Source organism: Sphingomonas citricola, assembly GCF_019429535.1.
In the GTDB taxonomy this organism is placed as follows: Bacteria; Pseudomonadota; Alphaproteobacteria; order Sphingomonadales; family Sphingomonadaceae; genus Sphingomonas; species Sphingomonas citricola.
The window spans coordinates 108103-335436 of the sequence record NZ_JAHXZM010000003.1 but is presented as its reverse complement, the minus strand read 5'-3'; the positions used below and the strand labels follow the sequence as shown (position 1 = coordinate 335436).

Below are 227334 nucleotides of genomic sequence, written 5' to 3'. Positions count from 1 at the left end.
ATCTCGTCCGCGGCGAGGCGACGGCGCTCAGCCCCGGCATGTGCTTCTCCGACGAGCCCGGCCTCTACCTGCCCGGCAAGTTCGGCGTCCGGCTGGAGGATTGCTTCCACGTGACCGAGGCGGGGCCGAAATGGTTCAGCGAGCCGCCCGTGTCGATCGACCGGCCGGTGTGACGCGCACGTCGCTCGGTCGCCTGCGAAGGTGATCAGACGACGCGATCGATCGCTGTCGGTACGACCGCTACCCGGACACGCCGCATAACCTTGACGGGAACGTAGGCGGCGCCCGCGCGGGGGAGTTCCGCACGAGCGCCGCGACGACGGCGACCGCGAGGCCGCCGAAAGCCGGATGAGATCAGGCGGTCGCGAGCCGCTCCTCGAGCGCCTGCTGCTGCCGCATCAACGCGGGCGGGATCGGCGCGTCGAACTCTTCAAGGAACGTGCGATTGCGCGCGGCTTCCTCGTTCCACGTGGCGGTATCGACCAACAGCAGCGTCTCGACCGCGTTGAGCGACAGACCCAAGCCTGCGACATCGAGCGCGTCGGGGGTCGGCAGATAGCCGATCGGCGTCTCGACCGCGTCGGCCTCACCCTCGATCCGGTCGACGATCCACTTCAGCACGCGCGAATTCTCGCCGAAGCCCGGCCAGACGAACTTGCCGTTCTCGTCCTTGCGGAACCAGTTGACCATGAAGATGCGTGGCAGGACCGCAGCGTCCGACTGCGCCTTCGCGCCGATCTTCACCCAATGGTTGAAATAGTCACCCATGTTGTAGCCGCAGAACGGCAGCATCGCGAAGGGATCGCGGCGCAGCGCGCCAACTTTGCCCTCGGCCGCCGCGGTACCCTCCGACGCGATGTTCGCCGCCATGTAGACGCCGTGTTCCCAGTCGAACGCCTCGACTGCCAGCGGCACCGCGCTCGCGCGGCGGCCACCGAAGAGGAACGCGCTGATCGGCACGCCGTCGGGCGACTGCCATTCGTCGGCGATCGACGGGCATTGCGCCGCGGGTGCGGTGAAGCGCGCGTTGGGATGCGCGGCGGGCTTGCCGCTGGCGGGATCGTACGGCTCGCCGGTCCAGTCGGTCAGCCCCTCGGGCGGCGTCTTCGACAGACCCTCCCACCACACGTCGCCATCGGCGGTCAGCGCGGTGTTGGTGAAGATGCACGTTCCCGACAGCGTGTCGATCGCGTTCTTATTCGTGGCAGGCCCCGTGCCCGGCGCGACGCCGAAGAAGCCCGCTTCCGGGTTGATCGCGTAGAGCCGCCCGTCCTTTCCGAACCGCATCCAGGCGATGTCGTCGCCGACCGTCTCGGCCTTCCAGCCCGGCACCGTCGGCTCGAGCATCGCGAGGTTGGTCTTGCCGCACGCGCTCGGGAAGGCGGCGGCGACGTAATGCGCGCGGCCCGCCGGGTTGGTCAGCTTCAGGATCAGCATGTGCTCGGCGAGCCATCCCTCGTCGCGCGCCATCACGCTCGCGATCCTGAGCGCGAAGCATTTCTTGCCGAGCAATGCGTTCCCGCCATAGCCCGACCCGTACGACCAGATCTCGCGCGTTTCGGGGAAATGGACGATCCACTTCTCCTCGTTGCACGGCCATGCCACGTCGGCTTGCCCTTCGGCCAGCGGCATCCCGACCGTGTGAACGCAGCGGACGAAGAAACCGTCCTCGCCCAGCATGTCGAGCGCGGGCGTGCCCATCCGGGTCATAATGCGCATGGAAAGAACGACGTAGGCGCTGTCGGTTAGCTCGACGCCGATCGCGCTCTTGTCCGACCCGATCGGGCCCATGCAATAGGGCACGACGTACATCGTCCGCCCGCGCATCGACCCCGCGAACAGCCCGTCAAGCTTGTCGCGCATCTCGGCCGGCTCGACCCAGTTGTTGGTGGGGCCGGCATCGGCCTCCGCATCCGAACAGATGAACGTGCGGCTCTCGACGCGCGCCACGTCGCGCGGGTCGGAACGCGCGTAGAAACTGTCGGGGCGCAGTTCGGGGTTCAGCCGCACCAGCGTGCCCGCCTGCACCAATTGCTCGGACAGCGCGTCCCACTCGGCCTGCGATCCGTCGCACCAGTGGATCGCGTCAGGCTGCGTGTGCGCCGCGACCTGCTCGACCCATTCGATCAGCGCGCGGTGGCTGGTCGGTGGCGTGCCGTTGGCGCTCGTCGTCGCGACGCCGGGTTGCATCAGCATGGATCGTGTCCCTCTCCGCCCATTCACGGGCAATATTGTGCAACGTTAAAGGTGGGGCGGGCCCTTGTTCAAATCTGAATAGCGGAATGCTATAAGCCTGGGTTAAAGGACAACGATGACAGCCGCGCATGACCTCAACCTGCGCCACCTGCGCCTCCTGCTCGGCATCGCGCAGGCGGGCAGCCTCAGCCTCGCGGCGCGCGCATCGGGCGTGTCGCAACCCGCGCTTAGTCAGGCGCTGGCCAAGCTGGAGGCGGCGTTCGGCGTCGCGCTGTTCGATCGCACCGCGTCGGGCGTGTCGCCGACCGCGGCGGGACGGCGCATCGTCCGCCGCGTCGACCATGCGTTGCAGCGCATCTCGCGCGCATTCCGCCGGTCCAGCAACACCCCGCAAAAGGGCGACCCTCACAATTATCTCACCACCGCGCACGTCCGTGGCCTGATCAACCTCGCCGAAGCCGGCAGCTTCATGCGCGCGGCCGAGAGCGCGGGCGTATCGGTCCCCGCGCTCCACCGCGCGGTGCGCGATCTGGAGCAGTTGAGCGGCACCGCGCTGGTTGAGCGCCGCGGCCGCGGCGTCGGATTGACCCGCGCGGGCGCGACGCTGGCGCAGGGGTTCAACCTCGCGCACGCCGAACTCACCACCGCGCTGGAGGAATCGAGCGGGAAGGGCGGCCGCCTCGCGATCGGCGCGATGGCCTTGTCGCGCTCGCTGCTGCTACCCGCCACGCTCGCCGACCTACTACGCGATCACCCCGCCGCGCGCGTCGACGTGGTCGAGGGGTCGTATCTCGAACTCGTCGAACTGCTGCGGTCGGGCCGGATCGACATGCTGATCGGCGCGCTGCGCGATCATCCCGGGCGCGAATTGTTGCAGGAGCCGCTGTTCACCGATCGCCTGACGATCATCGGCCGCGCCGAGCACCCGCTGGCGCGCGGTAATGACGGGGGGGAGGCGGGGTTCGAGGATCTCGCCGCCTACCCTTGGATCGTCGCGCGTCGCGCCTCCGGGCTGCTCGACCGCTGGCAGCAGATGTTCGACCACGCCGACAAGCCGCGTCCCGACGCGCCGATCCAGTGCGGTTCGGTTGCGCTGATCCGCGGTGTGCTGGTACGCAGCGATTTCCTGACTTTGCTCTCCCCCGATCAGGTGAGCGCCGAGATCGAATCGGGTTCGCTCGTCACGATCCAGTCGTGCGTGCCCGACACGATGCGGACGATCGGCGCGATCACGCGGCGCGACTGGTATCCGACCGCGCTCCAGGAGCAGTTCATGGCGGTGCTGCGCCACCACGCGACCGTGGGGCGTACTCAGCCGGGCGACTGACCCAGCCCCTCTGCGGCACGGACGAGCGGCGTCCCGCGCAGCGCCGCGGCGTCGCGATGTGGCGCATAGACGAGGCCCAGCGTGCGCGTCAGGTCGAACCCGTCGAGCCGCGGACACGCGATGCCGTCGCCCGCGAAACTCTCCGGCACCAGCGTCACGCCCAGCCCTTCGCGCACGTAACGCAGCGCGCGTTCGTCGCTCGCGGTGCGTGCGGAAAAGAACGGCCGCACCCCGCGCGCGGTGAAATGGCGGCTGGTGTCCGCCAGCGCCTCGCAGTGGCGACGCACGATCATCGCCTCGCTCGCCAGTTCCTCCGCCGCGACGCTCACGCGGCCCGCGAGCGCGTGAAACGACGGTAGCGCCATCGCATAGCCTTCCTCCGCCACCACGACGTGCGCCCCGACCCCGGCGCGCACGATCGTCAGCGCCACGTCGATCCGCCCGCTCGCCAGCCGATCGCTTAAGTCGCGCTCGCGCCCCTCGTACAATTCGAGCCGCTCGCCGCCCGCCAGTCGGTGCGCGCGCAACAGTCGCTCGATCCAGCCCGGCGCAATCGAGCCTAGTACGCCCAGCCGGATCGTCTCCGCCGCCGCGCTGTCGCTGACCGCGCGCTCCGCGGCGAGGAACCCCGCCTCGATCCGCCGCGCCTGCTCGGCGAGCAACGTGCCCGCGCGCGTCAACTCGACGCGGCGGTTGCTGCGCCGGAACAGTGGCTGGCCGAGCGTCTTTTCCAGCTTCGCGACGCCGACCGACAGCGTCGGCTGCGACACGTTGCACGCGTCCGCCGCGCGCGAGAAATTGCCGTGGTCGATCACCGCCAGGAAATAGCGAAGATGGTAACGGTCGATCATAGACACCGTCTATGATGTAAGCCCCGAAACTTCAATTTTGCGCGGGCATCACGCGGCTGGTACACCGCGTGCAAAGGAGAGGCCTGTGGCAGAAATGGACTTCGCGCTCGGCGACAATGCCGAGATGATCCGCGACACCACCCGCCGGTTCGCGACCGACAAGATCGCGCCGCTGGCAGCGAAGATCGACGCCGACGACTGGTTTCCAAGGAACGAGCTGTGGCCCGCGATGGGCGAACTCGGCCTCCACGGCATCACGGTCGCCGAGGAGGACGGCGGGCTCGGGCTCGGCTATCTCGAACACGTCGTCGCGCAGGAGGAGGTCGCGCGCGCGTCCGCCTCGATCGGTCTGAGCTACGGCGCGCACTCCAACCTGTGCGTCAACCAGATCCGCCGCTGGGCGAGCGCCGAGCAGAAGGCGAAATACCTCCCCAAGCTGATCAGCGGCGAACACGTCGGCAGCCTCGCGATGTCGGAGGCGAATGCGGGTTCCGACGTCGTCTCGATGAAGCTGCGCGCCGAGAAGGTGCAGGGCGGTTACGTCCTGAACGGCACGAAATTCTGGATCACCAACGCGCCCTACGCCGACACGCTCGTCGTCTATGCCAAGACGGGCGAGGGGTCGCGTGGCATCACCACCTTCCTGATCGAGAAGGATATGTCCGGCTTCGCGATCGGGCAGAAGATCGACAAGATGGGGATGCGCGGCTCGCCGACCGCCGAACTCGTCTTCACCGACTGCGAGGTGCCCGACGAGAACGTGATGGGGCCGGTGAACGGCGGCGTCGGCGTGCTGATGAGCGGGCTCGATTACGAGCGCACGGTGCTCGCGGGCATCCAGTTGGGCGTGATGCAGGCGTGCCTCGACGTCGTGCTGCCCTACGTGCGCGAGCGGCAGCAGTTCGGTCAGCCGATCGGCGCGTTCCAGTTGATGCAGGCGAAGATCGCCGACATGTACGTCGCGCTCAATTCCGCGCGCGCCTACGTCTACGCGGTCGCGCAGGCGTGCGACGCGGGCAAGACGACGCGCTTCGACGCGGCGGGCGCGATCCTCCTCGCCAGCGAGAGCGCGTTCAAGGTCGCGGGCGAGGCGGTACAGGCGCTGGGCGGTGCGGGCTACACCAAGGATTGGCCGGTCGAACGCTTCCTGCGCGATGCCAAGCTGCTCGACATCGGTGCCGGCACCAACGAGATCCGCCGCATGCTGATCGGCCGCGAGCTGATCGGTCACAACCCGCCGGTCGCGCAATGAGCGCGGCACGGCTCGACACCAAGCTGGCGCACGCCGACGCGACTTTCCAGGCGAACGCCGCGCACAATCAGGCGCTCGCCGAGGAATTGCGCGACCGCGTCGCCCAGGCGGCGCTCGGCGGCGACAGCCGCGCGCGCGATCGCCACACCGCGCGCGGCAAGCTGCTGCCGCGCGACCGGGTCGAGCGGCTGCTCGACCCCGGCACTGCCTTCCTCGAGATCGGACAGCTCGCCGCGAACGGCCTCTACGATGATCAGGTGCCGGGCGCCGGGCTGATCTGCGGTATCGGCACCGTGTCGGGCCGGCAGGTCATGATCGTGTGCAACGACGCCACCGTGAAGGGCGGCACCTATTACCCGCTGACCGTAAAAAAGCATCTGCGCGCGCAGGAGATCGCGCAGGAGAACCGGCTGCCCTGCATCTACCTCGTCGATTCGGGCGGCGCCAACCTGCCGCATCAGGCCGAAGTGTTCCCCGATCGCGAGCATTTCGGCCGCATATTCTTCAATCAGGCGAACATGTCGGCGCTGCAGATTCCGCAGATCGCCTGCGTGATGGGCAGCTGCACCGCGGGCGGCGCCTACGTGCCCGCGATGAGCGACGAGACCGTGATCGTGCGCAACCAGGGCACGATCTTCCTCGCCGGGCCGCCGCTCGTGAAGGCCGCGACGGGCGAGGTCATCTCGGCCGAGGAACTGGGTGGCGCGGAGACGCACGGCCGCCGTTCGGGCGTGGTCGATCACGTCGCCGAGAACGACGATCACGCGCTGACGATCGTGCGCGACATCGTGTCGACGCTGCCCCCGCCGCCCGCACCAACGATCAACATCGCGACCCCACGCGAGCCCGCATTCCCGGCCGACGATCTCTACGGCATCGTCCCGCAGGACGTGCGCGCGCCGTACGACGTGCACGAGGTGATCGCGCGGCTGGTCGACGCGTCGGAGTTCCACGAATTCAAGGCGCTGTACGGCACCAGCCTCGTCTGCGGCTTCGCGCATATCCACGGGATGCCGGTCGCGATCCTCGCCAACAACGGCGTGCTGTTCAGCGAATCGGCACAGAAGGGCGCGCATTTCATCGAGCTCGCCTGCCAGCGCCGCGTGCCGCTCTTGTTCCTCCAGAATATCTCGGGGTTCATGGTCGGCGGCCGCTACGAGGCGGAAGGGATCGCGAAACACGGTGCGAAGCTCGTCACCGCAGTCGCGACCGCCAGCGTGCCCAAGATCACGATCCTGATCGGCGGCAGCTTCGGCGCGGGCAATTACGGCATGTGCGGCCGCGCTTACTCGCCCCGCTTCCTGTTCAGTTGGCCCAACAGCCGCATCAGCGTGATGGGCGGCGAACAGGCGGCAAGCGTGCTCGCGACCGTCCACCGCGACGCCGATAGCTGGACGCCCGACCAGGCCGAGGCCTTCAAGGCGCCGGTGCGACAGAAGTACGAGGACGAGGGCAATCCCTATTACGCCACCGCGCGGTTGTGGGACGACGGCGTGATCGAGCCGGCGCAGACGCGCGACGTGCTCGGCCTCGCGCTCACCGCCTGCCTCAACGCCCCCGTCGAGCAGGCACCCCGCTTCGGCGTGTTCCGGATGTGACCCAGATGATCCAATCGCTCCTCATCGCCAATCGCGGCGAGATCGCCTGCCGCATCATCCGCACCGCGCGCGCGCTCGGCATCCGTACCGTCGCGGTCTATTCCGACGCCGACGCCGATGCGCTGCATGTTCGCATGGCCGACGAGGCGGTCCACATCGGCCCGTCGCCGGCGCGCGAGAGCTATCTCATCGGTGACCGCATCATCGCCGCCGCGCGCCAGAGCGGCGCGGAGGCGATTCACCCCGGCTACGGCTTCCTGTCCGAAAACGCCGATTTCGCCCAGGCCGTGCTCGATGCCGGGCTCGTCTGGGTCGGCCCCAACCCCGACAGCATCCGCGCGATGGGGCTGAAGGACGCCGCCAAGGAACGGATGATCGCGGCCGGCGTGCCCGTCACGCCGGGCTATCTCGGTGCCGACCAGTCGCCCGAGCGGCTCCGCACCGAAGCGGATGCGATCGGCTATCCCGTGCTGATCAAGGCGGTCGCGGGCGGCGGCGGCAAGGGGATGCGGCAGGTCGGCGACGCCGCCGCCTTCGCCGACGCGCTGCAATCGTGCCAGCGCGAGGCGGCATCGTCGTTCGGCGACGACCGCGTGCTGATCGAGAAATACATTCAGAGCCCGCGCCACATCGAGGTGCAGGTGTTTGGCGACCGCCACGGCCACGTCGTCCACCTGTTCGAGCGCGACTGCTCGCTCCAGCGCCGCCACCAGAAGGTGATCGAGGAAGCGCCCGCACCCGGTATGGACGAGGCGACCCGCGACGCGGTCTGCGCCGCCGCAGTCAAGGCCGCGCAGGCGGTCGATTACGTCGGCGCGGGCACGATCGAGTTCATCGCGGACGCGAGCGAAGGCCTGCGCGCCGACCGTATCTGGTTCATGGAAATGAACACCCGCCTCCAGGTCGAGCATCCGGTGACCGAGGCGATTACGGGGCAGGATTTGGTCGCGTGGCAGCTCCGCGTGGCGTCGGGCGAGCCGCTGCCATGCGCGCAGGACGAACTCACCATCACCGGTCACGCAATCGAGGCACGGCTCTACGCCGAGGATCCGGCCAAGGGCTTCCTCCCCTCGATCGGCACGCTGGAAGCGTTCGATCTGGGCGATCCGGCCGAGAATGGCGTCCGCGTCGACACCGGGGTCGAGCAGGGAAGCGTCATCTCGCCCTTCTACGATCCGATGATCGCCAAGTTGATCGCGCATGGGCAGACGCGCGAGGACGCACGCGAGCAACTCGCCGATGCGCTCGACGAAGCGGTGGTGTGGCCGGTCCGCTCGAACGCGGGCTTCCTGGTCGAGGCGCTCGACCATCCCGATTTCGCAGCCGGCCGCGTCGACACGGGATTGATCGCGCGCGAGGGCGACGCGCTGATGCCGCCCGCCTATCCGAGCGAGGAGGCGCTGACCGCGGCGGCGGCGGAACTCGCCGGGCCCGCGCCGTTCGCGGGCTTCCGCCTCAATGCGCCCCCGCGCCGCGCCGCGCGCTTCCTGCTCGACGGCGAGGGCGTGGACATCGACTTCACCGACGCGGATGAGGCGGAGGAAGCGGTTTCCACCAGCGTCTTGATCAGCGAGGGCGGGCAGACCTGGGCGCTCGCTCCTTTCCGCGCAAGCGGCGCGGCGGCGGGCGGGGCGGGCGACGGCGCGATCCTGTCGCCGATGCCCGGTCGCGTCATCGCGGTCGAGGTCGCGGCGGGCGCGAGCGTCACCAAGGGGCAGAAGCTGCTGACGCTCGAAGCGATGAAGATGGAGCACAGTCTCGTCGCGCCGTTCGACGGCACCGTCGCCGAACTCAACGCCGCGGCGGGCGGGCAGGTGACCGAGGGCGTCTTGCTGGCGCGGATCGAGGCGGCCAACGCCTGATCGCCCGCACCCAGCTTATCCCGGCTTGGTCAGGCGCGCGCGCCTGTCCAAGCCGATCGGGTGTGGGGTGTCACCCATCCAACGGCTCCACCACCAGCACGCCCGCGTCGACCGCCACCACCCGCGCCCGCGCACCCGCTGGCAGCTCCGGTCCCCGCGCCGGCCACGCACCGTCGCCGAGAATCACGCGCCCCGATCCATGCTCGATCGTGCGCTCGACCGTCACCACCGCGCCGATCAGCCGGGCGGCCGGATCGTTCAGCCGCGCCGCGTCGCCCTCGACCGGATAGTCGCGGTACCAGCGCCGCCCGACCAGCACCGTGACCGCGCTCCACGCCGCGAATGCACCGATCTGCGCGGCGAGCGGCAGGTCGGGCAGTGCGAGCAGCGCCACCCCGACGATCGCCGCCGCGACCGCGACGAAAACGAGGAACACCCCCGGCACGACCAGCTCGGCGATCCCGAGCAGCAGCGCTGCGATCAACCACGCGCCCGCGCCGTTCAGGTCGCCCCAGTTCATCCCTGTTCAGCCGTATCCCCGCCAGCCGTGCCCCCGCCAGCCACGCCACCGCCGATCCGCGGCACGCTCGCGGTTGCGTCGCGCGCCGGTTTGTCCTTCTTCGCCCCCGTCGGGTTCTGCGGCGACAGCGCATCACGCGCGAGTTCGCCGATTCCGCCCAATGTCCCGATCAGCTGCGTCGCCTCGACCGGGAACAGGATCGTCTTGGCATTCGGGCTGGTCGCGAACTTGCCCACCGCCTCGACGTACTTCTGCGCGATGAAATAATTGAGCGACTGCGTACCGCCGCTCTCGATCGCCTCCGACACGACCTGCGTCGCGCGCGCCTCGGCCTCCGCCGCGCGCTCGCGCGCCTCCGCGTCACGGTAGGCCGATTCGCGCCGGCCCTCTGCCTCCAGGATCCGCGCCTGCTTCTGCCCTTCGGCGCGCAGGATTTCGGAGGCGCGGCTGCCCTCGGCCTCGAGGATGTTCGCGCGCTTCTCGCGCTCCGCCTTCATCTGGCGTCCCATCGCGGAGACGATGTCGGCGGGCGGGCGGATGTCCTTGATCTCGACGCGCGTGATCTTGACCCCCCACGGCACGGTCGCATGGTCGACGACCGACAACAGCCGCGCGTTGATCTCGTCGCGCTTCGACAGCGTCTCGTCCAGATCCATCGCGCCCATCACGGTGCGTAGGTTGGTGGTGGTGAGCTGCAACAGCGCGACGTACAGGTCCGACACCTCGTACGCCGCCTTAGGCGCGTCGAGCACCTGGAAGAACACCACGCCATCGGTCGAGACGATCGCATTGTCCTTGGTGATGATCTCCTGCCCCGGAATGTCGATCACCTGCTCCATCATGTTCACCTTGCGGCCGACACGGTAGAAGAAGGCGGGGTAGAAGTTGAACCCGGGCGAGGCGGTGGTGGTGTAGCGCCCGAAATGCTCGATCGTGTACTGATATCCCTGGCGCACGATCTTGATGCTGCTCATCAGGTAGAACAGCACCAGCACGAGCAGCAGCGCGGCAATCGTCGTCAGCATCCCCATCTCCCCCACCCATGTCCCCACGGGGTGTATCACCCGATCATAGCGCCTCGCCGGGCGCGCACCTAGCGAAACCCGCGGGGAGCTAGCGAAACCCGGCGAACGCGGTTACATGGCCCGCCACTCCTCCCCCTCGACAGGATTCGGCGTTCCCATGGATATTCGCCTCGGGCTTACCTTCGACGACGTGCTGCTCGTGCCGGGCGCATCCGAGGTGCTGCCGACCGACGCCGACACCCGCACCCGCGTGACGCGCGACATTGCGCTCAACATCCCCGTGCTTTCCTCGGCGATGGACACCGTGACCGAGGCCGACATGGCGATCGTCATGGCGCAGCTGGGCGGGATGGGCGTGCTCCACCGCAACCTCACGATCGAGGAGCAGGTCGCCGCGGTTCGCGCGGTCAAACGGTTCGAGAGCGGGATGGTCGTCAACCCGATCACCATCACGCCCCAGGCGACGCTCGCGGACGCGCAGGCGCTGATGGCCGCCAACCGCATCAGCGGCATCCCGGTGGTCGAGGCGGACGGCAAGCTCGTCGGCATCCTGACCAACCGCGACGTCCGCTTCGCCGAGAACCCGAAGCAGCCCGTCGCCGAACTGATGACGCGCGACAATCTCGCCACCGTCTCGGCTGGAGTGGGGCAGGAGGAGGCACGCCGCCTCCTCCATCAGCGTCGGATCGAGAAGCTGCTGGTCGTCGACGACGCCTATCGCTGCGTCGGTCTCATCACCGTCAAGGACATCGAGAAAGCGGTCACCTACCCGGATGCGACCAAGGACGCCGCCGGCCGCCTGCGCGTCGCTGCCGCGACCACCGTCGGCGACAAGGGCTTCGCGCGGACCGAGGCGTTGGTCGACGCCGAATGCGACCTCGTCGTCATCGACACCGCGCACGGACACAACCGCGACGTCGCCCGCGCGGTCGAGCGCGTGAAGAAACTCTCGAACTCGGTTCAGGTCATCGCCGGCAACGTCGCCACCGCCGAGGCGACGCGCGCGCTGATCGAGGCGGGCGCGGACGGGATCAAGGTCGGGATCGGTCCGGGCTCGATCTGCACGACGCGCGTCGTCGCGGGCGTCGGCGTACCGCAGCTGACCGCGGTGATGGACTGCGCGGAAGCCGGCGAGAAGCTCGGCGTCCCCGTCATCGCCGATGGCGGCCTGCGCACCTCGGGCGATCTCGCCAAGGCGCTGGCGGCGGGGGCGGCGACCTGCATGGTCGGATCGTTGCTTGCCGGGACCGAGGAAGCGCCGGGCGAAACCTTCCTTTATCAGGGGCGTGCGTACAAATCCTATCGCGGGATGGGAAGCGTCGGCGCGATGGGCCGCGGCTCGGCCGACCGCTATTTCCAGGGCGAGGTCCGCGACCAGCTCAAACTCGTACCCGAGGGGATCGAGGGGCAGGTACCGTACAAGGGTCCGGCGCGCGACGTGATCCACCAGCTCGTCGGCGGGATCAAGGCGGCGATGGGCTATACCGGCTCGGCAACGATCCGCGACCTGCGACAGCGCGCGAACTTCGTCCGCATCACCGGCGCGGGGCTGAAGGAAAGTCACGTGCACGACGTGACGATCACGCGTGAGGCGCCCAATTACCCGACGCGGTGACAACGCCGGGGCTGTCCTACACGCGAATGCGCTGTCACGGGTTTGGAACCCGTGTCGTCTCGCGTGCGCCCGCGGGCGCGCGCATGCGTAGGGCTGTGACCTTTGTGACCTTCCGGACGGATGTGAACCGATGACCCCAGCCGCACGGACCCAGGCCGCGATCGAGCTGCTCGACGCGATCGTCGCCGCGGCAGTCGACAATGGCGCCGCCGCCGACACGCTGATCGCGCGCTATTTCGCGCAGCGCCGCTATGCCGGGTCGAAGGACCGCCGCGCGGTGCGCGAACTCGTCTATGCCGCGATCCGCCTGCTGGGCGAACGCCCCGACAACGGGCGCGCCGCGATGGTCGCGCTCGCGAAGACCGACCCCGCGATCGCCGCAACCTTCGACGGCTCGACCCATGCGCCGGCCCCGATCGCGGCGGACGAGGCGACCGCAGTTCCCGGCATCGCGCCGGCGTGGCTGCTCGAACGACTGTCGGCGTCCGACCTCGATGCCGGGGAACAGGCCGCGTTGAACGGCCGCGCGCCGCTAGACGTTCGCGTCAACACGTTGCTCACCTCGCCAGAGGCGATCGCCGCCGAACTGCCCGACGCTCAGCCGATCACCGGCCTCGCCGACGCGTTACGGCTGCCCGCTGGTACCGATCTCACGCCCTTCGCCGGCCGGCTCGAGGTGCAGGACGCGGGTAGCCAGGCGGTGACGCGCGCCGCGGCGGCCGAGCCCGGTCAGACCATCGTCGATCTGTGCGCGGGGGCAGGGGGCAAGAGCCTCGCGCTCGCGGCCGCGATGCGCAACGATGGGCGCATCATCGCCTCCGACGTCGACCGCGCGCGGCTTCGTCGGTTGGAGCCGCGTGCTGCGGCGGCGGGTGCGACGATCATCGAGCAGCTGCTGCTCGACGCGGGCCGGGAGACCGACGCGCTCGCGCCGCTCCGCGCGGTGGCCGACACCGTGCTCATCGACGCGCCGTGCTCGGGCACCGGCACCTGGCGGCGTAATCCGGAAGCGCGCTGGCGGCTGACCCCGGCCCGGATCGACCGCTTCGCAGCGATGCAGCGTCACGTGCTCATGCTGGGTGCGCCGATAGTGAAACCCGGCGGCGCGCTCGTCTACATCGTCTGCTCGCTCCTCGACGCGGAGGGGCGCGATCAGGTCGATGCCTTCCTCGCCGTGCATCCCGGCTGGCAGGCCGAGCCGCTGACCTTGCCGCTCGGTCGTGCGCACGGGCAGGGGTTGCGCCTGACCCCCGGGCATGACGGCAGCGACGGCTTTTTTGTCGCGCGGCTGCGGGCACCATGCTAATTCGTTGAAACAGTGCCGAAGCTGGAGCCGATCATGCGTTTTACTTCCGTCGCCGTCGCGCTCGGGCTGGCAGCGGCCTCGATCTCCACGTCGCTTTACGGCCAGCGTCCCGACGATCAGGTCGATCCGCGCAGCCTCGCATTGATGAAGCAGGCCGAGGCGGCACGCTCCGGCGGCAATCTCGATGGCGCGACCGATCTGCTCGAATCCGCGCTCGCGGTCGATCCGCGCAACCGTCAGGCGTTCGTCGCCCTCGCGCAGGTGTCGCAGGCGCGCGGCCTCCCCGGCAAGGCGATCCGCCTCTACCGCGAGGCGCTGACGCTTGAACCCAACGACGTCGACGCGCTGAGCGGGCAGGGTGAGGCGATGGTCGCCAAGGGCGCGGTCGAGCGCGCGAAACAGAACCTCGCGCGCGTCCGTACGCTGTGCAAGGGGCAGTGCCCGCAGGCGACGACGCTCGCCGCGCGCATCGCCAAGGGTCCGCCGGTCGCGACCGCGCAGATGTCCGCACCGGTCGGCGTCAACACGACCACCGCGAAGGACTGATCGGCCTAGCTCAGCCGACGCGCGATCGCGACGAACTCAGGCACCGATACCGTTTCCGCGCGCCGCGTCGGGTCGATCCCCTCCGCCTCCAGCGCGTCGAGCGCATCGGGCACGCCGCGCAGGCTCTGCCGCAGCATCTTGCGCCGCTGCCCGAACGCGGCGGCGGTGACCCGCTCCAGCATTTCGAGCCGGACGCCGTCGGGCTCGGCAGTCGGGGTGATGTGGACGACCGCCGACATCACCTTGGGCGGCGGGGTGAAGGCGGAGCGATGGACCGGCATCGCCAGCTTCGCGACCGACCGCCACTGCGAGAGCACCGCCAGCCGTCCGTAGGCATCGCTCGCCACGGTCGCGACGATGCGATCGGCGACCTCGCGCTGGAACATCAGCGTCAGCGATTGCCACCACGGCTGCCATTCGGCGGACAGCCATCCGACCAGCAGCGGCGTGCCGACATTGTACGGCAGGTTCGAGACGATGTGCGGCGCGCCCTCGAACAGCGACCGCCCATCAATCTCGGTCGCGTCGCCCTCGATCACGCGCAGCTTGCCTGGATAGGCGTCCGCGAGTTCGGCGAGTGCGGGAATGCAGCGACGATCGCGCTCGATCGCGGTCACCTGCGCTCCGGTCGCCAGCAGTGCCCGCGTCAGGCCGCCCGGACCGGGGCCGATCTCCAGCACCTCGCGATCGTTCAAATCCCCGGGGATCCGCGCGATCCGCCCCAGCAACTGCGCGTCGAACAGGAAATTCTGCCCCAGCGCCTTCGACGCGTTCAGCCCGAACCGCGCGATCACGTCGCGCAGCGGCGGTAGCGGGGTGACGGGCGCGGTCACCGGCACGCCGCTGCGTACCGTTGCCGGTTCGTCGCCGCCATGTCCGCCATCGCGATCGCCGCGATCATCGCGCCGGGATGCGCCTTGTCCTGCCCCGCGATGCCGAATGCGGTACCGTGGTCGGGCGAAGTCCGCACGATCGGCAGCCCAAGCGTCATGTTGACGCCCTCGTCGAAATGGAGCGTCTTGATCGGCACGAGCGCCTGATCATGGTAGCAGCAGATCGCCGCGTCGTATCGCGCCCGAGCGCGCGGGTGGAACATCGTGTCGGCGGCGAGCGGCCCCTCCACCTCGATCCCCTCGGCACGCAACTGCGCGATAGCGGGCTCGATCACGTCGATCTCCTCGCGCCCCAGCGCGCCGCTCTCGCCGGCGTGCGGGTTCAGGCCGGCGAAGGCGAGCCGGGGCAGCGCGATGCCGAAATTCTTCGTCAGCCCGCGCGCGGTCACCCGCGCCTTGGCGACAATCAGCTCGATCGTCAGCAGCCCCGGCACGTCGGCTAGCGGCACGTGCGTGGTGATCGGCACGACGCGCAGCGAGGGCCCGGCGAGCATCATCACCGCATTGTCGCGCGCCACGCCGCAGCGTTCCGCGACGAACTCTGTCTGTCCCGGATGCGCGAAACCCACCTGATACATCTGCGCCTTGCCGACCGGCGCGGTCACAAGTCCCCGCGCCGCGCCCGATTGTGCGAGGCCGGTCGCCGCCTCCAGCGCGCGGAATGCCGCCCGTGCGCCGTCGGTGCTCGGCAGCCCCGGCACGACCTCGCCGGCATCCTGGACGTGAAGGATCGGCAGCGCCGTATCGAACGCGCGCGACGCGTCGCGCGGGTCGTCGATCCGCGTCATTGGTCCCTGCCACACCGCGGCGAAGGCGCGCGCGTCGCCGACCACGAAGAAGGGGGGCAGCGCCTGCGCGCTTCGTGCTTCCCACGCCTTGGCAATCGTCTCGGGCCCGACGCCCGCGGGATCGCCCATCGCGACGACGAGCGGCGTCACGGCGGCGTCAGCGATAATCGATCACCGCGTCGCGCCGCAGGTCGCGAAGCGCCTGCTGCGCGCGCAGGTTGACGCGCTGCTGCTCGAGTTGGTTCTGGATCTGCTCGGCACCCGGCAACTGGCCGGAAACCGGATCGTCGCGTCCGCACAGCACCAGCGTCCGCACGCCTTCGCTCGGCGAACCGAACGGGGGCGACGCCTGGCCGACCTGCAGCTTCAGCATGATGTCCTGCAACGGTCCTGGCAGGTCGCGGATGCGCACCGTGTCGTTCTGCACCACCTCGGCGTTCAGCGCCTGCCCGACCTTCTCGACCGAACCGCAGCCCTGCAGCTTGCGGATCTCGGTGGCGAACTGCGCGGTGCGCGCGGTCGCCTGCGCCTGCGTCGTGTTCGACGGGAACTTGATCGTCATCTGCTTCAGGCTGAGCCGGGCGTCGCGCGGATCGGCGGTCAGCACCTGCCGCTTGTCGACCAGATAGACGATCGAGAAACCGCCCGGTATCGGGATCGGCCCGGCAACCTGGCCGACCTGCATCTGCTGGCTCGCCGCCGACAGCGCCTCGGGCAATTGCGCGGCGCGCACCCAGCCGAGATCGCCGCCGACCGCACGCGTCGTCGCGGCAGAATAGTTGCGTGCGAAATAGCTGAACGGCGCCTGCGCCTTCTGGATTTCGCCGATAATCTGCCTTGCCTGCGCCTCGACCTGCGCCTGCTGGTCGACGTTCGCGGGCAGGTAGATTTCGGCGAGGTGATATTCCTCGGTACCCTTCGCCGCTTGGAGACGGTCGATGATCGCCTTCACCTCTTCGTCGCCGACGTTGACGAACGGCTCGACGCGCTTGCGCAGATAGCGGTTCCAGGCGAGTTCGCCCTCGATCTGGCGCCGCATCGATCGGTCGGACGAACCCTGTTCGCGCAACCAGCTGGCGAAGTCGGCGGGCGACTTGTTAAACTGCTTGGCGACGCGGCCGATCGCCTGGTCGATCTCTTCTTTCGAGACGGTGATGTCGGCGGTCTTCGCCTGCTGGATCTGCAGCGTCTCGTCGATCAACTGGCGCAGCACCTGCAGGCGCAGCCGTTCGCGGTCCTCGTTGGTGAGCTTGGCGTTGTTCGCCGCCGCGATCAACGCGACGCGCTGGTCGACGTCGGTGCCGGTGATCACCGTTTCGTTGACGATCGCGGTCGCCTTGCGGATGTTCGGGTCAAGCTTGCCGAAGATCTGCAGATTGGCGGGAATGTTGAGCCCGGTGTTGTCGGGCAGCGTCTGGTCGTCGACGGTCTGCGCCACCGCACCCCCCGCGATCGCCAGTCCCAGGAGCGATGCCATCGCCCGGCGCGTCAGCAGCGCACCCCTCGTCTTCGTCATCACAAGCGTCTCGAATTCCCATGATGGCCGCGCGCGGCCTTGCCGTCGCCGTGCCACGGCGTTGCTGAACGCGGGCTTAGCGCCCGAGCCCCTTGAACGCCAGCGTCAACAGGTAGCTGTTGCCCGCGCGAATATCGCCGGTGGTGCGATAATCGCGCCGCCACGTCACCCCGAGCTCGAGGCAATCGTCCTCGTACGCGACGCCTAGACGGTGGCGGATCGGGTCGAACCCGCTGCTCGACGACAGCACGTCCTCCGCGCGGTCGGTCAGATCGATCACCGCGGAGCCGAACACCGACCAGAAACGCGCGAACGCAGCGCGCCCGGCAAGCCGGATCTCCTCGCGGTCCTGCAACCCGACGACGGGGTCGATGTTGCGGTTGAGGCGCAGGTAGCCGACGGTCGCGTAGGTCGTGTAGGAGCCCACCGTCGCATCGACCTCGTTGCGCCGGATCGCGAAATTGTCCTTGTCGAGGCGGTAGCGGTGCGTGAAGGTGATGAAATCGCGGAGCCTGACGTTGGTACGTCCGACGATATCGGAGAAACTGTCCGACAATCCGGTTCCGCTCGGCAGAATGGTGGGGCGCGAATCGAGCCGGTAGCTCTGGCCGATCGTCGCGTTGATCGACAGGCCGGTGCGATCGAACGCCCACTCGCCGCCGTACGTGATCCGCGAGGAATCCTCCCAGCGATCGTAGCCGGGGAAGCGGTTGAGCGCGAACAGGTTCGAATCCTCGAGGTCGACCGCGCGCGAGTCCTCGTTCGGGACGCGCAGATTGGCGACGTGCGGCGAGGCGACGATCTGTACCCGCGGGGTCCAGCGCTGCGTGCCACCAAACAGCTCGCCGATGAACGGCCATTTGACGTCGATCGCCGCCGCGCCGATCGCGCGGGTTTGAAAACCGTCGAGCCCGCGGTAGCTCGCGACCGCGGTTGCGGCGGCATCGCTGGTGTTATAGGCGTCGCCGCGCGCGAACGCGGTCAGCGTGACTTCCTGGCCCCAGTTCGTCAGACGGCGGAGATTCCATTCGGCGCTCGCGAACGCGCGCTGCGTATCCTGTCCCGCCTTGCGTCCGATCGCGAGCGTATTGGCCTGGAGCGACAGCACGCCGCCCGCCACGTCCTGTACGCGCCGGCGATAATCGATCTCGGGCAGCGCGACCGGCTGCAACGACTGACGGTCGCCGACGCGCAACGTCTGCGTCGCCCAACCGCTGACCGCGAAATAGCTATTGGCCTCGATATGCTCGAGCGCGAAGGTGCTGCGCAGCCGGTCGTCGTCCGAAATGTCGTAGCGCCGCGTGAAGGTGCGATCGGTCGACATACGCAGCGACCCCGACAGGCTCCACTCGGGCGAGAACTGGAACTTCATCGTCCCGTCGAGATAGCCACGGAACGCGCGCTCGGTCGCGGTGGTGAAGCCGGTCGACAGATCCTCGCTGCGCCGCCCGGAAGTCGCATATCCCGCGATCGAGAAGGCGCCGAGCGTGTTCACCTCGCTGTAGCGCGCTTCCAGCAGCGGCACGACGTTGGTGAAGATGTGCGGTGCGATCACCAGCGAACGGTTCTGCCCCATCGCGACGTTGAACGGCAGCGTCAGCTCGACGCCGTTCAGCCGGTCGATGCCGAAGCCGGGGGTCAGCAGGCCCGTGCTGTTCGAATCGGCCGTACTGGTCGAGAAGCGCGGCAGCCGTGGGCTCGCGAGCCCGAACAGGTTGAAACGCGCGCCCTCGAAATAGACGCGGTCGTTGTCGGGGCGGTAGGTGACGCGAACCGCCGTAATCTTCCACGTCGGCTCTTTGGGGCAATTGCTCGCGTCGGTGACCGGGCAGGGCGAATAGGCGGCGCGATTGAGGAAATAGGTACCGTTCTCGTCGCGCCGGCCATCGACCGCGGCCAGTCGCCCGCCGCGTTCCAGCACGACGAGCAGATTGTCGATCACGCCGTCCTTCAGCGTGTCGGTCAGCTCGATCGAATCGCCATAGGCGACGTCGCCCTGCGGGTTGGTGACCCCGACGTTGCCGTTCGCTACGACGCGCCCGGTCTTGCGGTTCCACACCACGCGCTCTGCGCGAAGTTTCTCGCCACTGCGCGTCATGCGCACGTCGCCCAGCGCGGTGACGATGTCGGCGTTGTAATCGTATTCGAGCGAGGACGAGCTGAACTGCACCTGATCGTCACCGGCCGCCGGCGGGGGCGTCTGCGCCAGGTCGGCAGGGATGCTCAGCGCCGGATCGGGCGTCGGCGCGCGGTCGGCAAGCGACTGCGCGGCGGCAGGCACGGCGATGCCCGCCGCGCACAGGGCAGCGATCGGCACCACGCACCCGGCGAGAAAATCAGAACGCTTCACGTTGCTCCCGTTTACCTGTCGCTCGCGAGCGGCCGGAAGAGCACGGCGCTGCAGATGCGTCCTATCGCATCGCCCGCGCGTTGCTGCAACGCTTTGCCAGCACGGATGCGCGCGCCTATCAGGCACGTCAGGAATTAAGGGATTAGGGTCACCATGAAGATCACGTTTGCCGCCACGCGCCCGACCGATGCCGCGGTGCTCGCGCTCGCGGTTCGGAAAGGCGCGGCGCCCGCCGGGCTCGCCGCCGAACACCAGTCGCTCGTCGCCGGCGCGATTTCGGGGCAGCGGTTCGAGGGTGAGCCGGGCAGCAGTGCCGAGGTGTTCCTCCCCGGCGCGAACGACGCGCAACGCGTCGTGCTGCTGGGCGTCGGCAGCGGCGACGACGCCGCCTACGAACGCGCGGGCGGTGCGCTCACGGCCAAGCTGCTGACCGCGGGCGCGGCGACGGTGGTCGCCGATCTGTCGGGCGCGGACGCGGCAAGCGCGGCGCGCTTCGCCGCCGGCGCCGCACAGCGCAGCTGGCGGTTCGACGAATATCGCACCCGCCTGCCGGCCAAGCAGAAGCCGACGCTGGAGGAGCTGATCGTCGTCAGCGACGCCGCCGACGTCGACACTGCATGGCCCGCGCGCGACGCGGTCACCCGCGGCCTCGGCCTCGCCCGCACGCTCGCGACGCTGCCGCCCAACATCCTTTATCCCGAGAGCTTCGTCGAGCGCGTGACCGCCGCGGTCGACGGGCTGGGGCTCGAGGTGACCGTCCTCGACGAGGCGCAGATGCGCGATCTCGGCATGGGTGCGCTGCTCGGCGTCAGCCAGGGCTCGCGGCGCGAAGCGCGCATCCTCGCGCTCAAGTGGAACGGCGCCGGCGGCGACGCCCCGCTGACCGCGCTCGTCGGCAAGGGCGTGACCTTCGACACCGGCGGGATCTCGATCAAGCCCGCCGCGGGCATGGAGGACATGAAGTGGGACATGGGCGGTGCCGGCGCTGTCGCCGGCGCGATGCTCAGCCTCGCCGCCCGCAAGGCCAAGGCCAACATCATCGGCGTGATGGGCTTGGTCGAGAACATGCCCGACGGTAATGCGCAGCGCCCCGGCGACGTCGTCACCACGATGTCGGGGCAGACGGTCGAGGTCATCAACACCGACGCCGAAGGCCGCCTCGTCCTGTGCGACGCGATCACTTGGGTCCAGCGCGAGCACAAGCCCGCGCAGATCATCGATCTCGCAACGCTGACCGGCGCGATGATCGTCAGCCTGGGCAACGAGATGGGCGGGCTGTTCTCGAACGACGACACGTTCGCTGAGCAGATCCTGGCAGCCGGCCGCGCGAGCGGCGACCTGTTGTGGCGCTTCCCGCTGGCGGACGGCTACGACAAGCTGATCGACTCGGCGATCGCCGACATGAAGAACGTCGGCCCGCGCGGCGGAGGCTCGATAACCGCGGCACAGTTCATCAAGCGCTTCGTCGACGAGGGCGTGAAATGGGCGCATCTCGACATCGCCGGGATGGTCTGGTCGGAGAAGGACGGCGCGACCTGGGGCAAGGGCGCGACCGGCTACGGCGTGCGCGTGCTCGACCGCTTCGTCGCCGACAATCTCGAAGGCTGAGGCGAGGCGCACATCCGGTGAAGGTCGACTTCTATCACCTGACCACCAGCCCGCTCGAGCGCGTGCTGCCCCGCATCGCGGAGCGCATCCTCGCCGAGGGCGGGCGTTTGCTGGTGGTGGAGGCCGACCCCGCCCGCCGCGCCGCGCTCGATAAGACCCTGTGGTCCTACACCCCCGACAGCTTTCTGCCGCACGGCCTCGCGGGTGGTGATGGTGATGCTGACCAGCCCGTCCTGATCGCGCCCGAGGTCGACGCCGCCAATCACGCGCGCAACGTCGCGCTGGCGGACGGCGAGTGGCGCGATCGGGCGCTCGAGTTCGACCGCGCGTTCCACTTCTTCGACGACGACCGCATCGGCGACGCGCGTGCCGCATGGAAGGTGCTGGCGGCGCGCGACGGCATCGAGCGGCGCTACTGGAAACAGGCCGAGAGCGGCCGCTGGGCACAGGCGGCCTGATCGTTCGCGTCCCGCCGCGTCCCTGACGCGGACCCCAGCGCGCGCCACGCGCCCGACGTCGGTTCTTGCGCGTGTCCGACGCGCCGACTAGGGGACGCGCACTTTCCATCACCTCTGTCAGGAGCCCGTGACCGTCATGGCCGCGAACCGTACTTTCTCGATCATCAAGCCCGACGCGACGCGTCGCAACCTGACCGGCGCGGTCACCAAGATGCTGGAGGATGCCGGCCTGCGCGTCGTTGCATCGAAGCGCATCCACATGACCCGCGATCAGGCCGAGGGCTTTTACGCGGTGCATAAGGAGCGTCCGTTCTTCAACGATCTGGTCGAGTTCATGATCTCGGGCCCGGTCGTCGTTCAGGTGCTCGAGGGCGAGAACGCGATGCAGCGCAACCGTGACATCATGGGCGCGACCAACCCCGCAAACGCCGAGCCCGGCACGATTCGCAAGGAACTGGCGGAGTCGATCGAAGCGAACACCGTGCACGGTTCGGACTCGGACGAGAATGCCGAGATCGAGATCGCGTACTTCTTCAAACCGGAAGAGATCGTCGGCTGATGAACTGGCGCCTGCGACGCGCGAGCGCGGATGATGCCGCGATCCTCTCGCTCGTCGCGGGCGCGACCTTTCTGGAAGCGTTCGCGGGCGTTCTCGACGGTGCCGACATCGTCGCCCATGTCGGACGCAACAGCAGTGCGGACGCGTTCGCGCGCTACATCGGCGCTGGCGCGATCGCGACGCTCGCGGAAGCCGATCAGGGCGCCGCACCGCTCGGCTATACGTTGCTGACCACGCCCGATCTGCCGGTCGAGCCGCGCGCGGGCGATATCGAACTCAAACGCATCTACGCGCTCGCGCCGACGCACGGGCAGGGGCTCGGTCCCGCGCTCATGCAGTGTGCAGTCGATGACGCGCGCGCTGGCGGTCACCGCCGCCTGTTACTCGGCGTCTACGGCGGCAACGTTCGCGCGCACCGCTTCTACACCAAACAGGGTCTGTCGGTGATCGGCGAGCGTCGTTTCCTCGTCGGCGCGACGTGGCACGACGACCTGGTATTCGCGCGCGACCTCTGACGATCGTGCCCTAGCGCCCGCCCGCCTCGAGCAGGCCGGCCGGCGCGCTCAACTCCCAGCTGCGCGCAATCCGATCCTCGACCAAGGCCCAATCGACCTCGCCGCCGAGATCGATGCTGACCCAGCCCGACGTGCCGAGATAGGCCGGCTTGCGGTAGGTATCGGGCGCGGCCTCCAATAGCATCGCTTGCTCGTCGGTGTCGGCGGTGCGGACGCAGACGACGGTCAGCCCATCGCCGTGATGATCGACGCGCAATTGCGCGAACTGCTTGCCCGCGACGAAGAAGGTCGCCTGCCCGTGGCTCTCGCGCTCCTCGCTCTCCGGCAGCAGCAGCGCGATCTCGCGGACGCGATCGATCGCTTCGGTTGCTCGCATCTCGCTCATCGACGAACGAACTCCTTCAGGACGGCAGGGTAGAGTTGATGTTCCGCCGCGAGCACGCGCTCGGCGAGCGTCTCGGGCGTGTCGCCGGGTAGGATCGCGACCTCGCGCTGCCCCAACACCTCGCCGCCGTCCAGCTCCTCGGTCACGACATGGACCGAGCAGCCGCCCGCCGCATCTCCCGCGTCGATCGCGCGCGCGTGCGTGTCGAGCCCCTTGTACTTGGGCAGCAGCGAGGGATGGATGTTGATGATCCGCCCACGCCACTTGGCGACGAACTCGTCGGACAACAGCCGCATATAGCCCGCCAGCGCGATCCACTCCGCCCCCGCCTCGCGCAGCGCGCCGTCCAGCGCGGCCTCGAACACGGGCTTGCCGATCCCCTTCGGCGATAGCGCGAAGGTCGGCAATCCGTGCTGGATCGCCCAGGCGAGCCCCGGCGCGCTCGGCCGGTCGGATGCGACGACGACGATCTCATAATCGTCGCCGGCGTGTTCCGCGAGTGCCTGCATGTTCGAGCCGCGCCCCGAAATCAGCACGGCGACCTTGGCGGGTGCGTTCATGCGTGATGCGTCGCGCGCCAGTCGCCGCGCGCGCTCCACGTCTCGGTGCTGCCGGTCACGGTGCATCCGCGTTCGCCCGCCTCGATGCGGCCGATGCGGAACACGGTCTCGCCCGCGGCTTCCAGCGCTTGCGCGACACGGTCGGCCTCGTCGGCGCTGACGACGACCGCCATGCCGATCCCGCAGTTGAACGTGCGCGCCATCTCCGCGGGCTCGATCGCGCCCTGCGCCTGGAGGAACGCCATCAGCCGCGGCTGCTCCCACGCGTCCGCATCGACCAGCGCGTGCGTGCCTTGCGGAAGAACGCGCGGGATGTTCTCCAGCAGCCCGCCCCCGGTGATGTGCGCCAGCCCCTTGATCCGCCCCTCGCGCAGCAGCGGCAACAGGCTCGCGACGTAGATCCGCGTCGGCGCCATCAGCACGTCGATCAGCAGCCGGTCCTGATCGAACATCGCCGGGCGGTCGAGCTTCCACCCGCGGTCGGCGGCGAGCCGGCGGACGAGCGAATAGCCGTTCGAATGCACGCCCGACGAGGTGAGCCCGAGTATCACGTCTCCCGCCGCGATCGCGCGGCCGTCGAGCAGCCGGTCACGCTCGACCGCACCGACGCAGAACCCCGCCAGGTCATAGTCGCCCTCGGCGTACATCCCCGGCATCTCGGCGGTCTCGCCGCCGATCAGCGCACAACCCGCCTGGCGGCACCCCTTGGCGATCGACGCGATGACGCGCTCGGCGATCCCCTGATCGAGTTTCCCGCTGGCATAGTAATCGAGGAAGAAAAGCGGCTCCGCGCCCTGGACGATCAGGTCGTTGACGCACATCGCAACCAGATCGACGCCGACGCCTTCGTGCCGGTCGTGCTCGATCGCGAGCTTCAGCTTGGTGCCGACGCCGTCGTTGGCAGCGACCAGCAGCGGGTCGGTGAAGCCCGCCGCCTTCAGATCGAACAATCCGCCGAACCCGCCGAGGTCGGCGTCGGCACCCTTGCGCCGTGTCGAGCGGGCGAGCGGTGCGATCGCGCGAACGAGCGCGTTGCCCGCTGAGATCGAGACGCCTGCGTCGGCATAGGTATATCCGCCGGTCGGGGTTGCAGTGCTGTTGGCGCTGGGTTCGTCGGTCATGCGGCAAGCGCCTAGCCACAACGCGCTTGGATTTCCACGCCCGCTTCGCCAAAAGGCGCCGATGCGTAGCCGTCCGTTCCTCGCCATCGCCGCGGCCACCGGTGCCGTCGTGCTCGGCGCAGGCGCGCTGGCGCAGATCGAGGGCGGCGACCGCGGCGTCGCGGCGGTCGACAGCTCGAACGATTACGAGATTGGCAGCGTCAGCGTCGACGTCTCGGGCCCAAATGCGCAGGCGGCGCGACTGGCGGGCTGGCGCGAGGCGCAGCGCAAGGCGTGGGTGCAATTGTCGCGCCGGCTGGGTGGCGGCGGGGGGCTGGTCCCCGATGGCACGCTCGATTCGCTCGTCACGGCGATCGTGGTCGGCAACGAGCAGATCGGTCCGAACCGATATATCGCGCAACTGGGCGTGCTGTTCGACCGTGCGCGCACCGCGGGCTTGCTGGGGATCAGCAGCTATATGACGCGCTCGCCCCCGCTCGTCGTTGTGCCGGTGGTCTGGTCGGGCGGCGTCGGCGGTGTGTTCGAGCAGCGCACCGCGTGGCAGGAGGCATGGGCGCGTTTCCGCACCAGCACCAGCGAGATCGACTATATCCGCCCGCCCGGCAACGGTGCCGACCCGCTGCTGCTCAACGTCGGCCAAACCGAGCGTCCGGCGCGCGGCTGGTGGCGCAAGGTGCTCGACCTCTACGGCGGCAGCGACGTGCTCGTGCCCGTCGTCCGGCTGCGGCGGCAATGGCCGGGCGGGCCGGTGATCGGCGAGTTCGAGGCGCGCCACGGCCCCGACAATCGCGTCCTGTCGCGTTTCGCGCTCCGCGCGGAGAATGCCTCGGCGCTCCCCGCTTTGCTTGACGCGGGCGTGAAGCGGATGGACGACATCTACCAGTCGGCCGCGCGCGGCGGCTATCTGCGTGCCGATCCCGGCCTGAACCAGCCAGCAGCCGTCGCAGCGACCGAAACGCCCGATGCGACCGATACCCCGCTCGATCAGGACGCGGCCGCAGCGCAGGCCGTGACGACCGTCATCGTCCAGGTCGAAACCCCCGACGCCGGCGCGGTGACCAATACCGAGAGCGCGTTGCGCGGCGTCCCCGGCGTGCGCAGCGCGACCACCAGCAGCCTCGCACTCGGCGGCGTATCGCTGATGACGGTCGCGTTCGCGGGCGACCCGGCGAACCTTCACACGGGTCTAGAGGCGCGCGGATGGCAGGTGTTCGGCGGCGGCACGACGCTGCGCATCCGCCGCGCACCGCAGCTCCTTCCGCCCGATCTTCAACCCGACAATGCGCTCGCAGGGTGACGTGACGACGGGCGAGCCGACCGCGATCCAGTTTCCGCTGCCGCTCGCGTGGCCCGATGATGCGCGCGACGTCGAGTTTCTCGTCACCGATTCGAACCGCCGCGCGGTGCAGGTGCTCCAGCAATGGCACGACTGGCCCGTCCGGACCGCGCTCCTCGTAGGCCCCGCGGGATCGGGACGCAGCCTGTTGGCGCAGGTGTTCGCCGCGCAATCGGGCGGGCGCGTCATCGACGATGCCGACGAGGGCGACGAGCGCGCCTTGTTCCACGCCTGGAACGACGCGCAGGCGACACGCACGCCGCTGCTTCTCGTCGCGGCCGCCGCGGCCCCCGCCTGGTCGGTCGCCTTGCCCGACCTGCGCACTCGGCTGGCGGCGAGCCCGGTGGCGGAGATCGGTGCGCCCGATGAGGCTTTGGTGCGCGCGCTGCTCGAACGCGGCTTCGCGCGCCGCCGTCTCGATGCGCGCGACGACCTGATCGACTGGCTGGTGCCGCGACTGCCCCGGCGTCATCAGGCTGTAGCGCAGATGCTCGATGGGCTGGAACAAGCCGCGCTGTCCGGGCGTCGGCGTGTCACCATCCCGCTCGCGCGAGACCTCCTGGCTTCGCTGTTCGGTACGACAGAGGATCCGACCAACGCATGACCCGGCCCGCCCACGTCCAGCGCGAGCGCGACGACGATCCGTTCGAGAAAGTCGCAGCCGAGCGTTTCTTCAATCGTGAATTGTCGTGGCTGGCCTTCAATCGTCGCGTGCTGGACGAGGCGTGCAACAACGCGCACCCGCTGCTCGAACGGCTGCGCTTCCTCGCCATCTCGGGTGACAATCTCGACGAATTCTTCATGGTCCGCGTCGCGGGGCTGAAGGGCCAGCAATTGCAGGACGTCGAACTGCGCTCCGCCGACGGACTGACGCCGGGGCAGCAACTCGCCGCGATCACGGTCGAGGCCGACGCGCTGATGGTCAGCCAGCAGTCGGTCTGGCGCGACATCCGCTACGCGCTCGCCGAAGCCGGCATCCGCGTCATCGGCAGTCACGCGATCGACACCGCGCTGGGGCTGGAGGAGCAGGCCTGGCTCGAGACGCATTTCAAGGAACAGCTTTTCCCGGTCATCACCCCGCAGGCGCTCGATCCCGCGCACCCGTTCCCGTTCCTGCCCAACAAGGGCATGGCGGTGATGTTCGACCTCGTCCGGCGTTCGGACAAGGAACCGATCCGCGAACTCGTGATGCTCCCCAACGCTATGCCGCGCTTCGTCCGCCTGCCGGGTGAGGGCGCGCGCTATGTCGCGGTCGAGTCGCTGCTCAAGCGGTTCAGCAACCTGATGTTCCCGGGCTATGATGTGCTCGGCGCCGCCGAATTCCGCGTCCTGCGGGACAGCGACATCGAGATCGAGGAAGAAGCCGAGGATCTCGTCCGGTATTTCGCCAACGCGATCAAGCGTCGCCGGCGCGGGCGCGTGATCCGGCTCGAGCTCGAAACCGGCATGAGCGAGGCGCTCGCATCGGTGCTGCGCGAGGAACTGGGCGGTTCCGATACGCTCGTGACCGAGAGCGGCGCGTTCCTGGGTGTCGGGGATCTCGCATTGCTCGCCGACGAGGATCGCCCCGATCTGAAATTCACGCCGTTCACCCCGCGCTTTCCGGAGCGTATCCGCGAGTTCGGCGGCGATTGTTTCGCCGCGATCCGCGCGAAGGACATCATCGTCCATCACCCGTACGAATCGTTCGACGTCGTGCTCGCGTTCCTGAAACAGGCGGCGAACGACCCCGACGTGGTCGCGATCAAGCAGACGCTCTACCGCGCGGGCAAGCAGTCGGCGGTCATCAACGCACTCATCGCGGCGGCGGAAGCGGGCAAGTCGGTCACCGCAGTGGTCGAATTGAAGGCGCGCTTCGACGAGGAACAGAATCTGCAATGGGCGAGCGCGCTCGAACGCGCCGGCGTGCAGGTCGTCTACGGCTTCATCGACTGGAAAACCCACGCGAAGGTCGCGATGGTGGTCCGGCGCGAGGGGGCGCAGTTTCGCACCTACTGCCATTTCGGTACCGGCAATTATCACCCGGTCACCGCGCGCATCTACACCGACCTCAGCTTTTTCACCGCCGACCCACGGCTGGGGCGCGATGCCGCGCGGATGTTCAACTACATCACCGGCTACGTTGAGCCCGAGGGGATGGAGGCGGTGGTCCTCAGCCCGCGCTCGCTGCGCGACCGGCTCATCGCGGACATCGATCGTGAGATCGAACACGCCCGCGCCGGGCGCACGGGGTCGATCTGGGCCAAGATGAACAGTTTGGTTGACCCCGCGATCATCGAGAAGCTGTACGAGGCGAGCGGCGCGGGGGTCGAAATCGACCTGATCATCCGCGGCATCTGTTGCCTGCGCCCGGGGGTTGCCGGCATGTCGGACAATATCCGCGTCTTCTCGATCGTCGGCCGCTTTCTCGAGCACAGCCGGATCGCCGCGTTCGGCAACGGCGCGGCGCTGCCCAACGACGGCGCGCGCGTGTACATCTCCTCGGCCGACTGGATGCCGCGCAACTTCGATCGCCGCGTCGAATATCTCCTGCCGATCGAGAACGAAACCGTGCACGACCAGGTGCTCGACCAGGTGATGGTCGCCAATCTGATCGACAACGAACAGAGCTGGGAATTGAACGCCGATGGCAACTACGCCCGTATCGTGACCGGCGACCGCCCGTTCAACCTGCACCGCTATTTCATGACCAATCCGTCGCTCTCGGGCCGCGGCGCCGCGCTCGAGGAAGGGGGCGAGGTGCCGACGCTCAAGCTGCGGCGGCGTTCGTGACCGCGCACCCTGCGCGTTTCGAGGTCGAGCAGCCCCGTACCGCGATCATCGACATCGGCTCCAACTCGATCCGCCTCGTCGTCTATCAGGGGCCGGCACGGCTGCCGACCACGCTGTTCAACGAGAAGGTACTGGCGGGGCTTGGTCGCAGTCTCGCGGCGACGGGGTCGATCGACGCCGATGCGATGGCGGCGGCGCGTGCCGCGCTGCATCGCTTCGCCGCGCTCGTCTCCGCGATGGAGGTGTCGCGTGTCCGCACCGTCGCGACCGCGGCGGTCCGCGACGCGTCGAACGGTGCCGCACTGATCGACATGGCGGCGGCGGCGGGGTTGTCGGTCGAAATCCTGTCGGGTGAGGAAGAGGCGGCGGCGGCGGGCTACGGCGTGCTCTCGGGCATACCGGGCGCGAACGGCATCGTCGGCGATCTGGGCGGCGGCAGCCTCGAACTCGTCCGGATCCGCAAGGGCGAATTGGGCGAGCGCGTGTCGTTCCCGCTCGGCGTCCTGCGCCTCGCGCCGCTGCGCGAACGTGGGCGGCTCGATCGCGTGGTCGAGACGATGTTGCGCGACGCGGGCTGGATCGGTGCGGGCAAGAACTTGCCGTTCTACCTCGTCGGCGGATCATGGCGCGGTCTCGCGCGCCTCGCGATGCACCGGGCGCGCTATCCGCTGCCGATCATCCATCAATATGCGATGTCACCCGACACGATCACCAGCCTGCGCCGGACCTTGTCGCAACTGGGTAAGCCGCAATTGAAGGACGTCCCCGGCCTGTCGAGCGGGCGCATCCCCACCTTGCCCGATGCCGCCGCCTTGCTGTCGGTACTCCTCAAACACCTGAAAAGCAGCACGACGATCGTCTCGGCCTTCGGGCTTCGCGAAGGCCTGCTCTTTCAGGAACTCGACGCGCGCACCCGTGCCGAGGATCCGCTGATTGCCGCTGCGCGCGACGAGGCGAGGCTCGCGGGGCGCTTTCCCGAACACGGCGACCTGCTCGACCGCTGGATCGCGCCACTGTTCGGCGACGACAAACCTGCCGAGGCACGATTGCGCAACGCTGCCTGCCAATTGGCCGACGTCGGCTGGCGCGCCAATCCCGAATTTCGCGCCGAACGCGGACACGAGATCGCGCTGCATGGCAATTGGGTCGGCGTCGACGGTCGCGGTCGCGCGATGATGGCACAGGCGCTGTGGACCGCGTTCGGCGGGGCGGTCGCGGTGCCCGACGTCCTCACGCAACTCGCTCCCGAGCCGGCATTGCGCCGCGCGGCGACCTGGGGACAGGCTATCCGGCTCGGACAGCGGTTGAGCGCGGGCGTCGCCGAACCGCTGCGCCGCTCGCATCTGACGCTCGATGCGACGACGCTCCGGCTCGACCTCGATGCGGCGGACCACGCACTCTACGGCGAGACGGTTGCCAAACGCCATTCCTCGCTCGCCACCGCGCTCGGGCGAACGGCATCGAGCAACGCGGCGCGCTGAGCCGCGGCGGCGGATCATGCGGCGCACGACGAAGCGCTAGGCAGCGCGCTTTCTCCCCATTAAGTCGCTGCGCATGACCTCGACCAACGACCTCCGCCGCAGCTTCCTCGATTATTTCGGTGCCAACGGCCACCAGGTCGTGTCCTCGGCGCCGTTGGTGCCGCAGAATGACCCGACGCTCATGTTCGTCAACGCGGGCATGGTGCCGTTCAAGAACGTTTTCACCGGCCTCGAATCCCGGCCCTATTCCACCGCAACGAGCGCGCAGAAATGCGTGCGCGCGGGCGGCAAGCACAACGATCTCGACAACGTCGGCTACACCGCGCGCCACCACACCTTCTTCGAGATGCTGGGCAATTTCTCGTTCGGCGATTACTTCAAGGAACAGGCGATCACCCACGCCTGGACCTTGTTGACCAAGGAATGGGGCCTGCCCGCGGACAAGCTGACCGCGACCGTCTATCATACCGACGATCAGGCTTTCGATCTGTGGAAGAAGATCGCGGGGCTTCCCGATCACCGCATCATCCGCATCGCGACCAAGGACAATTTCTGGGCGATGGGGTCGGACGGGCCGTGCGGTCCATGTTCGGAGATTTTCTACGATCACGGCGATCATATCGCGGGCGGGCCTCCGGGCAGCCCGGACGAGGACGGTGACCGCTTCGTCGAGATCTGGAATCTCGTCTTCATGCAATTCGTGCAGGAAGCCGACCAGATCACCGGCGACCTGCCGCGCCCCTCGATCGACACCGGCATGGGGCTCGAACGCGTCGCCGCAGTGATGCAGGGCGTCCACGACAATTACGACACCGACACATTCAAAGCCCTTATCGCTGCGTCAGGTGCCCTAACCCATACGGCGACGGGCGGCGACAATCAGGCGAGCCACCGCGTCATCGCCGACCACCTGCGCTGCTCGGGCTTCCTCGTCGCCGATGGCGTCCTGCCCGCGAACGAGGGCCGCGGCTACGTGCTGCGCCGGATCATGCGTCGCGCGATGCGCCACGCACATCTGCTGGGCGCGAAGGAGCCGTTGATGCACCGGCTCGTCCCCGCACTGGTCGCCGAAATGGGAGCGGCCTACCCGGAGCTCGTGCGCGCGCAGCCACTGATCGAGGCCACCTTGCGGCAGGAGGAAACGCGCTTCCGCCAGACGCTCGACAAAGGGCTGCGACTGCTCGATGATGCAACCGCCGGCATGGGTGAGGGAGACACGCTCGCGGGCGAAACCGCGTTCAAGCTCTACGACACGTTCGGCTTTCCCTACGATCTGACCGAGGACGCGCTGCGCGCGCAAGGGTTACAGGTCGACCGGGCCGGTTTCGACAGTGCGATGGCCGAACAGAAGCGCGCCGCGCGCGCCGCGTGGAAGGGGTCGGGCGCGAAGGCGTCGGACGAGTTGTGGTTCGATCTGGTCGAGGAGGTCGGCGCGACCGAATTCACCGGCTACACCAGCGACAGCGGCGAGGGCGTCGTCTTGGCGCTAGTCAAGGACGGGCAGCGGGTCGAGCACACCGCCGCGGGCAATCAAGTCGACGTGATCGTCAACCAGACGCCGTTCTACGGTGAGAGCGGCGGTCAGGTCGGCGATGCCGGCACGCTGTCGAGCGACAACGGTTTCGCTGCCACCGTTGCGGATACGTCGAAGCAACTTGGTAAGCTGTTCGTCCACCACGCGCGTGTCGAAGCGGGTGAGATCAAGGTCGGCGACACGGTACGGCTCGCGATCGACGTCACACGCCGCAACGCCATTCGCGCCAATCACTCCGCTACCCACCTGCTGCACGAGGCGCTGCGCGATCGGCTCGGCACCCATGTCGCGCAGAAGGGCAGTCTCGTCGCCCCCGATCGCCTGCGCTTCGACGTATCGCACTCAACCGCGATGGCGCCCGCCGAACTCGCTGACGTCGAGGCGGCGGTCAACGCGCAGATCCGTGGCAACGGCAGTGTCGAGACGCGGCTGATGACCCCGGACGAGGCAATCGCGATGGGCGCGATGGCGCTGTTCGGCGAGAAATACGGCGACGAGGTCCGCGTCGTCTCGATGGGCACGAACGACGACGGCAAGACCTATTCGATCGAATTGTGCGGCGGGACGCATGCAAAGGCGCTGGGGGACATCGGCCTGTTCAAGGTCGTCGGCGAAAGCGCGGTGTCGTCGGGCGTGCGGCGCGTCGAGGCGCTGACCGGCGAGGCGGCGCGGCAGTATCTGAGTGCGCGCGACGAGAAGCTGCGCGAGGCCGCCGCCACGCTGCGCGCGACGCCCGACGAGGTTCCTGCGCGCGTCGCCGCGTTGCTCGATGATCGCCGGCGGCTCGAGCGCGAACTTGCCGAGGCGAAGAAGGCGCTGGCGCTGGGCGGCGGCGCCAAGGATACGGCCGGACCTGAAATGGTCGGGGACGTCGCGTTCGTCGCGCAGGTGCTCGACGGTTTCGAGGCCAAGGGTCTACGCGGCGCCGTGGACGACGCGCGGCAGCAACTCGGATCGGGGGTCGTTGCGATCGTCGCGGTCAATGACGGCAAGGCCACAATCGCGGTCGGGATCACGCCCGACCTCATCACCCGCTTCAGCGCGGTCGATCTGGTGAAGCGTGGCGTTCAGGCGCTGGGCGGTCAGGGTGGCGGCGGCCGTCCCGACATGGCGCAGGGCGGTGGCCCGGACGCCGCGCAGGCGAGCGACGCGATCGAGGCGGTGCGCGCGGGCCTGCTCGGCTGACAGGCAAAACCCGCCCGCGCGTCAGCGCGGGCGGGTCGGATCACCGGCTTACTTGCGCGGCTTGGTCTTTTTCGTCGTGGTCGTGGTCTTGGTCGTCGTGGTGGTCGCCGCGTCGGTGCCGGTCGCAGGGGTGGAGGCGGCGGTGTCGGTCGCAGTGCTCGCGTCCGCCGCCGGTGCCGCCGCGCCCATCGCGGCGGACAGCTGCGCCGCGGTCATCCCGATCGTGACGCCCTGGGGGCCCGGACCGAACCCGGTGATCGGCAGCTTCGCATCACCCTGCGCGGTGGTCAGCGTCACGTTGGTCGCGTCGACCGACTTGATCGTGCCGAGCTTTGCGCCACCCGTACCGTAGACGCTGGCGCCGGCCACCAACTGCGACCGAAAGGCGGCACCGGCCTGCTGCTGCTGCGCACCCGCGGCGGCGTCGAGCTGCGCCTTGGTCATCGCCAGCACCGGCCCCTGCGCGCCCTTGCCCAGCGAGGTGAGCGGAACGGCTGCCTTGTTGGTGCCGGTGTCGATGACAGCGTTGGTACCATTCGTGCTGGCGATCGTACCGACGACCCCGCCGCTGGTGTCGTACACCGTCGCGCCGGTGGTCACGGTGGCGGACGCCGACGCCTGCGCACCGGCTGCCGGTGCCGTCGCAGGTGCGGTCTGTGCCGATGCGATCGCGGGGACACATGCGGCCGCCGCGACGGCGGCGAGAATTTCGAAGCGCTTCATATCTGCTCTTTCGCGGTTGATGTTGATTGGGAAACGTGACCGTAACGATCGGGTTCCGAACCCAAAATGAACGCGCGAGCGTCTGACAGCACTTCTCTGGCTTTGGAAGCAATAGGACACTGGCCTCAATCAACAGCCGCCGCCTAGCACCTTTGTTCCCCTCTCGTTCCAACCATGCTACGGTGACCCATGGCCAAAGCTCAACGTCGCTACGTCTGTCAGTCCTGCGGTTCGGTGTCGCACCGCTGGCAGGGCCAGTGCGCGGATTGCAACGAGTGGAACACGCTGGTCGAGGAGGCCAGCGCCGTGGTGACGCCGTTCCAGGCCAAGCACAATCTGCAGTCCGGCGGGCGCGCCCTGACGCTCGTCAAGCTCGACGCGGAGATCGCGCTGCCCGAGCGGATGACCTTCGGCATCCCCGAATTCGATCGTGCGCTGGGTGGGGGGCTGGTCGCTGGTTCGGCGACGCTCATCGGTGGCGACCCCGGCGTCGGCAAGTCGACCCTGCTGCTCCAGGCCGCCGCACGACTGGCGCGTAGTGGACGCAGCGTCGCCTACGTGTCGGGCGAGGAGGCGGCCGATCAGGTCCGCTTGCGCGCGCAGCGGCTGGGACTGGGCGACGCGCCGGTACAGCTCGCCGCCGCCACCTCGACGCGCGACATCCTGACGACGCTGGGGCAGGGGACGCCGCCCGCCCTGCTGGTGATCGATTCGATCCAGACCATGCACTCCGATCTGATCGAGGGTGCGCCGGGCACCGTCAGCCAGGTGCGTGCGACCGCGCAGGAACTGATCCGCTTCGCCAAAGAACGCGGCACTGCGGTGGTGCTCGTCGGCCACGTGACCAAGGACGGATCGATCGCGGGGCCGCGCGTGCTCGAGCATATGGTCGATACGGTGCTCAGCTTCGAGGGTGAGCGCAGCCATCAATATCGCATCCTGCGCGCGATCAAGAATCGCTTCGGCGGCACCGACGAGATCGGCGTGTTCGCGATGGCGGGCGAGGGACTTGTCGAGGTCGCCAACCCGTCGAGCCTTTTCCTGACGCAGCGCGACGAGAGCGTGACGGGATCGATCGTGTTTCCTGCGCTGGAGGGGACGCGCCCGGTGCTGGTCGAGATACAGGCGCTGGTGGTGCGCTTGGCGAGCGGAGCGACACCCAGGCGTGCGGTAGTAGGCTGGGATTCGGGCCGGCTCGCGATGATCCTGGCGGTATTGGAGGCGCGCTGCGGCCTCAGCTTCTCGACTTGCGAAGTCTATCTGAACGTCGCCGGCGGGTACCGCGTCCAGGACCCGGCGGCCGATCTTGCAGTGGCGGCGGCGTTGATTTCGGCGCTCAGCGAGCGGCCGGTCGCCTCCGACGGCGTCGCGTTCGGCGAGATCGCGCTATCGGGCGAGATCCGGCCGGTCGCTCACGCGCCGCTTCGGCTGAAGGAAGCAGGCAAACTCGGCTTCACGCGCGCGATGGTCCCGTCCGGCGTCGCAGAGGCCGCGTCGGTCCAGCTTTCCAGCTTCCGCAACCTCGGCCGCTTCGTCGATCACATGCTCGGCCGGGGCTAGTCGCCCGCGGCGGCAATCCGTATCTAGGGCGCAATGAACCTGCACGCCCTCGACATCGTCGTCCTGTTGCTCGTCGCCGCGACCGCGCTGCTCGGTGCCAAGCGCGGCTTTGTGGCGGAGGTGCTGGCGCTGTTCGCCTGGGTCGCGATGATCTTTGCGCTCAAGATTTTCCACCTGCCGCTGTCGCGCGCGCTCGCGCCCACGATCGGCACGGCGTCCGGCGCGACCGTGCTCGCCTTCGCGATCCTGACCGGGGGTACGTATCTGCTCAGCCGTATCGTCGTAAACGCGGTCAGCGCACGGACGCGCACGTCGATACTCGGGCCGATCGATCGCGCGCTTGGCTTCGGGTTCGGCGCGTTGAAAGGCCTGATCTTCGCCAGCCTCGCCTTTCTGCTGATCGTGCTGGTGCTCGACCTTCTCGGCGGGGGGCCGGCGCGGCGACCGGCGTGGATCAATCAGGCGCGCACCTACCCGCTGTTGAGCGCGACCAGCGCGTCGATCGCCGACGTGGTCGACCGCCGCCGTCGCGGCAAACCGCTGTTCGCGCCGCGCTGGCAGCGTGTCCCGCAAGATAACGGAACTGATACGCCGTGAGCCTCGACCTTTACACGCCCGAGATTTCCGCGCTCGCGCTCGGCAATCCCTTTCCCGCCCGCCTGCCCGACGGCGCTGCGTCGGTGGAGAAACGGTCGCCGATCTGCGGCAGCCGCGTCACCGTCGACGTTGAATTGGATGACGAAGGTCGCGTCGCCCGGTTGGGTACCGTCGTTCGCGCCTGTCTGCTCGGGCAGGCGTCCTCCACGCTCCTCGCCCGGCACGCGATCGGACGGACCCCGGCCGAGCTCGCGACCGCGCGCGACGAGCTGACCGCTTGGCTGGCGGGAAGCGGTACCGTCCCTGCGTGGCCGGGGATCGACATCTTCACCCCCGGCCTCAAACTCACCGCGCGTCATCCCTCGATCCGGCTCGCCTTCGAAGCCGCCGCGGAGGCCGCCGATCTGGCGGCCGCGCGGGCGGCGCGTTGATGGAGCACGCCGCCGACGGTTCGCTGCTGCGCGACGGGTTCATCCTTCTCGGCTTCGCGCTCGCCTTCGTTCTGCTGTTCCGTCGCTTGGGGCTCGGCGCGACGCTCGGTTACCTTGTCGCGGGCGCGGTGGTCGGTCCGCACGTGCTCGGCCTCGTCGGCGACGCGGAGGCGAAGCTCGGATTCGCCGAACTCGGCATCACGATGCTGCTGTTCATCGTCGGGCTCGAACTCAGCCCGGCGAAATTGTGGCGGTTGAAAGAAGACATCTTCGCGCTCGGCACGCTCCAGGTGCTTGCCTGCGGGGCGGCGATCACTGCGATCTTAGCGCTGGTCGCGCAATTCTCCGTGCCCGCCGCTCTCGCGCTCGGCATGCCGCTCGCCTTGTCGTCGACCGCGCAGGTGCTACCGATGCTGCAATCGGCCGGGCGCTTGCGCACGCCGTTCGGCGAACGCGCCTTCTCGATCCTGCTGTTCCAGGACCTGTCGATCATCCCGATGATCACGATCATCGCCGCGATGAGCCGCAACTCGGCGCAGGTCGGCGGACCGTCGGGGTGGCTGCTCGCGCTCTACACCGTGCTCGCGGTCGCGGGGTTGATCGCGGCCGGGCGTTTCGTGCTCGCGCCGCTGTTCCGCTGGATCGGCAATCTAGGCGAGCGCGAAATGTTCGTCTTCGCCGCGCTGTTCACGGTCATTGCGTCGGCCGCGCTGATGGAGCTGCTCGGCTTGTCGACCGCGCTCGGCGCGTTCGTCGCGGGCGTCATGCTCGCCGACAGCCCCTATCGACACGAGCTGGAGGCCGATGTCGAACCGTTCCGCTCGATCCTGCTCGGGCTGTTCTTCCTCGCGGTTGGCATGATGTTAGACCTGTCGGCGATTGCCGAGCGACCGCTCTTCGTCGCCGGCATGGCGGCGGCGCTGATCGTCACCAAGGCCTCGGTCATCTTCATCATCGGGCGCGCGTTTCGCATGCCGTGGCGGCCCGCACTCGGGCTCGGCCTGCTTCTCAGCCAGGGCGGCGAGTTCGGCTTTGTCCTGCTCGGGCAGGCACAGTCCGGCCTGCTGATCGCGCCGGAGGCGGCGAGCCTGTTCGGCGCGGTGATCACGCTGTCGATGGCGACGACGCCGTTCCTGATGATGGCGACGCGCGCGTTCCGCGAGGCCCCGATCGATTCGCACGGCGAGCGCGACGGGCCAAAGGCCGACGGCGCCAATGCGTTGATCGTCGGTTACGGCCGCTTCGGGCAGACGGTTGCACAGATGCTGATGGCGAGCGGAGTACCTGTCACGCTGATCGACAGCGACATCGAGATGATCGACGTCGCCGCGGAGTTCGGTGCGAAGGTCTATTTCGGCGACGGCACCCGGCTCGATCTGTTGCGGCAGGCGGGCGCGTCCGAGGCCGAGCTGATCCTCTTCTGCATCGACGGTGATCAGATCGATGCCGGCTGGCTCGAAAGCGTGCACGAGGCATTCCCCAACGCGGCGGTGTACGTCCGCGCGTTCGACCGGCGTGCGCTGATCAAGCTCAAGAACGGCCCGGCGCGCTACGTCGTGCGCGAAGTGCTCGAGTCGGCGGTGAAGATGGCGCGCCTCGCGATGCAGGGCCTCCACATCTCGACCGAGCAGATCGACCGCGCCGAGGACATGTACCGCTCGCGCGACCGTGAGCGGTTGCGGTTGCAGATCGAGGCAGGCGACATCCGCGCCGCGCGCGAGCGGATCATCACGCAGACCGAGCGGGATACGACCGCGATCAATCCAGGCACCGGAGCGGCGACATGAACCTGCTGATGCTTCTCGCCGCGCTGTCCGGCGCGCTCGCGGTCGGTGCGGGTGCCTTCGGCGCGCATGGCGCAAGCGGTGAGGCGGCCGAGTGGCTTAAGACCGGCGGGCAATACCAGCTTATTCACGCGGTCGCCGCGCTGGTCGCAATGCGGCTCGACGCGCGCGGACCCGGCTGGCTCTTCGTCGCGGGCAGCGCGATCTTCGCGGGCACGCTCTACCTGATGGCAGTGGGTGCGCCGCGCTGGTTCGGCGCGATCACGCCGATCGGGGGCACCTTGCTGATCGCCGGCTGGCTCTGGCTAGCCTGGATCGCGGCGCGCGGCGGCTGAGGTCAGCGCACCGGTGAGGCGGGCTGGACGTCCTGCGTCTCGCTGCGTTGCGGATTGCGAATCGACGGGCGGAGCCGCGCCAGGCTGCACAGCCCCGCAACCAGCGCCAATCCTGCGGCGACCAGCGGCGGCGTGCTGCTCGCGCCGACGCCGAACGCCAGCAGCGCCGCGACGAGCGTCGCCCCGGTCGTCTGCCCAACCAGCCGCACCGTGCTGACCAGTCCGCCTGCCGCCGCCGCACGCTCGCGCGGGGCCGATCCGATGATCAGGCGCGCGTTGGGCGGCAAGAACGTGCCGAACCCCGATCCGCACAGCGCCATGCGCCACGCAATGTCGAAATAGCTCGGATCGGCGGGCATGTAGGCGAGGAGTGCGAGCGCGGTGATCGAGATCGCCATGCCGATCCCGCCGAGCAGCCCCGCGGGCACGCGGTCGGACAACCAGCCGGCGAGCGGCGCGACGATCATGTTGGTCAGCGGCCACGGCGCGATCGCCGCGCCGACTTCCGCCGCCGAAAAGCCATAAGCGTGAGTCAGCCGGAACGGTGTCGACAGCAGCAATGTCATCGACGCGGTGAAGGCGGTGAATGCACCGATCGCCGACAGCGCGATCACGGGGCGGCCGAGCAGGTCGATCGGCAGGATCGGGCTCTCCGCCCCGCGCTCACGCCGGACGAAATAGACGCCGACGACGATACCCAGCAGCACGATCGCGCCCGACACCACCGGACTGTCGCCGTGGACCGCACTTTCCAGCCCGCCGATCACCAGACCAAACATCGCCGCGCACATCACCGCACCGGCAAGATCAAAATGGCGGTCGCGCGGTGGCGGGTTGGGCAACGCGCGCCCGAGCACGAGCGAGCCGAGTGCGAACGGGATCGCGCTCGCGAACACCCACGGCCATGGCGCCACCGCGAGCACGAGGCCACCGATCGTCGGCGCCGCCGCAGCCGAACTCGACACGATCACCGAATTGATGCCGAGCCCGCGGCCCAGTTGCTTCGCCGGATAGGTCTGGCGGATCAGCGCGCTCGCCACCGCCAGCGCGCCCGCCGCGCCGATCGCCTGCGCCGCGCGCACGACCAGCAGGAACGGCAGGCTTTTCGCGAAAAAGCACAGCAAGGTCGCGATGGTGAAGATCAGCTGCCCGAGCTGGTACATGCGCTTCAGCCCGATCCGCTCGCCCAGCCCCGCGAACGGCAGCATCAGCATGACGAGCAACAGCTGGTAGACGGTGACGATCGAGACGACCGAGCTAGAGGAAACCCCCAGGTCACGCGCGATCGTCGGCAAGGCGACGTTCGCGACGCCGCCGTCGATGATGACCAGCGCGGTCCCGAAGCACAGCGCCGCGATCGCGGCGAAGCGCCGGGGTGTCGGCAGGCCGTCGGGCTGATCGGGGGCAGGGGGGTGGCGCTCCATTGCCTTGCCAATGCCGCAGCGCCACAACGGTGCCAAGCTGTACGGAGCACCGAATGATCCTGCTTTCCCTCGCGATGGTTGCGGCCGCCCAGGCGACCACCCACAACAAGCCGATGACGAAACCTGCCGCGGCCACGCCCGCCTCGACCCCCGCCGTCCAGAATGACGATCCCTACATCTGGCTGGAAGACAAGGACGGGGCGAAGCCGCTCGCCTGGGTAGCGGCGGAAAATGCGCGCACGCTGCCGCGGCTGCAGAACGATCCGCGTTACAAGCAATTCTACGCCGAGGCGCTGGCGATCGCGTCGGCGAAGGACCGGATCGCGATGCCGATGCAACTGCACGGCCGCATCTACAATTTCTGGCGCGACGCCGATCATCCGCAGGGTGTGCTGCGCTGGACGACCAGGCAAGGCTATGCCGCGAGCGAGCCGGCCTGGACGATCGCGCTTGACCTCGACGCGCTCAGCCGCGCCGAGAACAAGAAATGGGTGTGGAAAGGGCTGACCTGCCTCGAACCGGACGAGCGCCGCTGCCTGGTGGCGCTGTCGGAGGGCGGCGAGGACGCGGTGACCTATCGCGAGTTCGATCTGGAAACCGGTGCGTTCGTCCCGAACGGCTTCAATCTGCCGACCTCGAAGCAGGGCGCCGACTGGATCGACGCCGACACGCTGATCGTCTCGCGCGATTGGGGTCCGGGTACGATGACCGGCTCGGGCTACCCCTTCGTTGTCAAACGCGTGAAGCGTGGCCAGCCGCTCTCGCAGGCCGAGGAAATCTACCGCGGCAAGCCCGAAGACCAGCTCGGCACCTACGGCATGGTGATGGAGGACGGGTCGGGCAACCGCGTCGTCATGGTGCAGCGGCGTCCGACCTTCTTTGGCGGCGAAACGTTGGTCGAGCATGACGGCAAGCTGGTGAAGCTTGACGTACCCGCCCGCACGTTCGCAAGCGGCATGGTCGACGGGCAAGTCATCTTCGAGACGAGCGATCCCTGGGGCTCGATCCCCGCAGGCGCCATCGCCTCGGCCCCGCTCGGTGAGGTGGTGAAGGGCCGTTTCACGCCGCAGCTCGTCTTCGCACCCACCGCGCGCCAGTCGGTCGACCGCGTCACCACGACGCGCGGTCACGTGATCGCCAGTGTGTACGACAACGTCCGCGGCCGCGCGATCATCTTCACCCACGGCGCGCGCGGGTGGACTCAGCGCCAGCTCGCCTTGCCCGACAATGCGTCGGTCGGCGTCGCGAGCGCGACCGATCATACCGATGACGCCTATCTGACTGTGACCAGTTTCCTTTCGCCAACGACCTTGTGGTCGGTGTCGACGAACGGCACCACTGCGCCTCAGCAGGTAAAGGCGTTGCCCGCGCGCTTTGACGCGTCCGGGCTGGTGTCCGAACAATTCGAGGCGGTGTCGACCGACGGGACGAAAATCCCGTATTTCGTCGTCCACGCCCGGAATGCGCCGCTCGACGGCAGCACGCCGACGCTGATGACCGCTTACGGCGGATTCCAGGCATCGATGACGCCCAGCTACGCCGCGCTGACCGGCAAGTTGTGGCTCGAGCGCGGTGGCGCCTACGTGCTTGCTAACATCCGAGGCGGCGGTGAATTCGGCCCGGCGTGGCACGACGCGGGACGCAAGACCAAGCGTCAGATCATCTACGACGACTTCGCCGCGGTCGCGCGTGATCTGTTCGCGCGGCGGCTGACCAGCCCCGCCAAGCTCGGCATCTACGGTGGCTCGAACGGCGGGCTGCTGATGGGGGTCGAGTTCAATCAGCACCCCGATATGTGGAAGGCGGTGACGATCCAGGTGCCGCTGCTCGACATGATCCGGTACGAGCAGATCGCGGCGGGCGCGTCATGGGTCGACGAATATGGCTCGGTCAGCGTGCCCGAGGAACGCGCGTTCCTCGAGAGGATCTCCCCCTATCAGAACCTCAAGCACGGGGTGACCTATCCCGAGCCGTACATCTGGACGACGACCAAGGACGACCGCGTCGGCCCCCAGCACGCGCGCAAGTTCGCCGCGCGAATGAAGGAATACGGGCTGCCGTACCTGTTTTACGAGGATACCGCCGGCGGCCACTCGGGTGACGCCGACATCGAGCAGGGGGCGCGCCTCAACGCGCTGCAGATGACCTATTTCGCGCAGAAGCTGATGGAGCCAGCGGCGACGAAATGATCTGGGGGGTGCGACGAGCGGTGGAAACCGGCCGCGTCGTCCCACGTTCTTGCTGCACCGCAGCGAATGCGGTTATGATAGGTGAATGACGTTGACCATCAGTGAGGATCGCCCCGCCGCGGCCGTCCCCGACACGATGCCGCTCGTGTTCGAAGCCATCGTGAAGCAGCAGGCGATCGCGGCAAGCTACAACCGCGGTTCGGTGACGCTCGCGCCGCACATCGTGTACACCAAGCACGGCGAGATCTACCTCGACGCGCTGACGCTCGAACGCGACGGTCAACCGCCACGCGAGGCGAAGATCGGCGCGTTCAAGCTGACCGGCCTGACCGGTCTGCGCGTAACCCCGCGGCGCTTCGCCGCGAGCGAGTTGTTCGATGCCAAGGATGCCAAATACGACGGAGTGACCCTGCTCGCGATTGAGCAGTGAGCGAGACGACGGCACGGCGCGCCGGGCGATTGCTCCTCATCGCCTTCTACGCTTTGGCCGGCGTCGGCCATCTCTATTTCACGCAGGCAATGGTGCGGATCGTCCCCGCCTGGGTACCCCAGCCGCGCGCGGTCGTTCTGGCGACCGGGATTTGCGAGCTCGTCGGCGCCGCCGCGCTCGTCAGCCGGCGATGGCGGCGGGCTGCTGGCTGGGCACTCGCCATCTATGCGCTGTGCGTCTGGCCCGCGAATGTCCAGCACGCGGTCCAGAATCTGTCGCACGGCACCGGGCTGCCGCTCTGGTATCACGCGCCGCGGCTCGCGCTTCAGCCACTGATCATCTGGTGGGCGCTATGGGCGAGCGGTGCTCTGCCCCTCAAGCAAGCGCGCTGATCAGCTCGTCCTTCGACATCGTCGAGCGTCCCGGAATGTCGCGCTTCTTCGCCTCGGCGTAGAGGTCCGCCTTGCTGCGGTGGTCGCGCGCCGGCCGCGTCTTGTTCGCGACGTCCTTCGGCTGAGCGGAGAATTGCTTGCCCTTCTCGGTGTCGGCGCGCTTCTTCGCCGTTGTACGGCTGTATTCGTCGTCGCTCAGCTTCTCGCGCGCTTTCTTGGGCAGGTAGCGCTCGCCGGTCTTGCCGCTATCCTTGCCCGACTTGGTGCCCCATTCCTCCTCGGTCCATTCGTGAAGCGAGTTGTGTTCATCCTGCTCGCCGACGTAGCCGCCGCCGCGCTTCTTATATTCCTGTACTGCCATCTGCGCCTTGCGCGCGGACCATTGCCCCTTCTTGCCGCCCTTCGCGCCCGCGGTAATCTCGTCCTTCACCGTCTCCCACAATTCGGGATCGGACTTCTCGGCAGTTTCGGACATTGCGGTACCTCCGTCGCGCACAACGTGGACGGGGCGCGACGGGATGCGTGCACTCGAAATAAAGCCCGAAGCGGCATCATGCCGACAGAAGCGGCTCAGGTGATCGAGACGAAGCTATCCATCACCCGCTTGCGCCCCGCCTGCTCGAAATCGATCTCCAGCTTGTTGCCCTCGATCTCGGCGATCGCGCCGTAGCCGAACTTCTGGTGAAACACGCGCTGGCCTAGCGAGAGGTCGCTGCGGCCCTTGTTGCCGATGCTGACCGCACTCGCCCGGCTCTCGACCACGCGCGCCGGTTCGCGGGTAAAGGTGCGGCTCGTCCAATCGCCGCCAGGCTTCGCGCCGAGCGTCCCTGCGGCGCGTTGCCAGCCGGGGCCGCGCCCGGTGCCACGCGACACGTCGGCGAACGGATCGGCGCGCTCGGTCCAGTTCGCGCGCCACAGGCTCTCGCCGCCCGACATCGTCGTCTCGATGTCGATATGATCCTTGGGCAATTCGCCCACGAAACGCGACGGGATCGAACTCGTCCACTGGCCGTAGATGCGGCGATTGGCGGCGTGGAAGATCACCGCTCGGCGTCGCGCGCGTGTGATCGCGACATAGGCGAGCCGGCGCTCCTCCTCGAGGCTGCGCGTCCCGCCTTCGTCAAGCGCGCGCTGCGACGGGAACAACCCTTCCTCCCAGCCGACGAGGAAGACGGTGTCATATTCCAGCCCTTTGGCGGCGTGGATCGTCATGATCGTGATCTTGGGGTCCTCGCGCGTCGCCTCATTGTCCATGACGAGGCTGACGTGTTCGAGAAACGCGCCGAGGTTCTCATATTCCTCCATCGCGCGGACAAGCTCGGACAGGTTCTCCAGCCGCCCCGCGGCCTCGGTCGTCTTCTCGGCCTGTAGCATCGCGGTATAGCCGCTCTCGTCGAGCAATTGCCGGGCGAGTTCGGGGTGCGGCAGATCGCGCGCCATGTCGCGCCAGCGTGCGACGTCGCCGACGAAGCGTCCCAGCGACTTGCGCGCCTGCGGGGTCAGCTCGTCGCTGTCGAGAATGCGTGCGGCGGCGAGGCTTAGCGGCAACCCCTCGGCGCGCGCCAGCTGATGGAGCTTTGCCACCGCCTTGTCGCCCAGCCCACGCTTGGGCACGTTGACGATCCGCTCGAACGCGAGGTCGTCGGCGGGCTGGTTGACGATGCGCAGGTAGGCGAGCGCGTCGCGGATCTCGGCGCGCTCGTAGAATCGGAAACCGCCGACGATGCGGTAAGGCAGGCCGACCGAGATGAAGCGGTCTTCGAACTCGCGCGTCTGGTGCTGCGCGCGCACGAGGATGGCGACGTCGTCGAGGGACTTGCCGGCACGCTGGTACGACTCGACCTCGTCGGAGACGCGGCGCGCCTCCTCGGGGCCATCCCACACGCCGATGACGCGCACCTTCTCGCCCGCGTCGAGTTCGGTCCAGAGCTGCTTGCCGAGTCGCCCGCCGTTGTTGGCGATCACGCCCGATGCGGCGCCGAGGATATGCGGCGTGGAGCGGTAATTCTGTTCGAGCCGGATCACCTTGGCGCCCGGAAAGTCTTTCTCGAACTTCAGGATATTCTCGACCTGCGCGCCACGCCACGAGTAGATCGACTGGTCGTCGTCACCGACGCAGCAGATGTTGCGGCGCTCTTGCGCGAGGAGGCGCAGCCAGAGGTACTGAACCGAGTTGGTGTCCTGATATTCGTCCACCATGATGTAGCGGAAGCGCTGCTGATATTGCTCCAGCACCTCGCGATTGCTCTTCAAAATGGTCAGGACGTGGAGCAGCAGGTCGCCGAAGTCGCAGGCGTTCACCGCCTTCAACCGTGTTTGATACTGCTCGTACAATTCGCCGCCGCGCCCGTTGGCGTATCGCTCGCTCTCACCCGCGTCGATCTCGCGCGGCGTCAGCCCCTTATTCTTCCATTCGTCGATCAATCCCGCGAGGCTGCGCGCGGGAAAGCGTTTCTCGTCGATGTCGGCGGCGACGATCAACTGCTTGAGCAGGCGAAGCTGATCGTCGGTATCGAGGATGGTGAAATTGGATTTTAGCCCGACCAGCTCGGCATGACGGCGCAGCATCTTCGCGCCGATCGCGTGGAACGTCCCGAGCCACGGCATCCCCTCGACCGCGTCGCCGACAAGCCGCCCGACGCGCTCGCGCATCTCGCGCGCGGCCTTGTTAGTGAAGGTGACCGACAGGATCTCCGACGGCCACGCGCGGCGGGTGTAGAGCAGATGCGCTAGCCGCGCGGTGAGCGCCGCGGTCTTGCCGGTGCCCGCGCCCGCCAGGACCAGCACGGAGCCATCGGTCGTCAGCACCGCGTCGCGCTGCGGCGCGTTGAGGCCGGAGAGATAGGGGGGCTCGGTCGTCTGGATATCGTTCACCGGGTCCACGTAGGCAGGCGAGACGCGCGGCGCAATCCGTGAGAACGAACGTGGAACGCGTCGATAGGCGAGGGATGCCGGTCGGGGTTCGTGCACCAACGCCGACGCATCCTGCGGCCATGTGATCCGTTCGCGACGCGTCCCTCTCGCCCCCCGCGGTGTCATCAAACCGTCATGGCGAAGGAACAGGAGCAATGTCCTATGGCAAGCACCGTCGTCGCCGCACCCGAGTCCACGCCGCCTTCGCGCGCAGTGGATCTCGACCGACCGGCTCACCCGATCGCGCGTCTGGTCTTCGCGGCGCTGGTCGTCGCCGGCTTCGCCTACGCGGGCGTTAGCGTGTTCCTCGACACCCAGCAGGTCGGCGAGCAACTGGCGACCAGTGTGTTCCTGTTCCTCGGGCTCGCCTTGCTGATCGCGCTGGGTTTCGAGTTCGTTAACGGCTTCCACGATACCGCGAACGCGGTCGCGACGGTGATCTACACCAATTCCATGCCCGCGAACCTCGCGGTCATGTGGTCGGGGTTCTTCAATTTCCTCGGCGTCATGCTGTCGTCGGGGGCGGTCGCCTACTCGATCGTCACACTGCTGCCGGTCGACCTCATCCTGAACGTCGGCTCGGGCGCGGGGTTCGCGATGATCTTCGCGCTGCTGCTGGCTGCGGTCATCTGGAACCTCGCGACCTGGTACGTCGGTCTGCCCAATTCCTCCAGCCACACGCTGATCGGATCGGTCCTGGGCGTCGGGCTCGCCAATCAATTGCTGCACCGCGGACCCGGCGGGACGTCGGGCGTCGACTGGAGCCAGGCGACCAAGGTGCTGTCGGGCCTGTTGATGGCGCCGGTGATCGGTTTCGTCGCGGCCGCGCTGATGCTGCTGGTCCTGCGCGCCGTGGCGCGCAACCCGGTCATGATGAACTCCCCCGAGGGTGACGCCCCGCCGCCGCGCGGCATTCGCGCACTGCTCGTGTTCACCTGCACCGCGGTCTCGTTCAGCCACGGGTCGAACGACGGGCAGAAGGGCATGGGGCTGATCATGCTGATCCTGATCGGCTGCGCGCCGACCGCCTACGCGCTCAACCGCACGCTGCCGGCGAGCGAGACGCCCGCCTTTTTCGCCAGTGCGAGCAGCGCGTCGCGCGTCCTGGCGGGCCACGGCGCCACCGTCATTCCCTTGGAGCGCGCGCGCCCGATCCTGGTCGATGCGCTGTCGCGTCGCACGGTCGACACCCCCGCCGCCTATGGCGCCGCGATCGCGGTGTCGCGCGACGTCGCCGACCGCGTCGCCGGCTACGGCTCGCTCAATCGCGTCCCCGCCGAGGCGACGCCCAATCTGCGCAACGACATGTACCTCGTCCTCGACGCGACGCGGATGATCGCGAAGGACGCGGACAAGCGCGGCTTCACGGAAGGCGATGCCGGAAAACTCAAGGACTATCAGTCGCGGCTGGAGGCGGGCACGCGCTACATCCCGTTATGGGTCAGGGTAGCGGTCGCGCTGGCGCTCGGTCTCGGCACCATGATCGGCTGGAAACGGATCGTCGTCACCGTTGGCGAAAAGATCGGCAAGCAGCACATGACCTACGGCATGGGCGCCTCGGCCGAGCTGGTGGCGGCAGGCACCATTCTGGCGGCGGATCGCTTCGGTCTGCCGGTGTCGACCACGCATATCCTGTCCTCGGGCGTCGCCGGCGCGTCGGTGGCGAGCGGGATGGGGCTGCAGCGCCGCACGCTGATCCAGCTCGCGGCCGCCTGGATCATGACGCTGCCCGTCGCGATGCTGCTGTCGGGGATGCTCTATTGGCTGCTGCTGCAGCTCGTCGAGAGCGGCGCCTTCTAAGACAATCCCACTAGGACGCCATCGCCCCTAAAATCCGGGGCGGCTCGTATTGAACCGCCCCGTAGTTCAGGGAAGGGATCGGACGAGGGGGGATGCCCGATCCGCGCGGCGCCCAACAGGGGAGAAAAGCGCCGCATCACCAGACGTAGCGCTGATGTGTTGCGCCGATGTTGCAGGCAAGCGCGATTTGGTGACCGACGCGACATGTTGCGCGTTGACGTGGGCGCGCGCGCTGCCCGATGACGCGGCATGACGCAGCCCGCCTCCCACAAACGCATCCTGCTCGCCAGCCTCGTCGGGACGTCGGTCGAGTTCTACGACTTTTACATCTACGCGACGGCGGCCTCGCTAGTGTTCGGGCCGTTGTTCTTTCCAGTCGGCAATCCCTCGGTCCAGCTGCTCGCCTCCTACGCGAGCCTCGCGGTCGCGTTCTTCGCGCGCCCGGTCGGCGCCTGGGCGTTCGGCCACTACGGCGACCGGATCGGGCGCAAATCGACCCTGGTGGCAAGCCTGATGCTGATGGGCGGCTCGACACTGCTGATCGCGTTTCTTCCGACCTACGCCAGCGTCGGCGTGTTCGCGCCGATCCTCTTGTGCCTGCTTCGGTTCGGGCAGGGCTTCGGCCTGGGAGGCGAATGGGGCGGGGCGGCGTTGCTCGCGGTCGAGAATGCCCCGCCGGGCAGGCGCGGTCGCTACGGCATGGTGCCCCAATTGGGTGCGCCCGTCGGCTTCATCGCTGCCAATGGGCTGTTCCTCATCCTCGGTCTGATCATGACCCCGGCGCAATTCCTCGCTTGGGGGTGGCGCGTCCCGTTCCTCCTGTCGGTCGTCCTCGTCGGCCTGGGACTGTGGGTTCGTTTGAAGATCAGCGAAACGCCCGCCTTCGCCGCGATGATGGAGGAAGGGCCGCCGCCATCGGTTCCGATGGGGGAATTGCTGCGTCTCCATTGGCGACGCGCGCTCGGCGGCACGCTCGGCGCGGTCGCGTGTTTCGCGGTCTATTACATCGCCACCGCCTTCGCGCTCGGCTACGCGACCAAGATCCTCGGCGTAAACACGCAGGTGTTCCTCGGTCTGCAACTCGCCGCGATCCTGTTCATGGCGGCGGGCATCGCCTTATCGGGCATCTGGGCGGATCGGACGACGCCGGGGCATGTCCTTGCCTGGGGCTGCGTCGGCGCGGTGATCGCGGGGTTCGTGCTGGTGCCCGGGCTCGGCTCGGGATCGGTGCCCGCGATGTTCGCGAGCCTCGCCTTCGCGCTGTTCGTGATGGGCTTCGTCTACGGCCCACTCGGCGCGTGGCTGCCCGGCCTGTTTCCGGCGCGCGTGCGCTACTCCGGGGTGAGTTTGTCGTTCAACATGGCCGGCATCATCGGCGGTGGGCTGACACCCGTCGTGGCGCAGTCGTTGGTCGCGCGCGGCGGGCTGCTGCTGGTGGGCGGATATCTCGCCGCGCTGTCGCTCCTCAGCCTCGCGGCGCTGTTGGTGATGGGGGAGACGCGCAGCCGGCCCGGGGCTTCGCCTAGCCTCTAGATCAGCCCCGGCGCAGGATCGTCAATCGCGCGCGGCCATATTGCCGCTCCGCGTCGACCACGAAGCCCGTGAGCACGACGGGCTCGCCCCGTCCCGTCTCGATCGTCAGCCACGTCGCCGGGCCGATCCAGCCGAGCCGCGCGAGCTTGTCCGCCGCGACCGCGCCCGCGCCCGACGCGTAAGGCGGATCCATCATCACGACATCGAGCGGCGCGGGCGCGGGGCCGAGCGCGAGCACCGATCCCGCCCGTATCGTCGCGCGCGGTCCGACACCGAAGGTGGCCACATTCGCCCGCAACGCGTCGAGCGCGGCACGATCCTGCTCGACGAACAGACAAGTTGCCGCGCCGCGCGACAGTGCCTCCAGCCCCAGCGCACCCGATCCGGCAAACAGATCGGCGACGTTCAGTCCGTCGAAGTTGCCGACCCTGCTCGCGAGCATCGAGAACAACGCTTCGCGGGTTCGGTCCGCGGTCGGGCGCGTGGTGTCGCCCTTCGGCGCGACGAGCGTGCGACCGCGCCATTCTCCTGCGATGATCCTCACTTGCGCGGCTTTCCGGAGCGCGGGCCGGCCTTTGGCTTGGGCTTTGCCCAGCCGGGTTTGCGTTGCAGCTTGACCGGGCGGGTGGCGCCGGGCTCCGCTTCAGGCGCTGGCTTGTCTGATCGGCCCTGACGACCAGCCTGGGGCGATTGGCTCTGCTGGCGCACCTCGGCGCGGCTCACGCGGGCAATCACGCCGCGCGTTCCCGCCTCCCGCTCATCGCGGCGATGGCCAGCGGTGGACTGACGCGGTACGTCGCCGTTCGTTCGTGTGACGACGCGCGGGGCCGTCCTACCGCGCCGTTGATCCTGTCCGTTGTCGAGGCCGCGCGCGCCCGCAGCATCGTCGTCGCGGGGACGGAACGGTCGGCGATCCGCCTGCTGGCTGCGCTGGGGCGACGCGACGGCAGCACGGCGCAGGCGTCGATCGGGTTCAGTGGCGCTCCCCCGCCGATCCGTCGCCGCGGGATCATACGCATTGCCGCCGGCTTCCTTGTCGCGTGATCGCGCCGGCGTCGTCGCCCGGCGTGGCGCCGATCGGCCGAGCGCCGGCGCGGAGATCGTCGTCTCGTTCGCCGGCTTGCCACGGCTGCCCGCCTTCAGCGACTGCCGGAACGCGACGAGGTCGGCCACGCGGACCTCGCCGATCCCCCCGACCGGCAGGTCGCCTAGGACGAAAGGCCCGTAACGCGTGCGGATCAGGCGGCTGACCTGTAAACCGAGATATTCGAGCACGCGCCGAACCTCGCGGTTCTTGCCCTCGGTCAGGATCATCTCCACCCACACGTTCGCCCCGGTGCGGCGTTCCAGATTGGCGTCGATGCTGCCGTAGCGCACGCCCTCGACCTCGACGCCGTCGATCAGCGCCTCGAGCTGCGCCTGCGTCACGTCACCATAGGCGCGCGCGCGATAGGCCCGTTCCACGCCAGTGGAGGGCAGTTCGAGCTGGCGCTTGAACTCGCCGTCGGTGGTGAGCAGCAGCAGGCCCTCGGTGTTCAAATCCAGCCGCCCGACGGGGACCAGCCGGGGCAGGTCAGCGGGCAATCGGTCATAGATCGTCGGTCGACCGGCCGGATCGCGCGCCGCGGTCAGGTAACCCGCGGGCTTATGGAACAGGAACAGCCGCGTCGGCTCCGGCGCGGCGACCGGCGTGCCATCGACGGTGACGCCGTCCAGGGTCGCGAGCAGCGTCGCGGGCGTGTCGATCACCGTGCCGTTCAAGGCGACCCGGCCGTCGCCGATCATGCGCTCGACATCGCGCCGCGAGGCGACGCCCGCGCGCGCGAGCAATTTGGCGATCCGGTGTTGCGCTGGTTCTTCGGCCATGCGCGCGGGCTTAACGCTGCTCGGTCGAGCGCTGTCAAATATTTGCGACCGAATTCATCCTTTTGCGTTGTGCGACCGTAACGATGGAAGCCAACGCATGTTGTTCGGACGGAAACAGCGCCTGATCTCGCGCCTGCTGGTCGTGGAGGACGAGCCGCTGATCGCGTTCGACACCGAACGGATGCTGCGCGACAACGGGTACGAGGTGCTGGCGACCGTTGACCGCGTGGCGGACGCGCGCGCGCTGCTGGCACGCGATACGGTCGCGGTCGATCTGATCTTGGCCGACGTTCGGCTGGCGGACGGCAGCGGGGTCGACGTCGCGCGCGCCGCGGCCGAGCGTGACGTGCCGGTGATGTTCGTGACCGGCACCTGTCCGCCTGAGGCGCGCACGCTGGCGGTCGCCTTCCTCGCCAAGCCGTATCTCGAACGCGATCTGCTGCACGCGATCCAGGCGGTCGACGCGGTAAAGGCGGGGCGTCAGGCGAAACGACTGCCGCAGGGCTTCGAATTGTTCGTACCCGCCGCCTGAACGCTACAGGTGCCGCTCCACCTGATCGTGGAATTGCCGGATCCCCGCCTCGAGCGTTCCCAGCGTAACACGATCGAGCGCACCCGACGCCAGACCCTGCTGCGCCAGTGCCGCGGCGCGGAAATCCTCGCTGGCGAAGACGCCGCCGTCCAGCAAATTCCAGCTCTTTTCCCAGTGATGGCGGGCCTTGTCGGTCGCGGGCGGCTCGGGGATCAGCATGAAGTCCTCGACTAGAACGCGATCGTGCGCCTGCGGCATCAGCACCATCAGATTGACGTAGTCGGGGCTGACGATCAGCACGGTGCCCGGAAACATCTGATACGTATAGGTGATCGCCGATCGCAGCGTAGGCCAGTCGCCCGCACGCACCGCCGCCTCGTCGATCTCGCGCGCAACGGCCGACCGCTGGTGCGGCCCGATCGTGTCGGCAGAGGCGACCCCGTCCTTGAAAAACCGTCCGATCGTCTGCGCATGCAGCCGCGCGACATGGTAACTTTCAAGGAAAGCATCCATGACGAGCTTCCAATTTCCCGCCACGTCATGCGTCCTGCGGCGAAACAGATGCATATCGCGGAGCCCGAAGGCGTCGAAATCCTGCCCGAGCGCATCGGCCTCGACGAAAGAGGCAGCCTCGTCAAAAGCGAACCAGATCAGTCCGCCCGCCTCCCGCGTCGGCAAACGCTTGAGCGCTAATGCTTCCTTATCGATGCCCGGGAACGCGTCTGGGCGAGGCAGCCCGACCAGCTGGCCGTCCAGGGAATAGCTCCACGCGTGATAGGGGCAGACGAGACGCGGTGAACAAACCGGCTCGGTGCCTTCGACCAGACGCGTGCCGCGATGTCGGCAGACGTTCAAGAAGACGTGCGCCTCGCCGTGCCGGTCGCGGGTAACGAGAAGGGGCTTGCCAAAGCCATCGTGCGGAACCGCAGTGCCCGCCTCCGCGACCAGTGCCGATGGACCGATCACCAGCGGTGCCCTCGCAAAGATGCGCGCCTGTTCGGCGACGTGGCGCGCGGGGTCGGTGTAAGCCAGCGCATCGACGTGCGTGATCCCGACCTCGCGCTTTCGTCCGCCCTCGGCGAGCAATTGCGCCAGCGCGAGCTGGCCCGACGTCGGGCGAAGCGGCCCGGTGGCTGCGTTCATGGCTTACCTCTCCGTCTTTTCCCGCTAGTGTTCGCCAGAAATCGCGCGGGAGCAAGCGAATGGCGGCGACGCCGGGGATGACGGACACTGATCGGCGGACATGGTGGGACGGTGTGAGGCCGTACGTGGAACGCGCGCCGCTTGCCGCGCTCGCACTCGGCATCTCGTCCGGATTCCCTTACTCGATGATTGCCGCCACGCTGACCACGCGGCTGTCGCAGGCAGGGATCGACAAGAAGACGGTGACGGCTTTCAGCCTCGCCTTCCTCGTCTACAATCTGAAGTTCCTGTGGGCGTGGCTGGTCGACGGCGTTCGGTTGCCCGTGCTCGGGCGGCTTGGACAACGAGTGTCGTGGCTGTTGTTTGCCGGCGTCCTTGTCATTGCGGCGGTGGCGCACCTGGCGTTGGTCGATCCACGCGCGTCGATCTCCGCGACCGCCACGGCGGCGATCCTTGTAGGCATCGCAGGGGCGACGTTCGACATCGTGATCGACGCCTATCGCATCGAGATTTTGGAGCCGCGGCAACTGGGGGTGGGCTCGGGGATGAGCCAATATGGCTGGCGGATCGGCTCCGCCGGCGCGGGGGCGCTCGCGCTGGTGGTGGCGGCGCGGCACGGCTGGTCCGCTGCTTACCTCGCCTGTGCGACGCTCGCGTTGCCCGCGATGTTGGCCGGCTTGCTGTTGGGGGAGCCAGCGCGGCGCCGTGAGCCGATCGAACGCAGGGGCCTGGCGACGGCCGTCCGCGCAGTGTGGCAACCTTTCGCGGAGTTCTTTTCGCGTTCGGGCGCGTGGCTGGTGCTCGTGTTCATCCTGATCCACAAGGTCGGTGACACACTCGCCAATCTGACGTTCCGTCTGCTGTTCGACGATTTGCGGTTCAGCAACGACGAAATCGCATTCTTTGACGTCGGGATCGGCTTCTGGGCCTATCTGATTGGCATCTTCATCGGCGGCATTCTGTATGCCCGCATGGGATTGAAGCGCTCGGTATTTCTGAGCCTCGTGCTCATGGCAGTCAGCAATCTGTCGTTCGCGCTGCTTGCGGCCGCGGGGCATAGTAACATCGGCATGGCAGGCGCGATCGGTTTCGAGAATATCGCCAGCGGGATCGGCGGCGTCACGCTGGTTGCCTATTTTTCCGCCCTGACCGACCTTCGTTTCACCGCCGCCCAATATGCCTTGATATCGGCTGCCACGAGTGTGCTGGGTCGGGTGCTGACGGGAACCACGGCGGGAGCGTTGGTGGAACAGCTTGGCTACGTTAACTTCTACGTGCTCACCACCATCCTAGCGCTGCCCGGTGTCGTGCTGTTCTGGTGGATGAGCCGCGCCGGGCTGATCGATCGCTCGGTCGGCAGCGCCGGGATTGAAGGCTCGGGCGACGCGCGTGACGGGGCATCAGTGTGACGGCCGCGCAAATAAAGGCGTCGCAATTGGAATTAGCTCGACGCGGCCGTGCGATTTTAAACGATCCTTCTGGCTGCGAGCTGACCTGCCAGACGTAGTCAACATCTCGATTTAGGCCGGCAGCTCGTTGTTGCGAGCAAGGACCTCACCCGCCAGATATAGTGAGCCGGCTATCAGGATCATTGGGCTTGATCCGCCCTCAGGCTGCGGGGCTGCCATAGTGAGCGCTTCAGCCACATTGTCAGCAGTTGTACTGACCGGAATACCCAACTCCTGCGCCACCTGAGCGAGGCTATCGGGCGCGTGGCTCGCATGATCGGGCACCGGCACGCCGATGACGCGATCGATGTGCGATGCCATGGGTCGAAGGAAGCCGGCCGGATCTTTGTTGGCGAGCATACCCAGGATCATCGTGATCCCGGTCGCCGTGGCTCGACGAGGCAGGGATCGGGCGAGAGCCTCCCCCGCGGAGGGATTGTGACCACCGTCGAGCCAAATAGCGGTACCCGGCGGCACCAAATCGGTGAGTGGTCCTGGGGACAGACGTTGCAAGCGCGCCGGCCAGCGTGCGGTCGCGGCAGCATCCGCAATCGCTTCGTCTGAAACGATGAGCGCGCGTTGATGCCGAAGCATCGCGGTGGCGAGCGCGAAGTTCGCCGGCTGATGTGCGCCACGCAGTGAGGGGAGCGGCAGCGTCGACTCACCGATCTCGTCGCGATAGCGGAGCGCGTCTTCCTCCGCCTCCCAGTTCCACCCAAACCCTTGCGCGAGTAGCGGCGCGCCCGCGTCCTCTGCTGCTCGCCTGATGACCGCGGTGATCTCGGGGGGGTATGCCATGGTCACGAGCGGCACGCCCGACTTCGCGATGCCTGCCTTTTCAGCCGCGATCTTGGGCAACGTGTCACCCAGGAACGCTTCGTGATCCATCCCCAGTGCCGCGATGCCGCATACTGCCGCCGTCGGTATCACGTTGGTCGCATCGAGCCGTCCGCCCAGTCCGACCTCGATCACGCACGCGTCCGCGGGCGTCGTTGCGAACGCGAGAAAGGCCGCGGCAGTCGTCACTTCGAAAAAGCTAGCACCAATGTCGTCGGCGACGTCCAGCACCTGCCGCAGCAGGTTCGCCAACGTCGCGTCGTCGATCAGCGTCCCGGAGAGCCGGATACGCTCGTTGAAGCGAACGAGGTGTGGGCTGGTGTAGGAATGGACGCGGTAGCCGGCGGCCTCGATGGCGGCGCGGAGAAAGGCGCAGGTCGAGCCCTTGCCGTTGGTTCCGGCAACGTGGAAGACCGGCGGCAAGCGGCGGTGCGGGTTGCCGAGCCGCGTAAGTAATCGCGTGATGCGCTCGAGCCCCAGCACGTCCGCGCCGGGTGAGAGTGCCCATAAACGCTCAAGCTGCGCCTGCACGGCGGGATCGGTCGAGCGGGCATGGTCGGGCATGACGCGAAATCCGAATGACGGCGTCGGAAGGTATGTAGGCGCCGCACGGAACTTATCTCACGCGACGCCCGAGGCGCATCACGCCGCCGCGCTACGTTCCGCGCATAGATAGCCGATGACGCTGGCAAGCCGGTCGCGCAAATCCTTCCGATGCACGACCATGTCGATCATGCCGTGCTCGAGATAATATTCGCTGGTCTGGAAATCGTCGGGCAGCTTCTCGCGGATCGTGTTTTCGATCACGCGCCGGCCGGTGAAGGCGAGCGTCGCCTTGGGCTCGGCGATGTGGATGTCGCCGAGCATTGCATAGGCCGCCATGACGCCGCCCGACGTCGGATCGGTCAGCACGACGATGTATGGCAGCCCGGCATCGTGGAGCATCTGGATCGCAACCGTGCTGCGCGGCATCTGCATCAAGCTGAGGATGCCCTCCTGCATCCGCGCGCCACCCGAGGCGGTGAAGACGACGTAGGGCGCCCGGTCCGCGATCGCGGCCTCTACACCTTGGATGAATGCCTCGCCGACGGCTTGACCCATCGAGCCACCCATGAAGGCGAAGTCCTGCACGCCGATCACGACCTTGCGACCGTGGATCAGTCCACGCGCATTGACGAAGGCGTCCTGTTCGCCGGTATCGGCGCGCGCCGCCTTCAGTCGGTCGACGTACCGCTTCGAATCACGAAACTTGAGCGGATCCTCGGGTGCCTTGGGCGGGGCGATCGGCTGCGCGGTGCCATCGTCGAACAGATAGGCAAAGCGCTCGGACGGCCCGATGCGATCGTGATGGTCACACGTCGGACAGACATGAAGGTTCTCCTCCAGCTCCTTGGTGAAGACCATCGTCCCGCAGCCTTTGCACTTGTGCCACAGGTTTTCGGGAGTCTGCTGCTTGCCCGCGGGAACGATCGAGGACAAGGCATTGCGAACGTTGCTTAACCAGCTCATTGTGCTGTTTCCTTGCGGGCCGAGGCAAGCGCGTCGGACAAGCCGCGAACATAGGTGGTGACATGCGTCGGCGCATCCGCGCCGTGAGCAGCGACAATCTCGACGATAGCGGAACCTACGACCACGCCATCCGCAACCGCACCGATCGCGCCTGCCTGATCGGGGGTGCGCACACCGAAGCCGACCGCGATCGGTACGTCGGTTGCCTGTTTGAGGCGCGAGACCGCTTCCTCGATCGAGGCCTGCTGCGCCTGCTGCAAGCCGGTGATCCCCGCGACCGACACGTAGTAGAGAAACCCCGACGCGCCATTCACCACCTCTGGCAAACGCGCCAGGTCGGTGGTCGGCGTGGCTAGACGAATGAGGTCAAGTCCCGCGTCACGCAGTGCGGGGCCCAGTGCATCGTCCTCCTCGGGCGGCACGTCGACGCAGATGACACCGTCGACACCCGCCGCGTGTGCGGCCGTGGCGAACCACTCAGCCCCGCGCCGCAGCATCGGGTTCGCATAACCCATCAGCACCAGCGGCACGTCGGAGTGACGTTCACGGAAGTCTTTGGCGATCGAAAGAATGTCTGCGGTGGTGGTGCCGCCGTCGAGGCTCCGAATGTTCGCAGCTTGAATAGCCGGACCGTCGGCCATCGGGTCGGTAAACGGCATCCCTAATTCGATGACGTCGGCGCCGCCCGCGACCAGCGCATCAAGAATAGCGGGCGTGGTCGTCACGTCGGGGTCACCCGCGGTTACGAAGGTTACAAGCGCCGGACGGTCGGCGCGGAAGGCGCTGGACAGGCGCGTCATCAGATCGCCACCCCGAGCGCTTCGGCAACGGTGAAGATATCCTTGTCGCCGCGCCCGCACAGATTGGCCAGAACTACCTGATCCCGCCGCATCTCCTTCGACCTTGCGGCAACGGCTGCGATCGCGTGCGATGGTTCGAGCGCGGGGATGATACCCTCGACGCGACACAGCAGCTGGAATGCATCCAATGCTTCGTGATCGGTGACGCTGGTATAGGCGACGCGTCCAATGTCCTTTAGCCAGGCGTGCTCGGGGCCGATGCCGGGATAATCGAGACCAGCGGAAATCGAATGCGCCTCCGCGATCTGGCCGTCGTCGTCCTGCAACAGGTAGGTCTTGTTGCCATGAAGGACGCCGGGAAAGCCGCCGGCGAGGCTGGCGGCATGCTTGGCATCGAGCCCTTCGCCCGCCGCTTCGACCCCGAGCATCTGCACGTTGGCATCATCGAGGAAGGGGTGGAACAGTCCGATCGCATTCGATCCCCCCCCGATTGCAGCTACCAGAAGGTCTGGCAGCCGGCCCGTCCGCGCCAGCATCTGCGTACGTGCCTCGCGTCCGATCACGCTCTGGAAATCGCGGACGAGCTCCGGATAGGGGTGCGGGCCGGCTGCAGTGCCGATGATGTAGAAAGTGTCGTGAACGTTCGCGACCCAGTCGCGCAGCGACTCGTTCATCGCATCCTTGAGCGTGCGCGCACCGCTCTCCACCGCACGAACCTCGGCACCGAGCAATTTCATCCGGAAGACGTTGGGCGCCTGCCGTTCAACGTCCTTGGCGCCCATATATATGACGCAGGGGAGGCCGAAGCGTGCGCAAACCGTCGCGGTCGCGACACCATGCTGTCCCGCACCGGTTTCCGCGATGATCCGCGTCTTTCCCATGCGAAGCGCCAGCAGGATTTGCCCGACGCAATTGTTGATCTTGTGCGCGCCGGTGTGATTCAATTCGTCGCGCTTGAACCAGATTTCCGGACCCATCCCCTCGGGCGCGCTGTCGCGCAACGCCTCCGTCAGGCGCTCCGCGTAGTAGAGCGGGCTGGGTCGGCCGACATAATGTTCAAGCAAGTCGTCGAACTGCGCCTGAAACGCCGGATCCTGCTTTGCGGCGCGATACGCGGTTTCAAGCTCCAGAATCAGCGGCATGAGCGTCTCGGCGACATAGCGGCCGCCATATTCGCCAAAATGGCCGCGTGAATCGGGTTGCTGGCGGAAGCTGTTGGGCACCGCCTGTTGATCGAGAATGGGGGTCATAGCTGCCGCACCGATTGAAGGAAGGCGGCGATCTTGTCCACGCTCTTGACGCCAGGCACGTCCTCGACGCCAGACGACGTGTCGACTAACTTGGTCTGCGTGCGGTCAACCGCCTCTGCGACGTTCGCCGCGTCGAGGCCTCCCGACAATCCCCAGGGTAGCGGCGACGAGTAACCGGAGAGCAGCGACCAGTCGAAGCGGACGCCCATCCCGCCGGGCAGTGTCGCGCCCGCAGGCGTCTTCGCATCGAACAGCAATCCATCGGCCGCGCCGACGACGCGGCCAGCGGCATCGAGATCGGCTCTCGTCTTGACGGCGACCGCGGCCCAAGTCTCTACGCCCGTCATTCGGCGGAGGTGCGCGATGCGTTCGGGCGATGTCTGGTGAAGCTGAATTACCGACAGGCGGGCATCGCGGACGGCGCGGGTGATCGTTTCGTCATCCGGGTCAACGAAGACGCCGACGCGCGAAACATGGTCAGGCACTCGAATGGCAAGCGCAGCGGCCTGCTCGAACGACAGATTGCGTGGTGATGGCGGAAAGAATACGAAGCCGACGTGGCTCGCCCCGCGACCGATCGCTGCATCAAGTGTCGCGGCGGTGGTCAGACCGCAGATCTTGGCGGAGATTGGCATGGTGGGCGTCTAGCAGCCTCATCGCGACAAGGCCAATTTGTGCGCGCTGCTCAGGGCATGGCCAGGCTGGCTAGTTCGTCGACCGTCAGGCCGTAGGTGGCACAAATGTGGTTGCGTAACGCGCGCTTGGCGATCGCCATCTCGGCATAGGCGCGCTCCTCGTCGGCTTCGGCCGCGCGATTGACGGTGAAGCGGTCGGGTACCATCGCGTCCCAGGTGAGGCCATGCTGTCGTGCTGCGTCTCGTACGTCGTCAACCAGGGCCCGCCCGTCTTCCATTTGCTTGATCCGCTCAGAGCGTCGCGGCGATCGCGCGCGCGGCTTCGTTCGGGTCGCTCGCCTGGGTAATGGGACGGCCAATAACGAGGATCGAGGCACCGTCGTCGAGCGCGTGACGCGGGGTGACGACGCGTTTCTGATCCCCGAGCGCGCCATCGGCCGGCCGCACTCCGGGGACGACGAAGAAGCCCTTCGGCCACGCGCGATGCGCTGCCTTCACTTCCGCGCCGGAGCAGACGATCCCGTCGAGACCCGCCTCCTGCGCAAGATCGGCGAGCCGCAGGACATGGTCGTGTGCGCTGCCCGCCACCCCAATTGAGCCCAGGTCAGCGTCGTCGAGGCTGGTGAGCATGGTAACGGCGACGACGCGCGTCGATGGATGCGCCGCGGCTTTCGCATCCTCAAGCATCGCACGACCGCCGCTCGCGTGGACCGTGAGAACCGCGGGCTTGAGCGCGGCAAGCGATTGCACTGCTTTCGCGACCGTGTTGGGAATGTCGTGCAGCTTCAAGTCGAGAAACACCGGCAGCCCGATCTCCTCCATCGCGCGAATACCCGCGGGCCCGTGCGCGCAGAAGAATTCTAAACCGAGCTTTATCCCGCCGACGTGGTGTCGCACCCGTTCGGCGATTGACCGGGCACGGTCGAGATCAGGCGTGTCGAGCGCGACGAAGATGCGGCTGGACATCAGATCGCCTCTGGCGCGGTAGGTGCGGATGGAGGAGCAGCCTGGGCGGGGCCGGATGTGGACACGGGCAGCGCCGCTTCGCTGATGGCGCGTGTGCTTGCCAGCGCACGCTCGGCTGCGGACAGGCGCTGACGCAACCGCCAGCGTACGACATGCTGGTAGATCAGCGTCGGAATGAAACCGAGCAAGAAGGCCAGCAGCAGCAAAAGCGGCAGATTGATCTCCATGACCAACCCGCCGAAAAGCTGGACCGAAACCGTTGTCCAATTACCGAAGGTGAACACCGCAGCGATGAATGCGAGCAGGCACCAGAACAGAATTTTGAGAAACTGCATCGCGCGCGACGCTATCGTCGCCGTTATCTTTTTACCAGCCTTCAGCCAATCTCCCGTCGCAGCGACGCGAACAGCGCCGGTATCATCGTCAATCTGGGCTGCTCTTCGATCATGATGGCTCTGAATGCCGCGCGTTTTATGGCGGCGACGCGGCCAGGACGGAGTCGGGCGGTTGGGGGGAGCGTCGAGACGGCGATGTCGATCATCCGTTCGGCGCCGTGCAGGCGGCCCCACAAATAATCGTTCTCGCGGTAGGCGCGGCTGAAGAAGGCGCCGAAACTGCTGAATTGTATGCCTTTCAACGTCGCTTCGGCGCCGCCGCCGCGAATCGTCCGCGCGTCGTCGGGCGAGATGCGGTCGACGCGGATCGGGTCATATTCATCGGTGCCTTCGCCCTGAAGGAGCGGTAGCGTCGCGACGTCGATGTACGGGAAGCCGAGGTAGTTGAGCAGCATCGTGCGGCGCTGCTCGCGCGGCAGCTTTGCGAGTGCCACCGCGATTCGCTCGTCGGTGAGCGCATCGGCCTGCGTGAGATCGAGCGAGGCACCGAGCGCGTCGAGCAGAGACTCCGCATCGCGGCGAGTCGCGCGGACGAGCGGGCGGAGCCCACGGTACCGCTCGGGCCGGCGCCGGTCGAGATAGATGCCGAGCGAATCGTACACCGCCTCGCGCAGGGGTTCGAGCGTGGCGGCGCCCGCCTCCACCTCCGCCTCGCTGATCCGGCGCGCGAGGAGGCGCAGGCGGCGGACGCGAAAATCGAGGTCGAACGTGCGCAAGAAGGTGATCGCCGCGTCGTTGCCCGCACCCGCGAACGCGGCATCGGCGATTACGCCGCGGCGAGCCAGTGCCTCGTCAATGCGCGCGCGGGTGTTGCTTGACCGCTGAGAGCCCGGCGCGCCGCCGACCGCGTGAAGCAGCGTTGCGACGAATTCGGTCACATTCGCGACCTTCAGATGGCCGTAGCCCGCGTAGGAAAAACCCGCGCGCTCCGCCGCAGACACTTGCGCCCGGCGGCGCCACGCGACGAGTCGCGCCGCTGTCGGGCGGTCGAGGAAGAAGGTGCGGCCGAACAGCTGCTCGATTTCGCGCTCTACCTCGGGTCGAATCGCGTCGACGATCGCGCGCATCCGCTTTATCCGGCGTGAACGCTCCGCCAGCGCCTCGAGGTTGTCGCGGATCGGCTGCTGACGCGGCAGCTCGCTGACCGCGCCTAGAATGGTCTGAAAGAAGCCGGGGACGCCGTCGACGGAGCCCGATAGCCGAAACTTCATGCCCGGCGATGGATCGATGTAAACGAAGCGCCGATCGATCTCGCGCCGCGCGGGACGGTCGCGCAAGGCGTCGATCGCGGGGCGGAAAGGTGCATTGGCGAGAACCGATCCGTCGATCAACGCGGTCTTGCCGATCGTGTTGGCGGCGAACTGGCGCGGCAGCACGCGACGCAAGAACACCCGGCGTCCGGGCCAGCTGGCGCCGCGCGTCGCGAGCGCGTTGTCGACCTCAGCAACCGTCAGGGGCGGAAAGGCACCGGGAAAGCTGGAGGTGGCACGCGCGGCGAAGGCGAGTTCGGCAGGGTCGGCCAGCGTGTCGCACGCTTGCCCCTTGTCGCCGAAGGGAAACACGAGACGATGCTCGGTCTCGATCACCTCCGGGGGGGAATGGAGCCGCAGTCGCTCGGGGTGGCCGGTGAAGTCGGTCACGGTGACGAAGAGGTCGAGTGGTTGTCCGGGCGGCAGCAGGCGCGGCCCGCGCGGCGCGGCTGCCATCGCGGCGAACGCATCGAGCAGCATGTTGGTGAAGCCCGCGCCCGAGAAGGGCGGCTCGAACCAGCGCGAGCGGATAAAGTGCGACAGCTTCGTTCGGACCTCCTCACGCGTGTGTTCGTCCGACCCGTCGAGCTGATCGGCGCCTCGCCCCGCGGCCATCCACGCGATCGGAAGCGCCCACACCTTGGAGAAGCGCGAGGCCGGCGCGGCATCGGATTCGATCAGCCGTTCGACGTCTGCACCGTCGAGCCAGAGGTCGGTCAGCGGGTCGAGCGACTGACCCGCCGATATCGCCTGGGCGAGAAAGATGCCGTTGATCCCGCCCGCACTCGCGCCCGCGACGATGTCGGGGAGGACGCGCAGACTGACGCCGGCGGCGTCGCGCATCTCCGCGAGCAGATCGGCGTAGACGCGTGCCGATCCGGTCAACTCCGTCGTCGCGTCCTGATGCGCGCGGCTCGCACGCGCCAGATGCCACACCTCCTTGGTGATGCCGTGCATGTAAACCGCGAGGCTAATCCCGCCGTAGCAGACGAGCGCTAGCCGAAGCTCCTTGTCGCGCGCGATCGGGGCATCCGCGTCGGTGCCTACGCCGGCCACGTCATCCGTCGCTGGGGTTATACGGTCCGTGTTCATGCCGCGATCAGCTCGGCCCAGATCGGCAGGTGATCCGAGGCGCGGCGTGCGGTGGCGCTCGCGTGGACGCCGGCATTGACGATGCTTAGCGCGGGCGAGGCCATGATCCGGTCGAGCCGGGCGACGGGACGGCGGGCGTGGAAGCTAGGGCCGGTGTCCGCGAAGGCGAAGGTCTTGGCGAAATCGCGCAGGCAGCCCGACATCCGGCTCCACTCGTTCAGATCACCCATCATTACGGTCGGGTGCTGGTGCGCACTCGCGGCGACGTGGTTCATGATCGCGTGCGCCTGTCGACGGCGCCACAGCCCTGACAGGTCGAGATGCATGCCGATCACCCGCAGCGTGGCGTCGTCGAGCGTCACCTCGGCCATCACCGCGCCGCGCGGTTCGAGCGCGGGCAGATGGAGGGTCTCGCACCGTTCGATCACGGCACTGCGACGCACGAGCAGCGCGTTGCCGTGCCAGCCGAGGCTGAGCGCGCGGACCCCGAAGCCAACCGCTTTCCAGCCGCCATGCTCCTCGAGCAGGTGCGGCGTAATCACCGCCGCGCGGGTGCCGAAGCGGCGATCGGCCTCTTGCAGCGCGACAATGTCCGCGTCGATCTCAGTCAGGACATCGAGGATGCGTTGGGGATCGCGGCGGCGATCGGTACCGATCCCCTTGCGGATGTTGTAGCTCGCGACCTTGATCGTCATCACAGGTCCGTAACGAGCCTTGGGGGTGAGGGTTGCACGCGGCCCGCGTCGGTCACATCGCCAGTGCAACCGGGCCGAGCGGCGTGTCATTCGCCCCCAGCGTGGGCGTTTGTTGACCAGACGACGGCAGTCCGGCGGATGCGGTTGGCGGCACGGGTGCGGGGTGGCCGATCAGGCGCGAGAGATCGCGCAACGCTTGCACGAGGCCGAGCCCACGCGGCCCCGCGATGTAGCGCGGCTCCCACGCGGGGGCGAACTTCTCCTTATATGTTCGCAGACCGCGGAAGCCGTAGAGACGCTCGCCATGCTGAAAGATCAGCGCGGCGGCGCGTGCCCAGGCGGGGGCCAGTCGTCGACCGGCGATGCCCGACAGCGGTGCGATCCCTAGCGAGAACCGCTCGAAGCTCTGGGCGGCGGCCCATTGCATGACGTGGACGAACAGGAAATCCATCGTCCCCGACGGCGCGTCGTCGCTCTGCCGCATCAGATCGACCGACGCCTCCGCGTGCGTCTCGGTCAGCCACAAATTGGCGAAGGCAACGATGCGATCGTCGAGGAGCGCCACCGCGACGTCGAAATGCGAGAGATAAGCTGGATCGAAGCGACCGAGGCTGAACCCCTTCTCGGCATGGCCCTTGGCGATCGCCCATTCGTCCGACACGCGGGCGAGCTCGGCCATGATCGACGGCACGCGGGCGGCGGGAACGATTCGAAAGGTGAGGCCGCGGCGCGCGGCGGCGCGCTCGGCCTTGCGGACCGAGCGCATCCGCGGCGTCTCGAAGGTTAAGGATGGGAGTTCGACGATCGCCTCCTCGCCATATTTGATGACGTGGAGGCCCATGCCGATCGCGAGATCGAGCACGGGTGCGGTGATCTGGTACAGGAGCAAGCGTCCCTGCGCCGCGTCGGCCATGTCGCGGATGCGCCACAACAGGTCGGGCCATGCGGCAGGATCGCCGACCGGGTCGCCCATGACGATCCAGCTTGCGCCGCGGCGGCGGTACATCAGCATCGCACTGCCGTCGTCGGACAGCAGGAAATTCTTGTCGCCCGTCAGCGCGAGGAGCGCGTCGGTCCTGTTGGCGCGCGCGAGGATCGCGCCGACCTGCGCCGGGTCGCACGCGATGTCGGGTTTCGCGGGCGCGGGGCCGAGCCAGCGCCAGATCGCGACGCCCGACAGCAGGACCGCTACGCCTAGAGTCGCACGCAGGAAGCGGGGAGCATCGGCGCGTAGCGCGAAGCGCCACCACAGATCGTCTTGATACGGCACCTGGCGATAGGCGAAGAAACCCGCCCAGGTGACCGCGGCGACGACCATCGCGACGGCGCCGAGCCATGCGCGCGACAGCGGCATCTGCGTCAGCGCGGTACGGCGATAGAAAGCCGCTCGGGTCCAGTGCAGCAGCCCCGCGAGGATCAGGCACGCGCTGGCTTCCTCGTAATCGATGCCTTTAAACAGCGAGAAGAGGGCGCCCGCGACGAGGAGCGCGCGCGTGGCGACGAACGCGCCGTCGAGGCGCCGGTACAATCCCGGCGCGAGCAGCAGCAGCCCCGTGCCGACGAGGCTCGCAGCGATGTGGCTCGCCTCGATGAAGGGGAGGGGGGCAACGTGCGACAGGATTCCCATGCGCCCCTTCAACGCGGGCAGCGATCCCGACAGCAGCAGCATTGCGCCGCCGATGAACGTCGCGGCCGACAGGACGAGCGGCGCGATCCCCGTCGCGGCGACCCGCCCCTCGCGCAGCAGCCGTGACGAGAACGCGCGCGGCTGCGACAGTTCGCGCACGGCGAGCATCGCGACCGAGACGGCGAGCGGGAGCAGGTAATAGATCAACCGGTAAGCGACGAGCGCGGCAAAGGCGGCGACGCGGTCACCCGGCAAGACCGCCAGGACGACCGCTTCGAACACGCCGATGCCGCCAGGCACGTGCGTCACGACCGCGGCGACGATCCCGAGTGCGTAGGCGAGCACGAAGCTCGGCAGCAGGTGGAGCGACGCGCCGGGCATCAGCACGAACAAAGCGGCAGCGGCGGCGGTGACATCAAGCAATGCGACGCCGATCTGCGCTACCGCTTGCGCGGCGCTGGGAAGCGGCAGCGTGAACCGCCAGACCCGCAAGGGCCCACGCGCGTGGGCGCACAAGACGACCAGCAGCACCGCCGTCATCAGGATCACCGCCCCCGCGGCGTGCGATACGCCCGGCGAGAGGGTAAACGCGCCAAGCGTGATCGCGTCGGACCGCGCGAGCAGCGCGATGCCCGCGACCGTGACGATTCCGCTCCAGAACGTCGCGCTGGCGACGCCGATTACGCGCGCGATATCGGGTCCGTCGAGACCCGCGGCGGTGTAGATGCGGTAGCGCGCCGACCCGCCGGTCACGAGCGACAAGCCGAGGTTGTGACTGAGCGTATAGCTGGTGAACGAGGCGAGCGCGGCGGTGCGCCACGGCAGCGGCCGGCCGATCACGCGCAGCGCGAGCAGGTCGTACAAGGTGAGCGCCAGGTAGCTGAGTGCGGTGAAGGTCATCGCCGCGACGATCTGCGGCAGGGTCATCGCGTGGAGCGCGGCTCGGACCTGCTTGTAGCTGAGATGCGCGGTTAGTTGCTCCATCGCCGCGAAGCCGAGCCCGACGAGCAGGAGCACGACCGCGACCGACAGCACCACGCGGTAGCGTGTCGCGATCAGGGCAAGCTTATCCACGTGGTACGTCCGCGATCCGCTGCCACAGCTGCGATTTGCAGAGCAAACCGTGGAGAATGCACCCGCGGACGCGCATGGTGCCGTCGTCGACCTGCTCAATCAGCGAGTAGAAATGCCGCCCCATGTCGGGGACGAACACGGTGCCCGCCCAGCTGCGCGCCCCGGTCGGGCGGTAATTCTCGAGCAGCGACGTGCCGATCAGATTGGGAACGTTGCCGTCGCGTGCGTCCTGTTGCGCCTCGCGGCTTGCCCAGACGACGCGCCCGCACAAACGGTTCGCGCAGGGTACGGTGCGCACGGCGACGCTGTGGTACGGGTTGATCCAGGTGCCGTAGATCGACGCATTCGGCGCCGGTTGCGCCGCGATCGCCGATGCGCCCATCGCCACGCCCGTCACCGCAACCACTGCCGTGATTATCCGCCGGACCATCATCGTTACCTCACCCTCCCAGCTCTTGCCGCGGAGATAGGGGGACGTGCGTTGCCGCAGCGTCGACGCCGGCTGAACAATCGGTAATGCGGGAGGCGGCGGGGGCGGGAAACGTGGTGCCGGTTGCAGGAATCGAACCCGCGACCTTCGGTTTACAAAACCGCTGCTCTACCAGCTGAGCTAAACCGGCGTGCCCGTGTGCGCCGCCATGCGTCAGGCGGGCGCGCTCGTCCAGCCCCTTTGCGCGCCGGTCAGGGTGCGCCGAACGTCCAGCCCTCGATCCGCGCGACTTCCGTGGTGAGGGTTTCGGGGTGCCAGAGCGCTTGACGCCTAGCAGCAATCCGCAGCCAGGCAGCGCTCAGAAGCGCGTCGCTGGCGTGGTCGTCGATCGCGCCGCTGCCCGCGACCGGCGCGCTGTCGAACGTGGCGAGCGCCTGATTGAGGGACGCGATCTCGCGCAGCTTGCTGCGTCCCGCGCGCGCGCCTGCCTCGCGCGCGGCGAGGCTGGTGTAGATCTCGACCAGCAGGCTGCCGTGACCCGGATCGGCGTCGACCGGCCAGACGGGGAGCCGCCCGCCCAACTGGTGGAGCATGCGCATCCCGGTCAGGCTCGACTTGCCGACCTGCGCCGCGCCGACGAGGTTCAGGTTGCTGACCGGATGGAGGCCAAGCGCCGCCTGCGCGTATTCGGCGATGCGCCAGCGTCCCCGGCCCGGCGGGAAGAGATCGCCCGTCCGCCCGCCGTGCCGCCGCAAGTGCCGCGCGGCATCGGGATGGTCGACGAAGCTCGACGCCGACAAATGTGGATCATCGGCGCAGACATGGTCGACCAGCGCCCACAATGCGCGCGCGTCGGGGGGCGTGTCGCGCCATTCGGGGAAATAGGCGCCGCAATCGAAGAACGGCAGCGCGATGCCGAGGTCGAGCCCGACGAGCGTTTCCGGCGGCAATCCGTCGAGCAGCCAGCCGAGGACATCGGCGCGTGACCAGACGTGATCAGGGCGGACGAGTGTGGGAGCGGCGTGCCCCGCGGCACAGAGCGCGACGCGGATGCCCTTCTGCCGCTCGCCGACGGCACCCGACCAGTCGATCCCGGCGAAATGACGGAAGCGGGTTCCAGCATTCACGGGCGCGCGGTCTCTCAGCGTTGCGCAGCCAGCACGTCGGCGGTGAAGCGTGCGATGTCGAAGCTGCTGCCCGCGGGGTCCTCGCCGCGGCGTACCACGACCAGTCGGGCCGATGGCACGACCATCACATATTGCCCGCGATTCCCTTGCGCGGCGTAGCTGCCGGCGGGGAGGCCCTGTTTCGGCCCGAACAGCCACATCGTCGCGCCATAGCCCTCGGCACGGTCGGGCTGCGGGCCGCTCGGCGTCGTCATGTAGCGCATCCAGCCGACAGGCAGGATGCGCGCGCCCTGCCACACGCCGTCTTGAAGCCAGAGCTGACCCAGGCGGGCCAGATCGCGCGCGGTCGACCAGACGTCGGAGGAGAGGATGTAATTGCCCTGCCAGTCGCGCTGCGCGACGGTGTGGGTCATGCCAAGCGTCGCGAACAGACGCGGCGGCAGCCGGTCCATCGCGGCGTCGCCGAGGCCGGCACGCAGGCTGCGCACGGCGAGCAGGATGTCGTTGTTCGCGTAACGGAACCGCGTTCCTGGCTTCGCCTCGAGCGGCCACGACGGAGCTTGCTCGGTCACGCTCGTGCCGCCGAAATAGATCGCGTCGGTGCGGTTGCCGGCGGTGTCGCTGTGGAGGCCCGAGGCCATGCGCAGCAGATTGTCGAGCGTGATTGCGCGGCGCGGATCGGCGGAGGTCCATTCGGGAATGTTCGCGGGCCGCATGGGGTCGGTGCCCGTCATGCCGACGAGGGTGCCGGAGATACTCTTCGCGACCGACCAGGTGCGATTGGCGACGAAGGGGCCGAACCCGTCACGGTACCGCTCCGCGACGACCTGCCCATCGCGCACGACGACGACGCCGACGGTCCGGCCGCTGCGGTCGTCATCGGTAAAGGCACGTGCGACGGCAGCGGCGAGCGCTGGTGAGGGGGCGGGCGCGATCCCGGCGTCGCCAAGCGGCCAGGCGCGCGGATCGGCCCCGGTCGGGGCGGGGGGTGGCGCATAGGTCGTCACGATCGCCGGGGATGCGGACCCAATGGGGGCGAGTGTGCAGCCCGCCCCCTTGCGCCAAGTCGCGCGCCGCGGCGGCAGGTCGGCGGCGAAGCGTACGCTGACGCTCGCGCTTCGCCGGTCGATGATCGCGGGCAGCGTCGGCACCAGCGCATCATATTCGGGGTAGATGCCGCGCAGTTCCAACCCCTCGATCGCCGCCGCGCTACGCCCGGCGTTGAAGACGCCGGTGCAGAGCGTCGCGGCCTTGTAGCCCGCCGCGACCGCGCGGGCGTAAGGCTGGTTGGCTGCCGGTGTGGGGGCCGCGATCAGGGCAGCACTCTGCGCGAGCGCGGTCCCGTTCGCGAACGATGCGGCGAGGAGAGCGGGCAGAAGCGTTCTAGTCGCGAGGCTGATTGGCATGGCGTCGTTCATCCCACCACGCCAGCCGCTCGGCAATCCGCTTCTCGAATCCGCGCTCGGTCGGCGAGTAAAATTGCTGCGGGCCAAGCTCGTCCGGCCAGTAGTTCGCGCCGGAGAAGGCGTCGGCGGCGTCGTGATCGTAGGCGTAGCCTTTGCCGTAACCGATGTCGCGCATCAGCTTGGTAGGCGCGTTCAGGATGTTGGCGGGCGGCATCAGCGAGCCCGTCTCGCGCGCGCTGCGCCACGCCGCTTTCTGCGCGGCGTAGACTGCGTTCGATTTGGGCGCGGTGGCGAGATAGACACATGCCTGCGCGATCGCGAGTTCGCCTTCGGGACTACCGAGAAAGTCGTAGGCTTCCTTGGCGAGGAGGCATTGCTGCAATGCCTGTGGATCGGCAAGACCGACATCCTCGACCGCGGCGCGGGTCAGTCGGCGCAGTAGATAGAGCGGCTCTTCGCCCGCGGTGAGCATCCGCGCGAGATAATAGAGCGCGGCGTTCGGGTCGGAGCCGCGGATCGATTTGTGGAGCGCGCTGATTAGGTTGTAATGCCCCTCCCGGTCCTTGTCGTAGACCGCGACGCGGCGCTGGAGAAAGCTTGACAGGCCGGCAGGGTCGAGCGGGGCATCGAGCGCGACCGAGAACAGCGTCTCGACCTGGTTGAGCAGGAAGCGCCCATCACCGTCGGCGCTCGCGATCAGTGCGTCGCGCGCGGGCGGATCGAGCGGAAGCGCGCGGCCGACCTCGGCCTCCGCGCGCGCGATCAATTGTTCGAGTGCCGCGGAGCCGAGGCGGTGGAGGATCAGCACCTGCGCGCGACTGAGCAGTGCGGCATTCAATTCGAACGAAGGGTTCTCGGTCGTTGCGCCGACCAGCGTCACCGTGCCGTCCTCAACATAGGGCAGGAAACCGTCCTGCTGCGCGCGGTTGAAACGGTGGATCTCGTCCACGAACAGTAGCGTGCGCTTGCCGAGACGCGCGTGATCGCGGGCCTCGGCGAAGACCTTTTTCAGGTCGGCGACCCCTGAGAAGACCGCCGAGATCGGTGTGAAGCGCAGGCCGACCGCGGCGGCGAGCAGTCGCGCGATCGTCGTCTTGCCCGTGCCCGGTGGCCCCCACAGGATCATCGACGACAGGCGACCCGCCGCGACCATGCGACCGATCGCCCCGTCCGGGCCGGTCAGATGCTCCTGTCCGACGACCTCGCTCAGCGTGCGCGGGCGCAGGCGATCGGCGAGCGGCGCGTCGGGCGGCGGAGAGGGCGCATTGGTGTCGGGTTCGAGTCCGGCGAAGAGATCGGCCATGCATCCTTCTAGCCGCCGATCGCAGATGCGTCATGCCCGCCGGCAACGGCTAAGAGATATATCTTGAAAGCTCTTGTAATTATGAGTTGAAGATATATCTTGAGGCCTGAAGGAGATTAACGTGAGACATCATTCACATCATCACGCGCACTGGGAAGCGCATCTCGCCGACCGTATGGTGGGATTTGGGATGCAGGGGCCGCACGGCGGACGCGGCGGCCCGTTCGGCGGCGACTGGTTCGGCGGGGGCGAGCATCGGCGTGGCGGGCGACGCCAGCGGGTGTTCGACGGCAGCGAGTTGCGGCTGGTATTGCTGCACCTGATCGCGGAACGCGCGCGCCACGGCTATGACCTGATTCGTGAGATTGAGGCGCTGACGGCGGGTGCGTATGCGCCGAGCCCCGGCGTGGTCTATCCGACGCTGACGCTGCTCGACGACATGAACCTGATCGCCGAGCAACAGTCCGACGGCGCGAAGAAACGCTTCGCCGTCACCGACGACGGGCGAACCCATCTCGCCGAGCGCGCCGAAGAGGTCGCGGCATTGATGGCGCGACTTCGCGGGCTGGGTGAGCACCGCGAGCGCGTCGACGCCGCGCCTATCCTTCGCGCGATGGGCAATCTGAAGGTAGCGCTCGGTCACAGCCTCGGCGCGGGCGACGCGTCGCAGGAGCGGTTGCACGAGATCGCGGCGATGATCGACGAGCTGGCGCAGAAAGTGGAAAGGCTTGATTGATGACGGACACTCTATCGGTCGCGCGTGTGCCGACCCATTCGGCGAGCCGCTATCTCCAGCAGCTCGCCAAACACTGGAGCCACAAGATGGTGGTCACCTTTTCCGAGGAGGAGGGCGTCATCACCTTTCGCAATGAAAGCCGGCTCGAGATGCGCGCGGGCGACGAGACGCTCGACCTGCTGCTGCGCGTGCCCGCGCACGAGGACGCGGCGCGCATGCGCGAAGTAGTTTCGAGCCATCTCGACCGCTTCGCGTTTCGCGAAGCGCCGCTGACCTTCGATTGGCAGGAGCGGGAAGGTTAGGACGAGGCGCGCGCGCGCATGACGTCGAGGTACGCATCGAGTACCTGGCCGTTGGCGGCTTCCCACTGGAAGCCCGCGGCGCGCGCGTGGCTCGCCGCGCCCGCGCGTCGGCGCAAGGCAGGGTCGTTGATCAATTGCGCGATCGCGTCGGCGTAACCTTCGACCTGCTGCGGCGTGACGAGGAAGCCCGTGACGCCGTCCTCGACCAGATCGACCGCGCCGGTTGCGCGCGCGGCGACAACGGGGACGCCAGCGGCCATCGCCTCCGACGTCACCTGACCCCAGGTTTCGGTGACGCTGGGGTTGAAGAGCACATCCATAGACGCAACCGCGCGGCCGAGGTCGTCGCCGCTCTGGAAGCCAGCGAACGCGGCCTCGGGCGCGCGGCCCGCGAACCAGTCGCGCGCGGGGCCCTCGCCGACGACGATGACGCGGTGGCGGACGCCGCGTTCGCGCAACGCCGCGATCACGTCGGCGAAGACGCCTAGCCCTTTTTCGAGTACGAGCCGCCCGAGAAAGCCGATCGCGACCTCATCGTCGGCGATGCCGAGCGATCGGCGCCATTCGAGGCTGCGCCGGTCGGGCGAGAAGCGCTGGTGATTGACCCCGCGTGGCCAGAGCGACACCGGCGTTTCGACGCCGAGCGAGCGGATGATCTCGCCCATCGACGGGGTCGGCACGAGGACGCGATCGGCGCGATTGTAGAACCGCTTCAGGATCCAGCGGATCGCGGGCTGGATGAAGCCGAGGCGATAATAATCGAAATAGGTCTCGAACCGGGTGTGAACCGACGCGACGACGGGCACGTCATGCGCGCGTGCCCAAGTGACCGCGGCGTGGCCGAGGAATTCGGGCGCCGACACGTGGACGATGTTGGGCGCGAACGCCTCGAGATCGCGCCGGGGTGCCGCGGGCAGCGAGCGCGCGAGCTTGTACTCGCCGCGACCCGGAAAGGGGATCGCGGGCACGTCGACCAGGTCGCCGCGCGGCGCGAACGCGGGCTCAGGTGAGGTCGGCGAATAGACGCGCACCTTGACCCCTTGCGCCAGCAGATAGCCCACCAGCAGGTTCTGCGCCTGGTTCGCGCCGTCGCGGACGTAATTGTAGTTGCCGCTGAACAATGCGACGCGCAGGTCGGATGGCCTCATTCGGTACGCACCTAGGGATGGTTTCGGGCATAAACGTGACATGGGTCGGGTAGGATGCGTGGTCGATCCGTTCGCGTGATCAGCCCGCATTCATGGCATCGATCTCGGCACGGCTGCGGATACGGCGGATGCGCGGTTCGCGTGACATCTGCGCCTCGGCGCGAATGTCGTTGCGCAGCTCGTCGCGCTTCTCGTGAATTGAAGCGATAACCGGACCCATCGGCGCGCCCAGTTCGACCAGCACCGCCTCCGACAATTGCAGCGAACTCTCCAGCGTCTCGGGCACCGCCTCGGTGACGCCGGCGCGGTACAGCTCGGCGGCGTGACCCGGATCACGCGCGCGCGCGATGATGGGCAGGTCGGCGAACTGCGCGCGCACCTGCCGCGTCAGGCGCACGGTCAGCACCGGATCGTCCATCGTCAGGATCAACGCGCGCGCGCGGGCGAGGTCCAGCCGGTCGACCAGTTCGCGGCGGACGATGTCGCCGAAGACGACGCTGTGCCCGTCGGCGCGCGCGCGGGTGACGGCGTCGATATCGGCCTCGATTGCCAGATACGGTCGGTCATGACGCGACAGCATGTCGGCAACGAGTTCGCCGACGCGTCCGAACCCGATGATGATCGTGCGGCCGTCGTCGGGGGCGGGGATGTCCTCGACTGGCGCGCGCCGTTCGATCCGTCGCGAAATCGCACGGCCCAGAAGTGCGAGCAACGGCGTGATCGTCAGCCCGATCGCGGTCACCGTCTGCCAGAAGGTCGCGGTGGAGGGCAAAATAAGCCGCGCCTGGGCCGCCGTTGCGAGCACGATCAGCGTCGTCTCGGACGGGCTGCCCATAAGCAGGCCCGTCTCCGCCGCGACGCCGCGGCGCGCGTTGGCGATGCGGAGCAGCAGCGCGGTCACGACAGCCTTGGTCAGCACGACGCCGAGGACCGCGAGCAGCAGCGACGGCCAATTGGCGAGGATCAGCCGCAGGTCGACGCTCATGCCGACCGTGATCAGGAACACGCCGAGAGCAAGCCCCTGGAACGGCTTGGTGATGACCTCGACCTCGCTGTGATATTCGGTTTCCGCAATCAGCAGGCCGGCGAGCAGCGCGCCGACGATCGGCGACAGCCCCGCGGCGGTGGTCGCGACGCTGGCGACGATGACGACCAACAGCGAGGCGGCGAGGAACAGTTCGGGGCTCTTGGTCCGCGCGGCCTGCGCGAACAACCGCGGCAGGACGAAACGACCGCCGCCGTAGATCGCGACCACGGTCAGCCCGCCGCGTAGCGCCACGCCGCCAATTTCGCCCCAGCCGCCGTCACCCGCGCTCGGCGCCATTGCGCCCAAAGCAAAGATGATCGGTACGAGCGCCAGATCTTCGAACAACAGCATCGCGAACGCGCCGCGTCCAACGGGGCTGGTCGTGCCGACGAGCGGCAGGACGAGCGCGGTGGACGACAGCGACAAAGCGAGCCCGAGCCCCGCCGCGCCCGCCCACGGCTGTCCGAGCAGATGGAGCGCGGTCGCGATCAGCGCCGCCGATCCGAGCAATTGCGCCGCACCGGTACCGAATACGAGCTGCCGCATCGACCACAGACGCCGGAACGACAGCTCCAGCCCGATCGAGAACAGCAGCAGTACGATCCCGAACTCGGCGAACGGCTCGATCGCGTCGGGGTCCGAGATGGTGACGTAGTATAGCCATGGGAACGCCTTCGTCAGCGAGCCGAGGCCCGCCGGTCCGACCAACGCGCCGACGAGGATGAAGCCAATCACCGGACTGATGCGGAACCGCGCGAACGCCGGAATGACGAGCCCCGCCGCGCCCAACACGACGAGCGCGTCCGAGAAGCCTTCGTTTTCCAGTCCAATCGCCATCTAGGCACCTTGGCGGATGTGGGCGGGGATGTCAGGCGACAAACGCAATCACTTCGTTAGCGTCGCCCACATTCAGGGGACTTGTGCGCGCATGCCAATACAAACGCCTCGTCGCGCGTGGTCGCTATGGCTGATCGGCCTGGCCTTCGCATTGGTCGTGATACCGCTCATCAATTATCACGGGACTCTGTACTATGCCGAAGGCGGTACTAGCCCGGATGGTCCGGCGATGCTCCTTGCCGCGAGCATCGTCACGTTACCGGTCTGGGGTGGCGCTTGGCTGCTGTTCGTTGCCTGTTACCTCATCAGCTATCGCGGTGGCACGCCTTTGACGGATATGCGAGCAGGAACCGTGATCGGCGCTATACTAACGATCGTCGCGCTAGCAGCGTCGATCTTCTTCATCTGGTCGGCGTTCGCGCTTGTGAACTTCCGGGATCCGACCCGACTACCTATTGTAATCCATCTGATCGCATGCGCGATCTACGTTCAATATCTCCGCGCCGCAGCAATCGCGCGATCACGACGATGATGGAGAGGCGGACTGTCATCCAGCCCGCCTCGACCGGATCAGGCCCAGGTCGCCATCTTGTTCTCGAGGTTCTGGCGCACGGCCTCGAAGAACTGCTCGGTAGTCATCCACTTCTGGTCGGGGCCGATCAGGATCGCGAGATCCTTCGTCATGTCGCCGTTCTCAACCGTCTCGATGCAGACCTGCTCCAACGTCTCGGCGAAGCGGGTGACATCGGGGGTGCCGTCAAACTGGCCGCGATACTTGAGGCCGCCGGTCCAAGCGAAGATCGACGCGATCGGGTTGGTCGAGGTCGCCTTGCCCTGCTGGTGCTGGCGGTAGTGGCGCGTGACGGTCCCGTGCGCGGCCTCGGCCTCGATCGTCTTGCCGTCGGGGGTCATCAGCACCGAGGTCATCAGGCCGAGCGAGCCGAACCCCTGCGCGACCTGATCCGACTGGACGTCGCCGTCGTAGTTCTTGCACGCCCACACGAACTCGCCATTCCACTTGAGCGCCGAGGCAACCATGTCGTCGATCAGGCGGTGCTCGTAGACGATGCCGCGGGCGGCGAACTGGTCCTTGAATTCTGCCTCGAAGATCTCGGCGAACAGGTCCTTGAAGCGGCCGTCATAGGCCTTCAGGATCGTGTTCTTGGTCGAGAGATACAGCGGCCAGCCGCGACCCAGCGAATAGTTCATGCTGGCGCGCGCGAAGTCGCGGATCGACTGGTCGAGGTTGTACATCCCCATCGCGACGCCGCCTTCCGGGAAGTCGAACACTTCGCGCTCGATCACCTGGCCGTCCGTGCCTTCCCACTTCATCGTCAGCTTGCCCGCACCGGGTACGACGAAGTCGGTCGCCTTGTACTGGTCGCCGAACGCGTGACGGCCAACGACGATCGGGTGGGTCCAGCCCGGGATCAGGCGGGGGACGTTCTTGATCACGATCGGCTCGCGGAAGATCACGCCGCCCAGGATGTTGCGGATCGTGCCGTTGGGCGATCGCCACATCTTCTTGAGGCCGAATTCCTCGACGCGCGCCTCGTCGGGGGTGATCGTCGCGCACTTTACCGCGACGCCGTACTTCTGCGTCGCCTTCGCGCTGTCGATCGTCACCTGATCGTCGGTTGCGTCGCGGTGCTCGATGCCGAGGTCGTAATAATCGAGCTCGATGTCGAGATACGGCTTGATCAGGCGCTCGCGGATCCACTCCCAGATAATCCGCGTCATCTCGTCGCCGTCGATCTCCACGACGGGCGTCTTCACCTTGATCTTGGCCATATTCTCTCTTCCTGTGGGAGGGGTTGCGCCAGCGCATAGAAAGGGCGGGGGCAGGGATCAAGCGCGTGCCGCCCGCAGCCGCACGGTGACACGAAAAGCACGCGCCACGACACGGCGCGTTGTCAGCGCGGTTCACCGACGATAGACCCACCCGCATGTCATCATTGCAGAAGCCCCCGGTGGGCACGTCCACGGTCAAGTGGCGCTTTCCCGCCGTCCACCCCGAGGGGCAGAAATTCACCGCCATCGCGTTCGGCATCACCCTGCTCGCGACGATCGTCACCAAGGTGCTGTTCTGGCCGCTGCTGGGCGTGACGCTGTGGGTAGCGGCGTTCTTTCGCGACCCCGTGCGCACAACCCCGATCGGCGACGACCTCGTCGTGTCGCCCGCCGATGGGCTTATCACGATGATCGAGCGCGTGCCGGTGCCGCGCGAGTTGGTCGGCGAACTGGGCGCCGAGCCGATGGTCCGCGTGTCGGTGTTCATGTCGGTGTTCGACGTCCACATCAACCGGACGCCGATCGCGGGGATCGTGCGGCAGGTGGTCTATATCTCGGGCAAGTTCCTGAACGCCGATCTCGACAAGGCGTCGGAGGAGAACGAGCGGCAGCATTTCGTCGTCGAGGGACACGACGGCCGCCGGATCGGCTTCACGCAGATCGCGGGCCTGGTCGCGCGGCGGATCGTCGGGTTCGTCAAGGTCGGCGACATCGTCGCGGTAGGCCAGCGCGTCGGCCTGATCCGCTTCGGTAGCCGCGTCGACGTGTTCCTGCCCGAGGGATGCGTCCCGCAGGTCGCGCTCGGCCAGCGCGCGATCGCTGGCGAGACGGTGCTCGGCCGGTTCGGTGGCGCCAGCGTGACCGGGGTCGCGCAGTAACGATGCGCGCTGCTCGTCCGCTTCGTCGCCCGCGCGGGCTCCCGCTGCGCGCGGTCGCGCCGAATGCGGTGACCGCACTGGCGCTCTGCTCTGGTCTGTCGGGCATCCGCTTCGCGATCCAGCAGAACTGGGCGATGGCGGTGGCGATGGTGCTGCTCGCCGGCGTGCTCGACGGGCTGGACGGACGCGTCGCGCGGATGCTGCGCGGCGAGAGCCGGTTCGGCGCCGAACTCGATTCGCTCAGCGACGCGATCTCATTCGGCGTGTCGCCCGCGCTGATTCTGTATCTTTGGTCGCTATCGACCTTGCCGCGCTTCGGCTGGACCGCTGCGCTCATGCTCGCCGTGTTCTGCGCGCTGCGACTCGCCCGGTTCAACGCGGCGATCGATGCCGACGATCAACCGCACAAATCGGCGGGGTTCCTGACCGGCGCGCCCGCGCCGGCGGGCGCGGGCCTGTCGCTGTTGCCGATGTTCCTGTGGTTCGCGACCGATCAGGCGGTATTTCGCTCACCATACCTGGTGGCGCCGTGGACGGCGTTCATCGCGATCCTGATGGTGTCGAGCGTCGCGACGTTCTCGTGGTCATCGCTGCGGTTGCGGCGCAAAGTCCGGTTCGAGGCGATCGCGATTGTCGTGGTAATCGGGGCAGCCGCCGTGTCGGCACCGTGGGAAACCGTATCGCTGCTGTGTGTCGGCTACCTGCTCGCACTGCCATTCAGCATCGCGAGCTACGCGCGCGTCAAGCGGCTTCGCGCTGCTGCCACGTTGGGCGAGCCGATGCCGATGACCAGCGCCTGACCGCGATCCGGTTCTCGGCGCGCACAAGCGTGGCGAGCGGTTCGAAACGATGCTGCGGGCGTCCGGCGAGTGCGTCCATAATCTTGCCGGCATTCGGAATGACCGTCGAGACAAGCGCATAGAGGGCACTCGCCGTTGCGCCGCCGAAGACCAAAACATCAAGTACGATCAGCATGTTCGCCTCCCTTAATCCGTACGCGAACTCAACGTCGGCCAACCTTCATCACGTAGATTAAGTTCCCCACCATGCGTCCGTTTCGGGCGAATTGGCGTTAAACACGTGACACCTAAATCGAGTTCGCGTTCTGTTCCCGTATTTGTTCCTCCTCCGTTCCGCCGTCAAGCCAAATAGACGATTGAATTTTGGCGCAGAGACGGATAAGGAGCGCCTCCTCAATCCCACATGGGAAGCATCAACAACCGGTGCGCCGGGCTTCGAGCCTGCACGCGTCACACGCTTCCCAGCGGCTCAACCGGAAGGAATATGATTATGGCGGCACCTGTCGTCAGCATGCAGCAGCTTATCGAAACCGGCGCGCACTTCGGTCACCAGACCCACCGCTGGAACCCCAAGATGAAGCCGTACATCTTCGGCGATCGCAACGGCGTCCACATCATCGACTTGTCGCAGACCGTGCCGCTGTTCGCGCGCGCGCTCGAGTTCGTGTCGTCGACCGTCGCGGCCGGTGGCAAGGTTTTGTTCGTCGGCACCAAGCGTCAGGCGCAGGAGCCCGTCGCCGAGGCGGCGCGCCGCGCGGGCCAGCACTTCGTCAACCACCGCTGGCTGGGCGGCATGCTCACCAACTGGAAGACGATCAGCAACTCGATCAAGCGTTTGAAGGCGCTCGAGGAGCAGCTGTCGGGCAACACCGCGGGTCTGACCAAGAAGGAAGTGCTTCAGCTGACGCGCGAGCGCGACAAGCTCGAGATGTCGCTGGGCGGCATCCGCGACATGGGCGGCATTCCGGACGTGATGTTCGTGATCGACGCCAACAAGGAAGAGCTCGCGATCAAGGAAGCCAACACGCTGGGCATCCCGGTCGTCGGCATTCTCGATTCGAACGTCTCGCCCGACGGCATCGCGTTCCCGGTGCCCGCGAACGATGACGCGGCGCGTGCGATCCGTCTCTACTGCGAGGCGGTGGCGATCGCGGCGACCCGCGGCAACCAGCAGCAGCAGGCGCGCAGCGGTGCCGACATGGGCGCGATGATCGAGCCGCCGTCGGAGGAAGCGATCCAGGGCGCCGACGCCCCGATCGACACTGACGTCAACGCCGAGGGCAACACGATGGCGGCTGCCGCCCAGGCATAAGCCGTACGCGGATCGGCCCGGTACGCACCGCGCGACCGGGCCGGTGACGTGCAACTGTCACGGAGGCTGCCTATGTGGCGGCCTTCGCTTGTTTCATCGCTCATGTCCGCCGCGCCACGCGCGGACGCCGGAGCGACCAACCACATTCGAGGGACCAGAACGATGGCCGACATCACCGCTTCGATGGTGAAGGACCTGCGCGAGAAGAGCGGCGCGGGCATGATGGACTGCAAGAAGGCGCTGAACGAGACCGCAGGCGACACGGACGCCGCACTCGACTGGCTGCGTACCAAGGGCCTCGCGGCTGCGCAGAAGAAGTCGAGCCGCACTGCGGCGGAGGGTCTGGTCGGCGTCGCCGTGTCGGGCACCAAGGGTGCGGCGGTCGAGGTCAATTCCGAAACTGACTTCGTCGCGAAGAATGACCAGTTCCAGAACTTCGTGCGCGAAGTGACGCAGATCGCGCTCAGCACCGGCGACGACGTCGAGGCGATCAAGGCCGCGTCGATGCCGTCGGGGACGACCGTCGCCGAGGCGCTGACCAACAACGTCGCGACGATCGGCGAGCACCAGTCGATCCGCCGTGCGCGCAAGCTCGAAGTGTCGCAGGGCGCAGTCGTCGCTTATGTCCATAACCAGCAGTCGCCGGGTCTGGGCAAGATCGGCGTGCTCGTCGCGCTCGAGAGCGCGGCGAACGACGAGGCGCTCCAGGCGCTCGGCAAGAGCCTGGCGATGCACATCGCGGCCGCCTTCCCGAAGGCGCTGAACGAGGGTGACCTCGACGAGGCCGAGATCGAGCGCGAGCGCGCGATCGCGACGGAGAAGGCCGGCGAGAGCGGCAAGCCCGCCGACATCATCGCCAAGATGGTCGAAGGTTCGATCGCCAAGTACCGCAAGGAGCACGCGCTGGTCAGCCAGCTGTTCGTGATGGACGGGAAGACCAAGATCAGCGACGTCGTCGCCAAGGCGGGCAAGGATGCCGGCGCCGAGATCAAGCTGGTCGATTACGTCCGCTTCCAGCTCGGCGAAGGCATCGAGAAGGAGCAGTCGGACTTCGCCGCCGAGGTCGCGGCGGCATCGGGTGTTCCGCAGAACGCCTGACCCGTCACCCGGCGCGGTGAACGCGTTGTAAGAACCCGCCGCCCCGGTACCCGCCGGGGCGGCGGTTTGCGTATGGGGCGGGTTGCTCCGCCCTGACCGGACCTCTAAGGTCCGCCAGCCTTTCCCCAAACCATTCGGAATCGATGACCAAACCGCGCTACAACCGTATCCTGCTGAAATTGTCGGGCGAAGTATTGATGGGGGAGGGCGGTCTCGCGATCGATCCCACCGTCACCGCGCGCGTTGCCGAAGAGATCGCCGAGGTGAAGGCGCAGGGGTTCGAGCTGTGCGTCGTCGTGGGTGGCGGCAACATCTTCCGCGGAATCTCGGGCGCGGCGCGCGGCATGGAACGCGCAACCGGCGATTATATGGGGATGCTCGCGACCGTTATGAACGCGCTAGCGGTGCAGAACGCGCTGGAGCAGATCGGCGTCGACACGCGCGTCCAGTCGGCGATCCCGATGCAGTCGGTGTGCGAGCCGTTCGTGCGTCGCCGCGCGATGCGTCACCTGGAAAAGGGGCGCGTCGTGATCTTCGCCGCGGGCGTCGGCTCGCCGTTCTTCACCACCGACAGTGGGGCCGCGCTGCGCGCTGCCGAGATGAATTGCGATGCCCTGTTCAAGGGCACCAGCGTCGACGGTGTCTACGACGCCGACCCCAAGCAGGTGCCGACCGCCAAGCGTTACGAGACGATCGGGTACGACGAGGTGTTGTCGAAGAACCTGCGCGTCATGGACGCGAGTGCGGTGGCGCTGTGTCGCGATTCCAGCATCCCGATCGTCGTGTTCAACATCCGCGAGCACGGCAATTTCGCCGCCGTGCTGCACGGTGAGGGTGTGTCGACGATCGTTCAGTCCAACACGGAGAAGTAAGCCATGCCCGCGTATGACAAGGCCGATATTGAGCGCCGTATGAACGGCGCGGTCGAATCGCTGAAGGGCGATCTCGCCGGCCTGCGCACCGGTCGCGCTTCGACCTCGCTCCTCGATCCGGTCACGGTCGAGGTGTACGGCGCAAAGATGCCGCTCAATCAGGTCGCGACCGTCTCGGTGCCCGAGCCGCGGATGATCTCGGTCCAGGTGTGGGACAAGACCAACGTCGGCCCGGTCGAAAAGGCGATCCGGTCGGCCGGACTTGGGCTCAACCCGATCAACGACGGCCAGAACCTGCGCCTGCCGATCCCCGACCTGACCGAGGAGCGCCGCAAGGAGCTCGCGAAGCTCGCCGGGCAATATTCGGAGAAGGCCAAGATCGCGGTGCGCAACGTGCGGCGCGACGGGATGGACGCGCTCAAGACCGACGAGAAGAAGGGCGTCTTCTCCGAGGACGAGCGCAAGCGGCTGGAGGGCGAGGTGCAGAAGCTGACCGACGCGACCACCGCCGACATCGACAGCGTCTCGGCCGCGAAGGAAAAGGAAATTCTCGGCAAGTGAGCCAACGTCGGCATAGGGGGGGATGCTGATGGCGACGGCCGTCCAAACGCAGACCGCGGGGGGTGGCGCGGTGCCGCGCCACGTCGCCATCATCATGGACGGCAACGGTCGCTGGGCAAAAAAGCGCCTGCTGCCACGCGCGGCCGGGCACAAGGCGGGGGTCGAGGCGGTACGCGCGGTCACCCGCGCGGCGCGCGCGATGGGGATCGAGGCGCTGACGCTGTACGCCTTCTCGTCGGAGAACTGGCGGCGGCCGGCGGAGGAAGTGAGCGACCTGATGGGGCTGCTCAAATTCTTCATCCGCAACGACCTCGCCGAACTGGTGCGCGAGAACGTGCGGCTGCGCGTGCTCGGCGACTATACGCGCTTCTCGGGTGACGTCGTCGACCTGATCGACGACGCGCTGGCGCGCACCGCGGGCAACACCGGACCGATCCTGGCGATCGCGCTCAATTACGGCGCGCAGGCCGAACTGGTGCGCGCGGCGCAGGCGCTGGCGGTGCGGGCGCGTGACGGAGAACTCGATCCCGCAGCGATCGACATGGGATCGATCGAACGCGAGCTCGAGACGCGCGAGCTGCCCCCGCTCGACCTGATGATCCGCACGTCGGGCGAGCATCGCCTGTCGAATTTCCTGCTGTGGCAGGCGGCCTATGCCGAACTGCTGTTCGTCGACACCTTGTGGCCCGATTTCGGTGCGCGCGATCTCGCCGCCGCAGTCGAGGCGTTCGGCCAGCGGCAACGCCGCTTCGGTGGTCTGTGACCGCACCCAAGACCGCGCCGCGTCGATCCGAACTCGCGCTCAGGACGATGGCCGCCGCCGTGATGGCGGCGGTGGCGCTGATCGCGCTGGCGATCGGCGGGTTCGCCTATTGGCTGCTGATGGTCGTGATCGCGCTGTTCATGATGGCGGAATGGTCCGACCTGACCGCGACCCCCGCGCGTGAGAAGCGGCTGTCGCAATATGCGCTGTCGGTGCCGCTCGCGATCCTCGCGCCGATCGCGGCGGGGGCGAGCTTCCTCGCGCTCGGGCTGATCGCCGCCGCGTTCTTCTTCGTCGCGATCGTCACGCGGCGCACGTGGCTGGCGAGCGGCACGATCTATTGCGCGCTGCCGGTCCTCTCGCTCGTGCTGATCCGCGAGCAGGATCACGGGCTGCTCTTGTCGATCTGGGCGCTGGTGCTCGTCTGGATGACCGATATCGGCGCATTCTTCGCCGGCCGCGCGATCGGCGGGCCGAAGCTGGCGCCGCGGGTGAGCCCTAACAAGACCTGGGCCGGCCTGATCGGCGGGATCGTCGCCGCGACCGCGTTTGCGTTCGTGCTCCACGTCGGTTACGATCTTCCGCTCCGGCTGCTGCTCGCGACCCCGGTGCTGGGGGCGGTGGCGCAGGGGGGCGACCTGTTCGAGAGCTGGTTGAAGCGCCGCGCCGGCGTCAAGGATTCGGGCAACGTCCTGCCGGGGCATGGCGGCCTGCTCGACCGGCTGGACGGGCTGGTGCCGGTCGCGCCGCTCGCCGCATTGCTCGTCGTCGCGCCGATGATCGTCTGATGCGTACGGTCACGATTCTGGGGGCGACCGGTTCGGTCGGCACCTCGACGCTCGACCTGATCGAGCGGGAACCCGAGCGTTTCCGAGTCCGCGCGCTGACCGCCAATTGCGACGTCGGGCGCCTCGCCGCCGCCGCGATCCGCACGCGCGCCGAACTGGCAGTCGTCGCCGACGAGCGTTGCCTGGGCGACCTGCGCGACGCGCTCGCGGGGACCAACACGCAGGTCGCGAGCGGCGCGCAGGCGATCTGCGACGCGGCGGCCTTGGGCGCCGACTGGACGATGGGCGCGATCGTCGGTTGCGCCGGCCTCGGGCCGACGATGGCCGCGATCGAGGCGGGGGGCACAGTGGTGCTCGCCAATAAGGAACCGCTGGTGTCCGCGGGCGACCTGATCATGCAGGCCGCGGCGAGGCACGGCGCGACGCTGCTGCCCGCGGACAGCGAGCACAACGCGATCTATCAGTGTTTCGATTTCGCGCGCGCCGAGCGTGTGCGACGGATCATCCTGACCGCGAGCGGCGGGCCGTTCCGCGACGCGTCGCTCGATGAGATGGCGGCGGTCACGCGCGAGCAGGCGGTTACGCATCCTAATTGGTCGATGGGCGCCAAGATCTCGGTCGACAGCGCGACCATGATGAACAAGGGGCTCGAGCTAATCGAGGCCGCGCGGCTGTTCCCGGTACCGCACGAGCGGATCGAGATTGTCGTGCACCGCCAGTCGGTGATCCACTCGATGGTCGATTACGTCGACGGCTCGATGCTCGCGCAACTGGGGCCCAGCGACATGCGCGTGCCGATCGCGCACTGCCTCGCCTGGCCCGACCGGATGGCGACGCCGATGGCGCCGCTCGACCTGGTGAAGCTCGGCCGGCTCGATTTCGAAGCGCCCGATCCCGTTCGGTTTCGTTCGCTGGCGCTCGCGCGCGCGGCGCTGGAGGAGGGCGGTGCGCGGCCCGCGATCCTGAACGCGGCGAACGAGGTCGCGGTCGCGGCATTCCTCGCCGATCGCATCGGGTTTCTTGAAATCGCCGCAATCGTGGAAGATACCTTGAGCTGCTATGCTCCCGAGGCGCCAGAGACGCTCGACGCGGTGATCGCGATCGACGCGGAGGCGCGACGTATCGCGGGCGAGCGCGTAGAGGATTGCGTGGCTTGATCCAGACCCCCGGACTGCTGCTGACCATCCTGGCGTTCGCGCTGGTGATCGGCCCGCTCGTCTTCATCCACGAGATGGGGCATTATCTCGCGGGCCGCTGGTTCGGGGTGAAGGTCGAGGCGTTCTCGATCGGGTTCGGGCGTGAGATCGCGGGGTGGACCGACAAGCGCGGCACGCGTTGGAAAGTCGCCGCGCTGCCGCTCGGCGGCTATGTGAAGTTCGCGGGTGACATGACCGCGTCGGGCCGCAGCGATCCCGACTGGCTGCTGCTGCCCGCCGAGGAGCGCGCGCAGACGTTTCACGCAAAGCCCGTCTGGCAGCGCGCGATCATCGTGGCGGCGGGGCCCGTCATCAATTTCGTGCTCGCGATCCTGATCCTGGCGGGCTTCGCGCTCGCCTACGGCGACGCGCAGACGCCGGCGGTGGTGGGCGAGGCGATGCCGGGCACCGCCGCGGCGCAGGCGGGGCTGCGCGCGGGCGATCGGATCGAGGCGCTTGGCGGCCGTCACGTCGACACGTTCGAGGACATGGTGCGGTTCGTGAAGATCCGTGCGGGCGAGCGCGTGCGGATCGACTATGTTCGCGCCGATCAGCCGACGAGCGTCGAGACGGTGATCGGCACGCTGGAGCAACGCGACCGGTTCGGCAACGAATACAAGGTCGGGTTGCTCGGCATCGCGCCGACCAGCCCGGTCGTGCGACCGGTCGGCCTGTTCGAGGCACCGGTCGTCGCGGTGCGCCGCACCGGCGACATCCTGCAGATGATGGTGGAGACGGTCGGGCAGATCGTGTCCGGGCGTCGATCGGTCAAGGAATTGGGCGGGCCGCTCGCGATCGCCAAAGTATCTGGCGAGCAGATCACGCTTGGCTGGGACGCGTTCGTGTTCCTGCTCGCGCTCGTGTCCATCAATCTGGGGTTCATCAACCTGCTGCCAGTGCCGATGCTGGATGGGGGGCACCTGTTGTTCTATCTGATCGAGGCGATCAGGCGGAAACCGGTAGGCCCGGAAGCGCAGGAGTGGGCCTATCGCGGCGGATTGGCGGCGGTGCTGGCGTTGATGATGCTGGTGACGTTCAACGATCTCGGCAACTTCGGACTATGGCGGCACCTGGCCGGCTTGATCGGCTGAACCAAGTGTTGCAGGGCGGGCGCGGCCCGGGAGCGCAACGGGTTTTCTCGAAGGTAACATGGTGACGGTTCTGAACGTTTCGACTTCGCGGGCGCGCGCCCTGCCGGCGCTGCTGGGCTGCACCATCCTCGCCGGGCTGCCGCTCGCCGCCGCCGCGCAGACCGCGCCGGCTGCGCAGCGCGCGCCGACGACCACGGCCGCGACGGCACCCGCCGCAACCGCGCCCGCCGCCCCCGCGACCGGAGGCGTCATCAAGACGCTGCGAGTCGACGGCACGCAGCGCATCGAGCCCGAGACCGCGCTCAGCTACACCAAGCTGCGGCAGGGACAGCCGTACAACAACGAGCTGCTCGATCAGGCGATCAAGGATCTGTACGCGAGCGACCTGTTCGCCGACGTCTCGATCTCGGGTGCGGCGACGGGCGACATCGTAATCCGCGTGCGCGAAAATCCGATCATCAATCGCGTCATCCTTGAGGGCAACAAGCGCCTGAAGGAAGACAAGATCACTAAGGAGATCAAGCTCAAGCCGCGGCAGATCTTCACGCGTTCCGCGGTGCGCGCCGACGTCGCGCGCATCGTCGAGCTGTATCGCCGCCAGGGCCGGTTCGCGGCGTCGGTCGATCCCAAGATGGTCAACCTCGACCAGAACCGCGTCGACGTGGTGTTCGAGATCAGCGAGGGGCCGAAGTCCAAGGTCCGCCAGATTAACATCCTGGGCAACGAGAAGTTCGACGACGGCGAACTGCGCGCGCAGATGGCGACCAAGGAATCGCGCTTCTTCCGCCTGCTGTCGTCCAACACGTCGTACGACCAGGACCGGCTCGCCTACGACCAGCAGAAGCTGCGCCAGTTCTACCTGACGCAGGGTTACGCCGATTTCCGCGTCACCTCGGCGGTCGCCGAGCTGACGCCGGACAAGAAGGACTTCATCATCACCTACGTGGTGGAGGAAGGCCCGCGCTACAAATTCGGCGATATCACCGTCGACAGCGACATTCGTGATTTCGACGGCAAGCAGCTCGCCAAGACGCTCGCGATCAAGAAGGGCGATTGGTACAACGCCAAGGCGGTCGAGGACACGATCGACAGCCTCAGCCAGACGACAGGTCTGTTCGGCTACGCGTTCACCGACGTCGCGCCGGAATATAACCGCGACCGTGATTCGCTCACGATGTCGATCAATTTCCACATCGCGCAGGCGCAGCGGACCTACGTCGAGCGGGTCGAGATCACCGGCAACACCCAGACGCAGGATAAGGTGATCCGACGCGAGGTCCGCCTGGCCGAGGGGGACGCGTTCAACAGTTTCCAGGTCAAGCGCAGCCAGGACCGCATCAACTCGCTCGGCTATTTCCAGGACAAGTTCGAGATCAAGCAGGAGCAGGGCTCCTCACCCGACCGGGTCGTGCTGAATGCGAACGTTGAGGAGAAGTCGACCGGTGAGCTCCAGCTGTCGGCGGGCTATTCGAGCCTCGAACGCTTCATCATCCAGGCGAACATCACGCAGCGCAACTTCCGCGGTCGCGGACAGGAGCTGCGCGCCGGCGTCAATTATTCGAGCTATTCGAAGTCGATCGAGCTCGGCTTCACCGAGCCGTATCTGTTCGATCGCAACATCGCGGTCGGCGTCGACGTCTTCCGTCGCGATTATAACTCGTTCAATTACATCGGGAACGACCGCAACACGACCTACGGCCAGGTGTCGACCGGGTTTCAGGTCCGCGCCGGCGTGCCGCTGACCGAATATTGGCAGCTCGCGGGCCGCTACGGCCTGTCGTACGACGAGGTGACGCTCGACCGGAACACCTTCTTCACCAACGGCCAGTGCGACGTTTTGAAGGCGGGCAGCTATCTCTGCTCCGCGCTCGGCAATCGCTTCACCTCGTCGATCGGCTATTCGCTGATCTACGACAGCCTCAACAGCCGCCTGCGTCCGACCGCGGGGCAGCGCCTGTCGTTCAGCCAGGATTTCGCGGGACTCGGCGGTGATGTGAAATACATCCGCTCGCGCGTCGAAGCGGCGAAGTTCAAGGGCCTGGGCAAGGGCTTCGTCGCATCGGTGACCGGCGAGGGCGGCTATATCCATTCGCTCGAGGGCGCGCGCGCCGACGGCAACGACCGTATCCGCATCAACGACCGCTTCTACCTCGGCATGCCGCAGTTCCGCGGGTTCGACATCCGCGGCGTCGGCCCGCGCGTGCTGCGGACCCCGTACACGGTCGATGCGAGCGGCAACCAGATCCTGCAGACCGATCGCAGCCAGATCACCGACGACGCGCTGGGTGGCCGCGCCTATTATCTCGCCAAGGTCGAGCTCGAGCTGCCGCTGGGTTCGGGCGCGCGCGAGCTGGGGCTGCGCCCGTCGATCTACGCGCAGGTCGGCAGCCTGTTCGGTCTGAAGCGTCCGCCGCTGACCGCGGTGTTCCCCACGACTGTCATCGACGGAAAGACCGTCGTGCTGCCGCTGCCGCTGACCAACACCGCGGGCAGCCCGCTCTACACCTACACGCTAGCCGACGGCACGATCGCGACGACGATCTGCTCCGCTGGCGTGCCGGGCACGGGCAACACCTGCAACGGCGTGGTGCCGAACAGCCCGCTGATCCGCGCCAATCCGTTCCAGGAGCAATATCTGGGCGATTCGCCCAAGCCGCGCGTGACCGTCGGTGTCGGCGTGAACTGGAATTCGCCGTTCGGGCCGCTGCGCATCGATCTGGCCAAGGCACTCGTCACCCAGCCGGGCGACGACCCCAAACTTGTTACCTTCAACGTAGGGACGCAGTTCTGATGAAGACCTTCAAGACCATCCTGCTCGCCGCCGCGCTCGCGACGCCGGGCGTCATCGCAGCGGGTGCCGCGAGTGCGCAGGTGAACGGCGTCGCCGTTGCCGACCCCGAGGCGGCGATCGCCAACTCGCGCGCGTTCACGACCGCGGTGTCGCAGATCCAGACGACGTACAAGGCGCAGCTCGATCAGGCGACGACGCGTCGCAACGCAATCCAGGCCGAGCTGCAGCCGCTCGTCACCGCCGCGCAGACCGCGTCGCGTGCGCCCGGCGCGACCGAAGCATCGCTGCGTCCGCAGCTCGCCGCGATCCAGGCGAAGGAGCAGGCCGGCAACGCCGAGCTGCAGCGCCTGACCGCGCCCGCGCAGCGCGCCCGCGCCTACGCCGCCGAGCAGGTGCAGCGTCAGCTGACCACCGCGGTGCAGAATGTCGTCAAGGCGAAGAACGTCAGCCTGCTGATCTCGCCGCAGGCGGCACTCTTCACGCAGCCCGCCGCGGACATCACGCCCGCGATCACCGCCGAGCTTGACCGTCTGGTGCCGAGCGTGAGCACCGCGGTCCCCGCCAACTGGCAGCCGGGTCAGGCCGCCGGCGCCGCCGCGCCCGCCGCGACCGCGCCGGCGACGAGCAACCGGAAGGCGCCGACCGGCCGGTGAGCGAGCAGTCGACCAGTGACGCGGCGACGGGCGGGTCGATCGGCCCGCTCGACATCGCGCGCGTGATGGCAGCACTGCCGCATCGCTACCCGATGCTGCTGGTCGACCGCGTCGAGGAGTTGATCCCCGACCGGTCGATCGCCGCGATCAAGGCGGTGACGATTAACGAGGGCTTCTTTCAGGGGCACTTCCCGGGGCGCCCGATCATGCCGGGCGTCCTGATCGTCGAGGCGATGGCGCAGGCGGCGGGCGTGCTCGCGGTCGAGAGCCTTGGCCTCGCCGGTTCGGGCAAGCTCGTCTATTTCATGGCGATCGACGAGGCGAAGTTCCGCGCGCCGGTGGAGCCCGGCGTGCTGCTGCGGCTCGAGGTCGAGTTCGTCCAGAAGCGCAGCAGCGTCTGCAAGTTCGCGGGCCGCGCGCTGATCGACGGCAAGGTCGCCGCTCAGGCGAACTTCACCGCGATGATTGCCGATCCGCCCAAGGCGGCGTGATCGCGAGTTTTTGACTTTCGCGCGCGCGGGCGTTACTCGCGCGCGCTTCCAGGCTGGTCGGAACCAGCCGAAGATCGGAGAACAGAGATGAAGACCGGAACGCACCCCGACTACCACATGATCAGGGTGCAGATGACCGACGGCACCGTGTACGAAACCCGCTCCACCTGGGGCAAGGAAGGCGACACGATGACGCTCGAGATCGATCCGCTCGCGCACCCGGCGTGGACCGGTGGTCGTGGCCAGATGCTCGACCAGGGCGGTCAGGTCGCGCGCTTCAACAAGCGTTTCGGCGGCGGGCTTACGCTGCGCAAGTAAGTGCTTCGGCCGCCTCGGTAATCACCTGTTAGGGATGTCGGTCTAGCATCCCGTGCATGGCGACCTTCGCGGCCGAATTCGAACCTGCCCAATTGCAAGGCCGGCGCCGCGCACCGCGCGCGCCGGTCTCGTTCGATGTGGGCCTGGGCGGGCAGGGCGGCTTCGGGCGCACCTTGTGCAAGGTCGTCGACCTGTCGCTGCATGGGTGCCGGTTGCAGACGTACAGCGCGATGACGCGTGGCCAGACGATCTGGCTCAATCTGCCACAGATCGGGCCAGTTGCGGCCGACGTCATGTGGGCGGATGATTTCACCGCCGGCTGCCAGTTTCATACGCCGTTGGACGAGGGCGCGTACGATACGCTTGTCGAGCGCTTCGCCTGACCGCTTTCGGGTGGCGGAGAGAGTGGGATTCGAACCCACGGTGAGCGTGAACCCACGGCGGTTTTCAAGACCGCTGCCTTAAACCACTCGGCCATCTCTCCGCGCTGCGCGCCGCTTAGGCCGGTTGCGGTGCCGCGTGCAAGCCCGGCGACGATTGATGGTTTGCCTCTCCGCCCCGCTATGCGAGAACGCGCGCATGCGAATTGTACGAATGATCTCCGCCGGGTGGCGGTCCGGTGTCCTGGCCGCGGCGTTGCTGCTGGTGAACGGCCAGGCGGCATCGGCGCAGGACGAGACCGGCTTTCGCTCCTACCTTTCCGCGCTGCGCGCCAACGCGATCGCCGCGGGCGTCCGGCCCGCAACGGTCGACACGGTCCTGCCGACACTCAGCTACAATGCGCGCGTGGTCGAGTTGGACCGGCAGCAGCCCGAGCAGAACAACAGCAGCGCCGTGCCGATGTTCGCACCCTATCGCGCGCAGCACGTCGACAACGCACGGATCAGCCGCGGGCGCACGACGTACCAGCAGCAGCGGGTGCGGCTGTCGCGGGTGGAAGCGCAGACCGGCGTGCCCGAGGAGATCATGGTTGCGATCTGGGGGCATGAAACCAATTACGGGTCGTATACCGGCAATTTCGATCTGCTGCGCAGTCTCGCCTCGCTCGCCTACGAGGGGCGTCGCCGCAGCCTGTTCGAGGGCGAATTCATCGCCGCGTTGAAAATGATCGATCGCGGCGTGCCGCGTTCGCGGTTGGTAGGCAGCTGGGCGGGCGCGACGGGCAATCCGCAGTTCCTGCCGTCGGCGTATCTGCGGCTCGCGCGCGACGCAGACGGCGACGGCTTCGCCGACATCTGGGGCAGCCCCGCGGACACGCTCGCCTCGATCGGCAATTACTTCACCCAGGCCGGCTGGCGCGCAGGCGAGCCGTGGGGGGTGGCGGTCGACGTGCCGACGGGGTTCGATCGCGCACGGGCGACCAACCGGCTCGTGTCGCCGCGTTGCCCGCGCGTGTTCGCGCGGCATAGCGGGTGGCGGACGATGGCGGAGTGGCGCGCGCTCGGCATCACGCCGCAGCGCGGGGTCTGGCCGCGCGACACCATTCAGGCGGTGCTGATCGAGCCCGACGGACCGGGCCGCACCGCGTATCTGCTCACCGGCAATTACCGTGTCATCCTCGACTATAATTGCTCCAATTTCTACGCGCTGTCGGTCGGGTTGCTCGCCGATGAAATCGCGCGCTAGCCTGCTGCTCGTGCCGCTGCTGCTGGCGGCGCAGCAGCCCGATGCGTCGATGGCGGGACCGCGCGGCACCGCGGGCAACGGCGATGCCGGCGCGTACGATCATGTCGGACGCGCCAAGATCGGCGCCGGCACCACCTTCACCGCCAGTCATGCGCAGCTTCCGCTCGGCTCGGTCGCCGAGGTCACCGCGCTCGACAACGGGCAGATCACGCTCGTGCAGGTGACCGACTGGCCGACAAGTCCAAGCGACGCCGAGATCATTCTCTCTGTCGTGGCAGCGCGCGCGCTCGGCCTGTCGGGGACGAACGACGCAGTGCGGGTGCGGAGCATCCAGCCGAGCGCGGCCGACCTCGCCGCACTTCGCGCGGGCAATGCCGCATCGCCGCGACTGCCCGCCCCGGACGCGTTGTTGCGTGCGCTTCGGCGTCAGCAGCCCGGACGCGCGGCGCTGCGGGTCGAGAGCAAGGCTATGGCCGCGAAGCCTGCCAGCGCGATCACGCGCAAGGCGTCCGCACCTGTTCCGGTCGCGAAGGCTCCCCCCGCACCACCTGCCAAGCCTAGGGCGATCGCGCCGACTGTCCGAACGCCGGCACGCCCGGGCGGTCCGCTCGTGCAGGTCGCCGCGCTACGTGACGAGGCGCGTGCGCGGGACGTCGCGCGCTCGCTCGGCGGCCACGTCGAGCAGGCGGCGGGGTGGTGGCGCGTCCGGCTCGGTCCGTTCGCCGATCGCGCCGCCGCGCAGCGCGCACGTGACGCGGCGGTTTCGCGTGGTTATGGTGGCGCCTCGATCATCCAAGCTCCCTGAACGACCGCCCGAGTGCGGCCCATGTCGAAAGTGCGTCCATGTCAAAGTTCCTGACCGCGCTCGCGGTCCCCGCCGTTCTCGTCGCCGCGGCCTATCCGGTCGCCGCGCAGGCGCCGTCGGCGCCGCAGTTTGACACGCCCGCACCGGTCGCCTTCATGGAAGATATGTCGTCGGGTGCGGTGCTGTTTGCGAAGGACGCGGACCGCCGCATGCCGCCCGCGTCGATGGCGAAGATGATGACGGTGTACACCGCGTTCGAGATGCTGCGCAAAGGCGACATCCGGCTCGACCAGGAACTCGAGGTCCGGCCCGAGACGTGGCAGAAGTGGCATGGCCCGGCCGCTGGCTCGACGATGTTCCTGTCGGCGGGTGAGCGCGTATCGGTCGCCAACCTACTTTACGGCATCGTCACGCTGAGCGGCAATGACGCCTGCGTCGTGTTGGCCGAGGGGCTGTCGGGTACCGAGCCCGCGTTCGTCGATCGCATGAACGAGAATGCGAAGAAGCTCGGGCTGACCAACAGCCACTTCGGCACCTCGAACGGCTGGCCCGACAACGGCGTCACCTACGTCACCGCGCGCGATCTCGCGAAGCTCGCCGCCGCGACCATTTCGGAGCATCCGAAGCTCTACAAGCAATTCTATTCGCGCCGGGATTTCACCTGGGGCAAGACGATGGCGGGCAGCCAGATCACGCAGGCGAACCGCGATCCGTTGCTGGGGCGCGTGGCGGGTGCCGACGGATTGAAGACGGGCCACACCGAGGAGGCGGGCTACGGCTTCACCGGTTCGGCCGAGCAGAACGGCCGCCGCCTGGTGATGGTGCTCGCCGGGCTTACCAGCTTCAATCAGCGCGCGTCCGAATCGGTGCGCTTCATGGAATGGGGTTTCCGCGCCTGGCAGTCGAAGCCGGTGGTGAAGAGCGGTCGCGTCGTCGGACAGGCGGACGTGCAGATGGGCGACACGACCTCGGTCGATCTCGTCGCGCCGCGCGCGGTCGCGGTGTCGGTGCCGGCGGGGACCAGTCCGGCGGTGACGGGCAAGATCGTCTATCAGGGGCCGCTCAAGGCACCGATCAAGGCGGGCACGCACGTCGCCGATCTGGTCGTCAACGCGCCGGGCCTGCCGCAGCAGGTGACGCCGCTCAACGCCGCGAATGACGTCGGCGAGGCCGGCTTCTTCCGCCGGGCGTGGCACGGCCTGACCGGCATGTTCGGATAATGCGCGGACGCTTCCTGAGCCTGGAAGGGGGCGAGGGGGCGGGCAAGTCGACCCAAGTCCGCGCGCTCGCCGCCGCGTTGCAGGCGCGCGGGCTGACGGCCCGGATCACGCGCGAGCCCGGCGGCAGCGAGGGCGCGGAGGCGATCCGTGTGCTGCTGATGCAGGGCGACGCCGGACGCTGGAGCGCGCGGAGCGAGGCGTTACTCTTCGCCGCCGCGCGCGCCGACCATGTCGAAAAGGTGATCGGCCCCGCGATCGAGCGGGGGGAATGGGTCATCTGCGATCGCTATCTCGATTCGTCACGCGCTTATCAGGGTGCGGCGGGCGGGATCGCCGACGCGGACGTGCGCGCGCTCCATGCCTTCGGATCGGCGGGGCTGCTCCCTGACCGCACTTATGTGCTGACGCTGCCGAGCGAGGTGGGCGCGCAGCGGACGATCGCGCGCGACGGTGTGGGCGCCGATCGCTTCGCCGCGCGCGACGCGGCGTTCCACGACGCGGTCGCCGCCGCGTTCGACCGCATCGCGGCGGATGAGCCCGCGCGGGTCCGCCGCATCGACGCGACGAGGACGCCCGACGATGTGACCGCCGCGATCCTCGCCGATCTGGCGCCGTGGCTGGCATAGCCCCCGTGCCGCTGTTCGGCCACGCCGCCGCTGCGGACGCGTTGCTCGCGGCGATGAGCAGCGGCGCACTGCATCACGCGTGGTTGATCACCGGGCCGCCCGGGATTGGGAAGGCAACCTTCGCGCGAGCGGCCGCGGCGCGATTGCTCGCGGAAGGCGTGGAGCCCGGCGTGCTGCCCCCTCGACTCGCGCTGCCCGCGCAGCATCGCACCGCCGCGCTGCTCGCCGCCGGGGCACACCCCGATTATCGCGAACTGCGTCGCCTGCCCAAGAAGGACGGCAAGGACGGCGAACTCGCGCGGTCGATCACGATCGATCAGGTTCGCGGCCTAGCGCCGTTCCTGGGGACAATGGCGTCGATGTCGTCGCGGCGCGTGATCGTCATCGACAGCGCCGACGAACTCGAGCGGCCGGGGGCGTCGAATGCGTTGCTGAAAAGCCTGGAGGAGCCGCCCGCGGGTACGATCTTCCTGCTGGTCAGCCACGCGCCGGGGCGATTGCTGCCGACGATCCGGTCGCGCTGCCGCGTGCTGCGGCTCGAGCCGCTGGGCGACGAGGCGATGCGATCGGTGTTGAACGCGGCACTGCCGGAGGCGAACGCGGACGAGATCGACGCGCTGATTCGCGCAGGTGACGGGTCGCCGGGGCGAGCGCTGCGCTACGCCGAGCTGCAATTGCGGGAGATCGACGACGCGCTCCACGCGATCGCGCGCGATGGCGACCCGACCACCGCGCGCCGCGCCAAACTCGCGAAGTCGCTCGCCCCCAAGGCGGCACAACCGCGTTACGAGGCATTCCTCGACCGCGTCCCCGGGATCATCGCGCAGGCAGCGCGGGGTCGACACGGCCCGGCGCTCCACGTCGCGCTCGATGCCTATGCGCGTGCGCGCGATGTCGCGGGGGCGGCACGCGGCCTCTCGCTCGACGCGGGCGGGACAGTGCTCGAACTCGCCGGACTGGTCGCTCGGCTGGCGGGCGACGCGCACGGCGCAACTCGGGGCTGACTTGCGGCGAACGCCCCGCTAGGAGCGCAAGCATGGGCAAGCCCTTCTACATCACCACCGCGATCAGCTACCCCAATGGCCGTCCGCATATCGGCCACGCTTATGAGGCGATCGCTGCCGACGCGATCGCGCGTTTCCAGCGACAGGCGGGTCGCGACGTCCGCTTCCAGACCGGCACCGACGAACACGGGCTGAAGATGGCGCAGACCGCGCGCGACCAGGGCCGCGACGTGCGCGAATTCGCGGGCGAGATGTCGGGCTATTTCAAGCAGATGTGCGACACGCTTGCGATCAGCTACGATCGGTTCATCCGCACCACCGACGACGATCATTATCGCGCCAGTCAGGCGATCTGGCGCGCGATGGAGGCGGCGGGCGATCTGTATCTCGATCGCTACGAGGGTTGGTATTCGGTTCGCGACGAAGCCTTCTACGACGAGAAGGAATTGGTTGAGGGTGAGGGCGGGGCAAGGCTGTCGCCGCAGGGCACGCCGGTCACCTGGACCGCGGAGGAGACGTGGTTCTTCCGCCTGTCGAAATACCAGCAGCCGTTGCTCGACCTGTACGCGCGCGAGCCCGACTTCATTCGCCCCGAAAGCCGCCGCAACGAGATCATGCGCTTCGTCGAGGGCGGCTTGTCCGACCTGTCGGTGTCGCGGACGACGTTCGACTGGGGTGTGCCGGTGCCCGACAGCGACGGGCATGTCATGTATGTCTGGGTCGACGCGCTGACCAATTACCTGACCGGCGCGGGCTATCCCGACGGCGAGATGCCTTACTGGCCCGCCGACCTGCACCTGATCGGCAAGGACATCGTCCGTTTCCACGCGGTCTATTGGCCCGCGTTCCTGATGTCGGCGGGGATCGCGCTGCCCAAGACGGTGTTCGGGCACGGCTTCCTGCTCCACCGCGGCGAGAAGATGTCGAAGAGCCTCGGCAATGTCGTCGATCCGCTCGGGCTCGCGGACGCGTTCGGTGTTGACGCGCTACGCTACTTCCTGCTGCGCGAGGTCAGCTTCGGGCAGGACGGCAGCTATTCCGCCGAGGCGATCGTGACGCGGGTGAACGCGGAGCTGGCCAACGCCTTCGGTAATCTGGCGCAGCGCACGCTGTCGTTCATCGCCAAGAACTTGGGCGGCACGCTACCCGAAGCAGGGCGATCCGAGGACGCCGACGCGCAATTGATCGAGGAGATGGTCGTCGCCTGCGCGGGGCTGCGCACCGCGTTCGACGACCTGATGCTCAGCCAGGGGATCGAGGCGTGGCTGCGCGGCGTGTTCGCGTGCAACCAGTATATCGACGCGCAGGCGCCGTGGACGCTGCGCAAGACTGATCCCGAGCGGATGCACGCCGTGCTCGGCACGCTCGTTCGCGCGATCCGCATGCTCGCGATCGCGATCCTGCCGGTGGTGCCGCGCGGCGCGGGGCATGTCCTCGACCTGCTCGGGGCCGAGGATCGCTCGCACGCCGCGATCGACGACGATGGCTGGTACGCGCGGATGGTCGATGCGGGCTTCACGCTGGCTGCGCCGACGCCGGCGTTTCCGCGGCTCGAACTGCCCGCCGACGCCGGGGGCGATTCCTGATGCTGGCGGACAGCCACTGCCACCTGAACTACAAAGGGCTCGCGGAGGACCAGCGGGCGGTGCTGGAACGCGCGCGTGCGCGCGGCGTAACCGCGATGCTCAACATCTCGACGCGCGAGCGGGAGTGGCACGACGTGCTCGCCACCGCCGAGCGTGAGCCCGATGTCTGGGCGAGCGTCGGCATCCACCCGCACGAGGCCGACCAGCACCCCCATATCGACACCGCGAAGCTGGTCGAGCGCGCCGCGCATCCGCGCGTCGTCGGGATCGGCGAGAGCGGGCTCGACTATTTCTACGACCATTCGGATCGCCTGCGCCAACAGGCGAGTTTCCGCTCGCACATCGCCGCTGCGCGCGAGGCGCGCGTGCCGCTCATCGTCCATACCCGCGACGCGGAAGACGACACAATCGCGCTGCTAAGCGAGGAGATGGAGCAGGGCGCCTATACCGGCGTCATCCACTGTTTCACCGCCAGCGCCGCGTTCGCGGACAAGGCGCTCGACCTCGGCCTCTACATCTCGATCTCGGGTATCGTGACGTTCAAGAATGCGCGCGACCTGCAGGCGACGGCGGCGCGGCTTCCGCGCGAGCGATTGCTGATCGAGACCGACGCGCCGTTCCTGGCCCCGGTGCCGCATCGCGGGAAGACGGGGGAGCCGGGCTTCGTCGCCGACACCGCGGCATTCCTCGCGAACCTGCGTGGCGAAAGTGTCGCGGACTTACAGGCATATACGGCGCGAAACTTCCACGATCTGTTCGACAAGACGAAGGCGCGGGCAGGGGCGTGAAGGTCCGCATTCTCGGGTCTGGCACGTCGTCGGGCGTGCCGCGCATCGGCAACTATTGGGGTGCCTGCGATCCGAGTGAGCCGCGCAACCGCCGGACGCGTGCCGCCATCCTGGTCGAGCACGAGGGAACGCGCATCCTCGTCGACACCGGGCCCGACATGCGCGAGCAATTGCTGGCGGCGGACGTCGGCGTCGTTGACGCGGTGATCTGGACCCACGCGCATGCCGACCACGTCTTCGGGATCGATGATCTCCGCCAGATCTATCACGCGCGCGGCAACCCGGTGCCGGGCTACGCGCGCGCAGCAACCGCGGCGGCGCTGCGCCGTCAGTTCGGTTACGTATTCGAGGGTGCGGGCGGTTATCCGCCGACGGTCGACCTCCGGCCGCTCAGCGATGATCTGACGATCGGGAACATTCGCGTTCGCGTCGCCGACCAGCCGCACGGATCGATCACCTCGGCCGGACTGCGGTTCGAGGCCGGGCAGCGATCGGTCGGCTATGCCACCGATGTGAGCGGCATGACCGACGATCTGCGGAGCCTCTATGCCGGGCTGGACGTCTGGATCGTCGACGCATTGCGACGACGCCCGCATCCGTCGCACGCCGATCTGCCGACGGTGCTTGGCTGGATCAACGAACTCGCGCCGCAAAAGGCGGCGTTGATCCACATGGACCAGTCAATGGACTATCGGACGCTGTGCGATGAGCTGCCGGCAGGGGTGGAGCCCGGATTCGACGGCTGGGAGCGCCGCTGGTGAGCGATCGCGTCATGCAGGCAGTATTGTGCCTGCTCGTCCTCGTATTGCCTGTAGCGGCGCTGGCGAGTCGTCGTGTGCCGATCGGGACGCTAGTGCGCTACGCAATTGCTTGGGTTGTGGTATTTGGAGTGGCCGTCGCGGTGATTTCAGCCCTGCGATAAACTACACCCGCTTTACATAATGTATATTATCAACTTTTGATTTACGGGTGAGACGAGACGTGATTGACCGCCTTCTAACCATCATGCGACGGCTCCGTTCGCCAGACGGTTGCGAATGGGATCGCGCGCAGACGTTTGAGACGATCGCGCCCTACACGATTGAGGAAGCCTATGAGGTCGCTGACGCGATCGCGCGCCGCGACATGCCGGAATTGAATGACGAGCTAGGCGATCTCCTCCTCCAGGTCGTCTTTCACAGCCGCATCGCGGAGGAAGCCGGCCTCTTTTCCTTCGACGACGTCGTCGCCGCGATCAGCGACAAGATGGAGCGCCGTCATCCGCACATCTTCGGCGACGCGAGCGATGGTGGCCACCACCAGTGGGAAAGCGTCAAGGCAGCCGAGCGTCGTGCCAAAGGCGCGTCCGGCGTGCTCGACGGTGTCGCACTGGGACTTCCGGCATTGAAGCGCGCGGAGAAGATCCAGAACCGTGCCGCGCGCGTCGGCTTCGACTGGCCCGACGTTGCCGGCCCGCGTGCGAAGATCGAGGAGGAATTGCGCGAAGTCGAAGCCGCTGCCGATCACGACGCGCGCGAGGACGAATTGGGCGATGTACTGTTCGCCACCGTCAATTGGGCGCGACACCTGAACATCGATCCCGAACAGGCACTACGCCGCGCGACAGCGAAGTTCGAGGCCCGCTTTCGCGCGATGGAAAACCGCGCCGATCTAGCGTCGTTGAGCCTCGAAGAACAGGAAACGCTGTGGCAGCAGGTCAAACAGGCCGTGGCTGACCGCGACCCGCGCTGACACATCGTCCAGCCTAGCGCGACGCTCAATGCGTCCGCTGCTGAAAGCGGTCGAAATCCCGCTCCGCCATACGCACCTCGTACCGGGCGCGATCACCCTCGACATGGTGCGACAGAACCTCGCCGTGCTGATGCAGCCATGCCGCGCCGGCACCGTCGGCGGGATCGAGCGCGATGACGTAGCGGCGGTGCCCGGTGGTCAGGCGCGCCGCCGCCTGGCGGATCAGGTCGTCGACCTCTTCCCCGGTCAGCGCCGAGATCGTCATCACGTCGTCGCGGCGGTGCGCGTCGGCGAGTAACGCCGCGCGATCCTCCGCGTCGATCAGGTCGAGCTTGTTCCACGCCTCTATCCGCGGCGTGGTCTCGTCGACGCCGATCTCCTCGAGTACCGCCTCGACGTCGGCGCGCTGCGCTTCGCTGTCGGGATGCGCGATATCGCGGACGTGGATCAGCAGGTCAGCCGACACGACTTCCTCCAGCGTCGCCTTGAACGCCGCCACGAGTTGCGTCGGCAGTTCGGAGACGAAACCGACCGTGTCGGACAGGATCGCCTTGTCGATCCCCGGCAGCGAAATCTGTCGCAGCGTCGGGTCGAGCGTCGCGAACAGCAGGTCCTCCGCCATCACGTGGCTGCCGGTCAGCCGGTTGAACAGCGTCGACTTGCCGGCATTGGTGTAACCGACGAGCGCGATCACCGGCCACGGCGCACGCTGGCGGCGTTCGCGGTGTAGCCCGCGCGTCCGCGTCACCTGATCCAGTTCGCGGCGCAGGCGCGCCATGCGATCGCGGATCAGGCGGCGGTCGGCCTCGATCTGCGTCTCGCCCGGGCCGCCCAGAAAGCCGAAGCCGCCGCGCTGCCGCTCGAGGTGGGTCCAGCTGCGCACGAGCCGCCCCGATTGGTAGTCGAGATGCGCGAGTTCGACCTGCAGACGCCCCTCGGCGGTTGCCGCGCGCTCACCGAAGATTTCGAGGATGAGCCCGGTGCGATCGATCACCTTGGTCTCTAGCGCGGTTTCGAGGTTACGCTGCTGGATCGGGGTCAGCGCGCCGTCGAACACGACGAGTTGGGCTTCCTCCATCCGCGCGCGCGCAGCGAGCTCCTCGATCTGGCCGCTGCCGATCAGCGTCGCCGCGCGCGGCGTCCGGACGCGCAGCGCGACGCGGTCCACAACCTCGACTCCGATCGCCGCGGCGAGACCCGCCGTTTCCTCAAGACGAGCGTCCGCATCGCGCGACGAGCCGCCCAGATCGGGAAACACCACGATCGCCTTGGCGCCGCGCGCGAATTCGTCGCGATCGCGCTCGAACCCGCCGCTCACGCGCGCATCTCCACCAGCCGCACGCTCAATCCTCGTCCTGCTCCTCGGCGAGGTTGAGCGGGTGCGACGGCTGGATCGTCGACACCGCATGCTTGTAGACGAGCTGCGACATGCCGTCGCGCTGGAGCAGCATGCAGAACAGGTCGAATGCCGCGATCGCGCCCTGCAGCATCACGCCGTTGACGAGGAACATCGTCACCGGATCCTCGGATTTGCGCACCGCGTTCAGGAAAATGTCCTGCAACAACGGCTGCTTGCGCGTGTTTTCTCCGAGCGAACCGACGATCCCCTCGACGTCGATCTGCCCGGCGGGCATGATCGTCGAGATTGCGTGCTTGTAGATCAGCTGCGACTGGCCGTCGCGGCGCAGCAGCACCGAGAAATTGTCGAACCAGGTGACGATCCCCTGCAGCTTCACGCCCTTGACGAGGAACATCGTCACCGGCGTCTTCGATTTGCGCAGCGAATTGAGGAACAGGTCCTGGAGCGAGGTCTGCTTGTCGGCCATGTGGACTTCCATGTTCTTGGCGGGAGGTTCCCCGCGATGCGCCGGTGCCCGGCGTCGGCATTGAAAACGTGTGCACTCTTAAAGCTATGTAACGTGTCGGCCCGCGTCCAGTGCCGCGGGTGTGATAAGTGACGACGCGATCTCAGTCCTCGCGCGTCTCGGTGATGCCGAGCAGCTTGAGTTTGCGGTGCAGCGCGGACCGCTCCATCCCGATGAAGCTCGCGGTGCGCGAGATATTGCCCGAGAAACGCCGGATCTGAACGCGCAGATATTCGCGCTCGAACGTCTCGCGCGCCTCGCGCAACGGGGCACCCATGATCGCGCTGCTGCCAGCACCCGATGCCTGATCGCCCAGCACCTCGGCCGGGAGCAGATCGACGTCGATCCGCCCGATGCGATTGCCCGGTGCGAGAATGATCGTCCGCTCGACGACGTTGCGCAATTCGCGCACGTTGCCCGGCCAGTCGTAGGATTGCAGCGCGACCATCGCCTCGGTCGCGATCTGCGGTACCGCGACGCGGCGTTCGGCGGCGTAATGCGCGACGAAATGCTCGACGAGCGGCGGGATGTCCTCGCGGCGCTCGGACAGCGACGGGATGACGACGGGCACGACGTTCAGGCGGTAGTAGAGGTCTTCGCGGAACCGCCCTTCGGCGATCTCCACCGGCAGGTCGCGCGCGGTGGCCGAGACGACGCGGATGTCGACCTTGACGACGCGCGTGCCCCCTACCCGCGTGAAGCTCTGATCGGTCAGCACGCGCAGTATCCTCGCCTGCGTCGCCATCGGCATGTCGGCGATCTCGTCGAGGAACAATGTCCCGCCGTGCGCCTGCTCGAGCAGGCCGGTTCGCTTGAGGTCGCCATTCTCCTCGACCCCGAACAGTTCCTCCTCGACGCGCTCGGGTGCCATGCCGGCGGCGCTCATCAGTACGAAATTGGCGTGTGCACGCTGGCTCCAGCCGTGTAGCAGCCGCGCGGCGACCTCCTTCCCCACACCAGCCGGCCCCATGATGAGCGTGCGGCTGCCGGTTCCCGCAACGCGCTTCAGCGTCGCGCGCACCGCGTTGATCGCGGTCGAATTGCCGGTCAGGTCGACCGCCCTGCCCGCCGCGGCGCGCAGCGAGGCGACCTCGGCCCTCAGCCGCTCGGTCTCGGTCGCGCGCTCGACCATCAGCAGCAGGCGCTCGGCCTGGAACGGCTTCTCGATGAAGTCGGCCGCGCCCTTGCGGATCGCCGCCACCGCGGTGTCGAGCGTGCCGTGCCCGGAGATCACCAGTACGGGAATTGAAGGATCGCGCCGCTTGATCTCGTCGAGCAGTTCGAGCCCGTCGAGCCGCGAGCCCTGCAGCCACACGTCGAGCAGCACGAGGCTCGGTCGCCTGGTCGCGATCGCCTCCAGCGTGCTGTCGCTGTCGGCGGCGACGCGCGTGTCATAGCCCTCGTCTTCGAGCACGCCGGCCACGAGTTCGCGAATGTCGAGTTCGTCGTCGACGACGAGAATGTCGATCGCCATGCGGTTAGTTCCGGCTCCTGGTCAAAGCGGCGATCGTGCGATCGTCGTGCTGGTCGTCTTGGTCGTCGTCCTGCGCGAGCGGTTCAAGCAGGTCGGGCTCGAAGGTAAGCGTGACGATCGTGCCGCCACCCGGACGATCATCAAACGCGATCGACCCGTGATGTTCCTCAACGATCTTCTTGACGATCGCGAGGCCGAGGCCTGTGCCGCGCGCGCGCGTCGTCATATACGGCTCGACGATCCGCTCGCGCTCGGCGGGCAAGCCAACGCCGGTGTCGGCGACGCTGATCGTCACGCGGTGGTCGTCGCCCGCCAATCGCATCGTGATCGCGGCGTCGGCCCGGTCGGATGCCTCGACTGCCTCGACCGCGTTCTTGACGACGTTGGTCAATGCCTGACCCAATTGCCGGCGATCGCAAACCAGCGTCGGCGCCGGATCGTCGTGGTCGAGCGTGAAGCGGATGCGCGGGTGCGCGACCTCGTGGAGGAACATCGTCTGCCGCGCGATGTCGAGCAGCGATTCGTGGCGGAACACGGGCTTGGGCATTCGCGCGAAGGAAGAGAATTCGTCGACCATACGGCGCAGGTCGCCGACCTGACGCACGATCGTGTCGGTCAACCGCGCGAAGGTGGTGTCGCCCTCCTCCACCTTGCCGCCGTAGCGGCGTTGCAGTCGCTCGGCGGCGAGCTGAATCGGGGTGAGCGGGTTCTTGATCTCGTGCGCGATCCGGCGCGCGACATCGGCCCAGGCGGCGCGGCGCTGGTCGGTCAATTGCTGCGTGATGTCGTCGAAGGTGACGATCGGACCCGAGCCGTCCCGCGCAACGCGCGCGGCGAAGGTTCGCTGCTCGCCCGCGACCGATACCTGGACCGCCCCCTCCCGCGCGCCGTCGGACAGCAATTGGTCGAGCTCGGGCGCAACGCTCGCGAGCGGGCGTCCGATCGGCGAGGTTTCGAGGCCGAGCAATGTCTGCGCCGAACTGTTGATCAGCCGAATCGTGCGATCCTCGGCAACCGACAGCACGCCCGCCGACACGCCCGACATCACTGCCTCGATCAAGGCGCGGCGGCTTTCCAATTGCGTATTGGCGGTGACGAGCGCGGTGTTCTGCGTTTCCAGCCGCGAGGTCATCGCATTGAACGCATTCGACAGGACGCCGACTTCGTCGCGTTCGAGCGTCGTCGGCACGCGCGCGGCGAGGTCGCCGTTCGCAACCCGGCGCGCCGCCTCGACCAATTCGCCGACCGGACGCACGAGCCGGTCCGCGACCTGCAACGCGATCCACACCGCGAAGCCGACGATCAGCAGCGAGATGATCAGCAACGCGGCGTTGAAGCGCAATTGCAGCAATCGCGCGCGTTCGAGCAATTGCCGATAATCGCCGAGCACCGCCGCACCGCGGTCGATCTGTGCGGACAATTGCGGGTCGAACACGCGCGCGGAGTAAAGGTACGTGTTGGGCTGATAGTCGAGCCGCGTCAGCGCGCCGGCGCGGTCGGCACCCTGTACGATCACGGTCGGGCCGCCGCGCTCCAGCTTGTCGACCATCTGCGCGGTGACGACGCGCTCCAACGGGCGGTCATAAGGGTTGAGCAAGGCCAGAGTGCGAAACTCGCCGTCGGCGCCGCGGCTGACGATCAGTGCCTCCGACAGGTTACGCAGGTATAGCTGGTACGCGAGCCCCTCGCTGAACCGCTTGCTGTCGATCGTGTCGGTGCGCAGGTAGTTCGCGAGGTCGCTCGACATCGTGGCAGTTTCCTGCGCCACGCGGTTGAGCTCGCTGGTGTAATTCTCCTGCGCGAGGCTCGCCGCATTCTCGAACATGCTGCGTGCGCGGTCGGAATACCAGAATTGCACACCGTACTGGAACAGCAGCGACGCGAAGATCGTTACCAGCAGCGCCGGCACCGCCGCGACCGCGGAGAAGAGCAGCACGAGCCGGACGTGCAGCCGTCCCTCACCCCCGACCGGCGAGCGGGCCGCGCGGCGCCGCGCGATGCGACGACCGGCGAGCATCATCAGCGCGATCCCGCCCGCCAGATTGGCGACGAGCACCAGCGCGATCACCGGCGGGGCAAGCAATCCCTTGGGGTCGCCCTCGCCGCGGACGATAAAGTAGCTGCCCAGTGCGACCGCGAGCACCGCCGCCAGCACCGCCAGCTCAACAGCCGGGGTCACCGACAGCCTGCGCTTCAGTGGCACGATCGATTGTGAAGCGGGCTCGGCGCCGGCGTACATCAAGCGCGCGCTACACCATCACTGTTGCATGGAAAACACATATTTCGGTGAACGGAGGCTAAACCGCCGCCGAACCGGTGGGATTGGGATCGATCCCCAGCACGTCGAGCCGCTTGCGCAGCGTATTGCGATTGAGCCCGATCGCACGCGCCGCGCGCAATTGATTGCCGCCGTGCCGACGCAGCATCGCCTCGATCATCGGGCGTTCGACTGCGGCGACCAGTCGCTCGTGCAGCGTCCCGTCTTCGAGCGCGCGCGGTTCGACGCGCGACAGGTGATCGATCATCGCCGCGACCGCGTCGTCGAGACTGGGGCGGGCATCGCCATCGGCGCGGTGCTCTGTATGACCCGATGGTGACCGGATCTCTGCCGCGGTGATGCGATCGTCGCGCGACAGCGCGGCGAGGCGGCGCATCAGATTCTCGAGCTCGCGGACATTGCCGGGCCAGTCGTGCGCCTCGAGCGCGGCGACCGCGCTGTCGTCGAGCGTCTTGCGCGGCAGACCCGTCTCCGCCGCGCGATCGAGGAAATGCCGCGCCAGCTCGGCGATGTCACCGCGACGTTCGCGGAGCGCAGGCAACGATACCGGCACCACGTTCAGCCGGTAGAACAGATCCTCGCGGAACTGACCATCGGCGACCGCACCCTGCAAATCGCGGTTCGTCGCCGCGACGATGCGGACGTTGGCGCGGATCGCGCGCGTGCCGCCGACGGTGGTATATTCGCCCGATTGCAGCACGCGCAGCAGCCGGGTCTGCGCGTCGCGCGGCATGTCGCCGATTTCGTCGAGGAACAGCGTGCCCCCGGCGGCCTGTTCGAAGCGGCCCGCGGTACGCTGCGCCGCCCCGGTGAAGGCACCGCGCTCGTGCCCGAACAATTCGGCCTCGATCAGTTCGCGCGGAATCGCGGCCATGTTGATCGCGAGAAAAGGCGCGTGGCGCCGCCCGCCGAGGTCGTGGATCGCGCGCGCGACCAATTCCTTGCCGGTGCCCGATTCGCCCGAGATGAGCACCGTCAGGTCGTTCGACACCACGCGCGCAATCACGCGGTAGACCTCCTGCATCGCGGGCGACCGCCCGATCAGCGGTAGCGACGCATCCGCGTCCTCGCTCGGCGCCGGCGCGGTCCCACGACGGCGCGCGAGCGCTGCGGCGACGGTGCGGATCAGCCTGTCGAGGTCGAACGGCTTGGGCAGGTAATCATAGGCGCCCGCCTCGTTCGCGCGCACCGCGGTGGTCAGCGTGTTGCGCGCTGACAATACGACGATCGGCAGGTCGGGGTGTTCGGCGGCGATGCGCGTCGCGTGCTCAATCCCGTCGCCGTCGGGCAGGACGACGTCGGTGACGAGCGCGTCGGGGACCTTGGCGCGCAATTCGCGGTCGAGCTCCGCCAGGCACGTCGCGGTGCGGACATTGTGCCTGGCGCGGCGCAACGCCTGCGCGACGACCAGGCGTACGGCGTCGTCGTCGTCGAGCAGCAGGATATCGGCCGCCGCCATCAATGCGCCCGCGGCAAGAGAATGCGGAACACGGTCGTCGCCGGATGCCCCTCCCGCGCATATTGAACGAGCCCGCCCATGTCGCGGATCAGCTTGTCGACCAACGCGAGCCCCAGCCCCTTGCCCTCTGGCCGACTCGAGACGAAAGGGTCGAACAAATGCTCGGCGATGTCGTCGGGTGCGCCCGGCCCGGTGTCGATGACGCAGATCTCGATCGGCAGCGCGACGCGACCGCCGCCTTCGCGCGCAGCGACCGTGATGCCGTGGCGGTACGCGGTCGCGAGCGTGATGCGACGCTCATTGCTGCCGTCCAGCGCCGCGGCGGCATTTTTCAGCAGATTGAGCATCACCTGGAGCAAGGCGTCGTGATTGCCAAGCGCGAGCGGCAGCGACGGGTCGTAGCGTTCCTCGACCGTGATCCCGCGCGCGAAGCCGGCGAGCGCCACGTCGCGCGAATGTGCGAGCAGCGGGTAGATGTTGATCGCCGACACCGCGCACGGGCGCGTGTCGGTGAAATCCTCCATCCGGTCGATCAGCGCGGCGATGCGATCGACCTCCTTGATGACCAGACCGCAGAGCTCGCCCGCCGCCGCGCCGTCGGCGATCAGTTGCGCGGCGCCGCGGATACTCGACAGCGGGTTCTTGATCTCGTGCGCGAGCATCGCGGCGGCCCCGACCGCGGAGCGTGCCGCGGCGCGGTCGATGCCCTGCCCCAACCGCCGCGACGGCGCGACGTTGTGGAGCGTCAGCAAGCGCCAGCCGGGACGATCGGGCATCTCGGCCTCGACCAGATCGACGCGCAGGGAAAGCCCACGCGCCGTCGTCACGGCGGTGTCGAAGATCGCGGCCGCGTGGTCAGACCGCCGCGCCGCGCCGCTCGCGCCCGTCAGCACCTCGTCCAGCCGCCGCCCCAGCAAGGCGCGCTGCGACATGTTGAGCAGCGTCTCGGCCTCGGCGTTGACGCGCGCGATCCGGTCGTCGGGGCCGATCGCGAGGGTCGCGACCGGCAGCGCCGCGATCAGATCGGCGTCGCTCGGGTCGCGTGCGGCGAGCATCACGCCGCGGCGCGGGTCAGGTACGGGGCGTAGAATTCGCGCAACATCGCCTTCACGCGGTTCGCGTCGGGTTCCTGGTTCACCTTGTTGCGGAACACGGCCGAACCGTCGATCCCCTTGGTGTACCAACCGATGTGCTTGCGCGCCATGTTGACCCCGGTGACGGTGCCGTAATGTTCGAGCATCGCCTCGTAATGCTCGGCAATGACGTGATATTGTTCGTCGAGCGACGGATCGGCGACGCGGCGGCCCTCGGCGAACCAGGTCATCAGCTGACCGAGCAGCCACGGGCGGCCATAGGCGCCGCGCCCCACCATGATACCGTCCGCACCCGACTGTTCCAGCGCCGCCTCGGCATCCTCGATTCCGCAGATGTCGCCGTTGGCGATCACCGGGATCGACACCGCGTCTTTCACCCGCCGGATGAAGCGCCAGTCGGCTGAGCCCTTGTACATCTGGTTGCGCGTGCGGCCGTGGACGGTGACCATGCGGATGCCGAGATCCTCGGCGATCCGCGCGAGCTCGGGCGCATTCAGGCTGTCGTGGCACCAGCCCATTCGCATCTTGAGCGTGACGGGCACGTCGACCGCCTTCACCACGCCTTCGATGATCGCGCGCGCGAGGACGAGGTCGCGCATCAGCGCCGAGCCAGCATCGCCGTTGGTCACCTTGCGAACCGGGCAGCCCATGTTGATGTCGATGATCGCCGCGCCCTTGTCGCGCGCGAGCTTCGCGGCCTCGCCCATTTCATACGGCGCGCAGCCGACGAGCTGCATCGACACCGGCTCCTCCGAGAGGTGCCACATCGCCTTTTGCAGGGACTGGCGCGTCTCCCGGATCGCCGCCTGGCTCGCGATCATCTCGGTCACGTTAAGGCCGGATCCGTAGCGGCGCACGAGCGTGCGAAACGGCTGATCGGTCACCCCGGTCATCGGGGCGAGCACGACGGGCTGGTCGATCCGCACCGGACCGATCTGGATGGGGGTCAGTTTCTGCATGATGCCTGTTATTTAGGCAATAAACCCTCGTGCCCGGAGTATCAAGGCGGGTGGCAACGCGGGCGCGATGCGACTAGGCGCGCGGGCGATGCAGATTACCGCGATCATCGTCGCCGCCGGCGCCGGTACCCGCTCCGGCCAGACCGGGCCGAAACAGTTCGCCCCGCTCGCCGGGCGTGCGATGCTGGCGTGGAGCTATCACGCGCTAGCCGCGCATCCGCGTATCGACGAGGTGCTGGTCGTGATCGGCGCGGGTCAGCAGGTGTTGCTGCAAGAGGCGTTGCCGCAAGCACGCTACGTGATCGGCGGCGCGGCGCGCCACGAATCGGTCGCCGCTGGCCTCGCCGTATGCGAGCGCGCCGACGCGGTGCTGGTTCATGACGCCGCGCGCCCCTTCGTGCCCGCCACCGTCGTCGACCGCCTGATCGACGCGCTCGACCACCACGACGGCGCAGTGCCCGTGCTGCCCGTCGCGGATACATTGGTCCACACCGACGGCACGCTGGTCGCGCGCGAGCCATTGCGGCGCGTCCAGACCCCGCAGGCGTTCCACCGCGCTGCGTTGCAGCGCGCCCATTCCCAATGGTCGGGCGATGCCCCGACCGACGACGCGCAGATGGTGCGCGCGCTTGGCGGCAGCGTCGCGTTGGTGCAGGGCGACCAAATGCTCGAGAAAGTCACCTATCCCGCCGATTTCGCCGCGGCCGAGGCGCGCATCGGTTACGAAACCCGCTCGGCGAGCGGTTTCGACGTTCATCGGCTCGAAGACGGCGAGGAATTGTGGCTCGGCGGCGTGCTGATCCCGCACCACCAGGGCCTGTCGGGACACAGCGACGCCGACGTCGCGCTCCACGCGATCACCGACGCGGTGCTCGGCACGATCGCGGCGGGCGACATCGGCACGCATTTTCGGCCGAGCGACCCCAAGTGGAAGGGCGCCGAATCGGGGCAGTTCCTCGCCCACGCGCGCGAATTGGTCGAGGCGCGCGGCGGCCGCGTCACCTTCGTCGACCTGACGATCATGTGCGAGGCGCCCAAGATCGGCCCGCATCGTGCCGCGATGCAGGCGCGGATCGGCGCCTTGCTCGACCTGCCCGTCGACCGCGTCAGCGTGAAGGCGACCACGACCGAGCGACTGGGCTTCACCGGGCGCGGCGAAGGCATTGCGGCGCAGGCGGTGGCGACGATCCAATTGCCGGGTGCGCTCGCGTGAAACGGCTGGTCGCGCTCGCGGTGGCCGTGTCGATCGGCGCATCGCCCGCGGCGGCGCAAACCCCGTGCCTGAACCAAGCCGAGGCCGAGTCGATCGCGCTGGTCACGATGCCCGCGATCATTCGCGACGCCGGTCGCGTCTGTGCGGCATTGCCCGCCTCCAGCCTGCTGCGGCGGACGTCGGGGCCGTTCATCGCCAAATATGATGCAGAGGCCGATCGTGCTTGGCCCGCGGCGAGACAGGCGATCGCGAAACTGAGCGACCCGTCGGTGGAATTGCTGCTGATGAGCGATTATGCGCGCCCGATGCTGACCAGCCTGTTCGCGCCGCAGATCACCGGGCGACTCCAAGCGCGCGATTGCCCGACGCTCGACCGCCTCGTCACGCTCCTGGAGCCGCTGCCTGCGCGCAACACCGCCGGGATCGTCGTCGCGACGCTTCAGTATATCAAGGCAGAGCACGCGCGCGGCGCGATGCGCGACGCGCCCGATCTGCCGATCTGCGCGGCAAAGGCCGCACAATGAGCATCGGTGTCAGCGACAGCGTGCTGCCCGAGGAACTGCTCGCCGCCGCGCGCCGCGTAGTGGCGGAGAATATCGCGGCCAAGCGCCGCGTCGCGGTGGCAGAGAGTTGCACCGGCGGGCTCGTCTGCGCCGCGCTGACCGAGGTCGCGGGGTCGTCCGCGGTGCTCGAGGCGGGCTTCGTCACCTACGCCAACGAGGCGAAGATCGCGATGCTGGGCGTCAGCCGCGACGTGCTCGATACGTTCGGCGCGGTGTCGATCGCGACTGCGTGGAGCATGGCGCAGGGCGCGCTCGCCAAATCAGGCGCGGACGTCGCGGTCGCGATCACCGGTGTCGCCGGGCCGGGTGGCGGCAGCGAGAAGAAGCCCGTCGGCACCGTCGTCTTCGCGCGCGCGGAACGCCACGGCGACCCCGCCGACATCATCGCCGATCGCAAGAATTTCGGCGATATCGGCCGCGGCGGTGTGCGACTTCAGGCCGCGCTGTGCGCGCTCGAACTGCTGTTGCCGGGGCCCGCGGTCGAGGCGGAATAGAGCACGGCCGCGCGCGTCTCGAACGCGCCGATCATGCGGCGGAGCGCGACCGAGAAGACTTGCCCCGCCAGCATCTCGAACATCCGGTTCTTGAACGCGAAATCGACCGAGAAGTCGACCAGGCAACCACCGTTGCCGTCATCGCGGAAACGCCAGTCGTTGTAGAGGTATTTGAGCGGCCCATCGACGTATTCGACGTGGATCGTCTCGGGTCGCTGTTTTTTCACCTTCGAGGTGAACGTTTCGCGCAGGCCCTTGAACCCGACGATCATGTCGGCGACCGTTTCGGTGTCGCTGTCCTGCCGCACGCGCATCGCCGACACCCAGGGCAGGAATTCGGGATAGCGGCGCACGTCCGCCACCATGTCGAACATCTGCCCGGGGCTGTACGGCAGCGCGCGCGTTTCCGAATGCTTGGGCATCAGGCGCGGGCCAGTTTCGCCTCGCGCGCGGCGCGCAGCTTCGCGAAATCGTCGCCCGCGTGATAGCTCGACCGCGTCAGCGGCGACGAGGCGACGAGCAGGAAACCCTTCGCGCGCGCGATCGCGGCATAGGCGTCGAACGCCTTGGGCGTGACGAAATCGGCGACCTTGGCGTGCTTGGGGGTGGGTTGCAGATACTGGCCCATCGTCAGGAAATCGATGTCGGCCGACCGCATGTCGTCCATCACCTGATGGACCTCGAGCCGCTCCTCGCCCAGCCCCATCATGACGCCCGATTTGGTGAAGATCGACGGGTCGTGCCGCTTCACGCTCTCCAGCAGCCGCAGCGAGGCGTAGTAGCGCGCGCCGGGGCGGATCGTCGGGTAAAGCCGAGGTACGGTTTCCAGATTGTGATTATACACGTCTGGCCGCGCCTCGACGATTGACTCGACCGCGGCCTGCGCCTTGTTGCGGAAGTCGGGTGTCAGGATCTCGATCGTCGTCGACGGCGTGTTGCGGCGGAGAGCCTGGATCACCTTCACGAACTGCGACGCGCCGCCATCGGGCAGGTCGTCGCGATCGACCGAGGTGATGACGATATGCTGCAACCCCATTTCGGCCGCCGCCACCGCGACATGCTCAGGCTCGAGCGGGTCGACCGCGCGCGGCATGCCGGTCTTGACGTTGCAGAAGGCGCACGCGCGCGTGCACGTGTCGCCCAGGATCATCACGGTCGCGTGCTTCTTGGTCCAGCATTCGCCGATGTTCGGGCACGCCGCCTCCTCGCACACGGTGGCGAGGTTCAGGCGGCGCATCAATTGCTTGGTTTCGGCGAAACCGGTCGAGGTCGGTGCCTTGACGCGGATCCAGTCGGGCTTGCGTGCACGCACCGGAGCCGGGGCGGGAGCCAGAAGCGAGTTCGTGTCGTTCATGCGGCGCGAGATAGCGTCGTCTGACCCCTTAAACAACGTAGGAGCTTTAGAATGCCGAGGGATGTTGCCGGTCTGATCGAGGGTTACCACCGCTTCCGCAGCGAGGATTGGGAAAAGGAGAAGGCCGAGTGGGAAACCCTGTCCAAGGGGCAGAAGCCGCGCGTGCTGATCATCGCCTGTTCAGACAGCCGCGTCGATCCGACGCAGATCTTTGACGCCAAGCCCGGCGAGCTGTTCGTGATCCGCAACGTCGCCAATCTCGTTCCGCCGTTCGAGACGGGCGGCGGCTATCACGGCGTGTCGGCCGCGCTCGAATTCGCGGTGACGCAGCTCAAGGTCGGTGAGATCCTGATCATGGGTCACGCCTCGTGCGGTGGTTGCGCGGCTGCGCTGTCGCAGGGGTTCAAGGACGCCGAAAAGGGCGCGGGCGGCTTCGTCGCCGACTGGATCAGCCTGCTCGACGACGCGCGTGAGAAGGTCGTTGCCGAGAAGGGCACCGGCCCCGAGGCGCAGACCGCGATCGAGTGGGAGGGTATCCGCTCGTCGATCAAGAACCTGCGCACCTTCCCCTTCGTGAAGGAGCGCGAGGACGCGGGCGAGCTCAAGCTGCGCGGCGCGTGGTTCGGCATCGCGCACGGCGAACTGCGCGTGATGCAGGACGGCGAAGGCGCGTTCGAGCCCGCGTAAGCTTACCCGGTGCCGGCCGCCCGTTCAGGCGGTCGGCACCACCGCCTGCCAACGCCGCCGCCGGAGCACCAGCAGGTAATAACCCGCGGCGATGACGATCTGGATGATCGTCGCGACGATCGCGGGTCGCCCCTCATCCACGTCCTGCCACGTCGCCACCGTGATCATCGCGAGCGCGACGAGCGTCACGATCGGGGCCAGCGGGTAGAGCGGCATCCGGTAACGCGCGTGCGCCGACGCGCCCGAGCGCCGTCCGATCATCGCCGCGACCGCGATCCCTGCGTAGATGACGATCAGCCCCGCCCCGCTCCACACCTCGAGCAGCCGTAGCGGCAGGAAGCACAGCAGCATGCCCACGCCGCCGACGATCAGCGTGCCGAGGTGCGGGGATCCCCAGCGCGGGTGGATCGCGGTCATCCACCGGTCGAACGGTCGTCCCCACGATCCGTCGCGCGCGGTGCCGTAGAAGAAGCGCGCGCAGGCGAGCACCCAGGCGATGATCGCGTTGACGATCGCGACCGTGACGCCCAGTGCCATCGCCTGCCCCGCGCGCTCCCCCGCCATCGCGGTGACGAGTTCGCCGAACGGATTGGACGAGGCGAGGATCGCGCGCAGGTCGACCGCGCCCATCAGCGCCGCGGCGAGCGGCAGCCCCTCGAGCGCGAGCGTGAAGACAAGCGCGAGCATGATCGACCGCGCGATCCGCTGCGGCGCCTCGTGCATCTCCTCGCCGAAATACACCGCCGCGCCGTAGCCGTTGAACGCGAAGATCGCGATCGATGCAGCGACCCCAATCGAGGTCAGCGACGCGGGTGCCAGCCCCCGCCCCGCCAGCATCACGGGGTTGGTCAGGAAATCGAGCGGGTTGCGCTGGACGTCGACGAGACCAAGCGCGGTAACGACGAGCAGTGCCACCACCTCGACCGCTAGGAAAAGCCCGGTGACAAGCGCGTTGACGCGGATGTTGAGCAGGCCGATCAGCGTACACGCGCCGACCACCACAATGGCGGTCGGCACCTGCGGCAGCATCGGCACGACGCCGACCAGCACCTCGCGGATGCCGAGCCCCGCGACCGGCAGGAAGATCAGGTTGTTGAAGACATTGATGCCGAGCATGACGAACCCGGCGAGCGGGCCGAGCGTATGCGCCACCATGACATACTCGCCCCCCGCGACCGGCCAGGCCGACGACAGCTCGGCGTAGATATACGCGGTCGCGACGCAGACCAGCGCTGCGATCAGCGTCGCCCACACCGCGCCAGTGCCCGCGACCTGCAACATGCCAGGCACGATCACGAACAGCGACGAGGCGGGCGTCGTGACCGACAGCGTCAGGAACAGGACGCCCGCGACGCCGAGGCTGCGCGCGAGCGGCGTCGGCGACGCGTCGCGCGCACGCGGCAGCGGTGCCGCCGTCACGGTGTCTGGTTGTGGCATCGTCCCCCGTTTATCGCCGCTAAGGCTTAGCAGGGCGGGCTTCTTGCATGGTTAACGAGGGGGTGCCAGCCCCTCGCTCGGCAAGTTATTCCAAGTGTGGCGCGGTCAGCCCGCGCGCTTGCTGACCGCGGCGTCGACGTCCGCCTTCGGGCCGTCGGCGGTCACGCGGATGTTGAGTTCGCGCAACTGCTTCGGCGTCGCGTAGTTCGGCGCGCCCATCATCAGGTCTTCCGCCTTCTGCGTCATCGGGAAGACAATGACCTCGCGGATGTTGGGCTCGTCCGCCAGCAGCATGACGATGCGGTCGATGCCGGGGGCCGACCCGCCGTGCGGCGGCGCGCCGTACTTGAACGCGTTGATCATGCCCGCGAAATTCGTGTCGACGTCGGCCTGCGTATAGCCCGCGATCTCGAACGCCTTGTACATGATCTCGGGCTTGTGGTTGCGGATCGCGCCCGACGACAGCTCCACGCCGTTGCAGACGATGTCGTACTGGTAGGCGAGGATGTCGAGCGGGTCCTTGTTCTCCAGCGCGTCCATTTCGCCCTGCGGCATCGAGAACGGGTTGTGGCTGAAATCGACCTTCATGTTGTCCTCGTCATATTCGAACATCGGGAAATCGACGATCCAGCAGAACTCGAAACGGTTCTGGTCGATCAGACCCAGCTGGTCGGCGACGCGAGTGCGCGCGAGCCCGGCGAGCTTGGCTGCCTGCGCTTCCTTGCCGGCAGCGAAGAACAGCCCGTCGTTCGGCCCGAGGCCGAGCGCGTCGGCCATCGCCGACATCTTGTCCTCGCCGTGGTTCTTGGCGATCGGCCCGCCCCATTCGCCGTTCTTGCGCGTGGCGTAACCAAGCCCCGCGAAGCCCTCGCCCTGCGCCCAGGCGTTCATGTCGTCGAAGAACTTGCGGCTCTTCTCGTGCGTGCCCGGCGCCGGGATCGCGCGGACCACGTCGCCGGCCTCCACGATCGACGCGAATCGACCGAAGCCCGAGCCGACGAACTGGTCGCTCACGTCCGAGATGATCAGCGGGTTGCGCAGGTCGGGCTTGTCGTTGCCGTATTTCAGCATCGATTCGCGGTAGGGAATGCGCTTAAACGGCAGCGCCGAGACGGTGCGGCCCTTGTTCTGCCAGTTCGCAAACTCCTCGAACACGCCGTGGAGCACGGGCTCGATCGCCTGGAACACGTCCTCCTGCGTGACGTAGCTCATCTCGAAATCGAGCTGGTAGAATTCGCCCGGGCTGCGGTCGGCGCGCGCGTCCTCGTCGCGGAAGCACGGCGCGATCTGGAAATAACGGTCGAACCCGGCGACCATCAGCAGCTGCTTGAACATCTGCGGTGCCTGCGGCAGCGCGTAGAACTTGCCCGGATGAACGCGGCTGGGGACGAGATAGTCGCGCGCGCCCTCGGGCGACGACGCCGTCAGGATCGGCGTCTGGAACTCGGTGAAGCCCTGGTCGACCATGCGGCGGCGGATCGAGGCGATGACGCTCGATCGCAGCATGATGTTGGCGTGCAGCTTCTCGCGGCGCAAATCGAGGAAACGGTTCCGCAACCGGATCTCTTCGGGATATTCGGCGTCACCGAACACCGGCATCGGCAGTTCGGCGGCGTGGCTCTGCACGGTCGCGGCGCGCGCGTAGACCTCGATCTCGCCGGTCGCGAGATTGGGGTTCACGGTCGCCTCCGACCGGCGCTTCACGTTGCCGTCGATCGTGACCACCGACTCGACGCGCAATCCGTCGAGCAGCGTCAGCACCGGGCTGTCGGTGTCGACGACGATCTGCGTGATGCCGTAATGGTCGCGCAGGTCGACGAACAGCACGCCGCCGTGGTCGCGCTTGCGATGCACCCAGCCCGACAGGCGAACGGTGTCGCCGTCGTTCTCGGCGGTCAGTTGGGCGCAGGTGTGCGAGCGATAGGCGTGCATGGGCGGGTCTCTTGATCGTCACCCCGGCGAAACCGGGATCGTTGGCGGCCGGAGGGTGCGTGCTGCACCCGTCCGAGAACCCGCGCGCCCTCCCCTTCCATCCACGCTTTGTCAAGCTGGCGCAGCCCGGCTATGACCCCCGCCCTATGCACGTTCACCCCCTGATTACCGACAGCGCGACGCTCGCCAACCTGTGCGCCCGCCTCGCCGATGCGCCCTTCGTGACGGTCGACACCGAGTTCATGCGCGAGAGCACCTATTATCCCGAGCTCTGCCTGATCCAGATCGCCGACACCGAGGAGGCGGCCGCGATCGACCCCAAGGCGCCGGGGCTCGACATGACGCCGCTCCTCGAACTGCTGACCGAGAACGAGGACGTGCTCAAAGTCTTCCACGCCGGCGGGCAGGATATCGAGATCATCTACAACCTGACCGGGCGCACCCCGCACCCGCTGTTCGACACGCAGGTCGCGGCGATGGCGCTGGGTCAGGGCGAGCAGATCGGTTACTCGAACCTGGTCGACAGCTGGCTCGGCATTCAGGTCGACAAGGGCGCGCGCTTCACCGACTGGTCCAGGCGGCCGCTCGACGACCGGCAGGTCGATTACGCGATCGGCGACGTGACGCACCTGTCGCGCATCTTCCCCAAGATGCTCGAGCAGTTGAAGAAGACCGGGCGCGGCGCGTGGCTCGATCAGGAGATGGAGCGGCTGGCCGATCCCGCCAATTACGCCAACGACCCCGACATGGCGTGGAAGCGCGTGCGCGTGTCGAGCCGCAAGGCCGATGTGCTCGGCCGGTTGAAGGCGATCGCGCGGTGGCGCGAGCTGGAGGCGCAGGGCAAGGACCTGCCGCGCGGCCGCATCGTCAAGGACGAGACGCTGGGCGACCTCGCCGGTCATCCGCCGCGGCGTCAGGCCGATCTCGCCAAGGTCCGCGGATTGTCGCAGACCTGGGCGTCGAACGACATCGGCGCGCGGTTGATGGCGGCGATCGAGCATGCGCGGCCGCTGTCGGCCGACGAGATGCCCGCGCGCGACGATCGCAAGCCCGGGCTCGGCAAGGACGGCGCGCTGGTCGCCGACCTGCTTAAACTGCTGCTGAAAATCCGCGCGCGTGACATCGACGTCGCGCCGCGCCTGCTCGCGCGGTCGGACGATCTGGAGGCGCTCGCCGCGGGCGTCCGCAGCAACCTGTCGATCCTGGAGGGCTGGCGCTTCGATCAGTTCGGTCGCGACGCGCTCGATCTCGTCGAGGGGCGGATGGCGTTCGCGGTCATGGGTGGCCGGCTGAAAATGACGCGCGCGGAGGCGGAATGACACGCGCGGGCTTGCTCATCGCCGCGGCGGTGCTGGGCGGTTGCGCGCAGCGGAACGTCACGGCCGCCATTCCCGCAACGGGCGAATGCAAGGCCGATGCGGCGCAGCGGTTCGTCGGTCAGCCGGGGGATGCCGTCCAGGCCGAAGCACTCGGGCTGACCGGCGCGCGCGTCGTGCGCCGTTTCGCGACGGGTGACATGCTGACGATGGATTACCGCGCCGATCGCCTCAACATCGAAACCGACGCGAGTGGCCGCGTCGTCAGGCTGACCTGCGGCTGACCCTCACCGACCGGTGAACGCGGCGCCGTCGACGCGCGAGGAGTGACGCCATCTTTCACCTGTTCTTCTCGCTCCCCAGCCTCCTCGTCATCGCGCGGTGGTTGCTGCCGCTCTCGATCCCCGGCGGGGTCAAGCTCGCCGGGGCGGTCGTCCTGCTCACGCTGTCGCAATTCCATCTATGGAGCCGTTTCTCGTCGGGTTCGGTGTTCGCGCCGGAATTCCTGCGCGCCGTGGTGCTCGTCTTCAACTGGGCGTTCGGCGCGATCCTGCTGCTCGCGGTGTTCCAGCTGGTGCTCGACGCGGCTGGGCTGCTCCGGTGGCTCGTCGGGCGCGGCGGAATGCCCGATGCGGCGCGTTATGCGGCGGGCGCGCTCGCGGGCGTCCTCGCGGTCGTCGGCGTGGCGAATGCGGCGCGTGTGCCGCCGGTCAGGGACGTGACGGTCGCGATCCCCGGATTGCCGCCCGCGTTCGAGGGCTATCGACTGCTGCAATTGACCGACCTCCACCTCAGCCGGCTGTTCACCGCACGCTGGGCACACGCGGTCGTCGCGCGTGCCAACGCCGCGGGCGCGGACGCGATCGTGGTCACGGGCGACTTCATCGACGGCTCGGTCGCGATGCGACGCGCGGACGTGGCACCGCTCGCGGATCTGCGCGCGCCGGACGGCGTCTGGGCGGTGCCGGGCAACCACGAATATTTCTTCGATTACGCCGATTGGATGCGCCACCTGAGCGGGCTCGGTATCGGCATGCTGCCCAACGCGCACGTCGCACTGCGGCGGGGCGACGCGGAGCTGGTGATCGCAGGCGTGACCGACGCCTCGGCACGCGGCGCGGGACAGGCCGGCCCCGACCTTGCCGCCGCACTCGCCGGCGCCCCAACGGGCGCGCTGATCGTGTTGCTCGACCATCAGCCGCGCAACGCGCGCGCGGCCGCGGCCAGTGGCGTGGCGCTGCAACTGTCGGGGCACACCCACGGCGGGATGATCGCAGGGATGGCGAAGCTGCTCGAGCCCGCCAATGCGGGTTTCGTGTCGGGCGCCTACCGCGTCGGCGACATGACGCTGTACGTCAGCAACGGCACCGGGCTGTGGCCGGGTTTCGCGCTGCGGCTCGGGCGACCATCGGAGATGACGCGCTTCACGCTTCACCGCGCGTAACCCGGTGAACCCGCGCCGCACCGATCGGTTCTAGCGCGATGATCGGTTCGCTCACCCACGACGACCCCCGCGCCGACGCACGCGCGGGCATGGCGCGCTTTCTCGGCGACGTGCCCGACGGCCGGATCGTCGTCGCCGGCCATTTCGACGCCGATGGCCTTTCGGCGGTCGCGATCCTGGTGCGTGCGCTGCGCGCGGGCGGGCGCGAGGTGGTCCCCGCGATCGTCGGCAAGGGCGAGACGCCGTGGGAGCCCGCCTTCGCCGAGCGGCTGCGCGCGCTCGATCCCGCCGGGCTGATCGTCGCCGATCTCGGCACGCGCGGCGACGCCGTGCTCGCCGGCGTGCCGACGCTGACGGTCGACCATCACCGCCCGACCGGCACGCCGCCGGATGGCGTGACGCTGAGCGGACACGCGCTCGATCCCGAACCTACCAGCGCGCTGATCGCCTGGTGGGCGGCCGCTGCACTCGGTGATCAGGGCGATCTGCAATGGCTCGCAGCACTCGGGCTGATCGGCGACATGGCGGACGGGGGCGCCTTCCCCGAACTCGCCGAGGCGCAGAAACGCTGGGGAAAGACCGCGCTGCGCGACGCCACCTCGCTCGTAAACGCGCCCAGGCGGACGGGCAGCGCCGACGCGACGCCCGCGCTGCGCCTGCTGCTCGCGGCCGATGGCCCGAAAGTCATCACCAAAGGCGACAGCGACGACGCGCGCGCGCTCGTCGCCGCCAAGGTCGAGGTACGCGAGGCGGTCGAAGCCGCGCGCCGCGTGCCGCCGCGCGTGATCGGCGACGTCGCGCTGATCCTCTTCTCCTCGCCCTGCCAAATTCATTCGCTGATCGCGCAGCAGTGGCGCGGGCGGTTGAAGGACAAGGTCGTGATCGCCGCCAATAGCGGCTACCGGTCCGGCTGGGTGCATTTCGCTGCGCGGTCCGCGAGCGGGCGCGACCTGCTCGCCTTTCTCGCCGCACACCGCCCCGAGGATGCCGACGGACGCTATGGCAACGGCCACGCGCAGGCGACCGGCGGCGCGCTGCCGATCGCTGCGTGGAACGGCTTTATCACCGAGCTGGGCTTCCCGGATGCGGTGCTGCCGCCCGCGGAGTAATCCCAAACTACGACCTTCCGATCGGTCAGCCTGATTGCCGCGATCCGACCCGCGGGTTACTATACGTTGCATCATCGGAGAAGCGTCATGCCGATCACCGTCAATGGATCGCCCGTCCCCCTGCCCAGCGATCCGCGCGTGTCGCTGCTCGACCTGCTGCGCGAGGAATTGCACCTCACCGGCACCAAGAAAGGCTGTAATCAGGGCGCGTGCGGCGCGTGTACCGTGCTCGTCGATGGCGAGCGGATCATCTCGTGCCTGGCGCTCGCGGTGCAGTACGACGGTCGCGCGATCACCACGATCGAGGGGCTGGCGGACGCCGACGCGCTCCATCCGCTCCAGGCCGCTTTCATCGAGCATGACGGGTTCCAATGCGGTTACTGCACGCCGGGGCAGATCTGTTCCGCGGTGGCGATGGCGGACGAGATCGCGCGCGGACTGCCGAGCCACGTCACCGGCGCGCTCGACGCCGGTACGATCGCGCTGACCCGCGACGAGGTGCGCGAGCGGATGAGCGGCAATCTGTGCCGCTGCGGCGCGCATAACGGCATCGTCGACGCGATCCTCGAGGTCTACGGCACGAGCGAAGCCAAGGTGCTGGAGGCAGCGGAATGACCCCGTTCAGCTTCAATCGCGCCACCGATCAGAGTGAAGCGCTCCAGCTCGCCGAGCGCGGTGGGCGCTACCTCGGCGGCGGGACGAACCTGGTCGATCTAATGCGCGAGACGGTCGAGCACCCCGCGGCACTGGTCGACGTCACCGGACTGTCGCGCGACATCGCCGAGACGCCGGACGGCGGGGTGATGATCGGCGCGGGCGTCACCAACAGCGCGCTCGCCGCGCACCCGACGATCCGTGCGCGCTACCCGGTGCTCGCGCGCGCGATCCTCGCAGGTGCGAGCGCGCAGATCCGCAACATGGCGACAGTCGGCGGCAATCTGCTCCAGCGGACGCGCTGCACCTATTTTTACGATGTCGAGGGCTCGCGCTGCAACAAGCGGCGGCCAGGTGAGGGTTGCGACGCGCGGGGCGGGTTCAACCGCATCCACGCGATCTTGGGCGCGTCGGACGCCTGCGTCGCGACGCACCCTAGCGACATGTGCGTCGCGCTCGCCGCGCTCGACGCGGTGGTGCATCTGTCCTCCGCAAGCGGCACGCGTACCCTCCCGCTGACCGAGCTGCACCGCCTGCCCGGCGACCAGCCGCAGATCGACACGGTGCTGCATCCCGGCGAGCTGATCACCGCGGTCGAACTGCCCGCCGCGTCGATCGCCGCGCACTCGACCTATCGCAAGGTCCGCGACCGCGCGAGCTACGCCTTCGCGCTCGTCTCGGTCGCCGCCGCGATCGCGGTCGAGGACGGCCGTGTCAGCGACGTGCGGCTCGCGCTCGGCGGCGTCGCGCACAAGCCGTGGCGCGCATCGCGCGCGGAGGAGATGCTGCGCGGCAAGGCCGCGTCACTCGACGCGTTCCGCGCCGCCGCCGAAGCCGAGCTCGCCGACGCGGTGCCGCTCAACGACAACGGGTTCAAGATCGAACTCGCGAAACGGACGATGACGGCCGTGCTGGCCGAGCTGGCGGGAGTGGACGCATGAAGGTCGTCGAGGACGCCAAGCAGGCGGTACAGGGCGCGGCATCGGCCGTGATGGCGAAGGCGGTGCAGATGGCACCCGACAGCTGGATGCCGGGTGGCAAGCCCGATCCGCTGATCCGCGCGCAGCACGGCCATGTCGGCCGCCCGGTCTCGCGCGTCGACGGCCCCGTTAAGGTTCGCGGCGCCGCGCCCTATGCGGCTGAGTTCCCGCTAGACGGGATGCTCTACGCCAGCCTCGTCTTCAGCACGATTGCCAAGGGTAAGATCAGCGCGCTGGACACCACCGCTGCCGAGGCTGCGCCGGGCGTCGCCCTCGTCATGAGCTACCGCAACGCGCCGCGCATGAAGCCGATGCCGCTGTTCATGACGTCGGAGAAGGCGTGCGGCGGCAACGACCTGCCCGTGATGCAGGACGCGAAGGTGTACTGGAACGGCGAACCCGTCGCGCTCGTGCTCGCCGAGACGCAGGAGCAGGCCGACCACGCCGCCGCGCTGGTCCACGTCGCCTACGACGAAGAGCATTCGGTCACCGCACTCGCCGAGGCGAAGGCGAAGGGCGTCGAACCCGGCCAGTTCATGGGCCAACCGCTCAAGTTCGAGAACGGCAGCGCGGAGGAAGCGCTGGCGCACGCGGCACACAAGGTCGATCAATATTACACCACGCCGCGGCACAGCCATAACGCGATCGAGCTTCACGCGGTCACCGTCGCGTGGGACGGCGATCATCTTCGCGTCCACGACGCGTCGCAGATGGTGGCGCACACCGCCTGGTCGCTCGGCCATGTGTTCGGTATCGACGAGGACCAAGTCCACGTCACCTCGCCCTTCGTCGGCGGCGGTTTCGGCGGCAAAGGGCTGTGGCAGCATCAGGTGCTCGCCGCCGCCGCATCGAAGCTGGCCGGGCGTCCGGTCCGGCTGATGCTGTCGCGCGAGGGGGTCTATCGCATCGTCGGCGGGCGCACCATCACCGAGCAGCGCGTGGCGCTCGGCGCCGATGCCGACGGGCGCTTCGACGCGCTGATCCACACCGGCACGACTGCGATGAGCCACCACAATGTGCTGCCCGAGCCGTTCATCCTGCCCGCGCGCAGCGCCTATGCGACGAAGACGATGAAGCTCGACGTCGAGGTCGCCTATCTCGACATGGTCGCCAATACCTTCATGCGCGCGCCGGGCGAGGCAGTCGGCACCTTTGCCTTGGAAAGCGCAATCGACGAACTCGCGCTCGACATGGGGCTCGACCCGATCGAGCTGCGCCTGCGCAACGAGCCCGACAAGGATCCGACGACCGGCGCACCCTTCTCCTCGCGCGAGGTCGAGAAGGCGTTCCGCGACGGGGCAGAACGCTTCGGCTGGTCCAAGCGTCAGGCGCCCGGCACAAGGCGCGAAGGCGAGTGGTTGATCGGCACTGGCGTCGCGACCGCGACCTACCCTTATTACCGCATGCCCGGCGGCGCGGCGCGGATCACGCTGCGGGCGGACGGTGCGACGATCGACATCGCGGCGCACGACATGGGGATGGGCACCGCCACCGCGCAGACGCAGGTCGCCGCGGACCGCCTTGGCCTCACGATGGAGCAGGTCGCGTTCAACTACGGCGACAGCACGCTGCCCGGCACCGTCATGGCGGGCGGATCGCAGCAGACCGCGGCAATCGGCGCATCGGTGATGGCGGCGCACCGCACTCTCGTGACGGAATTGCTCAAGCTCGCGGGCAACGACTCGCCGCTCGCCGGGCTGGACGCAGACGCGGTGACCGGCGTGAACGGCGGGCTCGCCAAGATCGACGATTCCAGCGCACACGAGAGCTACGCCTCGATCCTGTCGCGCGCGCAGCGTGACGAATTGATGGTCGAGGCCGAGCCGCCCTCGCCGCTCGAGACGATGCATTGGTCGATGCATTCGCACGGCGCGATGTTCTGCGAAGTGCGTGTCAACGCGGTGACGGGCGAGCTGCGCGTGTCGCGCTTCCTCGGCTCGTTCGACTGCGGCCGCATCCTCAACCCGAAGACCGCGGCGAGCCAGTTCCGCGGCGGGATCATCATGGGGCTCGGCCTCGCGCTGATGGAGGAAACGCAATACGACGAGCGCAAGGGGCGGATCATGAACCCCAGCCTCGCCGAATATCATGTGCCGGTGCACATGGACGTGCCCGAGATCGAGGTGATGTGGACCGACGTGCCCGATCCGCACGCCCCGATGGGCGCGCGCGGCGTCGGCGAGATCGGGATCACCGGGGTCGCTGCCGCGGTCGCGAACGCGGTGTTCAATGCGACCGGCAAACGCGTGCGCGACCTGCCGATCACGCTCGACAAGCTGCTGTAGGAACGCGTGGCCGCGCGAAACGAAGAAAGTTGTTAACCGACGCAAGGATATGGATCGGCAATGACCTTGCCGATCCAACCCGCGGGCTCGATCGAGCCGGGACACACGATCACGCCGGGGCACATCCTCGACCTGCTCCCCGGGCTCGTCGCCTATTTCGGTCCCGACCTACGTTACCGTTACGCCAATCAAACCTATGCGCGCTGGCGCGGTATTCCGCCCGAACAGATCGTCGGCCGCTACGTCCGCGAGATCGTCGGGGAGCGTAACTATCCGCTGATCGCCGAACAGCTCGACAAGGCGCTGGCCGGCGAGGAAGTGACCTACGAATATCACATCTTTGACCACGATCATCGACGGCGCGTCCAGGGCACTTATATCCCCGATCGCGCTGCCGACGGACACGTGGCGGGCGTGATCGTCCTCGTCACGCAGATCAGCCAGCGCGACGACCTGCAGCTCGAGATCGCGCGAAGTGAGGCGATGTTCGCGGAAGCGTTCGAGAATGCGCCCGTCGGCAAGGTGATCGTCGATACCGAGGGACGGATCGTCCGCGCCAATCCCCGCTTCGCGGCGATGCTCGAACGTCCCGTTCCCGACCTCGTCGCGATGAGCATCGTCGAACTGACCCACCCGGACGATATCGAGGTCGACTTGCGGCAACTGCGTGAGACGTTGCTCGGTCGCATCAACGGATATTCGATGGAAAAGCGCTACGTCCGGGCGGACGGATCGGTCGTGCACGCCAAGCTCGAGGTATCGGCGGTCCGCGACGACCAGGGCAATGTGACGCACTTCTTCGCGCATGTCGAAGACATCACGCAGCAGCGCGAGGCAGAGCGTCGGCTGGTCGAGATGAACGCGCGGCTGTCACTGATCACCGAGGCGGTGCGCGGCGGCTCGTGGCACATGGACGTCGCGAGCGGCAGCTTCCAGACCTCCGAACAGCTCGCGCAGTTTGTGGCCGGTCCGGGAGCCGGCCCCTACGATTTGCAGCAGTTCAGCGAACACATCCTGCCCGAGGATCGCGCCAACGCCGATCTGCGCGAATTGATCGAGGGGAAGCGCGATCGTTCGTCGGTTGAATACCGCTTGCAGACGCATAGCGGCGTTCACTGGATGCGCTGCGACCGGCGGCTGCTGCGCGACGCGCATGGCAATCCCGAGCAACTGGTCGGGGTGACGATCGACCTGACCGAGGAGCACGAGCGTCGCATTCGCGCGGAAATGGACGCGCTGACCGATCCGTTGACCGGGCTGCTCAACCGCCGTGGGCTCGATCACCGGCTCGATGCGCTGCCCGCCGATCTCGCTTGCGGGGTCATGCTGGTCGATCTCGACGGGTTCAAGCAGGTCAACGACACGCTCGGCCACGACGCGGGCGACGCAATCCTCGTCGAGGCGGCGCAGCGCCTGCGCGGAGCGGTCCGTCACGGCGACCTCGTCGCGCGCGTGGGTGGCGACGAATTCGCGGTCGTCCTGGTCGGGGCCGACCTCCCCGGTCTCGAGGCGCTCGCAGAGCGAACCGTGTCGGCGTTGCAGGGCGGGTTCTCGGCCGCGGGCGGCTCGGGGCTCCGAGTCGGCGCGAGCCTCGGGGCGACATGGTCCGCTTCGCCGCTGGTGACCGAGCGTGCGGTCATGGCGCGCGCCGACCGTGCGCTGTATCAGGCGAAGGCCGCGGGCCGGGGCACCTGGCGTCTGGCGGCCTGACCGCGCGTCAGGTCATCGACGCGCGCAGTCGGACGCGCAGAACCGCGTCGCTGCTCGCCATGAACAGCGTGCGGCCATCTTCCCCGAAGGCGCAATTGGCGATCGGCTTGCCGCGTGCGATCAGGCCCAGCTTCCGGCCATCGGGCGCAAGGATGTAGAGCCCGCCGGGTCCGGTCGCGAACAGGTGCCCGTTGCGCGCCACCTTCATCCCGTCGGGCAATCCCGGCCATCCACGCTTCAACTCAGGCGTAAAGTCGACCAGCCGGCGCCCCTCGCCCACGCGCGCGCCGTCCGCCCCGAGCGCGTACACCCTGATCTCCGGCGCGACCTCATCAGAACAGCCGACGTACAGGCGATCCTGGCGGGGCGACAATGCGATACCGTTGGGCCGCCTGAGGCTCGCGTCGATCAGGTCGACCTCGCCGGTCGGGCTCAGCCGATAGACGCCGTTGAACACCAATTCCTTCAGCGGCGATGCATCGCCCTCCGCCAGACCATAGGGCGGGTCGGTGAAGTAGATCGTGCCGTCGCGCGCGATCGTCAGATCGTTGCAACTGTTGAAGCGCTTGCCCTCGAAACGGTCGGCGAAAATCGTCTTCTTCCGCGTCGCCAGATCGACCCGCGCGATCGCGCGCGTTCCCGAGTCCGCCATCACCAAAGCGCCCGATCGATCAATCGCCAACCCGTTCGCGCCCGCCTCGCGGATGCCCGCGGGGACCGAACCTCCAAGACCCGAAGGATGTAGGAACGGATGCGCGCCCTCCCGTGCCGTCCAGCGATGCACGGTATTTGCGGGGACGTCGGAGAACAGCAGATATTCGCCCCGCGCTACCCATACCGGGCCCTCCGCCCATTGGAGCCCCCGCGCGATGATCTCGATCGGGGCCGAGGGATCGAGGATACGGTCGAGCGCGGGGTCGAACCGCGTGATCGTGCCGACGGTTGCCGGTCGCACCGCGGGCCGCGCGATCGCGGCGGAGCTAACCACAGCCGCGCCGCCGAGGATCGCCGTTCGCCGTGTCACCTTCGTCACGAATGATTCCCCGCTCATGCTACCTCCACCCGCGTCGCGATCGACGCCGCCGGATCGCTGCCCTGCCCCGCACCGACCGTGAACCGACCACGCTGCCGGATGTCCGCGGACGAGCTGCCGACCATCACCTCGATCGTGCCCGCCTCGATCATCCACGCGCCCGCCTTCCACAAGGCGAGCTGCGCGTGCGCCAGCGTGAAGCGAACGGTACGCCGCTCGCCGGGCGCGAGCGTCACGCGCTTGAATCCGCGCAGTTCGGCAACGGGCCTCGCCACCGACGCGACCGGGTCGCGGATGTAAAGCTGAACGACTTCGTCGCCCGCGACAGCGCCGTCGTTGCTGACGACGACGCCGATCACCGTCGCATCGCCGCGCGGCTCGATCGTGAGCGGCGCGTAGCCGAAGCGCGTGTAGCTCAGCCCATGTCCGAAGGCGAACACGGGGCCGATGTCGGTGTCGTGATAGCGTGCGCTGTCGACCGCCAGATCGGGATTGGCCGGCCGTCCGGTCGGGACGTGCGCGTAGGTCATCGGCACCTGCCCCGTCGTGCGCGGCATCGCGATCGGCAGTCGGCCCGCGGGCGACACCTTTCCCATCAGGACGTCGGCGATCGCCGGACCGCCTTCGATCCCTAGGAACCACGTCTGCAGCACCGCCGGAATGCCCGTCAGCGCGTGCTCCAGCGCGAGCGGCCGGCCCCCCATGACGATCGCGACGATTGGCTTGCCCGCGCCGCGCACCGCCTCGGTCAGCGCCTGTTGATCGCCGGGCAGGCCGATGTCCGACCGGCTGCGTGCTTCGCCGGTCATGTCATAATCCTCGCCGATGACGAGCAGCACGACGTCGGCATTCGCGGCGACGCGAGCGGCGGCGGCCGGATCGGTGCCCGGATCGTACACGGCCTGCGGCAAGGCGCGGCGCAGCGTCACCGCATCCTCCGCCTGCCCGCGCGCGCGCCACGATCCGAGTTCCGAGGAGGCATCGTCCGCGAGCGCACCGATCAGCGCGATGCGCGCGGTGGGCTTGAGCGGCAACACCGCACCCTCGTTGCGCAGCAGTACGATCGAGCGGGTCGCCAGCTCGCGCGCCGTCCCGCGCGCAAGTGGTGCCTTCTCGCGTGCCGCGTCGCCGAAGCGGTAAGGATCGTCGAACAACCCCAGCCGCGCCTTGGTCATCAGGATGCGCATTACCGCCTGATCGATCAGCGGGACGAGCGACGCGTCAGCCGCAACCGCGGTCGCCAGATGATCGGCATAAGTGCTGCTCGCCATGTCCATGTCGACGCCCGCGTGCAGCGCCAGCGCCGCGGCCTCCGCCGGGGTGGCGGCGACCCCGTGGCTGATCAGTTCGGGAATCGCGTTCCAATCGCTGACGACCAGCCCCTGATAGCCCCAGCGTTCGCGCAATTTACCACGCACCAGCGCCTCGTTCGCGGTCATCGGCACGCCCGCAACGTCGTTGAACGCGGTCATGAAACTGCCCGAGCCCGCGCGCATCGCGGCGTGGAACGGCGGCAGATAGACCTCGTGCAGCGTCCGCTCGGATACGTCTGCGCTGTCATAATCTCGCCCGCCCGCGACCGCGCCGTAGCCGACGAAATGCTTGCTGCACGACAGCACGCGACCCCTGGCCAGCGGCTCGCGTGCGCGTCGTACCGGGCCCTCCAATCCGCGGACCTGCGCTTCCGCCATCCGGCTGCCGAGATACGCGTCCTCGCCCGCGCCCTCGACCACGCGGCCCCAGCGCGGATCGCGCGCGACGTCGACCATCGGCGTGAACGTCCAGTGCAGCCCCGCTGCCCAAGCTTCCTCCGCCATCAGCGCGGCGGCCCGTTCCATCATCGCCGGGTCCCAGCCGGCGGCGAGCGCGAGCGGCACCGGCAGCGTGGTGCGATAACCGTGGATCACGTCCATCGCGAACAGCAGCGGGATGCCGAGCCGCGATTCCTCGACCGCGATCTTTTGCAATCGCCTGAGCGGCTCGGCCCCGGCGACGTGAAGGAACGAACCCATCTCGCCGCGTCGCACCCGGTCGAGCATCGCGGCGTCGAGCCGCGAGTTGAGCGCTTTCTGCCGCCCGCCCGCTATCTGGTTCATCTGCCCGATCTTCTCGGACAGTGTCATGCGCGACAGCAGGTCGCGGATGCGCACGCCGTGATCGCGCGTGTCGCGCGCGATCGCAACCGGCGCCCAGGCGGAGGCAGCGAGCAAGGCGCTTGCCTTCATCACGTCGCGGCGGCCGACCCGCATTCCCGTTTCCGCCTCAACCACGCGCCCACCCCGTCCATCGCTCTCACCGGGCCGGATAGCGCACGCACGGACGCGTCGCGACCGGACCTTGGTCGTATACCCAGCTCGCCAACGTGCGACCTTGGTCCCGCTTCCGCGTTGACGCGTCGCTGCCTAGAGCCGCCGCGATTGGTATGACGAAGGAGAAGCAGCGCGTGACCCGGAACCCTGACGAGGCTGAGGCGCCGCTCGCCGTCATCGTCATGGGGGTCAGCGGATCGGGCAAATCGACGCTCGGATCGCTGCTCGCGCGCGTGCTCGACTGCCCCTTCCTCGAAGGCGACGACTTTCACGATACCGCCGCGATTGCGAAGATGCGTGCGGGCCATCCCCTAACCGACGCCGATCGCTGGCCGTGGCTCGACCGGTTAGGCCACGCGCTCGGCGATGCGGCGCGTGATAGCGGGCGCGCGGTTGCGACCTGCTCGGCGTTGCGCCGTCGCTATCGCGATCGATTGATCGCGGCGGCGGGCGGGCGCGTCCGCTTTGTGCTGCTCGAAAATGAGCGCGACGAACTGCTCCAACGGCTCGAACACCGGCGGGCGCATTACATGCCGCCCAGTCTCCTCGACAGCCAGCTCGACACGCTTGAGCGGCCCGCGCCTGACGAACCGGTGCTGGCACTCGATTCGCACCACAGCCCGCCTGAGCTCTGCCGCGCGGCGGTATCGTGGCTGACCGACGCCTAGGGCATCAACCGCTTGCGCCCCTCCGACAGGTGCCAGCGCATCGCGAGCGCGGCACCGTCCGCGTCCTGCGCGCGGATCGCGTCGACGATCATCTCATGCTCGCGCATCATCGCGCCGATCACCTCGGGCGGCCGCGAGCGCGAGATGTCGACGCCCGCGCGCATCACCTTCTCCACCTCGGCGACAAGCGCGTCGAACGCGGCGGCGAAGGCGGGGTTGGCGGTCGCGGCGACGATGCGGCGGTGCAATTCCATGTCCTCGTCGTGCGCGGGCGCGTCCGACAGCAATGCCGCGCGCAGCGCCTCCAGCGCTTCGTCGATCGCGGCCATCTCCTCGCCCGAGCGTCGGACCGCAGCGAGCCGCGCCGCCTCCGCCTCTAGAACGAAGCGGACTTCGTAGGTCCCGAGCGTCCGGGGCAGTTCGGCGACCGGCATGAAGGCGAGCATGCGATCGGACGGACGGCTCTTCACGAACGATCCCGCCCCACGCCGCGGCTCGGTGATGCCGTCCGACGCCAGCCGCGCCAATGCCTCGCGTACGATCGTGCGCGACATGCCGAACATCTCCGCCAGCCGCGCTTCCGAGGGAAGCCGGTCGCCGACGTTCAGGTCGTCCGCGTTGATGATCTCGACGATCGCGGTGTAGGCGCGATCCGTCAGCCGTTCCTGACCCAATGCCGGCCCTCCCCTGTTCGCGATCAGAATAGCGCGCTCGCCGCCAACACCAAGAGCAGGCCGACGACCGAGATCACCGTCTCGAGCGCCGACCAGGTGCGGAACGTGCCCGCGGTATCGGTGCCGAGATAGCCGCGGACCAGCCAGAAGCCCGGATCGTTGACGTGGCTGAAGAACACCGAGCCCGCGCCGATCGCCAGCACGATCCACTCGGGTGCGGTGCCGCTCGCCGCGACGACGCCCGGCATCACGCCCGCGGTGGTGATCGTCGCGACCGTCGCCGATCCGGTCGCGAGCCGGATGCATACCGCGACACCCCAGGCGAGCAGGATCGGCGACAGTGCGGCACCCGCTGCGGCACGGACCAGCAGGTCGGATAGTCCGGCGGTGACCAGCACCTGCTTGAGCGCACCGCCCGCACCGATCGCGAGCAGGATCGCCCCCGCGGGTGCCATCGTCTCCGCCCAGATCGCCGACTGGACGGGCGCGCGCAGTGCCTCGCGTCCGAACAGCAGCGGCAGCGCGGCGAGGCACGCGATCAGCAGGGCTAGGACCGGATTGCTCGCCGCCGCAAGCCACCCCGCGACCGTCGCACCGCGCGGCAGCAGCGGCGCGAGCTGCCCCGCCGCGATCAACACGACCGGCAGCAGCACGACCGCCAACGCACGCGCGGTCGATGGCGCTTGCGTCGCGATGCGCGCAGGCGCGAGCGTCGGCGGGGCCAGCGCGACGCCGCGGGTGGTCACGCGCGCGAGCAGCGGCCCCGCGATCACCGCGGTCGGCACCGCGACCATCACGCCGTAGAGGATCGTCCGCCCGAGATCGGCGCCGAGCGCCTCGACCGCCAGCAGCGGTCCCGGATGCGGTGGGACGAGCGCGTGGACGACCGACAGCCCCGTGATCGCCGACAGCATCAACCGCAACTTCGCCGCGTCGCTCGCCCCGGGCAGCGCGGCTGCAGCTGCCGCGACGATCGGCAGCAGCAACACCAGCCCGGTCTCGAAGAACAGCGGCAGTCCGATGACCAATGCGGTTGCGAGCGCCGCCCACGGCGCGCCCTTCGGCCCCGACCAGCGCAGCGCCCTTCGCGCGATCCCCCCGGCGCCATCGGACAATTGCAGCATCGCGCCGAGCGCCAGTCCGAGCGCGACCACCAGTCCGGTACCGCCGAGGATATCGCCCGCGCCCTTCTGCACCGCCTTGGCGGTATCGGCGACCGGCAAGCCGGCCAGCGACCCGACGACGAACGCGCCGCAGAGCAGCCCGAGGAAGGGATGAAACCGCGCCTTCACGATCAACACGACCGACAGGGCGATCCCCGCCAGCGCGGCGCCGAGCAGGTGCAGGTCGGCCGTGGTCACGACGCCGCGGCCATGACTGCCCATGCGGCATGACAGTTCGGCAATGCACCCCCCCCTGATCGACGCTTGTCGCGGCGTTTCGACAATATCTGTACGACAGGTCTGCGCACACACAAGTCGAAATAGCTGTGCGAGATAGTCGATTACCGCCAACGCGCTTGAACTTGTCGTACCACTTACGCTAGTCATGACGCACAATGAGTTCGCGCGAAACGAGGTGCGGGCCACGGTCGGTCGGATCGAGGGAGGTATGCGGATGGACGGGCAGCAGGCGCAGAAAACGGGCGGCACGGTGGTGGCATTCGCACCGCCTGCCTCGGCACGGCTCACGCCGACCCAGCTGAAGGTGATGGACGGCGTCAGGTCGGGGCTGCTCAACAAGCAGATCGCCTACGACCTCGGCATCGCGGAAGCGACCGTCAAGGCGCACATGACCGCGCTGATGCGCAAGCTGAACGTGCGCAACCGTACGCAGGTCGCGATGGCGGCGCAGGCGATGGGTTACGATCAGCGTCTCGCCGGCTGAGCGCGGTTAGCGTGCCCGGGCCGCGCGTCAGAACGACCGCGGCATGCCCAGCACGTGCTCGCCGACGTAGGACAGGATCATGTTCGCGCTGATCGGCGCGACCTGATACAGCCGCGTTTCGCGGAACTTGCGCTCGACATCATATTCCGCCGCGAAGCCGAAACCGCCGAACGTCTGCATGCACGCGTTCGCCGCCTTCCACGATGCGTCCGCCGCCAGATGCTTCGCCATGTTGGCCTCCGCGCCGCACGGCTCGCCCGCGTCGAACAACCGGCACGCCTCGTACCGCATCAGGTCGGCGGCGCGGATTTCCATATAGGCCTGTGCGATCGGGAATTGGACGCCCTGATTGCGACCGATCGGCCGATCGAACACGACGCGCTCCGATCCGTAGCGCGCCGCGCGTTCGATGAACCAGTAACCGTCGCCGATACATTCCGCCGCGATCAGCGCGCGCTCGGCGTTCAACCCATCCAGGATGTAGCGGAAACCACGCCCCTCCTCGCCGATCAACGCGTCGGCGGGCAACATCAGCCCGTCGAAGAACAACTCGTTGGTTTCGTGGTTGACCATGTTGCGGATCGGCCGGACTTCCAGCCCGCGGCCGATCGCTGCGTGCAGATCGACCAGGAACAGCGACAGGCCGTCGGTCTTGCGCCCCTCACCCGCGGGCGCGGTACGTGCGAGCAGGATCATCAGGTCGGAATGCTGGACGCGGCTGGTCCACACCTTCTGTCCGGTCACGACATATTGGTCGCCCCGCCGCTCGGCGCGCGTCGTCAGCGCGGTGGTGTTGCTGCCGGTCGTCGGCTCGGTCACCGCCATCGATTGGAGCCGCAGCCGCCCGGCGGCGATCTCGGGCAGGAAACGCCGTTTCTGCTCGGAGCCGCCGTGGCGCAGCAGCGTGTTCATGTTGTACATCTGGCCGTGGCACGCGCCCGAATTGCCGCCCACGCGGTTGATCTCCTCCATGATGATCGACGCCTCGGTCAGGCCGAGCCCCGCGCCGCCATATTCCTCGGGGATCAGCGCGGCCATCCAGCCCGCGCGCGTCAGCGCCTCGACGAACGCCGCCGGATAAGCACGCGCTTCGTCGACCTCACGGAAATAGGCGTCGCCGAATTCGCGCACCAGCGCGCGCACCGCGTCGCGGATTTCGGGGAAGTCGGACCGGGCGGCGGGAATTTCCATGCCCGCGAATGTGTCCGCGCCGACGGGCCCTGTCCATCCTCGCGCGACGCTTTCGAGCGGTGATCGCTTAAGCCGCGATTACCAGCCGCGGTAACGAATACCGCCCCCCTCCCCGTCGGCGACGACCTCGATCGGCGCATCGTACAGCGCCGAGAGTATCTCGCTCGTGACCACCGTTTGCGTCGGCCCCGCGGCGAGCACCCGCCCGCCCTTCATCGCGACGACGTCGTCGGCGATCCGGCGCGCGAGGTCGAGATCGTGGAGCGCGACGATCACCGCGCATCCACCGTCCGCCAGCGCGCGCAGGCGACGCCCGACCTCGATCACGTGCCGCGGATCGAGCCCCGCGGTCGGCTCATCGACGATCAGCACCTCGGGTGTGCCGACGGTCGCGCGCGCCATCATCACGCGCGCGAGCTCGCCGCCCGACAATTCGGTCGCGGGGCGCGTCGCCAGATCGGTCAGATCGAACTGCGCCAGCGTGTCGGCAACGCGTGTCTGTAAAGTCGGGGGCAGGCCACCGAACGCGGGCAGGCTGGGCGCCAGGCCCAGCGCGACGACGCGCTCGACGCTGATCGGCCACTCGACCCCGGCGCGCTGCGGCAGATACGCGCGCCGCCGCGCGAGAATTCGTCGATCGATCGCGGCGAGCGGTACCGCGTCGAGGCTGATGCTACCCGCATTCGGTGTCAGCAGCCCCGCCGCGACGCTCAGCAGCGTGCTCTTGCCCGCGCCGTTGGGCCCGATCACCGCCGCCAGCCGCCCGCGCTCGAACGTCACGTCGATCCCGTCCAGCACCCGCCGGCTACCGCGCACAACGCTTACGTGGTTCAGGATCAGCGCGCTCACGGCGTCCGCCCGCGCAGGTGAAGCACCAGCCAAAGAAAGAACGGCGTCCCGATCAGGCTGGTGAACACGCCGATGTTGAGCGGGGTGCCGTTGAAGACGAGCGTGCGCGAGGCAGTATCGGCGATCGTCACGAGTAGCGCACCCGCGATCGCCGCGGGCGCGAGGACGCGGCGCGGCTGATGCCCGACGAGCGGGCGGACCAGATGCGGCGCGATTAGCCCGACGAACCCGATCGATCCCGCCACCGCGGTCGACGCGCCGACCGCCAGTGCCGTTCCAGCGAGTGCGAGCACCCGCGTCCGCGCGACGTGCGTGCCCAAGCTCTCCGCCTGCGCTTCCCCCAGGGCCAGCGCGTCGAGCGCGGGCGCGGTTGCGCAGAGCAGCGCGCAGCCCAGCAACACGAACGGCAGCGACAAGGCGACGTGATCCCAGCTGCGATCGGCGAGCGTCCCCATCAACCACGCCATGATCTCGTAATTAGCGAACGGATCGGGTGCGAGATTGAGCGCGAGCATCGTCACCGCCGATGCGATGCTGCTGATCGCGACGCCGGTCAGGATCAACGACAGATTGCCCCCGCGCCGCGCGAGCAGCAACGCGATTAGCGCGGTCCCGAACGCACCGACGAGCGCGAACATCGGCGTCGCCAGCGCAAAACCGGTCGCGAACCCGAAATAGATCGCGATCACTGCGCCGAGCGATCCGCCCGCGGTGATGCCGAGCAGGCCCGGCTCGGCGAGCGGATTGCGCGTCAACCCCTGCAGCACCGCGCCCGACAGCCCCAGGCTGGCGCCGATCGCGAGCGCGAGCACCAGCCGCGGCAGGCGTATCTGCGTCACGATCAGCGCGGGCAGATAGGCCTCCCCGCCCATGATCGACGCGAGAACGCGCACCGGTGACAGCCACACCGTGCCCGCGAGCAGCGCCACGACGCTGGCCGCCACCAGCAGCGCGAGCAGCACCGAAATCAGCCAGCGGTTCACGAAAGACCAGCCGGAATGACCGGGCCAGCGGGCAGCCCCTGCGCGACCGAGCGCAATTCGTCGCGGAGCCGACGCGCGCCTTCGGCGGCGAACGGCGTGCCGCAGCCGAACCATGCCTGACGCAGCGTGATCGTGCGCCGTTTCCCCCAGAAACGCCGCACGACCGGGTGCCGCTCAAACTCCGCGCGGCGGCCGGGTGCGCCATCGGCCGCGCTGCCCCGGATCAGCACGTCGGGCGCAGCCTGCAACAGGACCTCGGCATCGGCGCGGCGGTAACCGTTTGCGGGTGGCCGGGTGGCGACATTCACCGCGCCCGCCGCGGCGAGCACCTCGTTGAAGAGCGTCCCCTCGCTCGCCCCGAAACCGCCGCCGTCCCACGCTGCCACCCGCAGGGGCGGTGCGGGGTCACGCCGGAGCGCCGCCAGCTCTGCGTCCATCCGCGCGATCAGCGTTTCGCCGCGCGCGACCTCGCCGACCGCGCGCGCGACTTGCCTAGTCGCCGCGCGGATCGCGTCGAAGTTTGCAGCGTGCGGCACCTCGACCATCGGGTACCCCAGTCGGTGGAGCATCGCGCGCGTCGCGGGCGTGCTCGTCGCGCCGGTTACGACCAGGTCGGGGCGCTGGCTCACCACGTCTTCCGCGTTGCCGTGATTGACCGCGACGCGCGCCGCGGCCCCGGTCAGCAGCGAGCCCGACGGATCGCGCGCCAGCCACGTCACCGACGCGATCCTGCTGGGCGGCAGCAGCGCCAGCACCAATTGGTCGGTGCACAGGTTCATGCTCATCACGCGCATCGGCCTGCCAGTCATGCGCGGCGCGCCTACGTCGCCGCCGGCACAGGCGGCGAGCGGCAGCGCGAGCACGACCGGCCAGCGCATCAGAACCGCGCCCTCACCCCGCCGATCGCGCTGCGGCCGGGCGAGGCGAAGCTGAACACGTCCTCGTATCGCTCGTCCAGCAGGTTGTCGACGCGGCCGAACACCGTGAGCCCGCCGGTGAGTTTGTATTCCGCGTTCAGGTTCATCAGCACATATTCGCGCAGCGACACGCGCACCGGCACGTAGCTCGGATCCGTGTAGGCCAGATCATCCTGCCGCCCGTTGTACCGCAGCGTCAGCGTGCCGGAGAAGCGCTGGTCGTCGCTGAACACGGTCGCGTTGACGCTGCCGATATGATGCGGGCGGCGTACCTCGTTGACCCCGTTCTCGGTCGCGTCGAGCCAGGTATAGGCGAGGTCGAACTTGATCTGCGGGATCGGCCTGGCGCTGGCGAACGCCTCAATGCCGTGCTGCTTCGACCGCGTGTCACGGTTGGCGGGCGTCGCGATGAAGTCGGGCGCGGGATAGGTGGTGAAAATCTCGTTCTCGAGCCTGCTGTCGAAATAGGTCGCGCCGATTGTCGCCTTGCCGCGCGCGATGTCCCAGTCCGCGCCCGCTTCCCAGCCCTTCGACTTCTCCGGCTTCAGGTTGGCATTGCCGATGTAGCGGCCGTCCGAATAGCCGAACAGTTCGTAATAGGTCGGGTTCTTGACGCCGGTCCCGTACGCACCGCGCACGCGCAGCCCGATCGGCAGACGGTAGCCTGCCTGCAGCCGGTAGGTCGTCACGTCGTCGAACCGGTTGTTCTGGTCCTGCCGGATGCTCGCACCCGCCGACAGCGCGTCGTCGACCGTCAGCTCATATTGGCCGACAAACCCCCAATTCTCGGTCGAGCGGCGGCCGCGGAACACGAAGTCCGACGGCGTCGTATTCTCGAACTCCTCGCGCTCGAAATCGATGGCACCGGTCAAACGGTTGACGACACGCTCGCTGCCGAAGCGGAAGCTCGTCTCGTACGTCCCCTTGTAGCGCCGCCCGATGTCGCCCGACGAGCGTACGTCGGCGTCATATCCTTTCCGCGTCGTATCGGCGAACTGACCAGTCAACGCGTTGTTCCAGCGCCCGTCGGCCAGCGACAGGTCGGCGCGCACCAGCCCGTAGAAGGCGTTCTGGCGATAGAAGGTGCCGGGCGAGTCGATCGTGTATCCGAACAGCGGGCTCGTCGGGTCGTTGTCCGAATTGTTCGTGTCGGCGTCGACGTAACCGTAGCGCCCAACTCCCGTCAGCTTGAACGTGGCGGACGGCGTCCACGTCACCTTGGCGGTCGCGTTGACCATCGTCGCGCCCACGTCGCGCGATCCGACGCGTGCGGTCGGATAGCCATCGGTGCGATAGGCCGACGCGGAGGCGACATAGTCGAGCGTATCGGAATATCCCCCCACCCGCGCGCCGCCGCTCGCGGTTCCGAACGATCCGCCCTCCGCGCGTAGCGACACGCCGGGCAGTTCGCGCCCGGTCAGCGTGATGTACTGGATGACCCCGCCGATCGCATCGGAGCCATAGAGCGACGATTGCTGCCCGCGCAGCACCTCGATCTTCGCGGCCTCGTCCGCCAGCAGCGTGCCGAAATCGAATTCGCCCAGATACGGGTCGGACGCCTTGATCCCGTCGACCAGCACCAGCACGTGATTGCTCTCGCTGCCGCGCACGCGCACCTGCGTCAGCCCGCCGATTGCCCCCGCGCGGCTGATTGCCAGCCCTGGTACGTCGCGCAGCACGTCGGAGACGATGCGCGTCTGTCGCTCGGCCAGATCGGCGTTGGTCAGCAGCGTGACCGACGCTGGCAGGTTCCTCACCTCCACCGCGTCGCCCGAGCGCGAGGCGGTGACGACAATGTCGTTCCCTGCCGCATCCTTGGTCGGCAGTGTCGGGTCGCTCTGCGCCCACGCCGGCGTGGCGGCGACCAGCGCCAGGAACGAGACCGATATGGCGATATTATTCATGTTACTTCCCCCATGCGTCGCGACGAACCGTATGGTCGGGGCTGTCCGCCGGGCTGCGGCGGACGCGTGCGCGACGGATTTGGCCGGCGGACGCTCGCCCACGGACCCGTCGCACCGCTCGCGGCCCCGGACCGCACGGCTGGAGCACCCGGCAGGCACCCGCCTGTCGGCCGCTCGAACTGTCGCTCTGACGGAGGTTCTCCGTGCCCTGGCCATCCCCTGGACCCGAGCAATGAGCGACGCGCGTCGGCAGGTCTCCTGGCTCGCGGGTCATCGCTCGGTACGCGCCTTCCCAGGTTTCCCCAGTGGCTGCGACGACAATGGTGCCGCCGCGTGCGCATCTCGCTCGCCGCTCACAGTTGCAGGGACAGCTGCGGTTTCGGCACGCCGTCGGCGCCCGTTCCGCATTCCCGTTTCAAGCCCCTCTCGGGGCACCGTCGCGATCTGTCGAAGACGGGTGAACCCGCCCTCGACCCGCCGCCCCTAGCCGAGCGCGCGCGCGCCGCAAAGCGCTTTCCACCGCTCGCGCGATCACGGCGGCGCGCCGGTCGCCGCTATATGCCAACTATACGCGAAACCCCGCGATCGCTCTCGAATTGCTACGCGCCATGCGCCTAATCGGCTGCCCCTGAGGGCGTGCCGATTGTCGGTCCGTCCCGATCGGACGTGGGGCGAGAAATGAGAATATATGGTCCGGTGCTGGCGGCGGCGCTGCTGGTGCACCCGTTGGCGGCGCAGGCGCAGACGGCATCCGCGGGTCAGCCCGATACCGCGGCGCCCGAGGCGCCGCCGCCCGCGATCACCGTCAGCGGATCGGCCGCGATCGTCTCCGACTATCGTTTCCGCGGCGTGTCGCAGTCCGACCGTCAAATGGCGGTACAGGGCGGGATCACCGTGTCGCACGACAGCGGGCTGTATGTCGGTACCTGGGGATCGAACCTCGCCGGCTGGGGGACGTTCGGCGGCGCCAACATGGAGCTCGACCTGATCGGCGGCTACAAGGCGAAGCTCGCCGACAATGCGACGCTCGACGTCGGGCTCACCTGGTACGTGTATCCCGGCGGCGCGGACAAGACCGACTTCGCAGAGCCTTATGCCAAGCTGACCGGCACCGCCGGCCCCGCCACGCTGACCGCGGGTGTCGCCTACGCGCCGAAACAGCAGGCGATCGGCAAATGGTACAACACCGGGGCGGATGCCGCGGCGGGCGTCTACAACCGGCCGGGCGCGAAGGACGACAACCTCTATCTATGGGGTGACGGCGCCGCCGCGGTCCCGGGCACCCCCATCACCGCGAAGGCGCATGTCGGGCACAGCTGGGGCCAGGACGGCCTCGGCCCCAACGCGACCGCGGTGTCGCCGACCGGCGCGTACTGGGATTGGTCGCTCGGCGCCGACGCGACGTACCGGAACCTGACCTTCAACGTCAGCTACGTCGACACCGACATTTCCAACCGCGACGCCGCCTATCTGCGCCCCAGCTTCAGCAAGGGGCAGGACGGCACCGGCAACATCGCGAACGGCACGATCGTCGTCTCGCTGACCGCCGCTTTCTGAGCGTGAAAGGCAATATCGATGAACGACCTCCTCTGGATCGCGATCATCATCGGGCTCGTCGCGCTCACGCTCGCTTACGCGCGCATTTGCGACCACGCGTGAGGGGGCGCTGACATGACGCTCGACCTGTGGCTCGCCGCGCTGACCGCGCTCGGCCTTCTCGTCTATCTCGTGGCGGTACTGATCCGCCCCGAACGCTTCTGAAGGGAGCGGTACCATGACCATTCAGGGCTGGTTCCTGATCATTGCCTTTACCGGCATCCTCCTCGCGCTCACCAAACCCGTCGGCATGTGGCTCCATGCGCTCTACGAGGGCCGGCGGACGCCGCTCCACGTCGTGCTGGGGCCGGTCGAACGCGGCTTCTACAAACTGTCGGGCATCGATCCGAACGCCGAGCAGGGCTGGCGCCGCTACGCGCTCCACATGCTGCTGTTCAACGTGGCGCTGCTGATCCTGACCTACGCCGTGCTGCGATTGCAGGGCGTGCTGCCGGGCAATCCGCAGGGGCTCGCCGGGCTGTCGCCCGACCTCGCATTCAACACCGCGGTCAGCTTCACCACCAACACCAACTGGCAGAGCTACGGCGGCGAGGCGACGATGTCGAACCTCAGCCAGATGCTCGGGCTCACCATCCACAATTTCCTGTCGGCGGCGACCGGCATCGCGCTCGCCTTCGCGCTGTTTCGCGGCTTCGCGCGGCGCAGTGTAGCGACGATCGGCAATTTCTGGGCCGACGTGACGCGGGTCACGCTCTACCTGCTGCTGCCGCTCTGCATCGTCTACGCGCTGTTCCTCGTCGCCTCGGGCGTGCCGCAGACGATGGCGGGCGTCGTCGACGTGCAGACGCTGGAGGGCGCGCGTCAGTCGATCCTGTTAGGCCCCGTCGCCAGCCAGGAAGCGATCAAGATGCTCGGCACCAACGGTGGCGGCTTCTTCAACGCCAATTCCGCGCACCCGTTCGAGAACCCGACCGCGCTCGTTAATCTCGTCCAGATGCTGTCGATCTTCCTGATCGGGTTCGGCCTCACATGGACGTTCGGCAAGGCCGTCGGCAACACGCGCCAGGGTTGGGCGATCCTCGCAGCGATGGTGATCCTGTTCCTCGCCAGCGTCAGCGTCAGCTACTGGCAGGAGGCGGCGGGCAATCCGATCCTGCACCAGCTGGGCGTCGCGGGCGGTAACATGGAGGGCAAGGAGGTACGCTTCGGCGTCGCCGCCAGCGCGCTCTTCTCCGTCGTCACGACCGCCGCATCGTGCGGCGCGGTCAACGCGATGCACGACAGCTTCACCGCGCTGGGTGGTCTCGTTCCGCTGTTCAACATGCAATTGGGCGAGGTCGTGATCGGCGGCGTCGGCGCGGGCATCTACGGCTTCCTGCTGTTCGCGATCCTCGCGGTGTTCGTCGCCGGCTTGATGGTCGGGCGGACGCCCGAATATGTCGGCAAGAAGATCGAGGCGCGCGAAGTGAAACTCGCCGTGCTCGCAATCGCGGTGCTGCCGCTCATGATCCTGGGGCTGACCGCGCTGTCTTCGGTGCTGCAACAGGGGCTCGCGGGGCCGCTCAACAAGGGGCCGCACGGGTTCAGCGAAATCCTCTATGCCTTCACCAGCGCCGTCGCGAACAACGGCTCGGCCTTCGCCGGCCTGACCGCCAATACGCCATATTATAACGGGCTGCTTGGCGTCGCGATGTGGGTCGGCCGCTTCTTCATCATCGTGCCGATGCTGGCGATCGCGGGCAGCCTCGCGGCGAAGAAGTACACGCCGGAGAGCGCGGGGTCGTTCCCGACCACGGGCGGCCTGTGGGTCGGCCTGCTGGTGGGCATCATCCTCGTCCTAGGCGGCCTCACCTTCCTGCCGAGCCTTGCGCTCGGTCCCATCGCCGATCATCTCAGCATGATCCGCGGCCAGTTGTTCTGACACGGGGCCCATCATGGCAAAATCCCAATCCCAAAGATCCTCGGCAAAAAGCCTGTTCACGGCCGACCTCGTCGTGCCCGCGATCAAGGCCTCGTTCCTGAAGCTCAATCCCGCCGAGCTCGTCCGCAACCCGGTCATGTTCGTCACCGCCGCCGTCGCGCTGCTGATGACGATTCTCCTCGTCGTCGGGCACGACGACCTCAGCATCGCGTTCAAAGCGCAGCTCGCGGTCTGGCTGTGGCTGACCGTGCTGTTCGGCACCTTCGCAGAGGCGCTGGCCGAGGGCCGGGGCAAGGCGCAGGCCGCGTCGCTGCGTGCGACCAAGGCCGAACTCGTCGCCAAGCGGCTGAAGGGCGACGGCCGCCAATATGACGACGTCCCCGCCAGCCAGCTGAAGGTCGGCGACATCGTGCTGGTCGAAACCAACGACCTGATCCCGTCGGACGGCGAGGTCGTCTCCGGTGTCGCCTCGGTGAACGAAGCCGCGATCACCGGGGAAAGCGCGCCGGTGATCCGCGAGGCGGGCGGCGACCGTTCCGCCGTCACCGCGGGCACGCGCGTCATCTCCGACGAAATCCGCGTGAAGGTGACCGCGGAACCCGGCAAGGGTTTCCTCGACCGCATGATCGCGCTGGTCGAGGGTGCGGAGCGGCAGAAGACCCCGAACGAGGTCGCGCTGACGATCCTGCTCGTCGGCCTGACGATCATTTTCCTGATCGCGGTCGGCACCATTCCGGGCTTCGCATCCTTTGCGGGCGGCAGCATCCCGGTCGCGATCCTCGCCGCGCTGCTCATCACGCTCATCCCGACGACCATCGCCGCGCTGCTGTCGGCGATCGGCATCGCGGGCATGGACCGGCTCGTCCGCTTCAACGTGCTTGCGAAATCGGGGCGCGCGGTCGAGGCGGCGGGTGACGTCGACGTGCTGCTGCTCGACAAGACGGGCACCATCACGATCGGCGACCGTCAGGCGAGCGAGTTCCGCAGCGTCGGTGGCACCAGCGACGCGGAGTTGGCAGAGGCCGCCCTCCTCGCCAGCCTCGCCGACGAAACGCCCGAGGGCCGCTCAATCGTCGTGCTCGCGCGCGACCGGTTCGATCTGCACCGCGCGATGCCAGATGGTGCGGAGGTCATCCCCTTCACCGCGCAGACGCGCGTGTCGGGCGTCCGCTTCGGCGACACAGTGATCCAGAAGGGCGCGGTCGACTCGATCCTGCGCGCCAACGAAGGGTCGGTCGCGACCGCGGCCGCGACCGAGCTGCGCCGCATCACCGACGAGATCGCGCGCGCCGGCGGCACCCCGCTCGCGGTCGCGAAGGACGGCCGCCTGCTCGGCGCGATCTTCCTGAAGGACGTCGTGAAGGCCGGGATCCGCGAACGCTTCGGCGAACTGCGCACGATGGGCATCCGCACCGTGATGATCACCGGCGACAACCCGCTCACCGCCGCCGCGATCGCCGCCGAGGCAGGGGTCGACGACTTCCTCGCGCAGGCGACGCCTGAGGACAAGCTGGCGTTGATCCGCAAGGAGCAGACCGGCGGCAAGCTCGTCGCGATGTGCGGTGATGGTACCAACGACGCGCCGGCGCTCGCACAGGCGGACGTCGGCGTCGCGATGAACACCGGCACGCAGGCCGCGCGCGAGGCGGGCAACATGGTCGACCTCGACAGCGACCCGACCAAGCTGATCGAGGTCGTGGGCCTTGGCAAGCAGCTGCTCATGACGCGCGGTGCGCTGACCACCTTCTCGGTCGCGAACGACGTCGCCAAATATTTCGCGATCATCCCGGCGATGTTCGTCGCGCTCTATCCGGGGCTCGGCGTGCTCAACATCATGGGGCTGGCGACGCCGCAATCGGCGATCCTGAGCGCGATCATCTTCAACGCGCTGATTATCCCGCTGCTGGTGCCGCTCGCGCTGAAGGGCGTCGCGTACAAGCCGATGGCGGCGGGGCCTCTGCTCGCGCGCAACCTCGCGGTCTACGGTCTGGGCGGCCTGCTCGCGCCGTTCATCGGCATCAAGATCATCGACCTCGTGGTCGGCGGGCTCGGGCTCGCGTAAGGAGTGATGGACATGGGTACGACGATGACACGCGATCTGACTTCGGCGCTGCGGCCGGCGATCGTCATGACGATCCTGTTCGCCGCGCTGCTGGGGCTCGCCTATCCGCTCGCGATCACTGGCGCCGCGCAAATGGTCTTCCCCGCTCAGGCGAACGGCAGCCTCGTGCGCGATGCCGGCGGGCGCGTGATCGGCTCCACCGTGGTCGGACAGGCGTTCGCCAGCGATCGTTATTTCCAGACGCGCCCGTCGGCCGCGGGTAAGGGCTATGACGGGCTCGCCTCGTCGGGGTCGAACCTCGGCCCCAGCGCGCGGGCGCTGAGCGACCGCGTGACCGCCGACGTGGCGAAACGCCGCGCCGAAGGTGTGACCGGCGCCGTCCCCGCCGATCTCGTCACCGCGAGCGGGTCGGGGCTCGACCCCGATCTGTCGCCCGCCGCGGCACGTGCGCAGATCGCCCGTGTCGCGCGGGTGCGCGGAATCGATCGGGCCTCGCTCGACCGGATGATCACTCAGCATGTCGAGACGTCGCTGTTCGGCGACGATCACGTCAACGTGCTGGCGCTGAACCGCGCATTGGATCAACGCGCGCGGCGATGACCGACGGTCGCGGCAGACCCGATCCTGACGCCCTCCTGCGCACCGCCGCGCAGGAGGGTCGCGGCCGTTTGAAGATTTTCCTCGGTGCCGCCCCCGGCGTCGGCAAGACGTTCGAGATGCTGTCGGAAGGCGCGGCGCGACGCCGGGACGGCGTCGACGTCGTCGTGGGCGTCGTCGAAACCCACGGCCGGGCCGAAACCGAGGCGCTCACCCGCGGGCAGGAAATCGTCCCCCGCCGCGCGGTCGTCTACGAAGGTCGCACGCTGCTCGAAATGGATCTCGACGCGATCCTCGCGCGCGCGCCGCGGCTCGTGCTGGTCGACGAACTCGCCCACACCAACGCCCCCGGCTCCAGACATCCCAAACGCTACGGCGACGTCGAGGAATTGCTCGCGGCGGGGATCAACGTCTATTCAACCGTCAACATCCAGCACGTCGAGAGCCTGAACGACGTGGTGGCGAGCTTCACCCGCGTCCGCGTGCGCGAAACCGTCCCCGACCGCATCTTCGAGCTCGCCGAGATCGAGGTGGTCGATATCCCGCCCGACGAACTGATCGAGCGGTTGAAGGCGGGCAAGGTCTATCTGCCGCAGGAAGCGACGCGCGCGCTCGGGCACTTCTTTTCCAAATCGAACCTGTCCGCCCTGCGCGAACTGGCGCTGCGGCGCGCCGCGCAGGCGGTCGATGCGCAGATGCTCGATCACGTCCGCAGCCTCGGCGTCGGCGGCACCTGGGCGGGCAGCGACCGCATCGTGGTCGCGGTGTCGGAGTTGCCGGGCGCCGACGGGCTGGTGCGCGCCGCGAAACGCGTCGCCGATGCGCTCAAGGCGCCCTGGACCGCCTTGTTCATCGAGACGCCGCGGACGCAGGGGTTCTCCGACGTCGAACACGCGCGCGTGGCGGAGGCGATGCGGCTCGCGACGCATCTGGGCGGCGCGATCGCGACCGTGCCGGCGTCGTCGGTGATCCAAGGGATCCAGCGCTTTCTCGTCGATGCGCGCGCGACCCAACTCGTGCTCGGCAAGTCGAAGCGCTCGCGCTGGTTCGAGCTGCGCCACGGCTCGGTGGTCGATCGTCTGGTGCGCGATACCCCCGGCGTGACGGTCCACGTCGTCCCCGTCGAGGTTGCGAACACGCCTCCTGCGGGCACGCGATCACGCCGGTCGGACTGGGGAACGCCGACCGGCTATGCCCTCACCCTCGCCGCGGTCGCCGCTGTCACCGCGCTCGCCAGCGCGCTGTTCCACGTGCTCGACCTCGGCAACGTCGCCCTGCTTTACCTGCTGCCCGTCATGGCGGCGGCCAGTTTCTTCGGCCTGCGGACGGGATTGTTCGCGGGCGTCGCTTCCAGCCTCGCGTACAATTTCTTCTTCCTGCCGCCGACCGGCACGCTGACCGTCAGCAATCCCGAGAACGTCGTCTCGATCATCGTGCTGCTGGGCGTCGCGGTCGCGACCAGCCAGTTGAACGCACGCGTGCGCGCGCAGGCCGATCTCGCAGCGGGCAGCGCGCGGACCAACGCGACCCTCGCGGGCTTCCTCGGCCAGCTCGGCAGCGTCAACGACGTCACCCAGGCCGCGCAGATCATCTGCGACGACGTGAAGCGGCTGTTCGGCGTCCACGTCGTCGTCATGATGCCGCAACCGGGCGGCGGGCTGGCGGTACAGGCCGCAAGCGACCCCGATTACAAGCTGGAGGTGATGGATCAGGCCGCGGCCGGCTGGGCGTTCGACAACGCCACCACCGCGGGCAAGGGGTCGGAAACGCTCACCGCCTCCGAATGGCTGTTCCAGCCGCTCAAGGCCGGTGACCGTGTCCTCGGCGTGCTCGGCGCGGCGCACGACGCGCGCGGTAATCCGATCCGCGCCGATCGCCTGCCGCTCCTCTCCAGCCTGATCGATCAATCGGCACTGGTGCTTGAACGTCTGCGGCTTGAAGCGGAGATGCGCGACGTCGATGCGGTCCGCACCCGCGACCGCCTGCGCGCGGCGCTGCTGTCTTCGGTCAGCCACGACCTGCGCACCCCCCTCACCGCCGTTCTCGCCGCCGCCGACCAGCTCGATGCAGCCGCGGCACCCGACCTCGTCGCGACGATCAGGGCGGAGGCGAACCGCCTCAACCGCTTCGTCGCCAATCTGCTCGACATGGCGCGGGTCGAGGCGGGGGCGCTGACGCTCCACGTCGAGGCGATCGACCTGAGCGACGCGGTCACCGGCGCCGCGCACGACGCGCGTCGGGCGCTCGAGGGGCACAAACTGCGTTTAAACGTGCCGCCCGATCTGCCGCTCGTCCGTGCTGACCCGCAACTGCTCCACCATTGCCTCCTCAACCTGCTCGACAATGCGGGTCGCTACGCCGATCCGGGGACCGACGTCGTGATCGAGGGCGCGCACCGCTACGGGCAGTTGCGCTTGTCCGTCCTCGACCAGGGTCCCGGCCTGCCCCCCGGCCGCGAGGCCGAGGTGTTCGAAACGTTCCGCCGGCTCGAGGGCTCTGATCGTGCCGTCGGCGGCACCGGGCTCGGCCTCGCCATCGTCAAGGCGTTCGCGGACACGATGGGCATGTCGGTCGAGGCCGCCAATCGCGCGGAACACGTTGGTGCGGCCTTCACCCTCACCTTCCCCGCCGCGCTGATCGTCCGCGACGCGCTGCCTGCCGAGGTGACCTGATGACCGATACGATCCTCATCGTCGACGACGAGGTCGCGATCAGGCGGCTGCTACGCAACACGCTCGAACGCGAAGGGTATGGCGTGGCGGAGGCGCGCGACGGACGCGACGCGCTGGCGCAGGCGCAGGTGGCGCAGCCGGTCGCGGTGCTGCTCGACCTCGGTCTGCCCGACCGCGACGGTCTGGGACTGATCCCGCTGCTCCGCGCGAACGGCGAGCGCGCGGTCATCGTCGTCTCCGCGCGCGAGGCGACGCATGAAAAGGTGGCCGCGCTCGACCTCGGCGCCGAGGATTACGTCACCAAGCCGTTCGACACCGACGAATTGCTCGCCCGGCTACGCGCCGCGCTACGTCACCGTGCCGCCGCCGAACCCGTGCCCGAGATCGTGCAGCGCGGCGATCTCGCGATTGACCTCCACCACCGCGTCGTCCGCCGCGCCGGCGAGGATGTGCATCTGACGCGCAAGGAATATGACGTCCTCGCGATCCTCGCGCGCAACATCGGCCGCGTGCTGACGCACGACCGCATCATCGCGGCGGCGTGGCGCGGCGAGGAGGATCCGCGGATCGACTATCTCCGCATCGTCATCCGCAACCTGCGCCAGAAACTCGAAGCCCCTGCCCCCGTCGGCAGCGTGATCGCGAACGAATTGGGCGTCGGTTACCGCCTGCGCGCCGACACATAGGCCTTCCACCCTAATTCAATGCGATGATGTAACATAGCGCTTGATGTGGCTTCCTCGACCCTCTACGCCCTGCGGCACCTGTTCAGGGAAGCCATGATGACCAAGTTCCTGCGTGCCACCGCCAGCATCGCCGCGATCGCGGCCGCGACCCCCGCCTTCGCGCAATCTGCCTCGGGCGGTACGGCCGCGACCAATGTCGAGCAGGATGCCGGATCGGCCACCGTCGCCACCTCCGCGCGCCAGCCGGCGGTCGGTGACGTGATCGTCACCGCGCCCGTCACCCGCAGCGAGCGCGACGTGCTGCAGGGAACCTCGGTCCTCTCGGGCGAGGCGCTGACGCGCGATCTGCGTCCGACGATCGGCGAAACGTTGTCGCGCCTGCCCGGCGTGTCTGCGACCTCGTTCGGTCCCTCGGCATCGCGCCCGATCCTGCGCGGTTTCCAGGGTGAGCGCATCCGCGTCCTAACCGACGGCATCGGCGCGATCGACGTGTCGAACACCAGCGTCGATCACGCGGTCGTCGTCGACCCGCTGCTCGCCGAGCGGATCGAGGTGCTTCGGGGCCCCAGCGCGCTGCTGTTCGGTTCCTCCGCGGTCGGCGGCGTCGTCAACGTCGTCGACACGCGCATTCCGCGTACCGTTCCCGAGAACGGCTATCGCCTGAGCGGCATCGCGAATTACGGCTCGGCCGCAAACGAGCGATCGGGGGAACTCGCCGGCGATGTCGCGGTCGGGCAGCATCTGGTCGTCCACGCCGACGGATCGTACCTGAAGACCGACAATCTGCGCATCGGTGGCTACGCACTCTCGCGCGCCGCGCGCGCCGCCGCGCTCAGCCAGGTCGGCTTGCCACAGGACGTCGCCCCCGGCGAGGAGCCGATCGATTTCGCAGCCAACGCCGCGATCCGGGGCAAGCTGCCCAACACCCAGTCCGAAACGTGGACCGCCGGGGTCGGCGCGAGCATCATCACCGACACCGGTCAGCTCGGCATCAGCTACAGCCATTACGACAGCGTCTACGGCATCCCGATCCGCTACGCGACCGCGGTCGGTCAGGCGCAGGAGGCGCCGAGGCTCGATCTGGTGCAGAACCGCGTCGACCTGCGCGGCGAGGTCGAGACCGGTGGCGGCTTCCTCGACCGCATCCGCATCCGCGCCGGCCAGGCTACCTACCGCCACTTCGAACTCGAACCCGATGGCGCGGTCGGCACCGCTTTCTACAACAACGGGCTGGAGGGGCGTCTCGAACTGGTGCAGGCACGCCGCGGCGCTTGGTCCGGCGCGTCAGGCGTGCAATACTTCAATCGCCAATTCAACGTCGTCGGCGACGAGGCTTTCCTGCCGCGCAACGAAACCAACCAGACCGGCCTGTTCACACTGCAGCAGTTCGACTTCGGCCGTCTGAAGGCCGAGGCCGGTGCGCGCTACGAATGGACCGATCAGGCCGCGAAGACCGACCTCGACCAGCGTTTCTTCACCGGCACGCGCAGCTACGGCGCCTTCTCCGGCTCGCTCGGCGCGAGCTACGGCTCCGACGGACTGCGCCTGGGCGTCAACGGCTCCTACACCGAGCGCGCACCCTCGGCCGAGGAATTGTTCGCCAACGGCGGCCACGCCGGCACGCAGGCGTATGAGCTCGGCAATCCCGACTTCCGGCTCGAACGAAGCTGGGGGCTGGAGGCGACGCTCCACGCGCACGACGATCGCTTCAATCTCGACGCATCGGCGTACTACAACTGGATCACCAACTTCATCTACGAAAACCAGGTCGATGCCGCGGTCTGCGCCGCTGCCGCGGTACAGTTCGGCGCGGTCGGTCGCACGGTCGACCTGCCCTGCTTCCAATATGATCAGGCGAATGCGCGCTATTACGGGTTCGAGGCCGACCTATCGGCGAACCTGTTCACGCTCGGTACCACGCGGATCAACGCCGACGTGCTGGGCGACTACGTCCACGCCAATGTCGTCGATCAGGGCCCCGTGCCACGCATCCCGGCGCCGCGCATGTTGGGCGGGCTCGAGGCGCAGGGCGACGCCTTCACCGCGCGCGCCGAGGTCGAGCATCTGTTCCAGCAGAACCGCACCGCCGCGTTCGAAACCCGCACCGACGATTACACGCTCGTCAACGCGAGCCTCGCCTTCTCCCCGTTCGGCCGGGCGAACAAGACGCAACTGGTGCTGAGCGCGAACAACATCTTCGACGTCAACGCGCGGCGTGCGTCGAGCTTCCTTAAGGATTTCGCCCCCCTCGTCGGCCGCGACCTGCGCGCGACGATCCGCTTCGGGCTGTAAAACGTCCGAGCGGGACGGCGGTATTACCTGACTCCCTCTTGGGTGGCCCAAGCCTGCGCGCGACACGATCTGCGGATCACGTCGTGCGCAAATCCGCCGTAGCCGGAAGCATCGCCGCGGCAATCGGGGGTCCGATCGAGGTTTGTCAGCGCTAAAACCGATGGCGTCCACCAGACGCGGCGGCGGCGCGTGCGCCGCCATCGAAGTCAATTAGCGCGATAACGGCTCGGGTTCGCCGGGCTAAACCCGACGGCCCACTTACATCGCTGTTAACGGCTCGCCGCAGCCAATGAAGACAAGATCTAAGAACCAGCAAAGCCAGCGCATTGATCTAGCGATGCAGCAAAAGGTCCCGCGGACCTACGGAAATGGTGGAGCCGAGGGGGATCGAACCCCTGACCTTCGCAATGCCATTGCGACGCTCTCCCAGCTGAGCTACGGCCCCATTCCGTTGGGAAGCGCCCACTAGCCGGGCGCTGCGGGCTTGGCAAGCGGTGGATTGCACCATTTGCCAAGCCGATGCGAAAAAATCAGTTCTCGTCGTCGTCGTTGCGCGCTTCGACGCCCAGGTCGTCGTCGCCGCCCAGATCGACCTCGTCGTCCGCCGAGGGTTCCTCGTCGTCGTTCGGCGCCAGATCCATATCCTCGTCGTCACCGGCGAGATCGTTGTCGGCGTCCTGCTTGTCCGTCTTCGCCGCCTCGAACGGCAGTGGCTGCTTCGACTTCAGGATCGGTTCGGGCGCCCACGCATAACCGCAGTTGATGCAGGTGACGGGGTCGTCCTTGGTCAGGTCATAGAAACGCGTCGCGCATTTCGGGCACGTACGCTTCGTGCCCCATTCCGGCTGGATCATGCCGTGAAAGCCTTTCGGATGGGTGGTTCTGCAGGTCGGCCCTGCGAAGTGGGGCGCGCCTTGCCATAGCACAACCCGGCTGGCAAGCGGCGCGGATGCCGCATCCCCAGCCCTCCCCTCTGACCGTTCCCGCCGCCTCGCGTCTTGCCGGGCGTATCCGCGTTCCCGGCGACAAGTCGATCAGCCACCGCGCGCTGATGCTCGCCGCGCTCGCAGTCGGTGAAAGCCGCGTCGAGGGGCTGTTGGAGGGCGAGGACGTGCTCGCCACCGCCGCGGCACTGCGTGCGATGGGGGCGCGGATCGAGCGTGACGCCGGCGGTGTGTGGACGATCCACGGCGTCGGGGTCGGCGGACTGCTGCAACCCGCCGCCGCGCTCGAAATGGGCAATTCGGGCACCTCGACGCGGCTGCTGATGGGGCTGGTCGCGTCGCATCCGATCACCGCGACCTTCACCGGCGACGCCTCGCTGTCGGCGCGCCCGATGGAGCGGGTGATCACGCCCTTGTCGCGCATGGGCGCGGACATCACCGCATCGCCCGGCGGACGGCTGCCGCTGATGCTGCGCGGGCTCTGCCCGGCGGTGCCGATCGAGTACGAGCTGCCGGTCGCTTCAGCGCAGGTGAAGTCAGCGATCCTGCTCGCGGGGCTCAATACCCCCGGCATTACCCGCGTGATCGAGCCGGTGCCGACCCGCGACCATAGCGAGCGGATGCTCGCGGGCTTCGGCGCACAGGTCGAGGTCGAGGAAACCGCGCGCGGTCGCGTCATCTCGATCACCGGTGAGGCAGAGCTGCGCCCGCAACGGATCGTTGTCCCCGGCGACCCGTCGTCCGCTGCATTCTGGCTCGTCGCCGCGTCGATCGTGCCGGGAAGCGACGTCGTGATCGAGAATGTCGGGCTCAACCCGACCCGCGCCGGGCTCGTCACCGCGCTGCGCATGATGGGCGCCGATATTGCAGAGCTCGACCCGCGCACCGTCGGCGGCGAGCCCGTCGCCGACCTGCGTGTCCGCCACGCCGCCTTGAGCGCGATTACCGTTCCGCACGATCTCGCGCCGTCGATGATCGACGAATATCCGGCGCTGTTCGTCGCCGCTGCCTTCGCCGCTGGCCGGACGGTCGCGCGCGGCGCGGACGAACTGCGCGTCAAGGAGAGCGACCGCATCGCCGCAATGCGCGCCGCACTCGAGGCAAACGGCGTCTCCGTGACCGAACACGACGATGGCCTGTCGATCGACGGCACCCGCGGCGACGCGATCCCCGGCGGCGGCAGCGTCGCGACCCACCTCGATCACCGCATCGCGATGAGCATGACGATCGCGGCGCTCCACGCCCGCGCGCCCGTTACCATCGACGACGTATCGCCGGTCGCGACCAGCTATCCCGTCTTCTTCGACCAACTCGCCGACCTTACCGGAGCCTCCGCATGATCATCGCCGTCGACGGCCCCGCTGCGTCGGGCAAGGGTACGATCGCGAAAGCGCTCGCGCGACACTACCATTTGCCGCACCTCGATACCGGTCTCCTTTACCGCGCGGTCGCTGCCACCGTCCGCCGGATGGAGCTCGATCCTACCAAAGAGGCGGACGCGGTGGCTGCCTGCGATTTCGACGATCGCACCCTCGCCGATCCCGGCCTGCGCGACGACGATGTCGGACAGCTTGCCTCGATCGTCTCGGCGCATCCGCTCGTCCGCGCAGCGTTGCTCCAGCGGCAGAAACGGTTCGCGCATCAGGAAGGTGGCGCGGTGCTCGACGGACGCGACATCGGCACCGTGATCGCCCCCGACGCACGCGCGAAGCTGTTCGTCCGCGCGACCCCGACGATCCGCGCGCAGCGCCGCCATAACGAGCTTCGCAACCGCGGCAGCACCGTCACCTATGATCAGGTGCTCGCCGACATCCGCGCTCGCGACGAACGCGACAGCAGCCGCTCGGCCGCTCCGCTCGTCCCCGCTGCGGATGCAGCACTCCTCGACACCAGCTTTCTTTCGATCGACGCCTCGATCGCGAAGGCGATCGCATTAGTCGAGGCGCGCCGCCCGCCCGCGTGAGGCTGCTTGCCTGTATCGCCGCGCTCGCGTATAGCCGCTCGGTCCAGCGAGTTTGATCTTCGCGGAGGCACGGCGCGGCGGGCTCGTCCCCTCGCGCCCTTTTCGCATTGGCGTCTTGGCCCTCCCGCGAGCGATCGGCGCGTCTGGATACCGCGTCCGGCATGGGGCCGGCGTGGTGTTTTGGCCCTGGGGTCACACCCTAGACCAGCGGAACCAACCGCTTGGCCGGAAACGATAACGTTTAGGACTTACGGATTTATGGCCTCTACGGCAGCTCCCTCACGCGACGATTTCGCGGCAATGCTCGATGACATGTTCGGCGGCGCCGACAGCTTCGAGGGCCGCGTGGTGCTCGGCACCGTTACCGGCATCGAGAACGACCTGGCCGTCATCGACGTCGGCCTGAAGAGCGAAGGCCGCGTGCCGCTGCGCGAATTCGCGCCTGCGCCGGGCCAGAAGGCCGAGCTGAAGGTCGGCGACGAAGTCGAGGTCTACGTCGACCGCGTCGAGAACATGCACGGCGAAGCGATGCTCAGCCGCGACCGCGCACGCCGCGAGGCCGCATGGGACAAGCTCGAGGTCGAGTTCGCGAAGACCGCGCGCGTCGAGGGCACGATCTTCGGCCGCGTCAAGGGCGGCTTCACGGTCGACCTCTCGGGCGCCGTCGCCTTCCTGCCGGGTTCGCAGGTCGACATCCGCCCGGTGCGCGACGTCACCCCGCTGATGGACATCCCGCAGCCGTTCCAGATCCTCAAGATGGACCGCAAGCGCGGCAACATCGTCGTGTCGCGTCGCGCGGTGCTCGAGGAAACCCGCGCCGAGCAGCGCTCGGGCCTGATCCAGAGCCTCGCCGAGGGTCAGATCATCGAGGGCGTGGTCAAGAACATCACCGATTACGGTGCGTTCGTTGACCTGGGCGGCATCGACGGCCTGCTCCACGTCACCGATCTGTCGTACAAGCGCGTCCAGCACCCGTCGGAGATGATCAACATCGGCGACACCGTGCGCGTCCAGATCATCCGCATCAACAAGGACACGCAGCGCATCTCGCTCGGCATGAAGCAGCTCGAGAGCGATCCGTGGGATGGCGCGGGCGTCAAGTATCCGGTCGGCGCGAAGCTGTCGGGCCGCGTGACCAACATCACCGAATACGGTGCGTTCGTCGAGCTCGAGCCGGGCATCGAGGGCCTCGTCCACGTCTCGGAAATGAGCTGGACCAAGAAGAACGTCCACCCGGGCAAGATCGTCTCGACCTCGCAGGAAGTCGACGTGGTCGTCCTCGAGGTCGACGCCGAGAAGCGCCGCATCTCGCTCGGCCTCAAGCAGGCGCAGGCCAATCCGTGGGAGGCGTTCGCCGCCGCCCATCCGATCGGCTCGACCGTCGAGGGCGAAGTCAAGAACGCGACCGAGTTCGGCCTGTTCATCGGCCTCGACAACGACGTCGACGGCATGGTCCACATGTCCGACATCGCCTGGGGTGTTTCGGGTGAGGACGCGCTCAACCTCCACCGCAAGGGTGAGACGGTGCAGGCCGTCGTGCTCGACATCGACTCGGAGAAGGAGCGCATCTCGCTTGGCATGAAGCAGCTCGAGCGTGGTGGTCCGGTCTCGGCCGGTGCGGGTGACCGCCTCGGCAAGAACCAGGTCGTCACCGTCACCGTGCTCGAAGTCCGCGACGCTGGCCTCGAGGTCCAGCAGGGCGACGACGGCGCGACCGGCTTCATCAAGCGCACCGATCTCGGCCGCGACCGCGACGAGCAGCGCCCGGAGCGTTTCCAGGTCGGTCAGAAGTTTGACGCGATGGTGACCGGTTTCGACCGTTCCAAGAAGCCGACCTTCTCGATCAAGGCGATGCAGATCTCCGAGGAGAAGCAGGCCGTCGCACAATATGGTTCGTCCGACTCGGGTGCGTCGCTCGGCGACATCCTCGGCGAGGCGCTCAAGGCGCGCGAATCGAAGAAGTAAGATTCTGTCTCACGACGGAACAACGCTTGGGGGGTCGGCTTCGCCGGCCCCTTTTGCTTTGGCGCCATGATGACGTTTCGGTCCTATCGCGCGCCACTATTTACCTGTATCAATCGAGCCGCGCCGGGGCCGTCCCGGCAGGTGTTGCGATTTTGGGGAAGCGAATGATTCGGTCGGAACTCGTCAACCGGCTCACCGAAGAGAATCCGGAACTCTCCCAGCGCGACGTCGAGGCGATTGTCGCCACCTTCTTCGACCAGATTGTCGATCGGCTGGCGGCGAACGGCCGGGTCGAACTGCGCGGCTTCGGCGCCTTCTCGACGCGCCAGCGCGACGAGCGCACCGGGCGTAACCCGCGGACGGGCGAGACGGTCGACGTGACCGCGAAGCGCGTGCCTTATTTTAAGCCGGGCAAGGAAATGCGCCAGCGTCTGAACGTCTGATCCGAATTCCTCCACGCTTTCGATGCTTGACGCGCGCTACCGAAGCGCGCTCAAGCGCGAAGCTGATGCGCGGACGTGGCGGAATCGGTAGACGCTGGAGACTTAAAATCTTCTGCCCATGGCGTGCGGGTTCGAGTCCCGCCGTCCGCACCATCATCGCGGCGGCCGGCCTGCCGGCGCTGCTCCTCACCGCCGCGTGCGATCGCCGGACCGACGTCGGCCCGGTCGTCGTCAGCGTCATCGGCGACGCGTCGGCCGTCGCCGGCGTCGATCGCCGTCAACTCCCCACCGCCGACCGCCTCCTGACCGATTCGGTCGCGGAAGGGCTCGTCCGCTTCGATGCTGCCGGACAGATCGAGGGCGGGCTTGCCGAGCGCTGGACCGTCACCGACGACGGCACGAGCTACATCTTTCGCCTGCGCGAGGCGCGCTGGGCCAACGGCGAGCCGGTCCAGGCGCAGCAGATCGTCCGCCTGCTGAAACGTCAGCTCGCGCGTGGTGCGCGCAACAGCCTCGCGCCCTATCTCAGCGCGATCGACGACGTGGTCGAGATGACGCCCGAGGTGATCGAGATCGAACTCGCGCGCCCCCGGCCCGACCTGCTCAAGCTGTTCGCGCAGCCCGAACTGGCGCTCGTGCGCAGCGATGCCGGAGGGGCCGGCCCGTTTCGTGCCACGCGCGGGACGAAGGGTGCGGTGCTGCTGCGTCCGGTCGAGAACCCGGACCGCGATCCCGACGACGACGCGCCGACGCCCGAGGAGAACGTACGCCTGATCGCCGAGCGCGCCGCGCGCGCGATTGTTCGTTTCACCGCCGGCCGCGCCGATCTCGTCGCGGGGGGCACGATCACCGACTGGCCGCTCGTCCAGCGCGCCGAACCGACACCGGCGACGCTACGCGTCGATCCCGCGACCGGGCTCTTCGGGCTCGCGATCGTGCGCCGCGACGGCTTTCTCGCGGATCCCGCGACGCGCGCGGCGCTCGCGGCCGCGTTCGACCGTGCCGCCCTCGTCGCAGCCGTCTCCCCCGACTGGGTCTCGACCGAGACGTTGCTGCCCGACCAGCTCGATTCGCTGTCGCCGCCGGTGCAGCCCGCCTGGGCGGCGGTGCCGCGTGATCAGCGTCTGGCCGCCGTTCGCGCGCGCGTCGCGGCATGGCGCGCGACCGGCGGCACGCCGTCGCTCGGTCTCGCCTTGCCCGCGGGGAGCGGCGGCACGGTGTTATGGACCCGCCTCGCCGCCGATCTATACGCGATGGGGATCGTCCCGCGGCGGCTCGCCCTCGACGACCCCGCGGCCGATCTGCGATTGGTCGATCTCGTCGCCCCCTATGACAGCGCGCGCTGGTTCCTGGCGAAAGCGTGCCTCGCCTGTTCGGACGAGGCGCAGCAGGCGATCGAGGACGCGCGGCTAGCACCGACCCCCGATGCGCGCGCGGCGACGATCGCGCGCGCCGATGCCGCGCTCACCGCCGATGCCGCCTTCGTCCCGCTCGCGCGCCCGTTCCGCTGGTCGCTCGTCTCGCCGCGGCTCGCGCAGTGGCAGGCGAACGCGCGCGCGTGGCATCCGTTGAACCACCTGCGCCGCGATACCAGATAATCGTCATGGCCCGCCCCATCACCATGCCGCCCGGTCTCGCTGCGGCAAACCTTCCCCTCGGCCGCGATCCGGCCTCGGTGCGACGTCGGTTGATCGCGATGGAGCAATTGCTCGAGGGACTGTTCGTCATCCCTGGCATCAACCGCCGCGTCGGGCTCGACTTCGTGCTCGGACTGATCCCGGTCGCGGGCGACGCGCTCGCCGCCGCGCTCGGCGGTTGGCTGGTGTGGGAGGCGCGCAATCTCGGCATGAGCAAGGCGTCGCTGCTGCGCATGACCGGGCGCGTCGGGTTCGACGCGCTGCTCGGACTGGTCCCGTTCGTCGGCGACGCCGCCGATCTCTATTACCGCTCGAACACCAGGAACCTGAAACGCATCCTGCGCCACCTCGACAAGCATCACCCCGCCACCGTGACCGTCGAGGGGTAACCGTCGAGGATCAGTAGAGCAGGAACGGTACGCGCGTCTCGGCCCATGCGCGCTCGTCCGCCAGCGTCAGCGCGTCGAGATCACCCGGCGTCGCCCCCGCATCGTCGACCCATTCGCGCAAGGCCGGTCCGCCGTTGATGACGTCGATCGCCAGCTTGTCGAATTCATATTCGTACGGGAAATCGCGCCACAGCGGATAGTCTGACCTGAGCATGCGCAGCGCCTTGAACGCCAGCGCCTGCAACCGCCACGGCCGGAACGCCGCGTGGTCGTACCCCGGCCCCTCGGCGTGAATGAACACGCCCGCGCACAATTCGCCGGCATGTTTGTGAAACGTCGGCTGGAACCAGATGTCGCGCAGGCTGCACCCCGCCAACCATTCGGGCGCGAGCCGCCGCATCTCCGCGATCAGCGCGCGCGCATCGAGATCGGGCGCGCCGAACAATTCGAGCGGGCGCGTCGTACCGCGCCCCTCCGACAGCGTCGTGCCCTCGAGCATCACCGTCCCGGCATAGGCGCGCGCCATGTTGACGTTGGCCGCATTGGGGCTGGGATTGATCCACACCCGCGTCTCGGGCCAGCCGTATCCAGGCGCCGCCTCGGGCGCCCACCCCTCCATCGCGACCACCCGGTAATCGACGTCGAGTGCGTAATGCGCGACGAACCAGTGGCCCAGTTCGCCTAGCGTCATCCCGTGCCGCATCGGCATCGGCCCCGCGCCGACGAAACTCTCCCAGCCGTCACGCAGTGTCAGTCCCTCGATCGGACGCCCCGCCGGATTGGGCCGGTCGAGCACCCACACCGCCTTGCCGTGCGCGGCTGCTGCCTCGATCACGTAGAGCAATGTCGTCACGAACGTGTAGATGCGGCACCCCACGTCCTGCAGATCGACCAGCATGACGTCGAACGTGTCAATCGACGCTTCCGTCGGCCGCCGCACCTCGCCGTAGAGGCTGAACACCGGCATGCCGTAGGTCGGATCGGTGAAGTCGGGCGACTCCATCATATTGTCCTGCAGGTCGCCGCGCACGCCGTGCTGCGGCCCGAACACCGCCGACACGTTGATCCCCGCCGCCACCAGCGCGTCGAGAGAGTGTGTCAGGTCGGCGGTCACCGACGCGGGATGCGCGAGCAAGGCGACGCGCTTGCCCTCCAGTTCGCGGCGAAGGCTCGCGTCGGCGAGCAGGCGATCGATCCCGAAGTTCATGACCGCGCTGGTGCCGCCAGCCGCGCGGCAAAGCAATCGCGATGATGGAAATCGGGCGCACCCGGCGGATGCTGGAGCGCCCAGAACGAGCGTCGCCCGTCCGTTTCCTCGATCACCGCGGTCAGCGACATCAGCAGCTCGCCGTACGGCAATCCGCCCAGGTCGCAGTCGACCTCGACACCGTCCGCCGTCCGGTCGACGTGCGGCACGATATCACACGGCAGATCGGTCATCCCATCGCGGTAACCATCGAACGCATACGCTGCCCACGCGCCGGACGGCGCGAAGTTGAACTCGACGTAATGCTCCTCGTCGTCGAACATCAGGAACAGCTCGAAACAGGTCGTCCGCCACAGTCCGTCGGTCCGCACCGGGCTCGCCCACTCAGGCCACGTAACCGCTTCCGCACCATCGACCGCGTAGGTGAGCAGTACGTCGTCGCCATCCGTCACGCGAAGCTCCACCGTCACCCCGCGTACGCCGCGCGGCGGATGATCAGGGTGCGGCACGAGCGAATATCGATCCATGCCACGACCCTAGGAAAAGCGCGCACAAATCGCTATGTCCGCGCACTCTCATGGCAACGCAACTTCCCTCCCCGCCCCGCGTGGGCATGGTGTCGCTCGGCTGTCCCAAGAACCTGGTCGACAGCGAACGCATCCTCACCCAGCTCCGTGCCGACGGTTATCAGATGAGCGCCGATTATTCGGGCGCCGACGTCGTGCTGGTCAACACCTGCGGCTTCCTCGACTCCGCCAAGGAGGAAAGCCTCGAGGCGATCGGCGAGGCGATTGCGGAGAACGGCCGCGTCATCGTCACCGGCTGCATGGGCAAGGAAGCCGAGGCGATCCGCACCCGCTTCCCGCAGGTGCTCGCGATCACCGGCGCGCACGAATATGAGCAGGTGGTGGAGGCGGTCCACGCCGCCGCACCCGCCGCGATCAGCCCCTACGTCGACCTGATCCCCGATGCCGGGCTGAAGCTGACCCCGCGCCACTACAGCTATCTGAAGATCTCGGAGGGCTGCAATCACCGCTGCTCCTTCTGCATCATTCCGTCGCTGCGCGGCGATCTCGTCAGCCGCCGCCCCGACGCGATCCTGCGCGAGGCGGAGAAGCTCGTCGCGGCGGGCACGCGCGAACTGCTCGTCATCAGCCAGGATACCTCGGCCTACGGCATCGACATCCGCCGCGAACCACGCGCGTGGAAGGGTCGTGAGGTCGTCCCGCACATGACCGATCTCGCACGCGAACTGGGGCAGATCGCGCCCTGGGTCCGCCTCCACTACGTCTATCCCTATCCGCACGTCGATCAGGTCATCCCGCTGATGGCGGAAGGGTTGGTGCTCCCGTACCTCGACATCCCGTTCCAGCACGCTGCCCCGTCGGTGCTGCGCCGCATGAAGCGCCCCGCGAACGACGCCAAGGTGCTCGACCGCATTCGCGCGTGGCGCGACATCTGCCCCGATATCGCGATCCGCTCGACCTTCGTCGTCGGCTTCCCCGGCGAGACCGAAGCGGACTTCGACTATTTGCTCGACTGGCTGGATGAAGCGCAGCTCGACCGCGTCGGCGCGTTCCGCTTCGAACCCGTCGAGGGCGCCAGCGCCAACCTCCTGCCCGATCACGTGCCCGAGGAGGTCAAGGAAGAGCGCTACGCGCGCGTGATGGAGAAGACCGCGGCGATCTCGGCGGCGAAGCTCCAGCGCAAGATCGGCCGCACGCTCGACGTCATCATCGACGCGGTCGATGCCGAAAGTGGCGGCGCGACGGCCCGTTCCTATGCCGACGCGCCCGAGATCGACGGCGAGGTGCAGTTGCGCGACGCCGGCCATCTCGCGCTCGGCGACATCGTCCCGGTCGTGATCGAGGATGCCGACGACCACGATCTCTACGGCGTCCCCGCCTGACGATACCACTTCCACTCAGCCCGGCCCTGCGATCAGGGTCGGGCTAAACCGGGCCTAATATTCTTAGGCCCCGAACTCGGGGCCGTCGGGATCGGGCCAGAAGTCCGGCTCTCCCGCCCCTGCCGCCGCTTCGCCCTGCCCGGACATCGGGGGCAAAGTCGGCACGCCCCCGCCGATCCGCACGCGCAGATATCCCGCACCGCCCGATACGCCCTGCAGGATCGCGATCACCTCGTCCCCCGCCCTGATGCGCGCGCCGATCCACGGCGCGCGCTCCGCGCTCAGATAGCCGACCTGCAATCCACTGGGGCTGAACACCGCGACCGCGTGGGGATCGACCGGGTTGCGCGGTTCGGGCAGCAGCGTCATCAACGCGCCCGGCGACAACAACAGCAGTTCGGAACGGCGGTTCGAACGCGCGCGATCATTGTTGGGAAAATCGATCCCGACGATCGCCAGCGTCAGCTCCTTCACGAGCGGGCAACGATGTCTGGGTTCACTCGCAGACGCTCCGGCATGGTAGCGGAGGAGGGACTTGAACCCCCGACCCCAGGATTATGATTCCCGTGCTCTAACCAGCTGAGCTACTCCGCCATAAGGCACCGGAGCGTCTGCGAGGCGCGGGCTATAGCAGCCGCGGAAACGCCGTCAAGCGCTGAACTTGTGCACCGACAATTGTTCCCACGGACCGCCGCGATACCACCACGCCGCCAGCCTCGCGACGCGCACCGGCCGCGGCGTAAACCCGGCCTGCAGCGCCGCCAGCGTCTTCTTCGCCTCGACCGGCTCAACTTTGTTCTGGATCGTCACGTGCGGGCGCCAGCCGGCCTGGTCCTGCGGCGTCAGCAGCCCGGTGAACGCGTCCGCCAGCCGCGCGCGAAGCGCCACCAGATCGGGGCTCTCAATCCGGTACGCCACGCCTCGCCCGAGGTTGATCAGCCCGCCCACGCGCGCGTCGGGCGCAGGCACCCCGCGGGTTTCCTCGTTCAACCGCCGCTTCACCTCGGCCGCAATACTGGGCGGCAGATGATGAAACATCGTCAGATGCGCATCGAGCTGGTTGCGCTCGGGCGGGAAATAGTCGCGCCGCTGCGCGTCGAACCATGTCTGATCGGGATGCGCGAACACAGCGGTGACGATGATCGGCGCGTTCAGCCCCGCCGCATGATCGTCGTGCGCGGTCATATCTCGATCTGGCTGCCCAGTTCGACGACGCGGTTGGTCGGCAGGCGGAAGAATTCCATCGCACTTTCGGCATTGCGCAGCATCCACGCGAACAGTTTCTCGCGCCACACCGCCATCCCGGGTCGTTCCGACGCGAGCAATGTCTGGCGCGACAGGAAGAAGCTCGTCTCCATCATGCGGAACTCCGCGCCGCACCCGCCGAAGCCCTTCAGGTGCGCGGGAACGTCGGGCTCCTCCATGAAGCCGTACCGCAGAATGACGCGGTGGAACCCCTGTCCCAGATCCTCGTGCAGGAACCGGTCCTCCTCGGGGAAATAGGGCATGTTGGTGACGCGCACCGTCAGCAGGATCACGCGGTCGTGGAGCACGCGGTTGTGCTTAAGGTTATGGAGCAGCGCGGGCGGCACGCCTTCCGGGGTCGAGGTCATGAACACCGCCGTCCCCGATACGCGCGTCGCCGAACTCGCCGCCGAATCGATGAAGATCTTGATCGGCATCGCCGCCTCGCGCATCCGCTCGAGCATCAGCTTGCGCCCCGTCGACCAGGTGGTGAGCAGCAGGAATACGATGCTCGCGATCATCAGCGGGAACCAGCCGCCGTCGGGCACCTTGGTCAGGTTGGACGCGAAATAAAGCCCATCGATCGTCAGGAATACCGCCTCGAACGCGACGACCAGATACAGCGGCCACTTCCACACGCGGTAGATCAGCACGCCGACCATGCAGGTCGAGATGAACATCGTCCCCGTCACCGCGATGCCGTAAGCGGCGGCAAGGTTGGACGATTCGCCGAAGCCGAAGATCAGCAGCAGCACCATCACCAACAGCGCCCAGTTCGCGCTCGGGATGTAGATTTGCCCGGCCTCAGAGGCGCTCGTGTGCTCGATGCGGATACGCGGCATCAGGCCGAGCTGCACCGCCTGCTGCACCACCGAATACGCGCCGGTGATGACCGCCTGGCTCGCAATCACGGTCGCCATCGTCGCCAGGATGACGAGCGGCAGTCGCCATTGCTCGGGCGCCATCAGGAAGAACGGATTCTCCGCTGCCGACGGCGTCGACAACAGCAATGCGCCCTGCCCCAGATAGTTGAGCATCAGCGTTGGGAACACGCAGAACAGCCACGCCCATGAAATCGGCTGCCGGCCGAAATGCCCCATGTCGGCGTAGAGCGCCTCCGCACCCGTCACGCACAGTACGACCGACCCGAGCGCCAGGAACGCCAGCCGCCCGTCGTTCGCGGCGAAACGCACGGCCCACATCGGATTGAGCGCCCACAGGATGTCGGGACGCGCGGCGATGTGGATCAGCCCCAGCACCGCCAGCACGACGAAATAGATCAGCATGATCGGGCCGAACAGCCGCCCGACCTTCGCCGTCCCGATCGACTGGAGATAGAACAGCGCGATGATGATCGTCACCGCGATCGGCAGCACGAACGAGTCGAACCCCTGCTCGACCGTCGCCAGCCCCTCGACCGCCGACAGGACCGAGATCGCGGGCGTGATCATGCAATCGCCGAAAAAGAGCGCGGTCGCGAGCACGCCGAGCATGACGAGGCTGGTGCCCCATCGCTTGCCCGACTGCGACCGCCGCTGGATCAATGCCAGCAGCGCCAGGCTCCCGCCCTCGCCGTTATTGTCGGCGCGCAGGATCATCAGCACGTATTTGATCGTCACGATCGACATCAGCGACCAGAACATCAGGCTGACGACGCCGAAGATGTGAAGCTGGTCGACGGTCAGCGGATGGTGCCCGACGAACACCTCCTTCATCGAGTACAGCGGGCTGGTACCGATGTCGCCGTAGACCACGCCGATCGCACCCAGTGCGAGCTTCAGCAGCCCGTCGCGCGCGTGCGGCTGGTGCGTGCCACCCAATTGTGCCCGCAACGCGGGATCCTCGGTGTTCACGCGAGCGCCGTTCTAACCGAGGTCACGGCCACGTCCGTCATTGTCCCCATTGCGCTGCCGCGCCTAGCACTGTCCCCCTGCGCTCGCAACGCGGAACAGGAAGCGAACACGAAGCGTTCGGGCGCACGAAAGGATTACCTCATGAGCGACACCAACCCCAAGTCAGAGCCGTTCAGCAACGCCGAGAAGGACCCGGACGACTGGACCACCGGCGGCGAGGCGATGACCGGCGCGCAGGCGAGCTATCTGAAGACGCTTAGCGAGGAAGCGCACGAGGAATTCGACGACTCGCTGACCAAGGCCGATGCATCGAAAAAGATCGACGAACTGCAGGCCAAGACCGGCCGCGGTCAGTAACATTTACCCCAACGCGACGCGGCCGTGACCGGCCGCGTCGCCGCCCGCGTCAACGCACCGCGCCACTCGCGAGCAGGCGTTCCAGCAACGCCAATCGCACCGCGATCTCGCGTCGATACGATGCCCCCGCCGGGGATAATGCGACCGCACGTCGCCAATATGCTCGCGCGGTCGCGAAATCGCCTGCGCGCACGTAGGCCAGCCCAGCATAAAAGGGCGGTGCCGGATGATCGGGCGCCAGTTGCGCCGCGCGTCGGAAGGCCAGCAGCGCAGGCGGTTGCACCTGCCCCGTCTCCCCCGCCAGCGTCGTGCCCAGCCACGTCCAGGCGATGAAGCTGTTCGGCAGCTTGCGCACCGCGCCCAGCATCACCTCGGACGCCGAGCGCGGATCGCCGCTGCGCGCCATCGCGTCCGACGCGATAAGATACGCCGCGTCCTGGGTATAGCTGCCGAGCAGGCTGGCCCGCAGCGCGATCATCTCGGGTTCGATCGGCGCCGCATCGACCCGCGGCGCGGCATCCGCGCTCGCCAGCAGCGGCCGCCCCTGCCACGCGTATCCCGCCGCGCCGAGAAACAGCGCCGCACCGACCAGCGACCACAAGGCGCGCGCGACGCGCAGCGCGACCAGCGCCGCGAAGGCCGCCCCGCCAAGCAGCGCGAGCGTCAGATAGCCCATCGCGGATCCCCCGTTTCCGCCGCGCCGCTCATCGCTCAAGCGTCTTCGTCTCGTGCATCCGCCCCTTCATCTCGGGCGGCATGTATTTCTCGTCGTGCTTCGCGAGCAGGTTTGTCGCGGTGAACGACCCGTCGCGGTTGAAATGGCCCTCAGCCACCACGCCCGATTTCTCGCGGAACAGGTCGGGGGCGATGCCGGTGAAGCTGACCGGCGTCGTCGCCTTGCCATCGGTCACGACGAAGGCGATCGAGACGCCGTCCGCCGCGCGCTTGATCGAGTGATCCGCCACCATGCCACCCAGCCGCACCGCCTTGTCGGGCGGGGGAAGCGCGCCGGCGACGTCGGACGGCGCATAGAAGAACGCCGCCTGATCCTTCAACCCCGACAGCGCGAGCACCGCCGCGACTGCGATCGCGAGCACGCCCGCTCCTGCGAGCGCCATGCGCTGATTCTTCGCGGTCACTTTTCCGCGCGCCGCATCGACAGATAGCTGACGATCGACAGGATCGCCGCGCCGCCCAGCGTCACCGCATAGGCCGCCGCCACGAAAGGCCAGGCGTTCACGCCTCCGCCCGCCGACGCAGCCGCGCCTCGGCCTTCGCGATCGCCAGCAGTGCGCGCATCCGCATCAGCACGATCGCGGCAAACAATAAGGTGAAGCCCACCAGCGTGAACGGCAGCGGCCACAGGATCGACCGATCGATCGTCGATTGCGTCAACCCGATGCTCGGCCCCTGATGCAGCGTGTTCCACCACACCACCGAGTAACGGATGATCGGCAGCAGCACGCTTCCCGCGATCCCGTACAGCGCCGGGATCTCGCCCGCACCGCCACGCTCACGGTCGGCGCGCGACAGCGCCATATAACCGAGATAGACGAACAACAGCAGCAGCATCGAGGTCAGCCGCCCGTCCCACTGCCAATAGGTCCCCCAGGTCGGCCGCCCCCAAATCGCACCCGTCACCAGACAGATCGCGGCGAACACCGCGCCCGGCACCGCGATCGCCCGCGCCGCGATTGCCGCCAGCGGGTGCCGCCAGACGAGGAACGCGATGCTCGACAAGGCGATACCGCTCCACCCGCCCATCCCCAGCCACGCGGCGGGGACGTGGAGGTAGATGATCCGCACGCTCTCGCCTTGCAGATAATCGGGCGGCGTTTGCGTCAGCCCGGCCCAGGCCCCGAACGCGATCAGCGCGACCCCGAGCCAGAACAGCACCGGCGTCAGCGGCCGCGCGATCTTGAGGAAACGCGCGGGATTGGCAAAGGCGTGGAGCGCGGGCACGATGCTACCGTTAGATCAGCCGCGCGCGCGCGTCACGCCTCTTGGCCCTTGATGTCGCGTCAGCGCCCGATCAGGCGACGCGCCATGCGGTCGGCAACCTCGGCCGCGGGATCACCCGTCGCCTCGCTCTCGTCCCACACCTGGTGCAGCCGCTCAGGGATGCGCGCGATCCGCGCCATCACCTCGGCCTCGTCGCCGTGGCCGAGATATTCGAGCCCGACGTTGATGATGCCACCCGCGTTGATGACGTAATCGGGTGCGTAGGTGATGCCCGCGTCGTGCAGGCGGCGACCTTCGGCCGCGGTCGCGAGCTGGTTGTTCGCGCCGCCCGCGACGATTTTCGCCTTCAACCGGCCGATCGATTCCTCGGTCAGGATCGCGCCGAGCGCGTTGGGGCTGACGATATCGGCGTCGGCGAACAGGATTTCGTCGGCGGACGCGGTCGTCGCGCCCAGCTCGGCCGCCAGCCGCTCCGCGCGTGCCGTGTCGACATCGGCGAGCGTCAGCACCGCACCGTCGTTCGCGAGCAGCTTGGCGAGACCACCGCCGACCGAGCCGACACCCTGGATCGCCACGCGCACGCCGCGCATGTCGTCGCTGCCCAAGCCCCGCTTCGCCGCCGCCTTGACGCCCAGATAGACGCCGTGCGCGGTGTACGGACCCGGGTCACCGCCCGCCGCGCCCTCAGCCACCGGGAGCCCCGAGACATATTTCGTCTCGCTCGCGATGACCTTCATGCGCGCTTCGGACATGCCCACGTCCTCGGCGGTGACGTAACGTCCACCGAGCGATTCGACCTTCTGGCCGAACGCGCGCAACTGTTCGTCGCTGATGACCGCGCCGGGCTTGTCGGCGAGGATCACGCCCTTGCCGCCGCCCAGCTCCAGCCCCGCCATCGCGTTCTTATAGCTCATGCCGCGCGACAGCCGCAGCGCGTCGGTGATCGCGCCCGCGCCGCTCGCGTAATGCCAGAAACGCGCGCCGCCCGCCGCCGGCCCGAGCGCGGTCGAGTGGATCGCGATCACGGCCTTCAGGCCGGACGCGGGATCGGTGAACAGATGGACGCCCTCGTGGTCGTCGAAATCAGGGAAGCCCCAGTTCGCCATAACGCTCCAGCCGGGTAGATTGATGGGGCGACCGACGGGACTTGAACCCGCAACTTCCGGCATCACAAGCCGGCGCTCTAACCAATTGAACTACGGTCGCCGCGAAGGCCCGCGCTTTAGTCGCGCGCGCAACAATCCGTCAACCGGCAAATCGCAGCGGCTAGGACCGCCCCTCGATCGCGAGCATCCGCGCCGCGCCGTTGGCGACGAACCCCGCGCTGTCGAGCCGCGTCGCGACCGCGGGATCGCCCGGCACCAGCGTCAGTTCGGCACGGTAACGCCCGTCCGCCCACAGCCGCAGTGCGGCGCCCTCGGTGCCCGCCGCGCTGACCAGCGGCAACAGCAGCGCACCACCGTCGCACCGCGCCGTCCCGCTGACCGCGCCGGGCAGCGCCGCGCCCAGGAACGTACCCGAAATCTCGGCGCGGACGCGTCCCTCCGCCGCCTCGCACGCCCCGTCGACGAACCGCACGCTCACCTCGTCGAGATTGAGCGCGGTCACCGGCAACGGCGCGAAGGCGCCCCCCGGCTCGATCGGCCCCGTCGCGCCGATCACGCCGGCGCGGTTGCGCGACAGTTCGACCGTCCCCGACAGCGCCTGCGCGGCGTTTCCGCTGCGACTTTCCAGCGCGACACGCGCGCGCCCGATCAACAGCGCGAGCGGGGATACACGCGCATCCAGATCGCCGAGCGCGAGCTCGCCGAAGCGCGCCTCGCTCAAGCGCCCCGACCACACGCTGCCGCGCACCTCGCGCGCCGCGAACCCCTGATCGTCGAGCCCCGCCCAGCCGAGCACCAGCCGGAGCGGCAGCAGCGCCAGCATCGCCATCGCGAACATCGCCAGGAACAACGTGCGCCGATTCGTGGTCAGGCGTATCCGCATCACGCCGCCCTTGCCTTCAGCGTCATCTGCGCGGTGACGGTGCCATCGCCGTTGCCGCGCACGCTCAATCCATCGACCAGCACGCCGTCATTTTCTAGGTTGCCGATCCACGCCATCAAAGCACCCGCCTTGGCAGTCGCGATCGAGGCGCGGACGCGGTCGTTCGCTTCCGGCTCCAGCGTCGCCAGCGCGAACCCCGCGGCCTCGGCGCGCGCACGCACCTCGTCGGCGAGCGACAGTTGCACCGGGCGCGGCTGCCGCCGCTGGATCGACTTCACCGCCGCCAGTTCCTGCTCCGCCTCGCCCGCGCGCACCACGGCATCGGCGTAGCGTTCGCGCGTCGATGACAGGCCATCGCGCACCGGACGGATCACGAGACCCCACACGATCGTCACCGCCAGCAGCGCAACCATCACGAGGATCAGCCGCCGCTCGCGCAGCGATCGCCCGGCGAACCAGGCCCGCAGCTCGTTCATGCAACCGCTCCCCGCTTCGTCCGGCGCGTCGTTGGATACATCACGGTGCCACCGTCAGGTCGCCCGACAACCGGCCGCCTGCCTGCTGGAACACCCCGCTCGTCACGGTGAAGCCCGCCCGTTCCAACTGCGTCTTGACGGTATTCGCCTGCCCCTCACCCGCGACCGACAGCGACACGCGCAGCGCGCCGTTCGGCTGGAAATCGAGGGCGGTCACCTCGCTGTCGGGTACCGCCTGCACGATCTGGTACACCGCCGCGGCGGTGCGGCTGAACCCGCTGCCGGGTCCGCGCAGCCGTGACAGCCGCTCGCCCAGCATTCGCGCCGAATCGCCCTCGCCGCTGCCGCGCGGCAATCCCTGTCGCGCGATCGCGTCGGCGCGCGCTTCCATCGCGTCGGCACCGATCGAGTAGCGCGCGATCCGAACCAGATCGATCGCCAGCGTCGCGAGCAGGATCATCGCGACAAGCAGCCCCAGCCGCCGGACCAGCGCCCAGTCGATCGACCGCCGCGTCCGCCGCGCGAACGGGCCTTGCCTCAGGTCGAGCGGCCACGCGGATGCCGCACTCGCCGCGGCGCGCCATACCTCGTCGCGTGCCAGCAGGACCGGCTCGGCGTCGCCGACGATCAACTCGGTCAATCGCGCCTCGTCGGCGAACCCGGCCGAGCGCCCGCGTATCACCGCCTGTCCGGCGACATCGCCGCGCAACCATCCCTCCTCGGGCTCGGGCAGCAGCAGCGGCGCGGGGACGACCGCGACCGGATCGACACCGCGCGCGTTCATTTCAGCGAGCCACGCCGCCATCCGCTCGGGTGCGACGACCGCGATCGCGCGTTCCTCGGCATCGACGCCCGCGCGCGGCTCGCCCACCGCAACGTGCAGGTCCGCGGGCGTCGCGGTCGCGTCGCTCACCACGATCCGCGCCGCCGCCGCCGCCTGCGCCGCCGATCGTGCGGGGATCGCGGCCCAGTGGAGCGTCACCGCATCGGCAGGGGCCACCGCGACGACGGGCGCGCTCGCGTCTGCGTCGCCGTCGGGCGGCGGCATTCCCTCGCCCTCGTCGACCACGTCCGCGCCGTCGCGGAACCGCCACCAGCGCCACGGCTGGTCTGCCCCCTGGGGCACGAAGAGGAGCGTCGCCGCGGTCATGATACGTCGCCCCATTGCCGCGCAACGAGCCGCGCGGGAAGGGTCCGCGCGTCGATCAATCCCTGTTCATGCAATTCCGCGCCGTTCGCGACCACGTCGATCGTCAGCGCGAACCACCCCGTCTTCACCCCCGTCTGCCCCTTTCCATCCATCGCCGGCGTCCCCGCCCCGGCGAGCGACAGCGCGTTCCACACCGGATCGGTCGATCCGTAACCCTGCTCGGGCCGCCGCAGCAGGACGCCGCGCGCCGCCTCGACCCCGCCGCCCGTCTCGATCAGCATCGCGAGCAACGGTGCCTGCTCGGGCAGCAGCGTGTTGACGTTGATCGTCGCGCGGTCGACCGTCGGCAACGTGCACAGCCACGGACGCAGCATCTGATACTGCTCCGCGGTCACCCCCGATACCGCGCGAAGCTCGCTCACGTCCGCCATCAGCGTCCCTGCGGTGCGATAACCGCGGTACGCGCCGTCCTCCGCGCCGCCCGGCAGCGCGACATCGTCCGAATCGATGAAGTCGGCGGTCGCCGCGGGGATCGCGTCGCCCTGCGGCACGCGCAGCAACCGGATCAGCCGCTGGAATTGCAGCAGCGTCTGGTTGTTCGCGGCGTAGCTGCCGTCGTCGCCGCGTATCACCAGGCTGTTCAAATTGAAGCAATTGCCCCCGTCGCGCACCCGCGCGGTCGCGACCCCGCCGGGGATCGGCAATCCGAACGGCCGGTCGCTCCACCCGCCAAGCAGCGCGACGCGGTCGCCCGCCTTGCTCAGCAACCCCGTCACCCGCGTCGTCGCCAGCGTCTCGGCGGCGTAAGCGTAACCGCGCGCGGCATCGAGCGCGCCCGCATTGGCGGTGAGCCGCGTCGACACGCGCAACCGTTCCAGCGCGGTCGCCGCCAGCACCGCGATCACCGCGACGAGCAGCAGCACCGTCAACAGCGCCGCGCCGCGCTCGCCGTCACCGCGGCGCATTGGGGCTCGGCGTCGGGGTGGGCGTGGGAGCGGGTGACGCGCCACCACCCGGCGCGCCATTCTGCCGTGCGCGCGGCGCGCCGGTACCGACCAGGAACATCATGCGGTAGCTGCGACCATCCTCGCGCACTAGCGTCAGCTCGGCCGCCTGCGGCAGGGCGGCGACGGGGGTCCCCTCCCAGCGATCGCTCCACGCGCCGGCATAGCGGAACCGCCATGTCGCCTGCCGCACCCCCTCGACGATCAACGCCGCGGGGAGTGGTGCCGCGCCGTCGAGCGCGGGGTACCCGACGCGCTCGATCCCGCCCGCGGTCAGTTGATATTCGACCTTCTGCAACGTCGCGCGCGGCGACTGGTCGATGTTGCTCCACCCGCCGCGCACCAGCCGCAGCATCGGCACCTGCCCCGATCCGCCGGTGAAGGCGGGCAGCCGCGTCCCGTTCTGATCGCGCGTCGGACGGTCGACCGCCTGCGCCAGATCGGCGGTCAGGATCGACGACAGCCGGTTGATCGCGCCGATATCGTCCAGCGCCGCGCCCGACGCCCCTTGCGCACGCACGCTGAACGCCAGCAACGCGACACCCGCGGCGGCGATCATGCCGAAGATCATCAGCGCGATCATGACCTCGATCAGCGTGAAGCCCGCCTCGCTCGTGTCTCTCACTGCTGGACGCTCGCCAGTTGCGCGGGCGGGCGGATCATCGTCACGCGGCCCAGCACCGCGCCCTGACTGTCCGCGACCGCCACGTCGACGCGCATCACGTCGCCATCCCCGATCGCGCGCACGTCACGCACCCAGCGCCACGCGCGTCCGCCGTTCTGCTCCGCGCCGCTCACGCGTCCGCGCGTCGGCGGCTGCACCTCGCTCACCGCCTCCACCGCGACGTTGCGCGCGACGATCTGCGCCAACATCGTCGATTGCAGCAACGCCGTCGACCGGATCGTCGCCCCCTCCAACCGGATCAGCGCCAGCGCCGCGAGACTGAACACGGCGAGCGCGACCATGATCTCGATCAACGTAAAGCCGTGTTCGGCGGAACGCCCCGTCGACGTGAAGCCGCCATCCCGACGCCTAGCCCGCGACACGGACGCTCCCGTCCGCCGCGATCGCGACGTTCGCGCTCGTCCCGTCGCGCCGGAGCGACACAGTCAGCGATCGGTCAGCGAGCCCGGTTGTGTCGAACGTCACCCGCTCGCGCAACACCCCCGTCGCACCCGTTCCCTGGCTCCAGCGCTCGACCCGCAACGGCTTCTCGACCATCGCCGCCCAGCGCCCGCCGCGCCATTGGTCGAAGCCGTAGCCAGTCGGCGTCACCCATACGCTCACCGGACGCGCATCGATGATCGCGCTGTCGTGCGCCGCACGCACCCGTGTCGCGAAGCGCGCCGCCTCGTCCATCAACCGCCCGCGCGGATCAGGCATCGCCAGCACTGCGACCGCGGAAGCGAGCCCGATGATCGTCACGACGACCATCAGCTCGATCAGCGTAAAACCCCGCTCGGCCGGGCCAGGCTCCGACGTCGAGCCCCGCTCTGCCGGGCTACGCTCCGACGTTAAGCGCCATTCGGCCGCGCTAGGGGACGACGGCATGAGATCAGCCCGCGCCCGCCGCCGGCCTTACTGCCAGCTGCCGATGTCGGCATTGATCCCCTCGCCGCCGTCCTTGCCATCGGCGCCGAGCGTCCACACGTCCGCCGCACCGTGCTGCCCGGGCGAAGCGTATAGGTACGGACGGTTCCACGGATCTTCGGGCAAGCGCTTGATATATCCGCCCGCCTGATAGCGCGACGCATCCACCCCCGCGGGCGCACTGGCCAGCGCCTGCAACCCCTGCGAAGTTGTCGGATAGCTGCCCTGCTGGAGACGGTACATCTCCAGCCCCTGTTCGATCGTCGCGATGTCGGCCTTCGCCTTCTGGATGCGCGCAGTGTCGCCCGAGGGCAGCACGTTCAACGCGACGATCGTCGCGAGCAGACCGATGATGACGATCACCACCATCAGTTCGACGAGCGTGAAGCCGTTCTTCCGCCGGCGCTTCTTTTGTTCGGTACGCATAATCTCTCTCACTGTCCGGCAAGCGTGTTGAGCTGGAGGATCGGAAGCAGGATGGATAGCACGATCGTGGCGACGATACCGCCCATCACGACGATGATCAGCGGTTCGAGCAGCGACAGTGCGGTTGCAGTGAAGCGGTCGAACTCGCGCTCCATGTAATCGGCCGCGCGCTCGAGCATCTCGTCGAGCCGCCCCGCCGCCTCGCCCGACGCCGCCAGATAGACGAGTAGCGGCGGGAACACCGCCGTCCGCCGCATCGCCGCCGACAGGCTGCCGCCGCCGCGGATCGCGTCGGTGATCTCGTCCGACGCCGCCTTCAACCTCCGGTTGTGGATTGTCCCCGCGGTGAGGTTGAGCCCCTCCAGCAACGGCAACCGGCTCGCCACCATCGTCGACAGCGTCCGCGCCATCCGCGCCGCATGCAGGTCGCGCAGCAATCGCCCGACTAGCGGTACGCGCAGCAGCCAGGTGTCGAACGCCAGCCGGATCGGCGGCTGCCGCAGCGCCGCCCAGGCGCCGAGCCCCACCAGCACCAGCACCAGCAGCATCGCCCACCAATAACCCGTGATCGCCGACGACAGCGCAATCACCATTCGGGTGAGGAACGGCAGTTCCTGCCCGACGGTATCGAACTGCTCGACCACCTGCGGCACCACGAACGCCATCAACGCGATCACCACCCCCATCGCGACGGTCGCAAGCACCGCGGGATAAGCCATGGCGGTGAACAGCTTGCCACGTATCTCCGCCTGCCGTTCGAGCAGCAGCGACAATCGCTCCATGATCTCGGGCAGCGATCCCGAACTCTCCCCCGCCGCGACCATCGCGCGGTAGAGCGGCGGGAAGCTCTTGGGCTCGCGCGCCATTGCGTCGGCGAGCCTGCGCCCCTCGGTCACGCCGGCGTGGACGTTCTGGACGATCACGCGCACGCGCTCCTGCTCGGTCTGGCGCGACACGGTGCGCAGGCTTTCTTCCAGCGGCGACACGCGGTTGAGCGTCGCCAACTGCCGCGTGAACAGCGTCAACTGCTTGCCCGACATCTTCGCACGTCCGAGCTCGAGCCCGAACAGCGGCCGCCCCTTGCTCGCCGGTGCGCTGCCCGCCTCGATCTTGACGACGAACAACCGCCGTCGGTCGAGCACCGCCCGCGCCGCCTCGACTGACGCCGCGGCGACGTGTCCGCGTGCCTCGTTGCCGCGCGTGTCGATCGCGACGTAATCGAAGTCAGCCATCTATCCTCCCCTGTAAGGGGAGGGGGACCAGCCGAAGGCTGGTGGAGGGGGAGTCGGCTGGACGCGACATCTGATCAGGCGGATGAGACTGCCTCTACGGGACGTCACCTCAATGCGCATCCGCGATCGCCGCTTCGGCCGCGTCCGCCACGACCAGCCGCTCGTGCGGCGTGTCGGTCGCGTCCGCCCGGCTGACGCGCACCGCTTCCTCCGCGGTCGTGCGTCCTTCCTCGACCAGCCGCCGTGCCGCGCCCGCGAGCGTATCGCGCGCCGGATCGGCGAAGGCGTGACGCGCGATCGCATCCTCGTCGCCGCCGTCGTTGATCAGCCGGCGGATCACCGGATCGACCCGCACCGCTTCGTACACGCCGATCCGTCCGCGAAAGCCCGTCCGGTTGCACTCCTCGCACCCGACCGCCCCGTAGACCACAGCATCGGGGGCGATCCCGAGCAGCGGCGCCACCGTCTCGCGCGCCGGCACCGCGCGGCGGCACGTCGGGCACAGCCGCCTGACCAGCCGCTGCGCGATCACCGCGCGCAGCGTCGAGGCGAGCAGAAACGGCTCGACCTTCATGTCGCGCATCCGCGTGATCGCGCCGACCGCGTCGTTGGTGTGGACGGTGGAGAGCACGAGGTGCCCGGTCAGCGACGCCTGCACCGCGATCTCGGCGGTTTCGCGGTCGCGGATCTCGCCGATCATCACCGTGTCGGGGTCCTGTCGCAGGATCGCGCGCAGCCCGGCAGCGAAGGTCAACCCGACCTTCGCGTTGACCTGCGTCTGCCCCACCCCCTCGACCGCGTATTCGACCGGGTCCTCGACCGTCAGGATGTTGCGGCTGCCGTCGTTCAGCAATCGCAGCGCAGCGTATAGCGTCGTCGTCTTGCCGCTGCCAGTCGGCCCGGTCACCAGCACGATCCCGTTCGGCACCGATATCGCCTCGCGCAGCAGCGCGTTCATCTCCGCGCTCATGCCCAGCGCGTCGAGGTCGATCCCCGCATTCTCCTTGTCGAGGATACGCAACACCACGCGTTCGCCCGCGCGCGCTGGCAGCGTCGAGACACGCACGTCGAGCAACTTGCCCCCCAGCGTCAGCCCCATGCGCCCGTCCTGCGGTACGCGCCGCTCGGCAATGTCGAGCCGCGCCATCACCTTGATGCGGCTGACGACGACGGGCGCGACGTGCGGCGGCATCCTCAGTGTCTCGCGCAGCACGCCGTCAATCCGCATACGAATGACCAGCCCCGTCTCGTACGGCTCGATATGGATGTCCGAGACGCCGTTGCGCGCCGCATCCGCAATCACGCCGTTGATCAACCGGATCGCCGGCGCATCGTCGGCGGTGTCAAGCAGGTCGTCCGCGGTCGGCAATCCTTCCGCCAGCAGGTCGAGTTCGTCGCCCATACCGACCGCTGCCGCCGCGGTCGCCTGCCCGTCCATCGCGTAATTGTCCGACAGCAGCCGGTCGAACGCCGCCGGCTCGATCACCACCACGTCGAATGCGCGCCCGAGTACGCGTCGCACCTCGATCAGCGCGCGCGGATCGCTCCCCTCGCGCAGCGCGACCTGGTCACCGTCGAGCGCGACGCCGAACTTGCGCGCGAAGGGATAGGGCAGATGCACCGGCGCCGTGGGCGGAACGATCTGCGGGACCTCGTCCAGCACCGCGTCCGCGTCGACCGGCACGATACCGCCCGACAGCGTCGGATCGATAGCGACCTCGGCGCCGGTGCGGATCATTTCGGCCGCGCCGGGATCGTCGACACCGAATTGCGGTACACCGGCACGCCGACGCGCGGATCCTCGATGCTGCCCGGCTGCCCCGCGGGCGGGATCGGCGGCGCCGCGCCCATGTAATCGCGCACCAGCGAGTCGATCGACGGCTCCGCCGCCGGGTCCTGCAACCCCTGCTGCAACCGCAGATAGCCGTAACGCTGCTCGGTCACGCGGCGATTGTCCGCCGCCGATCGGATCACGGTCGGGCGGATGAAGATCATCAGATTGGTCTTGGCGCGCGTCTTCGCCTTTGACTTGAACAGATTGCCCAGGACCGGAATGTCGCCCAGGAACGGAATCTTCTCGATCGTCCGGCGCTCCTCGTCCGACAGCAATCCGCCGATCACCCCGATCGCGCCGTCGTCGACGGTCAGCACCGTCTCGACCTCCCGCTTGTTGAGGATCAGGTCGGAATTGTCGCTCGACACCGGCCCCGCGATCGAACTGACCTCGATGTGCAGGTTGAGCTTGATCGTGCCGCTTGAGTTCACCTGCGGACGCACGTCAAGCCCGATGCCGACATTCTGCCGCTGCGTGGTGCGGAACGTGTTGTCGAAATTGTTCGACAGCGCCTGCCCCGTCGTGATCGGAATCTCCTGCCCGACCAGGCTGTGCGCTTCCTGATTGTCGAGCGTCATGATGTGCGGGACTTGTAGCAGGTTCGACTGGTTGTCGCTCTTCACCGCCTGGATGATCGCACCGAACAGCGTGTTGCCGATCGTCCCGCCGAACCCGGCGAGCCCGCCCGACGACTGGATGATCGAATTGATCGCCGATTGCGTCAGCGTGTCTGCCGCCGGCGAGGTACTGCGCGTCGTCGTCGTGCTGCCGTCGGTGTTGCGCGTAACCGTGGTCGAGGTCGCGAGCTGCTGCGCGCCGATCGCACCCGCGATTTGCAGGATGTTGGGCGCCGAGTTTGAGAAGGTCGACGCCCCGAACGCCCCGCCCGACAGGTTGCCGAGGATGAACTGCGCGCCCAGCCGGTTAATGGTCGAATCGGACACTTCCGCGACGATCGCCTCGACGAGCACCTGCGCGCGGCGCGTGTCGAGTTGCTGGATCACCTCGGTCAATTGCCGCTGGATGTCGCCCGGCGCCGCAATCACGATCGCGTTCGCGCCCGCGAAGCGCGTCACCACCGCCGCGGTTCGCCCGCCCTGCCCGGTGATCGCGGCCTGCTGCGGCTGGCTGCCGGTTTGCGGCGTCACGCTCTGCGGCTGGGTTGACCGCTGGAAGCTCGACGAATTCGACTGCTGGCTGATCGCCCCGCCCGTCGTCGGTCCCGTGCTGCTCGACCCGAAGTTCGCGCGACCGAGCGCTTGTTCCTGCACCGCATCGGGCTGCTGCCCGACGAGCTGCTGGAGCACCGGCAGCAATTGCGCGGCGTCGGCATTCTCCAGGAACACGACCTTGATCTCGTTGGCGTTGCGTGCCCGCGTGTCGAGGTCACGCGCCACCGCCACCAACCGCGCGACGGTGGAGGGATCACCGCGCAGCGCGACCGCGTTCGAACTCTCGATCGCGACCGCCGACGCGCCGCCCGGTGTCGCTCCCGGCTGCCCCCCGCCGCCGCCCGCACCGCCGCCGATCAACTGCGTTAGCGCGGTCGCGACTTCCTTGGCGTTCGCGTTCCTGAGCGCGACGATCCGGGTCGAGGCGACATCGGTATCGAACCGGCGCACCACCTCGCGCACGCGGCGGACGTTGTCGGCGAAATCGACCACCACCAGGCTGTTGCCGCCACGGTTCGCGGTCACCGACCCTTGTGCGCTCACCAGCGGGCGCACCGTGTCGACCGCCTGCGTCGCATCGGTCGAGCGCAGCCGGATGATCTCGGTCACCAACTGATTGCGCGCCGCGCCGCGCAGCCCGATCCGCCCCGGCTGGCTCGCCGCATTGTCGATCGGCTGGACGCGCAGCGCGCCGTTCGCGGTCGGCACCGCTACCAGCCCGTTCGCGCGCAAGGTGGACAGGAACACCTCGAAATATTCCGAGCGCGACAGCGGGCGGTCGGTCACCACCGTCACCTTGCCCTGCACGCGATTGTCGATGATGAACGTCCGCCCGGTCACCTTGGCCGCGTCGGCGATGAACGCGCGGATGTCGGCGTCGCGCACGTTCAACGTCGTCTGCGCGACGACCGGCGCGCCCGACAGCGCGCACGACGCGAGCAGCGCCGCAGATACGAGACGCCGCATCACCGCGCCCCTCCCGGCCCAATGCCCGGCCCAATGCCCGGTAACGTGACCGGCAGCGATTGCTCGCCGCGCTCGATCGTCACGCTGGTCGCCTGGCCGTTCTGCAATTGCTCCAGATCGGCCGCGCTGCCGATCGCGCGTCCCTGGATCGCGGTCACGACATCGCCGTCCTTCAATCCCGCCGCCTGAAAGGCGCCCTTGCCCTGCCCGCGCAGCGTCAGCCCGGTCACGCGCCCGCCGTCGATCCGCGGGATCGCCGACAGGTCGGCACGCAGATCGGCCGCCGCGGGCGTCGCACCGGCGGCTGCCGGCGGTGCGCCGGCCGCGGGCGTCGCCACCGGCGCGCTGCCGCCGTCTGACTGCGGCAGGAACAGGTTCTCGCTCGCGCCGCCGCGATCGAGTGTCACGTGATCGAACGCAACCGATTTCAACACTACACCCGGCGCCACTTCCTCACCCACGCTCACGCTTTTCTGTATCCCGTCAGGCCCCGCGATGATCGCCGACCCGCGTCCCTGTGCCTCGTCGATCCGCGTGCCGAACAGCGTCAATTGCAGCGAGGTCACCGCCGCCGCCTGCGTCTGCGCGCCGCTCACGCGGTAGAACGGATCGAAGCTCGCGAACACGCCCGCCGGGTCACCCGGCAGCACCGGACCCGCCGGCGCCCATGCACCCAGCGGCGCGATCGGCGTCACCACGGTCCACACCAGCCGCGCGCATTGCACCGCCAGCACGCCCAGCAGCGCGATCTCGGCGGCCGAATAGACATTCACCACGGGCACCCGCCGCAGGATCGCCCGCGCCCGGGCGTCGAACTTCAATCGCATGCGCTTTGGTAAACTCCCCGCCCCGCCGGCGCTAGGTCGGCGATGTTACAGCCGCGTGGCACGTTTGTGTAATATTTCTGCGTCTTGGGAACCGTTCGACGCGGCGTTAAAGACCGGTCATGGCCATCGACGCGATCACCGCTCATCTCTCCCGGCAGCGGGGCATCCAGAAACTGCCCAGCCTCAAGCTGACGCTGTTCGTCCAGCGCGGCTTTCTCGACGCCGCGACTTGCGCGGCGTTGTGTACCATGATCGATGCCAAGCGCCGCCCCTCGACGATCTCCGACCACAATGGCGACGCCGCCTTCCGCACCAGCGAGACGTGCGACCTGCCCGCGACCGACCCGCTCGTCGCCGCGGTTGATGCGCGCCTCGCCGCCTTCACCGGGCTCGATCCGCTCCACGGCGAACCGCTGCAAGGACAGCGTTACGCGCTCGGTCAGGAGTTCAAGGCGCACACCGATTATTTCGAGCCGAGCGGCGTCGACTTCCACCGTTATTGCTCGGTCGCGGGCAACCGCACCTGGACCGCGATGGTCTATCTGAACGAACCCGAGGCGGGCGGCGCGACGCGGTTCAAGGCGGTCGACAAGACGATCCAGCCCGAGACGGGCAAGCTCGTCTGCTGGAACAACCATCGTCCCGACGGGTCGCTCAACCCCGCGACGATCCACCACGGCATGAAGGTGCGCGCAGGCAACAAATACGTCATCACCAAATGGTACCGTGAACGGCCGTGGGGCTGGTGAGCCGACGAAATGGTCGCGCCCGCCGCTGATCACGCCGGACGGGGTCCGCGGCCATATCGACCGGCCTGAGCGAACGGGTGCCACGCCGGCACCCGCTCCCCATCATCCGGCCTTCAGAACTTCACGCCCAGCCCCAGCGATACCGAGGCGCCGACGTCGTAGCGGTTGTAGTAGATGCGCTGGCCGTCGAACTGCTGGTATTCCTTGTACGGCGTCGCGGTGACGTTACGCGCCTCGAACTTCACCTCGGTCTCGACCCCGGCGATCGTCACTCCCTCGCGCGCCACGAAATCGAGCCGGAAGCCCGGATATTCATACACGTCGGGCTGCGCGTTCGGGCCGCGCGTCGTCACCCGCTTCGAGGCGTAGTTGATCAGGAACGTCTGCTGCGACAGGCGGTCGGTGTCCTCCAGCCCTAGTTGCAGGTTGACCAGATGGTCCGACTGCCCGGTCAGCGGCGCACCGTCGCGGAAGAACAGGTTCGCGTCGCGCGACACGCCGTTGATCACCGTCTGGTCGCCGTCCTGCACCTTCAGCTTCGAATGGGTGTAGGTGTAGTTGGCGATCGTCAGGAACCGACGCGAGGCCCAGAATTCACCCCCCAGACCTTCGAGCGGGAAGTATTTCTGCAGCTCGACCTCGGCACCGTACAATTGCGCCTCGGGCGCGGTCGCGAAGCTGGTCTGGACCTGCCCGACGATCGCCGAATAGGTCTCGATCGGCTTGTCGATCTTTTTGTAGAAACCCGCCAGCGTGAAGCGCTGATCGCGCCCGAAGAACCATTCGTACCGCGCCTCGGCATTGTACAGCTGGCTGTCGACCAGCGAGTTGTTGCCGCGGAACAGGCGGTTGGTGTCGGTGTCGATATAGACCTGGCTGATCAGCTCGCGGAACTGCGGCCGTGCGATCGTCTTCGATCCGCTCGCGCGCAGCTGCATGCCGGGTTGCAATTCGTAGGTGACCGTCAGCGACGGCAGCCAGTAGTCCTTGTTCAGCCGCGTGTTGAGCGCCCCCGCCAGCCCCGGTAGCCCGGTGTTGAAGATGTCGACCGCGTTGACCGTCTGCTTCGCGGTTTCGTAGCGGACGCCCGCGGTCACGTTCAGTGCCGGGGTCAATTGCGCGATCACCTGGCCGTAGCCCGCGTGGGTGCGCAGCGCCGCGTCGAACGCCGCGGTACCGTCCTGCGCGGTCGTTTCCTGCAGGTAGATGCCGTATGCCTGGATCGTCTGATCGGCGAGGAGATAGTCCGGGCGCAATTGCTGGACCGGGATCGGCAGCGAATTGGCGAGGAAGCTGATCGCGCGCCGCGTCGAGGTCCGCTTGGTGTCGGTATAGGCGTAACCGACCCCCAGCTTGATCCCGCCGGTCAACGAATAGACGAGATCGGCGCCGCCCGACCACAGATCCTCGTTCAGGTCGCTGAACGCGACGTTCGCGCCGCCCTTGCCACCGGTGCCCAGGTTGTTGCTGTACTTGTTGCCGATCGGATCGAGCGGCAGGTTGGTGCGCACGTACAGGAATTCGCGCTCGTACGGCGCCTCGCGCTGCGAATTGGCGTAGCTGCCGCGCAGGTCGACCTTCAGGTCGTCGGTCGGCTTGAACTCGCCGGTCAATTGCGTGTCGATCAACTGCCGCTCGTACCAGGCGGTGTTTTGCAGCAGCAGGTCCTGCCCCGCACGGTCGAGGTCGAAACCGACGCCCAGCCGCGCCTGCTTGATCGTGTCGCGGACGTACAGGTTGGTCCAGCGGATCACGTTGTCGTCGAACTCGGCGTTGATCCCGAGCAGGCCGTTCACGACGACGCGATTGTCGGTGATCACGCGGTTGAAGCTGTTCTGCAGCACGCCCGCGTCGCCGACGCCGTTCGCGAACTGCTGCAATGTTTGACGCGTGCGCCACGTGTTGCCGATCCCCGCGGAGGCGAGCACGCCCAGCCGCAGCCCGCCCAGGTCGAAACTCGTGCCGCCCGTCAGGTTGCCCGAAAAGTTAATCGGCATCTGATACTGCGTCTGCAGCACCGACGTACGCGAATTGACCAGGCTGGTCGCGATCTCGCCCAGCTGCGCGCGCGAGAAGGTCGCGTTCTCGCCGATCGGCGACCCGCTGTTCAGCGCTGCCTGGAGCGGGCCCGGAATGTCGCGCGTGCCGTTGTCGAACCCGGTCCAGTCGGTCGGGCTCCCGTAATATACGTAGCCGAGATGTCCGGTGGTGTAACTGTCACCGCTGACCGAACCGGACAGGCTCAGGAACGGCTCGTTCGGGGTCGTCTTGGTCGTCAGGTTGATGACACCGCCGCCGAACTCGCCGGGGAAGTTCGCCGAATAGCTCTTCTGCACCAGGCTCGACGCGATCACGTCGGTCGGAAAGATGTCCAGCGGCACCACGCGGCGCAGCGGCTCGGGGCTGGGCAGCGGCGAACCGTTCAGCAGCGCCAGGCTGTAGCGATCGCCCAGACCACGAACGTAGACGAAACCGCTGCCGACGACCGACAGGCCGGTCACGCGCTGTAGCGCGCCCGCGATGTCGCCCTCGCCGGTGCGCGCGATATCCTCGGTCGACAGGACCGAGATCACCTGCGGCGCGTTCTGCACCGCATTGGTGCGTGCGCGGCCGACGACGACGATATCCTCGCCACCACCGGGGATCGACACCTGCGGCGCTTCGCTCGTCTCCGCCTCGTCCTGCGTCGGATTACCAGACGGGCTCGACGGCGTCGCGCCCGGTGCGCCGGTGGTCGGCGTGTTCGAGCCCGACGCCTGCGCGAAGGCCGGGCTAGCGAACAGGCACGTGGTCAACAAAAGGGCGCTCGCGAGCGGCAGCCGCTTGGACATCATTATTCCCCCAAATCCTCAAGATGCGAATCAGGGGACGGCATCGCTGCCGCCCCCTCACGTGACCCGCGGGTCTCAGGTGGTCGGCAGCGAGAGGCACGAACCGTTCGAGCTGCCGAAATCGGCATAGTCGAGGTTGCAGGTCCAGTTGCGGTACCAGGTGTCACTCGCGTTGCGCACAGCGCCGACGTACGGTGCCGACTGGAAGAAGCCGCCCGAGTTGACGACGCTCGTGCTCGACGGGTCGACCGCGGTCGCCGCCGTCTCGTTCGCACCGTTGATGTAGGTGTTGGTCAGCGTCGCGGTGAAGGCGGCATTGTTGTTGCGCCCGCCGTTGAAAATCGCCGCGACCTGGTCGTTCGACACGCCGCCCGTGCCGCTGAGCGCCGGGTTGCACCCCGACAGCAGCACCGAGGTGAAGCTCGGCGGCCCCGCCTTGTCGGTGGCGCTGTTCGCCGCCGCGATCGTCGTCGCGCTGTTGATGCGCACACACGGCAGACCCGAGTCGGTCACCACCACGCCGTTGAACAGCGAATAGTCGGCGCCGCCGCGGAACAGCATGACCGAGGCGTCCGCGCCGATCTTCGAATGGTGGATGAAGGTGAAGTTGGCGAGGCGAACGTTCGAACGCGGCACCGCGTCCTCGTTGCCGTTCGAGTCGTGCTCGATCATCGCGTCACCCGAGCTGCCGCCCGGACGCTGGATCGCGATCACGTACTGGATGAACCCCTTGTACCCGACGTCGGTGTCGAGCGAGTCGTCGTCCGCGCCCGAGATGACGAGGTAGTTCATGTTGGGACGACCGCCGAACACCTCGATACCGTCGTCCGAAGAGTTGACCGACTGGAAGTGGTCGATCTGCGTACCCGAACCGACGCCCGACGGGGTCAGCGACTGGAGCTCGCGGTCGGGGGCCAGCGCGTAGCCCGAGTAACGGATCTGCGTGTAGCTCATCCGGCCCGAGCTGTCGGTCGGCTGCGCACCGCCGTAGAGCGCGCCCGAGGTGCCCTCGGTATCGCGCGAGCAGTTCGCGCTGCCCGGCGTCGCGGTCGGCTCCGAACAGTCGGTGATCGGCGCACGGCCGAGCAGCACCACGCCGCCCCACTGGCCCTGCGACGTCGCGTCGTTGGTGCCGACGACGTTCGCGCGGCTGGTGAAGATGATCGGCTGCGTCGGGGTACCGACCGCGTTGATCTGGTTGCCACGGTTGACCGCCAGGAACGCGGTACCGGTCGAGGCGAAGATGACCACGCCCGGATCGATGCCGAGCGTAACCTGGTAACCCGTCGAGGTCGGGCCCTGGTCGGTGCCGACGTCGACGCGGCCGTCCATCGAGTAGATCACGCCCGTCGTCTTGGCGAGCTGGGTCGAGGCGGTGAAGCGCGCAGGCAGCGCGCAGTTGCGGTAGGTGCCGGTCGGGCCAGAGATCGTGCCGCGATCCGCCAGGGCGTTGGGGCCCGCGATCGTCGGGCAGCTCGCCGCCGCGGTGACGAGCCCGGTGCCCGTCCCCGGGGTCGGCGTGGGGGTCGGCGACGCGGCCGGCGTCGGCGACGGCAGCACGATCACGCCCTCTCCCGGCGAGGCGATGTCGTCGGCGCCGCAAGCGCTCAGCGCCGCGGTCGCGCAACCGAGCATGAGCATGAGCGAAACGCGCTTGAAGTTCTGCATTGGACACTCCCCGAACCGTGGATGACGGACGCTTGCTTGAAGCGACCGGCCGACTCGATCCCCTGTGCCGGCCTCCACGCCGCGCTAGGCGTCGTGGATGACAGGCACATGGATGTTCAAAGACAGCGGAGTGACGTCTGCGTTTCGGTTCCGTGACAATCCCAGAGCGCGGGATTTAGGTCAGCGATATTTTCTCATTCGCCCGTCATCGAAAGCACGACCTTGCCGCGCGGATGCTCGTCGCGCGTATAGGCATAGGCCTCGCGGACGTGATCGAACGGGAATGTCCGATCGACCGCCACATTCACCGTACCCGCCGCGACCAGATCGACCACCTCGCCCAGTTGCGCGGCGTTCGGCTGCGCATGCCAACGCGGCACGGTTCGGATGCCGAGCGCGCGCCCCTTGTCCTCGTCGGGGTCGAGCGTCGACACCATCGTCCCGCCCTTCTTTAACATCGCGAACGAGCGCGCCTGCGTCTCCCCGCCCTGCGTGTCGTAGACGAGGTCGAGATCAGTCGCATGATCCTCGAACCGCTCGTTCTTGTAATCGATCGCGCGTTCGACCCCCAGCGAGCGGACATAGTCGAGATCATGCTCCCCCGCGGTCGCGAACACCGTCGCGCCCTTCCAGATCGCGAACTGCACCGCCAGATGCCCGACGCCGCCCGCCGCGCCGTGGATCAGGACGCGCTGCCCCGCCTCGAGCCGGCCGTGGTCGAACAGGCCCTGCCACGCGGTCATCGCGGCGAGCGGCAACGCGGCGGCGGTCGCATCGTCGATGCCGTCGGGCGTCGCGACCAGCTCAACCGCCTTCACCACCACGTAATCGGCCTGCGCGCCGCGGTCCTGGTCGATGAACGCCATCACCCGGTCGCCGACGCTCAGCATGTTGTGCGCGCGCGTTCCCAGCGCATCGATCCGTCCCGACAGATCGCGCCCCAGCGCGAAGGGCAGTTGATCCTCGCCCTTGGGCGGATATTCGCCCGCCGCGGTCTTCCAGTCGACCGGGTTCACGCTCGCCGCCGCAACGCGCACCAGCACCTCGTCATCTACCGGCTGCGGCACCGGCTGTTCGGACAGCGCGATCACGTCCAGGTCGCCGAAACGGTCGAGCCATACCGTTCTGTTGGGGACGAGCGGCTGATGCTGGTCGGCGATATGCTGGTCGGTCATGGCTGATGCTCCGATGGTCTGGCAGCGCCAACGGCCAGCGGCGTGGAGCGATCCCCGATCACGGCGTCCGGATACGACAAGGCCCGCCGCCATCGCTGGCTGCGGGCCTATGTGGTGGGCGCGACAGGGATTGAACCTGTGACCCCACCCGTGTGAAGGGTGTGCTCTACCGCTGAGCTACGCGCCCGAACGTGTCGGAGCGGCGCCTTTAGGCAAGCGTTGCGCGGGTGTCCAGCGCAAATCGGCGGCCGCGCCTCTCAATCTCACGTCGGCCCGACCTCACCTCGCCCCGGTCTCACTTCGCGACGTTGAGCGAATCCTTCAGTACCTTGCCCGCCTTGAACTTGGGCTGCGTGCTCGCCTCGATCGTCATCGGCTCGCCGGTGCGCGGGTTGCGCCCGGTCGATGCCTTGCGCTTGCTGACCGCAAAAGTGCCGAAACCGACCAGCCGCACTTCCTCGCCCTTCTTCAGGCAGGTGGAGATCGAGTCGAACACCGCCTCGACCGCGCGCACCGCCTCGGCCTTGCCCAATCCCGCCGTCGTCGCGACCTGCGCGATCAATTCCTGCTTGTTCATCCCCGAGAACCCCCCGTCGTTACGCTTCGGTGTTGCAGTAAGAAAATGTCGCGCGGATTCGCCCCAGGGCAAACCCGCATCTGCCCAGTAAGGCCAGAGCCGTTCGGCGTGTCAAACGAAACCGCCGCGCATGCGTGTCGATGCGCGGCGGTCTGTTGTGGCGCTACCACGGTCGGACGAATGCGGCCACGTCCGTCACGTGGCCATCACCGATCCGCGCTTCAGTGATGCACCTCGGCACCTACCGGCGTGATCGGCGCGGGCGGCAGCGCGGCGAGCTCGTCCGCCTCGGTCCAGTCGATCGCCTCCAGCGGCTGCGTCAACGCGAGCCGCAGCACCTCGTCGACGTGCGACACGGGGACGATCTTCAACCCCGCCTTCACGTTCGCAGGGATTTCGGCGAGGTCCTTTTCGTTCTCCTGCGGGATCAGCACCGTGGTGATGCCGCCGCGCAGCGCTGCGAGCAGCTTCTCCTTCAATCCGCCGATCGGCAGCACGCGCCCACGCAACGTCACCTCGCCCGTCATCGCGACGTCGCGCCGGACCGGCACGCCCGTCAGCGTCGAGACGATCGCGGTCACCATGCCGATACCCGCCGACGGACCATCCTTCGGCACCGCGCCCTCGGGCAGGTGGATGTGGATGTCCTTGCGGTGAAACAGGCTCGGCTTGATCCCGAACGACGGCGCACGCGCCTGAACGAAGCTATAGGCGGCCTGCACCGACTCCTTCATCACGTCGCCCAGCTTGCCCGTTACCTTCGCCTGACCTTTGCCCGGCACGGTCACGCTCTCGATCGACAGCAACTCGCCGCCGACCTCGGTCCAGGCGAGCCCGGTCACCGCGCCGATCTGATCCTCCTGCTCGGACAGGCCGTGGCGATACTTCTGCACCCCGGCGTAGTCGGACAGATTGTCGGGCGTGACCGTCACGCTCGTCGCCTTGCCCTCCAGGATCTGGCGCAGCGCCTTGCGCGCCAGCTTGGCGATCTCGCGCTCCAGCGTCCGCACGCCCGCCTCGCGGGTGTAGCGCTGGATCAACGCGCGCAGCCCCTCGGTCGTCAGCGTGAACTCGCCGTCCTTCAGGCCGTGCGCCTCGATCTGCTTGGCGACCAGATGCCGCTCGGCGATCTCGACCTTCTCATCCTCGGTATAACCCTCCAGCCGGATGATCTCCATGCGGTCGAGCAGCGGCTGCGGCAGGTTGAGCGAGTTCGCGGTGCACACGAACATCACGTCCGACAGATCGATGTCGATCTCGAGGTAATGGTCGTTGAACTTCGCGTTCTGCTCGGGGTCGAGCACCTCGAGCAGGGCCGACGCCGGATCGCCACGGAAATCCTGACCCAGCTTGTCGATCTCGTCGAGCAGGAACAGCGGGTTCGCCGCCCCCGCCTTCTTCAGATTGGTGACGATCTTGCCCGGCAGCGAGCCAATATAGGTTCGCCGGTGCCCGCGGATCTCGGCCTCGTCGCGCACGCCGCCCAGCGACTGGCGAATGAACTCGCGTCCGGTCGCCTTCGCGATCGACTTGCCGAGCGAGGTCTTGCCCACGCCCGGCGGGCCGACGAGGCACAGGATCGGCCCCTTCAGCTTGTTGGTCCTCGCCTGCACCGCGAGATATTCGAGGATGCGGTCCTTGACCTTGTCGAGCGCGTAATGGTCCTCATTGAGCACCGCTTCCGCCGCCACCAGGTCGCGCTTGATCTTGCTGCGCTTGCCCCACGGCAGCCCCAGCAGCACGTCGAGATAGTTGCGCACGACGGTCGCCTCGGCGCTCATCGGCGCCATCGTCTTCAGCTTCTTCAGCTCGCTCGTCGCCTTGGCGCGCGCTTCCTTGCTGAGTTTCAGGCCCGCGATCTTCTGCGTCAGCTCGGCGATCTCGTCGCCGTTGCCCTCGTCGTCGCTGTTGCCCAGCTCGCGCTGGATCGCCTTCAACTGCTCGTTCAAGTAATATTCGCGCTGCGTCTTCTCCATCTGGCGCTTGACGCGGCTCTTAATCTTTTTCTCGACCTGCAGAACGCCGAGTTCGCCCTCCATCAGCGCGAACGCCATCTCCAGCCGCTTGACCGGATCGGTCTCGAGCAGCAGCGACTGCTTCTCCGCGACCTTGATCTGCACGTTGCCCGCGATCGAGTCGGACAGCAGCCCGGCTTCCGTCAATTCGCCCAGTTGCGCGGCGGTCTCCGCCGGCAGCTTGCGGTGCAGCTTCGCATACGCCTCGAACTGCTTCACGACCGAGCGCATCAGCGCCTCGACATCGGGGCCTTCGACGGGCTTGTCCGCGACCGCGGCGATCTCGGCCTCGAAATAACCGTCACGCTCGTTCAGCGCTTCCAGCGTCGCGCGCTGCTTGCCCTCGACCAGCACGCGCACGGTGCCGTCGGGCAGCTTGAGCAATTGCAGCACGGTCGCGGTCACGCCCATCGAGTAGAGGTCGTCGCGCGCGGGATCGTCGTTGGCAGGGTCGAGCTGCGCGACGAGGAAGATCTCCTTGTCGGCAGCCATCGCCGCTTCCAGCGCCGCCACCGACTTGTCGCGTCCAACGAACAGCGGAACGATCATGTGCGGGAAGACGACGATGTCGCGAAGCGGCAGGACGGGAAGAGTGGACGTCATGGATACTCCGGGGTCGCCGAACAGCGGCGACGTTCGTGATCCTATATGGTGCGCGCGCGATTTCCATCAATCGTTGCGACCGCGTTCCTCCACGCGCTGTCCTATCGCGCGCGCGCATGTCATGCTCGGGAAATGCGTGCATCACCCCCGCTCCACGGCATCACTGCCATCGATGCGCCTCGCATCCGAATAGGTCCGGTTCAGTCTCGACTTCGCCCCGACGCCACCGCGGCGCGATCCGACGTCACTCGAATTCCGTGACCTCGCGCCGCCCGCCACCCCACCGATCGCCGCCCCACCAATCGAAGTTGAGACCGAAAGCAAAACCGTCCTTCAGCCTCAACTTCCTCCACTTGACGTTTCTGCAATCGTCCAAACAGCCGAGATTTCCATGCCCCGCCTGATCGCCGCCCTGCTCTCGCTGCCGCTTCTGGCACTCGCCCCGCCCCCCAAAGGGAGCCCGCCGCTCAGCAATCAGACCCAGCGTTCCGGCGGTCCGCTCCTGCCCGAACAGACCGCGCTGCGCTTCGACCACGCCGATCTGTCGTTCGAGGTGCTGCCCGACCGCCAGGCGCTGAACGGTATCGCCACGCTCACCTTCACCGCCCGCGCAGCCATCGACCGTTTGCTGATCGACCTCGACCGCAACCTGCCGATCTCGGCGATCGCCATCGACGGACGCCCGCTCGCCCGCGCCGCCTGGACCAATCCCGATGGCCGCCTGACGATCACGCTCCCCCGCCGTCTCGCCGCAGGCCGGCAGGTGACCGCGCGGATCAGCTACGGCGGTACCCCGCACGTCGCGGTCAACGCCCCCTGGGACGACGGCATGGTGTGGTCGAATACTCCCGATGGCCGCACCTGGTTCGCCACCACCGCGGAAGGGTACGGCTGCGACCTGTTCTGGCCCTGCCTCGACTTTCCGACCGGCGAGCCCGCGTCGGTCGACCTCCACATCACGGTCCCGGCGGGGCTCAAGGCGCCCTCCAACGGACGCCTGCTCGGCATCGACCGATTCCCCGACGGCCGCACCCGCTGGAACTGGCGCGCACGCCAACCCAACACCTACGCCATCGCGCTCAACGTCGGCCCGTACGAGGAGATCAGCGGCACGTACAAAAGCCGCTACGGCAACACGATCGCGATGAGATACTGGTACCTGCCCCGCGAAAAGGCGAAGGCCGAGGCGCTGTTCGCCGAATTCGCCCCGACGCTCGACTTTTTCGAGGCGACGATCGGTCCCTACCCCTTCGGCGACGAGAAGCTCGGCGTGGTGGAAACTCCGCACAAGGGCATGGAGCATCAGACGATCAACGCCTACGGCAACGGCTACGCCAAAGCACCCGAGGGGTTCGACTGGCTGTTCCACCACGAACTCAGCCACGAATGGTTCGGCAATCAACTCACCGCCGCCAATTGGGACGATTACTGGCTTCACGAAGGGTTCGGCAGCTACATGCAGCCGCTCTACGGCCGCTGGCGCGAGGGCGAGGCGCGCTATCACGTCATGCTCGACGCGCAGCGTAACCAGATCGCCAATGACCACCCGATCGTGCGTGACAAGGTGTTGACCGAGGAGGAGGTCTACGAACCCAAACTCGGCGGGCCCGGCACCGACATCTACTACAAGGCGTCGTGGATGCTCCACACCTTGCGCTGGCTGATCGGCGACGCCGCTTTTTTCAAGGCGATGCGGCTCGAAATCTACGGCCGCGACGATCCCAAGCCCGGCAACTTTCGTCCCCGCTTCGGCTCGACCCTAGAATATCAGCGCATCGTCAAGCAGGTGACCGGGAGGAATTACGACTGGTTCTTCGACGCTTACCTGCACCACGCGGCATTACCCGGCCTCATCACCACGCCGCTTCCAGGCAACCGCACCGAGTTGCGCTGGCAGACCCCGGGTGCATCCACCTTCCCCATGCCGATCGAGGTGAGCCTCGACGGCCGAGTTCGACTCCTCGAAATGACAGACGGCACGGCGGTCATCGAAACCCCGCCCGGCGCGCACCTCGTCATCGATCCAGAAGCACGCGTGCTGCGGCGAAATCCGGCGATCGAAGCGTTCCGAGACTGGAGCAACCAGCAGAGGCCACGCAAATGAACGATCGCACATCCGTCAACGCTGGCGACGACAACGCTACTCTGGCGCTCAAGCGTGCGGGCGAGATGGCCGCGGTGTTCATGATCGGCGACGGCCTGCTCGGCCTGCTTCAGCCGACCCGCCACGTCGACCTGTGGCGATCCGACGTCGGCATCGTCGACGAGCTGGTCGCGCCATTCAGTGGTAAACCGACCCGCCGTCGCGTTTACGGCCTCATTCAGCTGACAGCCGGCATTGTACTCGCCGCCAGCCTGCGCCCGTCGAGAAAATAAAGACGGGGCACCTCGCCAGCGCGAAGTGCCCCTTCATGTCAGCCGTTGGGTTTCAATGACACCATCTGCTGGTGTTGCACCACGCGCCAATTCTCGTACGACAGCCAGCGATAGGTCGACGTGCAATAGGCGGCGTAACGCTCATCACCGCGCGACGCGTCGACGTGATAGGCGACGACGATCAGTCCTTCCTGCGGCCGCGCGACCTGCCGATCGCTCAGTTCAACGTTTTCCCACCGCGGTGTCTTCTTGACCGCATCGATCGCCTCCTGCCCGCTCATGACGAACGGCGGCTCGGGCAGCACCATCAGGCACTCGTCGTCGATCGACTCCTCATAATGCTCGGGCGTCGCCGTCCACAGGCTTTCCTCGAAACTCCACACGCGATTGTCGTCCACGCACCATGCTCCCGTTGTCCGCGAGGACAATCGCACGCGACCCTCTTCGTTCCGCCGGCCAGGCGTGCACCAACGAGAAAGGGCGCCGCCGGACAAGCCGGCAGCGCCCCTACCTTTCTGCGAGGTATGACCAGGTCAGGCCGCGCCGTCCGCCACCTTCTTCTTTTCGGCGTAAACGCGGATCGGTTCCTTGCGGCCCTCCACTACGTCCTTGTCGATCATGACCTCGTCGATCGAGTCCATGCCCGGCAGGTCGAACATCGTGTCGAGCAGGATCGCCTCGAGGATCGACCGCAGCCCGCGCGCACCCGTCTTGCGCTCGATCGCCTTCTTGGCGACCGTCGTCAGCGCGTCGTCGGTGAAGCCGAGCTTGGTGTCCTCCATCTCGAACAGCTTTTGATACTGCTTGACCAGCGCATTCTTCGGCTCGCTCAGGATCTTGACCAGCGCCGGGATGTCTAGGTCCTCGAGCGTCGCGATCACCGGCAGGCGCCCGACGAACTCGGGGATCAGGCCGAACTTGAGCAGATCCTCCGGCTCGGTCTGGCGCAGCATCTCGCCGGTGCGCTTCTCTTCCGGCGACGCGACATACGCGCCGAAGCCGATCGACTTGCCCTGCAACCGATCGCCGATGATCTTCTCGAGGCCCGAGAACGCACCGCCGCAGATGAACAAGATGTTGGTCGTGTCGACCTGAAGGAACTCCTGCTGCGGATGCTTGCGCCCACCCTGAGGCGGGACGCTGGCGGTGGTGCCCTCCATCAGCTTAAGCAGCGCCTGCTGCACGCCCTCGCCCGAGACGTCGCGCGTGATCGACGGGTTCTCCGCCTTGCGGCTGATCTTGTCGATCTCGTCGATGTACACGATGCCGCGCTGCGCCCGCTCGACGTTATAGTCGGACGCCTGAAGCAGCTTGAGGATGATGTTCTCGACGTCCTCGCCGACGTAACCCGCCTCGGTCAGCGTCGTCGCGTCGGCCATCGTGAACGGCACGTCGAGGATGCGAGCCAGCGTCTGCGCGAGCAGCGTCTTGCCGCACCCGGTCGGGCCGACGAGCAGGATGTTCGACTTGGCAAGCTCGACATCGGCGCCCTTGGCGCCGTGGTTCAACCGCTTGTAATGGTTGTGCACCGCGACCGAGAGCACGCGCTTGGCCTGCTTCTGCCCGATCACGTAATCGTCGAGCACGTCGCAGATTTCCTGCGGCGTCGGAACGCTGCCGTCCTTCTTAGATACGAGCGCCGACTTCGTCTCCTCGCGGATGATGTCGTTGCACAGTTCGACGCATTCGTCGCAGATGAAGACCGTCGGTCCGGCGATCAGCTTGCGTACCTCGTGCTGCGACTTGCCGCAGAACGAGCAGTAGAGGGTGCTCTTGGAGTCGCCGCCGGAGAGCTTCGTCATTCAATCATCCTTCCCGCGGACCCGCGGTATGGTGGGGCAGGCATCGTAGCCCGCCCCGCGTTCATTGGGCAATGCCGTAACAGCGCGGTGGCGCTCAGGCGGCCGCCGCCACGTCGTCGGCCGGTGCCGGACGCTTGTCGAATACCTCGTCGATCAACCCGAAGTCCTTCGCCTCGTTCGCCTCAAGGAACGTATCGCGGTCCATGCGACGCTCGATCTCCTCGATCGGCTGACCGGTGTACTGGCTGTAGAGTTCGTTCATCCGCTTGCGGATGCGCAGAATTTCCTTGGCCTGGATCTCGATATCCGATGCCATGCCCTGCGCACCGCCCGAGGGCTGGTGGATCATGATGCGCGCGTTGGTCAGCGCAACGCGCATCCCCGGCTCGCCGGACGCCAGCAGGAAGCTGCCCATCGATGCCGCCTGACCGATGCAAACCGTGCCGACGCGCGGCCGAATGTACTGCATTGTATCGTGGATCGCCATGCCCGCCGTCACGACGCCGCCCGGCGAGTTGATGTACATGAAGATGTCCTTCTTCGGGTTCTCCGACTCAAGGAACAACAACTGCGCGGTGATGAGCGAGGCCATGCCGTCCTCGACGCCGCCGGTCACGAACACGATGCGCTCGCGCAGCAGGCGCGAGAAGATGTCGAACGAACGCTCGCCGCGGTTCGACTGCTCGATCACGATCGGAACCAGCCCGGCCTGGGTCGGCTGGAGGCCGACGCCGGCGCTCGCCAACTTGCCCGCGAAATCGCCGTTGTCGAACGGATTGTGCATGGAAAAACTCTCTTGAAGGGAAGACCTGCAACATCGTCGCTGGCGCAGGCTTGTTCAAGCCCCAACGTCGGCGAGGTGGATCAGGCAGGCTGCGGTGCCGAATGCGCCAGATAGGCGAGCCGACGCACCTCGCGCCGGCCGCGCACCACCGTGTCGAGGATCAAGCCGGCGAAGAAGGCCAGCGTCGCAATGATGACCAGACCGGTGACCAGGATCGCAGTCGGCACGCGCGGCACCAGTCCCGTCTCGGCATAGGTGATGCCGAGCGGTACCGCGAGAATGACCGCGAGCAGCGCCAGCAAGCCACCCAGGCCGCCGAAGAACCACAGCGGCCGCTCGATGCGGTAAAGCGTGACGATGGTGCCCAGGATGCGCCAGCCGTCGCGGTAGGTCGACAGCTTCGACGCGGAGCCCTCAGGCCGCGCAAAGTACGGCGTGGCTACCTCGGCAACCGGCATCTTGAGCTCGAGCGCGTGGACGCTGATCTCGGTCTCGATCTCGAACCCGACCGACAGAACCGGAAAGCTCTTCACGAAACGACGCGAGAAGACGCGGTATCCCGATAGGATGTCGCTGAAACTGCGGCCAAACAGGCGCGCGAGCATGCCCGTCAGCATCGCGTTGCCGAACTGATGTCCGCGGCGATACGCGTCGACCGCCTCGTGCACGCGGCTGCCGACCACCATATCGAGTTGCTCGTCGAGCAGGCGCGCGACCAGCGCGGGTGCGGATGCAGCATCGTAGGTCGCGTCGCCGTCCGCCATCACGTAGACGTCGGCATCGACGTCGGCGAACATCCGCCGCACCACCGCGCCCTTGCCCTGGATACGCTCGGTGCGCACGATCGCGCCGGCGGCGCGCGCTACCTCGACCGTCCGGTCGCGGCTGTTGTTGTCGTAGACGTAGATCGCGGCACCCGGCAGTGCGGCACGAAAACCCGCTATCGTCTGCGCGATCGCGGCTTCCTCATTATAGCAGGGCAGCAGGACGGCGATCGTCGGAGCGGTTGGTAGCGGCACTGAACACCCGTTCGAGCATCGCCGCAGCAACGCTCCAGACTGAAGGAACACAGCCCGCGACGATGCCGCGGGTGAGCGCCATTGACTAGCGCCCACCCCTTAACATCACGCTTCGGTCTTTGGCGCCTTCTTCGCGCGCGGCTTCTTGGCAGCGGGTGCCGCCGCGTCAGAAGCAGACGCGTCGGCGGCAGTCGTGCCCTCGGCCGCCTCTGCTGCCTCGGGCGATGCTTCGAGCACCTGCGTCTCCGCCTCGACCGGCGCACCCTTCTTGGCACGCGGCTTCTTGGCGGGGGCGGCTTCGACGTCGGTCGGCTCGACCCCGGCGTTATCGCCCTTCGCCGCCGGCTTCTTGGCGGCCTTCTTCGCCGGCTCGGCCGCGGTCACCTCGGCAGCATCGTCGTGGGTCGCGGGCTTCGCGGCTTCCTTCTTCGCCTTCTGCTTGGGCTTGTGGTTGTCGTGGTCGTGCGTGTGGGTGCCGGTCGCGAAGCCGTCCTCGCTCTCGATCGCGGCCTCCAGCTCCTCACGCGTCGTCTCGCGGTCAGTGATCTCGGCCTTGTCGAACAGGAAGTCGACGACCTTGTCCTCGTACAGCGGCGCGCGCAGCTGGGCAGCCGCCATCGGCTCCTGCTGAACGTACTGCACGAACTGCTGGCGCTGCTCAGCCGGGTACTGCTGCGCTGCCTGCATGATCAGGCGCTGCATCTCCTGCTGGCTAACCTCGACGCCGTTCGCCTGGCCGATCTCCGACAGCAGCAGCCCCAGGCGCACGCGGCGCTCGGCGATTTTGCGGTAATCGTCGCGCTCGGCTCCCATCTCGGCAAGGGCCGCCTGCGGGTCGGGCTCGTGCGTCGCTTCGTGCTGGAGCTGCGACCAGATCTGGTTGAACTCCGCCTCGACCATCGACGGCGGCACTTCGAAATCGTGGCCCTCGGCGAGCTGGTCGAGCAGCTTGCGCTTCATGTGCGTGCGCGTCAGCCCGTTGTGCTCCTGCTCGATCTGCCCTTTCAGCAGACCACGGAGCTGTTCCAAGCTCTCAAGCCCTAGGTTGGTCGCGAGCTCATCGTCGATCACGCTCTCGCCCGCGGTCTTCACCGACTTGATCGTCAGGTCGAAGGTCGCGTCCTGACCAGCGAGCTCCTTGGCCGGGTAATCCTCGGGGAACGTCACCTTGATCTGGCGCTCTTCGCCCGCCTTTGCACCGACGACCTGATCCTCGAAGCCGGGGATCAGACGGCCCGAGCCGATCTCGACCGCCATGTCCTCGCCGGTGCCGCCCTCGAACGCGACGCCGTCGGTCGTCTTGCCGACGAAATCGACCGTGACGAGGTCACCCTGCTCGGCGGCCTTGTCGCCGGCGTCGTCCCACTTCTTTTGCTGATCAGCGAACTTCTGCAGGTGCGCGTCGACCGCCTCGTCGGCGACCGGCACCGTCAAACGCTCAAGCTTCAGTGCGTCGATCGCGGGCGTCGGCACCTGCGGCAGCACTTCGAGCTCGACCTTGAGCTCGGCGTCCTTGCCTTCCTCATATCCGTCAGCCAGTTCGACCGAGGGCTGGGTTGCCGGACGCAATTGCTTCTCCGCGATCAGCGACTGAATGCCGTCCTGGATCGAGGTGTTGAGCGCTTCCTGCATCAGCGCGGGGCCGTGCATCTTGCGTACCAGATTGGCGGGCACCTTGCCGGGACGGAAACCGGGCATGCGGATCTGCGGAGCGACGCGCTTCAGCTCGGCGTCGACCTTCTTCGCGATCTCGGCGGCGGGGATGGTGAGGGTGTAGGCGCGCTTCAGCCCCTCGTTCAACGTCTCCACAGTCTGCATGTTACGCCTTCGCTTCTAGGAATATCGTTGATGGTGGCACCCGCGAGAGGAACGCGGGACTGGTGCGGGCGAAGGGACTCGAACCCCCACATCTTGCGATGGCAGGACCTAAACCTGCTGCGTCTACCAGTTCCGCCACGCCCGCACAGGACACCGTCGGTCGCGCGCCTCTATACCGTGGAAACCGCGGGAGCAAGCGTGGCGGCAACCGAAGCGCGTCGCACCGCGTTGGAACGCCCTAAGGAGACGAACACATGGCCACTAATCCAGGCGATCTGCCCGCCGACGTGCCGCAGCCGACGCAGCCTGCGCAGCCCGACGTGCCCCCGCCCGAGATCACGCCGCCCGGCCCCGACATCGACGTGCCCAGCCCCGGTGCGCCGGACGAGACGCCCGCGCCTGCCAACCCCACGATCTGAGGCCGACATGAGCGACCCCAAGACAGTTGACGTGATCCCGAACCGCGACGATCCTCGCCCCGACATCCAGCAGGCGGTGGAAGCGCGCAGCGACGCGGTTGAGCGCGGTGAAGGCGGTACGGAGCCCGCGATGTTCACTGATACCGGCGAATTCGACGGCAACAGCGGCACCGGCGGCGAAGTGAAAAACCAGGACGATACGCAGCAGTGACCACATCGGGGTCGGTCGCACCATTGCGGCCGACCCTCTCTCGCCCCTGCGACTTAGCTCGCCAACGCCTTCTTCAGCAAATCATTGACCACCTGCGGGTTCGCCTTGCCCGCCATCGCCTTCATCGTCTGCCCGACGAAGAAGCCGAACAGTGTCTCCTTGCCGCCGCGATATTGCTCGAGCTGCTTGGGATTTTTTGTGAGCACGTCGGCGATCACCGCCTCGATCGCGCCCGTATCGCTGGTTTGCTTCAGCCCGCGTTCCTCGACGATCTTGCCCGGCGCGTCGCCCGTCTCCAGCATCGCCTCGAACACCTGCTTGGCGAGGCTCCCCGACAGCGTGCCGTCCGCCACCAGCGCCAGCAGTTCCGCCGCCTGCCCCGGCTCGACCGGACTGTCGACGATCGACGTGCCGAGACGGTTGAGCGCGCCGAACAGCTCGCTCGTCACCCAATTCGCCGCCGCGACCGGGGCTGCACCCGTGTCCAGCAGTGCGTCGAACCAGCGCGCGCTCTCAACCTCCGCGGTCAACACGTTCGCGGCATAGGCGCTGATCCCCAGCGCCTCGTACCGCTTGCGCTTGGCATCGGGGAGTTCTGGCAGCGACGCGCGGCATTCCTCGATGAAGGCGTCGTCGAGTTCGAGCGGCAACAGGTCGGGATCGGGGAAATACCGATAATCGTGCGCATCTTCCTTCGACCGCATCGACCGCGTCGTGCCCGTGTCGGGATTGAACAGCCGCGTCTCCTGCTGGATCGCGCCGCCGTCCTCCAGCACCGCGACCTGACGCTTCGCCTCATGATCGATCGCCGCCATCACGAAGCGGACCGAGTTGACGTTCTTCGTCTCGGTACGCGTGCCGAGTTCATCGCCCGGCTTCCGCACGCTGACGTTCACGTCGGCGCGCATCGAACCCTGGTCCATGTTGCCGTCGCACGACCCGACGTAGCGCAGGATCGAGCGCAGCTTGGTCAGATAAGCGCCGGCTTCCGCTGGCGAACGCATATCCGGGCGGCTGACGATCTCCATCAACGCCACGCCCGACCGGTTGAGGTCGACGTAGGAACGCGTTGGATGCTGGTCGTGCATCAGCTTGCCCGCGTCCTGCTCGACGTGGATACGCTCGACCCCGATCGTCTTGACCGCGTCGCCATCCTCGATCTCGATCGCGCCCTCGCCCACCAGCGGATGGTAGAGCTGGCTGATCTGATAACCCTGCGGCAGATCGGCATAGAAATAGTTCTTGCGATCGAACCGCGACCATTTGTTGATTTGCGCGTCGATCGCCAGCCCGGTGCGCACCGCCTGACGGATGCACTCGCGATTGGGCACCGGCAGCATCCCCGGCATTGCCGCGTCGACCAGACTGACCTGGCTGTTCGGCTCCGCGCCGAACGCGGTCGCCGCGCCAGAGAACAGCTTGGCGTTGCTCGTCACCTGCGCGTGGACTTCTAGGCCGATCACGACCTCCCAGTCCCCGGTCGCGCCCTTGATGCGATAGGTTGATTCCATTGTCGTCAATCCGCTTCCACACCCGGCGCACGAGCTTCGCTCGCGCGCCTGCCTATCACCACCAGCGCTCCGGCCGCGCCACGAAGCCCGCACGTTCCTCGATCGCGAGCGCCGCGTCCAGCACGCCTTGCTCGTCGAGCGCGCGGCCGATCACCTGCAGCCCCAGCGGCAGACCCGCCTTGTCGAGCCCGCCCGGCACGCTCATCGCCGGCAGCCCGGCCAGCGACGACGGCACGGTGAAGACGTCGTTCAGATACATCGCGAGCGGATCGGCACTCTTCTCGCCCAACGCGAACGCGGCCGACGGCGCCGTCGGGGTGAGCAGCACGTCGCAACGCTTCCACGCGCGCTCGAAATCCTGCGCGATCAGCGTGCGGACCTTCGATGCCTGCGTGAAATAGGCGTCGTAGAAACCCGCCGACAGCACGTAGGTGCCGATCAGGATGCGGCGCTTAACCTCGTCACCGAACCCCGCCTCGCGCGTCGCCGCGTACATGTCCTGCAGGTTCGCACCCTCTGGCAGGTCGCGCTGTCCGAACCGCACGCCGTCGTACCGCGCGAGGTTGGACGAAGCCTCGGCGGGCGCGATAATGTAATAGGCCGGCAGCGCGTAGCGCGTGTGCGGCAGCGACACTTCGACGATCTCCGCGCCCGCGTCGCGCATCCAGGCGATGCCCTGCTGCCACAATGCCTCGATTTCCTCGGGCATGTTGTCGACGCGATACTCGCGCGGGATCCCGACGCGCTTGCCCGCCATGCTGGCGTTCAGCCCTTCTTCCCACTTGGGCACGGGAAGGTCGAGCGAGGTCGCGTCCTTCGGGTCGAACCCGCTCATCGCCTCGAGCATGATCGCACAATCGCGCACGTCGCGCGCCATCGGCCCGGCCTGATCGAGCGAGGAGGCAAAGGCGATCGTGCCCCAGCGCGAGCAGCGCCCGTAGGTCGGCTTGATGCCTGAGATACCCACGAATGCCGCGGGCTGGCGGATCGAGCCGCCCGTGTCGGTGCCCGTCGCGCCCGGCGCGATCCGCCCCGCGACCACCGCCGCGCTGCCGCCCGACGACCCGCCGGGCGCGAGGGGCGCATTGCCGCCGTCGTTGCGCCGCCACGGGCTGATGACGTTGCCGAAATAGCTCGTCTCGTTCGACGACCCCATCGCGAACTGGTCGAGATTGAGCTTGCCGAGCATCCCGGCGCCCGCGTTCCACAGGTTCTGCGAAACGGTGGACTCATATTCGGGCTTGAACCCTTCGAGGATGTGGCTCGCCGCGGTCGTCTGCACGCCGTGGGTGCAGAACAGGTCCTTCATCCCGATTGGCACACCCGCCATCGGCGGCAGAGTCTCGCCGGCCGCGCGCGCCTGATCGACCTTGTCGGCCGCGGCGAGCGCGTGATCGGGCGTCTCGACGATGAAGGCGTTGAGCGGCTTCGCGGCGGCAACGGCGGCGTTGAAGGCCTCGGCCACCTCGCGCGCGGAGAAGTCGCCGCCCGCTACGCCGTCGCGGATCTGGCGGATGCCCAGGTCGGTCAGGTCGCTCACTATTCGATCACCTTCGGAACCGTGAAGAAGCCGTGTTCGGCCTGCGGCGCGTTGGCGAGCACCTGCGCGCGGATATTGCCATCGGTGACCACGTCGTCGCGTAGCCGCAGACGATTGGGGATCACCGCGGTCATCGGTTGGACCGACGAGGTGTCGACTTCCCCCAATTGCTCGATCCAGCCGAGAATGTTGCCGAGTTCGGGCGCGAGGCGGCTTGCCTCCTCGTCACGAATCGCGATCCGCGCGAGCTTGGCCACGCGTTTGACGGTTGCTGTGTCTACGGACATGCCCGCGCCGCTACCATCAGCCGAGCGCTCGGCGCAACCACGACGATTGCGCGCGCGTAGGCGCTGCGGCAGAGCAGCGCGATCCGGCGTCGCGCTTCCGCGGCGTCGCGGCTTGGATGCGCAACTTGGTCCGCAAATTTCTCTATGTCGTCGCCGGGTTGATCGTCCTCGTGCTCGCCGGGCTGCTTGCCTATCGCATCTGGGGCGTCGAGTTGATGCGCGCGGCGATGGTACCGGGCGAGGAATTTAAGGCGGTCCGCGGGTTGACCCCGACCGACTACCGCGATGCCAAGCTGTGGCTCGCCCGCCCCGACATCCGCAACAATCCCGCCTCGTGGACCCCCGCAGGTCAGCAGGCGCGGAAACAACCCGGCGGCGCAGCGGTGTTCTTCATTCACCCGACCTCGTATCTCAACCGCGCGCACTGGAACGCGCCGCTCGATGACCAAGAAGCGAACGACCGCGCCGCGCTGTTCCTGCGTGGCCAAGCGAGTGCCTTCAACGCCGTCGGCGAAATCTGGGCGCCGCGTTATCATCAGGCGACCTTCGGCGCGTTCCTGACCGATCAGGCGAATGCGGAGCGAGCACTCGATCAGGCGTACCGCGACGTGCTCGCGGCGTTCGACGCGTTCGTCGCGCAGGTCGGCCCCGACCGCCCGATCGTCCTCGCCGGACACAGCCAGGGCGGGCTGCATCTGACCCACCTGCTGCGTGACCGCGTCGCGGGCAAGCCAATCGCGCGACGCATTGTTGCCGCATACGTGGTCGGCTGGCCCGTCTCGACCGCCACCGATCTGGCCGCGCTCGGCCTCCCGGCGTGTACGACCGCCGATCAGCGCGGGTGCGTCCTTTCGTGGCAGAGCTTCGCCGAGCCGGCCGATCCCTCGCTGATCACCGAGAATTACGATCGGACGACCGGGTTCGACGGACGCCCGCGCAAGGGCACGCGAATGCTGTGCACCAACCCGATCACCGGCGTGCCCTTTACCACTGCCCCGGCGAGCGCCAATCTCGGCACGCTATACCCGAGCGAGGATCTCTCGACCGCGCAGCTTCGTCCCGGCACCGTCGGCGCCCGCTGCGACGCGCGTGGCCTGCTGCTGATCGGATCGCCCCCTGATGTCGGGCCGTACGTGCTGCCGGGCAACAATTACCACGTCTACGACTACAGCCTGTTCTGGGCCAACGTCCGCGCCGATGCGGCGCGCCGGATGACCGCCCGATGATCACCACCGATGCGCGCGCGTTCGCCGAGGCGCTGCCCGACGGTGGGCGGCTGCTGGGGCTCGATCTCGGCACCAAGACGATAGGCACCGCCCTGTGTGACGCGGGCTGGAGCTTCGCCAGCCCCGCCCCGCTCGTCCGCCGCACGAAGTTCACTGCCGACAAGGCCGAACTCGTGCGGCTGATACAGGCGCAGCACGTCGTCGGCATCGTCATGGGCCTGCCGCTCAATCTCGACGGCAGCGTCAGCCCGCGCAGTCAGTCCGCCCGCGCTTTCGCGCGCAATTGCGTCGACATGAACCTGCCGATCCTGCTGTGGGACGAACGCTGGTCGACCGTCGCCGCCGAACGCGCATTGATCGAGCAGGACATGAGCCGCGCCAAACGCGCGGAACGGATCGATTCGGCCGCCGCGGCGCACATCCTGCAGGCCGCGATTGACGCACTGGTAAACGTCCAGCCGCAGTGACGCCCCACAGTGACGCCGCGCTTGCGGTCATGGGGTCAGGCGCTATCTGCCCCTTCATGACCCATGACATTCACGTGATCGGCGGCGGGCTCGCAGGTTCCGAAGCCGCATGGCAGCTCGCCGAAGCAGGCTTCAAGGTGCGCCTGTCGGAGATGCGCGGCAGCGGCGAGAGCACGCCTGCACACCACACCGATCATCTCGCTGAATTAGTCTGCTCCAATAGCTTTCGGTCGGACGACGCCGAGTCGAACGCGGTCGGACTGCTGCACCAGGAAATGCGCGTGCTTGGCTCGCTGATCCTGCGTACCGGCGACACCCACCGCGTGCCCGCAGGCAGCGCGCTGGCGGTCGATCGCGTCGGTTTCTCCGCCGGGGTGACCGCCGCGCTTTCGGCACATCCCAACGTCACGATCGTACGCGAACGCGTCGACTCTTTGCCCGAGGGCCCCGCGATTATCGCCACGGGCCCGCTGACCGCCGCCTCGCTGTCCGACAGCATCGCCGCGGAGACGGGGCGCGATTCGCTCGCCTTCTTCGACGCGATCGCGCCGATCGTCCACCGCGATTCGATCGACATGGACGTGGCCTGGGCGCAGTCGCGCTGGAACAAGGGCGACGGCACCGACTACATCAACTGCCCGCTCGACAAGGAGCAATACCACCGCTTCGTCCAAGCGCTGCTCGATGGCGAAAAGACCGAATACAAGGAGTGGGAGAATGTCCCTTATTTCGAGGGCTGCATGCCGATCGAGGTGATGGCGTCGCGCGGCCCCGAAACACTCCGCTTCGGCCCGATGAAGGGCGTCGGGCTTGACGTGCCCGCCACCGGACGCTGGCCCTATGCCGCGGTGCAATTGCGCCAGGACAACGCGCAGGGCACCTTGTGGAACATCGTCGGCTTCCAGACCAAGCTTAAGCACGCCGAACAGGTCCGCATCTTTCGAACCATCCCGGGGCTGGAGAACGCCGAGTTCGCGCGGCTCGGCGGGCTGCACCGCAACACGTTCCTCCGCTCGCCGGAGCTCCTCGACGGAACGCTGCGGCTCGCCTCGCGACCGAACATCCGCTTTGCCGGGCAGATCACCGGATGCGAAGGCTATGTGGAGAGTGCGGCGATCGGCCTGCTCGCCGGACGCTTCGCGGCGGCGGAGCTCGCCGGGCGGACGCTTGCCCCGCCCCCGCGCGAGACCGCGCTCGGCGCATTGCTGTCGCACATCACCGGCGAGGCCGTCGCCGAGACGTATCAGCCGATGAACGTCAATTTCGGCCTGTTCCCGCCAATCGAGGGCAAGACGAAGAAGGCGGATCGCAAGCGGATGTACACCGATCGCGGTCGCACCGCGCTGGCGGGCTGGCTGGCCGCCTAATCATCGTCGCGCGCGGGCGCGGCCTGGCAATTGCACGCAGGTCGCCGCGTCTTGCGTTTGGGCTTGGTCGTCGCGAACTCGGCCGCGGTCAGCGCGCCCGACCGATCGGTATCGGCGTCGGTGAAGCGCTTGACCGTCTTCGCCGACCATTCGTCGAACGACAATTGCCCGTCGCGGTTGAGGTCGAGCTTGGCGAATGCCTTGCGGCGACCGAGCAGATATTCATCGCGCGTGATGCTGGCGTCGCGATCCTTATCGTAGCGGTCGAACCGCTTCTGCTCGCGCGTCCGCTCCGATGCCTCGGGTAGAACCGCAGGTGGTTCGTCGTCGCCGCGCTGCACGGCAGCAGGAGGCATCGCGGGCGTCAGCGTCGCCGCCCGCGCGGCAAGGTCCCCGGCGGGGTCACCCTGCGACCACAGCCACCCCGCCCCGATCAGCAACGTCAATGCCAGCCCGCCAACCACATAACGCCACATGCCACCCACTCCCCCCCGAAGCCATATCCGAAGGCTAGCCAGCGGATCGGCGAGGCGGAAGCGGTCAACGCCCAATCATACGGAATCGCGTGGTGAGCGCCGCGCGGCGGGGACCATTCGCGACCCCGCGCCTCAGCATCGCGGCGCGCGCGTCGAGCGCGAGCGCGCCGAGCACGCGCGCACCGGACCAGCGCGTGGCGAATGCGGGACGGCCAAGGTCGATAGCCGCGGCCCGCGCGCGATCGCGCACGCCCGCATCACTGACGTTCACCGCCAGATCGGCGAGCGCCCAGACGGTACCGGCATCGTCGAGGGCGCGATCATCTTCGCCCAGCAACACGCCCGCGGCGCGAAACAGCGTCGCACCGCGGCGGCGCGCGACCTCGACCAGCGCCCCCGTGTCGCGCCGCTCGTCGTCGAGCAATATCTCCCAACCCTCGGTCATCGCCGCGAGCGCACGGCCCTCGACACCGCGCGTGATCACGCTCACGGCGAGGTCCTGCAGCAGCGGCTGCGCCGGGGGTGGTTCCCGATCGAGCCGGGTCAATGCCTCATACCACCAGGTCAGTCGCATCTGCCCGACGATCGGTTGCTCGGTCGTGCGCACGATGTCGCCGAGCTGGCGGTCGAGCGCGAACAACGTCGCGACCCCGCCGCCCTCGAATCGTGACCCACACCAACCGAAGACGTTGGCCGGGCTGCTGGGTCGCTGAATGTCACGCACGCCGCTGAAATGGCGGCGTCTTAATCGATCGGCAAGACATCCTGACGGCGCGTTAACCGTGATCCTTGAGGCACTATTGTACGTTTCGGCCTCATCATCATCTAGTGTCCAGCACCGATCCCCTGCCCTCCTCCGATCACCCACGAGGCCGCGCATCGTTTCTGACGCGGCTGCTGCGTGATCGAACCGCTAACGCGCTCGTCATCATGGCGGCGTCGCTGATCCCGCTGACGGCGTTCGCGGGGTCGGCGGTCGACATGGGCCGGCTCTACGCGGTGAAATCGCGGCTCCAGCAGGCGTGCGACGCGGGCGTGCTCGCGGGGCGCAAGTTCATGAAGGCAGACGGGTCGACGACGCTCGACAGCAATGCGACGACGCAGGCGCAGACCTTCTTCCGCAACAATTTCCAGGCCGGGTGGGTATCGACCAGCAATCCGGTCTTCACCCCGGTCAAGACGAGCGATCAGCAGGTGTCGGGAACGGCGTCGGTGATGGTCCCGATGACGATCACCAAGATCATCAACGCGTCCGACACGCCCGTTAGCGTCGCGTGCAAGGCGCGCTACGACATTTCGGACACCGACATCATCTTCGTGCTCGACACGACCGGCTCGATGGCGTGCCGTCCCGAGGACACCGAAACGCAGTGTAATACGTACGTCCAGAACAACCCTGCGGTGTCGTACACGCGACCGACCGATTCGTACGCGATGCCCGGCTACACCGCGCAGAAAGGGTTCGGCGTTCCCGAAACCGTCGTCGGCAATGGTTCGCGCATCAAGGCACTGCGCCAGGCGGTGAAGGATTTCTACGCGACGGTGCAGAGCAGCGTCGATGCGAACACGCGCATCCGCTACGGCTTCGTCAGCTACACCTCGATCATCAACGCGGGGAAGGCAATCTATTCGGTCAACCCGGCTTATCTGATCGGCGCGAATACGGGCGAGAAGGTCGATTACGAGACACGCGCGGTCTCAGGCGAGTACGAGATCAGCCGCACCACGACCCCGCAAGGCAACAACAAGAGCCAGCAAGGCTGCACGTCGAGCGCGGGCACGCCCACGCGCGATCCGGCAGCGACGCCCGGCAACCCCTACCCGTTCCGGGTCAGCGACGGACGCGCGACCATCACGTCGCAGGAATGGAACGCGAGCCTCGGCTGTACCACCGTGGTCAAGACGATGGGCCCGGTCTGGACGTACGGCCAATATCAGGTCGACGTATCGCAATATATCAAGGGGGGGAATGTCGACGACCCCGCGCGCGTCGACGGCGCCACCGCCGCCTGGGACGGATGCATCGAAGAACGCCAGACCCAGGCCGGCACGATCAATTACAATTCAAGCTCGTACGACCTCGATCCGTCACTCGTGCCGACGGGCGCCGTCGCGACGCGCTGGCGACCTGCGTGGGCGGGCATCAGCTGGGCGCGGTACAGCTATGCGGCGACCATGACGCAGTACAGCAACGATGAGAATTTCGCCCCCTACGCTTATGGGTCGAGTTATCCGGCGCTCAACCTCGGATCGGATGCGCGCCGCGCCTCGGGATTTTACTCCTGCGGAAAGCCGATCCGCCGACTGGCAGTCATGTCGGCGGACGACATCGCGGGCTACGTCGACGCGGCTGATTTCAAGCCGCTGGGTGGTACCTATCATGACACGGGCATGATCTGGGGCGTCCGCCTGCTCGCGCCGAGCGGCATATTCGCTGCCGACAATACGGGCCGCACGGGTCAGCCGACGCCCAAAAAGGTGATCGTGTTCCTGACCGACGGCGACATGGCGCCAAGCTCCGCGATCTACGGACAGTACGGCATGGAGTTGTACGATCAGCGCGTCAGCGGCGGAAGCGCCACCCCGCTCAAGGACTTCCACAACGCCCGTTTCCTCTACGAATGCGCACAGGCAGCCCAGCTCAAGATCGACGTCTGGACCGTGGCGATCGGCCCCAGTTCGACCAACGAACTGACGCAGTGCGCCAGCAACAGCGGGCAGGCGCTCTATACGACGACGGGCAGCGGTCTTTCGACGCTGTTCCAGAAGATCGCGAAGCAGGTGGCGATGCTGAGGCTCGACAAGTGATCGCCGCGCTGGCCCGCCGACTGCGAGGTGATCGTCGCGGCGTCACCGTCGTCGAATTCGCGATCATCACCCCCGTCATGTGCACGCTGCTGATAGGGGCATGCGACCTGATGTATCAGGCGTACGCACAGTCGATCCTCGACGGCGCGATGTACAAGGCCGGGCGCGATTCCGCGCTCGAAGACAACGCGCAATCCGCCACCGACGTCGATGCCAAGGTGATCGCCATGGTCAGCATCCTCGGCACCGGCATGAAATTCACGCCGACGCGCCGCAGCTATTCCAGCTTCCTCTTGGTCAAACCCGAGAATTTCACCGACAAGAACGGCAACGGCGTGCGCGATCCCGGCGAATGCTACGACGACGTCAACGGCAACAAGCAATGGGACGCCGATCCCGGCCGCCAGTCGCAGGGCGGCGCGAACGATGTCACGCGCTACACGATGACGGTCACCTATCCGCGACTGTTCCCGGTCGCGGGGCTGCTGGGATTACCGCCGACGCAGACGATCACCGGGGAAACGTTGCTGAAGAACCAGCCCTACAAGACGCAGGTCGTCCAGCCGGTGCAATCGATATGCACGTGACAAACCGCCGGGCGATCGCGCGCGCCGGACGGCTGATGCGCGCGCTCGGGCGCGACCGCTCCGGCGTCGCGTTGATGGAATTCGCCTACTCGCTGCCGATCGTGCTGGCGCTCGCCTGCTACGCGACCGAGACCGCGAATGTCGTCAACATGAACCAGCGGATCAACCAGATCGCGCTGTCGCTCGCCGACAACGCATCGCGCGTCGGCGACATGCAGAGCGACAATTCCTCGCAGCTCCGCGAGATCGACGTCAACGACGCACTGACCGCGGCGCGGCTACAGGGTGAGAAATGGGGCGTGACGCAGAACGGCCGCATCACGCTGTCGAGCCTCGAGGAGCATAACGGCAAGCAATACATCCGCTGGCAACGCTGCATCGGCCTGAAGAAGGGCGCGAACTACGATTCGCGCTACGGTGTCGCAACTACCGATTCGGGCGTGCAACCCTGGCCGGCCGCCCCCGGCAAGGAGGTCAGCGGGATGGGTGACCCCGGCGTGATCGTCACGGCACCACCCGATTCGGGGGTGATGTTCGTCGAAATCAACTACGACTATCAGCCAGTGGTCGGCTCCGCCTGGGTGCCGAACGGGCTGCTTCAACTACACTATAACGCGTCGTTCGTCGTCCGCGACAAACGCACGTTCAGCCAGATCTTCAACCCCGCTCCCATCGCTACGAAGTACACCTGCGACCGCTACACCGCCACGTGAGCGGCCGCAGGTGACGATGCTTTACTTGCGGTAACAGACCTTCTTCACCGCCGCGATCACCTTGTCCGCCGACACAAGCGCCAGCTTCTCCAGATTGGCGGCGTAGGGCAGCGGCACGTCCTCGTCGGTCACGCGCATGACGGGCGCATCGAGGTCGTCGAAGCCTTCCTCCATCGCGATCGTGCTGATTTCCGACGCGATCGAGCAGGTCGGCCAGCCCTCTTCGACCACGACCATGCGGTTGGTCTTGGCAAGCGACTTGAGCACCGTTTGCTTGTCGAGCGGGCGCAGCGTGCGCAGGTCGATCACCTCGGCGTCAATGCCCTCCTCGGCCAGCTTGTCCGCGGCTTCGAGCGCGAGCCCGACGCCGATCGAGTAGCTGACGATCGTCACGTCGCTGCCCTCGCGCATGATCCGCGCCTTGCCGATCGGCAGCACCCAGTCGTCGAGCTTGGGCACCTCGAACGAGCGGCCGTACAAGAGTTCATTTTCCAGGAACACGACCGGGTCGGTCGTGCGGATCGCGGCCTTGAGCAACCCCTTGGCATCGGCCGCGTCGTAGGGCGCGATCACGATCAGGCCCGGCACGCTCGCGTACCACGGACCGAAGTTTTGGCTGTGCTGCGCGCCGACGCGGCTCGCCGCGCCGTTCGGACCACGGAACACGATCGGGCAGCGCATCTGGCCGCCCGACATGTAGTTGGTCTTGGCAGCCGAGTTGATGATGTGGTCGATCGCCTGCAACGCGAAGTTGAAGGTCATGAACTCGACGATCGGCTTCAACCCGCCCATCGCCGCACCCGAACCAATGCCGGCGAAGCCGTATTCGGTGATCGGCGTGTCGATCACGCGGCGATCGCCGAACTCGTCGAGCAGCCCCTGCGTGACCTTGTACGCGCCCTGATATTGCGCGACTTCCTCGCCCATCACGAAGACGCGGTCGTCGGCGCGCATCTCCTCCGCCATCGCGTCGCGCAGCGCCTCGCGGACGGTTATCTTCACCATCTCGGTGCCGGCGGGGATCGCGGGGTCGCGCACCTCGGCCTTGTTCTCGGCGGCGGCGAACAATTGGCGCGCGCCGGTCTCGACCTTCTCCTGCGCCGGGTGCGCCGAATCCTCGACCGCGTCGGCCTTCTTCTCGTCCGCCTTGGCGTCCGCGGCGGGATTGTCGTCTTTCGTCGCCGCGCCCTGATCGGCGGGTGCCGCCTGCGCGGGCGCGGTCGAGCCGCCAACCCCGGCGTCCTCGCCGTCGAGCTGCATAATGACCTCGCCGACCTTCACGTTGTCGGTACCCTCGGCCACCAGGATCTTCGCGACGACGCCCTCGTCGACCGCCTCGAACTCCATCGTCGCCTTGTCGGTCTCGATCTCGGCCATGATGTCGCCCGACTTGACCGTGTCGCCTTCCTTCACCAGCCACTTGGCCAGCGTGCCCTCTTCCATCGTGGGCGACAGCGCCGGCATCTTGATGTCGATCGCCATGTCAGTAGTTCTCCACCAGAACATCGGTGTACAATTCGGAAGGCTCCGGCTCGGGTGTGCTCTCGGCGAAGTCGGCGGACTCGTTCACCTGGCGGCGAATGTCCTGCTCAATCTTCTTCAATTCGTCCTCGCCCACGCCCTGCTCGGACAGCAGCTTCTTGACATGCTCGATCGGGTCGGACTTGTCGCGCACCGCCTGCACCTCGTCGCGCGAACGGTATTTGGCGGGGTCGGACATCGAATGGCCGCGGTAGCGATAGGTCTTCATCTCAAGGATGATCGGCCCCTTGCCAGCGCGCACCCAGGCGAGCGCTTCTTCCGCTGCGCCGCGCGCCGCCAGCACGTCCATGCCGTCGATCTGCAGGCCCGGAATGCGGAAGCTCTCTCCGCGGCGATACAGCTGGTCCTCGGCCGAGGCGCGGTTGACGCTGGTGCCCATCGCATACTGGTTGTTCTCGATCACGTAGATGATCGGCAGCTTCCACAGCTCGGCCATGTTGAAGCTCTCGTACACCTGGCCCTGGTTCGCCGCGCCGTCGCCGAAATAGGCGAGCGCCACGCCGCCATCGTTCCGGTACTTGTGCGCGAAGGCGAGACCGGTGCCGAGCGACACCTGCGCGCCGACGATGCCGTGCCCGCCGTAGAACTTATGCTCGACGCTGAACATGTGCATCGAGCCGCCCTTGCCCTTCGAGATGCCGGCCTGACGCCCGGTCAGCTCCGCCATCACGTCCTTGGGCGGGATGCCGCACAGCAGCATGTGGCCGTGGTCGCGGTAGCCGGTGATGACCGAGTCATCGCCCGACAATGCCGACTGCAAGCCAACCGCGACGGCCTCCTGGCCGATATAGAGGTGGCAGAACCCGCCGATCAGGCCGAGGCCGTAGAGCTGCCCCGCCTTTTCCTCGAACCGGCGGATGAGCAGCATCTGCTCGTAGAATTTCAGCAGCTCGTCCTTCGAGGCCGCATAGGGTTGCGGGTCGTTCGGACGCTCGCGATTGGACGTAGGTGGCTCGCTTGGCGCGGGTGCGCGGGCGGGGGCTTTGGCCACGGACAAAAACCTCGTACCTGGGGAAAGGGATGCGGGCCTATAGGCGCGATTGCACGGCGGCTGCAACGCTTGGCCGTAACGGCATCCACCGTCTTGTCCGACCCTGTCATGCCCGTTGCCTTGGCTACCACCGCCGCCTAAGTCCCCGGGCCAGATGGAACAGACCGTGCACCCGCTGCGCATCGCCAATTTCCGCGCCTATTGGCTGTCGCGCTTCGCCGGCACCATCGCGATCAGCGCGCAGGCGATCATCATCGGCTGGCAGGTGTACGGCATCGCGCGCCAGACGATGTCGGTGCAGGATTCCGCCTTTCTGCTCGGCATGATCGGGCTGGTGCAGTTCGTGCCGTTGTTTCTGCTCACCCCGCTGGTCGGGCTGGTCGCCGACAGCGTCGACCGCCGCTGGATCGTGCGCGCGACCACGGCGCTGCTCTGCACGGTGGCAGCGACGCTCGGCTATCTGACCTACACCGATACGCTGACGCTGCCCGCGCTGTTCGGTGCCGCCGTGCTGGTCGGGGTCGCGCGCGCCTTCTCCGGCCCGGCCTATTCCGCGCTCGCGCCCAATCTGGTTCCCAAGGAAAGCCTGCCAACCGCGATCGCGATCAGCTCGATCGCGTGGCAGACCGGCACGATCGTCGGACCCAGCGTCGGCGGCTTCCTCTACGGGCTCCACCCCGACATCGCCTACGGCGTCATATCGGGGATGCTGCTCGTTGCGCTCGCGCTCATGTTCATGATCGGACGCGTGCCGCAGCCGCCGGCGCAGAAGGATCGTCGCCCGATGCAGCGGATCCTCGACGGCTTTCAATACGTGCGGCAGAACCGGCTGGTGCTCGCCGCGATCACGCTCGATCTCTTCGCGGTGTTGCTCGCGGGCGCGACAGCGCTCCTGCCGATCTACGCGCGCGACATCCTGCACGTCGGCGCGAGCGGGCTGGGCTTTCTTGCCGCGGGCATGGGGATCGGTGCCGCGTCGACCGCTTTGTGGTTCTCGTTCAACCCGATGAAGAAGAACGTCGGGGTCAAGATGCTCGTCGCGGTCGTCGTCTTCGGGCTTGCGATCCTGACGTTCGGCATCTCGCGCTCGTTCTGGCTCAGCCTTGCCGCGCTGATCGTCGCAGGGTGCGCCGACATGGTGTCGGTGTACGTCCGCACCTCGCTGATCCAGCTCCACACCCCCGACGCGATGCGCGGCCGCGTCAGCGCGGTGTCGCAGCTCACCATCTCGGCGTCGAACGAGCTGGGCGAGGCGGAGAGCGGCCTGCTCGCCTCGCTGCTCGGCCCGGTCGGCGCAGTGGTCGCGGGCGGTGTCGGCGCGATCGCGATCACGCTTGTGTGGGCGCGGCTTTTCCCCGAACTCAAGAACGCACGGACCTTTGACCCGCCCGAGGCGCTAGAGCCCGGACCGCAGAACGGAGGCATACAGCCATGAAGGCCAACACCATTCTCGACACGATCGGCAACACCCCGCACGTCCGCGTGCAGCGGCTGTTCCCCGACAGCGAAGTGTGGATCAAGTCTGAGCGGGGCAATCCCGGCGGCTCGGTCAAGGACCGCATCGCGCTCGCGATGATCGAGGCGGCGGAAAAGTCAGGCGAGCTAAAACCGGGCGGCACGATCATCGAGCCGACCAGTGGCAACACCGGCATCGGCCTCGCGATGGTCGCGGCGGTCAAAGGCTACAAGCTCGTCCTCGTCATGCCCGAGAGCATGTCGCTGGAGCGTCGCCGGCTGATGCTCGCGTACGGCGCGACGTTCGACCTGACCCCGCGCGAGAAGGGTATGAAGGGCGCGATCGAGCGTGCGCTGGAATTGGTCGATCAGACCGACAATGCGTGGATGCCGCAGCAGTTCGAGAATCCCGCGAACGTCGACGTTCACGTCCGCACGACCGCGCAGGAAATCCTCAACGACTTCCGTGATACGCCGATCGACGTCATCATCACCGGCGTCGGCACCGGCGGGCACATCACCGGCGTCGCCGAGGTGCTGAAGAAGGAATGGCCGAACCTGAAGGTTTTCGCGGTCGAACCCGCCGCCTCTCCCGTCATCGGCGGCGGCCAGCCGGGTCCGCACCCGATTCAGGGGATCGGTGCCGGCTTCATCCCGGCGAACCTCCACACGCAATTGCTCGACGGCGTGATCGAGGTCGACGCCGCGGTCGCCAAGGACATGGCGCGGCGTTCGGCGCGTGAGGAGGGCATGCTGGTCGGCATCTCGTCGGGCGCGACGCTCGCCGCGATTCTGCAGAAGCTCCCCGACCTGCCCGACAACGTCCGCGTGCTCGGGTTCAACTACGACACGGGTGAGCGTTACCTGTCGGTGCCGGACTTCCTGCCCGAACAGTGAGCGGTTCGATACCGGGCGCGCAGGTCACGCCGGGCCTGCGCGCGATCCTCTCGTTCGTCGCGGTCGCGGCGGTGGCCGTACCGGCATGGGTGGTGACGCACCCGCCGGCGACTGCTGCGCGCCCGGCGGCGCTGCGCGCGCTTGCCAAACGCAAGATCGTGCCCGCGACCGTCCTCCCGCCCGTCGAGCCCGTCGCGTTCGTCGCGCTCAGCCCGCAGGACGCGAAGGCGTTCAACGACAGCGTACCGTTCGTCACCGGTCCCAACCCGGCGGCGCGGCCGTTCCGCATCGCCGGTGACGCCGCCAGCATCGCGCGCGCGACCGACTGCCTCGCCGCCGCGCAGATCTACGAGGCGGGGAACGATCCGCAGGGGCAGCGCGCGGTCGCGCAGGTAATCCTCAACCGGTTGCGCCACCCCGCCTTCCCCAAAACCGTCTGCGGCGTGGTGTTCGAGGGGCAGGAACGCAGCACCGGCTGCCAGTTCACCTTCACCTGCGACGGCGCGCTGACCCGCTGGACGCCCAGCGAGGTGATGTGGCGCGACGCGCGCGCACTAGCGACGCAGGCGCTCACCGGCCGGGTCTACAAGCCCGTCGGCTATGCGACGCATTACCATACCGACTGGGTCGTCCCCTACTGGCAATCGAGCCTCGACAAGATCGCGGCCGTCCACAGCCACCTGTTCTTCCGTTGGGCGGGATGGTGGGGAACGCCGCCGGCGTTCAACCGCACCGTCGCCTCCGCCGAGCCGAGCGTGCCTAAGCTCGCCGCAATCTCGGACGCGCATCGGCTAGGCGGCGCAATGGACGAAGCGGAGGATGCGCTCGCCGCCGCGCTACCGCTGTTCGCTGACCTGCCCGCCGATGCGCAGCCCGCGCCCGGCGCGCTGCCGCTGGCACAGCCCGCGGCGCTCAAACCACTGGCGGAGGATCCGGACACGTTCCTGGTCGTCATCGATCCGCGTCAGGAAGACACGCTGCCGACACTGGCGAAGACCGCGTGCGGCGATCGTCCGCGCTGCAAGCTGATGGGCTGGGCCGTTGCGCGATTGATGCCCGCCGGGCTGACGATGTCGCCGCAGCAATATGCGTCGATGGGGTTCAGCTACCTGCGTGATCGCGGCAATGGCTTCGAACGCGCGCTGTGGAACTGCGGGCAATTCAAGCGCGCCGACATCGGCGAGTGCATGCGCCGACGCGGCACGCTCACCGCAGTGCCGGTGGCCGGCAGCGCGCCGAGTGGCACGACCGTTCCGCCACGCGGCCCGACCCCGCTGCCCGGCGTCCGCCGCGCCACCGCCTTGCCCGCAGAGCCCACCGAAGCGGCCAAGCCTGCCGCGAAGGTCGAAGCGGCAACGGGTCGCACCGCCGACCAGTGACACGCACCGGTCGGCGGCTCGACCCGGTCAGGCCGCCGCGAACATCTCGACCGGCAGCGCCATGATCGCGTCGGCACCGCCTTCGATCTTGCGACGCAATGCGCCAGCCTCGGGCAGGACACGCTCGGCGAAATAGCGCGCCGTCACCAGCTTGCCGTCTAGGAAGGCCGCGTCGCCCTCGCCCGCGGCCTTCAACCGCGCCGCCGCCGACGCCATGCGCAGCCACATCAGCCCGACCGCGACGATGCCGACCAGGTGCATGTACGGCACCGCGCCCGCGCCGATGTTGTTGGGGTTCTTCATGCCGTTCGCCATGAACCACATCGTCGCGCCCTGCAGCTCGCCCGCGGCCTTCTCCAATCGCGCCGCGAAGTCCGCGGTCGCCTCGTCCTGCTTCGCTGCGGCGATCTCCTCGGTCACCATCTTGCCGAACGCCATCACCGCGCGGCCGCCGTTCTGCGCCAGCTTGCGCCCGGCGAGATCCATCGCCTGCACGCCGTTCGTGCCTTCGTAGATCTGCGCGATGCGGGCGTCGCGAACGTACTGCTCCATCCCCCATTCCTGGATATAGCCGTGCCCGCCGTAGACCTGCTGCGCATTGGTCGCGATCTCGTAGCCCTTGTCGGTGCCGACGCCCTTGATGACGGGGGTGAGCAGACCGATCAGGTCGCTGGCGAGCTGACGCTCCTCCTCGCTCTCGGCATTGTGCTCGAGGTCGACCTGGAGCGCCCCCCACAGGCACAGCGCGCGCAGCCCCTCGATCCACGCCTTCGCATCCATCAACATGCGGCGGACGTCGGGGTGGACGAACAGCGTGTCGGCCTTCTCGTTCGGCTCGGCCGGGCCGGTCAGCGCGCGACCCTGGCGGCGGTCCCTCGCATATTGCACTGCATTTTGGTACGCGGTTTCCGCAACGCCCAGCCCCTGCAAACCGACGCCGAGGCGCGCCGCGTTCATCATGATGAACATCGCGGCCAACCCCTTCATCTCCTCGCCGACGAGCCAGCCGGTCGCGCCGTCATAGTTCATGACGCAGGTGGCGTTGCCGTGAATGCCCATTTTGTGCTCGATCGAGCCGCACGACACGGCATTCCGCTCCCCCAATGAGCCGTCGTGGTTGACCATCACCTTGGGCACCACGAACAGCGAAATGCCCTTTGACGTGTCGGGCGCGCCCGGCGTCTTGGCGAGGACGAGGTGGATGATGTTGTCCGTCAGGTCGTGCTCGCCCGCCGAGATGAAGATCTTGGTACCGGTGATGGCGTAGCTGCCGTCCGCCTGCGGCTCGGCGCGGGTGCGGATCAGCCCGAGATCGGTGCCGCACTGCGGCTCGGTCAGGTTCATGGTGCCGCCCCACTCGCCCGAGATCATGCGCGGCAGATACTTTTCCTGCTGCTCAGGGCTGCCCTTCACAACCAGCGCGGCGATCGCGCCGTGGGCGAGGCCGGGGTACATGGCGAAGGCCATGTTGGCACTGATCATATACTCCTGGAACGCGGTCGATACGACGTGCGGCATCCCCTGCCCGCCAAATGCCTCGGGCGCACTGAGCGTGCCCCAGCCCGATTCGACGAACTTTTTGTACGCGTCCTTGAAACCCTTGGGCGTCGTGACCGATCCGTCCTCGTGGCGGGTGCAGCCCTCCAGATCGCCCGACTGGTTGAGCGGGAACAGCACCTCGGCGACGAAGCGGCCGCCTTCTTCCAGTACCGCGTCGACGGTGTCGGGCGTCGCGGCGGCGAAGCCGGTCACGTTGGCGTAGCGGTCGAGCCCGACGACGTGTTCGAGCACGAAGCGCGTGTCGCGGACGGGGGGCGTATATTGCGGCATGTCAGGCTTCCTTGGTCGATTTGGGAGTCGGATGAAGGGTTGGATTCGAGGTTTCGATGACGCCGATGAATTCCTCGAGCTCAAGGATCGCGGCATCGATGTCGGTGCGCTGCGCCTGAAGCGTGGCGATGCGTTCACGGCAGCGCTCGATCGTGATCGCCCGCTGCGCGCGGCGGCCGTCGCCCAGATCGTAGAGGTCGATCATCTGGCGGATATCGGCGAGGCTGAACCCGACGCGCTTGCCGCGCAGGATCCAGGCGAGCCGCGCACGGTCGCGCTGCGAATAGATGCGCGCGAGGCCGCGGCGCTCGGGACTGATCAGCCCCTCGTCCTCGTAGAACCGCAGCGCGCGCGGGGTGATGCCAAACTCCGCCGACAGGTCCGAGATGCTGAAATGCTCGCGATCATCACGCGGCGGAACGACGGCGTAGGCGACAGCGCTCATGCCGCGCCATCTACCTTCCCCTTACGTGAACGTCAACCGTCGCAGAGGGGTTTCCCGTCCGATCCGATCGCGCGCGACGCCTCCGACACGCTGTCGCTGAGCCGCGCGGCGGCCAGCGCGGCGAGTGTCGCGCGGCCCTCGCACATCGTGTCGCACGCGCCCGGAAGCACCGGGGGAAAGACGATCGTGTCGCTGTCGAGCGAGGCGACGAACGCACAGTTCGCGCCCAGCCGCACGTCGAGCTTGTCGCGCCCAAGCGCGGTGCCGCGGCCGATGCAGCGCTGCTGCTCGCCGAGATCGACCGACGCGCCGATGCGGTATCGATCGGCCCCGTCGGATACGAGGCAGACCTTGTCTTCGCCGCTGCCGTAGACCCCGGCGGGCACCAGCGCGGCGGGGTCGGCGACCATTCCGCTCGCGCGCGCCGCACGTTCGAGCGCATCGCCCGCGCTATTCCCCCGGCTCGCAACCGAAGGGCCATCGCACGACGAAAGGAACAGCGCGGTCGCCAGCGCCAGCGGCTTCAATTCACGCGCTCCAACGCGTCTCCGTCGACGCGGCGATAGAAGCAACTTGTCGCGCCGGTGTGGCAGGCGGGACCGGCGGGATCGACGATCAGCCATAAAGCATCCTGATCGCAATCGACGCGCATCTCGACGACCCGCAGAACGTTGCCCGAGGTCTCACCCTTCTTCCACAATTGCGCGCGGCTGCGCGACCAGAAAGTCGCCTCCCCGCTCGCCTGCGTCGCGGCGAGCGCGTCGGCGTTCATGTGCGCGACCATCAGAAGCGCGCCGGCGCGGTCGCTGACGACGGCGGTGACGAGGCCGTTCGCGTCGAATCTGGGTTGAAAGGTGGTGCCTTGTTCGCGGTCGTCCATGCATCGCCCCGTAGCGGGGTTCGCGCAGCGGCAACAGGCCGGGGGTGCGATCGCGGGCGGTGCCAGGATGACAATCGCGCGACAGTCGCTATATGCGGCCCGGCATTACGCGAGCCCCCCAACGCGAGCTTCGGCCCCATGCTGACCACACATCCGTTCGACGACGACCATCTGCACGAGGAGTGCGGCATCTTCGGTGTGTCGCAGACCGAGGGTGCCGCCGCGCTGGTCGCCCTCGGCCTCCACGCGCTGCAACACCGTGGACAGGAAGCCGCCGGCATCACGACGTTCGACGGCGCGATGTTCCATACCCACCGCGCGATGGGTCATGTCGCGGGCAATTTCGACCGCGACGACGTGATCCGCTCGTTGCCCGGTGAGGTCGCGTGCGGGCACGTGCGCTATTCGACGACCGGCGAGACGGCGCTCCGCAACGTCCAGCCGCTCTACGCCGAACTGTCGTCGGGCGGTTTCGCGATCGCGCACAACGGCAATCTGTCGAACGCGATGAAGCTGCGCCGCGAGCTGGTCCGCCGCGGCTCGATCTTCCAGTCGACCTCGGACACCGAGACGATCATCCATCTGGTCGCGACGTCGAGCTACCGGACACTGCTCGACCGCTTCATCGACGCGCTGAAGCAGGTCGAGGGCGCTTATGCGCTAATCGTGATGACGCCCGAGGGCATGATCGCGTGCCGCGACCCGCTGGGTATCCGCCCGCTGGTGATGGGCAAGCTCGGCGACGCGATCATCTTCGCCTCCGAATCGGTCGCGCTCGACGTCGTCGGGGCCGAATTCGTCCGCGAGGTCGAACCGGGCGAGCTCGTGATCGTACAGGGTAGCGAGATGCGGTCGGTGCATCCGTTCGCGCCGCTGTCGCCGCGTCCGTGCATCTTCGAATGGGTGTATTTCTCGCGCCCCGATTCGATCGTCGACGACCAGTCGATCTACTCGGTCCGCAAGAACATCGGCGCGCAGCTCGCGATCGAGGCGCCGGTCGACGCCGATCTCGTCATCCCGGTGCCCGATTCGGGCGTACCCGCCGCGATCGGCTACGCGCAGGAGAGCGGCATCCCGTTCGAGCTCGGGATCATCCGCTCGCACTATGTCGGCCGCACCTTCATCCAGCCGGGTGACAAGGTCCGCCACCTGGGCGTCAAGCTGAAGCACAACGCCAACCGCGCGCTGATCCAGGGCAAGCGCGTCGTGCTGATCGACGATTCGATCGTACGCGGGACCACGTCCCTGAAGATCGTGCAGATGATGCGCGACGCGGGGGCGGCCGAAGTGCACATGCGGATTGCCTCCCCGCCGACGCGCCACTCATGCTTCTACGGCGTCGACACGCCCGAGCGCGCCAAGTTGCTGGCCGCGAAACATGACGTCGGCGGCATGACCGAATTCATCCACGCGGACAGCCTCGCCTTCGTGTCGATCGACGGGCTGTACAAGGCGCTGGGCGAGACGCACCGCGCCGACATTCGCCCGAAATACTGCGACGCCTGCTTCACCGGCGATTACCCGACGAGCCTGACCGATCACGACGACACGACATCGGTCGACCAATTCGCGCTTCTGGCAGAACGAGTGAACTGATTTGACCAAGGGATTGGAAGGCAAGCTCGCGCTGGTGACCGGCGCGAGCCGAGGGATCGGTGCGGCGACCGCGATCGCGCTGGCGGCGGAGGGCGCGCACGTCGTCATCACCGCGCGCACCGCGAATGATCTGGAAGGCGTCGAGGAGCGTATCTTCGATGCCGGCGGATCCGCGACGATCGCACCGCTCGACCTGACGCAGACCGATTCGATCGCGCGTCTGGCGACTGCTGTCGCCGATCGGTGGGACGCGCTCGACGTCATGGTGCTGAACGCCGGAATGCTCGGCACGCTGTCGGCAGTGCCCGCGATCGATGCGAAGGAACTGGCGCAGGTGCTGACGCTGAACGTGTCGGCGCAGGTGGCGATGATCCAGGCGTTCGATCCCCTGCTGCGCCGCTCGGCAGGCGCGCGCGTGATCGGCGTCACCTCGTCGGTCGGGGCCAAGCCGCGCGCTTATTGGGGCGCGTACGGCGCGTCGAAGGCGGCGTTCGACACGTTGCTGGGCGCTTACGGAGACGAGATGGCGGAGGTCAGCCGCGTGCGGACCGCGATCCTCGATCCGGGTGCCACGCGGACGAAGATGCGCGCGCGCGCCTATCCGGGCGAGGATCCTGCCTCGGTGAAGCCGCCCGAGACGGTCGCCGCAGCGATCGTGCGGCTGGCGGTCGAGGGCTTTCCCGCCGGGCACCGCGAACGCGTCGAGGCGTAACCGTCAGCGATTCACCAGCGTGACCTGCGCGACGTCGATCCCGCCGCCGCGGAAGCCGCCCTCGCAGTACATCAGGTAGAAGCGCCACAAACGCTGGAAGCGCGCGTCGAACCGCGGTGGCAGGCGACCCTCGCTCGCCGCCGCGTCGAAGCGATCGCGCCACTGTCGCAACGTTTCGGCATAATCTAGCCCGAACGCGTGCCGGTCGCGCCACTCGAGCCCGCTCGCCTCGGCGATGCGGCGGAAGCGCGACTCGGACAGCAGCAGCCCGCCGGGAAAGACGTAGCGCTGGATGAAGTCGACGCTGCCGGCATAGGCATCGAACACGTCGTCGGCGATCGTGATATATTGCAGCGCGGCGCGCCCGCCTGGCTTCAGCACGCGCGCGATCGTCTGGAGATAGGCGGGCCAATATTCCCGGCCGACCGCCTCGACCATCTCGATACTCGCGACCGCGTCATAGGTACCCGTCACGTCGCGATAATCGGTCAGCCCCACGCTGACGCCGGGAAGCGCGCGCGCGACGACATGGTCGCGCTGCTCGGTCGATAGCGTCAGCGCGTGGACCTTCACGCCACTTCGGGCCGCGGTGGCAGCGAACGAGCCCCAGCCGCAGCCGATCTCGAGTATCTGGTCGCCGGGCTTCGCACCCGTTCGCGCGAGGATCGCGTCGAGCTTGCGCTGCTGCGCGGTGGCGAGCGGTTCGTCGGCGTGCGCGACAATGGCGGACGAATAGGTCAGCGTCTCGTCGAGCCATTCGCGGTAGAAATCGTTACCTAGGTCATAGTGCGCGGCGATGTTGCGCCGTGCGCCGCGCCGGTCGTTGCGGCGAAAGGCGTGGAGGACGCGGGCGGCGAGCTTCGCGCCGCGTTTCGCACGCGCGGTGTCGCCGAGCGCCGCGCGGTTGCGCATGAACAGGTCGAAGATCGGGACGAGGTCGGGGCTCGACCAGTCGCCTGCTTCCCACCCCTCGTACCAGCCGATCGAACCCGCCGAGACGAGCCGCCATAACGCGCGCCAGCGGTGGACCCGGACGATCGCGACCGGTCCGTCACTACGCCCGCCTAGCAACCGGTGCGTGCCATCGGGCAGCGTCGCCTCGATCGCGCCGTCGACCAGCCCGGCGTCGACGCGGTCGAGGATGCGGTGGAAGACGGGCGCGGTCAGCCCGGAGAAGTGGGTTGCACGGCGGGGCTGGCGAACGGAAGCGTCCATAGGACGCGGCGGTTATCGCAACCGCGCCGCCGCCGCCAGCGCGCGTTCGCGTGCCTCGCGGTGCCCGATGATCTTGGAGGGATAAGCGTCGGGCTTGCACCCGGCGGCTTCGGGATCGTGGATCGCGGCATCGGGCACGTCGGCGAGTTCCGGCACCCAGCGACGGATATAGCCGCCGGCGTCGAACTTCTCCGATTGCGTCAGCGGTGCCATGATGCGGGAAAACATGTTGGCGTCGACGCCGGTCCCCGCGACCCACTGCCAATTGACCGAATTGTTGCCGTAATCGGCGTCGACGAGGCAGTCCCAGAACCAGCGTTCGCCCTCGCGCCAGTCGATCAGCAGATGCTTGATCAGGAAGCTCGCGGTGATCATGCGCAAACGGTTGTGCATCCAGCCGCTGGTCCACAGCTGCCGCATGCCGGCATCGACGATCGGGTAACCCGTCTGTCCGCGCTGCCACGCGCGCAGGTCCGCCTTCGCCTCCTTGCCCGTGCGCCATTCGAGCTTGTCATATTTCGGACGGCCGTTCTTGTCGCCATAGTCGGGCAGCGCGAGCGTCACCCCGCTGGTGAAGTCGCGCCAGGCGAGTTCCATCTGGAACTTGACCGCATCCTCGCTGGTGCCGACCTTGTGCCACAACGCACGCGCCGAGATTTCTCCAAAATGCAGGTGCGGCGACAGAAGCGAGGTGCCCTCCTCACCCGGCAGGTTGCGCATCTGCTCGTAACGATCGACCCGCCGGGCGAAGGCGGTCGCCTTCTTCGTCGCCTCGACCTCGCCGGGCTCGCCGTCGAAATCGACCGACCAGTCGGGCTTGGTGGGCAGCAGGTCGAAATCGGCGAGCGTATCGGATTTCGGCCATTTCTTGGGGGCGGGGATGGTTTTGGGCGCGGCGTGCGGCTGCTCGGGCGGCATATGCCTCTGAAGCGCCTTCCAGAACGACGAATAGATGCGGAACGGCGCGCCGCTGCCGGTCTTCACGTCCTCGATATGGACGAGGTGATTGCCGTCGTGGAGGCAGAGCCGATCGCCAAGCTTCTCCTCGGCGTCGCGCCACCAGGGTTCGTAATGGTGAAGCGCGTGAATACGGTCCGCCTTCGTCTCGGCCAGCATGGCTGTCAGCACATCGGCCGCGACCCCGCGGCGCAGAATCAGCCGGCTGCCGTGCGCGCGCAGGCTCTCGTCGAGCGCGGCGAGGCTGCCGTGCAGCCACCAGCGCTGCGCCGCGCCGATGCGCCAGTCGCCCGGCGTTCCGTCGTCGAGGATGTAGAGCGGGATCACGTCGCCGTCGGCGATCGCTGCAAGGAGCGCCGGCTGGTCGTGAAGGCGGAGGTCTTGGCGGAACCACAGGATGCTCGTCACCCGGCGACTACGCTGGCTCCGTCGTTCTGTTCCGCTGCCGCAACGGGTCGTGCCGCAATCGCATCGCCGAGCGTCAGGATCACACGCACGTGGCGCGCCGCGATCGCCATCACGTCGTCGCCGTATCCGCCCCCCACGGTGGAGGCGAGTGGCAGCGCGCGGTCGTTCGCCAGCCGCGCGACCAGTTGATCGCGCGCGACGAGCCCCTCCTCGCTCAGCGCCAGCCGTCCGAGCCGGTCGCCCGCGAACGGATCGACCCCGCCCTGATACAGGATCAGATCGGAGCGGTGCGCGTCGAGAAAGCCCGCCAGCGTCTCCTCCAGCGTATCGAGATATTCGGCGTCGCCGACCCCGTCACGCACCGCGACGTCGAGCGTCGACTGCGCCTTGCGCGCGGGAAAATTCTTCGCCGCGTGGATCGAATAGGTCGCGATCTGCGGGTGTCCGGCGGTGAGAGCGGCGGTACCGTCGCCTTGATGCACGTCGCAGTCGACGATCGCGACGCGCGCCACTCGGCCCTCCTCGACCAGCCGGTGCGCGGCGATCGCGAGATCGTTGAAGACGCAGTAACCCGCGCCCGTGTCGGCGAGCGCGTGATGGCTGCCGCCCGCGGTATTGGCGGCGAACCCGCGATCGATCGCGAGCAGCGCGGCGAGATAGGTTCCGCCAGGCACCACCGCCGCGCGCCGCGCGACGAGCGGCGTGATCGGAAAGCCCGTTCGCCGCTCCTTCTCGCGCGGAACCTGCGCCGACAGCACCTGCGCGACATAGTCGGGATCGTGGACCGCCTCTAGCCAGGCGCGCGGCATCGCCGCGGGTTCGTGCCAGCCGATCCGGTTCCCCTCGGCGCGCAGCAGGTCGCGGATCGCGCCGTTCTTGCCCCAGCGATAGGTACTGCGCACGGGCGCTTCGGTCACGTAATCGGAATGGTGGACGACCGCGATCATGCGATTAAGATAGGTTGCAAACAACGACGTGCCACCGCGCGGCCCCAAGGAGAGCGTCATTGACCGACACGACCATCGATCCCCCCACCGAGACGAAGGACGCCCCGTACGTCCGTCCCGACGTGCGCAACTTCCTCGACTATCTGAACAGCATCCCCGGACCGAAGATGCACCAGCAAACGCCGAGCGAGGCGCGCGCGGTGTTCCACGCGATGAAGGACATCGCCGATCCGCCAGTCGGCGTGCTCGCGACGATCAAGGATCTGACGATCCCGGTCGAGGGTGGCAGCATCGCCGCGCGCTTGTTCGACCCGCGCGAAACGCGCGATCCGGGCCCGGTTGTCGTCTTCTTTCACGGTGGCGGCTTCGTCATCGGCAACGTCGATACGCACGCGAGCTTCACTGCCGAGATGGCGCGGCAACTCGACCTGCCCGTCGTGTCGGTCGACTACCGACTCGCCCCCGAGGCGAAATGGCCCGCCGCCCCCGACGATTGCGAGGCAGCCGCGCGCTGGGTCGCGAGCAACCCGAGTGAATTGGGGCGTCGTGCGACCTCGCTGGTGCTATCGGGCGACAGCGCGGGCGGAACGCTGACGATCACCACCGCGATCGGCTTGCGCGACGAACCCGCGGACGTGCCCGTGATCGTTCAGGCGCCGATCTATCCCGCTGCCGACATGATGAAGGAATATCCGTCCTTCAATGACTTCGCCGACGGTTTTCTGCTGACGCGCGAAGGCATGCTGTGGTTCGGCGAGCATTACGCACCCGACCCGGAGCATGTGAAGGCGTCGCCGATGGGCGGATCGCTCGCCGGGTTGCCGCCCGCGGTGATCGTGACCGCCAGCCTTGATCCGATCCGCGATCAGGGTCGCGCCTATGCCGCCGCGCTGATCCAGGCGGGGGTGCCCGTCACCTTCCGCGAAGCGCGCGGCAATATCCACGGCTTCATCACGCTGCGTCAGGCGGTGCCGTCGAGCGCGGTCGATGTCGCGGCCTATCTCACCGCAGTGAAGGGCGCGGTGACCGAGGCGGAGGTGCAACGTGCCGCAGCGCAGTCGGCGGGCTGACGATTAGCCGACCGGCGCGCGTCGACGGTGGAGTCGGCGCGCGCCGGCTGGTAGGGAAACGAGCATGACCGATCCGTCCTCGCTCCCCTATCGCCCGTGCGCGGGCGTCATGCTGATCAACCGCGACAACAAAGTCTTCGTCGGACAGCGGATCGATAACACGCTCGAGGCGTGGCAGATGCCGCAGGGCGGGATCGATCCCGGCGAGGATGCCCAGGCCGCCGCGGTTCGCGAGCTGGGTGAGGAAACGGGCGTAAGTCCCGATAAGGTCTCGCTTATTGCCGAGGCGAAGGATGAGCTTTTCTACGATCTGCCGCCCGAGCTGGTCGGCAAGGTGTGGAAGGGCACGTATCGCGGGCAGCGCCAGCGCTGGTTCCTGTTCCGCTTCGAAGGCGAGGACAGCGACATCCGCATCGACACCGCGCATCCCGAATTCCGTGCCTGGCGCTGGGCGGAACCCGCCGATCTGCCGCGGCTGATCGTTCCGTTCAAACGCGCCCTGTACGAGGACGTGCTCGCTGCCTTCGCGGATCATCTGAACTGACGCGGGATTCGTCGACGCCGTGACTGCCGCCTGCCCTCACTCCGGCCTATTGCCGATCGCGCACCGCCGCCGATGATCGCTGCGCTGCTACTTGCCGCCGTCGTGACCGATGCGATCGATGCGACCGACCCGATGGCGATCCCGCCGACGATCCGCTCGATGCTCGACGCCGCGATGGCGTCGGGGGACGAGAATGCGGTCAACACGATCGTCAAATATGCGCGGCTCGCCGATCCCGCGTCGGGCGATGCTTCGCTCAAGCTGGCGAGCGAATGGCGCGACGCGCGTGCACGTGAACGCGACGAGCGGTTGCGCGACGCCTCCGCGCTCGAATTGTGGACGGGGCGGATCGAGGCCGGGGGCTTTGCCTCCACCGGCAACACGCAGGTCACCGGGATCACGGGCACGGCCAATCTACAGCGCGAAAGCCTCAACTGGCGGCACAAATTGCGGCTGCAGGCCGATTACCAGCGCAACGCCGGTGTCACCAGCCGCGAGCATTATCTCGCCGCCTATGAGCCAAACTGGAAGATCGACGACCGCCTCTACCTCTACGGCAGCGCGCAGTTCGAGGCGGACCGTTTCTTCGGCTATTTCCAGCGTTATTCGGCCTCGACCGGCGCCGGTTACAACGCGCTTCGATCTCCGACGCTGACCCTCGACGTCGAGGTCGGGCCTGCGTTCCGCTACACCAGTTTCACCGACGGGCGGTTGCAGAGCAGCCCCGCCGCGCGCGGCAGCTTGGACCTCAACTGGAAATTGTCGCCCGGCGTCACCGTCAAGCAGAATGCCTCTGCATATGGCGAGCGCTTCAACAGCACGATTAGCAGCAACACCGCGCTCGCCGCCAAGCTGATCGGGCCATTATCGGCGCAAATCTCATACATGGTGCAATATGAGAGCGCGCCGCCCGAGGGGCGTGTGTCGACCGATACGACCAGCCGGGCCTCGATCGTGTACAGTTTCTGAGTGGTCGATAGAGTCGCGCATAAGACACTTTCGCAACAAGAATAATTGCTGGAAAAACTCCGATCTGAGACGACGGTCGCATTTGTTACTTGATCGCGCTAGGCTGGCGGCGTGATGGAGAGACAGACGGATTGGGCGCTGACAGAGCGGATCGACGCGGCAGCGCTGCTCGCGCGGACGCAGGCGTGGAGCGCGATCAACAGCGGGACACGAAATCTAGCGGGGCTGGCGGCGATGGCGGCGCTGCTGGCAGACGACTTCGCCGCGCTGCCCGGAGAACTGTCACTGATCGAGGGAGACGAGGCGGACAGCGTCGGCGCGGACGGATCGCTGACGCGGCTGTTGCACGGGCGACACCTGCGGCTGACCGTCCGGCCCGAGGCACCCGTCCAGATGCTGTTCACTGGACATATGGACACCGTCTACCCCGCCGACCACGCGTTCCAGACGCTGACGTGGCGCGACGACACCACGCTCAACGGGCCGGGCGTCGCCGACATGAAGGGCGGCCTGTCGGTGATGCTCGAGGCGCTGCGGGTGGTCGAGGCTGCGGGGATGACGCAGCTCGGATACGACGTGCTGATTAACGCCGACGAGGAGACGGGTTCGTTCTCGTCCGCGCGACTGATCGCCGAGGCGGCGCGAGGGAAACAGGCGGCGCTGACGTACGAGCCCGCGCTGCCCGACGGCACGCTAGCGGGCGCGCGGGGCGGGACCGGTAATTTCTCGATCCTCGTTTCCGGGCGGTCGGCACATGCGGGGCGCAATCCCGAGGATGGCCGGAACGCGATCGTCGCGGCGAGCGAGATCGCATTGCGGCTGCACGACGCGCGCGGGCCGCGGCTCGCGGTCAACCCGGCGCGGATCGACGGTGGCGGGCCCAACAACGTCGTGCCCGATCGCGCGGTCCTGCGCGTCAATTTCCGACCGGGTGACGCGGGCGAGATCGAGCGCGCGCGAACGTTGGTCGACGCGGTGACCAGCCAGGCGGCGGCGCGCCACGATGTTGCGGTCGAGGTCCACGGCAGCTTCAATCGCCCGCCCAAGCCGATCGACGCGGGGGCAGCGCGGCTGTTCGCGCTGGTAAAGGGCGCGGGGGCCGCGCTCGATCTCAACATCGTCTGGCGCGACACCGGCGGCGTGTGCGACGGCAACAACATCGCCGCGGCGGGGGTGCCGGTGGTAGACACGATGGGCGTGCGCGGCGGCGCAATCCATTCGTCGGACGAATATCTGCTCGTCGACAGCCTCGCCGAGCGCGCCGCGCTGTCGGCGCTAACGATCAAGCGCATAGCCGAGGGAGCCCTTCTTTGACGTTCGTTGTCCGTGCCGCGACCGAGGCCGACCTGCCGCATCTGTACGAGATGGCCAAGCTGACCGGCGGCGGCTTCACCAACCTGCCGCCCGATCGCAAGGCATTGTCCGCGAAGCTCGCGCGCAGCCGCGAAGCATTCGCGCGTGAGGGTGGCCCCGTCACCGACGAACTGTTCGTCCTGATCCTCGAAAACACCGCGACGCGCGAGGTGCGCGGCACGTGCCAGATCTTCACGATGGTCGGGCAGCAGCACCCTTTCTACAGCTATCGCATCGGCACGCTGACGCAGCACAGCCGTGAGCTCGACCGGACGTTTCGCGCCGAGATGCTGACGCTGACGACCGATCTGGAAGGATGCAGCGAGGTGGGCGGGCTCTTCCTCCATCCGAACGAGCGCGCGGGCGGGCTCGGGCTGCTGCTCGCACGCGCGCGCTACCTGTTCATCGCGATGCACCGCGCGCGCTTCGCGCCGCGAATTCTGGCGGAGCTGCGCGGGCTGATCGACGAGGCGGGCGGATCGCCGTTCTGGGACGGTCTGGCCGGACGCTTCTTCGGTATGAACTTTCAAGCCGCAGACGAATTTAATGCGGTTAATGGACACCAGTTCAT

210 protein-coding genes, 8 tRNA genes and 1 riboswitch (2 of these 219 cut by a window edge) are annotated in these 227334 nt (G+C 67.8%); of the genes, 108 read left to right on the top strand and 110 right to left on the bottom strand.

Annotation, left to right across the window (positions count from 1 at the left end):
* Nucleotides 1-173, top strand: the 3' portion of a protein-coding gene (locus KZ810_RS09265) for a M24 family metallopeptidase (protein ID WP_219768803.1). The gene continues 1078 nt to the left of window position 1, outside the view; only the last 173 of its 1251 coding nucleotides appear in the window; its start codon lies beyond the left edge, outside the window; the stop codon is at nucleotides 171-173.
* A gap of 181 nt (nucleotides 174-354) precedes the next feature.
* Here the strand turns inward: KZ810_RS09265 and KZ810_RS09260 are convergent, their stop codons facing one another.
* A complete protein-coding gene (locus KZ810_RS09260; RefSeq protein ID WP_219768802.1) occupies nucleotides 355-2196 on the bottom strand; it encodes a phosphoenolpyruvate carboxykinase (GTP) in 1842 nt (613 codons plus the stop codon).
* A gap of 115 nt (nucleotides 2197-2311) precedes the next feature.
* Here KZ810_RS09260 and KZ810_RS09255 point away from each other — a divergent pair, with 115 nt between their 5' ends.
* Entirely contained in the window at nucleotides 2312-3523 is a 1212-nt protein-coding gene (locus KZ810_RS09255; RefSeq protein ID WP_219768801.1) for a LysR family transcriptional regulator, read from the top strand.
* Here the strand turns inward: KZ810_RS09255 and KZ810_RS09250 are convergent.
* The gene (locus tag KZ810_RS09250; protein WP_219768800.1) at nucleotides 3508-4374 is read right to left on the bottom strand and encodes a LysR family transcriptional regulator; all 867 of its coding nucleotides are present in this window, start codon (nucleotides 4372-4374) and stop codon (nucleotides 3508-3510) included. The genes KZ810_RS09255 and KZ810_RS09250 overlap by 16 nt on opposite strands.
* An 85-nt stretch (nucleotides 4375-4459) precedes the next feature.
* Here KZ810_RS09250 and KZ810_RS09245 point away from each other — a divergent pair, with 85 nt between their 5' ends.
* Genes KZ810_RS09245 through KZ810_RS09235 form a run of 3 tightly spaced genes read left to right on the top strand, consistent with a single transcriptional unit; the run spans nucleotide 4460 to nucleotide 9086 of the window.
* Nucleotides 4460-5626: an isovaleryl-CoA dehydrogenase gene (locus KZ810_RS09245; RefSeq protein ID WP_308461526.1), complete on the top strand. Its 1167-nt coding sequence runs from the start codon at nucleotides 4460-4462 to the stop codon at nucleotides 5624-5626.
* Nucleotides 5623-7224 carry a carboxyl transferase domain-containing protein gene (locus tag KZ810_RS09240; RefSeq protein WP_219768799.1) on the top strand — a complete coding sequence of 534 codons (1602 nt, stop codon included), beginning with the start codon at nucleotides 5623-5625 and terminating at the stop codon, nucleotides 7222-7224. Before KZ810_RS09245 ends, KZ810_RS09240 begins: the two co-directional genes overlap by 4 nt.
* A gap of 5 nt (nucleotides 7225-7229) precedes the next feature.
* Complete coding sequence (locus KZ810_RS09235; protein WP_219768798.1) at nucleotides 7230-9086, top strand: acetyl/propionyl/methylcrotonyl-CoA carboxylase subunit alpha; 1857 nt, start codon at nucleotides 7230-7232, stop codon at nucleotides 9084-9086.
* Nucleotides 9087-9156: 70 nt separating this feature from the next.
* On the opposite strand, the gene KZ810_RS09230 is transcribed toward KZ810_RS09235, so the two are convergent.
* Nucleotides 9157-9606, bottom strand: coding sequence for an NfeD family protein (locus KZ810_RS09230; RefSeq protein ID WP_219768797.1), 450 nt, complete (start codon nucleotides 9604-9606; stop codon nucleotides 9157-9159).
* Nucleotides 9603-10631 (bottom strand): SPFH domain-containing protein, encoded by a 1029-nt coding sequence (locus KZ810_RS09225; protein WP_219768796.1) that lies wholly within the window; start codon nucleotides 10629-10631, stop codon nucleotides 9603-9605. Before KZ810_RS09225 ends, KZ810_RS09230 begins: the two co-directional genes overlap by 4 nt.
* 157 nt (nucleotides 10632-10788) lie before the next feature.
* Here KZ810_RS09225 and guaB point away from each other — a divergent pair, with 157 nt between their 5' ends.
* The 3 genes from guaB (at nucleotide 10789) to KZ810_RS09210 (ending at nucleotide 14098) form a co-directional block, all read left to right on the top strand.
* Nucleotides 10789-12246, top strand: a complete 1458-nt coding sequence (gene guaB, locus KZ810_RS09220; protein WP_219768795.1) for an IMP dehydrogenase — start codon at nucleotides 10789-10791, stop codon at nucleotides 12244-12246.
* 130 nt (nucleotides 12247-12376) lie between these two features.
* Nucleotides 12377-13552 carry an RsmB/NOP family class I SAM-dependent RNA methyltransferase gene (locus tag KZ810_RS09215; protein ID WP_219768794.1) on the top strand — a complete coding sequence of 392 codons (1176 nt, stop codon included), beginning with the start codon at nucleotides 12377-12379 and terminating at the stop codon, nucleotides 13550-13552.
* 33 nt (nucleotides 13553-13585) lie between these two features.
* Nucleotides 13586-14098 carry a tetratricopeptide repeat protein gene (locus KZ810_RS09210; protein WP_219768793.1) on the top strand — a complete coding sequence of 171 codons (513 nt, stop codon included), beginning with the start codon at nucleotides 13586-13588 and terminating at the stop codon, nucleotides 14096-14098.
* Between the two features lie 5 nt (nucleotides 14099-14103).
* On the opposite strand, the gene rsmA is transcribed toward KZ810_RS09210, so the two are convergent.
* The 4 genes from rsmA to KZ810_RS09190 form a co-directional block, all read right to left on the bottom strand.
* Nucleotides 14104-14931 (bottom strand): 16S rRNA (adenine(1518)-N(6)/adenine(1519)-N(6))-dimethyltransferase RsmA, encoded by an 828-nt coding sequence (gene rsmA / locus KZ810_RS09205; RefSeq protein WP_308461525.1) that lies wholly within the window; start codon nucleotides 14929-14931, stop codon nucleotides 14104-14106.
* Nucleotides 14928-15929 carry a 4-hydroxythreonine-4-phosphate dehydrogenase PdxA gene (gene pdxA / locus KZ810_RS09200; protein WP_219768792.1) on the bottom strand — a complete coding sequence of 334 codons (1002 nt, stop codon included), beginning with the start codon at nucleotides 15927-15929 and terminating at the stop codon, nucleotides 14928-14930. Before pdxA ends, rsmA begins: the two co-directional genes overlap by 4 nt.
* Nucleotides 15930-15936: 7 nt before the next feature.
* Nucleotides 15937-17295 (bottom strand): peptidylprolyl isomerase, encoded by a 1359-nt coding sequence (locus tag KZ810_RS09195; RefSeq protein WP_219768791.1) that lies wholly within the window; start codon nucleotides 17293-17295, stop codon nucleotides 15937-15939.
* A gap of 76 nt (nucleotides 17296-17371) precedes the next feature.
* On the bottom strand, nucleotides 17372-19645 hold the full coding sequence (locus tag KZ810_RS09190; protein WP_308461524.1) for an LPS-assembly protein LptD: 2274 nt from the start codon (nucleotides 19643-19645) through the stop codon (nucleotides 17372-17374).
* A gap of 153 nt (nucleotides 19646-19798) precedes the next feature.
* Here KZ810_RS09190 and KZ810_RS09185 point away from each other — a divergent pair, with 153 nt between their 5' ends.
* From KZ810_RS09185 to KZ810_RS09170, 4 genes are all read left to right on the top strand, one after another.
* Complete coding sequence (locus KZ810_RS09185) at nucleotides 19799-21253, top strand: leucyl aminopeptidase (RefSeq protein ID WP_219768790.1); 1455 nt, start codon at nucleotides 19799-19801, stop codon at nucleotides 21251-21253.
* Between the two features lie 17 nt (nucleotides 21254-21270).
* Nucleotides 21271-21711 carry a DNA polymerase III subunit chi gene (locus KZ810_RS09180; protein ID WP_219768789.1) on the top strand — a complete coding sequence of 147 codons (441 nt, stop codon included), beginning with the start codon at nucleotides 21271-21273 and terminating at the stop codon, nucleotides 21709-21711.
* A 136-nt stretch (nucleotides 21712-21847) separates the two neighbouring features.
* Nucleotides 21848-22270: a nucleoside-diphosphate kinase gene (ndk, locus tag KZ810_RS09175; RefSeq protein ID WP_093002471.1), complete on the top strand. Its 423-nt coding sequence runs from the start codon at nucleotides 21848-21850 to the stop codon at nucleotides 22268-22270.
* Nucleotides 22270-22785 carry a GNAT family N-acetyltransferase gene (locus KZ810_RS09170; RefSeq protein WP_219768788.1) on the top strand — a complete coding sequence of 172 codons (516 nt, stop codon included), beginning with the start codon at nucleotides 22270-22272 and terminating at the stop codon, nucleotides 22783-22785. Before ndk ends, KZ810_RS09170 begins: the two co-directional genes overlap by 1 nt.
* A gap of 10 nt (nucleotides 22786-22795) precedes the next feature.
* On the opposite strand, the gene KZ810_RS09165 is transcribed toward KZ810_RS09170, so the two are convergent.
* The 3 genes from KZ810_RS09165 to purM are packed head-to-tail and all read right to left on the bottom strand — an operon-like array spanning nucleotide 22796 to nucleotide 24851.
* Nucleotides 22796-23170, bottom strand: a complete 375-nt coding sequence (locus KZ810_RS09165; protein WP_219768787.1) for an MmcQ/YjbR family DNA-binding protein — start codon at nucleotides 23168-23170, stop codon at nucleotides 22796-22798.
* Nucleotides 23167-23730: a phosphoribosylglycinamide formyltransferase gene (purN, locus tag KZ810_RS09160; RefSeq protein WP_219768786.1), complete on the bottom strand. Its 564-nt coding sequence runs from the start codon at nucleotides 23728-23730 to the stop codon at nucleotides 23167-23169. The genes KZ810_RS09165 and purN overlap by 4 nt, the downstream gene beginning before the upstream one ends.
* Nucleotides 23727-24851 carry a phosphoribosylformylglycinamidine cyclo-ligase gene (gene purM / locus KZ810_RS09155; RefSeq protein WP_219768785.1) on the bottom strand — a complete coding sequence of 375 codons (1125 nt, stop codon included), beginning with the start codon at nucleotides 24849-24851 and terminating at the stop codon, nucleotides 23727-23729. Before purM ends, purN begins: the two co-directional genes overlap by 4 nt.
* A 61-nt stretch (nucleotides 24852-24912) precedes the next feature.
* On the opposite strand from purM, the gene KZ810_RS09150 reads away from it, so the two are divergent.
* From KZ810_RS09150 to alaS, 5 genes are all read left to right on the top strand, one after another.
* Complete coding sequence (locus KZ810_RS09150) at nucleotides 24913-26148, top strand: heavy-metal-associated domain-containing protein (protein ID WP_258044674.1); 1236 nt, start codon at nucleotides 24913-24915, stop codon at nucleotides 26146-26148.
* Entirely contained in the window at nucleotides 26132-26791 is a 660-nt protein-coding gene (locus KZ810_RS09145; RefSeq protein ID WP_219768783.1) for an HdaA/DnaA family protein, read from the top strand. Before KZ810_RS09150 ends, KZ810_RS09145 begins: the two co-directional genes overlap by 17 nt.
* Nucleotides 26788-28959 (top strand): RNA degradosome polyphosphate kinase, encoded by a 2172-nt coding sequence (locus KZ810_RS09140; RefSeq protein WP_219768782.1) that lies wholly within the window; start codon nucleotides 26788-26790, stop codon nucleotides 28957-28959. The genes KZ810_RS09145 and KZ810_RS09140 overlap by 4 nt, the downstream gene beginning before the upstream one ends.
* Nucleotides 28956-30440, top strand: a complete 1485-nt coding sequence (locus KZ810_RS09135; RefSeq protein WP_219768781.1) for a Ppx/GppA family phosphatase — start codon at nucleotides 28956-28958, stop codon at nucleotides 30438-30440. The genes KZ810_RS09140 and KZ810_RS09135 overlap by 4 nt, the downstream gene beginning before the upstream one ends.
* Nucleotides 30441-30513: 73 nt before the next feature.
* Nucleotides 30514-33159: an alanine--tRNA ligase gene (gene alaS / locus KZ810_RS09130; protein WP_219768780.1), complete on the top strand. Its 2646-nt coding sequence runs from the start codon at nucleotides 30514-30516 to the stop codon at nucleotides 33157-33159.
* A gap of 48 nt (nucleotides 33160-33207) precedes the next feature.
* Here the strand turns inward: alaS and KZ810_RS09125 are convergent, their stop codons facing one another.
* Complete coding sequence (locus KZ810_RS09125; protein ID WP_219768779.1) at nucleotides 33208-33882, bottom strand: hypothetical protein; 675 nt, start codon at nucleotides 33880-33882, stop codon at nucleotides 33208-33210.
* Between the two features lie 189 nt (nucleotides 33883-34071).
* Between KZ810_RS09125 and radA the strand changes: the two genes are divergently transcribed.
* The 5 genes from radA to KZ810_RS09100 are packed head-to-tail and all read left to right on the top strand — an operon-like array spanning nucleotide 34072 to nucleotide 38589.
* Nucleotides 34072-35442, top strand: coding sequence for a DNA repair protein RadA (radA, locus tag KZ810_RS09120; RefSeq protein ID WP_219768778.1), 1371 nt, complete (start codon nucleotides 34072-34074; stop codon nucleotides 35440-35442).
* Between the two features lie 33 nt (nucleotides 35443-35475).
* The gene (locus KZ810_RS09115) at nucleotides 35476-36039 is read left to right on the top strand and encodes a CvpA family protein (protein ID WP_219768777.1); all 564 of its coding nucleotides are present in this window, start codon (nucleotides 35476-35478) and stop codon (nucleotides 36037-36039) included.
* Nucleotides 36036-36470 carry an iron-sulfur cluster assembly scaffold protein gene (locus tag KZ810_RS09110; protein ID WP_219768776.1) on the top strand — a complete coding sequence of 145 codons (435 nt, stop codon included), beginning with the start codon at nucleotides 36036-36038 and terminating at the stop codon, nucleotides 36468-36470. Before KZ810_RS09115 ends, KZ810_RS09110 begins: the two co-directional genes overlap by 4 nt.
* The gene (locus KZ810_RS09105) at nucleotides 36470-38257 is read left to right on the top strand and encodes a cation:proton antiporter domain-containing protein (protein WP_219768775.1); all 1788 of its coding nucleotides are present in this window, start codon (nucleotides 36470-36472) and stop codon (nucleotides 38255-38257) included. The genes KZ810_RS09110 and KZ810_RS09105 overlap by 1 nt, the downstream gene beginning before the upstream one ends.
* Nucleotides 38254-38589: a DUF423 domain-containing protein gene (locus KZ810_RS09100; protein WP_219768774.1), complete on the top strand. Its 336-nt coding sequence runs from the start codon at nucleotides 38254-38256 to the stop codon at nucleotides 38587-38589. Before KZ810_RS09105 ends, KZ810_RS09100 begins: the two co-directional genes overlap by 4 nt.
* Before the next feature lie 2 nt (nucleotides 38590-38591).
* Here KZ810_RS09100 and KZ810_RS09095 read toward each other — a convergent pair whose 3' ends face one another.
* Nucleotides 38592-40013: an MFS transporter gene (locus tag KZ810_RS09095; protein WP_219768773.1), complete on the bottom strand. Its 1422-nt coding sequence runs from the start codon at nucleotides 40011-40013 to the stop codon at nucleotides 38592-38594.
* Between the two features lie 53 nt (nucleotides 40014-40066).
* Here KZ810_RS09095 and KZ810_RS09090 point away from each other — a divergent pair, with 53 nt between their 5' ends.
* The 3 genes from KZ810_RS09090 to KZ810_RS09080 all read left to right on the top strand — a co-directional run bounded on the left by KZ810_RS09090 (nucleotide 40067) and on the right by KZ810_RS09080 (nucleotide 43024).
* The gene (locus KZ810_RS09090) at nucleotides 40067-42202 is read left to right on the top strand and encodes a prolyl oligopeptidase family serine peptidase (protein ID WP_373369148.1); all 2136 of its coding nucleotides are present in this window, start codon (nucleotides 40067-40069) and stop codon (nucleotides 42200-42202) included.
* A gap of 85 nt (nucleotides 42203-42287) precedes the next feature.
* On the top strand, nucleotides 42288-42632 hold the full coding sequence (locus KZ810_RS09085; protein ID WP_219768772.1) for a hypothetical protein: 345 nt from the start codon (nucleotides 42288-42290) through the stop codon (nucleotides 42630-42632).
* The gene (locus KZ810_RS09080) at nucleotides 42629-43024 is read left to right on the top strand and encodes a DoxX family protein (RefSeq protein WP_219768771.1); all 396 of its coding nucleotides are present in this window, start codon (nucleotides 42629-42631) and stop codon (nucleotides 43022-43024) included. The genes KZ810_RS09085 and KZ810_RS09080 overlap by 4 nt, the downstream gene beginning before the upstream one ends.
* Here the strand turns inward: KZ810_RS09080 and KZ810_RS09075 are convergent.
* Nucleotides 43008-43499, bottom strand: coding sequence for a hypothetical protein (locus KZ810_RS09075; RefSeq protein ID WP_219768770.1), 492 nt, complete (start codon nucleotides 43497-43499; stop codon nucleotides 43008-43010). The genes KZ810_RS09080 and KZ810_RS09075 overlap by 17 nt on opposite strands.
* A 95-nt stretch (nucleotides 43500-43594) precedes the next feature.
* Nucleotides 43595-45898 carry an ATP-dependent helicase gene (locus KZ810_RS09070; protein ID WP_219768769.1) on the bottom strand — a complete coding sequence of 768 codons (2304 nt, stop codon included), beginning with the start codon at nucleotides 45896-45898 and terminating at the stop codon, nucleotides 43595-43597.
* A 201-nt stretch (nucleotides 45899-46099) separates the two neighbouring features.
* Here KZ810_RS09070 and KZ810_RS09065 point away from each other — a divergent pair, with 201 nt between their 5' ends.
* Together KZ810_RS09065 and KZ810_RS09060 are read left to right on the top strand one after the other, a co-directional pair.
* Nucleotides 46100-47737 carry an inorganic phosphate transporter gene (locus tag KZ810_RS09065; RefSeq protein WP_219768768.1) on the top strand — a complete coding sequence of 546 codons (1638 nt, stop codon included), beginning with the start codon at nucleotides 46100-46102 and terminating at the stop codon, nucleotides 47735-47737.
* 249 nt (nucleotides 47738-47986) lie between these two features.
* Nucleotides 47987-49270, top strand: a complete 1284-nt coding sequence (locus tag KZ810_RS09060; protein ID WP_219768767.1) for an MFS transporter — start codon at nucleotides 47987-47989, stop codon at nucleotides 49268-49270.
* A gap of 1 nt (nucleotide 49271) precedes the next feature.
* On the opposite strand, the gene rsmD is transcribed toward KZ810_RS09060, so the two are convergent.
* Nucleotides 49272-49814 (bottom strand): 16S rRNA (guanine(966)-N(2))-methyltransferase RsmD, encoded by a 543-nt coding sequence (rsmD, locus tag KZ810_RS09055; RefSeq protein WP_308461523.1) that lies wholly within the window; start codon nucleotides 49812-49814, stop codon nucleotides 49272-49274.
* A complete protein-coding gene (locus KZ810_RS09050; RefSeq protein ID WP_308461522.1) occupies nucleotides 49811-51100 on the bottom strand; it encodes a pseudouridine synthase in 1290 nt (429 codons plus the stop codon). Before KZ810_RS09050 ends, rsmD begins: the two co-directional genes overlap by 4 nt.
* 133 nt (nucleotides 51101-51233) lie before the next feature.
* On the opposite strand from KZ810_RS09050, the gene KZ810_RS09045 reads away from it, so the two are divergent.
* A complete protein-coding gene (locus KZ810_RS09045) occupies nucleotides 51234-51668 on the top strand; it encodes a response regulator (protein ID WP_219768765.1) in 435 nt (144 codons plus the stop codon).
* 3 nt (nucleotides 51669-51671) lie between these two features.
* Here KZ810_RS09045 and KZ810_RS09040 read toward each other — a convergent pair whose 3' ends face one another.
* Entirely contained in the window at nucleotides 51672-52811 is a 1140-nt protein-coding gene (locus tag KZ810_RS09040; protein WP_219768764.1) for an aromatic ring-hydroxylating oxygenase subunit alpha, read from the bottom strand.
* A 77-nt stretch (nucleotides 52812-52888) separates the two neighbouring features.
* Between KZ810_RS09040 and KZ810_RS09035 the strand changes: the two genes are divergently transcribed.
* Nucleotides 52889-54220, top strand: a complete 1332-nt coding sequence (locus KZ810_RS09035; protein ID WP_219768763.1) for an AmpG family muropeptide MFS transporter — start codon at nucleotides 52889-52891, stop codon at nucleotides 54218-54220.
* Nucleotides 54221-54331: 111 nt separating this feature from the next.
* On the opposite strand, the gene KZ810_RS09030 is transcribed toward KZ810_RS09035, so the two are convergent.
* The 16 genes from KZ810_RS09030 to KZ810_RS08955 all read right to left on the bottom strand — a co-directional run bounded on the left by KZ810_RS09030 (nucleotide 54332) and on the right by KZ810_RS08955 (nucleotide 70655).
* Nucleotides 54332-55660, bottom strand: coding sequence for a bifunctional folylpolyglutamate synthase/dihydrofolate synthase (locus KZ810_RS09030; protein WP_219768762.1), 1329 nt, complete (start codon nucleotides 55658-55660; stop codon nucleotides 54332-54334).
* A 78-nt stretch (nucleotides 55661-55738) separates the two neighbouring features.
* Nucleotides 55739-56605: an acetyl-CoA carboxylase, carboxyltransferase subunit beta gene (accD, locus tag KZ810_RS09025; RefSeq protein WP_219768761.1), complete on the bottom strand. Its 867-nt coding sequence runs from the start codon at nucleotides 56603-56605 to the stop codon at nucleotides 55739-55741.
* The gene (trpA, locus tag KZ810_RS09020; protein ID WP_219768760.1) at nucleotides 56602-57405 is read right to left on the bottom strand and encodes a tryptophan synthase subunit alpha; all 804 of its coding nucleotides are present in this window, start codon (nucleotides 57403-57405) and stop codon (nucleotides 56602-56604) included. The genes accD and trpA overlap by 4 nt, the downstream gene beginning before the upstream one ends.
* Nucleotides 57405-58655: a tryptophan synthase subunit beta gene (trpB, locus tag KZ810_RS09015; RefSeq protein WP_219768759.1), complete on the bottom strand. Its 1251-nt coding sequence runs from the start codon at nucleotides 58653-58655 to the stop codon at nucleotides 57405-57407. The genes trpA and trpB overlap by 1 nt, the downstream gene beginning before the upstream one ends.
* Nucleotides 58652-59290 carry a phosphoribosylanthranilate isomerase gene (locus KZ810_RS09010; protein ID WP_219768758.1) on the bottom strand — a complete coding sequence of 213 codons (639 nt, stop codon included), beginning with the start codon at nucleotides 59288-59290 and terminating at the stop codon, nucleotides 58652-58654. Before KZ810_RS09010 ends, trpB begins: the two co-directional genes overlap by 4 nt.
* A 50-nt stretch (nucleotides 59291-59340) precedes the next feature.
* Nucleotides 59341-59568, bottom strand: coding sequence for a hypothetical protein (locus KZ810_RS09005; protein ID WP_219768757.1), 228 nt, complete (start codon nucleotides 59566-59568; stop codon nucleotides 59341-59343).
* Nucleotides 59569-59581: 13 nt separating this feature from the next.
* Entirely contained in the window at nucleotides 59582-60256 is a 675-nt protein-coding gene (pyrF, locus tag KZ810_RS09000) for an orotidine-5'-phosphate decarboxylase (RefSeq protein ID WP_219768756.1), read from the bottom strand.
* Nucleotides 60256-60591 carry a lipopolysaccharide assembly protein LapA domain-containing protein gene (locus KZ810_RS08995; RefSeq protein WP_219768755.1) on the bottom strand — a complete coding sequence of 112 codons (336 nt, stop codon included), beginning with the start codon at nucleotides 60589-60591 and terminating at the stop codon, nucleotides 60256-60258. The genes pyrF and KZ810_RS08995 overlap by 1 nt, the downstream gene beginning before the upstream one ends.
* A 41-nt stretch (nucleotides 60592-60632) precedes the next feature.
* A complete protein-coding gene (locus KZ810_RS08990) occupies nucleotides 60633-62957 on the bottom strand; it encodes a patatin-like protein (protein WP_308461521.1) in 2325 nt (774 codons plus the stop codon).
* 32 nt (nucleotides 62958-62989) lie between these two features.
* Nucleotides 62990-63688: an endonuclease/exonuclease/phosphatase family protein gene (locus KZ810_RS08985; RefSeq protein ID WP_219768753.1), complete on the bottom strand. Its 699-nt coding sequence runs from the start codon at nucleotides 63686-63688 to the stop codon at nucleotides 62990-62992.
* A 52-nt stretch (nucleotides 63689-63740) separates the two neighbouring features.
* Nucleotides 63741-66389: a bifunctional lysylphosphatidylglycerol flippase/synthetase MprF gene (mprF, locus tag KZ810_RS08980; RefSeq protein ID WP_219768752.1), complete on the bottom strand. Its 2649-nt coding sequence runs from the start codon at nucleotides 66387-66389 to the stop codon at nucleotides 63741-63743.
* A complete protein-coding gene (locus tag KZ810_RS08975) occupies nucleotides 66382-66819 on the bottom strand; it encodes a DUF2147 domain-containing protein (protein WP_219768751.1) in 438 nt (145 codons plus the stop codon). Before KZ810_RS08975 ends, mprF begins: the two co-directional genes overlap by 8 nt.
* Nucleotides 66820-66933: 114 nt before the next feature.
* Nucleotides 66934-67009, bottom strand: a tRNA-Thr gene (locus KZ810_RS08970).
* Nucleotides 67010-67070: 61 nt separating this feature from the next.
* The gene (locus KZ810_RS08965) at nucleotides 67071-67946 is read right to left on the bottom strand and encodes a hypothetical protein (RefSeq protein ID WP_219768750.1); all 876 of its coding nucleotides are present in this window, start codon (nucleotides 67944-67946) and stop codon (nucleotides 67071-67073) included.
* 14 nt (nucleotides 67947-67960) lie between these two features.
* A complete protein-coding gene (locus KZ810_RS08960) occupies nucleotides 67961-69364 on the bottom strand; it encodes a serine hydrolase (protein WP_219768749.1) in 1404 nt (467 codons plus the stop codon).
* Nucleotides 69330-70655, bottom strand: a complete 1326-nt coding sequence (locus tag KZ810_RS08955) for a replication-associated recombination protein A (RefSeq protein WP_219768748.1) — start codon at nucleotides 70653-70655, stop codon at nucleotides 69330-69332. The genes KZ810_RS08960 and KZ810_RS08955 overlap by 35 nt, the downstream gene beginning before the upstream one ends.
* Nucleotides 70656-70830: 175 nt before the next feature.
* Here KZ810_RS08955 and KZ810_RS08950 point away from each other — a divergent pair, with 175 nt between their 5' ends.
* Complete coding sequence (locus tag KZ810_RS08950) at nucleotides 70831-71391, top strand: PadR family transcriptional regulator (protein WP_373369153.1); 561 nt, start codon at nucleotides 70831-70833, stop codon at nucleotides 71389-71391.
* Nucleotides 71391-71693 (top strand): DUF2218 domain-containing protein, encoded by a 303-nt coding sequence (locus tag KZ810_RS08945; protein ID WP_219768747.1) that lies wholly within the window; start codon nucleotides 71391-71393, stop codon nucleotides 71691-71693. The genes KZ810_RS08950 and KZ810_RS08945 overlap by 1 nt, the downstream gene beginning before the upstream one ends.
* On the opposite strand, the gene KZ810_RS08940 is transcribed toward KZ810_RS08945, so the two are convergent.
* The gene (locus KZ810_RS08940; protein WP_219768746.1) at nucleotides 71690-72841 is read right to left on the bottom strand and encodes a glycosyltransferase family 4 protein; all 1152 of its coding nucleotides are present in this window, start codon (nucleotides 72839-72841) and stop codon (nucleotides 71690-71692) included. The two genes, KZ810_RS08945 and KZ810_RS08940, sit on opposite strands and share 4 nt — an antisense overlap.
* A 79-nt stretch (nucleotides 72842-72920) precedes the next feature.
* On the bottom strand, nucleotides 72921-74705 hold the full coding sequence (locus tag KZ810_RS08935) for a cation:proton antiporter domain-containing protein (protein WP_219768745.1): 1785 nt from the start codon (nucleotides 74703-74705) through the stop codon (nucleotides 72921-72923).
* A 28-nt stretch (nucleotides 74706-74733) separates the two neighbouring features.
* Here KZ810_RS08935 and KZ810_RS08930 point away from each other — a divergent pair, with 28 nt between their 5' ends.
* Nucleotides 74734-75237: a hypothetical protein gene (locus KZ810_RS08930; protein WP_219768744.1), complete on the top strand. Its 504-nt coding sequence runs from the start codon at nucleotides 74734-74736 to the stop codon at nucleotides 75235-75237.
* Nucleotides 75238-75275: 38 nt separating this feature from the next.
* On the opposite strand, the gene KZ810_RS08925 is transcribed toward KZ810_RS08930, so the two are convergent.
* On the bottom strand, nucleotides 75276-76496 hold the full coding sequence (locus KZ810_RS08925) for an NADP-dependent isocitrate dehydrogenase (protein WP_219768743.1): 1221 nt from the start codon (nucleotides 76494-76496) through the stop codon (nucleotides 75276-75278).
* A 155-nt stretch (nucleotides 76497-76651) separates the two neighbouring features.
* On the opposite strand from KZ810_RS08925, the gene KZ810_RS08920 reads away from it, so the two are divergent.
* Both KZ810_RS08920 and KZ810_RS08915 read left to right on the top strand, forming a co-directional pair.
* Nucleotides 76652-77374 (top strand): phosphatidylserine decarboxylase, encoded by a 723-nt coding sequence (locus KZ810_RS08920; protein ID WP_219768742.1) that lies wholly within the window; start codon nucleotides 76652-76654, stop codon nucleotides 77372-77374.
* 2 nt (nucleotides 77375-77376) lie between these two features.
* Entirely contained in the window at nucleotides 77377-78174 is a 798-nt protein-coding gene (locus tag KZ810_RS08915) for a CDP-alcohol phosphatidyltransferase family protein (RefSeq protein WP_219768741.1), read from the top strand.
* Here the strand turns inward: KZ810_RS08915 and KZ810_RS08910 are convergent.
* Nucleotides 78116-78349, bottom strand: coding sequence for a hypothetical protein (locus tag KZ810_RS08910; RefSeq protein ID WP_219768740.1), 234 nt, complete (start codon nucleotides 78347-78349; stop codon nucleotides 78116-78118). The genes KZ810_RS08915 and KZ810_RS08910 overlap by 59 nt on opposite strands.
* Before the next feature lie 315 nt (nucleotides 78350-78664).
* On the opposite strand from KZ810_RS08910, the gene rpsB reads away from it, so the two are divergent.
* The 13 genes from rpsB to KZ810_RS08845 all read left to right on the top strand — a co-directional run bounded on the left by rpsB (nucleotide 78665) and on the right by KZ810_RS08845 (nucleotide 90491).
* Entirely contained in the window at nucleotides 78665-79486 is an 822-nt protein-coding gene (rpsB, locus tag KZ810_RS08905; protein WP_219768738.1) for a 30S ribosomal protein S2, read from the top strand.
* Nucleotides 79487-79648: 162 nt separating this feature from the next.
* Complete coding sequence (gene tsf, locus KZ810_RS08900) at nucleotides 79649-80584, top strand: translation elongation factor Ts (RefSeq protein WP_219768736.1); 936 nt, start codon at nucleotides 79649-79651, stop codon at nucleotides 80582-80584.
* 143 nt (nucleotides 80585-80727) lie between these two features.
* On the top strand, nucleotides 80728-81456 hold the full coding sequence (gene pyrH / locus KZ810_RS08895) for a UMP kinase (protein ID WP_219768734.1): 729 nt from the start codon (nucleotides 80728-80730) through the stop codon (nucleotides 81454-81456).
* A 3-nt stretch (nucleotides 81457-81459) separates the two neighbouring features.
* Entirely contained in the window at nucleotides 81460-82017 is a 558-nt protein-coding gene (gene frr, locus KZ810_RS08890; protein ID WP_219768732.1) for a ribosome recycling factor, read from the top strand.
* A gap of 22 nt (nucleotides 82018-82039) precedes the next feature.
* Entirely contained in the window at nucleotides 82040-82780 is a 741-nt protein-coding gene (locus tag KZ810_RS08885) for an isoprenyl transferase (RefSeq protein WP_219768730.1), read from the top strand.
* A 47-nt stretch (nucleotides 82781-82827) separates the two neighbouring features.
* The gene (locus KZ810_RS08880; RefSeq protein ID WP_219769059.1) at nucleotides 82828-83568 is read left to right on the top strand and encodes a phosphatidate cytidylyltransferase; all 741 of its coding nucleotides are present in this window, start codon (nucleotides 82828-82830) and stop codon (nucleotides 83566-83568) included.
* Nucleotides 83568-84725: a 1-deoxy-D-xylulose-5-phosphate reductoisomerase gene (locus KZ810_RS08875; protein ID WP_219768728.1), complete on the top strand. Its 1158-nt coding sequence runs from the start codon at nucleotides 83568-83570 to the stop codon at nucleotides 84723-84725. Before KZ810_RS08880 ends, KZ810_RS08875 begins: the two co-directional genes overlap by 1 nt.
* Nucleotides 84722-85855 carry an RIP metalloprotease RseP gene (gene rseP, locus KZ810_RS08870; RefSeq protein WP_219768726.1) on the top strand — a complete coding sequence of 378 codons (1134 nt, stop codon included), beginning with the start codon at nucleotides 84722-84724 and terminating at the stop codon, nucleotides 85853-85855. Before KZ810_RS08875 ends, rseP begins: the two co-directional genes overlap by 4 nt.
* 58 nt (nucleotides 85856-85913) lie before the next feature.
* Nucleotides 85914-88646 (top strand): outer membrane protein assembly factor BamA, encoded by a 2733-nt coding sequence (bamA, locus tag KZ810_RS08865; RefSeq protein ID WP_219768724.1) that lies wholly within the window; start codon nucleotides 85914-85916, stop codon nucleotides 88644-88646.
* Nucleotides 88646-89299 carry an OmpH family outer membrane protein gene (locus KZ810_RS08860; protein ID WP_219768722.1) on the top strand — a complete coding sequence of 218 codons (654 nt, stop codon included), beginning with the start codon at nucleotides 88646-88648 and terminating at the stop codon, nucleotides 89297-89299. The genes bamA and KZ810_RS08860 overlap by 1 nt, the downstream gene beginning before the upstream one ends.
* Nucleotides 89296-89790 carry a 3-hydroxyacyl-ACP dehydratase FabZ gene (gene fabZ / locus KZ810_RS08855; RefSeq protein WP_308461520.1) on the top strand — a complete coding sequence of 165 codons (495 nt, stop codon included), beginning with the start codon at nucleotides 89296-89298 and terminating at the stop codon, nucleotides 89788-89790. Before KZ810_RS08860 ends, fabZ begins: the two co-directional genes overlap by 4 nt.
* Nucleotides 89791-89877: 87 nt before the next feature.
* Entirely contained in the window at nucleotides 89878-90108 is a 231-nt protein-coding gene (rpmE, locus tag KZ810_RS08850; RefSeq protein WP_219768720.1) for a 50S ribosomal protein L31, read from the top strand.
* 56 nt (nucleotides 90109-90164) lie between these two features.
* Nucleotides 90165-90491, top strand: coding sequence for a PilZ domain-containing protein (locus KZ810_RS08845; RefSeq protein ID WP_219768718.1), 327 nt, complete (start codon nucleotides 90165-90167; stop codon nucleotides 90489-90491).
* A gap of 11 nt (nucleotides 90492-90502) precedes the next feature.
* On the opposite strand, the gene KZ810_RS08840 is transcribed toward KZ810_RS08845, so the two are convergent.
* Nucleotides 90503-90592, bottom strand: a tRNA-Ser gene (locus tag KZ810_RS08840).
* A gap of 110 nt (nucleotides 90593-90702) precedes the next feature.
* Here KZ810_RS08840 and KZ810_RS08835 point away from each other — a divergent pair.
* From KZ810_RS08835 to mazG, 9 genes are all read left to right on the top strand, one after another.
* Entirely contained in the window at nucleotides 90703-91734 is a 1032-nt protein-coding gene (locus KZ810_RS08835; RefSeq protein ID WP_258044742.1) for a lytic murein transglycosylase, read from the top strand.
* Nucleotides 91718-92539 (top strand): SPOR domain-containing protein, encoded by an 822-nt coding sequence (locus KZ810_RS08830; protein WP_219768715.1) that lies wholly within the window; start codon nucleotides 91718-91720, stop codon nucleotides 92537-92539. The genes KZ810_RS08835 and KZ810_RS08830 overlap by 17 nt, the downstream gene beginning before the upstream one ends.
* Nucleotides 92540-92577: 38 nt before the next feature.
* A complete protein-coding gene (locus KZ810_RS08825; protein ID WP_219768713.1) occupies nucleotides 92578-93759 on the top strand; it encodes a D-alanyl-D-alanine carboxypeptidase family protein in 1182 nt (393 codons plus the stop codon).
* Nucleotides 93759-94385, top strand: a complete 627-nt coding sequence (gene tmk / locus KZ810_RS08820; protein WP_219768711.1) for a dTMP kinase — start codon at nucleotides 93759-93761, stop codon at nucleotides 94383-94385. Before KZ810_RS08825 ends, tmk begins: the two co-directional genes overlap by 1 nt.
* A gap of 53 nt (nucleotides 94386-94438) precedes the next feature.
* Complete coding sequence (locus tag KZ810_RS08815; RefSeq protein WP_373369152.1) at nucleotides 94439-95389, top strand: DNA polymerase III delta subunit-related protein; 951 nt, start codon at nucleotides 94439-94441, stop codon at nucleotides 95387-95389.
* Between the two features lie 32 nt (nucleotides 95390-95421).
* Nucleotides 95422-96975, top strand: coding sequence for a methionine--tRNA ligase (metG, locus tag KZ810_RS08810; protein ID WP_219768709.1), 1554 nt, complete (start codon nucleotides 95422-95424; stop codon nucleotides 96973-96975).
* Nucleotides 96975-97763: a TatD family hydrolase gene (locus KZ810_RS08805; RefSeq protein WP_219768707.1), complete on the top strand. Its 789-nt coding sequence runs from the start codon at nucleotides 96975-96977 to the stop codon at nucleotides 97761-97763. The genes metG and KZ810_RS08805 overlap by 1 nt, the downstream gene beginning before the upstream one ends.
* The gene (locus KZ810_RS08800; RefSeq protein WP_219768705.1) at nucleotides 97760-98524 is read left to right on the top strand and encodes an MBL fold metallo-hydrolase; all 765 of its coding nucleotides are present in this window, start codon (nucleotides 97760-97762) and stop codon (nucleotides 98522-98524) included. The genes KZ810_RS08805 and KZ810_RS08800 overlap by 4 nt, the downstream gene beginning before the upstream one ends.
* Nucleotides 98525-98744: 220 nt before the next feature.
* Nucleotides 98745-99494 carry a nucleoside triphosphate pyrophosphohydrolase gene (gene mazG, locus KZ810_RS08795; protein WP_219768703.1) on the top strand — a complete coding sequence of 250 codons (750 nt, stop codon included), beginning with the start codon at nucleotides 98745-98747 and terminating at the stop codon, nucleotides 99492-99494.
* 25 nt (nucleotides 99495-99519) lie between these two features.
* Here mazG and hflX read toward each other — a convergent pair whose 3' ends face one another.
* From hflX to dusB, 7 genes are all read right to left on the bottom strand, one after another.
* Nucleotides 99520-100812, bottom strand: coding sequence for a GTPase HflX (gene hflX, locus KZ810_RS08790; RefSeq protein ID WP_219768701.1), 1293 nt, complete (start codon nucleotides 100810-100812; stop codon nucleotides 99520-99522).
* A 25-nt stretch (nucleotides 100813-100837) separates the two neighbouring features.
* Nucleotides 100838-101332 carry an RNA chaperone Hfq gene (hfq, locus tag KZ810_RS08785; protein WP_219768699.1) on the bottom strand — a complete coding sequence of 165 codons (495 nt, stop codon included), beginning with the start codon at nucleotides 101330-101332 and terminating at the stop codon, nucleotides 100838-100840.
* Between the two features lie 130 nt (nucleotides 101333-101462).
* Complete coding sequence (gene ntrX / locus KZ810_RS08780) at nucleotides 101463-102833, bottom strand: nitrogen assimilation response regulator NtrX (RefSeq protein WP_219768698.1); 1371 nt, start codon at nucleotides 102831-102833, stop codon at nucleotides 101463-101465.
* A gap of 4 nt (nucleotides 102834-102837) precedes the next feature.
* Nucleotides 102838-105072 (bottom strand): sensor histidine kinase, encoded by a 2235-nt coding sequence (locus KZ810_RS08775; protein ID WP_258044667.1) that lies wholly within the window; start codon nucleotides 105070-105072, stop codon nucleotides 102838-102840.
* A 58-nt stretch (nucleotides 105073-105130) separates the two neighbouring features.
* Nucleotides 105131-106570, bottom strand: a complete 1440-nt coding sequence (gene ntrC, locus KZ810_RS08770) for a nitrogen regulation protein NR(I) (RefSeq protein ID WP_219768696.1) — start codon at nucleotides 106568-106570, stop codon at nucleotides 105131-105133.
* Entirely contained in the window at nucleotides 106570-107625 is a 1056-nt protein-coding gene (locus KZ810_RS08765) for a two-component system sensor histidine kinase NtrB (protein WP_219768694.1), read from the bottom strand. The genes ntrC and KZ810_RS08765 overlap by 1 nt, the downstream gene beginning before the upstream one ends.
* The gene (gene dusB, locus KZ810_RS08760) at nucleotides 107625-108623 is read right to left on the bottom strand and encodes a tRNA dihydrouridine synthase DusB (RefSeq protein WP_219768692.1); all 999 of its coding nucleotides are present in this window, start codon (nucleotides 108621-108623) and stop codon (nucleotides 107625-107627) included. Before dusB ends, KZ810_RS08765 begins: the two co-directional genes overlap by 1 nt.
* A gap of 88 nt (nucleotides 108624-108711) precedes the next feature.
* On the opposite strand from dusB, the gene KZ810_RS08755 reads away from it, so the two are divergent.
* The 3 genes from KZ810_RS08755 to KZ810_RS08745 are packed head-to-tail and all read left to right on the top strand — an operon-like array spanning nucleotide 108712 to nucleotide 110893.
* Nucleotides 108712-109836: a bifunctional 2-C-methyl-D-erythritol 4-phosphate cytidylyltransferase/2-C-methyl-D-erythritol 2,4-cyclodiphosphate synthase gene (locus KZ810_RS08755; protein ID WP_219768690.1), complete on the top strand. Its 1125-nt coding sequence runs from the start codon at nucleotides 108712-108714 to the stop codon at nucleotides 109834-109836.
* Nucleotides 109833-110360, top strand: a complete 528-nt coding sequence (locus tag KZ810_RS08750) for a hypothetical protein (RefSeq protein ID WP_219768689.1) — start codon at nucleotides 109833-109835, stop codon at nucleotides 110358-110360. Before KZ810_RS08755 ends, KZ810_RS08750 begins: the two co-directional genes overlap by 4 nt.
* Nucleotides 110357-110893 carry a CinA family protein gene (locus KZ810_RS08745; protein ID WP_219768687.1) on the top strand — a complete coding sequence of 179 codons (537 nt, stop codon included), beginning with the start codon at nucleotides 110357-110359 and terminating at the stop codon, nucleotides 110891-110893. The genes KZ810_RS08750 and KZ810_RS08745 overlap by 4 nt, the downstream gene beginning before the upstream one ends.
* Here the strand turns inward: KZ810_RS08745 and KZ810_RS08740 are convergent.
* Both KZ810_RS08740 and lipA read right to left on the bottom strand, forming a co-directional pair.
* Nucleotides 110833-111315 carry a type II toxin-antitoxin system RatA family toxin gene (locus KZ810_RS08740; protein WP_219768685.1) on the bottom strand — a complete coding sequence of 161 codons (483 nt, stop codon included), beginning with the start codon at nucleotides 111313-111315 and terminating at the stop codon, nucleotides 110833-110835. The two genes, KZ810_RS08745 and KZ810_RS08740, sit on opposite strands and share 61 nt — an antisense overlap.
* Nucleotides 111315-112247 carry a lipoyl synthase gene (gene lipA / locus KZ810_RS08735; protein WP_219768684.1) on the bottom strand — a complete coding sequence of 311 codons (933 nt, stop codon included), beginning with the start codon at nucleotides 112245-112247 and terminating at the stop codon, nucleotides 111315-111317. The genes KZ810_RS08740 and lipA overlap by 1 nt, the downstream gene beginning before the upstream one ends.
* A gap of 51 nt (nucleotides 112248-112298) precedes the next feature.
* Between lipA and KZ810_RS08730 the strand changes: the two genes are divergently transcribed.
* Nucleotides 112299-112934 (top strand): carbonic anhydrase, encoded by a 636-nt coding sequence (locus KZ810_RS08730; protein WP_219768682.1) that lies wholly within the window; start codon nucleotides 112299-112301, stop codon nucleotides 112932-112934.
* A gap of 24 nt (nucleotides 112935-112958) precedes the next feature.
* Here KZ810_RS08730 and KZ810_RS08725 read toward each other — a convergent pair whose 3' ends face one another.
* The gene (locus KZ810_RS08725) at nucleotides 112959-114371 is read right to left on the bottom strand and encodes an APC family permease (protein WP_219768680.1); all 1413 of its coding nucleotides are present in this window, start codon (nucleotides 114369-114371) and stop codon (nucleotides 112959-112961) included.
* A 105-nt stretch (nucleotides 114372-114476) separates the two neighbouring features.
* A complete protein-coding gene (gene aspS / locus KZ810_RS08720) occupies nucleotides 114477-116303 on the bottom strand; it encodes an aspartate--tRNA ligase (protein ID WP_219768678.1) in 1827 nt (608 codons plus the stop codon).
* 146 nt (nucleotides 116304-116449) lie between these two features.
* Here aspS and rnd point away from each other — a divergent pair, with 146 nt between their 5' ends.
* The 8 genes from rnd (at nucleotide 116450) to KZ810_RS08680 (ending at nucleotide 125801) form a co-directional block, all read left to right on the top strand.
* Nucleotides 116450-117622: a ribonuclease D gene (gene rnd, locus KZ810_RS08715; protein ID WP_219768677.1), complete on the top strand. Its 1173-nt coding sequence runs from the start codon at nucleotides 116450-116452 to the stop codon at nucleotides 117620-117622.
* The gene (locus tag KZ810_RS08710; protein ID WP_219768675.1) at nucleotides 117619-117903 is read left to right on the top strand and encodes an I78 family peptidase inhibitor; all 285 of its coding nucleotides are present in this window, start codon (nucleotides 117619-117621) and stop codon (nucleotides 117901-117903) included. The genes rnd and KZ810_RS08710 overlap by 4 nt, the downstream gene beginning before the upstream one ends.
* Nucleotides 117904-118004: 101 nt before the next feature.
* Nucleotides 118005-119063, top strand: coding sequence for a metallophosphoesterase (locus KZ810_RS08705; RefSeq protein ID WP_258044665.1), 1059 nt, complete (start codon nucleotides 118005-118007; stop codon nucleotides 119061-119063).
* A gap of 38 nt (nucleotides 119064-119101) precedes the next feature.
* On the top strand, nucleotides 119102-120172 hold the full coding sequence (locus KZ810_RS08700) for a single-stranded-DNA-specific exonuclease RecJ family protein (protein ID WP_219768674.1): 1071 nt from the start codon (nucleotides 119102-119104) through the stop codon (nucleotides 120170-120172).
* An 87-nt stretch (nucleotides 120173-120259) separates the two neighbouring features.
* On the top strand, nucleotides 120260-120787 hold the full coding sequence (locus tag KZ810_RS08695; RefSeq protein WP_219768672.1) for a 2Fe-2S iron-sulfur cluster-binding protein: 528 nt from the start codon (nucleotides 120260-120262) through the stop codon (nucleotides 120785-120787).
* Nucleotides 120784-121767: an FAD binding domain-containing protein gene (locus KZ810_RS08690; RefSeq protein ID WP_219768670.1), complete on the top strand. Its 984-nt coding sequence runs from the start codon at nucleotides 120784-120786 to the stop codon at nucleotides 121765-121767. Before KZ810_RS08695 ends, KZ810_RS08690 begins: the two co-directional genes overlap by 4 nt.
* Nucleotides 121764-124091 carry a xanthine dehydrogenase family protein molybdopterin-binding subunit gene (locus tag KZ810_RS08685; protein ID WP_219768669.1) on the top strand — a complete coding sequence of 776 codons (2328 nt, stop codon included), beginning with the start codon at nucleotides 121764-121766 and terminating at the stop codon, nucleotides 124089-124091. Before KZ810_RS08690 ends, KZ810_RS08685 begins: the two co-directional genes overlap by 4 nt.
* 60 nt (nucleotides 124092-124151) lie before the next feature.
* The gene (locus KZ810_RS08680; protein WP_219768667.1) at nucleotides 124152-125801 is read left to right on the top strand and encodes a GGDEF and EAL domain-containing protein; all 1650 of its coding nucleotides are present in this window, start codon (nucleotides 124152-124154) and stop codon (nucleotides 125799-125801) included.
* A gap of 7 nt (nucleotides 125802-125808) precedes the next feature.
* On the opposite strand, the gene KZ810_RS08675 is transcribed toward KZ810_RS08680, so the two are convergent.
* Both KZ810_RS08675 and KZ810_RS08670 read right to left on the bottom strand, forming a co-directional pair.
* Nucleotides 125809-126852 carry an SMP-30/gluconolactonase/LRE family protein gene (locus KZ810_RS08675; RefSeq protein ID WP_219768665.1) on the bottom strand — a complete coding sequence of 348 codons (1044 nt, stop codon included), beginning with the start codon at nucleotides 126850-126852 and terminating at the stop codon, nucleotides 125809-125811.
* Complete coding sequence (locus KZ810_RS08670) at nucleotides 126849-129083, bottom strand: glycoside hydrolase family 3 N-terminal domain-containing protein (protein ID WP_219768664.1); 2235 nt, start codon at nucleotides 129081-129083, stop codon at nucleotides 126849-126851. The genes KZ810_RS08675 and KZ810_RS08670 overlap by 4 nt, the downstream gene beginning before the upstream one ends.
* A 242-nt stretch (nucleotides 129084-129325) precedes the next feature.
* Between KZ810_RS08670 and KZ810_RS08665 the strand changes: the two genes are divergently transcribed.
* Nucleotides 129326-129811, top strand: coding sequence for a gluconokinase (locus KZ810_RS08665; protein ID WP_219769054.1), 486 nt, complete (start codon nucleotides 129326-129328; stop codon nucleotides 129809-129811).
* On the opposite strand, the gene KZ810_RS08660 is transcribed toward KZ810_RS08665, so the two are convergent.
* Nucleotides 129808-130485 (bottom strand): FadR/GntR family transcriptional regulator, encoded by a 678-nt coding sequence (locus tag KZ810_RS08660; protein ID WP_219768663.1) that lies wholly within the window; start codon nucleotides 130483-130485, stop codon nucleotides 129808-129810. The genes KZ810_RS08665 and KZ810_RS08660 overlap by 4 nt on opposite strands.
* A gap of 23 nt (nucleotides 130486-130508) precedes the next feature.
* Nucleotides 130509-131846 (bottom strand): GntT/GntP/DsdX family permease, encoded by a 1338-nt coding sequence (locus KZ810_RS08655; protein ID WP_219768661.1) that lies wholly within the window; start codon nucleotides 131844-131846, stop codon nucleotides 130509-130511.
* Between the two features lie 256 nt (nucleotides 131847-132102).
* Here KZ810_RS08655 and KZ810_RS08650 point away from each other — a divergent pair, with 256 nt between their 5' ends.
* Nucleotides 132103-132372 carry a response regulator transcription factor gene (locus KZ810_RS08650; protein ID WP_258044663.1) on the top strand — a complete coding sequence of 90 codons (270 nt, stop codon included), beginning with the start codon at nucleotides 132103-132105 and terminating at the stop codon, nucleotides 132370-132372.
* A gap of 27 nt (nucleotides 132373-132399) precedes the next feature.
* On the opposite strand, the gene KZ810_RS08645 is transcribed toward KZ810_RS08650, so the two are convergent.
* From KZ810_RS08645 to KZ810_RS08625, 5 genes are all read right to left on the bottom strand, one after another.
* Complete coding sequence (locus KZ810_RS08645; RefSeq protein WP_219768659.1) at nucleotides 132400-133563, bottom strand: acyl-CoA dehydrogenase family protein; 1164 nt, start codon at nucleotides 133561-133563, stop codon at nucleotides 132400-132402.
* Between the two features lie 78 nt (nucleotides 133564-133641).
* The gene (locus tag KZ810_RS08640; protein ID WP_219768658.1) at nucleotides 133642-134412 is read right to left on the bottom strand and encodes an ABC transporter ATP-binding protein; all 771 of its coding nucleotides are present in this window, start codon (nucleotides 134410-134412) and stop codon (nucleotides 133642-133644) included.
* A complete protein-coding gene (locus tag KZ810_RS08635; RefSeq protein ID WP_219768656.1) occupies nucleotides 134409-135395 on the bottom strand; it encodes a FecCD family ABC transporter permease in 987 nt (328 codons plus the stop codon). The genes KZ810_RS08640 and KZ810_RS08635 overlap by 4 nt, the downstream gene beginning before the upstream one ends.
* Complete coding sequence (locus KZ810_RS08630; protein WP_219768655.1) at nucleotides 135392-136273, bottom strand: ABC transporter substrate-binding protein; 882 nt, start codon at nucleotides 136271-136273, stop codon at nucleotides 135392-135394. Before KZ810_RS08630 ends, KZ810_RS08635 begins: the two co-directional genes overlap by 4 nt.
* Nucleotides 136273-138216 carry a TonB-dependent receptor plug domain-containing protein gene (locus KZ810_RS08625; protein WP_258044662.1) on the bottom strand — a complete coding sequence of 648 codons (1944 nt, stop codon included), beginning with the start codon at nucleotides 138214-138216 and terminating at the stop codon, nucleotides 136273-136275. The genes KZ810_RS08630 and KZ810_RS08625 overlap by 1 nt, the downstream gene beginning before the upstream one ends.
* Nucleotides 138217-138447: 231 nt before the next feature.
* A riboswitch (cobalamin riboswitch) is annotated at nucleotides 138448-138670 on the bottom strand.
* Between the two features lie 224 nt (nucleotides 138671-138894).
* Between KZ810_RS08625 and KZ810_RS08620 the strand changes: the two genes are divergently transcribed.
* From KZ810_RS08620 to KZ810_RS08585, 8 genes are all read left to right on the top strand, one after another.
* Nucleotides 138895-139773 (top strand): TorF family putative porin, encoded by an 879-nt coding sequence (locus KZ810_RS08620; protein WP_219768653.1) that lies wholly within the window; start codon nucleotides 138895-138897, stop codon nucleotides 139771-139773.
* A gap of 114 nt (nucleotides 139774-139887) precedes the next feature.
* On the top strand, nucleotides 139888-139977 hold the full coding sequence (gene kdpF, locus KZ810_RS08615; protein ID WP_037531783.1) for a K(+)-transporting ATPase subunit F: 90 nt from the start codon (nucleotides 139888-139890) through the stop codon (nucleotides 139975-139977).
* Between the two features lie 13 nt (nucleotides 139978-139990).
* Nucleotides 139991-141694, top strand: a complete 1704-nt coding sequence (gene kdpA, locus KZ810_RS08610; protein WP_219768651.1) for a potassium-transporting ATPase subunit KdpA — start codon at nucleotides 139991-139993, stop codon at nucleotides 141692-141694.
* A gap of 13 nt (nucleotides 141695-141707) precedes the next feature.
* Nucleotides 141708-143756 (top strand): potassium-transporting ATPase subunit KdpB, encoded by a 2049-nt coding sequence (gene kdpB / locus KZ810_RS08605; RefSeq protein WP_219768650.1) that lies wholly within the window; start codon nucleotides 141708-141710, stop codon nucleotides 143754-143756.
* 24 nt (nucleotides 143757-143780) lie between these two features.
* Nucleotides 143781-144356 (top strand): potassium-transporting ATPase subunit KdpC, encoded by a 576-nt coding sequence (gene kdpC, locus KZ810_RS08600; protein WP_219769051.1) that lies wholly within the window; start codon nucleotides 143781-143783, stop codon nucleotides 144354-144356.
* Nucleotides 144353-147025 (top strand): DUF4118 domain-containing protein, encoded by a 2673-nt coding sequence (locus tag KZ810_RS08595; protein WP_219768648.1) that lies wholly within the window; start codon nucleotides 144353-144355, stop codon nucleotides 147023-147025. Before kdpC ends, KZ810_RS08595 begins: the two co-directional genes overlap by 4 nt.
* Nucleotides 147025-147711, top strand: a complete 687-nt coding sequence (locus tag KZ810_RS08590) for a response regulator transcription factor (RefSeq protein ID WP_219768646.1) — start codon at nucleotides 147025-147027, stop codon at nucleotides 147709-147711. The genes KZ810_RS08595 and KZ810_RS08590 overlap by 1 nt, the downstream gene beginning before the upstream one ends.
* Nucleotides 147712-147804: 93 nt before the next feature.
* Entirely contained in the window at nucleotides 147805-150003 is a 2199-nt protein-coding gene (locus tag KZ810_RS08585; protein ID WP_219769050.1) for a TonB-dependent receptor, read from the top strand.
* Between the two features lie 369 nt (nucleotides 150004-150372).
* On the opposite strand, the gene KZ810_RS08580 is transcribed toward KZ810_RS08585, so the two are convergent.
* Nucleotides 150373-150448: transfer RNA gene (locus KZ810_RS08580), tRNA-Ala, on the bottom strand.
* Between the two features lie 85 nt (nucleotides 150449-150533).
* Entirely contained in the window at nucleotides 150534-150857 is a 324-nt protein-coding gene (locus tag KZ810_RS08575) for a TIGR02300 family protein (RefSeq protein ID WP_219768644.1), read from the bottom strand.
* 95 nt (nucleotides 150858-150952) lie between these two features.
* Here KZ810_RS08575 and aroA point away from each other — a divergent pair, with 95 nt between their 5' ends.
* From aroA to KZ810_RS08540, 7 genes are all read left to right on the top strand, one after another.
* The gene (gene aroA, locus KZ810_RS08570) at nucleotides 150953-152287 is read left to right on the top strand and encodes a 3-phosphoshikimate 1-carboxyvinyltransferase (protein WP_219768643.1); all 1335 of its coding nucleotides are present in this window, start codon (nucleotides 150953-150955) and stop codon (nucleotides 152285-152287) included.
* Entirely contained in the window at nucleotides 152284-152910 is a 627-nt protein-coding gene (locus KZ810_RS08565) for a (d)CMP kinase (RefSeq protein WP_219768642.1), read from the top strand. Before aroA ends, KZ810_RS08565 begins: the two co-directional genes overlap by 4 nt.
* A gap of 258 nt (nucleotides 152911-153168) precedes the next feature.
* The gene (gene rpsA, locus KZ810_RS08560) at nucleotides 153169-154875 is read left to right on the top strand and encodes a 30S ribosomal protein S1 (protein ID WP_219768640.1); all 1707 of its coding nucleotides are present in this window, start codon (nucleotides 153169-153171) and stop codon (nucleotides 154873-154875) included.
* 164 nt (nucleotides 154876-155039) lie between these two features.
* Complete coding sequence (gene ihfB, locus KZ810_RS08555; protein ID WP_219768639.1) at nucleotides 155040-155318, top strand: integration host factor subunit beta; 279 nt, start codon at nucleotides 155040-155042, stop codon at nucleotides 155316-155318.
* Between the two features lie 69 nt (nucleotides 155319-155387).
* Nucleotides 155388-155471, top strand: a tRNA-Leu gene (locus tag KZ810_RS08550).
* On the top strand, nucleotides 155426-156916 hold the full coding sequence (locus KZ810_RS08545) for an ABC transporter substrate-binding protein (RefSeq protein ID WP_308461536.1): 1491 nt from the start codon (nucleotides 155426-155428) through the stop codon (nucleotides 156914-156916). Before KZ810_RS08550 ends, KZ810_RS08545 begins: the two co-directional genes overlap by 46 nt.
* Nucleotides 156917-156921: 5 nt before the next feature.
* Nucleotides 156922-157344 carry a DUF4112 domain-containing protein gene (locus KZ810_RS08540; RefSeq protein ID WP_219768637.1) on the top strand — a complete coding sequence of 141 codons (423 nt, stop codon included), beginning with the start codon at nucleotides 156922-156924 and terminating at the stop codon, nucleotides 157342-157344.
* A gap of 10 nt (nucleotides 157345-157354) precedes the next feature.
* On the opposite strand, the gene KZ810_RS08535 is transcribed toward KZ810_RS08540, so the two are convergent.
* Both KZ810_RS08535 and KZ810_RS08530 read right to left on the bottom strand, forming a co-directional pair.
* Entirely contained in the window at nucleotides 157355-158551 is a 1197-nt protein-coding gene (locus tag KZ810_RS08535; protein ID WP_219768636.1) for an exo-beta-N-acetylmuramidase NamZ family protein, read from the bottom strand.
* Nucleotides 158548-159078: a DOMON-like domain-containing protein gene (locus KZ810_RS08530; RefSeq protein ID WP_219768634.1), complete on the bottom strand. Its 531-nt coding sequence runs from the start codon at nucleotides 159076-159078 to the stop codon at nucleotides 158548-158550. Before KZ810_RS08530 ends, KZ810_RS08535 begins: the two co-directional genes overlap by 4 nt.
* 50 nt (nucleotides 159079-159128) lie before the next feature.
* Between KZ810_RS08530 and rimO the strand changes: the two genes are divergently transcribed.
* Nucleotides 159129-160460, top strand: coding sequence for a 30S ribosomal protein S12 methylthiotransferase RimO (gene rimO / locus KZ810_RS08525; protein WP_219768633.1), 1332 nt, complete (start codon nucleotides 159129-159131; stop codon nucleotides 160458-160460).
* Nucleotides 160461-160523: 63 nt separating this feature from the next.
* Here rimO and KZ810_RS08520 read toward each other — a convergent pair whose 3' ends face one another.
* The 4 genes from KZ810_RS08520 to KZ810_RS08505 form a co-directional block, all read right to left on the bottom strand.
* The gene (locus KZ810_RS08520; protein ID WP_219768632.1) at nucleotides 160524-160934 is read right to left on the bottom strand and encodes an HIRAN domain-containing protein; all 411 of its coding nucleotides are present in this window, start codon (nucleotides 160932-160934) and stop codon (nucleotides 160524-160526) included.
* Between the two features lie 43 nt (nucleotides 160935-160977).
* Nucleotides 160978-161054 (bottom strand) — tRNA-Met (locus KZ810_RS08515).
* Between the two features lie 54 nt (nucleotides 161055-161108).
* Nucleotides 161109-161645 carry a 2'-5' RNA ligase family protein gene (locus KZ810_RS08510; RefSeq protein ID WP_219768630.1) on the bottom strand — a complete coding sequence of 179 codons (537 nt, stop codon included), beginning with the start codon at nucleotides 161643-161645 and terminating at the stop codon, nucleotides 161109-161111.
* The gene (locus KZ810_RS08505) at nucleotides 161642-163558 is read right to left on the bottom strand and encodes a potassium transporter Kup (protein ID WP_219768629.1); all 1917 of its coding nucleotides are present in this window, start codon (nucleotides 163556-163558) and stop codon (nucleotides 161642-161644) included. Before KZ810_RS08505 ends, KZ810_RS08510 begins: the two co-directional genes overlap by 4 nt.
* A 141-nt stretch (nucleotides 163559-163699) precedes the next feature.
* On the opposite strand from KZ810_RS08505, the gene KZ810_RS08500 reads away from it, so the two are divergent.
* Nucleotides 163700-163915, top strand: a complete 216-nt coding sequence (locus KZ810_RS08500; RefSeq protein WP_219768628.1) for a DUF3072 domain-containing protein — start codon at nucleotides 163700-163702, stop codon at nucleotides 163913-163915.
* Nucleotides 163916-163964: 49 nt separating this feature from the next.
* On the opposite strand, the gene KZ810_RS08495 is transcribed toward KZ810_RS08500, so the two are convergent.
* The 17 genes from KZ810_RS08495 to KZ810_RS08415 form a co-directional block, all read right to left on the bottom strand.
* On the bottom strand, nucleotides 163965-164591 hold the full coding sequence (locus KZ810_RS08495; protein ID WP_219768627.1) for a tetratricopeptide repeat protein: 627 nt from the start codon (nucleotides 164589-164591) through the stop codon (nucleotides 163965-163967).
* A 28-nt stretch (nucleotides 164592-164619) separates the two neighbouring features.
* Nucleotides 164620-165054, bottom strand: coding sequence for a cytochrome c maturation protein CcmE (ccmE, locus tag KZ810_RS08490; RefSeq protein WP_219768625.1), 435 nt, complete (start codon nucleotides 165052-165054; stop codon nucleotides 164620-164622).
* A 97-nt stretch (nucleotides 165055-165151) separates the two neighbouring features.
* The gene (gene ccmC / locus KZ810_RS08485; protein WP_219768624.1) at nucleotides 165152-165877 is read right to left on the bottom strand and encodes a heme ABC transporter permease CcmC; all 726 of its coding nucleotides are present in this window, start codon (nucleotides 165875-165877) and stop codon (nucleotides 165152-165154) included.
* Between the two features lie 59 nt (nucleotides 165878-165936).
* The gene (locus tag KZ810_RS08480) at nucleotides 165937-166983 is read right to left on the bottom strand and encodes a Leu/Phe/Val dehydrogenase (RefSeq protein ID WP_219768622.1); all 1047 of its coding nucleotides are present in this window, start codon (nucleotides 166981-166983) and stop codon (nucleotides 165937-165939) included.
* A 23-nt stretch (nucleotides 166984-167006) separates the two neighbouring features.
* Nucleotides 167007-167083, bottom strand: a tRNA-His gene (locus KZ810_RS08475).
* Between the two features lie 60 nt (nucleotides 167084-167143).
* Nucleotides 167144-167866, bottom strand: coding sequence for a type II secretion system protein N (gene gspN / locus KZ810_RS08470; protein ID WP_219768621.1), 723 nt, complete (start codon nucleotides 167864-167866; stop codon nucleotides 167144-167146).
* Complete coding sequence (locus KZ810_RS08465) at nucleotides 167866-168342, bottom strand: type II secretion system protein M (RefSeq protein ID WP_219768618.1); 477 nt, start codon at nucleotides 168340-168342, stop codon at nucleotides 167866-167868. Before KZ810_RS08465 ends, gspN begins: the two co-directional genes overlap by 1 nt.
* Nucleotides 168343-168382: 40 nt before the next feature.
* Entirely contained in the window at nucleotides 168383-169492 is a 1110-nt protein-coding gene (gene gspL, locus KZ810_RS08460) for a type II secretion system protein GspL (RefSeq protein WP_219768617.1), read from the bottom strand.
* Complete coding sequence (gene gspK / locus KZ810_RS08455; protein ID WP_219768616.1) at nucleotides 169489-170457, bottom strand: type II secretion system minor pseudopilin GspK; 969 nt, start codon at nucleotides 170455-170457, stop codon at nucleotides 169489-169491. Before gspK ends, gspL begins: the two co-directional genes overlap by 4 nt.
* A complete protein-coding gene (gene gspJ, locus KZ810_RS08450) occupies nucleotides 170444-171121 on the bottom strand; it encodes a type II secretion system minor pseudopilin GspJ (RefSeq protein WP_219768614.1) in 678 nt (225 codons plus the stop codon). The genes gspK and gspJ overlap by 14 nt, the downstream gene beginning before the upstream one ends.
* Nucleotides 171118-171543 carry a type II secretion system minor pseudopilin GspI gene (gene gspI, locus KZ810_RS08445; RefSeq protein ID WP_219768613.1) on the bottom strand — a complete coding sequence of 142 codons (426 nt, stop codon included), beginning with the start codon at nucleotides 171541-171543 and terminating at the stop codon, nucleotides 171118-171120. Before gspI ends, gspJ begins: the two co-directional genes overlap by 4 nt.
* Nucleotides 171530-172048: a GspH/FimT family pseudopilin gene (locus KZ810_RS08440; protein ID WP_308461518.1), complete on the bottom strand. Its 519-nt coding sequence runs from the start codon at nucleotides 172046-172048 to the stop codon at nucleotides 171530-171532. Before KZ810_RS08440 ends, gspI begins: the two co-directional genes overlap by 14 nt.
* A gap of 27 nt (nucleotides 172049-172075) precedes the next feature.
* Complete coding sequence (gspG, locus tag KZ810_RS08435) at nucleotides 172076-172513, bottom strand: type II secretion system major pseudopilin GspG (protein WP_219768611.1); 438 nt, start codon at nucleotides 172511-172513, stop codon at nucleotides 172076-172078.
* An 8-nt stretch (nucleotides 172514-172521) separates the two neighbouring features.
* The gene (gene gspF, locus KZ810_RS08430; RefSeq protein WP_219768609.1) at nucleotides 172522-173745 is read right to left on the bottom strand and encodes a type II secretion system inner membrane protein GspF; all 1224 of its coding nucleotides are present in this window, start codon (nucleotides 173743-173745) and stop codon (nucleotides 172522-172524) included.
* A gap of 109 nt (nucleotides 173746-173854) precedes the next feature.
* Nucleotides 173855-175483, bottom strand: a complete 1629-nt coding sequence (locus KZ810_RS08425) for a GspE/PulE family protein (RefSeq protein ID WP_219768607.1) — start codon at nucleotides 175481-175483, stop codon at nucleotides 173855-173857.
* Nucleotides 175480-177717, bottom strand: a complete 2238-nt coding sequence (gspD, locus tag KZ810_RS08420; RefSeq protein ID WP_219768606.1) for a type II secretion system secretin GspD — start codon at nucleotides 177715-177717, stop codon at nucleotides 175480-175482. Before gspD ends, KZ810_RS08425 begins: the two co-directional genes overlap by 4 nt.
* A complete protein-coding gene (locus KZ810_RS08415; protein ID WP_219768605.1) occupies nucleotides 177717-178544 on the bottom strand; it encodes a type II secretion system protein N in 828 nt (275 codons plus the stop codon). Before KZ810_RS08415 ends, gspD begins: the two co-directional genes overlap by 1 nt.
* 119 nt (nucleotides 178545-178663) lie before the next feature.
* On the opposite strand from KZ810_RS08415, the gene KZ810_RS08410 reads away from it, so the two are divergent.
* Nucleotides 178664-179293 carry a prolyl hydroxylase family protein gene (locus tag KZ810_RS08410; protein ID WP_219768604.1) on the top strand — a complete coding sequence of 210 codons (630 nt, stop codon included), beginning with the start codon at nucleotides 178664-178666 and terminating at the stop codon, nucleotides 179291-179293.
* A gap of 113 nt (nucleotides 179294-179406) precedes the next feature.
* Here the strand turns inward: KZ810_RS08410 and KZ810_RS08405 are convergent, their stop codons facing one another.
* The 6 genes from KZ810_RS08405 to lon form a co-directional block, all read right to left on the bottom strand.
* Nucleotides 179407-182124, bottom strand: coding sequence for a TonB-dependent receptor domain-containing protein (locus KZ810_RS08405; protein ID WP_219768602.1), 2718 nt, complete (start codon nucleotides 182122-182124; stop codon nucleotides 179407-179409).
* Between the two features lie 75 nt (nucleotides 182125-182199).
* A complete protein-coding gene (locus KZ810_RS08400; protein WP_219768600.1) occupies nucleotides 182200-183792 on the bottom strand; it encodes a beta-helix domain-containing protein in 1593 nt (530 codons plus the stop codon).
* Nucleotides 183793-183986: 194 nt separating this feature from the next.
* Entirely contained in the window at nucleotides 183987-184967 is a 981-nt protein-coding gene (locus KZ810_RS08395; RefSeq protein ID WP_219768598.1) for an NADP-dependent oxidoreductase, read from the bottom strand.
* Nucleotides 184968-185079: 112 nt separating this feature from the next.
* Nucleotides 185080-185154: transfer RNA gene (locus tag KZ810_RS08390), tRNA-Val, on the bottom strand.
* Nucleotides 185155-185262: 108 nt separating this feature from the next.
* Nucleotides 185263-185544: an HU family DNA-binding protein gene (locus KZ810_RS08385; RefSeq protein ID WP_219768597.1), complete on the bottom strand. Its 282-nt coding sequence runs from the start codon at nucleotides 185542-185544 to the stop codon at nucleotides 185263-185265.
* Nucleotides 185545-185765: 221 nt separating this feature from the next.
* Nucleotides 185766-188162: an endopeptidase La gene (gene lon / locus KZ810_RS08380; protein WP_219768596.1), complete on the bottom strand. Its 2397-nt coding sequence runs from the start codon at nucleotides 188160-188162 to the stop codon at nucleotides 185766-185768.
* A 391-nt stretch (nucleotides 188163-188553) separates the two neighbouring features.
* Between lon and KZ810_RS08375 the strand changes: the two genes are divergently transcribed.
* Both KZ810_RS08375 and KZ810_RS08370 read left to right on the top strand, forming a co-directional pair.
* Complete coding sequence (locus tag KZ810_RS08375) at nucleotides 188554-190266, top strand: M1 family metallopeptidase (protein ID WP_219768595.1); 1713 nt, start codon at nucleotides 188554-188556, stop codon at nucleotides 190264-190266.
* Complete coding sequence (locus KZ810_RS08370) at nucleotides 190263-190538, top strand: hypothetical protein (protein ID WP_219768593.1); 276 nt, start codon at nucleotides 190263-190265, stop codon at nucleotides 190536-190538. Before KZ810_RS08375 ends, KZ810_RS08370 begins: the two co-directional genes overlap by 4 nt.
* A 38-nt stretch (nucleotides 190539-190576) precedes the next feature.
* On the opposite strand, the gene KZ810_RS08365 is transcribed toward KZ810_RS08370, so the two are convergent.
* The 6 genes from KZ810_RS08365 to KZ810_RS08340 all read right to left on the bottom strand — a co-directional run bounded on the left by KZ810_RS08365 (nucleotide 190577) and on the right by KZ810_RS08340 (nucleotide 196106).
* Entirely contained in the window at nucleotides 190577-190936 is a 360-nt protein-coding gene (locus tag KZ810_RS08365) for a DUF4440 domain-containing protein (RefSeq protein ID WP_219768592.1), read from the bottom strand.
* Between the two features lie 135 nt (nucleotides 190937-191071).
* A complete protein-coding gene (clpX, locus tag KZ810_RS08360; protein ID WP_019516844.1) occupies nucleotides 191072-192340 on the bottom strand; it encodes an ATP-dependent Clp protease ATP-binding subunit ClpX in 1269 nt (422 codons plus the stop codon).
* Between the two features lie 94 nt (nucleotides 192341-192434).
* On the bottom strand, nucleotides 192435-193124 hold the full coding sequence (locus KZ810_RS08355; RefSeq protein ID WP_258044655.1) for an ATP-dependent Clp protease proteolytic subunit: 690 nt from the start codon (nucleotides 193122-193124) through the stop codon (nucleotides 192435-192437).
* 80 nt (nucleotides 193125-193204) lie between these two features.
* Nucleotides 193205-194143: a glycosyltransferase family 2 protein gene (locus KZ810_RS08350; protein WP_219768591.1), complete on the bottom strand. Its 939-nt coding sequence runs from the start codon at nucleotides 194141-194143 to the stop codon at nucleotides 193205-193207.
* Between the two features lie 105 nt (nucleotides 194144-194248).
* A complete protein-coding gene (gene tig, locus KZ810_RS08345) occupies nucleotides 194249-195961 on the bottom strand; it encodes a trigger factor (protein WP_219768589.1) in 1713 nt (570 codons plus the stop codon).
* Between the two features lie 60 nt (nucleotides 195962-196021).
* Nucleotides 196022-196106, bottom strand: a tRNA-Leu gene (locus tag KZ810_RS08340).
* A gap of 109 nt (nucleotides 196107-196215) precedes the next feature.
* On the opposite strand from KZ810_RS08340, the gene KZ810_RS08335 reads away from it, so the two are divergent.
* Nucleotides 196216-196380, top strand: coding sequence for a hypothetical protein (locus KZ810_RS08335; RefSeq protein ID WP_219768588.1), 165 nt, complete (start codon nucleotides 196216-196218; stop codon nucleotides 196378-196380).
* A 7-nt stretch (nucleotides 196381-196387) separates the two neighbouring features.
* Nucleotides 196388-196591 carry a hypothetical protein gene (locus tag KZ810_RS08330; protein ID WP_219768587.1) on the top strand — a complete coding sequence of 68 codons (204 nt, stop codon included), beginning with the start codon at nucleotides 196388-196390 and terminating at the stop codon, nucleotides 196589-196591.
* Between the two features lie 53 nt (nucleotides 196592-196644).
* Here the strand turns inward: KZ810_RS08330 and gatB are convergent, their stop codons facing one another.
* Genes gatB through gatC form a run of 3 tightly spaced genes read right to left on the bottom strand, consistent with a single transcriptional unit; the run spans nucleotide 196645 to nucleotide 199929 of the window.
* The gene (gatB, locus tag KZ810_RS08325; protein WP_219768585.1) at nucleotides 196645-198102 is read right to left on the bottom strand and encodes an Asp-tRNA(Asn)/Glu-tRNA(Gln) amidotransferase subunit GatB; all 1458 of its coding nucleotides are present in this window, start codon (nucleotides 198100-198102) and stop codon (nucleotides 196645-196647) included.
* Nucleotides 198103-198157: 55 nt separating this feature from the next.
* The gene (gene gatA / locus KZ810_RS08320) at nucleotides 198158-199642 is read right to left on the bottom strand and encodes an Asp-tRNA(Asn)/Glu-tRNA(Gln) amidotransferase subunit GatA (RefSeq protein ID WP_219768584.1); all 1485 of its coding nucleotides are present in this window, start codon (nucleotides 199640-199642) and stop codon (nucleotides 198158-198160) included.
* Nucleotides 199642-199929, bottom strand: a complete 288-nt coding sequence (gene gatC / locus KZ810_RS08315) for an Asp-tRNA(Asn)/Glu-tRNA(Gln) amidotransferase subunit GatC (RefSeq protein WP_219768583.1) — start codon at nucleotides 199927-199929, stop codon at nucleotides 199642-199644. Before gatC ends, gatA begins: the two co-directional genes overlap by 1 nt.
* Nucleotides 199930-200054: 125 nt before the next feature.
* Here gatC and KZ810_RS08310 point away from each other — a divergent pair, with 125 nt between their 5' ends.
* Genes KZ810_RS08310 through trmFO form a run of 3 tightly spaced genes read left to right on the top strand, consistent with a single transcriptional unit; the run spans nucleotide 200055 to nucleotide 202989 of the window.
* The gene (locus tag KZ810_RS08310) at nucleotides 200055-201155 is read left to right on the top strand and encodes a DUF3089 domain-containing protein (protein ID WP_219768582.1); all 1101 of its coding nucleotides are present in this window, start codon (nucleotides 200055-200057) and stop codon (nucleotides 201153-201155) included.
* Nucleotides 201152-201622, top strand: coding sequence for a Holliday junction resolvase RuvX (gene ruvX, locus KZ810_RS08305; protein WP_219768580.1), 471 nt, complete (start codon nucleotides 201152-201154; stop codon nucleotides 201620-201622). Before KZ810_RS08310 ends, ruvX begins: the two co-directional genes overlap by 4 nt.
* A 56-nt stretch (nucleotides 201623-201678) precedes the next feature.
* The gene (trmFO, locus tag KZ810_RS08300; RefSeq protein WP_219768579.1) at nucleotides 201679-202989 is read left to right on the top strand and encodes a methylenetetrahydrofolate--tRNA-(uracil(54)-C(5))-methyltransferase (FADH(2)-oxidizing) TrmFO; all 1311 of its coding nucleotides are present in this window, start codon (nucleotides 201679-201681) and stop codon (nucleotides 202987-202989) included.
* Here the strand turns inward: trmFO and KZ810_RS08295 are convergent.
* Nucleotides 202986-203465: an EF-hand domain-containing protein gene (locus KZ810_RS08295; protein ID WP_219768578.1), complete on the bottom strand. Its 480-nt coding sequence runs from the start codon at nucleotides 203463-203465 to the stop codon at nucleotides 202986-202988. The two genes, trmFO and KZ810_RS08295, sit on opposite strands and share 4 nt — an antisense overlap.
* Before the next feature lie 64 nt (nucleotides 203466-203529).
* Nucleotides 203530-204189, bottom strand: a complete 660-nt coding sequence (locus tag KZ810_RS08290; protein WP_219768576.1) for a squalene/phytoene synthase family protein — start codon at nucleotides 204187-204189, stop codon at nucleotides 203530-203532.
* Between the two features lie 104 nt (nucleotides 204190-204293).
* On the opposite strand from KZ810_RS08290, the gene KZ810_RS08285 reads away from it, so the two are divergent.
* Genes KZ810_RS08285 through KZ810_RS08275 form a run of 3 tightly spaced genes read left to right on the top strand, consistent with a single transcriptional unit; the run spans nucleotide 204294 to nucleotide 207573 of the window.
* Nucleotides 204294-206273 carry a TadE/TadG family type IV pilus assembly protein gene (locus tag KZ810_RS08285; RefSeq protein ID WP_373369147.1) on the top strand — a complete coding sequence of 660 codons (1980 nt, stop codon included), beginning with the start codon at nucleotides 204294-204296 and terminating at the stop codon, nucleotides 206271-206273.
* Nucleotides 206270-206860 (top strand): TadE/TadG family type IV pilus assembly protein, encoded by a 591-nt coding sequence (locus tag KZ810_RS08280; protein ID WP_308461517.1) that lies wholly within the window; start codon nucleotides 206270-206272, stop codon nucleotides 206858-206860. The genes KZ810_RS08285 and KZ810_RS08280 overlap by 4 nt, the downstream gene beginning before the upstream one ends.
* On the top strand, nucleotides 206857-207573 hold the full coding sequence (locus tag KZ810_RS08275) for a TadE/TadG family type IV pilus assembly protein (protein WP_308461516.1): 717 nt from the start codon (nucleotides 206857-206859) through the stop codon (nucleotides 207571-207573). The genes KZ810_RS08280 and KZ810_RS08275 overlap by 4 nt, the downstream gene beginning before the upstream one ends.
* Nucleotides 207574-207594: 21 nt before the next feature.
* Here the strand turns inward: KZ810_RS08275 and KZ810_RS08270 are convergent, their stop codons facing one another.
* Both KZ810_RS08270 and pdhA read right to left on the bottom strand, forming a co-directional pair.
* A complete protein-coding gene (locus KZ810_RS08270; RefSeq protein WP_219768574.1) occupies nucleotides 207595-209055 on the bottom strand; it encodes a pyruvate dehydrogenase complex E1 component subunit beta in 1461 nt (486 codons plus the stop codon).
* Nucleotide 209056: 1 nt separating this feature from the next.
* Complete coding sequence (gene pdhA, locus KZ810_RS08265) at nucleotides 209057-210106, bottom strand: pyruvate dehydrogenase (acetyl-transferring) E1 component subunit alpha (RefSeq protein ID WP_219768572.1); 1050 nt, start codon at nucleotides 210104-210106, stop codon at nucleotides 209057-209059.
* Between the two features lie 154 nt (nucleotides 210107-210260).
* Between pdhA and KZ810_RS08260 the strand changes: the two genes are divergently transcribed.
* Genes KZ810_RS08260 through KZ810_RS08250 form a run of 3 tightly spaced genes read left to right on the top strand, consistent with a single transcriptional unit; the run spans nucleotide 210261 to nucleotide 213837 of the window.
* Nucleotides 210261-211541, top strand: a complete 1281-nt coding sequence (locus KZ810_RS08260; protein WP_219768570.1) for an MFS transporter — start codon at nucleotides 210261-210263, stop codon at nucleotides 211539-211541.
* Entirely contained in the window at nucleotides 211538-212458 is a 921-nt protein-coding gene (gene cysK, locus KZ810_RS08255) for a cysteine synthase A (protein WP_219768568.1), read from the top strand. Before KZ810_RS08260 ends, cysK begins: the two co-directional genes overlap by 4 nt.
* Nucleotides 212455-213837: a cell wall hydrolase gene (locus KZ810_RS08250; protein WP_308461515.1), complete on the top strand. Its 1383-nt coding sequence runs from the start codon at nucleotides 212455-212457 to the stop codon at nucleotides 213835-213837. The genes cysK and KZ810_RS08250 overlap by 4 nt, the downstream gene beginning before the upstream one ends.
* 27 nt (nucleotides 213838-213864) lie before the next feature.
* On the opposite strand, the gene KZ810_RS08245 is transcribed toward KZ810_RS08250, so the two are convergent.
* The 4 genes from KZ810_RS08245 to hisI are packed head-to-tail and all read right to left on the bottom strand — an operon-like array spanning nucleotide 213865 to nucleotide 216992.
* Nucleotides 213865-215667: an acyl-CoA dehydrogenase C-terminal domain-containing protein gene (locus tag KZ810_RS08245; protein ID WP_219768567.1), complete on the bottom strand. Its 1803-nt coding sequence runs from the start codon at nucleotides 215665-215667 to the stop codon at nucleotides 213865-213867.
* Nucleotide 215668: 1 nt separating this feature from the next.
* Entirely contained in the window at nucleotides 215669-216112 is a 444-nt protein-coding gene (locus KZ810_RS08240) for a MerR family transcriptional regulator (RefSeq protein ID WP_219768565.1), read from the bottom strand.
* A gap of 32 nt (nucleotides 216113-216144) precedes the next feature.
* Nucleotides 216145-216639 (bottom strand): hypothetical protein, encoded by a 495-nt coding sequence (locus KZ810_RS08235; protein ID WP_219768563.1) that lies wholly within the window; start codon nucleotides 216637-216639, stop codon nucleotides 216145-216147.
* A complete protein-coding gene (hisI, locus tag KZ810_RS08230) occupies nucleotides 216636-216992 on the bottom strand; it encodes a phosphoribosyl-AMP cyclohydrolase (protein WP_219768562.1) in 357 nt (118 codons plus the stop codon). The genes KZ810_RS08235 and hisI overlap by 4 nt, the downstream gene beginning before the upstream one ends.
* Before the next feature lie 138 nt (nucleotides 216993-217130).
* Between hisI and purF the strand changes: the two genes are divergently transcribed.
* Both purF and KZ810_RS08220 read left to right on the top strand, forming a co-directional pair.
* Complete coding sequence (gene purF, locus KZ810_RS08225; protein WP_219768560.1) at nucleotides 217131-218588, top strand: amidophosphoribosyltransferase; 1458 nt, start codon at nucleotides 217131-217133, stop codon at nucleotides 218586-218588.
* A 1-nt stretch (nucleotide 218589) separates the two neighbouring features.
* Nucleotides 218590-219300, top strand: a complete 711-nt coding sequence (locus KZ810_RS08220) for an SDR family NAD(P)-dependent oxidoreductase (protein ID WP_219768559.1) — start codon at nucleotides 218590-218592, stop codon at nucleotides 219298-219300.
* Between the two features lie 3 nt (nucleotides 219301-219303).
* On the opposite strand, the gene KZ810_RS08215 is transcribed toward KZ810_RS08220, so the two are convergent.
* Genes KZ810_RS08215 through KZ810_RS08205 form a run of 3 tightly spaced genes read right to left on the bottom strand, consistent with a single transcriptional unit; the run spans nucleotide 219304 to nucleotide 222827 of the window.
* Nucleotides 219304-220515: an SAM-dependent methyltransferase gene (locus tag KZ810_RS08215; protein ID WP_219768558.1), complete on the bottom strand. Its 1212-nt coding sequence runs from the start codon at nucleotides 220513-220515 to the stop codon at nucleotides 219304-219306.
* A gap of 12 nt (nucleotides 220516-220527) precedes the next feature.
* Nucleotides 220528-221880, bottom strand: a complete 1353-nt coding sequence (locus tag KZ810_RS08210) for a cryptochrome/photolyase family protein (RefSeq protein WP_219768556.1) — start codon at nucleotides 221878-221880, stop codon at nucleotides 220528-220530.
* Nucleotides 221877-222827 carry a histone deacetylase family protein gene (locus tag KZ810_RS08205; RefSeq protein ID WP_219769043.1) on the bottom strand — a complete coding sequence of 317 codons (951 nt, stop codon included), beginning with the start codon at nucleotides 222825-222827 and terminating at the stop codon, nucleotides 221877-221879. Before KZ810_RS08205 ends, KZ810_RS08210 begins: the two co-directional genes overlap by 4 nt.
* A gap of 59 nt (nucleotides 222828-222886) precedes the next feature.
* Between KZ810_RS08205 and KZ810_RS08200 the strand changes: the two genes are divergently transcribed.
* The 5 genes from KZ810_RS08200 to astA form a co-directional block, all read left to right on the top strand.
* Nucleotides 222887-223897, top strand: a complete 1011-nt coding sequence (locus KZ810_RS08200; protein ID WP_219768555.1) for an alpha/beta hydrolase — start codon at nucleotides 222887-222889, stop codon at nucleotides 223895-223897.
* 64 nt (nucleotides 223898-223961) lie between these two features.
* Nucleotides 223962-224441 (top strand): RNA pyrophosphohydrolase, encoded by a 480-nt coding sequence (locus tag KZ810_RS08195; RefSeq protein ID WP_219768554.1) that lies wholly within the window; start codon nucleotides 223962-223964, stop codon nucleotides 224439-224441.
* A 72-nt stretch (nucleotides 224442-224513) separates the two neighbouring features.
* The gene (locus KZ810_RS08190; protein WP_219768553.1) at nucleotides 224514-225410 is read left to right on the top strand and encodes a DUF481 domain-containing protein; all 897 of its coding nucleotides are present in this window, start codon (nucleotides 224514-224516) and stop codon (nucleotides 225408-225410) included.
* A 114-nt stretch (nucleotides 225411-225524) separates the two neighbouring features.
* Nucleotides 225525-226724, top strand: coding sequence for a hydrolase (locus KZ810_RS08185; protein WP_219768552.1), 1200 nt, complete (start codon nucleotides 225525-225527; stop codon nucleotides 226722-226724).
* Nucleotides 226721-227334: the 5' portion of an arginine N-succinyltransferase gene (astA, locus tag KZ810_RS08180; RefSeq protein ID WP_219768551.1), read on the top strand. The gene runs 403 nt beyond the window's last position; only the first 614 of its 1017 coding nucleotides appear in the window; it begins with the start codon at nucleotides 226721-226723; its stop codon lies beyond the right edge, outside the window. The genes KZ810_RS08185 and astA overlap by 4 nt, the downstream gene beginning before the upstream one ends.

Excerpts from the sequence above, each read along its gene's own strand:
- KZ810_RS08385 (WP_219768597.1), bottom strand. The coding sequence starts at position 185,544 with ATGAACAAGCAGGAATTGATCGCGCAGGTCGCGACGACGGCGGGATTG.
- KZ810_RS08330 (WP_219768587.1), top strand. The coding sequence starts at position 196,388 with ATGAGCGACCCCAAGACAGTTGACGTGATCCCGAACCGCGACGATCCT.
- KZ810_RS08845 (WP_219768718.1), top strand. The coding sequence starts at position 90,165 with ATGGCGACCTTCGCGGCCGAATTCGAACCTGCCCAATTGCAAGGCCGG.
- KZ810_RS08440 (WP_308461518.1), bottom strand. The coding sequence starts at position 172,048 with ATGCCGTCGTCCCCTAGCGCGGCCGAATGGCGCTTAACGTCGGAGCGT.
- KZ810_RS08585 (WP_219769050.1), top strand. The coding sequence starts at position 147,805 with ATGATGACCAAGTTCCTGCGTGCCACCGCCAGCATCGCCGCGATCGCG.
- kdpB (WP_219768650.1), top strand. The coding sequence starts at position 141,708 with ATGGCAAAATCCCAATCCCAAAGATCCTCGGCAAAAAGCCTGTTCACG.
- KZ810_RS09125 (WP_219768779.1), bottom strand. The coding sequence starts at position 33,882 with ATGAAGCGCTTCGAAATTCTCGCCGCCGTCGCGGCGGCCGCATGTGTC.
- KZ810_RS08885 (WP_219768730.1), top strand. The coding sequence starts at position 82,040 with ATGCTGATGGCGACGGCCGTCCAAACGCAGACCGCGGGGGGTGGCGCG.
- gspG (WP_219768611.1), bottom strand. The coding sequence starts at position 172,513 with ATGCGTACCGAACAAAAGAAGCGCCGGCGGAAGAACGGCTTCACGCTC.
- dusB (WP_219768692.1), bottom strand. The coding sequence starts at position 108,623 with ATGCAGAAACTGACCCCCATCCAGATCGGTCCGGTGCGGATCGACCAG.
- KZ810_RS09090 (WP_373369148.1), top strand. The coding sequence starts at position 40,067 with ATGATCCTGCTTTCCCTCGCGATGGTTGCGGCCGCCCAGGCGACCACC.
- KZ810_RS08975 (WP_219768751.1), bottom strand. The coding sequence starts at position 66,819 with ATGGTCCGGCGGATAATCACGGCAGTGGTTGCGGTGACGGGCGTGGCG.
- KZ810_RS09010 (WP_219768758.1), bottom strand. The coding sequence starts at position 59,290 with ATGCCAATCTCCGCCAAGATCTGCGGTCTGACCACCGCCGCGACACTT.
- KZ810_RS08945 (WP_219768747.1), top strand. The coding sequence starts at position 71,391 with ATGACGGACACTCTATCGGTCGCGCGTGTGCCGACCCATTCGGCGAGC.
- gspL (WP_219768617.1), bottom strand. The coding sequence starts at position 169,492 with ATGACCGCGGCGACGCTCCTCTTCGTGCCCCAGGGGGCAGACCAGCCG.
- KZ810_RS08395 (WP_219768598.1), bottom strand. The coding sequence starts at position 184,967 with ATGACCGACCAGCATATCGCCGACCAGCATCAGCCGCTCGTCCCCAAC.
- KZ810_RS08835 (WP_258044742.1), top strand. The coding sequence starts at position 90,703 with ATGATCTCCGCCGGGTGGCGGTCCGGTGTCCTGGCCGCGGCGTTGCTG.
- KZ810_RS08935 (WP_219768745.1), bottom strand. The coding sequence starts at position 74,705 with ATGGCGATTGGACTGGAAAACGAAGGCTTCTCGGACGCGCTCGTCGTG.
- KZ810_RS09030 (WP_219768762.1), bottom strand. The coding sequence starts at position 55,660 with ATGCCCGACCATGCCCGCTCGACCGATCCCGCCGTGCAGGCGCAGCTT.
- KZ810_RS08805 (WP_219768707.1), top strand. The coding sequence starts at position 96,975 with ATGCTGGCGGACAGCCACTGCCACCTGAACTACAAAGGGCTCGCGGAG.
- KZ810_RS08675 (WP_219768665.1), bottom strand. The coding sequence starts at position 126,852 with ATGAGCGGGGAATCATTCGTGACGAAGGTGACACGGCGAACGGCGATC.
- KZ810_RS09095 (WP_219768773.1), bottom strand. The coding sequence starts at position 40,013 with ATGGAGCGCCACCCCCCTGCCCCCGATCAGCCCGACGGCCTGCCGACA.
- KZ810_RS08650 (WP_258044663.1), top strand. The coding sequence starts at position 132,103 with ATGGACGGGCAGCAGGCGCAGAAAACGGGCGGCACGGTGGTGGCATTC.
- KZ810_RS09065 (WP_219768768.1), top strand. The coding sequence starts at position 46,100 with ATGGCAAGCACCGTCGTCGCCGCACCCGAGTCCACGCCGCCTTCGCGC.
- KZ810_RS08700 (WP_219768674.1), top strand. The coding sequence starts at position 119,102 with ATGATCGGTTCGCTCACCCACGACGACCCCCGCGCCGACGCACGCGCG.
- KZ810_RS08710 (WP_219768675.1), top strand. The coding sequence starts at position 117,619 with ATGACACGCGCGGGCTTGCTCATCGCCGCGGCGGTGCTGGGCGGTTGC.
- KZ810_RS08825 (WP_219768713.1), top strand. The coding sequence starts at position 92,578 with ATGTCAAAGTTCCTGACCGCGCTCGCGGTCCCCGCCGTTCTCGTCGCC.
- KZ810_RS08370 (WP_219768593.1), top strand. The coding sequence starts at position 190,263 with ATGAACGATCGCACATCCGTCAACGCTGGCGACGACAACGCTACTCTG.
- purM (WP_219768785.1), bottom strand. The coding sequence starts at position 24,851 with ATGACCGACGAACCCAGCGCCAACAGCACTGCAACCCCGACCGGCGGA.
- rpmE (WP_219768720.1), top strand. The coding sequence starts at position 89,878 with ATGAAGACCGGAACGCACCCCGACTACCACATGATCAGGGTGCAGATG.
- KZ810_RS09250 (WP_219768800.1), bottom strand. The coding sequence starts at position 4,374 with ATGATCGACCGTTACCATCTTCGCTATTTCCTGGCGGTGATCGACCAC.
- KZ810_RS09005 (WP_219768757.1), bottom strand. The coding sequence starts at position 59,568 with ATGGAAGACGGGCGGGCCCTGGTTGACGACGTACGAGACGCAGCACGA.
- ndk (WP_093002471.1), top strand. The coding sequence starts at position 21,848 with ATGGCCGCGAACCGTACTTTCTCGATCATCAAGCCCGACGCGACGCGT.
- bamA (WP_219768724.1), top strand. The coding sequence starts at position 85,914 with ATGGTGACGGTTCTGAACGTTTCGACTTCGCGGGCGCGCGCCCTGCCG.
- purN (WP_219768786.1), bottom strand. The coding sequence starts at position 23,730 with ATGAACGCACCCGCCAAGGTCGCCGTGCTGATTTCGGGGCGCGGCTCG.
- KZ810_RS08645 (WP_219768659.1), bottom strand. The coding sequence starts at position 133,563 with ATGGAAATTCCCGCCGCCCGGTCCGACTTCCCCGAAATCCGCGACGCG.
- KZ810_RS08215 (WP_219768558.1), bottom strand. The coding sequence starts at position 220,515 with ATGGACGCTTCCGTTCGCCAGCCCCGCCGTGCAACCCACTTCTCCGGG.
- KZ810_RS09145 (WP_219768783.1), top strand. The coding sequence starts at position 26,132 with ATGCGCTCGCAGGGTGACGTGACGACGGGCGAGCCGACCGCGATCCAG.
- trmFO (WP_219768579.1), top strand. The coding sequence starts at position 201,679 with ATGACCCATGACATTCACGTGATCGGCGGCGGGCTCGCAGGTTCCGAA.
- frr (WP_219768732.1), top strand. The coding sequence starts at position 81,460 with ATGCCCGCGTATGACAAGGCCGATATTGAGCGCCGTATGAACGGCGCG.
- KZ810_RS09215 (WP_219768794.1), top strand. The coding sequence starts at position 12,377 with ATGACCCCAGCCGCACGGACCCAGGCCGCGATCGAGCTGCTCGACGCG.
- KZ810_RS08260 (WP_219768570.1), top strand. The coding sequence starts at position 210,261 with ATGGAACAGACCGTGCACCCGCTGCGCATCGCCAATTTCCGCGCCTAT.
- KZ810_RS08765 (WP_219768694.1), bottom strand. The coding sequence starts at position 107,625 with ATGCTCGCCGCACGCGACCCGAGCGACGCCGATCTGATCGCGGCGCTG.
- accD (WP_219768761.1), bottom strand. The coding sequence starts at position 56,605 with ATGAGCTGGTTAAGCAACGTTCGCAATGCCTTGTCCTCGATCGTTCCC.
- KZ810_RS08730 (WP_219768682.1), top strand. The coding sequence starts at position 112,299 with ATGCCGAGGGATGTTGCCGGTCTGATCGAGGGTTACCACCGCTTCCGC.
- KZ810_RS08415 (WP_219768605.1), bottom strand. The coding sequence starts at position 178,544 with ATGCGATTGAAGTTCGACGCCCGGGCGCGGGCGATCCTGCGGCGGGTG.
- KZ810_RS09045 (WP_219768765.1), top strand. The coding sequence starts at position 51,234 with ATGTTGTTCGGACGGAAACAGCGCCTGATCTCGCGCCTGCTGGTCGTG.
- KZ810_RS08270 (WP_219768574.1), bottom strand. The coding sequence starts at position 209,055 with ATGGCGATCGACATCAAGATGCCGGCGCTGTCGCCCACGATGGAAGAG.
- ntrX (WP_219768698.1), bottom strand. The coding sequence starts at position 102,833 with ATGGCGATCGACATTCTCGTCGTCGACGACGAACTCGACATTCGCGAA.
- rimO (WP_219768633.1), top strand. The coding sequence starts at position 159,129 with ATGGCAACGCAACTTCCCTCCCCGCCCCGCGTGGGCATGGTGTCGCTC.
- hisI (WP_219768562.1), bottom strand. The coding sequence starts at position 216,992 with ATGGACGACCGCGAACAAGGCACCACCTTTCAACCCAGATTCGACGCG.
- KZ810_RS08375 (WP_219768595.1), top strand. The coding sequence starts at position 188,554 with ATGCCCCGCCTGATCGCCGCCCTGCTCTCGCTGCCGCTTCTGGCACTC.
- KZ810_RS08930 (WP_219768744.1), top strand. The coding sequence starts at position 74,734 with ATGTCAGGCGACAAACGCAATCACTTCGTTAGCGTCGCCCACATTCAG.
- KZ810_RS08620 (WP_219768653.1), top strand. The coding sequence starts at position 138,895 with ATGAGAATATATGGTCCGGTGCTGGCGGCGGCGCTGCTGGTGCACCCG.
- KZ810_RS08960 (WP_219768749.1), bottom strand. The coding sequence starts at position 69,364 with ATGAACGACGCCATGCCAATCAGCCTCGCGACTAGAACGCTTCTGCCC.
- radA (WP_219768778.1), top strand. The coding sequence starts at position 34,072 with ATGGCCAAAGCTCAACGTCGCTACGTCTGTCAGTCCTGCGGTTCGGTG.
- KZ810_RS08815 (WP_373369152.1), top strand. The coding sequence starts at position 94,439 with ATGAGCAGCGGCGCACTGCATCACGCGTGGTTGATCACCGGGCCGCCC.
- KZ810_RS08335 (WP_219768588.1), top strand. The coding sequence starts at position 196,216 with ATGGCCACTAATCCAGGCGATCTGCCCGCCGACGTGCCGCAGCCGACG.
- KZ810_RS08245 (WP_219768567.1), bottom strand. The coding sequence starts at position 215,667 with ATGCCGCAATATACGCCCCCCGTCCGCGACACGCGCTTCGTGCTCGAA.
- KZ810_RS09060 (WP_219768767.1), top strand. The coding sequence starts at position 47,987 with ATGACGCAGCCCGCCTCCCACAAACGCATCCTGCTCGCCAGCCTCGTC.
- KZ810_RS08540 (WP_219768637.1), top strand. The coding sequence starts at position 156,922 with ATGGCCCGCCCCATCACCATGCCGCCCGGTCTCGCTGCGGCAAACCTT.
- KZ810_RS09255 (WP_219768801.1), top strand. The coding sequence starts at position 2,312 with ATGACAGCCGCGCATGACCTCAACCTGCGCCACCTGCGCCTCCTGCTC.
- KZ810_RS08630 (WP_219768655.1), bottom strand. The coding sequence starts at position 136,273 with ATGCGCTGGCCGGTCGTGCTCGCGCTGCCGCTCGCCGCCTGTGCCGGC.
- KZ810_RS08670 (WP_219768664.1), bottom strand. The coding sequence starts at position 129,083 with ATGCGGGTCGGCCGCCGCGACGTGATGAAGGCAAGCGCCTTGCTCGCT.
- KZ810_RS09240 (WP_219768799.1), top strand. The coding sequence starts at position 5,623 with ATGAGCGCGGCACGGCTCGACACCAAGCTGGCGCACGCCGACGCGACT.
- KZ810_RS08910 (WP_219768740.1), bottom strand. The coding sequence starts at position 78,349 with ATGCTGATCGTACTTGATGTTTTGGTCTTCGGCGGCGCAACGGCGAGT.
- KZ810_RS09035 (WP_219768763.1), top strand. The coding sequence starts at position 52,889 with ATGACGGACACTGATCGGCGGACATGGTGGGACGGTGTGAGGCCGTAC.
- KZ810_RS08725 (WP_219768680.1), bottom strand. The coding sequence starts at position 114,371 with ATGCCACAACCAGACACCGTGACGGCGGCACCGCTGCCGCGTGCGCGC.
- KZ810_RS09230 (WP_219768797.1), bottom strand. The coding sequence starts at position 9,606 with ATGAACTGGGGCGACCTGAACGGCGCGGGCGCGTGGTTGATCGCAGCG.
- KZ810_RS08880 (WP_219769059.1), top strand. The coding sequence starts at position 82,828 with ATGGCCGCCGCCGTGATGGCGGCGGTGGCGCTGATCGCGCTGGCGATC.
- KZ810_RS08295 (WP_219768578.1), bottom strand. The coding sequence starts at position 203,465 with ATGTGGCGTTATGTGGTTGGCGGGCTGGCATTGACGTTGCTGATCGGG.
- KZ810_RS09260 (WP_219768802.1), bottom strand. The coding sequence starts at position 2,196 with ATGCTGATGCAACCCGGCGTCGCGACGACGAGCGCCAACGGCACGCCA.
- KZ810_RS08830 (WP_219768715.1), top strand. The coding sequence starts at position 91,718 with ATGAAATCGCGCGCTAGCCTGCTGCTCGTGCCGCTGCTGCTGGCGGCG.
- KZ810_RS08205 (WP_219769043.1), bottom strand. The coding sequence starts at position 222,827 with ATGATCGCGGTCGTCCACCATTCCGATTACGTGACCGAAGCGCCCGTG.
- KZ810_RS09235 (WP_219768798.1), top strand. The coding sequence starts at position 7,230 with ATGATCCAATCGCTCCTCATCGCCAATCGCGGCGAGATCGCCTGCCGC.
- KZ810_RS08575 (WP_219768644.1), bottom strand. The coding sequence starts at position 150,857 with ATGATCCAGCCGGAATGGGGCACGAAGCGTACGTGCCCGAAATGCGCG.
- aroA (WP_219768643.1), top strand. The coding sequence starts at position 150,953 with ATGCCGCATCCCCAGCCCTCCCCTCTGACCGTTCCCGCCGCCTCGCGT.
- KZ810_RS09195 (WP_219768791.1), bottom strand. The coding sequence starts at position 17,295 with ATGACGAAGACGAGGGGTGCGCTGCTGACGCGCCGGGCGATGGCATCG.
- KZ810_RS08565 (WP_219768642.1), top strand. The coding sequence starts at position 152,284 with ATGATCATCGCCGTCGACGGCCCCGCTGCGTCGGGCAAGGGTACGATC.
- KZ810_RS08860 (WP_219768722.1), top strand. The coding sequence starts at position 88,646 with ATGAAGACCTTCAAGACCATCCTGCTCGCCGCCGCGCTCGCGACGCCG.
- KZ810_RS08685 (WP_219768669.1), top strand. The coding sequence starts at position 121,764 with ATGAAGGTCGTCGAGGACGCCAAGCAGGCGGTACAGGGCGCGGCATCG.
- rnd (WP_219768677.1), top strand. The coding sequence starts at position 116,450 with ATGCACGTTCACCCCCTGATTACCGACAGCGCGACGCTCGCCAACCTG.
- KZ810_RS09100 (WP_219768774.1), top strand. The coding sequence starts at position 38,254 with ATGAACCTGCTGATGCTTCTCGCCGCGCTGTCCGGCGCGCTCGCGGTC.
- KZ810_RS08925 (WP_219768743.1), bottom strand. The coding sequence starts at position 76,496 with ATGGCCAAGATCAAGGTGAAGACGCCCGTCGTGGAGATCGACGGCGAC.
- tig (WP_219768589.1), bottom strand. The coding sequence starts at position 195,961 with ATGCAGACTGTGGAGACGTTGAACGAGGGGCTGAAGCGCGCCTACACC.
- ntrC (WP_219768696.1), bottom strand. The coding sequence starts at position 106,570 with ATGGCGGCGGCCGATATCCTGCTGCTCGACGACGACGACGCCGTACGC.
- tsf (WP_219768736.1), top strand. The coding sequence starts at position 79,649 with ATGGCCGACATCACCGCTTCGATGGTGAAGGACCTGCGCGAGAAGAGC.
- hfq (WP_219768699.1), bottom strand. The coding sequence starts at position 101,332 with ATGGAAGTCCACATGGCCGACAAGCAGACCTCGCTCCAGGACCTGTTC.
- alaS (WP_219768780.1), top strand. The coding sequence starts at position 30,514 with ATGACCTCGACCAACGACCTCCGCCGCAGCTTCCTCGATTATTTCGGT.
- lipA (WP_219768684.1), bottom strand. The coding sequence starts at position 112,247 with ATGAACGACACGAACTCGCTTCTGGCTCCCGCCCCGGCTCCGGTGCGT.
- KZ810_RS08940 (WP_219768746.1), bottom strand. The coding sequence starts at position 72,841 with ATGAGGCCATCCGACCTGCGCGTCGCATTGTTCAGCGGCAACTACAAT.
- KZ810_RS09040 (WP_219768764.1), bottom strand. The coding sequence starts at position 52,811 with ATGAACGCAGCCACCGGGCCGCTTCGCCCGACGTCGGGCCAGCTCGCG.
- purF (WP_219768560.1), top strand. The coding sequence starts at position 217,131 with ATGCTGACCACACATCCGTTCGACGACGACCATCTGCACGAGGAGTGC.
- KZ810_RS08875 (WP_219768728.1), top strand. The coding sequence starts at position 83,568 with ATGCGTACGGTCACGATTCTGGGGGCGACCGGTTCGGTCGGCACCTCG.
- rpsB (WP_219768738.1), top strand. The coding sequence starts at position 78,665 with ATGGCGGCACCTGTCGTCAGCATGCAGCAGCTTATCGAAACCGGCGCG.
- KZ810_RS08530 (WP_219768634.1), bottom strand. The coding sequence starts at position 159,078 with ATGGATCGATATTCGCTCGTGCCGCACCCTGATCATCCGCCGCGCGGC.
- cysK (WP_219768568.1), top strand. The coding sequence starts at position 211,538 with ATGAAGGCCAACACCATTCTCGACACGATCGGCAACACCCCGCACGTC.
- KZ810_RS08955 (WP_219768748.1), bottom strand. The coding sequence starts at position 70,655 with ATGGCCGATCTCTTCGCCGGACTCGAACCCGACACCAATGCGCCCTCT.
- KZ810_RS08625 (WP_258044662.1), bottom strand. The coding sequence starts at position 138,216 with ATGAATAATATCGCCATATCGGTCTCGTTCCTGGCGCTGGTCGCCGCC.
- KZ810_RS09115 (WP_219768777.1), top strand. The coding sequence starts at position 35,476 with ATGAACCTGCACGCCCTCGACATCGTCGTCCTGTTGCTCGTCGCCGCG.
- gspN (WP_219768621.1), bottom strand. The coding sequence starts at position 167,866 with ATGCGGATACGCCTGACCACGAATCGGCGCACGTTGTTCCTGGCGATG.
- KZ810_RS09140 (WP_219768782.1), top strand. The coding sequence starts at position 26,788 with ATGACCCGGCCCGCCCACGTCCAGCGCGAGCGCGACGACGATCCGTTC.
- ruvX (WP_219768580.1), top strand. The coding sequence starts at position 201,152 with ATGATCACCACCGATGCGCGCGCGTTCGCCGAGGCGCTGCCCGACGGT.
- KZ810_RS09105 (WP_219768775.1), top strand. The coding sequence starts at position 36,470 with ATGGAGCACGCCGCCGACGGTTCGCTGCTGCGCGACGGGTTCATCCTT.
- KZ810_RS08400 (WP_219768600.1), bottom strand. The coding sequence starts at position 183,792 with ATGCAGAACTTCAAGCGCGTTTCGCTCATGCTCATGCTCGGTTGCGCG.
- KZ810_RS08185 (WP_219768552.1), top strand. The coding sequence starts at position 225,525 with ATGGAGAGACAGACGGATTGGGCGCTGACAGAGCGGATCGACGCGGCA.
- KZ810_RS08665 (WP_219769054.1), top strand. The coding sequence starts at position 129,326 with ATGGGGGTCAGCGGATCGGGCAAATCGACGCTCGGATCGCTGCTCGCG.
- KZ810_RS08465 (WP_219768618.1), bottom strand. The coding sequence starts at position 168,342 with ATGAACGAGCTGCGGGCCTGGTTCGCCGGGCGATCGCTGCGCGAGCGG.
- KZ810_RS08775 (WP_258044667.1), bottom strand. The coding sequence starts at position 105,072 with ATGTACGCCGGCGCCGAGCCCGCTTCACAATCGATCGTGCCACTGAAG.
- KZ810_RS08510 (WP_219768630.1), bottom strand. The coding sequence starts at position 161,645 with ATGACCGCGCACGACGATCATGCGGCGGGGCTGAACGCGCCGATCATC.
- gspF (WP_219768609.1), bottom strand. The coding sequence starts at position 173,745 with ATGGCTGACTTCGATTACGTCGCGATCGACACGCGCGGCAACGAGGCA.
- KZ810_RS08690 (WP_219768670.1), top strand. The coding sequence starts at position 120,784 with ATGACCCCGTTCAGCTTCAATCGCGCCACCGATCAGAGTGAAGCGCTC.
- KZ810_RS08595 (WP_219768648.1), top strand. The coding sequence starts at position 144,353 with ATGACCGACGGTCGCGGCAGACCCGATCCTGACGCCCTCCTGCGCACC.
- ihfB (WP_219768639.1), top strand. The coding sequence starts at position 155,040 with ATGATTCGGTCGGAACTCGTCAACCGGCTCACCGAAGAGAATCCGGAA.
- KZ810_RS09170 (WP_219768788.1), top strand. The coding sequence starts at position 22,270 with ATGAACTGGCGCCTGCGACGCGCGAGCGCGGATGATGCCGCGATCCTC.
- KZ810_RS08500 (WP_219768628.1), top strand. The coding sequence starts at position 163,700 with ATGAGCGACACCAACCCCAAGTCAGAGCCGTTCAGCAACGCCGAGAAG.
- tmk (WP_219768711.1), top strand. The coding sequence starts at position 93,759 with ATGCGCGGACGCTTCCTGAGCCTGGAAGGGGGCGAGGGGGCGGGCAAG.
- KZ810_RS09225 (WP_219768796.1), bottom strand. The coding sequence starts at position 10,631 with ATGCTGACGACGATTGCCGCGCTGCTGCTCGTGCTGGTGCTGTTCTAC.
- aspS (WP_219768678.1), bottom strand. The coding sequence starts at position 116,303 with ATGCACGCCTATCGCTCGCACACCTGCGCCCAACTGACCGCCGAGAAC.
- KZ810_RS09185 (WP_219768790.1), top strand. The coding sequence starts at position 19,799 with ATGAAGATCACGTTTGCCGCCACGCGCCCGACCGATGCCGCGGTGCTC.
- KZ810_RS08985 (WP_219768753.1), bottom strand. The coding sequence starts at position 63,688 with ATGACGATCAAGGTCGCGAGCTACAACATCCGCAAGGGGATCGGTACC.
- trpA (WP_219768760.1), bottom strand. The coding sequence starts at position 57,405 with ATGACGCGCCTGTCCAGCGCCTTCCGCGCCGACCGTCCGGCGCTTGTA.
- KZ810_RS08495 (WP_219768627.1), bottom strand. The coding sequence starts at position 164,591 with ATGGGCTATCTGACGCTCGCGCTGCTTGGCGGGGCGGCCTTCGCGGCG.
- KZ810_RS08405 (WP_219768602.1), bottom strand. The coding sequence starts at position 182,124 with ATGTCCAAGCGGCTGCCGCTCGCGAGCGCCCTTTTGTTGACCACGTGC.
- guaB (WP_219768795.1), top strand. The coding sequence starts at position 10,789 with ATGGATATTCGCCTCGGGCTTACCTTCGACGACGTGCTGCTCGTGCCG.
- KZ810_RS08480 (WP_219768622.1), bottom strand. The coding sequence starts at position 166,983 with ATGGCGAACTGGGGCTTCCCTGATTTCGACGACCACGAGGGCGTCCAT.
- KZ810_RS08190 (WP_219768553.1), top strand. The coding sequence starts at position 224,514 with ATGATCGCTGCGCTGCTACTTGCCGCCGTCGTGACCGATGCGATCGAT.
- KZ810_RS08740 (WP_219768685.1), bottom strand. The coding sequence starts at position 111,315 with ATGCCCAAGCATTCGGAAACGCGCGCGCTGCCGTACAGCCCCGGGCAG.
- KZ810_RS08425 (WP_219768607.1), bottom strand. The coding sequence starts at position 175,483 with ATGATCCGCACCGGCGCCGAGGTCGCTATCGATCCGACGCTGTCGGGC.
- KZ810_RS08755 (WP_219768690.1), top strand. The coding sequence starts at position 108,712 with ATGCAGATTACCGCGATCATCGTCGCCGCCGGCGCCGGTACCCGCTCC.
- clpX (WP_019516844.1), bottom strand. The coding sequence starts at position 192,340 with ATGACGAAGCTCTCCGGCGGCGACTCCAAGAGCACCCTCTACTGCTCG.
- KZ810_RS08410 (WP_219768604.1), top strand. The coding sequence starts at position 178,664 with ATGGCCATCGACGCGATCACCGCTCATCTCTCCCGGCAGCGGGGCATC.
- KZ810_RS08240 (WP_219768565.1), bottom strand. The coding sequence starts at position 216,112 with ATGAGCGCTGTCGCCTACGCCGTCGTTCCGCCGCGTGATGATCGCGAG.
- pyrF (WP_219768756.1), bottom strand. The coding sequence starts at position 60,256 with ATGTCCAGCCGCATCTTCGTCGCGCTCGACACGCCTGATCTCGACCGT.
- KZ810_RS08995 (WP_219768755.1), bottom strand. The coding sequence starts at position 60,591 with ATGCAGTTTCTCAAAATTCTGTTCTGGTGCCTGCTCGCATTCATCGCT.
- KZ810_RS08950 (WP_373369153.1), top strand. The coding sequence starts at position 70,831 with ATGGTGGGATTTGGGATGCAGGGGCCGCACGGCGGACGCGGCGGCCCG.
- KZ810_RS09210 (WP_219768793.1), top strand. The coding sequence starts at position 13,586 with ATGCGTTTTACTTCCGTCGCCGTCGCGCTCGGGCTGGCAGCGGCCTCG.
- lon (WP_219768596.1), bottom strand. The coding sequence starts at position 188,162 with ATGACGTCCACTCTTCCCGTCCTGCCGCTTCGCGACATCGTCGTCTTC.
- KZ810_RS08915 (WP_219768741.1), top strand. The coding sequence starts at position 77,377 with ATGCGCGCTGCTCGTCCGCTTCGTCGCCCGCGCGGGCTCCCGCTGCGC.
- KZ810_RS08590 (WP_219768646.1), top strand. The coding sequence starts at position 147,025 with ATGACCGATACGATCCTCATCGTCGACGACGAGGTCGCGATCAGGCGG.
- KZ810_RS08745 (WP_219768687.1), top strand. The coding sequence starts at position 110,357 with ATGAGCATCGGTGTCAGCGACAGCGTGCTGCCCGAGGAACTGCTCGCC.
- pyrH (WP_219768734.1), top strand. The coding sequence starts at position 80,728 with ATGACCAAACCGCGCTACAACCGTATCCTGCTGAAATTGTCGGGCGAA.
- KZ810_RS08680 (WP_219768667.1), top strand. The coding sequence starts at position 124,152 with ATGACCTTGCCGATCCAACCCGCGGGCTCGATCGAGCCGGGACACACG.
- rpsA (WP_219768640.1), top strand. The coding sequence starts at position 153,169 with ATGGCCTCTACGGCAGCTCCCTCACGCGACGATTTCGCGGCAATGCTC.
- kdpC (WP_219769051.1), top strand. The coding sequence starts at position 143,781 with ATGACACGCGATCTGACTTCGGCGCTGCGGCCGGCGATCGTCATGACG.
- gatB (WP_219768585.1), bottom strand. The coding sequence starts at position 198,102 with ATGGAATCAACCTATCGCATCAAGGGCGCGACCGGGGACTGGGAGGTC.
- KZ810_RS08920 (WP_219768742.1), top strand. The coding sequence starts at position 76,652 with ATGTCATCATTGCAGAAGCCCCCGGTGGGCACGTCCACGGTCAAGTGG.
- gspK (WP_219768616.1), bottom strand. The coding sequence starts at position 170,457 with ATGCGCCGCGGTGACGGCGAGCGCGGCGCGGCGCTGTTGACGGTGCTG.
- gspD (WP_219768606.1), bottom strand. The coding sequence starts at position 177,717 with ATGCGGCGTCTCGTATCTGCGGCGCTGCTCGCGTCGTGCGCGCTGTCG.
- trpB (WP_219768759.1), bottom strand. The coding sequence starts at position 58,655 with ATGACCCCCATTCTCGATCAACAGGCGGTGCCCAACAGCTTCCGCCAG.
- KZ810_RS08355 (WP_258044655.1), bottom strand. The coding sequence starts at position 193,124 with ATGCACAATCCGTTCGACAACGGCGATTTCGCGGGCAAGTTGGCGAGC.
- KZ810_RS09085 (WP_219768772.1), top strand. The coding sequence starts at position 42,288 with ATGACGTTGACCATCAGTGAGGATCGCCCCGCCGCGGCCGTCCCCGAC.
- KZ810_RS08195 (WP_219768554.1), top strand. The coding sequence starts at position 223,962 with ATGACCGATCCGTCCTCGCTCCCCTATCGCCCGTGCGCGGGCGTCATG.
- KZ810_RS09075 (WP_219768770.1), bottom strand. The coding sequence starts at position 43,499 with ATGTCCGAAACTGCCGAGAAGTCCGATCCCGAATTGTGGGAGACGGTG.
- KZ810_RS09165 (WP_219768787.1), bottom strand. The coding sequence starts at position 23,170 with ATGAGCGAGATGCGAGCAACCGAAGCGATCGATCGCGTCCGCGAGATC.
- KZ810_RS08535 (WP_219768636.1), bottom strand. The coding sequence starts at position 158,551 with ATGAACTTCGGGATCGATCGCCTGCTCGCCGACGCGAGCCTTCGCCGC.
- KZ810_RS08695 (WP_219768672.1), top strand. The coding sequence starts at position 120,260 with ATGCCGATCACCGTCAATGGATCGCCCGTCCCCCTGCCCAGCGATCCG.
- metG (WP_219768709.1), top strand. The coding sequence starts at position 95,422 with ATGGGCAAGCCCTTCTACATCACCACCGCGATCAGCTACCCCAATGGC.
- gatC (WP_219768583.1), bottom strand. The coding sequence starts at position 199,929 with ATGTCCGTAGACACAGCAACCGTCAAACGCGTGGCCAAGCTCGCGCGG.
- kdpA (WP_219768651.1), top strand. The coding sequence starts at position 139,991 with ATGACCATTCAGGGCTGGTTCCTGATCATTGCCTTTACCGGCATCCTC.
- kdpF (WP_037531783.1), top strand. The coding sequence starts at position 139,888 with ATGACGCTCGACCTGTGGCTCGCCGCGCTGACCGCGCTCGGCCTTCTC.
- KZ810_RS09150 (WP_258044674.1), top strand. The coding sequence starts at position 24,913 with ATGCGTAGCCGTCCGTTCCTCGCCATCGCCGCGGCCACCGGTGCCGTC.